Here is a 229,282-nt window from a genome sequence, read left to right as displayed (position 1 = left end):
ACCGGTCGGTCTACGTCTACTACGGAGCGGTGGACAACTCGATCGTCAACGTGGTCAGCCCGGCCTACTTCAGAAAGTACCTGATCCTGGAAGCGGCTCGCAGCTCCTGGCTGCACGAGGTCGGACTCCTGCAGGACTATCTGGACACCCGGTTCGAGCACTTCTTCGTCACCTGGTACCTGCGGAAGTTCTCCCGCGTGCCCTCCGCGGAGAAGGCTGAGGCAGCAGAGGTGCTCGCGGAGATCGCCGCCTTCTATGTGGAAGACCCGTATCACCACGCCTGGAAGACGCCTGAGGCGTTGCGGTTCTTCGGCGTGCACCAACTGCCCTCGACAGAGAAGCTGCGCCCGCTGGCGGGACGGATCAAGCGCCGAGCACTCGATACCGCAGGGCTGCAGCTGGCCCAGCTCAAGCGCACCCGCCTGGGCCGCCGGGTCGGCGCGACCTACCGCCGAAGGCTCAAACCCCAGTCCAAGACCATCGATCGGGTGACCGCGCTGCGCGAGGTCACCGCCGAGATTGAGCGGGTCCAGCGGCGCGAGGCCGGGCAGTGGGGCATCACTGCCGCGGAGGCGGCCTACGCGTTGGCAGTGAAGGATCGCAGCAAGGCCGAGAACCCCGGTTGAGTCAGCGGCCGTATTCCTCGTAGCGGCGGCCGGCGGCGGCCTGGAGCATGCCCAGGCCCTCACGGTGATAGACGCTGTCCACATACCGCACCGGCGCGCGCTTGAGCCGGCGGGCTGTGGTCCGAGCCGCCCCGTAGCCGATGCGGACCAACCCTTCGGCGCCGATCCGCAGCCGCAGCGTCGGGGTTGCCTGGTTCTGCTCGGCACGCCGGATGAGTTTGGTGGCGCGCACATGTCCGGCGCGAATCCCGCGCTGGCGCATCCAAGCCGGACTCAGCCGTTCGGCGGGCAGGTCCTCCTCGACCCGCGCCTCGGCGCACCACCAGGCCTGGGCGCCGGCGGCCTGCATCCGGCCGAAGAGGTCGGAGTCCTCACCACCGATGAAGCTGAACGCCTCATCGAAGCGATACCCGGCGCTGGTGAACCAGTGCGCGCGGACCAGCACGTTGTTCGTCGCGGCGCGGTGGTTCCAGGGTCCGGTGGGAAAGTCGATGCGCCGGATGAATCCGCTGGCCTGCAGCCAGGCCGGCGGGTTCTCCCCGAAATGGGTGATCACCGGACCCGAGACGGTGTCGGCCCCGGAAGAGTTGGCACAGTCGATCAGGGTGCGCAGCCAGTCCGGCGCCGCGCGCTCGTCGTCGTCGAGAAAGAGCACCGCTTCGGCATCCGCCGGCACAGCCTCCACCGCGGCGTTGCGCGCGGCGGCGATCCCGGGGCGCGGCTCGTGGAGGTACTGCGCACCCGGATACTGAGCGCGGACCTGGGCCTCGGCGTCGCCCTCGGGGCTGTTGTCCACCACGATCAGCTGCGGCAGCTCGCGCTCCCCCAGCGCGCGCTCCTCCAGTGCGCCCGATTCCCCCAGCGCGCCCGACTCCCCCACCGGACCCAGTTCCTGGGCGCGCAGCGAGCTCAGCAGCTGTGCCAGCGGGCCGGGCCGACGGTAGGTGCAGACGCAGATATAGGAGTTGGCGGCGGTGATCACCGGCCGACTCACCGGGCCCGCTCCTGCAGCAGCGTGCGCAGCAGGGCGGCGTAGCGGCGGCCCAGGCCCGGCAGGTCTGCGTATTCGGCGACCCAGTCGCGGCCGGTGGAATCCACCGGGGTGGAGTCCGGATCGGCGGCGAGCTCGGTGAGCCTGGCCGCGATCTCTTCCGAGTCTCCGGAGAGGAAGCTGGCGTTGCGTGCGTGGCCGAGCACCCAGGCCGCCTCTCCGGTGACCGCGGCGGTGATGTGCTTGCCCAGGCCCAGCAGCTCGAAGGTCTTCGAGGGCACGGTCCAGGCGAAGGAGGCCCAGTCGGTGCGCAGGCTGACCAAGGCGGTGTCGGCCCAGCGGTAGTGCTCCCAGATCTCCTCGCCGTGCACCGGATCGAAGAACTCCACCGCACCGCTGTCCAGGGCACCGGACTCCTCCGCGACCTGGCGCAGCTGGTCCTTCTGGGTGCCGGAGCCGACCAGCCGGAGCTGTACGTCGAGTCCCTCGGAACGGGTGTGGTCCCCGTCGACTGAATTCTCCCGGGTGCGCGGGATCAGCGCCACGGCCGTGATGATGCGTCCCAGGGCCTGGCTCTCACCGTGGTTGCCCAGGTAGGCGATGCGCAGCTCCCCGGGTTCGCGTGTCCGGTGCTCGAGCTGCGGCACCTGGTCCAGGGCGACGCCGTTGCTGATGGTCTCCACCCGGGAGACCCCGCGTTCGCGCAGCCGCTGACCAAAGCCCTCGGTGACGGTGACCACGAGCTCAGCCCGGCGCTGGACGCTGACCACGGCAGCTTCCATCAGCATCCCCAGCGGGCCGGCCTTCACCCCGGCCTCGCGGGCGAGCTCGGGCCAGGCGTCACGCATATCGACCACCAGCGGCACCCGGCGGCAGCGGCTGACCAGCCAGCCGGCGCAGATGGTGGGCAGGGCCGGCACCGTGGCGATGACCAGATCAGGCTTGCTCGCGCTGAGCGCCCGGGGCACCATCAGCACCGCGGAGGCCAGGTCTGAGGCGAAGCGCCCGGCGCGGGAATTCTTCAGCAGGATGTACGGGGTCCGGTGCAGCCGCTCCCCGGTGGGCCCCGGCGTGGGGCGCAGCCGGAATCTGCCCTGGCCTCGCACCTCCTCCGGGGTGTGGTGGGAGTTCACCGCGGGGGTGACGACGTCGACCGCCCAGCCGTCCTCGCGCAGCGAGCCCACGAGGCGTTCCCAGCGGCGCTGCGGGGCCGTGCGTTCCGGCCAATAACTGTGTGTCAGGAGCTGAACCCGAGGGGTCACTGCTGCCCGTCCTGGGATTCTTGCAGCTCGATGTAGTCGATGAAGCCCTCCATGTTGTCGTTCTTCAGGGACCGTTGCAGCAGCTCGAGCATCTCCTCGTCCTTGAGGATCACCTGGGCACCGCTGGCGGTGGTGGCCATCTCCCCGGTGGGGATGGTGAACATCTCGATGTCCCCGGAACGGAGGTCGCGCATCTCCAGCGCGTAGGCGGCGATGGTGTTGGCGTCGAGACCGTCATCCACGCTCAGGTAGGGGACGATGCCGTTGACCACGTCCATCACTCGCTGCGGATTGGTGAGGGTGTCGGAGGAGAGCAGCTGATCGACGATCCCGTTGATCACCAGCTGCTGGTTCTGCACCCGGCTGAAGTCTCCGTCGGGGAAGGACTTGCGCTCGCGGACGAACCGCAGTGCGTTGTCGCCTTCCAGGCGAATGGTGCCCTCGGGGTAGAACGCCGGGTTCTGCTGGCCGGCGGAGAAGGGCCGCGGGTTGTCCACGTAGACCCCGCCCAGGGCGCGGGTCAGGTCGGAGAATCCCTCGAAGTCAATGATCGCCACGTGGTCGATATGGGTGTTCAGCAGCTCCTCGACGGTGTCGACGACCAGCGGGTACCCGCCCACACCGAGCGCGGAGTTGACCCGGCCCTGGCCTTCACCGGGCACGTCCACCCAGAGGTCCCGCACGATGGACATCACGTAGACCCCGGACCGGTCGGCCGGGATGTGCACGAACATCATGGTGTCGGAGCGTTCGGAGGCGTTGTCGCCGATCTCGCCGCGGTACTCCATGTCATCCTCGCCGCGGCTGTCGGAGCCAAGCAGGAGCATGTTCACCGTGCCGTCCTCGGTGCGACCGGCGGTGTCGTCGCCTCCGAGGCCCAGATCCAGGACATTGCGCTGCTCGTCGAAGGTGGTGCGCAGCTGGTTGACGTAGAGCAGTCCGGCGCCCACCGCGACGACGAGCAGCACCGCCACGGCGATGAGACCGTTGCGGATCAGGCGGCGGCGTCGTGACGGGTCTTTGGGCGTGTCCTCCGCGGCGGCATCCTCGGCGCCGGAGACGGTGACGGTGGGTTCTTCGGTGTCATCGGGGTTGGTCGACTTCGAGGCTGCCGCCGGCCCGCCCGGGAGCCTTGCGGCCCTGCGGGCTCGGTGCGGCTGTGGCTCGGGCGAATTCTTGTCGGCCACACACCCTCCTCTACGCGTTCGACGATCCGATTCATGCTAGCCCACCGATCTGGGCACTCCCGCATCGACGCTGTTCAGGGAGCTCCCGGCTAGGTGGCGTCCCAGAGGCGTCGGTAGTAGTCGATCCGGTGCGCCTCGGGCTCGATCCCGTAGGCGTCCCAGAACACCGCCTCGTCGTAGCCGGAGAAGTTCCAGGCCAGGGACATCGACATCACGGCGAGATCGGCCCACCGATCCGCCACCCCGAGGCGAGCCAGATCCACGTGGGCGAGGAACGAACCGTCGGCAGCCAGCAGCGTATTCGGGGCGCAGGGATCGCCCTGGCACAGCACGAGGCGATCCAGGCTCGGCGCGTCCTCGGGCAGCTGCGCGGCAGGGCTCGACGTGCGACCCGACGTGCGCTCCGCCGCGCGCAGCCGATGCTCCACGCCCCAGTCGAAGGGGCAGTCCTGAGGTTCCAGATCGTGCAGCCGGCGCAGACCGTTGCCGAGGGCCCGCAGCGCGAGATCGGGATCAGCCTTCCACCGTGGGGAGACCGCCGACTCGCCGGGCAGCGCTCGGGTGAGCAGCACCTCCTCGGGGCCCTCCACGATCAGGTCCACCACGGCCGGTGCGGGGTGGCGTCCGTGGATCCAGCGCAGCCGCTCGGCCTCCTGCGTGAGCGATTCCCCGGCGCCGTCGGGGTTCCATTTGGCATAGAGCTCGATCGGAGCCGCGGCACCGCCGCTGGCGACGGAGAACGTCAGACCGCCGGCTCCGTTGCGCCAGACCGGGCGGAGCTGGGCTGCACCCAGCCCGAGCGCCTGCAACGATCGCTGTAGGAAGGCCGGAACCGGGGTCTCGGCCGAGGGCGTCCCGGCCAGAGCCGAGGGCAGGCTCATGGACGGCCCGAGGCGGGCGGCCGGGCGGCCCGCGGCCCGGGCTGGCACTTCGGGCAGAAGTGCGATCCGCGGTTCATGAACGTCTCGCGCCTGACCTCGGTGTCACACCGCGGGCACGGCCTGCCCTGCTGGCCGTAGACGTTGAGAGACCTCGAGAAGTACCCGGAGGCGCCGTTGACGTTGACGTAGAGCGCGTCGAAGCTGGTGCCGCCGGCTTCGAGTGCGGCCAGCAGCACGGTCTTGACCCCGCTGAGCAGCCGGGCGGACTCGGCGCGGGTGATGGTCTGGGTGGAGCGCAGGTAATGCAGCCGGGCGAGCCAGAGCGCCTCATCGGCGTAGATGTTACCGATCCCGGAGATCATTCCTTGATCCAGCAGCGCGCGTTTCAGACCGGTCTTGCGGCGGCGCAGGGTGCGGAAGAACGTCTCCTCGTCGAATCCGGGCTCCAGCGGGTCCGGTGCGATGTGCACCGCGGCGGCCGGCACGCTGCCGCTGGGGTGGGTGGAGGGAACCAGCTCGGAGATCTGCATGCCGCCGAAGATGCGCTGGTCGATGAAGCGCAGCTGCTTCGGAGCGGAGCCTTCCCCTCCCAGCTCCAGCGTGATCTTCAGGTGCTTCTGCGCCGGGGCGGAGGGCTCATCGATGAGCACCTGCCCGCTCATGCCCAGATGGATCAGCAGCGACTCCCCGACCGGTTCTGTCCCCGAGCCGGGCTGAGCAGCAGTTGCAGGCGCTGCTGCTCCCGCAGGCATCAAGCCCTGGCGCAACGGGATCCAGAGGAACTTGCCGCGGCGCTGCGGTGCCAGCAGCCTCTGGTGGGTCAGCGCGTCGGTGAAGGAGCCCAACCGGGCCGGTTCATCGAGTGCGGCGCCCAGCGCGTGACGGCGCAGGCTGCGCGGATCGTGGACGGTGACGGATTCTACGGTGCGTCCCGTGGCCCAGCGGCTGATGCCGCGGCGGACCACTTCGACCTCGGGCAGCTCGGGCATCAGCTGCTGGCGGGTGCGGTGTCCTCGAACCGGTCCAGGACCAGGGTGAGGATGTCGCCCTGTTCACCGCGGCCGGCGGTGAGGGTCTCCACGGTGACCCGAGCGGCTTCGCGCTCGGCCTCCTTCTTGGAGGGCCCGGAGCCGGAGCCGTGGGCGGTGCCGCCGATGACCAGGGTGGCGTTGAAGGACTTGTGGTGGTCCGGGCCGAAGTCGGTGATCTGGTAGCGGATCTCGCCCATGTCTTTGGCGGCCGCGATCTCCTGGATCGTGGTCTTCCAATCCTTGCCGGCGGTCATCGCGTCCTTGTCGCTGAGCAGCGGGACCACGAGGCGCAGCACCAGACGGCGGGCCGTCTCGGTGTCGGTGGAGAGGTAGGCGGCACCGATCAGCGCCTCCATCGTGTCGGCAAGGATCGAGTCCTTGTCCTGGCCGTTGGTGAGCCGCTCGCCGGCTCCCAGGCTGATGTAGGGCCCGACGCCGAGGCCGCGGGCCACCCGGGCCAGGGCGCGGGTGCTCACCAGTGCGGCGCGGAGCTTGGCGAGGTCACCCTCGGCCAGATCCGGGAAGGTCCGGAACAGGTAGTCGGTGACCGCCAGGCCGAGGATCGAATCCCCGAGGAACTCCAGCCGCTCATTGGTGGGCAGGTTGGAGTTCTCATAGGCATAGGAGCGATGGGTCAGGGCAAGACGAAGAGTCCCGGGGGCAATATGCACCCCGAGACTCTTCACAAGCTCTTCGTGATCGCTCACGTGCGATGTCGTCATGTTCGACGACTCAGGCGTCAGCGACCTTGCGACCCTTGTACTCATAGAACAGCGGCGAACCGGCGGAGTCGGTGACCAGCTTGGCCTGGTGAGGCTGGCTGTAGACGACGCGACCGTTCTCCACGGTCTTCACCAGCTTCGGCACAGAAGCCTTCCACTGCGAGCGGCGGTTGCGGGTGTTGGATCGGGACATCTTCCGCTTTGGAACAGCCACGGTGTCTCTTTTCTCTCTAGATGATGGACAGAGTCTTGGTCAATCAAGTTCTGCGATGGTCAAGTTCTGCGATGTTCAAGTTCTAGGTGCTGGAGTCGGACTTGGAGTCCGGCTCCGGCAGTCCCGCGGCCATGTCTTTCAACGCGGCCCAACGGGGGTCGAGCTGCTCGTGGTAGTGCTCGAGATCGTCCTCCATGCGGAATCCGCAGACGGAGCACAGACCCGGGCATTCCTCGCGGCAGACCGGCTGGAACGGCAGCGCGGAGACCATCAGGTCTCGCAGCACCGGCTCCAGGTCGATGGTGAGGTCATGGCCCATCGGGCGGGTGTCCTCATCCTCTTCCTCGGCCGAATCTTTCCGCGTCTTCTGGGGCCAGCTGAACAGCTGCATGATGTCTACGGTGAGCGGGTACTTCAGCTCATCGAGACACCGGCCGCACTGTCCAGTGACCTCGCCGACGGCGGTGCCGGTCATCAGCACACCTTCATGCACCGATTCCAGACGCAGATCCACCTGCAGCTCGCTGCCCTGCGGTATCCCGATCAGGACCGTTGCGAAGTCCTCCGGGGCAGGGACAGTTCTATGCATCTCGTGCTGGGTTCCGGGCTTGCCCCGGAGCTCCTGCACATCTACGCGTAGAGCAGTCATTGCTGAACCACTCCTCAATGATCTAGACCGACGTGCCACTCTACCAGTCACGACGGCTCGGGTGCGAACCCCCGATCAGATCTGGCCGACGAACTCTTTCAGCCACTCGCGCAGGTCTGGTCCGAGGTCCTCGCGGTCCACGGCCAGGGTGACCACGGCCTTGATGTAGCTGAGCTTGTCTCCGGTGTCGTAGCGACGTCCGCGGAAGATCACGGCGTGGACTCCGCCGCCCTCCTCGGCGGATTTGCCCGCCATGGCCTGCAGCGCGTCGGTCAGCTGGATCTCGTTGCCGCGCCCGGGCTTGGTCTGCTCCAGCTCAGCGAAGATCGCCGGGTGCAGCACGTAGCGACCGATGATCGCCAGGTTCGACGGCGCCTCATCCACGGGGGGCTTCTCCACCAGGGCGTGGACCGGCACGACGTCGGCGGGCTGGCCGTTCTCGGCGGCGACCTTGTCCTGGCCGTTGGCATCGATGACGCCGTAGGCGCTGATGTTCTCTTCGGGCACCTCCATCACGGCGATGACGGATCCGCCGAGCCGCTGCTGGGTCTCCAGCATGGTCGAGAGCAGCTCGTCGCGCTCATCGATCAGGTCGTCGCCGAGCAGGACCGCGAAGGCCTCGTTGCCCACGTGGCGCTTGGCGCAGAGCACGGCGTGACCGAGGCCCTTGGCCTCGCCCTGCCGGATGTAGTGCAGGTCGCCCAGCTCGGTGGCCTGCCGGACGGCCTCGAGCTTCTTGGTGTCGCCTTTGGCCTCAAGCGTGGCCTCGAGGTCGGGGACCCGGTCGAAGTGGTTCTCCAGGGACCGCTTATTGCGGCCGGTGATCATCAGAATGTCATCGAGCCCGGCCTTCGCGGCCTCGGCGACGACGTACTGGATCGCGGGCTCATCCACCACCGGGAGCATCTCTTTGGGCATGGCCTTGGTGGCCGGAAGGAATCGGGTTCCCAGACCCGCAGCCGGGATGACAGCTTTGCGAATAGACGTTGTTGAACTCATGTGCCCACCTTATCGTTTCCTGGATGCCTGTTCAGACGATTCTATGAAGTTTTCTGCGGTCGCGCTCAGCGGCGACGGTCCTGGAGCCGGCGCTGCACCGCACGCGGGATGAACTCCGCCACGTCTCCGCCGAGCTTGTGGACTTCCTTGACCAGCGTGGAGGACAGGTGAGTGTAGCGGCCGTCCGCGGCGAGGAACACGGTCTCCAGCCCGGAGAGGTGCCGGTTCATCGTGGCCATCGGGGACTCGTAGCCGAGATCCTTAGGATCGCGCAGGCCCTTGACCAGAGCGTTGGCTCCGACCTCGCGGCAGAAGTCGGTCAACAGCCCGCTGCCCAGCGGCTTCACGCTCACCCCGCGCACATAGGAGAAGGTCTCCTGCGCCATCGCGATGCGCTCCTCGACGGAGAACATCGGGTTCTTGTGCATATTGGGCGACACGGCGACGATCACCTCGTCGAAGAGGTTCGAGGCACGGGCGATGATCTCCACATGACCGTTGTGCAGAGGGTCAAATGATCCGGGGCACACTGCTAACTGCATGGTCTGACATTACTTCAGGTGGTCAAGAACCCGACGTCAGGCGCGCAGGACACGCTGCCGATCGGCTGGCTGTCTACGATGGAGTCCATGTCCTCTCATCGCTCCCCCAGCCCGGATCCGCTCGCCCTCGATCAGCCCTGGGCCCGGACCGCGGCCGGGGCCAACACCTTGGGCTTCGAAACCTCATCGAGCACCCCGCCGAGCACCCCTGCGGTGATGCCCACCATCTACGAGCGCACGACGGCGGCGGCCATCGCCCACGACGCGGTCAACCTGGGCCAGGGATTCCCCGACACCGAGGGCCCGGACTGGCTGCTGCAGCTGGCCGCGCGGGCGATCACCGAGCCCGAGACCGGCCCGCGCAACCAGTACGCCCCGGGGATGGGACTGCCCACCCTGCGCGAGGCGATCAGCGACGCCCAGGCCCGGCGTCAGGGCGTGGAGCTGGATCCCGCCACCCAGGTCATGGTGACCACCGGCGCCACCGAAGGGATCTCCGCGACGATCCTGGCCTTCGCCCGGCCCGGCAGCGAGGTGCTCACCTTCGAGCCGCACTATGACTCCTACGGGGCCTGCGCCGCGCTGGCCGGCGCCCGGCTGGTGGGCGTGGCACTGCGCGGTCCGGAGTTCCGCCCGGATCTGGACGCCTTCGAGGCCGCCATCACCGAGCGCACCTCGATGATCCTGCTCAACACCCCGCACAACCCCACCGGCACGGTCTTCAGCACCGAGGAGCTGACCCGGATCGTTGCGCTCGCGGTCAAGCATGACCTGCGGATCATGTGCGACGAGGTCTACGAACATCTGGTGCTCTCGGATGCGCGGCTGCCCCACCGCAGCATCCTGACCATCCCCGGCGCCGAGGAGGTGGCCGTGGCGGTGGGCTCCGCCGGGAAGTCCTTCTCGGTCACCGGGTGGAAGGTCGGCTGGGTCACCGGAAGCGCCGAACTGGTCAGCCAGGTCCGCGGGGTCAAGCAGTTCCTGAGCTTCTCCTCCGGCCCGGCCTTCCAGTGGGCGGTGGGCCACGGGCTCCAGGACGACCAGGGGTTCTTCGCGCAGAACACCGCCGAGCTGGAGGCCGGCAGGGATCTGCTGCGCGCCGGCCTCGAGGAACTCGGGTTGGCACCGAATCGCGCCGAGGCCGGGTACTTCGTGCTCGGCAACGTCTCTGGCATCACCTCGCTCTCGGCCGCGCAGTTCTGCCGGGTCCTCGCCGAGGAGGTGGGGGTGGCCGCGATCCCGGTCTCTGCCTTGACCATCCAGCACCGGGCCAACCCGAGCGACGAGCTGGAGCATCTGGTGCGCTTCGCCTTCTGCAAGGACCACGCCACCATCGAAGAGGGGCTGCGTCGGATGCGTGAGCATCTCCCCGCCGCGCTGGCCAGCCACCCGCCGGCCGACGCGCGGCCTGCCAACGCACGGCCTGCCACCGCGCGGCCGGCCAGCGCGGCGCCGGTCACCGCACCCGAGACGCTAGCGCCGGCCAGCACCGGAACCCCCTGATGCGCCAGCGCGACGCCTTGGGCCTGCCCCGAAGCCAGCGACTCTCCTTCTCCGGGCAGCTGGCCGAGCTCGTGAAGGACGACCTCACCGAGGACGGCGTGGTGCTGAGCATCGGCGGGGCCGAGCAGTCCCATGTGGAGCTCGGGGATCCCGACTATCTGCTCCACGACTACCTGTTCCGGATGGGTACCGTGCTGCAGACCTGCGCCCGCGAGCGCCTGGGAGGAGCCCCCGCCGCCGGCGCTTCGACTGCAGCAACCGGTGCGCCGCGCGTACTGCACCTGGGTGCCGGAGCGCTGACCCTGCCGCGCTTCATCGAGCACCATTGGCCCGCGGTGGAGCAGACCGTGGTGGACATCGAACCTGAGTTGGTGGAGTTTGTGCTGGAGCATCTGCCGATGCGCAGAAGCCCTCGCAATCTGGTCGCCGACGCCGCCGCGGTGCTGGGCCCCGGTGGAGCCCTGCAAGGGGTGAGCTTCGACGTCGTCGTGGTGGACCTTTTCAACAGTGCGGCCGCGCCAGAGCACCTGCGCAGCCCGGAGTTTCACCGGGCAGTCCTTGAGCAGGTGGTCCCGGGCGGGCTGCTGCTGGTGAATCTCGGGGATGAGCCGCCGATGGACTTCGTCCGGGCGCAGGTGGTCTCGCTGCTCGACGCGGCGGCCACGCTGATCCCCAACGCCTCAGCCGTCCCGGACGCCTCAGGCAACCCGGGCGCCTCCATCGCTCCGGGCACCGAGCAGGCGGCGCGCTGCGCGATGCTGAGCGCGCCCAGCGATGTGCTCGAGGCCCGGGCCGAGGGGAACCTGAGCTTCGCCGCGCGCCGCGGTGCGGCGCTGGAGCAGACCGAGCTCAACGCGCTCTGGGCCGCGGGCCCTCACCCCGGCGACGTGCTCAGTGCGGAAGAGCTGCTTCAGTGGGCTCGACCATGAAGATCTGCGTGCTGCCGTAGGACTTCTCGCTGAAGATCTCGAGTCCCTCCGGCAGTGAGGGCGCGCCGCTGCCGGCGTCGCGCTCGATCACCACGGTGGCCGCCTGATGCAGCTGCTCCCTCGCGGCGCTCAGCACCTTGAACAGCTCGGCGTCTCCGAGGCTGTAGGGCGGGTCCAGGAAGAGCAGCTCGATGGGTGGACCGCTGCGTGAGCCAAGGTACCTCAGCGCGTCGGCCTTGTGCACCGTGATCTCCCGGCGCAGCGCCGGCGGGGCCTCGGCGCCGAAGAACTCGGCGTTGCGGCGCAGCGTGCGCACCGCGGCCTCAGCCTTGTCCACGGCCTCCAGGCTGCGCGCACCGCGGCTCAGCGATTCGAAGCCCAGCGCGCCCGAGCCGGCATAGAGATCCACCACGACGGCGTCGCGGAGGGCGTCATAGCCCTCGAGCCGGGAGAACAGCGACTCCTTGACCCGGTCGCTGGTGGGTCGGGTGGCGTCGGTGGGGACGGCCACGAGGCGGCGTCCCTTATGCGTGCCGGCGATGATCCGTGCCATCTCACACTCCTGTCTCAGGGCCCTACGGTCGGACTGCTCAGCCGCGCTGGATGAACTCGTCGGCGCCCTCGTGGAGGTCGCGGTACTCCCCCACGGCGGTGCGCAGTCCAGGGTAGTCCGCCCAGCTGGGATCCTGTGCGCTGATCTCGCGCAGCAGCTCGGAGGCGCGGACGATGATCTTCTCGTCTCGGATCGTGCGCAGCAGCTTCAGCGTGGAAGCCCGGCCGGCCTGGGCCGCGCCGAGCACGTCGCCCTCACGCCGGCGCTGCAGATCCAGTCGGGCCAGGGTCATCCCGTCGGAGTGTTCCGCCACCTGCTCCAGCCGCTCCAGGGACGGGTGCCCGTCGGGCAGCCGGGTCACCAGCAGCGCGAGCCCGTGGGCGCCGCCACGGCCGATCCGTCCGCGCAGCTGGTGCAGGGTGGAGACTCCGAAGGCGTCGGCGTCGAGCACCGCCATCACTGTGGCGTTGTGCACGTCCACGCCCACCTCGATCACCGTGGTGCAGATCAGCACATCGATCTCCCCGCGCTCGAAGCCGGTCATCACCGACTCCTTGGCGGCGGCGTCCATTCTCCCGTGGACCACGGCGCGCCGGGTCCTGCTCAGCAGCGGGTGCTCGGCCAGGCGCGCAGCGATCAGCTCCACCGAGGCATCCTGGTCGGTCTGCACCCCGGTCTCCGGGTCCTCGCGCGCATCGGCCTCGCTGATCTTGGGACACACCACGTAGACCTGGTGCCCCGCGGCGACCTCTTCGGCGATCCGTTCCCAGACCCGGCCGATGAACCGCGGGCCCTGAACCGTGCGCACCACATGGGTGACGATCGGCTGCCGGCCGCTCGGCAGGCCCTCCAGCGTGGTCAGCTCCAGATCCCCGAAGACGGTCATCGCGACCGACCGTGGGATCGGGGTGGCCGACATGACCAGCATGTGCGGGGTGAGCTCATAGCGGGTGCGCAGGGCGTCGCGCTGCTCCACCCCGAACCGGTGCTGCTCATCGACCACGGCCAGGCCCAGGTCCACGAAGTGCACCTGCTCGCCGAGCACAGCATGCGTGCCGACCACCAGCTCGGCGGTGCCGGAGGCGATGTCGAGCAGGGCCCGACGGCGATCGGCGGTGCCCATCGAGCCGGTGAGCAGGGTGAGCCCGACCTCCTCGGCGAGGCCGCCGAGCATCCGGCGCAGCGAGCGCTCATGCTGGGCGGCGAGCACCTCGGTGGGCGCGATCAGCACGGCCTGTCCCCCGGTCTCGAGCACCTGCAGCATTGCGCGCAGCGCGACCAGGGTCTTGCCGGAGCCCACCTCGCCCTGGAGCAGCCGGTTCATCGGGTGCTCGCGGTCGAGCTCGGCGCCGATGAGCTCCCCGCAGCGGACCTGACCCTCGGTGAGCGTGAACGGCAGTCCGGCGTCGAACCGGGTGAGCAGTCCGGCCTCCTGCGCCGGCCGCGGCAGGGCCCGTCGGTGCTGTTCCTGGGCGCGACGCAGGTGCAGCAGCCCTTGGAGCAGGAACGCCTCGTGGTAGCGCATCCGGCGCATCCCGCGTTCCGGGTCCTCCATGGTCTCGGGCCGGTGGATCAGCCGGTAGGCCTCACCCAGCTCCGGCAGCTCCTCGGAGGCGCGGACCTGCTCCGGCAGCGGCTCGGGCCAGGCGGCGAAGTCGATGAGGTCCAGCAGGATCTCGATGCAGTCCAGGATCCGGAAGCTGCTGATCCCTGAGGTGGCCGGATACAGCGGGACCGGGGTCTTGCCCCGGTTCAGTGCGCGCGGCAGCGCAGCGGCGCCCAGCGGGTCCGACTCCGGGTCCACCTGGTCGGTGATGGTCTCCGGGTCGGCGTCGACCAACACGGTGAAGTCGGGGTTGTTCAGGGTGGGGCGGTCGCGGTAGCTGCCCACCTTGCCGTGGAAGATCGCCCGGGCTCCCTGGGTCAGCTGGCGGCCCACGCTCCAACCGTTGAAGAACGCCATCTTCAGCGAGTTGCCCTCGTCATCGGTGACCCAGACCTCGGCCAGGGAGCCGCGCCGGTTCGCCATCTTGCGCACCGAGACCCCGGTGACCTCGGCGATCAGGCTGACGTGTTCCCCGGCCTCGGGGAGGTCGCGGAAGGAGGAGAGCTGGCCGAACTCGATCCAGCGGCGCGGATAGTGCTGCAGCAGCTGCGCGGCGGTAGTGATGCCCAGCCCCTGCTCGAGCGTCTTCGCCGATTCCGCGCCGATGATCCGGCTCAGCTCGGTGGAGGGAAGCACGTCCACGCGGGGATCACTCCTGGTCTCGGGCCGGCGGGGCGTGGGTGGTCTCCGCCTGGGCGGCGGGCCTGCGGTCGGGACTGTTGTCGGGACTGTGGTGCAGCGCGGTGGCGGCGTAGGACTCCACGGGGCCCGCGGCGTGCACTGTGGTGCAGGTGCGCGGCTCCTCGAGGGTGTGCACGTGGATCCGCCAGCGGTAGGTGCCTTCTTCGTCGGGGTTCGCGTCGATCGGGGTCACGATCACCGAATCGCCGAGATCATCGAGCTGGTGGCGCAGCGAGGCGGCCCCGAGCGGATCCAGCCGCACGGTGCACATCACCTCGGATCCGTCCGGCGCTGGAGTCTCGGTGACCGGTTCAGCCGCCGGCGAGCCGGTCTCCGGCGTGCGCTGCTGGCCTCCGGGCTGCTGATCTCCGGGCTGCAGATCTGCGGCGCGGTGATCCGTGGGGCCCTGATCTGCGGCGTGCTGATCTGCAGCGTGGTGACCCGCGGGGGGCTGCTGCCAGCCGGGCAGGCTCTGCAGCGGCGCGAAGTCCATGGCGATCCCGGTGATGGTCGAGTGCAGCGCGATCAGCACCACCAGCAGTCCGGCTCCTCCGGAGTCCACCACGTTCGCGCGCTGCAGCACCGGCAGCTGTTCCCGGGTGGCCTGCACCGCGAGGAAGGCCCGGGAGACCACGTAGGGCATGGCGGCCTCCAATGCCGCCCGGCTCTCGGGCTCCTCCGCCCGGAGCGCGCGGTGGTGCACCTCGGAGTGCACCGCATCGAGGACCGAGAGCATGGTCCCGGCGACCGGGTCGGTCAGCGCGGACCAGGACCGGACCTTGGCCCGCTCCAGCGCACGAGAGAACCCGGAGATGGTCAGACGCTGCTGACCATGCAGCGGTTCGGCCAGCCCAGAGATCAGCACCGCGAGCAGGGTGCCGGAGTTCCCGTAGGCCTCGGACATCGCCCGGGAACCGGCCGCGGCGAAGAGCTCGCCCAGGTCCTCGGTGGAGGAGGCCTCCACGCTGGCGCGGCAGGCTCGGATCGTGGCCAGCATGTTCTCCCCGGTGTCCGAGTCAGGGATCGGGAAGACGTTGAGTCGGTTGAGCGGCTCGACGTTGCGCTCCAGGGCGGCTTCCGCGAGGAGGAACCAGCGGTGCACTGCGGCAGCACCCTTGACCTTGCCCCGAGCGGAGGACTGCGCTCGAGCGTGGCCTGGCAGTGGCCTCAGCGGAGGTCGCGAGCTCGGCTCATCGCGATGCTGCATAGTCGTCCAGCGTGCTGTCCGCGATCGCGTCGGCGATGTCCTCCATGGCCTGCTGGTCCTGGTAGAAGATCCACTGGCCGTCGTCGGAGTAGCTGCTCTCCCCGGTCGGGACGGTGAAGAACTCCACATTGTTCACCGCGCCGCGCAGGTTCCAGCCCAGCGAGGCCACGGTGCCGGAGCTCAGGGTGTCATCGACGATCAGGTGCGGGGAGAAGGTCTCCACCAGGTCCCGGACCCGGCCGGGGTTGCTCAGGTTCTCCGGGGTGACCGTCTGGTCGATCACGGCCTGGATGAACGCCTGCTGGTTGCGCACTCGCTGGAGGTCCCCGTCGGGGAAGCTCTGCCGGTGCCGGACGAAGGAGAGCGCCTCCTCGGAGTTCATCTCCTGCTCACCGGGCTGGAAGGTGAACCCCTCACCGGTGGTGAACGGCTGGTCGTAGCCCGAATTCACGGTGACCCCGCCGAGCGCGTCGACCAGGCCGGTGAAGCCGAGCATGTCCACCGCGGCCACATGATCGATCCGCACGTCGAAGAGCGATTCGAAGGTGTCGATGGTCGAGGGAAGCCCGCCCAGGCTCAGCGCGGCGTTGATCTTGTGCTCGCCGTGACCCGGGACCTCCACCCAGAGGTCACGCGGGACCGACATGATCTGCACGCTCTCGCGGTCGCTGGGGACGTGCATCAGCATCATGGTGTCCGAGCGGCCGCCCTGCGGCACCCGGGACAGCTCCTCGGTCTCCCCGGAGCCGCCGTTCTCATCGGATCCCAGCAGCAGGATGTTGATGGATTCGTCGTCCTCGGCCTTGACCGGGCGACCCTCATCCTCGGGGAAGCTCTGCTCGAAGGTCTGCGCATTATCTTCATAGGCGCTGCTCAATGAGTTCAGGTAGACCATGCCCGCCACCAGGGCCCCGACGACGACGACGGCCACCACGCTCACAATGATCAGCGCGGCACGACGCCCGCGCCGCTTCCGGCGGGGCTTGTCGTAGTCGACCTCATACGTCATCTGGTGCTCCTGGAATGGGCAAGTACTTAGGACTTCATACAGAATATGTCATGTGTCTATCAACTCCGGCGACCGCCGTGCTCGCGTCCGCAATGTCCTCCTCACAGTGCTGGGACTGGGGCTGATCAGCGGCTGCGCCTCCACGGCGACGGTGGAGGCGGCTCCGGACGCGGCGAATCCGGACTGCGCCGACGTGATGCTCGCGGTGCCCGAGGTGATCGGGGACCACGAGCTGCGGCCCACCACCTCCCAGGGCACCGCGGTGTGGGGCGACCCCAGCGAGGTGGTGATGCGCTGCGGCGTGGTCCCGCCGGGACCGAGCCCAGAGCACTGTGTGGGCGCCGACGGCGTGGACTGGCTCGCCCTGGAGGAGGATGAGCAGACCTGGCGGCTGGTCACCTATGGCCGGGATCCCGCCGTGGAGGTGCTGCTGAACCTGGATCAGGTCGCCTCCTCCACCGCGATGCTCGGCCTGGCGCCCGCCGTGCAGCAGGTGGAGCAGACTCGCGCCTGCACCACCACCGATCAGGACATCGAGCAGACCGAGGACGCGCAGGACGTCCAGGAGGGCGAGGCGATCGAGCCGCAGGGCTGAGCCGCTCAGCCCGGTGGAAGGCTCATCGCTGTTCTGGAAGGCTCAGCGCCGAGAAGGAGAGCCAAGTGCCGCCCGCTAGAAGGCTCAGCGCAGACCGGCGGGGCGCTGCAGGGCCAGCGAGATCAGCTCGGTGATCAGCTCGGTGTAGCCGATCCCGGTGGCCTTCCACATCTGCGGGTACATGCTGATCGGGGTGAAGCCGGGCATGGTGTTGACCTCATTGATGACCACGTCCCCGCCGGTGGTGTAGAAGAAGTCCGCCCGGGAGATCCCCTCGGCACCGAGAGCTTCGAACGCGAGCACGGCCTGGCGGCGGATCTCCGCGCTGACCTCCTCGGGCAGCTCGGCCGGGCAGGAGAGGTCCGCGGCTGCGGCGTCGGTGTATTTGGCGGTGAAGTCGTAGAACTGGTGCGCCTGGGAGCCGTCGTGGACCACGATCTCGCCCAGCAGCGAGGCCCGGGCGGAGGCACCGTTCTGGGATCCGAGCACGCCGCACTCGATCTCCCGACCGTCGATCCCCTGCTCCACGATCACCTTGGGATCGTGCTTGCGCGCTTCGGCGATGGCGTCCTCGAGCTGGGCGTGGTCCTCGACCCGGGTGATCCCCATGGAGGAGCCGGCCCGGGAGGGCTTCACGAACACCGGCAGGCTCAGCTCGCGGATCCGTTCCAGCGCCTCGGCCGGGTCCTGGGTCCACTGCCGGTCGGTCACGGTGACCCAGGGCCCGACGTGGAGTCCGGCGGCGGCGAAGGCGATCTTCATATAGTGCTTGTCCATGGCCAGCGCAGAGCTGAGCACCCCGGCGCCGACGTAGCTCAGACCGGCGAGCTCGAGCAGCCCCTGGATGGTGCCGTCCTCCCCGAACGGGCCGTGCAGCAGCGGGAACACCACGTCCACGTGGCCCAGGGCGGTGGAGCTGCCGTCGGCGTGGACCTCGAGGAGCTCGGCGCGGCGCTCGGAGGATCCCGCGGGGCCCGAGTGCAGCTGGACGGTGGACTCGGTGGGCAGCACCCGGGGCAGCTCGTCTCCGCCGAAGCCGTGGCTGCGCGGATCGGTGACCGGGCGGGTCCACTGACCGGTGGCGGTGATGCCGACGGGCACGACGTCGAACGCCTCGGTGTCGATGGCGCCCAGCACCCCGGCGGCGGTCACACAGCTCACCGAATGTTCCGAGGACTGTCCGCCGTAGAGCACGAGGACGCGAGGTTTCAGGGCAGGATCAAGCTCGACCATGGGTCATCTTCCTTCGGCTTTGAGGTCACGGGCCAGCAGCAGCGAGGAGAGCCGGTCCACCGGCAGCACGCCGTCCAGGACGGCCACCACGGCTTCACAGATCGGCATCTCCACCTGGTGCTGGCGGGCCAGCTCGACCACCGCGGAGCCGGACTTCATGCCCTCGGCGGTCTGGGAGAGCCTGGCGGTGGCTTCTTCGGCGGTGAACCCCTCGCCCAGGAGCCGGCCGGCGCTGCGGTTGCGCGAGAGCGGGGAGGCGCAGGTCGCGACGAGGTCCCCGAGCCCGGCGAGGCCGGAGAAGGTCTCCAGGCGTCCGCCCAGCTCGGTGGCCAGCCGGGTGGTCTCGGCGAGGCCGCGGGTGATCACCGAGGCCTTGGAGTTGTCGCCGAGCTGCTGCCCGTCGCAGATGCCCACGGCCAGAGCGATGACGTTCTTCACGATTCCGGCGATCTCCACCCCGATCACATCGGTGTTGGTGTAGGGCCGGAAGTAGGCGTTGTTGCACAGCGCCGCGACGCGCTCGGCGGTCTCGGTGCTGGTGCAGGCGACCACCGAGGCGGTGGGCTGCTCGCGGGCGATCTCCATCGCCAGGTTGGGTCCCGAGACCACCACGATCCGGTCCGGCGCCACGGTGAGCTCGGCGCCGATGACCTCGGACATCCGCAGGTCGGTGCCGCGCTCGAGACCCTTGATCAGTGAGACCAGGATCGCCGAGTCGTGCAGGTTCTCCCGGACCACCTGCAGCTGGGAGCGCAGCGACTGGGCCGGCACGGCGAGCACGACCACCTCTGCGTCGCGCACCGCCTCGGCCAGGTCGGTGGTGGCGGTGATCATCGCCGGCAGGCGGGTCTCCCCGAGGTAGGTGGTGTTGGTGTGGGACTCGGTGATCTCGGCGGCCACCTCGGGGCGGCGCGCCCAGAGCACGACGGCGGGCTCGGCGCCGCCGACCACGGCGGAATCGGCCATCACCTTCGCGAAGGTGGTGCCCCAGCTGCCGGCGCCCAGCACGGCGATCTTGGTCACGGCTGATCCTCCTGCGCCTCGTCGGGCTGGTTGGTCTTGGGCTGGATTGTCTTGGGCTGGTCGGTCTTGGGCTGGTCGGTCACGGGCTGTGGCGTCGCGGCACTCCCAGCGCGGGGTGCGCGGCGGGGCTGTCTGCGCGGCACCCGCTGGCGCAGGCTGCGATCCCAGATCTGCTCGGGGGGCTCCTGCCCGCGCAGCGAGGCCACACCTTCGGTCAGGGCGGTCTCGATGCGTTCGGTGGCCTCGGTGAGCACCGAGCGGGTCATCGGGCCCCCGCGCAGATCGCTCAGGTCGATCGGCTCCCCCACGGTGAGCTGGTAGCGCTTGCGCGGGAAGAACTTCGGGACCTTGGCGTAGGTGCCGAAGAGCTCCTGGACACCCCAGTGAGTGATCGGGATCAGCGGGGCTCCGGTGGTCAGCGCGAGCCGGGCGGCGCCGGTCTTCGCGCGCATCGGCCAGCCCTCGGGGTCCCGGGTGAGGGTGCCCTCGGGGTAGATCATGACTGCGCCGTCGGCAGCGAGGACCTCCTTGGCCGCATCGAGCGAGCGGCCGGCGTCGGTGCGGCTGTCCCGCGAGACCGGGATCTGCTTGAGCCCGCTGAACACCTTGCCCAGCACCGGGATGCTGACCAGCGAGTCCTTGATCAGGAAGTGGAAGGTGTGGCCGCTGCGGTAGACGGCATGGGCGACGACGAGCGGATCGACCTCGCTGACATGGTTCGCCACCACGATGAACCCGCCCTTCGGCAGCGTCTCCAGCCCGTGCCAGCGCCGGCCCAGCGCCAGGTTCAGCACCGGGACGCAGACCGCGGCGGCGGCGGAGAAGCCCAGCCGGGTGCCGCGACCCACGGTGTAGTCGGTGGTGTCCGGCCCCGCCGTCGCGGGGCGCTCAGACCGGCGGCGGCTCGAGCCGGATCTGCGGCGGCTCGAGCGGCCTCGGCCCTCGACGGGTGCTGGGTCGCTGCTGTGATCGGTCACAGGGATAGACCCTACCGGCCCGACTCAGCGTTCGGACATCACGACATCCGCACCCAGGTCGCCCAGCTTGTCCATGAAGTGCTCATAGCCGCGGTTGATGACCTCGATGCCGGTGACGGTGGAGGTGCCCTTCGCCGCCAGCGCGGCGATCAGGTGGGAGAAGCCGCCGCGCAGGTCCGGGACGTCGATCTCGGCGCCGTGGAGCTCGGCCGGTCCGGAGATCACCGCGGAGTGCAGGAAGTTGCGCTGCCCGAAGCGGCAGGGGCTTGAGCCCAGGCACTCGCGGTGCAGCTGGATCGAGGCACCCATGCGCTGCAGCGCCTCGGTGAAGCCGAACCGGTTCTCATAGACGGTCTCGTGCACGATCGAGACGCCGTGCGCCTGGGTCAGCGCGACCACCAGCGGCTGCTGCCAGTCGGTCATGAAGCCCGGATGCACGTCGGTCTCGAGCACCAGCGGCTTCAGGGCATGCCCGGCGTGCCAGAAGCGGATGCCGTCGTCGTCGACCGAGAACTCGCCGCCGATCTTGCGGTAGGTGTTCAGGAACGCGGTGAGATCCCGCTGCGCGGCGCCCTTGACGTAGATGTCGCCCTGGGTGACCAGCGCGGCCGAGGCCCAGGAGGCGGTCTCGTTGCGGTCGGTGATCGCCCGGTGGCGGTAGCCGGAGAGCCGGTCCACTCCCTCGATGCGGATGGTGCGGTCGGTGTAGACCGTGATGATCGCGCCCATCTGCTGCAGAATCGCGATCAGGTCGTGGATCTCCGGCTCCACCGCGGCGTTCTCCAGCTCGGTGATGCCCTCGGCGAGCACGGCGGTGAGCAGCACCTGCTCGGTGGCACCCACGGAGGGGTAGGGCAGGGTCAGCTTCGCGCCCTTGAGTCCGCGCGGCGCCGAGATGTGGATCCCGGTGGGTGATTTGTCCACCACGGCGCCGAAGTTGCGCAGCACCTCGAGGTGGTAGTCGATCGGGCGGTCACCGATCCGGCAGCCGCCGAGGTCGGGGATGAACGCCTCGCCGTGCTGGTGCATGAGCGGGCCGCAGAACAGGATCGGGATCCGGGAGTCCCCGGCATAGGCGTCGATCTCGGAGTGCGCCGCGCTGTAGGAGTCGCGCGGGTCCAGGGTCAGGTCATTGGTGATCGGGTCGGCCTCGACCTTGACACCGTGGATCTGGAGCAGATTAGTGACGATCTCGACGTCTTTGATCGCCGGGACGTTGCGCAGCTGGGAGGGCTCACTGCCCAGCAGGGCGGCCACCATGGCCTTCGGCACGAGGTTCTTTGCGCCACGGACGTGGACGGATCCCTCGAGTGGCTTTCCACCTTGGACGGTGAGCAGCTTGGCCATTGGACTGGCGGTCCCTTCTTCGACAAACGTGGAATGTAGCTTTGCCACTGTAACCACATCTGCTGGGATCCCTTCCCAGTTCCGCCGGCGGCGCAGGCAACAATTCGGTCAAGACCCCGCCGCCACCAGGTGGCATCGGGCGTGGTCAGACCTTTGCTGGCAAGGTTTTCGGCTTGAATCCGGGACGCTTCGCCTCGAACGCGTCGACGTGTGATTCCTCGCGCAGTGTGAGCGAGATATCGTCGAGCCCCTCCAGCAGCCGCCAGCGGGTGTAGTTGTCGATCTCGAAGCTGGTGTCCACCGAGCCGCAGCGCACGGTGCGGTGGATCAGGTCCACGGTGACCTCGGTGCCGGGGTTGTTCTCCAGCTCCTTGAAGATCAGCTCGACGTCGGGCTGGGCGACCTTCGCGGCCAGCAGACCCTGCTTGGCCGAGTTGCCGTAGAAGATGTCGGCGAAGCGCGAGGAGATCACGGCACGGAAGCCGTAGTCCTTCAGCGCCCAGACGGCGTGCTCCCGGGAGGACCCGGTGCCGAAGTCCGATCCTGCGACCAGCACCGAGCCGTGCTTATAGGCCGGTTGGTTCAGCACGAAGTCCTGGTTCTTGCGCCAGGAGGAGAACAGCGCATCTTCGAAGCCGGTCTTGGTGATCCGCTTCAGGTAGACCGCGGGGATGATCTGGTCGGTGTCCACATTGGACTGCCTCAGCGGGACGCCGACGCCGGTGTGCGTGGTGATGGGTTCCATGGTGACTTTCTGTCGCGGGCGGTGCGCTTGCGGTGCGCGTGCTCAGGCAGTGCGCGTGCTCAGGCGGTGCGCGAGCTCAGGCGGTGCGCGAGCTCAGGCGGTGCGCGAGCTCAGGCGGAGACGAGGAGGTCGGCAGGGGCGGAGAGGGTGCCGCGGATCGCGGTGGCGGCGGCCACCACCGGGGAGACCAGGTGGGTGCGGCCGCCCTTGCCCTGCCGGCCCTCGAAGTTGCGGTTCGAGGTGGAGGCGCAGCGCTCTCCGGGGGCCAGCTGGTCCGGGTTCATGCCCAGACACATCGAGCAGCCGGCGAAGCGCCATTCGGCGCCGAACTCCTTGAACACCTTGTCCAGCCCCTCGGCCTCGGCCTGCAGCCGGACCCTCGCCGAACCCGGGACCACGATCATCCGGATCTCCGGATCCTTCTCGCGGCCGACCAGGATCTCCGCGGCGGCGCGCAGATCCTCCATCCGGGAGTTGGTGCAGGAGCCCAGGAAGACGGTGTCCACCCGGATGTCCTTCATCCGGGTTCCAGGTTCCAGGTCCATGTAGGTCAGCGCGCGCTCGGCGGATTCGCGGGCGACGTCGTCGGTGAAGTCGGTGGGCGCCGGGACCGCGCCGTTGAGGCTCACGCCCTGGCCCGGGTTGGTGCCCCAGGTGACGAAGGGGTCCAGGGTGTCGGCGTCGAGGATCACCTCGGCGTCGAAGACCGCCCCATCATCGGTACGCAGCGAATCCCAGTACTGCACCGCGGCGTCCCAGTCCTCGCCCTGTGGGGCGTGCGGGCGGCCCTTGATGAACTCATAGGTGGTCGCGTCCGGGGCGATCATCCCGGCTCGGGCGCCGGCCTCGATGGACATGTTGCAGATGGTCATCCGCGCGTCCATGGAGAGCTCCTCGATGGCGCTGCCGCGGTATTCCAACACGTAGCCCTGACCGCCGCCGGTGCCGATCTCGGCGATCACCGCGAGGATGATGTCCTTGGAGCTGACTCCGGGGCGCAGCGAGCCGTTGACCGTGATCGCCATGGTCTTGAAAGGCTTCAGCGGCAGGGTCTGGGTGGCCAGGACGTGTTCGACCTCGGAGGTGCCGATGCCCATGGCCAGGGCGCCGAAGGCCCCGTGGGTGGAGGTGTGGGAGTCCCCGCAGACCACGGTCATGCCGGGCTGGGTGAGTCCGAGCTGTGGTCCCACCACGTGGACGATCCCCTGATCGGCGTCGCCCAGGGAGTGGATCCGCACGCCGAACTCCTTGGCGTTGGCGCGCAGCGTATCCACCTGCTTGCGCGAGATCGGGTCCGCGATCGGCTTGTCGATCTCCAGCGTCGGGGTGTTGTGGTCCTCGGTGGCGATGGTCAGGTCCGGGCGGCGGACCGGTCGCCCGGCCAGGCGCAGACCCTCGAAGGCCTGCGGGCTGGTCACCTCGTGGACCAGGTGAAGGTCGATGTAGAGCAGGTCCGGAGACCGCTGACCGTCAGACTCCTTGCCGGGGACGACGACGTGATCGCGCCAGACCTTCTCAGGCAGCGTGAGTGGCTTGTTCGCCATGGGATCCTCCTGGTGGGCTCACTCTCTACAGAAGCACCATTGGGCGGAGGCTTCTATACCGCCAGGCGCAGGTCTCATTATCTGAGATCGTGGGGGCGATTACCAGTATCATGGGCCCATGCCAGCTTCGCCCTATTCTCCCCGGCCCGGTGAACAGTACTCGCCGCAGACCGCACGTTCCGCCGCCGGTGCAGCCGGTGCTCCGCGACGAATGGTGGCGCAGAAGCTGCCCCCCGCCGATTCCGGGAGCAGATCAGGCCCCACGCTGCCCCCGGACCCGCCGCGACCGCTGCATTCGCCCTCCGGGATCGGGGTGGTGGACAAGTCGGTGATGATCATGGACGCCCTGGAGGCGGGGCCGGCCTCCCTGGCCCAGCTGGTGGAGTGCACCGGTCTGGCCCGGCCCACCGTGCACCGGCTGGCCAGCGCCCTGGTGCACCACCGGTTCCTCAGCCGCGATGTGCGCGGACGCTACGTGATCGGGTCTCGGCTGGCCGAGCTGGCCTCTGCCGCCGGCGATGACCGGCTGGTCACCGCGGCCGGACCGATCCTGCTGCGGCTGCGCGACGCCACCGGGGAGAGCTCGCAGCTCTACCGCCGGCAGGGCGACGCCCGGGTCTGTGTGGCCTCCGCCGAACGACCGATCGGTCTGCGCGACTCGATCCCGGTGGGCACCCAGCTCTCGATGAAGGCCGGCTCCGCCGCCCAGGTGCTGCTGGCCTGGGAGGACCACGAACGCCTGGTGGAGGGTCTGCAGGGCGCCCGGTTCACCCCCACGGTGCTGGCCGGGGTGCGACGCCGCGGCTGGGGCGAGTCCCTGGGTGAGCGTGAGGCCGGGGTCGCCTCGGTCTCAGCCCCGGTGCGCGGACCCTCGGGACGGGTGCTCGCGGCGGTCTCGATCTCCGGGCCGATCGAGCGGCTGACCCGTCAGCCGGGGCGCCAATACGCCGGCGTCGTGGTGCAGGCTGCGCATCAGCTCACCGAGCTGGTGCGCAAGAACCCCGACGCCGCGGAGCACGGTCTGGGCGAGCACTAGTCGAGGCACACCGACCTGGGCGCATTTCCCAGGAATCTCGATCCGACGCCTAGTATGAAGGGCGTGATTGAGAATATTAGTGTCATCGGAACTGGCTACCTCGGCGCCACCCATGCGGCATGCATGGCAGAGCTGGGCTATAACGTCCTGGGTGTGGACATCGACCCGGAGAAGATCGATTCGCTCTCCCGCGGCGAACTCCCCTTCCACGAACCCGGCCTGCCGGAGCTCATCCGCAAGCATGTGGATTCGGGCCGGCTGCGCTTCACCACCGACCTCGACGAGGTCGGCGCCTGGGGCGACGTGCACTTCATCGCCGTAGGCACCCCGCAGCAGGCCGGCGGCACCGGCGCGGACATGACCTTCGTCAACGCCGCCACGCGATCCCTGGCTCGGTCGATCAGCAAGGACGCCCTGATCGTGGGCAAGTCCACCGTCCCGGTGGGCACCGCACGGCGCCTGGCCGCCCTGGTGGAGGAAGAGTCCGCCGAAGGTGTGCGCGTGACCCTGGCCTGGAACCCGGAGTTCCTGCGCGAGGGCTTCGCCGTGGAAGACACGCTGCGCCCCGATCGACTGGTCGTGGGCACCTCCGACGCCGCCGACGAGGCCGTGCTGCGCGAGGTCTACTCCGAGGCGCTCTCCCGGGAGACCCCCTGGATCAGCACCGACTTCGAGACCGCCGAACTGGTCAAGGTCGCCGCGAACGCGTTCCTGGCCACCAAGATCTCCTTCATCAATGCCTTCGCCGAGGTCACCGAGGCTGTGGGCGGCAACATCACCACCCTGGCCGACGCGATCGGCCACGACACCCGGATCGGACGCAAGTTCCTCAACGCCGGGGTCGGCTTCGGCGGCGGCTGCCTGCCCAAGGACATCCGCGCCCTGCAGACCCGGGTGGGCGAGCTCGGCCTGGACCACACCATGCGGTTCCTCGACGAGATGGACCAGATCAACCTGCGCCGCCGCGAGAAGGTGGTCACCCTGGCCGAGCAGATCCTGGACAACGAGCTTGCCGGCAAGCGGATCGCCGTGCTCGGCGTGGCGTTCAAGCCGCTCTCCGACGACGTCCGGGACTCCCCCGGCCTCGACGTGGCGGTCCGGCTGTTCAGCTCCGGCGCCGACGTCGCGGTCTATGACCCCGAGGGCAACCGCAACGCGGCCAAGCGCTTCCCGCGTCTGGGCTATGTGGACTCGCTCACCGAGGCAGTCACCGGCGCGGACCTGGTGGTGCTGACCACCGAGTGGAACGAGTTCAAGGCGCTGACTCCGGGCGACCTCGAGTCCCTGGTGGCGCAGAAGCAGTTCATCGACGCGCGCAACGTGCTGCCTGCCGAAGAGTGGGAAGGCGCCGGTTGGCGCTTCGCCCAGCTGGGCCGGTTCTTCCACCAAGCCTGAGCCGGAGACCGCCCGCAGGGTCAGCCCTGCAGCGAATCCCATCCCTGATCATCGATGGCGCCCGTGAGGAGAACCTCGCGGGCGCCATCGGCGTCTGATCCCGCGTGTTCGGCGCACTCGAGGATCTCCCCCACCTTGATGAACCCCTCCGGCAGCCTCGCCTCGGCGCCGAAGCTGGCCAGCAGCTCGTAGTCCTCTCCCCCGGCGGCGACCCAGCGCAGCGCCTCGGCCTGCGCCTGCGCCTCCGGAAGCCCCAGGGCCGCGGCCGCCGGGAGCAGCGCGGCGGCCTGTTCGGTGAGCGCGGCCTGATCCAGACGGACCCGCACGGCCGAGGCGCGGGCGAGCCGTCCGGCGTCGCGCAGCAGCCCGTCGGAGAGGTCCAGCCCGGCGGTGGCCCCGCAGCGCAGCGCCTGGGCGCCGGTGCGCAGCCTAGGAGCCGGAGCGATCTGGGCGTCACGCAGCCTGGAAAGCTCCGGCCCGGGGCACGGATGACCGACCTCGAGCAGCGCCAGTCCGGCCGCGGCCGCGCCCAGCGGGCCCGAGACGGCGAGCTGATCTCCGGGCCGGGCACCGTTGCGGCGCAGCGGCGCATGCCCGGCCGGCAGCCGGCCGACGGCGGTCAGGGTCACCGAGATGCCGGGTCCGGAGCCGAGGTCCCCGCCTGCGATGTGGCAGTGCTCGGCACCCTCGCGACGCACCGCCTCGGCGAGCCCGCGGTAGAACCCGCGCACCCAGTCCAGCGAGGTGGTCGCGGGGAGCGTGAGGCTGACCAACAGCGCGATCGGGGTCGCGGCCATGGCGTTGAGGTCAGAGAGGTTCTGTGCGGCGGCCTTGAGCCCGACGGCGCGGCCCATCGGGGCGCCCTGCTGCTGCGGGGTCCACCATCCGGGCCGGAAGTCCTGGTCCTGGCTCAGCGTGTCGGTGCTCAGCAGGATGCGCGCCGGGGCGCCGTCCTCGGGCAGCTCCAGCACCGCCGCGTCGTCGCCGGCGGGCACAGTGAGCGCGGCCAGGTCGGTGCCGGCGCGGTGGAGCTCGCCGAGCTCCTCGACGATGACGGCGAGGACCGCCTCCTCACCGGACTCCCCCACGCTGCGCGGGGCTGGGTCAGTCGACATGCGGCTCAGTCGACTTCGGGTAGCGCCGCGGCCGTGATCGCCTGGCCGGCGTCGTCGCGGATCTCCAGGCGTTGCACGTCTTCACGCATCACCGCCCCGTTCATCCGGCAGTCCACGGGGACCTCGGAGCCCAGGAAGGAACCGGACTCGATCTCGTCACCGTCGGCGCCGACCAGGACCACGGTGAAGGCCTCTCCGGGGGCGAGTCCGTCGATCTCCAGGACCGTCTCGGTGCCCCAGGTGTGCGCGACCAGGGCCCCATCGACCTCGACACCGGCCCCTGGATCACTGAAGCTCACCGGTTCCTGCGCGCCGAGCTCGCCGGGCGGACCGAGCGGCTCCTCGGCCACGAGCCCGTCGGCGGGCTCGCCGGGGGCAGCCTCGTCAAGGGCGGCCTCGTCGGGGTCCAGGATCGCCTGCACACCCATGGTGCCGACCACGCCGATCGCCACGCAGGCGGCCAGCGCGAGGCTCTGGCGCAGCCGGGCCCGGCCGCTTGGGTTCGATGCTGGGGTGGGGGCGGAGCCGGGGGTAGAAGCAGGGTCGGAGGCGAGGGTGTGCCGGGCGGGGGGCTGCCGAGCGGGGTCCTCGGGCACCGGTGAGGAGGCGTGTGAACCTGCGTCCGCGGGTGACTGTCGGGAGGCGGGTGACTTTCGGGACGCGGGTGACTTTCGGGACGTTGCTGCCGGCCTGGACGCGGCTGCCGAGGCTCCCTCTGTTGACGCCTGCGGGGCATGGACCTTGGCGATCACCTGCTCGCGCAGGCTCGGAGGTGGAGTCATAGTGGTCCAGGAACCGAGGTTGCCGCGCAGCGCGCTGCTGAGCTCACGCAGTTCGCTCAGCTCTCGGGCAAGCTCGAGATCCTGGGCGCACATCGCGTCCAGCTCCTGGCTCTCGGCCGGGCTGAGGTCATGGGCGGATGCGGCGCCGAGCAGCTCGGCGCGACGATCGACTGCGGAGGCGGAAGCGGGTCCGGAGCCAGGACGTGGGTCGGCGTCGTCGTGGTGTGTGCTCATGACTCAGCCTCCATCTCTTCCATCGCGCGGCGCAGAGCGCGCAGTCCGTAGTAGTTCCGCGTGCGCAGGGTGGTCACCGGCACCTGCAGCGACTCGGAGAGTTCAGCGTAGGTGAACCCGAGCACGTGCACCGCGATGACCGACTGGCTGTGTTCGGGGCTGATCATTCCCAGCGCCTCGACCAGAAGCATAGTCTCGGTGGGATCCGTGGTGTTCAGATCTGAGGCCTCAGGCGCTGTGATCTCTGGCTCCATCGGGATCGGGATGCGCCGTCGGGCGCGGGACTCATCCCGCACCACGTTCCGAGCGATGGCGAAGAGCCAGTTGCGCAGACTTGAACGGGCCGGATCGAAGCGGTCCAAGGCCTGCCAGGCCCGCACGAAGGTCTCCTGGACGCATTCCTCGGCGGCCCCGTGGTCCTGCAGCGCGTTGGCCGCGAATCCGAACAGCGCCGCGCTGTGCTGATCGTAGGCAGACTCGATGCTCGGCACTGCGACGGTGGTGTGCCGTTCGGTCCGCATCCGCTCAGCCACCTCCATCAGTCCTTGTCGGAGCCCTCGAACGGTACGTCGAGGGCTGCAGAATTCGGTTCTACGATACACATCCCGGACCTGGCGGCATGCGTGAGACGTGTGAGATGTGTGAGACGAAAATAATTCGAGAAACGGTGAACGCCAAAGGCCTCTGCTACGTATTACTTAGTGGTGGGCCGAAATTCGGTAAACCAACGCTCTCGAAGGAGTCACCACGGATGATGACACAACGACGCAGAACCATCGGCGCCGGCGCAACTCTGGGTGCAGCGGTGTTGCTGCTCTCGCCGACGATGGCACAGGCCAGCACCGAAGCTGGCACCGAGGTCGAGTGGCCCGAGGAGTTCACCAGCGCCTACACGGTCATGGCGACTCCGGATGAGGTCATCAACTCCGACGGCGAGGTCTCACCGGGTGAAGAGGGCGCGACGGGCGACTTCATGTTCTGGATCAATTCAGAGGAAGAGGTCATCTGTTACGAGATCACACTCGAAGGCGTCACCGGCGGCTACGAGAGCCCGGCTCTGACCGCCACCCACATCCACGAGGCCGCCGCGGGCGAGCCCGGGCCTCCGCGCCTGGCCTTCCCGGACCCAGCCCCGATCGGTGACGAGCCGCGCACCTCCACCGGCTGCATGGCCGGACCGTTCATGACCGGCGTCGAGGGCGACGACGATGCCGACACCGGCGAGGGCTTCAGCCTGGCCGAGATCGAGGCCGACCCCGCCGGCTTCACCGCAGACTCCCACACCGAGGAGTTCGCCGACGGTGTGGTCCGCGGCCAGCTGATGCAGGTTCCGCTGGACGGCGTGGAGACCGGCGGCGGCGGCATGCAGCAGTCCTCCAGCCAGATCGGCGTCTTCGCCGGGGCCGGCGTGCTCGCTCTGGCCGGCGCCAGCGCCTTCATGCTGATTCGGCGCAACCAGAACGCATGATCCGAAGCCCTCACCGGCGGGTCGAGGTCAGGGTCCGGCGGCTGCCCCTCGGGGTGGCCGCCGCCCTGGCGCTCGGGCTGAGCCTGGGCGCCTGCGGCGCCGCGGGTGAGGCGGCGACGTCGTCCTCGGATTCAACCGAGTCGGCGCAGGCATCGACCCCCAGCGCCCCCTCCAGCTCGCCGCGGCCCAGCTCGAGCTCTCCGCAGCCCAGCTCCGCGGCACCGAGCGCCGCACCCTCGAGCATCCCACCCTCGAGCCCGACCGCGGCGCCGAACGGGGTCCGGCCGGCGGCGGTGAGCATCCCGTCCATCGACGTGGAGGAGTCGCTCATCGATCTCGGCATCGCGCAGGACGGGACCATGGAAGTCCCCGAGGACTACAGCGAGGTCGGCTGGTTCGAAGGCGGCGGCATGCCCGGCGGGCGCGGCCCCACCGTGCTGGCCGGGCATCTGGACTCCACCACCGGCCCCGCGGTGTTCCACCGTCTGGTGGAGATGGAATCCGGGGACGAGGTAGCCGTCACCGACGCCGAGGGCCAGGTCCATCACTACCGGGTCGAGCGCACCGAGGTCTTCGCCAAGGACGACTTCCCCACCCGGGAGGTCTTCGGCGCGCAGCCGGAGGACGAGCTGCGACTGATCACCTGCACAGGGCTCTTCGACGTCGAGGCAGGAAGCCACGAGGACAACCACATCGTGTTCGCGGTGCCGGTGGATGATCCCGGTGGACACTGATCCCTCGAGGTGACAGGGTCGCCCGATGGACATGACTCAATTCTGGGACGGGTGGGATCCCATCATCCACACCGTCATCACGCTCACCGCAGGCTACATCGCGCTGCTGATCATCCTCCGGCTCTCCGGGCCGCGGACCATGGCCTCGATGACGCCGCTGGACTTCATCGTCGCTGTCACGATCGGCTCAGCCTTCGGACGCACCCTGACCGCGGTGGATGTGCCGCTGAGCCAGGCGATCCTGACCGTTCTGCTGCTGGTGCTGCTGCAGTGGATCATGGCCTGGCTGCGCGGCCGTTCGCCGAAGATGCGCCGGCTGCTGGATGCACCCCCGGTGCTGATCTATTACGAGGGCAAGTTCCAGCGCAAGGCACTGCGTAAGCACCAGCTGGTGGAGGACGATATCCACACCGCGGTGCGCTCCTCCTCGCGCGGCTCGCTCAAGGAGGTCTCCGCGGTGATCCTGGAGCAGAACGGCGGCCTGGTGGTCATCGGCAACGCCGAGCTCGACGACTCCTCCTCGGTCCTGAAGTTCACCGGCGACGCCGAAGTCGACTGACCCACCCTCCCCTTCACGTTGAGGGGCGGATTCTCCGAGCACTTTGAGCCGAAAAGCCCATGAGATGCACGGAGAATCCGCCCCTCAACGGGGGGAAAGAAGAAGCGCCCGGTCCTTGGAGGACCGGGCGCTTCTTCTTCGTCACCTGTGGTGACCCCAGCGGGATTCGAACCCGCGTTACCGCCGTGAGAGGGCAGCGTACTAGGCCGCTATACGATGGGGCCTTATCGAGTTATGCCTCCCGATGAACGGGAGGGTCCTGCAGTGTGGAATATAGGTCCCCCGGGCTCCGAGGAGCTCGAGGGTCCTACGACCGTGACCCCAGCGGGATTCGAACCCGCGTTACCGCCGTGAGAGGGCAGCGTACTAGGCCGCTATACGATGGGGCCGGATTTCATAGCTTTGGCCCCCGTCGCCGAGGGCCGGTCGTGCTGTGTTAAAGACCACATGCGGGTCTTCGCTGGGCTACTAGGACTCGAACCTAGAACGACGGTACCAGAAACCGCTGTGTTGCCAATTACACCATAGCCCAATATTCGCTTGTCAACGCGGTCGCACCGGTAAGATTTTCACGCCGAGCAACGGGAGATAACTATACACACTGGTGGCGCCCAAGCACAAAATGAACCGGGCGCCACCGGGTGTGGCGGGGATCAGCCGCGAGCGGCGAAGAGTTCGCGGAACCGGCGCAGCCGGCTCAGCGAGGACTCGCGTCCCAGCAGCTCCATGGACTCGAACAGGGGCGGGGAGACCCGGCGTCCGGAGATCGCCGAGCGCACCGAGCCGAAGGCCTTCCGGGGCTTGAGCGCGAGCCCCTCCAGCAGCGCCTCGCGCAGCGCAGACTCGATCACCTCGGTGTTCCACCGGGGCTCCTCGATCTCGCTCAGCGCCGCGATGGAGGCGTCGAGGGTCTCGAAGACCTGATCACCGAGTCCGCTGAAGGCCTTGTCCTCGATGGCCAGCTCGGCGTCCTCGGTGAACAGGAACGCCATCATGTCAGCGCCCTCGTCGAGCAGCGCGATGCGCTCCTGGACCAGCGGGGCCGCGCCGTCGAGCACAGCGGCCTGTGCCGGCGTCAGCTGCTCGCCCAGCAGGCCCCTGGCCTGCAGGTAGGGCACCAGCCGGTCGCGGAAGTCGGTGGCCTCCAGGCGGCGGATATGGGTGCCGTTGATCGCCTCGGCCTTCTTCACGTCGAAGCGCGCCGGGTTCGCCAGCACGTTGGTGACGTCGAAGTGCTCGATGAGCTGCTCCACGGTGAAGATGTCCTCCTCGGCCGAGAGCGACCAGCCCAGCAGAGCCAGGTAGTTCAGCAGTCCCTCGGGGATGAAGCCGCGGTCCCGGTGGTGGAACAGGTTCGACTCCGGGTCCCGCTTCGAGAGCTTCTTATTGCCCTCCCCCATCACATAGGGCAGGTGGCCGAAGACCGGCATGTGCTTGGCCACGCCGATCGCGTGCAGCGCCCGGTAGAGCGCCACCTGGCGCGGGGTGGAGGAGAGCAGGTCCTCGCCGCGCAGCACGTGGGTGATCTCCATGGCGGCGTCGTCCACCGGGTTGACCAGGGTGTAGAGCGGCTGGCCGTTGGCGCGGGCCACCACGAAGTCCGGGGTGGAGCCGGCGCCGAAGGTGATCTCCCCGCGCACGACGTCGGTGAAGCTGATGTCCGCATCGGGCATCCGGAAGCGCAGCACCGGTTCGCGACCCTCGGCCCGGTAGGCGGCGATCTGTTCCTGGCTCAACGTCCGGTCGAAGCCGTCGTAGCCCAGCTTCGGGTCCCGGCCGGCGGAGACATGGCGGGCCTCGACCTCCTCGGGGGTGGAGAAGGCCTCGTAGATGAATCCGGCGTCCAGCAGCTTCGCCAGCACCTCGGCGTAGAACTCGCCGCGCTGGGACTGTCGGTAGGGCGCGTGCGGGCCGCCGGTCTCGGCGCCTTCGTCCCAGTCGATCCCGAGCCAGCGCAACGCCTCCAGCAGCTGCTGGTAGGACTCCTCGGAGTCCCGGGCGGTGTCGGTGTCTTCGATCCGGAAGACCATCTTGCCGCCGGTGTGCCGGGCGTAGGCCCAGTTGAACAAGGCGGTGCGGATCAGCCCGACGTGCGGGGTGCCGGTGGGTGAGGGGCAGAACCGGACCCGGACCGGGGTGGAAGGGTCCACGGCGGGGATCTCGGTGGACGGTGCAGCTGTGGCAGTCATAGGGGGAATCAGTTCCTGAAGTGGTTGACGAGTGTGCCGATGCCTTCGATGTCCGCCTCGAAGCGGTCTCCGGCGCGCAGCAGTCCGACGCCGGCCGGGGTGCCGGTGAGGATCACGTCGCCCGGGAGCAGGGTGAAGGCCTGGGAGATGTAGGCGATGAGCTCGGCCACGCCGAAGATCATCTCGGAGGTCGAGCCGTCCTGAACGGTCTCGCCGTTGAGCCGCCCGGAGATCCGGAGCCCTTCGGGCTCGAGGTCGGTCTCGATCCAGGGGCCCAGCGGGGTGGAGCCGTCGAAGCCCTTGGCCCGGGCCCACTGGCCGTCGGTGCGCTGGGCGTCGCGGGCGGTGAGGTCGTTGGCCACGGTGTAGCCGAAGATGACCTCCTCGACCCGATCCACCGGCACGTCCTTACAGATGCGCCCGATGACGACGGCGAGCTCAGTCTCGTAGCTGATCTCCTCGGAGAAGGAGGGCAGCGTGACCGGCTCGTTGGGTCCCACCACGGCGGTGTTGGGGATCAGGAACAGCAGCGGGGAGACCGGGGTCTCGCTGCCCATCTCCTTGACGTGGTCGGCGTAGTTGCGGCCCACTCCGATCACCTTCGAGCGCGGGATGATCGGGGCGACCAGCCGGACGTCTTCCAGGCGATGGGTGGTCTCGGTCTGCTGGATCCCCTGATAGAAGGGGTCTCCGTTGAGCTGGATGATGGTTTCTTCGCCCTCTCCCCCGGTGACAAGACCGTAGGAGGGTTCGGCGTCGGTGACAAAACGTGCAATGCGCATGGGCCAACTCTATCGCCCACGCGCATTGCACGTTCTTCAGCTGTTCAGTTGTCCTGCGGTTCAGCGCTGCGGATGCTGCGTGGCCGCTCAGGCCAGGCGGTGCATCCAGCCGTGACGATCCTCGACCGCGCCGGTCTGGATGCCCAGCAGCTCCTCGCGCAGCGCCAGGGTGGTCTCCCCGGTCCCGGCGGAGGCGATGCTGCGCTCGCCGTCGAGCAGCTCCCCGATCGGGGTGATCACGGCGGCGGTGCCGCAGGCGAAGGCTTCGGTGATGCTGCCGTCGGTGATCCCGGCGTCCCACTCCTCCAGGGTGACCTGACGCTCTTCGACCTCCATGCCACGGTCCTTGGCCAGCTGGATCACCGAGGCGCGGGTGATGCCCTCCAGGATCGTGCCGGTCAGCGCCGGGGTGATGAGCCGGTTGTCGGCGGTCACCAGGAAGACGTTCATGCCGCCGAGCTCCTCGATGGCGTTCTCGCGCAGCGGGTCCAGGAAGAGCACCTGGTCGCAGCCCTTGGCGGTGGCCTGCTGCTGGGCGGCCAGGGAGCCGGCGTAGTTGCCGCCGGTCTTCGCCGCGCCGGTCCCGCCGGGTGCGGCGCGGATGTAGTCCCGGGAGACCCAGATGCGCACCGGCTTGAGCTCGCCGCCGAAGTAGTTCCCGGCCGGGGAGGCGATCACCCGGTAGGACACGGCCTTGGCCGGCCGGACCCCGAGGAAGGCCTCGGAGGCGAACATGAAGGGCCGCAGGTAGAGCGCCTCGCCGTCGCCGTTGGGGACCCAGTCCTGATCGGTCGCGACCAGCGCCTCGAGGGATTCGATGAAGAGCTCCTCGGGGAGCTCGGGCAGCGCCATGCGCACGGCCGAGCGATTGAGCCGCCTGGCGTTCTCCAGCGGGCGGAAGCTGTAGATCCCGCCGTCGGAGTGGCGGTAGGCCTTCATGCCTTCGAAGATCTCCTGGGCGTAGTGCAGCACCGCGGCGGCGGGGTCCAGGGAGATCGGCCCGTAGGGCTCCACCCGGGCGTTGTCCCAACCGTCCTCTGAGGTCCAGTCGATCACCGAGGTGTGATCGGTGAAGTGGGTCCCGAATCCCGGGTTCGCCAGGATCTCCTTCAGCCGATCGGCTGTGGTGGGCGTCGGATGGGGGGTGTGATGGAACGTCATGGTGACCTTTCGGGTGTGCACGGGCAGATGCGCCCGGCGGATACGAGTCTCGTGCCCTACTCTACGAGACCGGCCCCCGGGCGCCCGGCAGGCGTCAGCGGTTGAGCCGCGCCACGAAGGCGTCGCCGCGCTGGCTGGTGCTCAGCCCGGAGGCGCCGTCCTGCGCCCACTGGTTCAGCTGGGCATGGACTGCGGTCTCCACGCGGGCCGCGGCATCGCCGAGACCCAGGTGATCGAGCATCAACACCGCAGAGAGCACGGCCGCGGTGGGATCGGCGATCGCCTTGCCGGCGATGTCCGGAGCGGAGCCGTGAACGGGTTCGAACATCGACGGGGCGGTGCCGGCGGTGTTGATCGAGGCCGAGGCCGCGAGGCCGATGCCGCCGGTGATGGCCGGGGCCAGGTCGGTGAGGATATCGCCGAAGAGGTTGTCGGTGACGATCACGTCGAAGCGCTGCGGGTTGCTGACCATGTGGATGGTGGCGGCGTCGACGTGCAGGTAGTCCCAGCGGACCTCGGGGAAGGACTCGGCCACGGCCGCCGTGGTCCGGGTCCAGAGGTCACCGGAATAGGTGAGCACGTTGTTCTTGTGCACCAGGGTCAGGTGCTTATCCCGGGCCTGGGCGCGGTGGAAGGCGTCCTCGACCACGCGGCGCACGCCATAGGCGGTGTTGACCGAGACCTCGGTCGCGATCTCCGCGTCGGTGCCGCGGCGCAGCAGTCCGCCGTTGCCGGCGTAGGGACCCTCGGTGCCCTCCCGGACCACGAGGAAGTCGATCGGGTTCGCCTCGTCCACCCCGCGCAGCGGGGAGACCACCCCGGGGTAGGAGCGGGTGGGGCGCAGGTTCACGCAGTGGTCGAGGTTGAACCGCAGGCCCAGCAGCAGTTCGCGCTCGATGATCCCCGAGGGCACCCGGGTGTCCAGCGGATCCGCGCCGACGGCGCCGAAGAGGATCGCGTCGTGCCCGCGCAGCGCCTGCAGGGTCTCTTCGGTGAGGGTCTCCCCGGTGGTGAGCCAGTGCTCAGCACCCAGGGAATACTCCGTGTAGGTGAACTCGGCGCTCTCGGAGGCCAGGGCGGCGTCGAGCACCTTCCGGGCCTCGGCGACCACCTCTGGTCCGATGCCGTCGCCGCCGATTACTGCGATGTCAAATGTGTTCTCAGCCATAGCGTCACTCTATGTGCTGGGCATCGCAGGGATGGGAACTGCGCCACGGCCTCTCAGCATCTGAGACCGCCCCGGCATGGCAGTCCAGGCCAGCCAGGCCGGGGATCAGCCCCGGCTCAGTCGGTCTTCTCCTCATGGCGGGGGAAGATCGGGGTGGGCTTGGCCAGCACGGTGCCTGGGACGAGCTCGGCGTGGAAGGCCTCGAAGCTGCGCGGGCCGGTCCCGGAGTCGTTGGTCCTCCCGGCGTCGCCTCCTGCCTCGACGTTCAGCGCGTCCAGCAGCTGCGTGGCCGACTCCGGCATCACCGGCTGGGCGAGCAGCGCGACCTTGCGCAGGACCTCCGCGGTCACGAAGAGCACCGTGTTCATCCTCGAGAGGTCGGTCTTCTTGAGCTTCCAGGGCTCCTGCTCGGCGAAGTACGCGTTGGCCTCGCCCAGGACGAACCAGGTCCGCTCCAGTGCGCGGTGGAAGTCCTGCTGGTCATAGGCCTCCCGGCTGATCTCCAGCAGCTCATCGGCCTGGGCCAGGATCCGGCGGTCGGCGGCGGTGCGCTCGCCGGGCTGCGGGACCTTCTCCTCGCAGTTCTTCGCGATCATCGAGAGCGAGCGCTGCGCGAGGTTGCCCAGGTTGTTCGCCAGGTCGGAGTTCTTCCGGCCGACCACGGCCTCATGGGTGTAGGAGCCGTCGGCGCCGAAGGGGAACTCTCGCAGCAGGAAGAACCGGACGGCGTCGAGCCCGTATTCGGCGACCCAGTCGGCGGGGGCCACCACGTTGCCCACGGACTTGGACATCTTCTCCCCGGCGTTGTTCAGGAAGCCGTGGATCATCACCCGCTTGGGCAGCTCGAGCTGCGCGCTCATCAGGAACGCCGGCCAGAAGATGCAGTGGAACCGGGAGATGTCCTTGCCGATGACATGAACGTCGGCGGGCCAGAACTTTGTGAAGCTCTCGGACTCGGTGTCGGGGAACCCGACGCCGGTGAGGTAGTTGGTCAGCGCGTCCACCCAGACGTACATCACGTGGTCCAGGCTGGTCTGATCCGCGGTGAGATCCTTGGGCACCGGGACGCCCCAGTCGAAGGTGGTCCGGGAGATCGCGAGATCCTCCAGCCCGCCCTCGACGAATCGGATGACCTCGTTGAACCGGCTTCGCGGCGCACCGAAGCTCGGGTTGTCGCGGAAGAAGTCGAGCAGCGGCTGCTGGTACTTCGAGAGCCGGAAGAAGTAGGACTCTTCTTCGGTCCAGGTCACCGGGGTCTGGGTCTCGGCGGCGAGGCGCTCCCCTGCCGCGTCGAGCTCGGTCTCGTCCTCGGAGTAGAACCGCTCGTCACGCACCGAGTACCACCCGGCGTACTTGTCCAGGTAGATGTCCCCGGCCTCGACCATGCGCCGCCAGATGGCGGTGGAGGCCGCGTAGTGATCCTCGTCCGTGGTGCGGATGAACCGGTCATAGGAGATCCCGGCGACCTCGTCGTCCATGGCCTGGAACACGGCCGCATTGCGATCGGCGAGCTCCCGGGTGGAGAGCCCGAGGCTCTGCGCGGTCTGCTGCATCTTCTGCCCGTGCTCATCGGTGCCGGTGAGGAAGTAGGTCTCGTGTCCGTCGAGGCGCTTGAAGCGCGCCATCACATCGGAGGCGATGACCTCGTAGGCGTGGCCGATATGCGGTTCTCCATTGGGGTAATGGATCGCCGTGGTGATGTAGAACGGGGGCTTGGAAGAAGTCACCCTAGGAATTTACCCCACGTGGGTGCCCGGTGCAGGTCTGGGCGGGTGCCCGGTGCAGGTCTGGGTGGGTGCCCGGTGCAGGTCTGGGCGGGTGCCCGGTGCAGGTCTGGGCGGGTGCCCGGTGCAGGTCTGGGCCGCAGACCTGCACCGGGTGAGAACCGCGCAGCTCAGTCCTCGAGGTCCACCTCGGCGGCCAGGTTGGCCTGGACCTCGGAGTTGATCGCGTCGAGCACCCCGGCGGGCAGCGCGGCGTCGATGGCGAGCACGGCCAGCGCGCGGCCTTCCTTGGTGTTCTGCGAGACCTGCATGCCGGCGATGTTGACCTGGTGCTCCCCCAGGATCCGGCCGAGGGCGCCGACCACGCCGGGGCGGTCGGCGTATTCGAGCACCACCAGATGCTCGGTGAGCGCGATCTCCAGGTCGTAGCCGTTGATCCCGACGATCTTCTGGATCTGCTTGGGCCCGGTGAGCGTGCCGCGGACCTCCAGGTTGGTCCCGGAGCTGGTGGCGCCGCGCACGGTGAGCGCGTTGCGGTAGTCCTCCACCTCGGTGGTGGTGGTCAGCCGGGTGGAGATTCCGCGCTGCTCGGCGAGCACCGGGGCGTTGACGTAGGACACCTGCTCCGAGACCACGTCGGTGAACAGGCCTTTGAGCGCTGCGAGCTGCAGCGCGGAGACGTCGAGCTCGGCGATCTCACCGGCGGCCTCGGTCTCGATATCGGTGAAGGCGTCGGTGGCCAGGGCGTTGAGGATCCGGCCGAGCTTCTCGATCAGCGGGATGCCTGGGCGGACCAGCTCGTCGATGGCGCCGCCGGCGACATTGACCGCGTCCGGGACCAGCTCGCCGGCCAGGGCCAGGCGCACCGACTTCGCCACGGAGACTCCGGCCTTCTCCTGGGCCTCGGCGGTGGAGGCGCCCAGGTGCGGGGTGACCACCACGTTCTCGCGGGTGAAGAAGGGCAGGTCGGTGGAGGGCTCGGTGGCGAAGACGTCCACTGCGGCGCCGCCGATGGTGCCCTCGGCCAGGGCCTGCTCCAGGTCGGCCTCGTCGATCAACCCGCCGCGGGCGACGTTGACCACGAAGGCGGTGTCCTTCATCTTCGCGAAGGCCGCGGTGTTGAGCATGCCTAAGGTCTCGGGGGTCTTGGGCATGTGGATGGTGATCACGTCGGACTTCGCGTAGAGCTCCTCCAAGGTGACCAGCTGAGCGCCGAGCTGGTGGGCCCGGGCGGAGGTGACGTAGGGGTCGTAGGCGATGATCTCCATGTCGAAGGCCTTCATCCGCTCGGCCACGAGACCGCCGATCCGGCCCAGACCGATCACGCCGAGGGTCTTCTCGGCGAGTTCCACGCCGGAGTACTTCGAGCGCTTCCAGGCGCCGTCGCGCAGCGCCTGGTGGGCCGGGGAGATGTGCCGGGCTAGGCCCAGGATGTGGGCGCAGGTGAGCTCCGCGGCGGAGGTGATGTTCGAGGTCGGGGCGTTGACGACCATCACGCCGGCCGCGGTGGCGGCCTTGATGTCGACGTTGTCCAGTCCCACCCCGGCCCGGGCCACGACCTTGAGCTTCTTGGCGTGGGAGAGCACCTCGGCGTCGACCTGGGTGGCCGAGCGCACCATGATGGCCTCGGCGTCGGCGAGGTCGGCGAAGAGCCGCTCGCGATCGGTTCCGTCGGACTGGCGGATCTCAAAGTCCGGTCCCAGTGCCTCGACAGTGGCGGGTGAGAGTTCTTCGGCAAGTACGACGACGGGGCGGTGAGTGCTCACAATGTCCTTCTTCTGCTGGCGCTTCGTGGTTCGGGTGGTCACGCGAAGACGGTGAGCGGGGCGGGCCGTGTCACGGCCCGCCCCGCTCACCGTGATCACTCATCGAGCGGTGGTGCCCTCGGTGTAGTCATCGTCCTGCGGGATCCAGGAGAAGAGCTTGCGCAGCTCGCGACCGGTGGACTCGATCGGGTGCGACTCGTTCTTCTTGCGCAGCTCGTTGAACTCACTGCCGCCGTCGCGCTGGTCATCCATGAAGCGCTTGGCGAAGGCTCCGGACTGGATGTCGGCGAGCACGGCCTTCATGTTCTCCTTGACCTCCGGGGAGATCACCCGGGGGCCGGAGACGTAGTCGCCGAACTCGGCGGTGTCGGAGATCGACCAGCGCTGCTTGGTCAGGCCGCCCTCGACCATCAGGTCCACGATCAGCTTCAGCTCGTGGAGCACCTCGAAGTAGGCGATCTCGGGCTTGTAGCCGGCCTCGGTGAGGGTCTCGAAGCCGTACTGCACCAGCTGGGAGGCGCCGCCGCAGAGAACAGCCTGCTCACCGAAGAGGTCGGTCTCGGTCTCTTCGGTGAAGGTGGTCTCGATGACGCCGGCGCGGGTGCCGCCGATGCCCTTGGCGTAGGCCAGCGCGATCGACTTGGCCTCGCCCGAGGGGTCCTGCTCCACGGCGATCAGGGCGGGCACGCCGCGGCCGGCCTCGTACTCGCGGCGGACCACGTGGCCCGGTCCCTTCGGGGCGACCATCGCGACGCCGACCTCGGTGGGCGCTTCGATGTAGCCGAAGCGGATGTTGAAGCCGTGGGAGAACAGCAGCACGTTGCCCGGCACCAGGTGCGGGGCGATCTCGGCGGAGTAGACCGCGGCCTGGTGCTGGTCCGGGACCAGGATCATGATGACGTCGGCCTCGGCGGAGGCCTCGGCCACGGTCTTCACGGTCAGGCCCTGCTCCTCGGCCTTGGCCTTGGAGCTGGAGTCTGCCTTCAGACCGACGACGACGTCGACGCCTGAGTCGCGCAGGGACAGCGCGTGGGCATGGCCCTGGGATCCGTAGCCGATGACAGCGACCTTCTTGCCGCTGAGCACGGACAGGTCGGCGTCGTCGTCGTAATAGAGATCAGTCACAGTGAGGGCTCCTCATGGTGGGGATTGATTGACAGGTCAGGGGTTCTCAGGTGGTCAGCGCAGCGCTCGGTCGGTCATGGACTTCGAGCCGCGGGAGATCGCGAGTCCGCCGGAGCGCACGATCTCGCGCACTCCGAAGGGCTCCAGGACCTCGAGCAGAGCATTGAGCTTGTCAGGTGCGCCGGTGGCCTCAACGGTGAGTGAGTCCACGGAGACGTCCACGATCTTGGCGCGGAAGAGCTCGACGGCCTGGGTGACCTGCAGACGGGTGGGCGAGTCAGCCTTCACCTTGATCAGCAGGTGTTCGCGCTGGACCGAGTTCTCCGGTGCCAGCTCGATGATCTTGATGACATTGATCAGCTTGTTCAGCTGTTTGGTGATCTGCTCCAGCAGCTTCGAGTCGGCGTCGACCACCACGGTGATCCGGCTCAGGCCGGGCAGCTCGGAGGGACCCACCGCCAGTGAGTGGATGTTGAATGCGCGGCGGGCGAAGAGCCCGGAGACCTTGGTCAGCACGCCGGGGACGTCCTCGACCAGGACCGAGAGCGTGCGGCGCTGCTCCGGCGCGATGATGTCATGTGTGCCCATGCTCTTAGTCCTCCTCGTCCCACTGCGGGGTCAGGTTTTGCGCGAACTGGATGTCGCTGTTGGAGACCCCTGCAGGGACCATCGGCCAGACCATCGAATCACGGGAGACCACGAAGTCCACCACCACCGGGCGGTCGTTGATCGCCATCGCCTCGGCGATCACGGCGTCGATGTCCTCGGGACGCTCGCAGCGCAGCCCCGCGCAGCCGTAGGCCTCGGCGAGCTTGAGGAAGTCGGGGATCCGCACGATCTCCCCGCCGGAGTCCGAGACCGAGGTGTTGAGATGGGTGTTGGAGTACCGGGACTCGTAGAACAGGGTCTGCCATTGGCGCACCATGCCCAGGGAGGAGTTGTTGATCACCGCGACCTTGATCGGGATCTTGTTGATCGCGCAGGTGGCGAGCTCCTGGTTGGTCATCTGGAAGCAGCCGTCGCCGTCGATCGCCCAGACCACCCGGTCCGGGTTGCCCACCTGGGCGCCCATGGCGGCAGGCACCGCGTAGCCCATGGTGCCGAGTCCGCCGGAGTTCAGCCACTGCCGGGGCCGCTCGTACTTCACGAACTGCGAGGACCACATCTGGTGCTGGCCCACGCCGGCGACGTAGACCGCCTCGGGTCCGGCGGCCTGGTTGATCTTCTCGATCACCTGCTGCGGGGCGATCTTGCCGTCCTCCGGGGTGGTGTAGCCCAGCGGGTAGGTCTCGCGGAAGCGGTTGAGCTGCTTCCACCAGCCGCTGATGTCGGTGCGGCCGTGCTTGGCCACCAGCGTGTCGAAGGCGACGGTCAGCTCGGGCACGATCTCCTTGAGCGAGCCGACGATCGGCACATCGGCCGTCCGGTTCTTCGAGATCTCCGCCGGGTCGATGTCGGCGTGGATGACCTTGGCGTCCGGGGCGAAGCTCTCGAGCTGCCCGGTGACCCGGTCATCGAAGCGCGCGCCGAGGGTGATCAGCAGATCCGAGCGCTGCAGCGCGGCGACGGCGGAGACCGTGCCGTGCATCCCGGGCATGCCCAGATTCTGCTCGTGTGAGTCCGGGAACGCGCCGCGGGCCATCAGCGTGTTGACCACCGGAGCCCCGACGGTCTCGGCCAGCCTGTAGAACTCCTCGGAGGCCTCGGCCTTGATCATGCCGCCGCCGATGTAGAACACCGGACGCGAGGCGCCCTGGATCAGCTTCGCGGCCTCGCGGATCTGCTTGGAATGCCCGCGGGTCACCGGGCGGTAGCCGTTGAGCTCGATCTTCGGCGGCCAGGCGAAGGTGGTCTGCGCGACCTGGGCGGACTTGGTGATGTCCACCAGCACCGGGCCGGGCCGGCCGGTGGAGGCCAGGTGGAAGGCCTCGGCCATCACCCGGGGGATCTGGTCGGCGTCGGTGACCAGGTAGGAGTGCTTGGTGATCGGGGTGGCGATCCCGACGATGTCGGCCTCCTGGAACGCGTCGGTGCCGATCACCGCGGCGTTGACCTGACCGGTGATCGCGACCATCGGCACGGAGTCCATATGGGCGTCGGCCATCGGGGTGACCAGGTTCGTCGCCCCGGGCCCGGAGGTGGCGAAGCAGACGCCCACCTCGCCGGTGACCATCGCGTAGCCCTGGGCGGCGTGGCCGCCGCCCTGCTCATGGCGCACCAGGATGTGGTTGATCTGCTCGGAGTCCATCAGCGGGTCATAGGTCGGCAGGATGGTGCCGCCGGGGATGCCGAAGACGTCGGTGACACCCAGCGACTCAAGGCTGCGGATGATCGATTCCGCGCCGGTGACCGCTACCGGTTCCACGGTGCGGCCCGGGCCGTAGATGCGGGGGTCCGGGGAGATCCCAGCGGCGCTGCTGGATGCTTTCGACGCCAGCATCGCTGGGGTCGTGGCTGTCAGATTGCTCATCTTTTCCTCAGTCTCTGGTTCCCGAATTGCTGATCCAAGAAGTCTCTGATCCGTGGTGGATCCACTCCGGTCAAGAGAAAACCCCGGCTGAGAAGCCTGTGGGGCCTTCTGCCGGGGTGAGCGGATGCGTCAGCTCCAGTTCAACCATTCGGCCGCCTCGTGTGAGGCGGACGAGCGGCCGACCTGGGGCCTGTGAATCACTTCACATGTCCCCCGGCGGCGGATACGGGTACGACCGCTAGTAGTTGACGCATGGCATCCATGCTTCCCTGGCCTGTGATCCGTGTCAACATCCCGGATACCCGTCTCACATGGTGGAAATCCGGTATGCCGACGCTGCTGGTGGGCGGCGCCGCCGGTGACCGGCGCCGATGCTCACCGGCTCAGCCGCAGTAGGCACCCTCGGCGGCGGAGCGGACCAGCTTGGCGTATTTCCCGAGCACCCCGGTGGTGATGAACGGCGGCAGCGGGGTCCAGTCCTGCTGGCGGGTGGCGAGTTCGGCGGCGTCCACCACGAGCTCGATGCTCCGCCCGGCGATGTCGACCCGGATGAGGTCCCCGTCGGCGACGAAGGCGATCGGCCCGCCGTCCACGGCCTCGGGGGCGATATGCCCGATGCACAGCCCGGTGGTGCCTCCGGAGAAGCGACCGTCGGTGATCAGCAGCACGTCCTTGCCCAGCCCGGCGCCCTTGATGGCTCCGGTGATGGCGAGCATCTCGCGCATGCCCGGTCCGCCCTTGGGGCCTTCATAGCGGATGACGACGACGTCGCCCGCCTGGATCCGGCCCTCCTCCAGGGCCTTGAGCGCCTGCTGCTCGCGCTCGAAGACCCGGGCGGTGCCCTCGAAGACCTCGGCGTCGAAGCCCGCGGACTTCACCACCGCGCCCTCGGGGGCCAGCGAGCCATGCAGCACCGCGATGCCGCCGTTGGGGTGCATCGGGTTGTTCAGGGCGCGGATGATCTTGCCGTCGATGTCCGGCGGGTTGATCGTCGCCAGGTTCTCCGCGACGGTCTTGCCGGTCACGGTGAGCGCGTCGCCGTGGATCAGGCCGGCGTCGAGCAGGGCGCGCATGACCACCGGCACTCCCCCGACCCGGTCGACGTCGGCCATCACGTACTGGCCGAAGGGCTTGAGGTCCCCGAGGTGCGGGACCTTGTCGCCGATCCGGTTGAAGTCCTCAAGCTCGAGCTCCACCCCGGCCTCGCGGGCGATGGCGAGCAGGTGCAGCACCGCGTTGGTGGAGCCGCCGAAGGCCATGGTCACCGCGATCGCGTTCTCAAAGGCCTTCTTGGTGAGGATGTCCGCGGTGGTGATGCCCTGGCGCAGCAGCTCCACCACGGCCTCGCCGGACTTGTGCGCGTAGTGGTCGCGGCGGCGGTCGGCCGAGGGCGGCGCGGCGGAGCCGGGGAGCGACATGCCCAGCGCCTCACCGATGCAGGCCATGGTGTTGGCGGTGTACATGCCGCCGCAGGCGCCTTCGCCGGGGCAGATGGCGCGTTCGATGACGTCGAGGTCGGCCTCGCTGATGGTGCCGCGGGCACAGGCGCCGACACCTTCGAAGGCGTCGATCAGGGTGACCTCCTTCTCGGTGCCGTCGGCGAAGCGGGCCACGCCGGGCATGATCGAGCCGGCGTAGAGGAACACGCTGGAGAGGTTCAGCCGGGCCGCGGCCATGAGCATGCCGGGCAGGGACTTGTCGCAGCCGGCGAGCAGCACCGAGCCATCGAGCCGCTCGGCCTGGATGACGGTCTCCACCGAGTCGGCGATGACCTCGCGGGAGACCAGCGAGTAGTGCATGCCTTCATGGCCCATGGAGATGCCGTCGGAGACCGAGATGGTGCCGAACTCCAGCGGGTAGCCGCCGCCGGCGTGGACACCCTCCTTGGAGGCCTTGGCCAGGCGGTCCAGCGAGAGGTTGCAGGGGGTGATCTCGTTCCAGGAGCTGGCGATCCCGATCTGGGCCTTGCCGAAGTCGTCGTCGCCCATGCCTACCGCGCGCAGCATCCCGCGCGCCGGGGCGCGGGTGTAGCCGTCGGTGACCTCCCAGCTGCGGGGCTTCTCCGGGATCGAGGGTCCGGTGACCGCCTTGGGCGGGGTGAAGGGCGCCGCGCCCTCGACGATGTCAGGAGTGTTCTCGGGGGTCTCTGCGGTGTGCTCAGCCATGCTCTGGATTCTATGCCTGCCGACGTGTCCCGGCGCACGCGCACCGCCGCCTGTCTCACGATGCAGAATTCCGCCACCCAACGTTGAGGGGCTGACCACCCAGCGTTGAGGGGCTGATTCTCCGACCAGTTTGGGCCAAAATCCGCATGAAATGCTCGGAGAATCCGCCCCTCAACGGTTTGGGGTGGGTTAGCCTCGGGGACATGGATGAGCCTGCGATCCGCGGGGCCGCGGTGGATGATCAGACGCGCTGCCGGCACTACGCCGGGCCGCGCGACGTCGTCGCGATCCGGTTCTTCTGCTGCGACCGCTGGTATCCCTGCCTGCGCTGCCACCAGGAGGCCGAGACGCATGAGATCAGCCGCTGGCCGCGGGCGCGCCGGGAGGAGCTCGCGCTGCTCTGCGGGGTCTGCCGCACCCGGTTCAGCATCGCGGAGTACCTCATCGCGGAGGCCTGCGCGCACTGCGGGACGGGATTCAATCCCGGCTGCGCGGCGCACCACGAGTTCTACTTCGAGCTCTGACCCGCTCATCGACAGCCCAGCGACAGCCCCGCGGCTGCTCAATGACAAGCCCAGTGACAGCCCAGTGACAGCCCAGCGACAGCCCAGCGACAGCCCCGCGGCGGCTCAATTCAGGCCGATCACATCGAGACGATGAGCAAGGTTGCGCCGAAGACGATGCCGGAGGCGATGAGCACGATCGTGGTGTAGCTGAGGATGTCGCGCATCTTCAGCCCAGCGATGGCCAGCAGCGGGAGCGCCCAGAACGGCTGAATCATGTTCGTCCACTGGTCGCCATAGGCCACGGCCATGATGGCGATGGCGGGGTCCACGCTGAGTGTCTCTGCCGCCTCGAGCAGGATCGGGGCCTGCACCGCGATCTGTCCGCCGCCGGAGGGCACGAAGAAGTTCACCAGTCCGGCGGAGAGGAACGCGAACAGCGCGAACGTCTGCGCAGTGGAGATCGCTACGAAAGCCTCTGAGATGACGGTCATCAGCCCAGTGCCGGCCATGATGCCCAGGATGCCCGCATACAGCGGGAACTGCAGCAGGATCTCGCCCACATTCGAGGCGGCCTGCTTGGTCAGCGCGATCAGCTCGAAGGGGCTGCGGACCAACAGCATGATCAGCCCGAGGAAGCTCCAGTTGACCACGTCCAAGGTCAGGGAGCCGCCGCCGCTGAAGTGGATGATCAGATAGGCCACCAGCATCAGCCCGATCAGCAGGGTGGGAATGCGGGAGGCGTCCACACGATCCGCGGGGGTCTCGACGGCGTCGTCGATCTCGACGTCGACCTCGCGTGCGTCCACTTTCAGCGGGACCACCGTGGCGCTGTCCCGAGGCGCCACCAGGTAGAGGGCCAAGGCGACCACCGCGATGGTGACGATGCAGGCAATGATGTTCCAGGTGGAGAAGATGGTCTCCCCCACGGAAAGCGGAGCGCCCAGCTGTTCTGCCACGAAGGAGTCGGGGGTGGCTGCGGTCAGCGGCCCCGAGGCGGAGTAGCCCATATGCCAGACCACGAATCCGGAGAACCCTGAGGCCACCAGCATGGGGAAGTGCACCGGGATCTGGCGTTCGCGGAAGACGTGAGCAACTTCGCGCGCCAGCAGGCCACCGACCACCAGTCCCAGGCCCCAGGTGATCAGGCTTGCCAGGGCGGCGATCAGGAACACGAACAGGTAGGCCTGGATCGCTGTTCTGGGGACTGTGGCCAGGCGGCGCAGCAGCTTTCGGGCTGGTCTCGTGTTGGCCAGGATGTAGCCCAGGAAGAGGATGAGGGCCATCTGGGTGATGAACTCCAGCAGCCCGGCAAGGCCGATGCCCCATTCCTCGACGACCTGGATCGGGCCGGCGTCGGTGAAGATCAGCGCCAGAGCACCCACGATGAAGGTCAGTGCGATCGCGAAGACCAGGGCCGAGGGGATCAGCTTCTCCACCAGGGAGTTCAGCGGTCGCATCACCCTGCCGAGAACGGCGCTGTTGCCTGCGGCGTCCTGCCGTGTAGCGGTCATGCGTCACGCCCCGCGGGAATGCGGGTGCGGCCGGACGCTCCGAGAACGAGGGTGATGCCCTCGAACAAGCGTTCATGCATCGCTTCAGTGGCAGAGGAATACCGGACAGCCATCAGCTGAGCTCCTTCAGGTCGATTACGCAGAACACGGGAGCCACACGGCCCCCGCCGCACCCCAATGTGACTCACATCACCACGCGATGCAAATCACCGGCAGACGATGCAGGCCAGGCCGGGTCGCGCTGGGCGCTGAGGCCAGAGGGACACGAGAGTGACGTGAAAGTGGCGCGAGAGTCACGCGGGGCAGCCGGTATGGTGAGCCACATGACAGCGGAGCAGCGTCCCGCCGAGGCCGCCTGGGACCAGCTGCTGGCCGCCCTCGAGGCGGACGGCGGCATCCTCGAGCAGACCATCCACACCATCCGCGCCACGGTGCCCGGCTACGAGGACGTCCCCACCGCCGCCCTGGAAGCCTCCGTGCGGCGCAACATCGCACTGAGCATCCGCACCATCCGGGCAGGCTTCGAACCCTGCCACGACGACGTCGCCGAAGCCGACGCCCTGGCCTCGGAGCGGCACGCCCAGGGCGTGCCCGTGGGCAGCGTGCTCGCCGGCTTCCGAGCCTGCATGTCGGTGATCCTGCACCGGATGCTGGACCACGCCCCGGACCACGGCATCCCGGCAGACCAGGTCCTAGCCTCCTCCACCCTGCTCTGGGAGCTGGGGGACGTGTTCTCCGCCCGGGCGGTGCTGCTCTACCAGGACCGGGACGTCTCGCGAGCTCTGGCGGACTCCACCCGGCGAGCGGCCTGGATCGGCGAGGCCGTGGCCACCCAGCTGGAGCCGACCGAGCTGGCCCGCGGCGCCGCCCTCTACGACGTCCCCACCGCCGCCCCGCTGTGCGCGCTGGCCGCAGAATCACGGCCCGAGGCAGACCTCGAACGCCAGCGGCGGCTCCAGGAATGGGCCGAACAGGCTGGACTGCGGGTGCTCACCGCGGTGCGCGCCGGCATGCTGGTGGGCATCCTCATCGGTGAGCCGCCGCTGAGTGCGGAGCCGGAGCGGCTGACCGTCGGGCTCGGCCCGGCGGTGAGCCTGGAGGAGCTGCCGCGATCCTTCGAGTCCGCCGCCACTGCGCTGCGCGCAGCTGCGGCCGTGGGGCAGACCGGGGTGGTGGACCTGGAGCGTCTCTCCTGGCGGGCGGGAGTCCATGCCAGCCCGGAGGTCACCGCGCTGCTGCAGGAACGCCACCTGCAGCCGCTGGTCGAGGCCGGCGTGTTCGGCGAGCATGTGCTCGAGGCCGTGGAGGCCTACCTGCATCACAGGATGAACATCCCGCGGGCAGCCCACAGCATCCCGGTGCACGTCAACACGCTGCGCTACCGGCTGCAGAGGTTCCAGGAGATCACCGGTGCGGACCTCGGAGACCTCGACACCCTCATCGAGCTGTCCTGGGTGCTCGCCGCCCGTCGGGGCGCCCTCCCCCGCGGAACTCATTCGTAGCCAGCTACTAAATAACCGCTGCACTGTTGAACGAAAGAATGTAGCGCAGGTCACATCGGGGCACGCATGCTGAACGTTGACGCCGAGACGGTCGTCACACGCTCACCACCCTCCTTGAGGAGACCTCCATGATCCTGGGCATCGTTGGCATCATCGTGTCCCTGCTGCTGCTCATCACCCTCGCCTATCGCGGCGTGCCGGTGATCCTCGCGGCTCCCATCTCCGCAGTCGTCTGTGTGCTGTTCTCCGGGGCCCCGATCATGGCCTCCTACACCGAGGTGTTCATGCCGGCGATGGCCGGCTTCGTGGGCAGCTGGTTCCCGATCTTCCTGACCGGTGCGATCTTCGGGGTGCTGATGACCGTGACCGGATACGCCGAGTCGATCGCGCGCACCGTGACCGGCTGGATCGGCAGCCGCAGGGCGATCGCCGCCACGGTGATCACCTCCGCACTGATGACCTACGGCGGGATCAGCCTCTTCGTGGTCGCGTTCGTGATGTATCCGCTGGCCCGCGAGCTGTTCCGCGTCGCTGACATCCCGCGCCGGCTGATTCCCGGCACCATCGCCCTGGGCATCTTCACCTTCACCATGACCGCCCTGCCCGGTTCCCCGCAGGTCCAGAACATCATTCCCGGGCAGTTCTTCGGCACCGGCGCATGGGCCGGACCGGGGGTGGGCGTCCTCGGCGGGACCCTGATCTTCGGCCTGGGCCTGCTGTGGCTGGAGCACCGCCGGCGCAGCTTGATCTCCAAGGGTGAGTCCTTCGAGTCCGCGGAGTCCAAGAAGGTCATCGGAGGATCCTCCGACGACGGCTCCTCGGTCACCACCACGATCGCCCCGCCCAACCGCCTGGTCCCCTTCCTGCCGCTGCTGACCGTCTTCGCGGTGAACTTCGCCTGCACCCTGCTGATCTTCCCGGCCCTGGACTGGTCCTATCTGCAGGAGGACACCTTCGGAGCCATCAGCTACGACACCCGCGCCGGCCTGTGGGCCGTGCTGGTGGGCATCGTGAGCGCCATCGCGCTGATCATCGCGATGAACTTCGGCCAGTGGAGCACCCTGAAGGTCGGATTCAACGACGGCGTCAAGCGTTCCATGCTGCCGATCTTCTCCACCGCCTCCGAGGTCGGCTACGGCGCCGTCGTCGCCTCGGTGGCCGCCTTCGCCGTGGTCCGCGACTCGGTCTTCGGCATGGGCGCCAACGCACTGGTGACCTCCGTGGTCACCACCTCGATCACCGCCGGGCTCACCGGCTCCTCCTCCGGCGGCATGACCATCGCGCTCAACGCCCTGGGCGCGGACCTGCGTGCCATGGCCGAGGCCGAGGGCATCAGCCTGGAGATGATGCACCGGCTGACCGCCATGGCTGCCGGCGGCCTGGACACGCTGCCCCACTCGGGCGCCGTGGTCACGCTGCTGATCGTCTGTGGCCTCACCCACCGTCAGTCCTATAAGGACATCGCCATGGTCACGCTGGTCATCCCGGTGCTGGTCGTCGTGGCACTGATCGCTCTGGTCTCGGCCGTGGGCGGGTTCTGATCCACGGGGTGAGCTGGCCCCCTCCGACGTCTCCCTGCAGCCTCTCTGCAGTCTTCCGGCTCACTCAGCTCACCCAGCCCACCCGGGACACCCCGTTTGAATCCTCACCCCTTGAAGAAGGAGCATCATGGACCCGCACTCCCCTCGCAGCTCGCCCATCCCGGCCGGCGCACTGACCGGCCGCCGCGCCGTCGTCACCGGCGGTGCCTCCGGCATCGGGGCGGCCTGCGTGCGGGCCTTCGCCGCCGCCGGTGCGCAGGTGACGGTGTGTGACCGCGACGGCGCAGCCGCCGAAGCCCTGGCAGCAGAGATCGGCGGCAGCTCATGGACGGTGGATCTCTCCGAGACCACGGCGCTTCAGGAGCTCAGCGCCGAGACCGGGATCCACGAGGCCGACATCCTGGTCAACAACGCCGGCATCCAGCGGGTCGCTCCGCTGCACGAGTTCGACCCCGAGGCATGGCGGCTCATGCACCGGCTGATGGTGGAGTCCCCGTTCCTGCTGATCCGCGCGGCACTTCCTGGCATGTACGCCCGCGGCTTCGGCCGGATCCTCAACATCTCCTCGGTCCATGGACTGCGGGCCAGCCCGTTCAAGTCCGCCTACGTGAGCGCCAAGCATGCCCTGGAAGGCCTCTCCAAGGTCACCGCCCTGGAGGGCGCCGAGCACGGGGTGACCTCCAACTGCCTCAACCCCGCCTATGTGCGCACCCCTCTGGTGGAGAAGCAGATCGCAGACCAGGCCCGCATCCACGGCATCGCCGAGGACCAGGTGGTCGAGCAGATCATGCTCACCGAATCCGCTGTGAAGCGGCTGGTGGAGCCCGAGGAGGTCGCCTCCCTCGCCCTCTGGCTGGCCTCCGACCCGGCCGGTATGGTGACCGGCACGTCCTACGCCATGGACGGCGGCTGGAGCGCGAGCTGATCAGCTGATCGCGCCGAGAGTTCCCAGCAGTTCCTGAGCCCGAGTCCACAGCAGTCCCTGAGTCCGTGAAACCCTGAGGAGGGCCCATGACCATCGACAAGACCGTGACCACCGCCGCCGAGGCCGTGGCCGACATCCCCGACGGCGCCTCGCTCGCCGTGGGAGGCTTCGGCCTCTCCGGCAATCCGATCCAGCTCATCGAGGCGCTGCTTGAGCAGGGCGCCTCCGGACTCTCCGTGGCGTCCAACAACTGCGGCGTGGACGGCTGGGGCCTGGGCGTGCTGCTGGCGGCACGCCGGATCGCGAAGATGACCTCGTCCTATGTCGGAGAGAACAAAGAGTTCGCCCGGCAGTACCTGGAGGGCGAGCTCGAGCTGGAGCTCGTCCCGCAGGGCACTCTGGCAGAGAAGATGCGTGCCGGCGGCGCCGGTATCCCGGCGTTCTACACCCGCTCCGGAGTGGGCACGCAGGTCGCCGAGGGCGGCATCCCGATGACCTACGACGGCTCCGGCGGCGTGGCGAAGCAGTCCGCGCCCAAGGAGGTCCGGCCCTTCACCGTCCATGACGGTCGAGCCCTCGAGTTCGTCCTGGAAGAGTCGATCGTCACCGACTACTCCCTCATCCACGCCCAGCGCGGTGACCGGCACGGCAACCTGGTGTTCAACAAGGCCGCCCGGCAGTTCAGCCCCGACGCCGCGATGGCGGGTCGGGTCTGCATCGCCCAGGTGGAGGAGCTCGTGGAGCCCGGCGAGATCGATCCCGACGCCGTGCACCTGCCCGGGGTCTTCGTGCACCGGATCGTGGAGGTCGGGCCTGAGATCGACAAGCCCATCGAGAAGCGCACCGTGCGCAGCGACGAGAAGGAGTGATCGCGTCATGACCACCGAGACCCACGCGGGCTGGACCCGCGAGCAGATGGCCGCCCGCGCCGCCGAGGAGCTCCCCGACGGCGCCTATGTGAACCTGGGCATCGGCATGCCCACCCTGATCCCGAACCACATCCCGGCCGAGCGCACCGTGGTGCTCCAGTCCGAGAACGGCATCCTCGGAGTGGGCCCCTACCCCACCGAAGACGCCGTGGACCCGGACCTGATCAACGCCGGCAAGGAGACCGTCACCCTGCTTCCCGGGGCGTCGTTCTTCGACTCCTCCACCAGCTTCGGGATGATCCGCGGCGGCAAGATCGACGTCGCCGTCCTGGGCGGCATGCAGGTCGCCGAGAACGGCGACCTCGCCAACTGGATGGTGCCCGGCAAGATGGTCAAGGGCATGGGCGGCGCCATGGACCTGGTCCACGGCGCGGAGCGGGTCATCTGCCTGATGGACCATGTGGCCAAGGACGGCTCGCCGAAGATCCTGCCGGCCTGCACCCTGCCGCTGACCGGGAAGTCCGTGGTGAACCGGATCATCACCGACCTGGCCGTCATCGACGTCGTGGGCACCGAGGCCGAACCGCGCATGCGGCTGGTGGAGACCGCACCGGGGGTGAGCGCGGAGCAGGTGCGCGAAGCCACCGGCGTCGAACTGCACTGAGGCACCGCACATCCACTGAGGCGCCGCACATGATATGTGTGGTCCAGAACACCCTTGACTCGTCTTGAACATGAAGGAGCACCTATGACACCCGGTTCCGTGATCCTCGGAGGCAGCCGCACCCCCATCGGCAAGCTGATGGGCGGGCTCTCCTCACTCACCGCAGCCCAGCTCGGCTCGGCCGCGATCAGCAGCGCGCTTGAAAAGACCGGGGTCCGCCCGGATCAGGTCGACTACGTGATCATGGGTCAGGTGATTCAGGCCGGAGCCGGACAGAACCCGGCCCGCACCGCCGCCTTGGGCGCCGAGATCCCGGGCCATGTGCCAGCGATCACCGTCAACAAGGTCTGCCTCTCCGGACTCAGCGCCATCGCCTATGCCGATCAGCTGATCCGCGCGGGCGAGTGTGAGCTGGTGGTGGCCGGCGGCATGGAATCGATGTCCAATGCGCCCCACCTGTTGCCGGGATCCCGTAAGGGCTTCAGCTTCGGGGATACCTCCCTGGTGGACTCGATGGCCTATGACGCGCTCTTCGACCAGGCCACCGCGCAGAACATGGGCGCCCTGACCGAGTCCTGCAACACCGCAGAGGTCGAGGTCTCCCGGCAGGAGCAGGATCAGCTTGCCGCGTTCTCCCATGAACGCGCCGCTCAGGCCTGGGAGAACGGAGTCTTCGACGACGAGGTCACCCCCGTTCAGGTGCCCCAGCGCAAGGGGGAGCCCACCACGGTCAGCCGCGACGAGGGCATCCGGGCCGGCACCACGGCCGAATCGCTGAGCACGCTGCGCCCCGCCTTCCACAAGCAGGGCACGATCACGGCTGCCTCAGCCTCGCAGATCTCAGATGGTGCCTGTGCGGTCATCGTGACCACCCCGGAGAAGGCCCGGGAACTCGGGCTCACTCCCCTGGCGGAGATCGGCGCCTACGGCATGGTGGCGGGCCCGGACTCCTCGCTGCAGCTGCAGCCGGCGAACGCCATCGCCGAGGCCTGCCGCAAGCAGGGCATCAGCCCGGAGTCGCTGGATCTGGTGGAGATCAATGAGGCCTTCGCGGCTGTGGGCGTCGCCTCGGCCAAACAGCTGGGCCTCGCCCAGGAGAAGCTCAACGTCAACGGCGGCGCCATCGCGCTGGGGCACCCGGTCGGGATGTCCGGGGCGCGCCTGGTGCTCCACCTCGCTCTGGAGCTGTCCCGCCGTGGCGGCGGCACCGGAGCCGCAGGCCTGTGTGGTGGCGGAGGCCAGGGCGACGCCCTGATCCTCACCGTGTGACCCACGCGTTTCCTCACCGTGTGACCCACGCGTTGAGGGGCTGATTCTCCGATCAGTTGGGGCCGAAAACAGCCTCAGATACTCGGAGAATCAGCCCCTCAACGGGAGGTGGGGAAGGGGTTACTTGAGGTAGGGCGGGGAGTCCGTCATCTGGTCGACCACGGTCTCGGCGACCTCGCGCATCGAGAGCCGACGGTCCATCGAGGTCTTCTGGATCCAGCGGAAGGCCTCCGGCTCGGTGAGTCCCATCTTGGTGGTGAGCAGGGACTTGGCCCGCTCCACCAGCTTGCGCGTCTCGAACTTGTCCGCCAGCGAGGTGACCTCGTCCTCCAGAGCGCGGATCTCGTCGAAGCGCGCCATGGCGACCTCGATCGCCGGGATCAGATCATTCTCGGTGAAGGGCTTGACCACATAGGCCATGGCCCCGGCCTCGCGGGCCGATTCGACCAGGTCGCGCTGGGAGAAGGCGGTCAGCATGACCACCGGGGCGATCCGCTCCTCCGCGATGAGCTGCGCCGCGGTGATCCCGTCCATGATGGGCATCTTCACGTCCATCACCACCAGGTCAGGCTCGGTCTCACGGGCCAGCTCCACGGCGCGTTCGCCGTTGTCGGCCTCGCCGACGACGTCGTAGCCGGCGCCGGTGAGGATCTCGACGATGTCGAGCCGGATGAGCGTCTCGTCCTCGGCGACCAGCACCCGGCGCGGCGCGGCGCCGCGTTCCGCCTCGTGGGCCGCCGCCTCAGGGACGGCGCGGGATTCTGCTGCCGCGGATGCGCTCTCGCCGGCGCCCGGAGTCTGTTCGCTCACCGTTCTCCTTCTGGTCCCTGACCGCCGTGCCGGGAGTCTCTCCCGGAGGGGACGCTCCCCATGCTGGGCTGGTCATCGTCTAGGTGCCCGAAGTGGGACTCGAACCCACACACCAGTGGTACCGCATTTTGAGTGCGGCGCGTCTACCGATTCCGCCATTCGGGCTGAACCGAGGAGGTCAGGGCCTCCCCGGCGCTCATGCCGTCCTCGGCGAGGGGTCTTCTCAGACTCCATGACGAGGACGGCACCAGCTTACCCGGGCTTGGGCCCGAGCATTGAATCTCTGCCGTGCCGCGCTGACCGGACGCTCCGACTAGGACGCGCTGGAGGCGCTGGCCGCGGGCCAGGGGCCGACCGGCTCTTTGTTCGCCGGGGCGATGTCGCCGCGGCGCAGGGTCTCGATGTCGCTGGCGTCGTGCAGGTCACCGATCCGGTGGACCTTGACCATGTTGGTGGTCCCGGCCTGTCCTGGAGGAGACCCGGCGGCGATGACCACGAGCTGGCCGAGCTCCGCGGCGTCCTCCTCCAGCAGCAGCTTGTCCACCTGGGCGGTCATGGTGTCGGTGTGCGTGGCGAACTCCACCCAGCGCGGCTGCACGCCCCAGGACAGGGTCAGGATGTTGTGCGTGTGCTCGACGTGGGTGAACGCGAAGATGTTCTGCTTGGGCCGCAGCCGGGAGAGCCGGCGGGCGGAGTCTCCGGAACGGGTGAAGGTGGTCAGGTGCTCGATGTCGAGCTGATCCGCGATCTCCTTGGCCGCGCGGGTGATCGCGCCGCCTCGGGTCTTGGGCTTGGTGCCGAGCTCGGGGATCCGGCTCAGACCCTTGGTCTCGGTGGTCTCGATGATCCGGGACATGGTCTCCACGGTCTCCACCGGGAACTGGCCCACGGAAGTCTCACCGGAGAGCATGACCGCATCCGCGCCGTCGAGCACCGCATTGGCGCAGTCGGAGGCCTCCGCGCGAGTGGGCCGGGGGCTGTCGATCATGGATTCCAACACCTGGGTGGCGACGATGACCGGCTTGGCCCACCGGCGGGCGAGCTCCACGGCGCGCTTCTGCACCAGCGGGACCTCTTCCAGGGGCAGCTCCACACCGAGGTCGCCGCGGGCGACCATGACGGCGTCGAAGGCGTCGACGATGTCCTGCAGCGCCTCCACCGCCTGGGGCTTCTCGACCTTGGCGATGACCGGGACGCGGCGTCCCTCCTCATCCATGATCCGGTGCACGGCTTCGATGTCTGCGGCGTCGCGGACGAAGGAGAGCGCGACCATGTCGAAGCCGGTGCGCAGGGCCCAGCGCAGGTCCTCCTCGTCCTTCTCCGACATCGCCGGCACGGAGACGGCCACGCCGGGCAGGTTGATGCCCTTGTTGTTGGAGACCTTGCCGGGCACGGTGACCTCGGTGACCACGTCGGTGGCGGTGACCTCCACGGCGCGCAGCGCGATCTTGCCGTCATCGATCAGCAGCGTGTCCCCGACGTTGACGTCTCCGGGCAGGCCCTTGAACGTGGTGGAGCAGCGGTCCTTGGTGCCTTCGATGTCATCGATGGTGATGGTGAAGCGGTCCCCGACGGCGAGCGGGTGCTCCCCCTCGATGAAACGACCGAGCCGGATCTTGGGTCCCTGCAGGTCGGCGAAGATGCCCACGGCCTGGCGCAGGTCCTTGGAGACCTCGCGGACGGTGTTGTAGGTCTCTTCGTGGACGCTGTAGTCGCCGTGGCTCATGTTGACCCGGGCGACGTCGACGCCGGCCTCCACGAGCTTGCGGGTCATCTCATAGCCGGCGGTGGCGGGGCCGAATGTGGCAACGATCTTGGCGTGTCTCATGTCTCACCTTGTCCTATCTCTAGTGCCGTTAAGCGAGTTGATGGACTGGCACGACACTGGACCAGGATTGTTCGTATCGAGCCTATAACAGTCAGCCTGTGAGTGAAATCGCACGATCCGAGGGTTTGACCGGGGCCGGGAGCCTGGTCGCGCCTTCGAGATATTCGTCCACCTTCGCGGCCGCCGCGCGGCCCTCGGCGATGGCCCAGACCACCAGGGAGGCCCCGCGGCCGGCATCGCCGACGGCGAAGACGCCCTCCACCGAGGTCTGGTAGTCCTCGGCCCGGTTGATGTTTCCGCGCCGGTCGAAGTCCATCGAGAGCTGCTCGGTGAGCGTGTCGGACTCCGCCCCGGTGAAGCCCAGCGCCAGCAGCACCAGGTCCGCCGGGATCTCGCGCTCGGAGCCGGGCTTCGGGGAGCGGGACCCGTCGGGGTTGTACTGGGTCTCGGCGACCTTCAGGGCGCGCACCCGGCCGGCGTCGTCGCTGAGGAACTCCACGGTGGAGGCCAGGTAGCTGCGCTCCCCGCCCTCCTCGTCGGCGCTGGTCAGCTCGAAGACCCGCGGGTCCATCGGCCAGGGCTCGTGGTCGGAGCGCTCCGAGGGCAGCTCCTTGCCGATGGCCAGGGTGGTCACCGAGGCGGCGCCGTGGCGGTGGGCGGTGCCGATGCAGTCGGCACCGGTGTCCCCGCCGCCCAGGACGACGACGTGCTTGCCGTCCGCGCGGATCTGGCCCTCGACCTGATCCCCTGAGGTGGCCTTATTGGACTGCACCAGGTACTCCATGGCGAAGTGGACCCCGTCGAGCTCGCGCCCATTGATGCCCAGATCGCGCGGGACCATGGCGCCGGTGGCGAGGATGACCGCGTCGTAGCTGGCCTCCAGGGCGTCCCAGGTGATGTCGGCGCCGATCTCGGTGGAGGTGTAGAACCGGGTGCCCTCGGCGCGCATCTGATCGATGCGGAACTCCACGTGGTGCTTCTCCATCTTGAAGTCCGGGATGCCGTAGCGCAGCAGCCCGCCGAGCCGGTCGTCACGCTCGTAGACGGCCACGGTGTGCCCGGCGCGGGTGAGCTGCTGGGCGGCGGCCATGCCGGCCGGTCCGGAGCCCACCACGGCCACGGTCTTGCCGGTGAGCCGCTGGGGCAGCACCGGTTCCACGTAGCCGCGGGCGATGGCCTCATCGGCGATCGAGACCTCGGACTGCTTGATCGTGACCGCGGGCTGGTTGATGCCCAGCACGCAGGAGGTCTCGCAGGGGGCCGGGCAGATCCGCCCGGTGAACTCGGGGAAGTTGTTCGTCATGTGCAGCCGGGAGGAGGCCTCCTCCCACTGGTCGCGCCAGATCAGGTCGTTCCACTCCGGGATCAGGTTCCCCAGCGGGCAGCCGGTGTGGCAGAACGCGATCCCGCAGTCCATGCAGCGGCTGGCCTGGGTCGCCACGATGCCGCGCTCATTGCGCTCATAGACCTCGTTGAAGTCCATGATCCGGACCGGGATGGGGCGAGAGGGCCGGTCCTGGCGCTCTCGGTGCTTCATGAATCCACGCGGATCAGCCACGGGTCGCCTCCAGAATCTTCTGCCATGCTGCGTCGCCATCGGGATCCAGACCCTCGTCGAGGGCGCTGGAGCGGGCGCGGAGCACGGCGTCGTAGTTGCGCGGGAGCACCTTGGTGATGCGCGAATAGGTCGTCTCGAGATCTTCAAGCAGGGCTTCGGCCACTGCGCTGCCGGTCTCCTCGTGATGCCGGCGCAGCAGGTCCCCGATGATCGCGCGGTCCTCCTCGTCGGGTTCCAGCAGCAGCAGGTCACCGTTGAGCCGGGCCTGCGAGTTGATCTTCTCCTCGTCGAAGTCCACCAGGAACGCGGTGCCTCCGGACATGCCTGCCCCGAAGTTGCGCCCGGTGGGTCCCAGGATCAACGCCTGGCCTCCGGTCATGTACTCGCAGCCGTGGTCACCGATGCCTTCGACCACGGCGGTGGCCCCGGAGTTGCGCACCAGGAAGCGTTCTCCGACCTGGCCGCGCAGGAACATCTCTCCGGCGGTCGCGCCGTAGCCGATCACGTTGCCGGCGATGACGTTGCGCTCTGCGACCAGCGGCGCGGCAGGGTCCGGGTGGGCGATGATCCGCCCGCCGGAGAGTCCCTTGCCCACATAGTCGTTGGCGTCCCCGGAGAGGTGCAGCGTGATCCCGTGCGGCAGGAAGGCCCCGAGGGACTGCCCGGCCTCACCGGTGAGCTGCACCACGATGGTGTTGTTCTCCAGCATTTTCAGGCCTTGCGCCTTGGTCACCTCGTGGCCGAGCATGGTGCCCACCGAGCGGTCGGTGTTGATCACCTTCTTCTCGATCATCACCTTCTCGCCGTGGGCGATGGCCTGGCCGGCGAGCTCGATCAGGCCCATGTCGAAGTGCTTCTCCAGCTCGTGGTCCTGTCCGCGGGTGCGGCGCAGCATCGAGGCGGTGACCGGGTCGTTGGGGTCGTAGCTGTCCAGCACGGCGCCCAGATCCAGCCCGGTGGTCTTCCAGTGCCGCTTGGCGTCGTCCATGTCGATCGCGTCGACATGCCCGATCGCCTCGTCCAGGGTGCGGAAGCCCAGCTCGGCCAGGTATTCACGCACCTCCTGGGCGACGAACTCGAAGAAGTTGACCACGTGGTCGGCCTGGCCGGTGTAGCGCTCGCGCAGCACCGGGTTCTGGGTGGCGACGCCGACCGGGCAGGTGTCCAGGTGGCAGACCCGCATCATGATGCAGCCCGAGACCACCAGCGGGGCGGTGGCGAAGCCGTATTCCTCGGCGCCGAGCAGCGCGGCGATGATCACGTCGCGCCCGGTCTTGAGCTGCCCGTCGACCTGCACGGTGACGCGTTCGCGCAGCCCGTTGAGCATCAGCGTCTGCTGCGCCTCGGCCAGCCCGAGCTCCCAGGGGGTGCCCGCGTGCTTGAGCGAGTTCAGCGGCGAGGCGCCGGTGCCGCCGTCGTGTCCGGAGATCAGCACGACGTCGGCCTTGGCCTTGGTCACGCCGGCCGCCACGGTGCCGACCCCATGCAGCGAGACCAGCTTCACGTGGACCCGGGCGCCGGTGTTGGCGCGCTTGAGGTCGAAGATCAGCTGGGCCAGGTCCTCGATGGAGTAGATGTCGTGGTGCGGCGGCGGGGAGACCAGGGAGACTCCGGGGGTGGCGTGCCGGGTCTCGGCCACCCAGGGGTAGACCTTCTTGCCCATGAGCTGGCCGCCCTCGCCGGGCTTGGCGCCCTGGGCCATCTTGATCTGCAGGTCATCGGCGTGGGTCAGGTACTGGCTGGTCACCCCGAAGCGTCCGGAGGCGATCTGCTTGACCGCCGAGCGCCGCTCGGGGTCTTCGAGCCGGGCCGGGTGCTCCCCGCCCTCACCGGTGTTGGAGCGTCCGCCGAGCCGGTTCATCGCGATCGCGAGGGTCTCGTGGGCCTCCTGGGAGATCGAGCCGTAGCTCATCGCCCCGGTGTTGAACCGCTTGACGATCCCGGCGACGGATTCGACCTCCTCGATCGGCACCGCGGTCCGCTCGGAGCTGAGCTTGAAGAGCCCGCGCAGGGTCAGCAGCGCCTCGGACTGGTCATCGACCGCCTTGGAGTACTGCTTGAAGATGTCATACCGGCGGGTCTTGGTGGAGTGCTGGAGCTTGAAGACGGTCTGCGGGTTGAACAGGTGCGGCGGGCCTTCGCGGCGCCACTGGTATTCCCCGCCGATCTCGAGCTCGTTGCCGCGCCCGAGGTCGTTGCCGTCGGCCGGGTAGGCCCGGGAGTGGCGTTCCAGGGTCTCGGTGGAGAGCGCATCGAGCCCGACCCCGCCCATGGGCGAGTGGGTGCCGGAGAAGTACTGGTCCACCACGTTCTGGGCCAGGCCCACGGCCTCGAAGGTCTGCGCACCGCAGTAGGAGGCAACGGTGGAGATGCCCATCTTGGACATGATCTTCAGCACGCCCTTGCCCAGCGCGGTGAGCAGGTTGTGCACCGCCTGTTCCTCGTCGACAGCGGTCAGGTCGCCGCGGCGGACCATGTCCTCGGCGGTCTCCATGGCCAGGTAGGGGTTCACTGCGGCCGCGCCGTAGCCGATCAGGCAGGCCACATGGTGGACCTCGCGGACGTCTCCGGCTTCGACCACCAGGGAGACCTTGGTGCGGTTGGCGGACTTCAGCAGGTGGTGGTGGATCGCGGAGAGCACCAGCAGCGAGGGGATCGGCGCCCACTGGGCGTTGGAGTCACGGTCGGAGATCACGATGTAGCTGACCCCGCGGTTGACCGCGGCGGAGACCTTCTCGCAGATCTCGCGGATCCGCTGGCGCAGCTCTTCCTCCCGGGATCCGGCGCGGTAGAGCGCGCGGACCTTCAGGGTGATCTTCGCGCCGTCGTCGTTGCGGATGTTCGCGATCTTGGCGAGCTCGTCGTTGTTGATCACCGGGAAGTCCAGGGCGACCTGGCGGGAGCGGACCTGTTCGTTGCTGAGCAGGTTGCCGCTGGGGCCGATGTGCAGTCCCAGGGAGGTGACCAGCTCCTCGCGGATCGCGTCCAGCGGCGGGTTGGTCACCTGGGCGAAGGTCTGCACGAAGTAGTCGAAGAGCAGCCGGGGGCGGTCGGCGAGCACCGCGATCGGGGTGTCGGTGCCCATGGCGCCCAGCGGCTCGGCACCGGCGGTGGCCATCGGGCCGATCAGCACGCGCAGCTCTTCGTGGGTGTAGCCGAAGGTCTGCTGGCGCAGCCGCACCGACTCCGAGGGGTGGCGCACGTGGAGGCGCTCCGGGAGATCGGCGAGCTTGACCAGGTTCTCCCGGACCCAGTCGGCCCAGGGCGCCGAGGAGGCCAGATCGGCCTTGATCTCGGCGTCTTCGATGATTCGGCCCTCGACGGTGTCCAGCAGCAGCATCATGCCCGGGGCGACGCGGCCCTTGCGCACGATCGAGGAGGGCTCCAGGTCCAGGACGCCGACCTCGGAGGACATCACGACCAGGCCGTCGTCGGTGACCCAGTAGCGGGCCGGGCGCAGTCCGTTGCGGTCCAGCATCGCCCCGACCTGCTGGCCGTCGGTGAACGCGATCGCGGCGGGGCCGTCCCAGGCCTCCATGAGCTGGGCGTGGTACTGGTAGAACGCCCGCAGATCGGGGTCCATGGTCTCGTGGTTCTCCCAGGCCTCAGGGATCATCATGCGCATGGACTGGGCCAGCGGACGTCCGGAGAGCATCAGCAGCTCGGCGGCCTCGTCGAAGCTGGTGGAGTCCGAGGCGCCGGGGGTGCAGATCGGGAACAGCGACTCCGGGTCCTCGCCGAGCAGCTCCGAGGCCATGACCGACTGCCGGGCGCGCATCCAGTTGCGGTTGCCCTTGACCGTGTTGATCTCTCCGTTGTGCGCGATGTTGCGCAGCGGCTGGGCCAGCGGCCAGGAGGGGAAGGTGTTGGTGGAGAAGCGCGAGTGCACGATGCCCAGGGTGGTCTTGTACCGCTCGTCCGAGAGGTCCGGGAAGAACGGCTCGAGCTGCGCGGTGGTGAGCATCCCCTTATAGGTGATGGTCTTCGAGGACAGCGAGGGGAAGTAGACCCCGAGCCGGTTCTGTCCGCGCTTGCGCAGGCGCCATCCGCGCTGGTCCAGCGTGCCCGAGGCGGACTCCTGGTAGGCGATGGAGTCCTCGGCGGCGAAGCCGAGGAAGACCTGCCGGAAGTACGGCATGGACTCCTTGGCGAGGCTGCCGATCATCGAGGCGTCCACCGGGACATCGCGCCAGCCCAGCACGATCAGGCCCTGTTCCTCGGCGAGCTCGCCGAAGCTGGCGCACATCGACTCGCGCTCGGCCGGTGACTGCGGCAGGAACGCGGTGCCGGCGAGGTACTCCCCCATCGGCGGGAGCTCGAACTCGGTGACCGCGCGGAAGAACTCGTCCGGGATCTGGGTGAGCAGTCCGGCGCCGTCGCCGGTGCCCACGTCGCCGCCCACGGCGCCGCGGTGCTCGAGGTTGCGCAGCGCCACCAGGGCGTGGTCCACGATGTCGTGGCCCGGCTCTCCGCGCAGCGTGGCCACGGCGGCCATGCCGCAGTTCTCGTGCTCATTGGCGGGGTCGTAGAGTCCAGCCTTCTCAGGGAAAGCGGCAAAGCGCTGATAGGGACTCATGGCCTGGGGCGAGTCTGCCGTGGCAGCTGCGCCGGTTCCCGGTGATCCGAGAGTAGACATGAAGCTCTTCCTTCCTCCGCATGCGGACGTTTCATGGGGAGGGGACATCATCGGCCCCTTCTATGGTGCACGGATCCTTTATGCGCGGATCTCTGATGCATGGAGTCTGAGCTTATTCTCCCAGCTCTTCGAGACTGTGTGCGTCCCGGTCTGCGAGGAAGTCCTCAGATCCGTCGGTCTTCAGTCCTGCATGACGCTGCCACCGGTGCGCTCTGCGGGGGTGTGTCCCTGCGCTTGACTGCCACGGCGCGATTTGGTCGGCGCGCCGCCGTCGTGGTCCTGGCTGACGCCAGGGGATGAGATCAATCTTGCAACCCTGACCTGCCGGTGGCAAGTCTGATCTCAGGATTTGGGACTGTTCGTCTCGTCCGGACCGGCGGACTCCTCGCCCGATTCGATGTTCTGACCGGCGGATCCAGCGCTGCCGCCGGTCTCCGATGCTGCGCTGTCACCGGCGGTGCCGGGGGCATCTCCGGCGTGGTCTCCGGCCTCGTCTCCGGCGTGGTCTCCGGCGTGGTTTCCGGCGGTGGGCGAGGCCGGCTCACCGGTCTGCGCGACGCCCTGGGAGGGGGTCTGCTGCGCCCCGGCCGGGACCAGCGCGGTGTCTCCGGACTCGGACCGGGCCGCCATTGCGGCGTGGTCCTCGGATCCGCGCGGGCCCTGCCCGGGGCGGTAGATCTCCAGCTCCTCGGCCAGCGCCGCGTCGGTGCGCGGGCGTCGGGTCCAGAGCCAGATCAGCATGCCAAGCGCGAGGACGAACAGGAACACCGACATCCACATGTTCAGGCGCCATTCGAGGCCGAAGATATTGATCCACTGGGTGGACTTGTTGATCTCATCGATGCGCAGCGATTCGATCCAGAACCGGCCCAGCGAGTAGTACGCCACGTAGGTCCAGGCGATCAGGCCCTGCTTCACGGCGAAGCGGCGGTAGAGCGCGATCAGCAGGAAGAACCCGATGAGGTTCCAGATGCTCTCGTAGAGGAAGGTCGGGTGGTACAGCGTGGACTCGCTGGCACCCAGCGGCGGCGCCTGGTGGCGCTGGGTGGTGTCGATCGCCAGGCCCCAGGGAAGGTTGGTGGGAGCGCCGTAGAGCTCCTGGTTGAAGTAGTTGCCCCAGCGTCCGATGGCCTGGGCCAGGATCACGCCGGGCACGATCACGTCGGCGAAGGCGCCGAACTTCATGCCGTAGCGCCGGCAGGCGAACCAGACGCCGACGGCGCCCAGCGCGACGGCGCCGACGATGCCCAGGCCGCCCAGCCAGACCTGCGGGATCAGCGAGAGGTCGCCGTCCTCCCCGAAGTAGGCGTCCGGGGAGGTGATCACGTGATAGAGCCGACCGCCCACGATGCCGAGCAGCACGGCCCAGATCAGCGCGTCGAAGACGTTCTCGGGGCTGCCGCCGCGGGACTTCCAGAGCCGGCTGGAGACGAAGTACGCCACCAGGATGCCCAGACCGATCGCCAGACCGTAGAACCCGATCCGCAGCGGGCCGACGAGATCGATCCCGTCCGTGGGCGGAGAGGGGAAGGCTGCGCTGATCTGCGCCGTGGCCGAGGCGGTGGCCTCAGCGGCGGCCTGCAGGGCGCCGACCGGAGTTGAAGTGTTGAACACGGGGTCCTCTCGCGGTGTGAGTCACCCTCCCCTGCTGAGCTGGGGGCGGGCTGAATTCGGGATCCGGTGCAGTCTATGGCCTGAGCCTGCCTCCGTGCGACCAGCGGTCGGGCCGTCCTCGGCAACGAGGTCAGGAGCCGTCCGGGTGTCGCCTCAGGTGGGCGACGGCGGCCGCGAGGCCGCCCCAGACCGTGGCCAGGGCCACGATCATCATGATCAGGGCATCGGTGTCCATCAGTCTCGGGCTCCCGTCCCGTGCTCGGATTTCTCTGGCTCGGTCTCTTCCTCGAGCGCCTCAGCGTGCAGGGCAGATGCGTCTCGCCAGGGCAGCGCGGTCATCACCACGGCGGCCACCGCCACGAAGGCGAGAGCTCCCCAGCCGAAGGTCATCACGACCCAGGTGTCGAACCCGCCGTAGCCATCAGTGACCTTCGCGCGGATGTCGATCACCAACAGCACCCCCAGGACGACCGGGATGACCACCCCGATCAGCGACTTCCAGATCCGTCCCAGCTGGATCGAACCGTAGGCGTTCATCCCGGCCGCGAGCACGTCGAGGCGCCGGAAGCCCCAGGTGACGGAGAGGACCGCGATGAACGCGGCGGCGACGATGCCGACATTGTTGGAGAACGCATCGATCACATCGAGCACCGTGAGCCCGGAGACCCCGCCGAGCAGGACCACGGAGATCAGTGCGCTGGACCCACCGACGACACCGACGGTGACCGGTCGGGACCATCCCGTCTTGTCCTTCACCGAGGAGATCGCCACCTCGAGCACCGAGATCTGCGAGGTGATGCCCGCCAGCGTCAGCGAGCCGAAGAAGAGCACGCCGAGCAGCGCGGAGGCCGGCGCCTCGCTGATGATGGTGGGGAAGGCCACGAAGGCCAGGCCGAGCCCTGAGGAGGCCACCTCGTCCACGGCGGTGTTCGCCGCGACGGCGATGAAGCCCAGCGCGGAGAACACGCCGATGGCGGCGAGAAGCTCGAAGGATGAGTTCGCGAACCCGACCACCAGCCCTGAGCCGGTGGCGTTGGACCTGCGCTTCAGATACGAGGCGTAGGTGACCATGATCCCGAAGCCCACCGAGAGGCTGAAGAAGATCTGCCCGTAGGCCTGGATCCAGACGCCTGCGTCGGTCAGGGCGTTCCAGTCGGGGGTGAACAGGGCGTTGAGCCCGGTCAGCGCTCCGTCGAGGCTGAGCGAGTAGCCCACCAGGATCAGGAACATCACGAACAGCACCGGGATCCCGTAGATCGAGACCCGCGCGATCCCCCGCCGGACGCCGAGTCCCAGAGCGAGGAGCAGCACCACCCAGACAGCGATCAGCGGCCATCCGACCTGCGCCACGAAGTCCATCGAGAGCCCCGCGCCCTCGGTGCCTGCCCCGTCGTACTGCAGATATTCGGTGAAGAAGAAGCTCTCGGCGTCCTCACCCCAGGCCTGGGTGAAGGAATACCAGGTGTACATCGCGGCCCAGGCGATGATGGCGGCGTAGTAGATGGAGATCAGGAAGCAGATTCCCACCTGGATCCAGCCGATCGGCTCGGCGTGCCGGTGCAGCCGTCTGAAGGCCAGGGGCGGGGACCCGCGGAACCGGTGCCCCAGGGCATAGTCGAAGAGCAGGATCGGCAGCCCGGCGGTGAGCAGCGCGATCAGATAGGGGATCAGGAACGCCCCGCCACCGTTCTCGTAGGTGACGTAGGGGAACCGCCAGATGTTCCCCAGGCCCACTGCGGACCCGACGGCCGCCAGGATGAACACGGTCCGGGAGTTGAAGCTCTCCCGGACCCGGGTCCGCACCGGCGGCCGCGAAGTCATCGACCGGTCTCGGCTCCGGTGAGCTCGGCGGTCAGCGCCGCCACGGCGGAGGGCCCGCCGTCGCGCAGCGCGGCGACCAGTGCGGTGCCCACGATGACGCCGTCGGCGTAGCGGCCGATCTCCTCCACATGGGCCCGGGTGGAGACCCCGAGTCCCACACAGACTCGTTCGGCGCCCGCGCTGCGGGCGGCGTTGACCACCCTTTCTGCGGCGTCGGAGACCTGGTCGCGGGCACCGGTCACGCCCATCACCGAGACGCCGTAGACGAAGCCGCGGGAGGCCGAGACGATCTGCGCCACCCGTTCCGGTGAGGAGGTCGGGGCGGTGAGGAACACCCGGTCCAGGCCGTGCTTCTCGGTGGCGGCGATCCATTCGCCGGCCTCATCGGGGATCAGGTCCGGGGTGATCGCGCCGGCCCCGCCGGCCTCGGCGAGACGCCGGGCGAACTCCTCGGCGCCCATACGGTCGATCAGGTTGTAATAGGTCATCACCAGCACCGCGGCGTCGGTGGCCTCGACCACGGCTGCCACGATCTCGAAGACCTCGGGGAGCCGGAACCCGCGGGCCAGCACCTCGGTGGTGGCCTGTTGGATGACCGGGCCGTCCATCACCGGATCGGAGTAGGGCACCCCGATCTCGATCACGTCGGCCCCGTTGCGTGCCAGCTCGATGGCGGCCGCGATGGAGGTCTCCTTGTCCGGGTAGCCGGCCGGGAGGTAGCCGATGAAGGCGGCGCGGCCCTGGGCGCGGGCGGCCTCGATGGCCTCGGCGGTCCTGGATGCGGTCTCCGGCGCCTGCGTGCTGGGCTCTGCCGGGGTGGCTTCGGTGCTCATGACTGGACTCCCGTCTCGGGTGCCGGGGACGGGCTCTCGTCCCCGGTCTTCTCGGCGGTCTCGGTCTCGGCCACCGGGTCGTTCTCCTGGCCCGGAAGCATCCGGAACCATTCTGCGGCGGTCTCCACGTCCTTGTCGCCGCGGCCCGAGAGGTTGATGATGATGATCTTGCCCTCGCCCTCGGCGCCCCACTTGCGGGAGAGCCGGGCGACGCCGGCCAGGGCGTGGGCCGATTCGATGGCGGGGATGATGCCCTCGGTGCGGCAGAGCATCTCGAAGGAGGCCATGCACTCGGCGTCGGTCACCGGTTCGTAGATGGCCCGTCCGGTCTCGGCGAGGTAGGCGTGCTCCGGGCCGACCGAGGGATAGTCCAGTCCGGCGGAGATCGAGTGGGAGTCCACGGTCTGGCCGTCCTCGTCCTGCATCAGGAAGGAGCGCGCGCCGTGCAGCACCCCGGAGCGGCCCAGCGTGATCGCCGAGGCGTGCCGGCCGGTCTCGACGCCGTCGCCACCTGCCTCGAAGCCGTAGAGCGCCACCTCGGGGTCATCCAGGAAGCCGTGGAAGAGGCCCATGGCGTTGGATCCCCCGCCCACGCATGCGGCCACGGCATCGGGCAGGCGTCCCTCCATGGTGAGGATCTGCTCGCGGGTTTCGTCGCCGATGACCTGGTGGAACCAGCGCACCATCTCCGGGAACGGGTGCGGTCCGGCCACGGTGCCCAGCAGGTAATGGGTGTGCTCCACCGAGGCCACCCAGTCGCGCAGCGCCTCGTTGATCGCGTCCTTCAGCGTCTTCGCGCCGTGGTCCACCGGGACCACCTCGGCCCCGAGCAGCCGCATCCGGGCGACGTTGAGCGCCTGCCGGCGGGTGTCCTCGGAGCCCATGTAGACCACGCAGTCCATGCCCATCAGGGCGGCGGCGGTGGCGGTGGCGACACCGTGCTGGCCGGCGCCGGTCTCGGCGATCAGTCGGGTCTTGCCCATGCGCTTGGCGAGCAGCGCCTGGCCGAGCACGTTGTTGATCTTGTGCGAGCCGGTGTGGTTGAGGTCCTCGCGCTTGAGGAAGATCCGGGCGGGCCCGGCCTCGGCGGCGAAACGCTTGACCTCGGTCAGCAGCGAGGGACGCCCGGTGTAGTCCCGGCCGAGACGGTAGACCTCGGCCAGGAACTCCGGGTCCTCCTTCGCCTCACGGAAGGTCTGCTCGACCTCATCGAGGGCGGCGACGAGCGATTCCGGCATCCAGCGTCCGCCGAAGCTCCCGAAATAGGGCCCTTCGTGGTCGCGGTACTTCTGTGTCTCCTCAGCAGGAGCGCTCATGATCTCTCCTCGATGTTCTGCGCCGCTCTGGTCATCCAGCGCGGCGCTTGTGGAATTCTGCGACGCCCGAGGTGGGCGAAGGCTTCGGTTCAACGACGCTCGGATCGCAGGACCGAGCTGCGACGGGCTCAGACCAGGCTGGCGGAGCGGAAGCTGCGCAGCGCGGTCTCCGGCTCTCCGTCCTTGACCAGCGCCTCTCCGACCAGCACGGCGTCGGCTCCCTGGGCGGCGTAGTCGGCGACCACCTGTGCTGAGGTGACGCCGGATTCCGCGATCCGCACCACATCGGCGGGCAGGTGCTGGGCCATCGTGGCATAGTGCGCGACGTCGACCTCCAGGGTCTTGAGGTTGCGCACGTTGACCCCGACGATCTTGGCGCCCAGTGCGACGGCGCGGGCGATCTCTTCCTCGGTGTGCGCCTCGACCAGGGCTTCCATGCCCAGTTCGTGGGTCAGGGCCAGGAAGTGGCGCAGCTTCTCGTCCTCGAGTGCCGCCACGATCAGCAGCACCAGGTCAGCGCCGTGGGCGCGGGCCTCGTAGAACTGGTACTCCTCGACCATGAAGTCCTTGCGCAGCACCGGGATCTCCACGGCGGCGCGCACCGCGTCGAGGTCGGCCAGGCTCCCGTTGAACCGGCGGCCCTCGGTGAGCACGCTGATCACCGCGGCTCCGCCGTCCTGGTAGGACCTCGCGAGTCTGGCCGGATCGGGGATCTCGGCCAGGGCACCCTTCGAGGGTGAGGAACGCTTGACCTCGGCGATGATCCGCACGCCGTGCGGATCCGCGCGCCCGGCCAGCAGCGCGGCGTGGGCGTCGAGCGCCGGGGCGGCAGCGGCCGCGGCGGCCACTATCTGCTCATGCGGGATCAGGGCCCGACGGGCCTGGAGGTCTTCGCGGACCCCGGTGATGATCGAGTCGAGGACGCTCACCATTCAGTGGGCGGCGGTCTTGGGCCGCCGCTTGTCCTTGCCGCTGCGGGAGTTGTCCGTGCTGGCCGGACCCTGGTGGTCGCGGGCGCTCTCACCGTTCTTGAGCACCGCGTTGGAGTCCATCTCCACACCGTAGCCCTTGGCCTTGAGCACCATGCCGAGGACGAGGGCCAGCGGGAGGAACAGGATCGAGATCCAGACCATCACCCAGACCTCGAGCACCATGCCGAGTCCGGCGATGATCGAGCCGAGGATGATCGTGAGGCTCAGCGCCCAGGCTGCCGGCGTGGAGCCGTGGCCGATGTGATCGTGATGGATGTACTCGTCATCGATCTTCTCGCCGGGGGCTGGCTCGGTGTCGCGCAGAGCAGTGGTGTTGGCCATTCTGGTCCTCTCTAGAACGTGCGGCAGTGCTCATTCGATTCTGCGCCCCATTCTGCCACGTATGGCTGCGCCGCGTCGTCGGTGACGTCGCCGCGCGAAACCTGCCCCGGCAGCACCGTCGCAGGTTTCAGCGCTGCGGGTCTGTGGGGTCCTGGCCCTCGGAGAGCCCGTCCCAGAGGTCGAACTCATCGGGACCGCTCTCTGGTCCGCTGGGCCGGTTCGCAGAACCAGGGCGGTTCCCCGCGCCGGGCTGGTTTCCTGCGCCGGTGCCGTGGGCACCGGGATTGCCCCCGGGCACCTGGGAGCCGTCTGCCGCGGCGTCCTCGGCGGAGGCGACCTGATATTTGCGCGACCTCCGGTCGGGCCAGCGGTGGGAGACCACCAGCAGCGCGATCGAGGCGATGAGCAGCAGCAGCGCCCCGGTAAAGCCGAGCCACACGGCCATGCTGAGCTCGTAGCGCTGGGCATCGGCGGTGGTGCCGGTGATCTCGCCCAGCGCGGCGGAGGCGGCGTTGGCCGGGTCCGCGAGCACCGAGCGGATGGCGAGCAGCGCGATGCCGGCCGCGCCGAAGAGCACCGCACCGATCACGATCCGGCCCAGCCGCTTCGCGATCGTGACCGCGATCCCGGCGGCGAGGCCGACCAGGCCCATGGCCGTGACGGTCTCGGCCAGGTCAGCGCCGGTGATGGCCACTTCCTGGACCGTGGAGGTCGAGCCCAGGCCGTAGGCCTGCACCCAGGTCATGGTGGAGGAGATCAGCAGCAGCGCGCCGCCCACCAGGGACATCAGCACCACCCCGCGGCGGGTCAGGATCCCGCGCAGACGCGAGGAGGCTGATCCGCGGCGCTGCTCGGGACCGGGGTTCTCCGGGGCCGGGGTGGTCTCGCTCATGTGTGCTCCAGACGGTCGGCTGCCAGGACCGCGCGCAGCGGGGCGGCGGCCTTGTTCACGGTTTCCTCACGTTCGGCGTCGTCGTCGGAGTCCGCCACGATGCCTCCGCCGGCCTGGACGTAGGCGCGGCCGTCCTTCAGCAGCGCGGAGCGGATCGCGATGGCGGCGTCCATGCGCCCGGAGAGGTCGAAGTAGCCGACCACTCCCCCATAGATCCCGCGCCGGGTGGGCTCCCAGGCGTCGAGCAGCTGCAGCGCACGCGGCTTCGGCGCCCCGGAGAGCGTGCCGGCGGGGAAGGTCGCCGAGAGCACGTCGTAGGCGCTGTGCTCCGGGGCCAGTTCACCCTGGACGTGGCTGGTCAAGTGCATCACATGGCTGAAGCGCTCCACCGCCATGAATCGGGTGACCTGGACCGAGCCGGGGACGCAGACCTTGGCCAGGTCGTTGCGCGCCAGATCCACCAGCATGATGTGTTCGGCGCGCTCCTTCTGATCCGCCAGCAGGTCCTCCGCGAGCTCCGCGTCCTGCTTCGGGGTCTCCCCGCGGGGCCGGGTGCCGGCGATCGGGTGGGTCACCACCGTGGTGTCCTCCACGGTGACCAGGGCCTCCGGGGAGGCTCCGACGAGCTGGTAGGGCTCTCCGGCGGGCGTCTCGAAGTGCATCAGGTACATATACGGGCTCGGGTTCAGCAGCCGAAGCATTCGGTAGACGGCGAGGGCATCGACCTCGGTCTCCACCTCGAACCGGCGGGAGACCACGATCTGGAAGACCTCGCCGTCGATGATGGCCTGCTTGGCCTTGCCCAGGGTGGCCAGGTACTCGTTCTGATCCCAGGCGTGGATCACCCGGTCGGTGAGGTCCTGCTTGACCGCGGCGCCCCAGTTCGGCTGGGCGGTGGAGATCACCGGCGCCACGGGCTCGGCGAGCTTGGCGCTCATCTGGTGCAGCCGGGCGACGGCGTCGGCGTAGGCGCGTTCGGCGCCGGTGTCCTGGCCGTCGAAGTTGATCGCGTTGGCCACCAGGGTGACGGTGCCGTCGCGGTTGTCGTGCACCGCCAGGTCCGAGACCAGGTTCATCGCCATCTCGGGGATGTGCAGATCGTCGGTCGGCGGGTGGGGCAGCTTCTCCCAGTGCCGGATGACGTCCCAGCCGGCGTAGCCGACCAGGCCAGAGGTCAGGTGCGGCAGCTCCTCGATGAAGGGCCGGCCCGGGACGCTGCGGTCCGGGCGCCCGGATGGTCCTGCGGCGTCTGCGTCGGCGGGGCTGGCGGCAGCGCCGCCGGCGGTGGCGGGGCTGGCCAGGAACTCCAGGGTGTCTCGCAGCACCGCGGCGGTGGTGCCCTCGCGCGGGGTCCCGACCGGCGGCTCGCCGATCCAGTGCGCGGCGCCGTCGCGTTCGCTGAGCGTGGCGGAGGTGCGCACGCCGATGAAGGAGTGTCGGGACCAGGCCGCGCCGGGGGCGGCGGACTCCATCAGGTAGGTGCCGGGGCGGGCGGCCCCTGCGGCGTCGGTGGCCAGCGCCCGGTAGATGCTCAGCGGGGTGTGGGAGTCGGCGAGCAGGGTCATGGTCACCGGGATCACCCGGTGGTCATGGGCCAGCTCGAGGAACTCCTCAGGTCCGGGAACCACGGTGCCGAGGTCATGCATCGGTGATCTCCCGTCCGGTGAAGCAGCTGGTGGTTCCGGTGTGGCAGGCGGGTCCGGACTGCTCCACGCGCATCAGCACGGTGTCGCCGTCGCAGTCCAGCGCCAGCGAGACCACCTGCTGCACGTTGCCGGAGGTGGCGCCCTTGCGCCAGAGCTCCTGGCGGGACCGGGAGAAGTACACCCCCTGGGCCGTGGCCAGGGTGATGCCCAGCGCCTCGGCGTTCATCCAGGCCAGCATCAGCACCTCGGAGGTCTCGGCGTCCTGGGTGATCACCGGCACCAGTCCATCGGCGTTGAAGCGCACGGCCTCGCGCACCGACTCTGGCAGGAGTGGCGTCTCGGTGTCTTCGCTGCTGCTCATGCGAACCTCATCTCACCGGGTGTCCGGCGGATCGTATGGCGTCTTTGACCTGGGCGATCATGTCATCGGGACCGAAGTGGAACATCGAGGCGGCCAGGACCGCGTCGGCGCCGGCGGCGATGGCGGGTGGGAAGTGAACCGGGACCCCGGCGCCGCCGGAGGCGATCAGCGGGACCCGGGTCACCGCGCGCACCGCGGCGATCATCTCGGTGTCGAACCCGTCCCGGGTGCCGTCGGCGTCGATGGAGTTCAGCAGGATCTCCCCCACTCCGCGTTCGGCGGCCTCGCGGCACCAGCTCAGCGCGTCGATCCCGGTGCCGGTGCGACCGCCGTGGGTGGTGACCTCGAAGCCGGAAGAGGTGGCGTCGCTGCGCCGAGCATCGAGGGAGAGCACCAGGACCTGGTTGCCGAAGCGGCCGACGATCTCGTTGATCACCTCGGGGCGGGAGACGGCGGCGGTGTTGATCGAGACCTTGTCGGCCCCGGTGCGCAGCAACCGGTCCACGTCCTGCGGCGAACGGATCCCGCCGCCCACGGTGAGCGGGATGAAGACCTCTTCAGCGGTGCGTGTGACCACGTCGTAGGTGGTCTCCCGGTCGGCTGAGGAGGCGGTGACGTCGAGGAAGGTCAGCTCGTCGGCGCCGGCCCGGTTGTAGCGGTGGGCCAGCTCCACCGGGTCTCCGGCATCGCGGAGGTTCTCGAAGTTGACCCCCTTGACCACGCGACCGGCGTCGACGTCGAGACAGGGGATGACTCGGACTGCAAGTGTCATCGGCGGCCCCGCGATCAGATCCGGCAGGCGTGGATGGAGGAGACCAGGATCGCGCGGGCGCCGATCTCGTAGAGCTCGTCCATCAGCTGGTTGGTCTTCTTGGCCGGCACCATCGAGCGCACCGCCACCCAGTTCTCATCCGCAAGCGGCGAGATGGTCGGTGATTCCAGCCCCGGGGTGATCGCGGAGGCCGCCGGGAGCAGGTCCCGGTGCACGTCGTAGTCCATCATCACGTACTGGGCCGCGACCAGGACGCCCTGCAGGCGCCGGATCAGCCGGTCCAGTCCCTCGGGGTGCTGCCCGCGCCCGGAGATCAGAATCGCCTCGGATTCCATGATCGGGTCCCCGAAGGTCTCCATCCCGGCGGCCTTAAGCGTGTTGCCGGTCTCGACCACATCGGCGATGGCGTCAGCCACGCCGAGCCGCACGGAGGTCTCCACCGCGCCGTCGAGGTGGACCACCTCGACATCGGGCACGCCCTGGTCCTGGAACCACTGGGCGAGCAGGCCGTCGTAGCTGGTGGCGACCCGGGTGCCGGCGAGGTCCGCAGCGCTGCTGAAGCGCCCGGCGGGCCCTGCCAGGCGGAAGGTGGACTTGCCGAATCCGAGGCCGAGCACCTCCTCGGCTCCGTGGTCGACGCGGGCGTCCTGGAAGAGGTCGCGTCCGGTGAGGCCGACGTCGAGCGTGCCGGCGCCGACGTAGACGGCGATGTCGCGGGGCCGCAGGTAGAAGAACTCCACCCCGTTCTCCTCATCGAGCATGACCAGTTCGCGCCGGTCGCGGCGCTGGACGTAGCCGGCCTCGGAGAGCATCTCCATGGCGGCCTCGGAGAGGGCGCCCTTGTTCGGAACAGCAATGCGCAGCATAGGGATCTCGTCTTTTCGTGTGCAGGTGATGGCGGTGTGGGTGAACTCGACCGGGAGGTTCTAGAGGTACTTGTAGACGTCCTCGGGGGCGATGCCCTTGGCGATCATCATGACCTGCAGATGGTAGAGCAGCTGGGAGATCTCCTCGGCGGTCTCCGCATCAGACTGGTACTCGGCGGCCATCCAGACCTCGGCGGCCTCTTCAACGATCTTCTTGCCGATCTGATGGACGCCTGCATCGAGTGCGGCGACGGTGCCGGAGCCCTGGGGACGGGTCTCGGCCTTCTGGGCAAGTTCGGCGTAGAGCTGGTCGAAGGTTTTCACCGTTTCAGGGTATCTCACCGGTTCAGCGCGGCGATCTCCACGGCGGCGGCCACGGCGGCATGGGCGGCCTCGAAGCCCTTGTCCTCCTTGGAGCCCTGAAGGCCGGCGCGATCCAGCGCCTGCGCCTCGTCGTCGCAGGTCAGCAGTCCGAAGCCGACCGGGGTGCCGGTGCTCAGCGCCACCTTGCCGAGTCCCTCGGTGGCGGCGGTGCAGACATAGTCGAAATGCGGGGTCCCGCCGCGGATCACCACGCCCAGGGCGACGACGACGTCGAAGTGCTTCGCGGCATGTGAAGCGATCACCGGCAGCTCGAAGGAGCCCGGCGCCCGGACCACGGTGAGGTCCTGGAGCCCGATCTCCGCGCAGAACCGGCGCGAGCCGGCGATCAGCCCGTCCATGACCACCTGGTGCCAGCGGGAGGCGACGACGGCGACGCTCAGGTTCTGCTCGGCCGCGGCGGCGCGCAGCGCCTCGAGCTCGGCGGCCTCGATCTTGGGTGTTCCGGTGCCGCTCATGCGGTCTCCTCTGCTGTGCTGGTGGGGGTGCCGGTGGGCGTTCTGGTCAGGGGGTCACTGTGGGGCAGATCTCACTGCTCGTGGAGCTGCAGGTGGTCCAGGGTGTGATTCATCCGGTCGCGCTTGGTCTGAAGGTACCGGCGGTTGGTCTCGTGGACCACTCCGGTGGAGGGCACGAGCTCGACGTCGAGCCCGGCGCTGCGCAGGCTCTGCACCTTCAGCGGGTTGTTCGTCATCAGGCTCAGCTGGCGGATCCCGGCGGCGTAGAGGATCGCTGCGGCGCCGGAGAAGTCGCGCAGCTCCGCTGCCAGGCCGAGCATCTCGTTGGCCTCCACCGTGTCTGCGCCCTGCTCCTGGAGCTTATAGGCGCGCATCTTGTTGGCCAGCCCGATGCCGCGGCCTTCGTGGCCGCGCAGGTACAGCAGGTGTCCGCCGTCGCGCTGGATGGACTCCAGAGCCGAGGCCAGCTGCGTGCCGCAGTCGCAGCGCCGTGAGCTCAGCACGTCTCCGGTGACACATTCTGAGTGCATCCGGATCAGCGGCCGTCCTGTGGAGATCTTGCCCTCACCGGGGGCCTCCGAGCGTGCGGAGATGAGCATGTGTTCGTGTCCGGTGCGGTGCTCGGTCCAGACCTGGGCGGCAAAGACGCCGTGATCGGTGGGCAGGGTGACCACCGGGCCCGGTGTCACCAGTTTGGACACCTCGTCCCCGGGGGCCTCCCAGCTGGCGGCGACCGAATCCATCGCGGTGCCCGGCTTCGGGGTCCCACCGCGGTAGACGATCAGATCGGCGATGGAGATCAGCGCGTACTGGTGCTCGTCGGCGAACTCGCGCAGCGCGGGCAGGCGCATCATCCGGCCGTCGTCGTGGGTCAGCTCGGCGATGACGCCGACCTCGGAGAGCCCGGCGAGCCGACACAAGTCCACCGCGGCCTCGGTGTGGCCGTCGCGCCCGAGGACGCCCTGCGGGTCGGCGACCAGCGGGAAGATGTGCCCGGGTCGGCTGAGGTCTGCCGCGGTGCTCGCCGAGTCCGCCAGGACCTTCGCGGTCAGCGCCCGGTCCGCGGCGCTGATTCCGGTGCTGACCCCGGTGGTCGCGTCACAGCTGATCGTGTAGGCGGTGCCCTTGGGGTCCTGGTTCTGCACCACCATCGGGGGCAGTCCCAGGTGCTCGGCGCGTTCGACTGTCATCGGGGTGCAGATCACCCCGGAGGTGTGGCGGATGGTCAGCGCCATCAGCTCGGGGGTGGCCATCGCCGCGGGGAAGATGATGTCACCCTCGTTCTCCCGATCGGCATCGTCGACGACGATCACCGGACGTCCTGCGGCGAGCTCGTTGAGCGCGACATCGATCCGGTCCAGCACCGGGGCCGGAGTCTCCGGCTGCGCGATGGCGGGCACCGACTCAGGCTGCTGCTCGGTCAAGGCCGGCTCGGCGGGAGGCTCGGCGGCGAGGTGCCGGTCGAACTGGAGCATCCGACGGGCGTATTTCGCCAGCACGTCGACTTCGATGTTGACCTGCGCCCCGATTCCGGTGCTGCCCAGGGTGGTCTCAGCCAGCGTGGTGGGGATCAGCCCGACCTCGAACCAAGGCTCGGCGAAGCCCGGGGCTGAGACTGCGGTGACGGTCAGCGAGACGCCGTTGATCGCGATCGAACCCTTCTCCGCGATGTAGGGCGCCAGCTCCGGGCTGATCAGGAAGCGGTGCCGACCGTCGGAGGGGTCAGCGTGGATCAGCTGCGCGAGCCCGTCGACGTGGCCCTGCACCACGTGCCCGTCCAACCGGGCCCCGGAGGGCAGGCAACGTTCAAGGTTCAGCGGATCCCCCAGCTTCAGCGCTCCCAGCGTGGTGCGCGAGAGGGTCTCCTGGATCAGCTCCACGCTGACCTGTTCACCTTCGATGGCGACGGCAGAGACACAGACCCCGTTGACCGCGATGGAGCCACCCAGAGCGAGCCCCTCGGTGTGTCCCGGCGCGGCGAAGCTCAGCCGCTCCACGCCCTTGGCCGGATCGAACCGTCGCTGCAGGACCTCTCCCAAACCCGTCACGATTCCGGTGAACATGTGTCTCCTTTCGGCTGCAGGTGCACACAGACATCGGAGTCCATGATCTGCACCGGCCCGCTCTCCGCGGGGTCAAGAGCGAAGCGGGGCGCCTCGCTCAGCGTTCTCACACCTATGTCACCGATGCTGTCGCGTCCCGTGCCCAGCAGCAGCGGCGCATGGTAGGCGAAGACCTCATCGACGAGGTCGGCGGCGAAGAAGGCCGAGAGCACGCTCTGGCCGCCCTCGACCAGGACATGCTTGATCGGATAGCCGCCGTGGGTGGTCTGGGCGAGCTCCTGCAGGGCCTCGAGCGGATCCCGGGTGGGCAGCTGGAGCCAGCCGTCGCCCTCGGGGCGGCCCTGGGTCAGCTTCGTGCCCGGGCGCACCGGAGTCATCCCCATCACCACACGCAGCGGCTGACGCAGGGTGAGCTCACCGGTGGGGGTGCGTGCGGTGAGCCGGGGATCATCGACCTCGACGGTGTTGGTGCCGACCAGGATCGCGTCGGCGCGGCTGCGCACCATATGGGTGTGGTCTCGTGCGGCCTTGGAGGTGATCCACTGGCTGGTGCCGTCTGCTGCGGCGATCCGGCCGTCCAGGCTCTGCGCGAGGTGTGCGGTGACGAAGGGCCGGGCCTGTCTGGCCGCCGCGACCCAGCGATGGTTCAGCGTCTCGCACTGCTGTGCCAGCACCCCTGAGACCACGTCGATGCCGGCACGGCGCATGATCTTTGCTCCCCCGCCGTTGCTCGAGGGGTCGGAGGCGCCATGGACCACACGGCCCACTCCGGCGTCGAGGATCAGCTGCGTGCAGGCGGGCTGGCGGCCCTGATGCCGGCAGGGTTCCAGTGTGGAGTACAGGGTGGCGCCGCTGAGGTCAGCCGCTGCGGGATGTCCCCGGGCGAAGGAGTCCAGGGCGTCGCGCTCGGCGTGGAAGGTGCCGGCGCCGCGGTGGTGGCCGGTGCTGAGCACCTCGCCCTCGGCGGAGACCAGAATGGCGCCGACCAGCGGGTTGGCTCCGCGAACGCCGAGCAGTGCGGCCCTGAGGGCCTGCTGCATCACAGCTTCGTCTGGCACCGCATCGTCCTTCCCAGCGTGTCGACGCACTCCGGGGAGGCCGACGCCGCGGTGGCGTCGGTCGAGAACGAATGGCAGGCTCGCGGGGTCGCGGGGACAGCCACACGGACTCTCGTGCTTCTCCCATCCAGACTGTGACTGTCGGTGCCGGAATTCCACCGGTTCAACCAAGTCATGCACAGCGGGCTGCGCATGATTCGGGTCGCGGACTATGACCGCCGGTTCGGACTTTCACCGATCCCGGAGCACGAAATGTGTAGCACTAAGTGTGCCACATGCGTGCTGCGCACGGGATGGATGCCGCTGAGGGTGAAATGTCGGTTCATCTGAGGCGCCACCGCAGACCGGGGCCCTCGGCGGTTTGAGGATCGCTGTTGGAAGATCGCGGCTGGGAGATCGCTGCGGCGGGTGCGGCGGGAAACGCCGCCGGTGCCGCGACATCTGCGGCCGGCCCGAGGACAACCTCAGCGGGCACAACGAGAAAGCGGGCCCGAGACCTGGTGGTCTCGAGCCCGCTTCATCTGCCGCCTGCCGGGCGACCGTTCTGAGCGGATGACGAGATTCGAACTCGCGACCCCCACCATGGCAAGGTGGTGCTCTAGCCAGCTGAGCTACATCCGCATGAGTCCAGAAGCCTTGGCCCTCCGGGAAGGACGACCGTTTCTGCTGGACTCAGTGCGCGATACTGGGATCGAACCAGTGACCTCTTCCGTGTCAGGGAAGCGCGCTACCGCTGCGCTAATCGCGCCGATGAGGTGGTGTCTCCACCACCGTGGCGTGTCGTGCTATTTGCTTGTTCTGCTGTACTCGTCGTTCTGCTGTCTCAGGGCCACTCTGTCACAGGTGACACTGAATCTCTGCTTCCGGCGAACCGGATGCACCTGCGAGGTGGGGACGGGAATCGAACCCGCGTTAACGGCTTTGCAGGCCGCTGCCTCGCCACTCGGCCACCCCACCGCAGTCGATCTCCGGCCTGTAATGACCTTCGCTCGACATTCAGTGGTAAGGCCTGATCAGGCCCTCACATCATGAGAGGAGTTCGTCATGAATCCTCTCATACACACGTACTTGGTCCTACGAGCGGATGACGAGATTCGAACTCGCGACCCTCACCATGGCAAGGTGATGCTCTAGCCAGCTGAGCTACATCCGCAGTGCCGTCCCGACCGCGGTTTTCTGCGGCGTTTCAACGACTTGAAACGATAGCGCAGGTCTCGCCCGCTCGTCCAATCGGGCTGTCGAACCCCGTCCTCAGCCACCCGGCCGGGCCCGTTCCCGGGGGTCCGCCGTCGGCCCACCAGCGGTCCGCCATCGCTCCGCCGCCGGGCCCCGCCTCGAGCCGTGTCCGTGCGCAGTGGCAGACTGGAGCCGATGACACAGCCCAGCCTCGCGCACGCCACAGATCATGGCCGCATGTATTCACGTTCCATCGGCGGCACCCCCGAGGTGCCCTCCATCACCACGGTGATCGGCCAGGAGCACAAGGACCTGACCGGCTGGGCCGGGCATATGGCCAGCGCGGAGCTCGCCGGGGACGCCCGGCTGGCCAGCGCCGTGGGCTCCCCCGCCGAGCTCTTGCGGCTGGCGCGGCAGGCCTCCTCGGCCGCCGAGCGCTTCCGGGATGCCGCTGCCGCCCGAGGGGATCGAGTCCACCACTACGCCGAGCAGGTCGCGCTGGAGTCCCTGGGGCTGCGCCACGGCGTCGGTGAGGCCCGCGCGGCGCTGGCCGAGCACCGTGAGTCCGGCTTCGCTGATCGCTTCGACGAATGGTGGCAGCTCTACGGCGTCACCCCGCTCGCGGCGGAGGTGACCGTCTGGAACCACACCCTGGGTTACGCCGGCACGCTGGATCTCGTCGCAGACATCGGCGGGCGCACCTGCATCATCGACTTCAAGACCAAGGGACTGACCCGTGACGGGCGGTCCAAGCCGCTGAGCGACTCGGTGGTGATGCAGCTGGTGGCCGGAATGCAGGCCGAGGAGATGCTCCTCGACGCCCGGTCCGGGGAGTGGAAGCCCTGGCCCTACGGCACCGACCCGGTCCTGCTGGCGGTGGCGGTCTCCGAGGCGGAGGTGGTGCCGAATCAGGCCAGTCCGGCGGTGTTGAAAGCTCACTGGCACAAGTTCTGGGCGCTGCGCCAGGTCTGGGAGCACAGCCGGGCCACCGAGTCCGCGGGGACCGCGCTGCGTCCGATCGCCCCGCCGCCGCTGCCCGCACCCGCCGGGGCGGACGCTGAACAATGACAGAATGTCTCCCATGACTGTCCTGAGCATCCGCATGATCGGCGATCCCGTGCTGCGCACCCCGGCGGCACCCGTGCCGGACCTGGACCGCCGCACCCAGGAGCTGATCGCCGACATGTTCGAGACCATGGACGCGGTCTCCGGCATCGGGCTGGCGGCTCCGCAGATCGGGGTGAGCCGCAGAATCTTCACCTTTGATGTGGCGGGAGATCGGGGTGCCGTGATCAACCCCGAGCTGACCCTGCGCGGCGAGCGCGCCCTCACCGCGCGCGAGCCTGAAAGCGGTGCGGCAGAGGGTGAGAACCTGCTCCGCGAGGGATGCCTCTCGGTGGCGGAGATCTACGCCCCGGTGCTGCGCTCCCAAGAGGTGCTGCTTACGGGCATCGGAGCCGATGGTGCGCCGCTCCAGCTTCAGGCCACCGGTCTGTTGGCGGCGTGCTTCCAGCATGAGGTGGACCATCTCGACGGCCGGCTCTTCGTGGACCGCCTCACCGGCGAGGACAAGGTCGCGGCGGCACGCGCGCTGCGCTCCCGAGACTACGGCCAGGCCATCGATCAGACCCTTGGCTCCCGCAAGACCAGCCACAGCAGCTTCTTCGCCTCCTGAAAGGCCGACCCAGACCATGCAGCAGTTCACCGAAGACACACTGGCCGCGGCGCGCGCCGAGACCCGCGGCACCAGTCCGGGCCCGGGACGGATCATCTTCGCCGGCACCCCGGAGATCGCCGCCACCGCACTGCGGACGCTGCTGCGCTCCGGAGCCGAAGTGGCCGCAGTGCTCACCCGGCCCGACGCACCGGTGGGACGACGGCGCAAGCTGACCCCCTCCCCGGTGGCGCAGGTCGCCGAGGAGGCCGGCATCCCGGTGATCAAGGCCGACCGGGTCGACGCCGAGGTCACCGCCGAGCTCACCGCTCTGGAAGCCACACTCGGCGTCGTCGTCGCCTACGGCGCACTTCTGCCGACGCCCGCACTTGAAGCCCCCGCCCGCGGCTGGGTGAACCTGCACTACTCGCGGCTGCCGCTGCACCGCGGCGCCGCACCGGTGCCGCACACGATGCTCGCCGGACAGACCGAGACCGCCGCCACGGTGTTCCAGCTCGAGCGCGGGATGGACACCGGACCGATCCACGGCACCTGCAGCCACCAGATCGCCGAGGCCAGCTCAGCCGGCACGGTCCTGGAGGAGCTCACAGCGCTGGGTGCATCCCTGCTCATGGTGCTGCTGCCGGACCTGCTCGCCGGTCGCTCCACCCCGCAGGAGCAGGTCGGGGACCCCAGCTACGCGCCCAAGCTCACCTCCGAGGACGCCTTCATCGATCCCCGCCGTCCGGCCGCGGAACTGGTCCACCGGATCAACGCGACCATCCCGGAGCCCGGCGCCTGGACGCTGAGCGGGGACCAGCGGATCAAGCTCGGCGTCGCGCGGCTCTACCGTCCCGAGCCGTCGGCCGGTGCGGCCCCGGACCAGCTTCAGGCCACCGATCCAGCCGTCCCCGAGACGCGCGTCGAGGTCGGGCAGGTGTGCCAGCTCGACCCCGAGCATCCCGGTGCCGGGACGCTGATCGGGTTCCGCGCCGGCGACGGTGCCGATGTGGTGCTCACCAGCGTGCAGCCGTCCGGCAAACAGATGCTCAACGCCGCCGACTGGTACCGCGGCCTGCAGGAGACGGTGCTCCTGGGCGGCCCGGAACAGGAACGACCTGAGCAGGTTCTTCCCGACGGGACCCATCCCGACGAGGCCCATCCCGAACCGACCGAGGCCACCGCGCCCGCCACCGCGCCCGCCACCGCGCCCGCCGCCGCGACCGGGCAGGCCCCCAGCACCCCGAGCACTCCCCCGACCCCCATGGAAGAGCGCACCCGATGAGCCCCAGCGCCCGAGACGCCAGCCAGCCGCCCAGTCGCCGCAACGAGAAGGGCCGGGAACGCAACCGGGGCGGAAAGGGCGCCGCGGGCCCGGGCCAGACGGGTCAGGGGAAGTCGGGCAGAACTGCGCCGACGCGCGGCTTCAGCGCCGCAGCTCCGGCGCAGCGCAAACGTCGCGCCGACCCGGCACGGCTCACCGCGTTCACCGTGCTGCGCGCAGTCAGCCGCGACGACGCCTACGCCAACCTGACCCTGCCTGCCGAGATCAGCCGGAAACGGCTGGACAAGCGCGACGCCGGCTTCGCCACCGAGCTCACATATGGCACCCTGCGCGGCACCGGCACCTATGACGCCATCCTCTCCGCCTGCGTGGACCGTCCGCTGAGCGAGCTCGACGCACCGGTCCTCGACGCGCTGCGCCTGGGAGCACACCAGCTGCTGAACATGCGGGTGGAGACCCACGCCGCGGTGGACGAGACCGTGGCCCTGGTGCGCGCCGAGATCGGGGCCGGGCCCAGCGGACTGGTCAATGCCGTGCTGCGCAAGGTCAGCGCCAAGACCCTGGCGGAGTGGACCGAGCAGCTCGCCCACGATCGGAAGCTCAGCGCGGACGACGCGCTCGCGCTGACCCATGCCCACCCGGCCTGGGTGGTGCGCGCGCTGCGCCAGTCGCTGCGCCTGCATGGCCGCGGCGACGAGCTGGAGGCGCTGCTGCGCGCCGACAATGCCGCCCCCGAGGTCCATCTGGTGGAGCTTCCCGGGACCAGCCCGGTCGAGGGTGCCCGACTGCGCAGCGCCCAGGAGGCCGGCGCCGTGGCCTCCAGCGCGCTGGCCGGGGCGGCGATCTTCCGCGGCGGCGACATCGCCCGACTGCCCGGCATCCGCGAGGGTCAGCTGCGGGTCCAGGACATCGGCTCCCAGTGGGTCACCCGGGCCCTGGCCGCCGCGGAGCTCCCCGATCAGGGTGAGGCCGCAGAGCGCTGGCTCGACCTGTGTGCGGGCCCGGGCGGCAAAGCCGCGCTGCTGGCCGCGCTGGCCGCCCAGCGCGGTGCCACGGTGCTCGCCAACGAGCCTGCCGCGCACCGTGCCAAGCTGGTGACCCAGGCGTTGGACGCGGTGGAGCACCAGGCCTGGACCGTGCGCACCGGCGATGGCCGCACCATCGCCGAGGAGCCGGCCGGCACCGGCTTCCAGCGGATCCTGGTCGACGCCCCATGCACCGGTCTCGGCGCGCTGCGGCGCCGGCCCGAGGCCCGTTGGCGGCGCACCCCCGGAGACCTCTCCGGTCTCACCGCACTCCAGCAGGAGCTTCTCGACGCCGCCGTCGGGGCGCTGGCCCCAGGAGGGCTGCTGGCCTATGTCACCTGCTCCCCACACATGGCCGAGACCGTGATCCAGGTCGATGACCTGCTGCGCCGCCACCCAGAGCTGGAACTGCGTGACGCCCACGAACCGATGCGCGCCGCCGCCCGGGACGCGGGCGTGGAGCTGCTGCGCGAGGCGTCGGGAAGTGCCGGCAGCGAGACCGCCGCGCGCTGCGTACAGCTCTGGCCGCATGTCCACGGCACCGATGCGATGTTCTTCGCCCTGCTCCAGCGCCCGGTGGGCGCGAAGCATGAGTCAGCCTCGGCCGAGTCCGACGCCGTCGCGGAACACCCCGCGGGTAGGATCGGCCTGTGATCAGCCCGCGCATCCACCCCAGCATCCTCAACGCCGACTTCGCGAACCTTGCCAGCGAACTGTCCCGGATCGACTCCGCCGATGCGGTCCACGTGGATGTCATGGACAACCATTTCGTGCCGAACCTGACCATCGGTCTGCCGGTGGTGAAATCGCTGCGCGCCGCTACCGGGCTGCCCATGGACATCCACCTGATGATCGAGGACCCCGACACCTGGGCGCCGCAGTACGCCGAGCTCGGCTGCGAGTCGGTGACCTTCCACGCCGAGGCGGCGCAGGCACCGATCCGGCTCGCTCGCGAGCTGCGCTCCCAAGGCACCCGTTCGGCGATGGCACTGAAGCCGGCCACCGGGATCGAACCGTATCTGGACATGCTCGGGGAGCTCGACATGCTGCTGCTGATGACTGTGGAGCCCGGTTTCGGCGGCCAGAGCTTCCTGGACCTGATCCTGCCGAAGATCCGGCGCGCCCGCCAGGCCGTGGATGACCTGGGTGGGACCGTGGCGCTGCAGGTCGACGGCGGCATCAGCACCGAGACGATCCAGCGGGCCGCGGAGGCGGGTGCGGACACCTTCGTCGCCGGTTCAGCGGTCTACTCCGCCGAGGATGCCGCCGCCGCGATCGCGCAGCTGCGCCGACTCGCCAGCTGACCCGGCCGGTCACGGCCCACGAGCTCAGCGGCCGATGATTCCTCGGAGATCGCGCCGTGAGTGGATCTCCAGCTTCGTCATCGCATTGGCGACGTGGTATTCGACCGTGCGCACCGAGAGCACCAGCTGCCCCGCGATCTCACGGTTCGTCATGCCTTCAGAGACCAACAGCGAGACCTGCCGCTCGCGTCGGGAGAGACCGCGCAGCGCCTGTTCGGCGCGCAGGCTCAGCGCCGGCTCCGAGGGCGCCACCGGATCTGTGGGGGCCCGGGCGACTCGCCGAGCCTCGGCGCGCCGTGGCCTGACCGGGGGTGTTGCGCCGGTCGCTCCCCCGCCCGAGGCGGCCGTGGCAGGCCACGTCGCGGGCGCCGCTGACCCTGCGATGTCGGACCTGGCGCCGGCAGGATCTTTCGCCGGTGGCTCCTCAGACCCGGCGGGCCCGAAGGCGACCGCGGCTGTTCCTGGGCCACCGGCTGCGGGAGCGCCGAAGCTGCGCGGCGGCTTGTCGAGGAGCCGCGGGCGCAGCGCCTCCATCAGCTGATTGACCCGTTCCAGCTGCGCGTCCGCGCCGCAGGACTGCAGCACCGAGGCCGCCCACACGGCCAGTTCAAGGGCCGTGGCCCGATGCCGGGTCAGCTCCTGCGGGTAGGCCGTGACCAGGGTCGCGATGTCGATGCTGAGCATGGCCCGGAAGATCCTGAAACCGCCGCCCTCCCCCGGAGGCTGCGTGGGTCGGATGGCCTCCGCAGCGTCATAGCCGCGCAGAACCTCCAAGAAGCTGTTCATCGCCTCCACCGGGGCGCCGGCGCCCCAGCGTACAAAGGCCCGCAGGAACGGGGTGGTCAGATGGTGCTGAAAGTCCGCGACGCCGGACTCACCCTCGGCGCTGCGCAGCAGGGCGGGCAGCATCGCGGACCACCCGCTCGCGTGCAGTGCCCGGGCGAGCATGCTCACCGCCTGGGGCTCCATCGCCCACCATGCGGTGCCGTCGTTGCGCATGCTCAACAGGTTCCGTGCCACTCCGCGGAAGTCGCCCTGCGAGGCCGCCAGGGAGGCCTCCACCCAGTCGATGGTGCCGGTGGCCAGCGGCCCCTTCGCGAAGTGGCTCTCGTGCAGCACGTTCAGCCGCTGACGGACCTTCTGAATCTCCCCGCGCGCGGCGGGGACCACGGCCGAGACGGCGCAGGCCACATGGGAGACGGCATTCTCGCCGCGCGCCAGGCCCTCCCCGGCGGCGCGGTCGGCCATCTGCTGCGCCTCCTCCCAGTACGCCGAGCTGAATAGCAGCAGCGCCAGCTGGGATCGGGCATACATCACGTAGCTGCTGGTGCCGTCCTGCGCGGCGGCGACGCTGAGGTCCCGATACGCGCGGTCCATCTGTCCGACCTGCCGGTGCAGACCGCCGCGCACCGCGTGCATCGCCCCTTCGAACCGCTCGACGCCGGCTCGGCCGCGCAGCTGCCCCAACGCCGCCGAGACGTGGTCGATCATGGCGACGGCATCTCCGGGGTCCTCCGCCGAGAGCTCCACCCAGAGCTGGTTCAGCGCCTCCAGGCCCTGCAGCTGACCGAGGTCCCAGACGTCCCCGACCAGTTCCAGGCCATCCGCTCGGCTCAGGATCTCGCCGAGCGTCGCGGAGACCCGTGTCGCCAGCGCAGCGACCCGGCGGCGGCGCGAGACCGCATAGAGCCGGGCATTGACCTCGATGACGGCCTCGGCGTAGACGGGCAGTCCCCGGTCCGGAGACGCGGTGACCGATTCCAGCTCCTGAAGCGCGGCGTCGACATCCGAATGTTCCAACATGATCAGCGCCAGGATCCCGGAGCGGCCGGTCGACTCGGGCATTGCGCGCATCGCGGGTTCCAGCGCCAGCAGGGCGGAGACCCGGTTGGTCCGCACGGCCAGTCCGGCGAGCAGGCCCAGAGACTCCACGTCCTCGAGGGCCATCGAGACGGCGGCCATGACGTGGTCGAAGGCCTCATGGAAGTCCTGACGCCTGGCGGCCTGACGTGCGTAGCCGTGCAGCGCCGCGATCACCTCCTCCCGGCCCCCCAGCGACGGGTCCCGTCGCAGAGCCTCGGCCAGATGGCGCACCGACTCCTCCCCCTCCAGCACTCCCGCCAGCGTCAGCAGCAGCTGGGCCTGCTCGACCTCCGTGGTGCCGCTGAGTACGGCTCGGCTCAGCGAACGGCGCGGCACCGCGTAGCGGCCCGTGAGCTCCTCCCAGCTGAGCAGCGCAGTGCCCAGCAGTGCGGCAGGGTCCACGGCGGCCCCAAGCGCTGATTCGAGCTGGGGACGGCTCAGCGCGGTATCGGCTGCGGCCAGCAGCGCGACGGCGCGGCGGTCGTGCTCGTTGAGCCCGCTCATCTGGGTCATCACGTCTCGGTGCATCCCGCTGTAGTCCGAGGACCGCACGGTGGCGGCCAGCGCCTGATCGATGCTGCGGGTGCCGGCGGGGACCCGCCGGAGCCAGCGCCCCACCTGTTCCACCAGGCCTGGGTAGCCGTCGGTCTCACGCAGCACCTGGGCCGCCACGGAGGTGGCGATCGGCAGCTCGGCGTAGGCCTCGAGCAGCTCACCGACCTCTCGCAGCGGCAGCGGCTGCAGGCCGATGTAGGTCCCGCGCGGGCTGGCCTGCGCGAGCCGGATCAGCCTCTGCACCTCGGGTCGCACCGAACCCTGGGTGCTCAGCACCACCAGCACCGGGCCGTTCTGTAAGATGCTCAGCCCGTGCCAGAGCGCCTCGGCGGAGACCTCGTCGACCAGGTGAAGATTCTTCACGCTCATCAGGTAGGGCCGCTGCAAGTTCTGCGCGGCGTCGAAGCCGCTGGACAGGAGGTCCTCCAGCTCGGTGGGCCCGGTGAACCCCGTGCCCAGGAGGTGCCGGATCCCGGACCTCGCGCGGCGGCTGAACGATTCATCCAACAGGATCGTGCGTTCGTTCCACTCCGAGTAGGGCTCCATCGCCTGGTGCACCAGGCGGGTCTTCCCGGAACCGGTGAAGCCCTCGATGACCACGAACTGCGCCTTGCCCATCTGCGCGCGATCAGCCGCCCGGCGGATCAGCTCGATCTCCTCGCGTCTTCCCACGAAAGGATCACTGGGGTGCACCGTGAGCTCCTTAGCTGATGGACCAGATTCTCGGAACTCTCCCGGCCCGTATGTTCTACTGGGTTTCTCAGGTCAGACTACGTGGTTTTGGGACATCTGCGCGGTGCGGTCTCGCAGGGAGCGTGTAATGGGAGTGCCTCCTCGGAGGCGCAGGTGGTCCGGAGAGAAAGTTCAGGGGGTTCTCTCCGGACCATCAGTGCGTCCGGGGGTCGTTGCCTGAGCTCCCCCCTGAGGGGAGCCCGTCCGTCTCGGCCGTGCGTCTTGCACCGCACGGCCGGGGCTGAGCCGACGCGGGCAGAACCAGCGCGGAACGGCCCCGGCACGACGCAGGACCGGCGCGGGCAGAACCAGCCCTACAGACGAAAAGACCGGTGGCGCTCTCAACCTTCCCCAGAAGAGAGCACCACCGGTACAGCCATGAGTCTAGCGGAATCCGAATCTGGGCTGCACCACGGTTGCACCTGAACTTGAAGGTCCGTGGAGCTCCTCCCGGCGCAGCTCCGCGATCGCGTTCTCGAAGTCCTGCAGCGAGTCGAACCCGCGATACACCGAGGCGAAGCGCATATAGGCGACCACATCCAGGCGACGCAGCGGCCCGAGGATGGCAAGCCCGACGTCGTTGGCGTCGACCTCGGCATTGCCGGCTGCGCGGATGTTCTCCTCCACCTCCTGGGCCAGAACGGCGAGGTCGTCGTTGGAGACCGGCCTTCCCTGACAGGCCTTGCGGACCCCGTTGATCACCTTGGACCGGTCGAAGGGCTCAGCGGCGCCGGAGCGTTTGATCACGTTCAGACTCGTGGTCTCCATCGTGGTGAACCGCTTGGAGCACTGTGGACACTGCCGACGTCGGCGAATCCCGGAGCCGTCGTCGAGCATGCGGGAGTCGACGACCCGCGAGGAGTCATGGCGGCAATAGGGGCAGTACATACTCCAAGTCTACCCACCACATATAGTGTGCTTCAAATCTCGAACCACAAGATGTTGTGACTCCCGGGCCTTCGGTGTGGGGTGTGGAGCAGGTGCAACTCGCGGCTCAGAGCTCCAGGCAGCCGGGACCGAGCAACACCTTGAGATCCCCGAAGAGCGCCGGCGAGGGGCTGACCTGGTACTCGTGGCCCAGCCGCAGGAGCTCGATCTTGTCCCCGGAGAGCAGCCGCACATGCACGTCGGAGTTCCCCCGATGCGCCCGCAGGGCCCGTCCCAGCTCCAGCACCAGGTGTTCCGAGGCCCGCTGGGCGGAGACCGAGACCACCACGGGTCCGGCGTTGCCGTCCTCGTTGATCTCCGGGACGGTCACGTCCATGGCCTTGAGCGTGACGCTGCCGTCCTCGCGCCGATCGATCTGGCCCTTCACCGAGACCACCAGGTCCTCGGCCAGGATCATCGAGACCGCCTGATAGGTCTTGCCGAAGAACATCACCTCGATGGTGCCGGCCATATCTTCGATCTCGGCCCGCGCGTAGGGGTTCCCGGAGGACTTCGCGACTCGGCGCTGCAGCGAGGTGATCATCCCGGCGATGGTGATCCCGGCGCCGTCGGCCGGGCCGTCCTCGCCCATCACCGAGGAGATCGAGCGATCCGCGTGGTGGGCCAGGACCCGCTCCAGACCTTGGAGCGGGTGGTCGGAGACGTAGAGGCCGAGCATCTCGCGCTCGAAGGAGAGCTTGTCCATCTTCTCCCACTCCGGCAGGTCCGGGACGCTGACCGAGAGCGAGTCCCCGAGCTCCATGTCGGCGCTGCCGAAGAGGTCGGTCTCGTAGGCCTGAGAGCCCTTCTTCTCCGAGATCGCCTGGTCGATGGCCTGCTCATGGATCGTCACCAGCGCCCGCCGGGTGTGCCCGAGCTCGTCGAACCCGCCGGCCTTGATCAGCGATTCGATGGTGCGCTTATTGCAGACCTGCATCGGGACCTTCTTGAGGAAGTCCGCGAAGGTCTCATAGCGGCCCTTCTCCTCTCGAGCCGAGACCATGCCGGCGACCACGTTGGAGCCCACGTTGCGCACCGCGCCCATGCCGAAGCGGATCGTCTCGTCTCCGACCGGGGTGAAGGTCAGCGCGGACTCGTTGATGCTCGGGGAGGTCACCGTGACCCCCATGCGGCGGCACTCGGAGAGGTAGAGCGCGAGCTTGTCCCGGTTCTCCCCCACCGAGGTGAGCAGGGCGGCCAGGTATTCGGCCTGATAGTTCGCCTTGAGGTAGGCGGTCCAATACGCGATCAGCCCGTAGGCGGCGGTATGCGCCTTGTTGAAGGCGTAGTCGGAGAACGGCAGCAGGACATCCCACAGCGCCTTGATCGCCGCGGCGGAGTAGCCGTGAGCCTCCATGCCACCGGAGAAGTTCACGTACTGCTTGTCCAGTTCCGACTTCTTCTTCTTGCCCATGGCGCGGCGCAGGATGTCGGCCTGGCCCAGGGAGTAGCCGGCGACCTTCTGCGCGATGGCCATGACCTGCTCCTGGTAGACGATCAGCCCGTGGGTGGTGCCCAGGATCTCGAGCAGCGGCTCCTCGAGCTCCGGGTGGATCGGGCTGACCTCCTGATGCCCGTTCTTGCGCAGCGCATAGTTGGTGTGCGAGTTCGCCCCCATCGGACCGGGCCGGTAGAGCGCCAGGGCGGCGGAGATGTCTTCGAAGTTGTCCGGACGCATCAGCCGCAGCAGCGAGCGCATGCCGCCGCCGTCGAGCTGGAAGACGCCCAGGGTGTCTCCACGGGCCAGAAGGTCATAGGCCGCCCGGTCGGTGAGCTCGAGGTTCTCCAGGTCGATCTCGATGCCCTTGTTCAGCGCGATGTTCTCCAGGCAGTCGGAGATGATCGTGAGGTTGCGCAGACCCAGGAAGTCCATCTTGATCAGGCCGAGGTTCTCGCAGATCGGGTAGTCGAACTGCGTGATGATCGCGCCATCCTGCTCGCGCTTCATGATCGGGATGATGTCGATCAGCGGGTCGCTGGACATGATCACGCCCGCCGCGTGCACGCCCCACTGCCGCTTGAGCCCCTCCAGGCCGGAAGCCAGGTTGAAGATCTCGGTCATCCGCGGGTCCGCGTCGACATATTCGCGCATCTCGGCGGCCTCGGAGTACCGGGCCGATTTGGGGTCATAGATGTCACCCAGCGGCATCGGCTTGCCCATGGCGTCGGGGGGCATCTTCTTGCTCAGCTGGTCACCGGTGGCGAACGGCTCGCCCATGACGCGGGCGGAGTCCTTCAGCGCCTGCTTGGACTTGATCGTGCCGTAGGTGACGATCATGGCCACCCGCTCGTCGCCGTACTTGTTGACCACGTACTGGATGACCTCGGAGCGTCGCCGATCATCGAAGTCGACGTCGAAGTCGGGCATGGAGACGCGGTCGGGGTTCAGGAAGCGCTCGAAGATCAGCCCGTGCTGGAGCGGGTTGAGGTCGGTGATGCGCATCGCGAACGCGACCATCGAGCCGGGGCCGGAGCCGCGGCCCGGGCCCACTCGGATCCCCTGTTCCTTGGCCCAGGTGATGAAGTCCGCCACGACCAGGAAGTACCCCGGGAAGCCCATCTGGGTGATGACGCCGATCTCGTACTCAGCCTGCTTGCGGACCTCGTCCGGGATGCCGTTGGGGAACCGGTAGTGCAGCCCCTTCTCGACCTCCTGGATGAACCAGGACTCCTCGGACTCGCCCTCGGGCACCGGGAACCGGGGCATATAGGAGGCGGACTCGTTGAACTCGACCTGGCAGCGCTCGGCGATGGCCAGGGTGTTGTCGCAGGCGTCGGGGAAGTCGCGGAACAGGTCGCGCATCTCCGCGGCGGACTTGAGGTAGAACTCCTCGGAGCCGAACTTGAACCGGTTGGGGTCATCGAGGGTGGAGTTGGACTGCACGCACAGCAGCGCCCCGTGGGCCTTGTGGTCGTGCTGGTGGGTGTAGTGCAGGTCATTGGTGGCGACCATCGGCATGTTCAGCTCGCGGGCGAGCTTGATCAGGTCCTGCTTCACCTTGCGCTCGATGTCGAGGCCGTGGTCCATCAGCTCGCAGTAGAAGTTCTCCTTCCCGAAGAGGTCCTGGTACTCCCCTGCCGCCTTCTTCGCCTCCTCGTACTGTCCCAGGTGCAGCCGGGTCTGGATCTCGCCGGAGGGGCAGCCGGTGGTGGCGATGATGCCCTTGCCGTAGGTCTGCAGCAGCTCCCGGTCCATGCGCGGCTTGTAGAAGTAGCCCTCCAGGGAGGCCAGCGAGCCCATCCGGAACAGGTTGTGCATCCCGGTGGTGTTCTCCGCCCACATGGTCATATGCGTGTAGGCACCGCCGCCGGAGACGTCCTTCTCGCCGATGACCCCGTCGCCCCACTTCACCCGGGTGCGGTCGGAGCGGTGCGTGCCGGGCGAGAGGTAGGCCTCGAGCCCGATGATCGGCTTCACGTCGTAGTTCTGGGCGGTCTTCCAGAACTCGTAGGCGCCGAAGAGGAACCCGTGGTCGGTGGTGGCCACGGCGGGCATGCCCAGCTTCTGGGTCTGCTCGAAGAGCTCACCGATCTTCGCGGCGCCGTCGAGCATCGAGTACTCGGTGTGGTTGTGCAGGTGGACGAAATCACCGGTGGTTGCCATGCTCAGCCGTTCTCCAGGATCTCGAGGGCCTGGGCCAGGTCCGCGGGGTAGTCGGTGCGGTAGCTCACCCAGTCACCGCTGCCGGGATGGTGGAAGCCCAGCTCCACCGCGTGCAGCCATTGCCGGGTGAGGCCGAGGTCGGCGGCCAGCTGTGGATCGGCGCCATAGGTGAGATCTCCGGCGCAGGGGTGACCCAGTGCGGAGAAGTGGACTCGGATCTGGTGGGTCCGTCCGGTCTCCAGCGTGACGTCCATCAGACTGGCCCGCCCATAGGCCTGCTTCAGCCGGTAGTGGGTGCGTGAGTCGCGGCCGCCGTCGAGCACCGCGAAGCGCCAGTCATGTCCGGGGTGCCGGCCGATCGGGGCGTCGATGGTGCCGTCCACCGGATCGGGCAGCCCCTGGATCAGGGCGTGATAGCTCTTATGCGTGGTGCGCTCCCGGAACGCGTCCTTGAGCACCGAGTAGGCATGTTCTGTCTTGGCCACCACCATCACTCCGGAGGTGCCCACGTCGAGGCGGTGCACGATCCCGCGGCGCTCCTGGGCCCCGGAGGTGGAGATCTCCACCCCGGCCGCAAGCAGTCCCCCGATCACGGTGGGTCCGGTCCAGCCGGGAGAGGGATGCGCGGCGACGCCCACCGGCTTGTCCACCACCACGATCTCGGTGTCCTGGTGCAGCAGGGTCAGGTCTTCCACGGCTTCGATCCTCACCTCAAGGGGGTCCAGCTTCTCGGGCACGACGACGGCGAGCTCGGTCCCGGCGGCAAGCCGGTCAGACTTCTTCACCTTCCGCCCGGCGGAGCGGCCCTGGGTGCGGTCCTGCGCCCAGGTGACCAGCCCGTCCTTGAGCCACTGGACGCTCTCCACGCGGGAGACCTCGAAGAGGGTGGCCAGCACGGCGTCGGCCCGTCCGCCGTCGAGCTCGGTGGGCACCGCGATCTGATGAGGGCTCATACTTCGGTCTCCGCAGCGTCGGTGGTGGAGGTGGCAGATCGCTTCGGGGCGGGCTGCTCGGCGTCGGGCTTCTCGTTGCCGGGCTGCTCGGCGTCAGGCTGCTCGGCGTCGTGCTCCCGGGTGCCGTCGAGGTTGAGTCCGAAGATCATCATGGTGCAGATGGCGATGATCGAGCACACGATGAAGGAGTCCGCGATGTTGAAGATCGCGAAGTTCGGCACGGCGATGAAGTCCACCACGTGGCCCTGTCCGAAGCTGTTGAAGCCCTCCTCGGTCAGCGACGGGGCACGGAAGATCCTGTCGGTGAGGTTCCCGGCGACACCGCCGGCGAGGCCGCCCAGTCCCAGGGTCCAGAGCCAGGAGCCCCCGAGCTCACGGCTCTTGAACGCCACATAGCCGAGCACCCCGATCATGATCAGGGTGAAGACCCAGGTGTAGTCCGTGCCCATCGAGAACGCGGCGCCGGGGTTCAGGTGGTATCGCCAGTAGAGCACCGGCGGAAGCACCTCGGTCTGCTCCCCCAGGGTCATGGTGGATTCGACCCAGATCTTCGTCAACTGATCAGCGGCCCAGGCGAACACCGCCAGGGCCGCTGCCACGATGAGCGCAGTTCGGCGGGACGGGGTTCGCATGGACCGCTGAGGGTCTGCTGGAAGCTGTTTCGACACCGTTGGATTCTACAGGCCAGGTGTCATCCCGACGCCTCGGCGTCGGCCAGCGGGATCAGCTGACGGTGGCTTCCTTCTCGATCGAGCCGCGGCTGTTGAGCTCGCCGAGCTGACCTTCGATGTAGTCCCGGAGCCGGGCCCGGTAGTCCCGCTCGAAGCTGGTCAGCTCGCCGACCTTGGACTCCAGGTCGGCCTTCTTGTGCTCCAGCGCGTTCAGCGTGCGGGTGGAGGTCAGCTCCGCCTCTTCGATCATGTTCTCGGACCGGGTCTCGGCCTCGGTGACGATCTCGTTGCGGCGACGCTCGGCCTCGGCCAAGAGCTGGGCGTGGGTGGCCTCTGCGGTGCTGACCAGCTCGTCGCGGCGGGTCTCCCCCTCCAGGACGTAGGCGTTGCGGGTGCCTTCACCCTCAGAGATGTAGGCGTCCCGGGTCTGCTCGCCCTCGGCGATGTACTCGGTGCGCTTGGCCTCGCCCTCGGCGATGTAGGCCGCGCGAGTCTGCTCACCCTCGGAGACGTACTGGTCATGCAGCTTCTGCGCCATCGCGAGCACACCGGTGGCCGAGGTGGCCTGGTCGCTTGCAGCAGCGCCTTCGGCGGCGGGACGCTCCTGGGCAGGACGGGTGCCCAACGCGTACTCGGGATGGGCGGTGACCGAGGCGTCGGAGCCGAGCTCGTGGTCCTCCGAGGTCGGGGCCAGCGAGCCGGTCATCGTCGAGGTGGTCCCGGCGTACCCGGAGAGGCCCGCATCCTTGAGCTCATCGGGCTCCAGGTTCGCGGGGTTCTCCTCAAGCTGCTCCTCGAGGGCCGCGACCTTGGCGGTCAGGTCCTCGTTCTCCTGGGCCAGGCGCCGCCATTCGACGACCACCTCGTCAAGGAAGTCATCGACCTCGTCCTTGTCGTAACCGGGACGGAACTTGGTCTCGGGGAATTCCTTGTTCAGGAGATCATCGGGGGTCAGGGCCATGCGGTGTCACCTCATCGAGTGGCTGGGAAAGCTCAGAAGCTAATCTTCGGATCAACGTCCAGGATACCCGTGGCGATTCGCTGCCCTCGACTTCAACCTTCAAGTGCTGGTTTTACGCAGCCAGAGGGCAGACGAGGGTCCCCCCAGCGGCGCAGTGCTGGGCCCTCGGGCACCATGGGTCAGGCGAATCCGCGCAGGACCATCTTGGCGATCACCACGACCAGGAACACCAGCAGGAAGCCCATGTCCAGGGACACGCCGCCCAGGTTCAGCGGCGGGACCTTGCGTTGGATCCACCGGATCGGCGGGTCGGTGATGGTGTAGACCCCGACGGCGATCATGAGCGGCAGGCCCTTGGGACGCCAGCTCCGGGCGTACTGCTGGGTCAGGTCGAAGACGATGCGGACCACCAGGGCGAACTGGTAGACGGTCAGCAGCAGGTACAGGGGTGCGGTTAAGAGATCCACAGCTGCAAAGCGTACTTGGTTCAGCTCTGGTTGAAGAACTGGGCCGAGGACGGGGTCTCCGCCGCGGCGCGCTCTTCAGCCAGCACCTCGATGTTCTTCGGGGTCAGCAGGAACACCTTGTTGGTGACCCGCTCGATGGAACCGCCCATGCCGAAGACCAGCCCGGCGGAGAAGTCCACCAGTCGCTTGGCCTCAGCCTCGCCCATGTCGGTGACGTTCATGATCACCGGGATGTTGTCTCGGAAGGACTCGCCGATGACCTTTGCGTCGTTGTAGGAGCGCGGGTGCACGGTGGTGATTTTTCGCATCGGTGAACTTTCATCCCGGGATGAGGGAGCTCGCTTGATCGGGGTGACCGGAGCACGATAGTCCGGGGCCACTGCCAAGTTGGAGCTGTTGTACTGGCCTGTGTGTGAGGAGTCCTCGGCGTGATCGATCCCGAGGGAGACGACCTCGCTGCTGCGAGCGGAGGAGGTGGCGCTGGTCGGCGCCGGAGTCTCGCGGACCGAACCGGTCATCGAGGAGCTGCGGCTCACCGAGCTGGGCTCGGAGATCGAGCCCTGGGTGTTGCGGGTCGTGGCGGAGGGCTCCTTGGAGAAGCTGTCCTCGCTGTAGTCGTCTCCGTCGGCGAGGCCGAGGTAGATCATGGTCTTCTTGAAGGCACCGGCCATGAGGGTTCTCCTGGGGAAGTTTGAATTGTCACTGCGCTGTCTCGAGACTATCGCTGAAGCGGACGCTCACCCAGGACATCTCGACCGACTCGCAGGTGTGTCGCACCGTGGGCCACGGCTTCCTCCAGGTCACCGCTCATTCCGGCGGAGATCATCCGGGCCTGGGGGTGGGCGAGACGCAGCTGCGCGGAGAGTTCCGCGAGTCGGCGGAAGGCCGGGGCGGGGGGCTCCTGGAGCGGAGCCACAGCCATGAGGCCGCCGAGCTGGAGCCCGGGGGCCTCCGCGATGCGCTGCGCCAGCTCGGGGATCTGCGCAGGGTCGGCCCCTCCCCTGCCGTCGGTGGGCACCGGGTCACGCAGATCCACCTGGATCAGACAGGTCAGCGGCAGCCCGTCCCTGGCCGGCGCGGACTTGGCCAGCGCCTTGAGCAGGGACGCCCGGTCCACGGAGTGCAGGTGATCGGCGTAGTCGATGACGGAGCGGGCCTTATTGGACTGCAGCTGGCCGATGAAGTGCCAGTGCAGCCCGTCCTGGGCAGGAGCCGAGGCCTGGCCTGTGGCCGCCACAGAGTCCCCTGCGACAGAGTTCCCGGCGGTGGAGCCCCCGGCGGTGGATGCGCCGGCCTCGCCACGAAGCAGCTGCTCGACCTCCGCAGCCTTGGCGGCAGCCTCCTGGTCCCGGTTCTCCCCCACGTCACGCACGCCGAGCCGATACAGCCTGAGCACGTCGGCGGCGGGAAAGAATTTGGTGACCACGATCAGCTCAGGTCGGTCCTGGCGTCCGACGGCGGCCATGGCCCGGTCGATCCGGGCGTGGACCGCGGCGAGGTTCGCGGCGAGCTCCTGGCTGCGCGAGTCCCGGGCGGCTGGCTCTGGGCCGGCTGATTCTGGGCCGGCTGGTTCTGAGCCGGCTGGTTCTGGACTGGCTGATTCTGGGCTGGTCTGCACAGGGACAGCCTATCGAGCCGCAGGCGCGGTCGGGAGCTCGGCCGGGGGCGCCGCTGCGGAGGCACTCTGAGGCATCCAGATCACCCCGGCGAAGCGTCCTCGATCAGGGTCTCGGCGGTGGGAGAACAATGAGTCGTCCTCGATGGTGCAGCCAGCGAGCTCCTCGACGGTGACTCCCCGCTGGGCGAGCACGGCCTGGGCCTCGGCGCGCAGGTTCAGCGCGCTGGTGCCCCAGCTCGTGGTCGAGGCGATGGCGGGCCGGCCCGGCGAGATCTCGGCGACCATCTGGTCCGGAATCTCGTAGCAGGACCCGCAGGCGCCGGGACCGATCCAGGCGGTGATCCGTGCGGCTCCGCGGTCCTGCATCGCGGCCACGGTGTTCTCCAGGATCCCCGCCAGCAGCCCTGGGCGCCCGGCGTGGGCGGCCGCAGTCACCGGGACCCGATGCTGGGGGTCCTCGGCGGCGCGCTGCCCGTAGAAGAGCACCGGCAGGCAGTCGGCGACCATGATGGCCAGCGACACCGACCCATCGGCGCAGACCCAGGCGTCCCCGGTGGGCACCGCCCTCGAGTCGAGTCCGGCCTGCCCGGCGGACTGCCCAGGGTCGTGCTGAGCGGCATTCTCGGCGTCGAGCACCTCGGCCGAGTGAACCTGGTTCAGGAAGCGCAGGGATCCCTCCGGCACGCCCATGGCGGCCTCGAGACGTCCACGATCCTGGAGCACCTGAGACTGGGGGCCCGCATGGCCCGCCAGATTGCCGGCGTCCACGGAGGTGAAGCCCAGCTCTATGCAGTCCCCGGCCCGGCCCCGCCACCAGAACGGTGACGGGGACCCGGCCGTGCCGGCCCCCATGCTGGTGGGGGCCGAGGTCACTTCAGGAAGTCAGGCACATCGAGGTCGTCGTTGCGGCCTCCGGTGTAGTCCGACTCGACGATGTCCGGGATGTCCTGCTGCTCGTCATTCTCGTGACGGCGCCGCGACGGAGCGAACCGCTGCTGCGGCGCCGTGTCCTGGGATCCGGCGTTGCGTGCCGCGCCTGCGCCCATCGGAATCGTGCCGGGCACGGTTCCTGGCACCGGCGGAGCGGTGCGTGCGGCCGGGGATGCGGATCCGACGCTGCGCGCGGGCGCCTGGTTCTGCAGCGGCTGCGCGGGCCGGGAGGTGGCGTCGACCTGGTCGAAGCCGGCGGCGATCACGGTGACCCGTGCCTCATCACCGAGGGCATCGTCGATGACGGCGCCGAAGATGATGTTGGCCTCCGGGTGGGCGACCTCCTGGACCAGCCGAGCGGCCTCGTTGATCTCGAAGAGTCCGAGATCCGAGCCACCCTGGATGGACAGGAGCACGCCGTGCGCGCCGTCGATGGAGGCTTCCAGCAGCGGCGAGGCGATGGCCAGCTCGGCGGCCTTGACCGCCCGGTCCTCGCCGTTGGCCGAACCGATGCCCATCAGGGCCGAACCGGCACCCTGCATGACCGACTTCACGTCGGCGAAGTCGAGGTTGATCAGGCCCGGTGTGGTGATCAGGTCGGTGATGCCCTGCACGCCGGAGAGCAGCACCTGGTCCGCGGAGCGGAAGGCGTCCAGGACCGAGACGTTCTTGTCCGAGATCGAGAGCAGCCGGTCGTTGGGGATCACGATGAGCGTGTCGACCTCGTCGCGGAGCTGTTCGATGCCCTCTTCGGCCGAGCCGGCGCGCCGGCGGCCTTCGAAGGTGAACGGGCGGGTGACCACGCCGATGGTCAGCGCGCCGAGCGATCGGGCGATCCGGGCGACCACGGGGGCGCCGCCGGTTCCGGTGCCGCCGCCTTCGCCTGCGGTCACGAACACCATGTCCGCGCCGCGGATGACCTCTTCGATCTCCTCGGAGTGGTCCTCGGCGGCCTGGCGGCCGACCTCGGGGTTGGCGCCGGCGCCCAGTCCACGGGTCAGCTCACGGCCGACGTCGAGCTTGACGTCGGCGTCGCTCATCAGCAGCGCCTGGGCGTCGGTGTTGATGGCGATGAATTCCACGCCACGGAGACCGACGTCGATCATGCGGTTGACGGCGTTGACGCCGCCGCCACCGATGCCGACGACCTTGATCACGGCCAGGTAGTTGTTCGGTGATGCCACGTTGTGTGTCCCTTGCTCGTCTCTGGTCTCAAATGCACGGAGACCCCCGTCGCTTCCGAAGCCGCAGCGCGACTCCTCACTGTCTTCACCCGTCTCGGGCCACCTGATCGTGCCGATGTCATTCGCGGGTACATCGGTTCGATCATGGGCGGCAGCCCGTGACGTCGCAGCGGCTCTTCAGCGGACGGGAGCCTCCATACCTGAGACATTCTTCTGTTGCCTGCGAACCAACAGCAAGGTTCAAGCTTTACTTGAACCTGAGAGGATCCTCAAGAGGCGTCCCCTATCTGATGTTCTTTTCGGTCATAAGCCTACGCGCCACAGAGGCTTACCGCGTCACCGGCGCGCTCGGAGTCGAGATGTCGAGCACCTCGACGCCATCGAACTCCTCCGCCGGGGAGCCCAGGATCGCCTCCAGGACCGCGGCCTTCTCGTCTCCGCGCTCATCATTGCCCCAGACCACGGTGCGCCCGTCCTGCAGCTCGAGCTGCACCGAGTCTCTGGACTCCGCCGTGGCGGAGTCCAAGGACTCGCGGGCGCCCTCGGGCAGCTGGCCCAGGACCGAGACGATGGTCTTGAAGACCGATTCATTCTCCAGTGCGGCCTCCGCAGAGATCACCGGAGTGGCGTAGCCCTGCGCATCCTCGCGCTGGTCCTCGTCGAAGGTCCTGATCAGCTCGCCCTCCTGGCTGTAGAAGAGGATCTCCTCCTCCACGTGGACCTCGGCCACCGGGGGATGCTCGATCACCAGGATATCCAGGCCCTCGGGCAGCCGGGCGGCGACGATCACCTCATCCACCGCGCGTTCCTCCTCGAGCAGCCCCTCCACGTCACGCTGGCTGATCTGGGCCAGGGGTGTGCCGTGCAGCGGAGCGAGCAGCTCCTGGGCGCGCTGATCGGTGAGCAGATCGTTGTCCTGCAGCGCGATGGCGCGCACCACCAGCAGCGGGGAGAAATAGAGCGTGGCCACCACGCCGAGCAGCACCGCCAGTGCGATCAGCGCGGTGAGGATCCGACGACGACGGCGACGTCTGCCCGTGACCGCGGCCGGCTCCGGAAAGTCCAGCAGCGACTCCTCCGCAGACCGGTCGGACTCCGCTTCCGAAAGCGTGCCGCCGTCTGTTGCGCGGTCTGTGTCTCCGTTTGTTGCGCGGTCGCTGGCGCGGCGGGGATGCCGCAGCCTCATCGGCGGGCCGTGAGCGCGTCGAGGATGTCTGCACCCAGGGCGGTGACGTCACCGGCCCCGAGGGTCATGATCAGGTCCCCAGGACGGGCGGCAGAGGCCACCTCTGCCACGGCCTCGGCGGTGCCCCGCACCGGGTGTCCCAGCAGGGCGGCGGTGACGCCCTCGATGGGCTCCTCTCGGGCCGGGTAGATCTCCAGGACCGCCACCGTGTCGGCGGCGGTCAGTGCGGTGCCGAAGTCCGCGGCGAAGGCCGCGGTGCGGCTGAACAGATGCGGCTGGAAGATCACGTGGACCTGACCCTGATCGCCGCCCAGCGAGGCACGGGCAGCCTGGAGCACCGCCGCAACCTCAGTGGGGTGGTGGGCGTAGTCGTCATAGACGCGCACCCCGGAGACCTCGCCGCGCAGCTCGAAGCGGCGGGAGGTGCCCTGGAAGTGCGAGATCGCCTCGACGCTGGTGGCCAGCGAGAGACCGGCCTGACGGCCCACAGCGATGGCGGCCAGCGCGTTGAGCTGGTTGTGCACCCCGGGCACGGCGAGCCGCAGCCGGGCCTCCTCAGCGCCTTCACGCACCGTACCGCCCTCGCGGGTGATGCTGCTCAGCTGCAGGTCCGCGTCCTCCCCGGTGCCGTAGCTGGTGATGCTGACCCCGCGGGAGGCCAGCGGCTCGGCGACCTTCGCCAGCAGCGCACGGGCTCCGGCGTCGTCGGTGCAGATGATCAGCGCCCCGCCGTCGGTGATGCGTTCGGTGAAGTCCACGAAGACCTGTTCCACCGCCTCGGCGGTGCCGTAATGATCCAGATGGTCGGCTTCGACGTTGGTGACCACCCCGACCTCGGGGGCGTAGTTCAGCAGCGAACCGTCGGACTCATCGGCTTCGGCGATGAACCACTCCCCGGTGCCGGTGGCGGCGTTGACGCCGAGCCCGGCGACATTGGCGCCCACGGCGAAGGTCGGCGAGAGCCCGGCCTGTTCCAGCAGCACCGTCGCCATGGACGAGGTGGTGGTCTTGCCGTGGGTGCCCGCCACCGCGACCGCCCGGCGGGTGCGCATCAGCGCGGCCAGGCCCTGTGAGCGGTGCAGCACCGGCAGTCCGCGGCGCACGGCCTCGTCATACTCGGGGTTTCCCTCGGCGGCGATGGAGGAGGCGATCACCGCGGTGATCGGGTGACCCAGCTGCGCCTCGGCGGCGGCCAGGTTCTGTGCCCGGTAGCCCACGTGCACGGCGGCTCCGCCGCGGCGGAACTCTTCGAGCACCGGAAGCTCCTTGGCGTCGGTCCCGGAGATCGGCACGCCGTCGGCGGCCATCAGGCGCGCCACGGCGGAGACGCCGACGCCGGCCAGTCCGAGGAAGTGGACATGCCCGAGCCCGGCGTCGGAAGCCGGCGCAGCGCTGGCAGGAGCATCGGTGACATCAGGGGTCCCGGTGGTGGCGTGGTTCATGGCGGGAACGCTCACTTCTCGGTCTCGGAGGTGCTGATCGGGTGACCGGCGGCGGCGAGGGTGGCGCGGGCCATCCGGTCGTCGGCGTCGGTGATCCCGCGGGCGGCGGACTGCTGCTCCATGGTGGCCAGCAGCCCCGGGTCCTCGAGCAGCGGCACGATGTTGCGCCGGATCCAGGACCGGTTGAAGTGCTCATCCTTGACCAGCAGCGCGCCACCGGCGGCGACCAGCTCCCGGGCGTTGAGCTCCTGCTCGCCGTTGCCCACCGGCAGCGGGACGAAGATGGCGGGCAGTCCCACGGCGGCGATCTCGCTGACCGTGGCCGCGCCGGCGCGGGCGATGATCAGGTCCGCTGCGGCATAGGCGAGCTCCATGCCGTCGAGGTATTCCCGCTGGTGGTAGCCGGGGTGTTCCAGCAGTCCGCCGTGCTCACCGGTGAGCGCCTTGTCCCGGCCGGTCAGGTGCAGCACCTGGGCTCCGGTGCCGAGCAGCTCGGTCAGCGCCGCCTTGATCGAGAGGTTCAGCGAGAGCGCCCCGGAGGACCCGCCGGTGACGACCAGGGTGACCTTCTCCGGGTCCAGGCCCAAGGCCTCGAGGGCCGGTCCTCGCTGCTTCGCGCGGTCGAGCTGAGAGATCTCGCGGGACATCGGCATGCCCACCCATTCCGAGCCCTTCAAAGGGGTGTTCTCGAAGGCGACGCCGGTGAAGGCGGCGAATCGGTGTCCCAGCTTGTTCGCCAGGCCGGGCCGCGCGTTGGCCTCATGGATGACCACGGGGATGCCCAGCCGCCGGGCCGCGACGAACACCGGGGTGCACACGTATCCGCCGACCCCCATCACGACGTCGGCCTGCTCGGCGCGCAGGATCCCGGCGGCATCGCGCACGGCCTGCCCGAACCGGGAGGGAAAGCGCAGCATGTTGCGGGAGGGTCGGCGCGGCATGGGGACCTTCTCGATGGTCTCCAACCGGTAGCCGGCCTCGGGCACCAGTCGGGTCTCGAGTCCTGCGGCGGTGCCGATCACGGTCTGGCGGACCTCGGGGGCGAGCCGGTCGAGGGCGCGGGCGACGGCCAGCATCGGGCTGACGTGGCCGGCGGTGCCGCCGCCTGCGAGAACAATGGAGAGCTCATTCATGGGTTTTCCTTCGGCAGCCATCAGACGGATATCGGTTTGCGGTGGGCGGTCGCGGCGGCCTTCGAGGGCGCGGTTCGCCCGCGGCGGGACGGACCCTGCTGGCGCTGGCGCCGGGCGAAGTTCAGCACCACCCCGACGGCGATCAGGGTCACGGTCAGCGCCGAGCCGCCGTAGGAGATGAACGGCAGCGGCACGCCCACCACCGGGAGCAGCCCGGTGACCATCCCGATGTTGATGAAGGCCTGACCGTTGATCCAGGCGATGACTCCGAGGCAGACCAGCCGGGTGAACTGATCCTCGGTGTTGTAGGCCACGCGGAACATGCCCACGGCGAGCACCGCGAAGAGGCCCAGCACGGTGAAGGTGCCCAGCAGGCCCAGCTCCTCGCCGATGATGGTGAAGATGAAGTCGTTGTGGACCTCGGGGATGTAGTCCCATTTCTGCCGCGACTGACCCAGGCCGACGCCCCAGAAGCCGCCCGAGGCCAGGGCGTAGTAGCCCTGCTGCATCTGGTGGCAGGGGTCGGTGGGGTGGTCGCAGTTGACCCCGAGCCAGGCCCAGACGCGCATCATGCGGTAGGGGGTCACCAGCATCAGCAGTGCGACCATCACCGCGGCGAGGCTGGCCGCGATCACGAAGTAGCGCATGGCGACCCCGGCGGCGAAGAGCAGCGTGCCGACGATCAGGATGATGATCAGGCTGGTGCCCAGATCACCGCCGGCCAGCACCAGGACGAGCACGGAGAGCGCGCCGGGGGCCACGAACGGGGTGACCCAGTGCACGAACTGAGAGAGCAGCCTGCCCTTCTTGGCCAGCACAGCCGCGCCCCACATCACCAGGCCCAGCTTGGCGACCTCAGAGGGCTGTCCCTGGACCGGTCCGATCCGGAGCCAGTTCGTGGAACCGCCGCCGGTATAGCCCAGCGGGGTGAACGCCACCAGGGCGAGCAGGACCGCTGAAAGCAGCATCAGGAACCAGCCGACGGCGCGCAGCCATCGGGTGGGCAGGATCATCATGACGAACATGCCGGCGAGCCCGATGGCCGCCCAGGTGGCCTGCCGGGAGACTGTGGTGAAGGCTCCCCCGGTGGGGTCCACCGAGGTCGAGGACAGCACGAAGGTCAGCCCGATGACCGAGAGCGCGAGCGTGGAGCCGAGCACCAGCCAGAAGGTGGTGTAGGGGTTCCCGATCTCCAGGAAGCTCCAGAAGCGCTGGACCCGGTTCTGCCGGGAGCTGGTCCGCTCCGCCTTCCAGCGCCGACCTGCGGCGCCGTCGGAGTCCTCGGCCTCCCGGGGCTGTGCCTCGCGGGCCTCCGGCTCCCGGGCCGGACGATCCTGGGAGGCACGGTCCTGAGAGGCGCGCCGCTGGGCGGGCCGCTCCTGTGCGGAGTCGGTCGGATCCTCCACGGCACGCAGCTGAGACCTGCGCTGTTCGGGGGAGGCTGGGACTCGAGGTCTCCGCTTGTCCATCAAGTCCTCCTCCTGGTGGGGTCCCTGCCGGGCTCCACCTCTGCGATCAATCGGTCATCAGCTCGGTGACTGCTTCGATGAATGCTTCCCCGCGGGCTGCGTAGGAGGCGAACTGATCCATCGAGGCGGCGGCGGGAGCCATCAGCACCGTGTGGTGCGGGGCGAGCGCCTTGGCGGCTTCGGCCACGGCGGCCCGCATGGCGCGCGCCCCGTCCTCGTCCGCCAGCGACGCGTCCACCGCGCTGCGGCTCTCATCCTCCCGCAGGCGTCCACCGATCACCGGGACTCCCGGCGCGTGTCGCTCGAGGCTGGACCTCAGCTGGGAGGAGTCTGTGCCGATGAGGATCACCCGACGCAGCCGGGGCGCCACCTCGGCGATGAGCTCGTCGTAGAGCACCCCCTTGGGCAGTCCCCCGGCGATCCAGATGACATCGGTGAAGCTGCGCAGCGAGGCGGCCGCGGCATGCGGGTTGGTGGCCTTGGAGTCGTTGATCCAGAGCACGTCGTCGGCCTTGGCCACCGGCTGGATCCGGTGGTCCCCGGCCTCATAGCCCTGCACCGCGGCACGGATCGCCTCCGGCGCGGCCCCGGCGGCGCGGGCCAGGGCGGCGGCGGCCAGCGTATTGGCGATCAGGTGCTGCGGGGCGAGCGGCCCGAAGTCCTCGAGCCCCGCGAGCTCCAGCGCCTGGTGCGCCCGGTCTTCGAGGAACGCGCGGTCCACCAGCAGGTCCTCGACCACCCCGAGCATCGAGAGCCCGGGCGAGCCGGTGGTGAAGCCGATCGCGCGGCAGCCCTCCTGGACGTCGGCCTCGGCGACCATGTCCTCGGTGATCTGCTGGTCGGCGTTGTAGACGCAGGCCAGTTCGGTGTTCTCATAGATCTTCGCCTTGGCCGCACGGTAGGCCTCGAAGCTGCCGTGCCAGTCCACGTGGTCCTCGGCGATGTTGAGCACTGCCGAAGCCACCGGAGAGAGCAGCTCGGTGTATTCGAGCTGGAAGCTGGAGAGCTCCACGGCCAGGGAGTCATAGCCCTGCGGGTCACGGATCGCATCGAGCACCGGCACGCCGATGTTGCCGCAGGCGATGGCACGCTGCCCATCGGCGATCAGCATGGATTCCAGCAGGGTCACAGTGGTGGTCTTGCCGTTGGTGCCGGTGACCACGAGCCACTTGGGCGCCCGGGCGCCCGGGCGGGCGCCCAGCCGCCAGGCCAGCTCCACCTCGGAGAGGACCGGGATCTGCGCGGCGCGGGCAGCACGGATCAGCGCGGAGTCGGGCCGCCACCCCGGGGAGGTGACCAGGATCTCGGGCAGCTCACCGTCGACCAGCGGCAGCCCGGAGAGGTGCTCGGGACCGAGCAGGACCTGCTGCACACCGACCAGCCGCAGCGTCTCGGCGTCGCGCCGGGTCTTGGCTGTGTCGGTGCCGTCGACGACGACGACGCGCGCGCCCAGCTCCGCCAGGGTGTCGGCGGCGGCGAATCCGGAGACGCCCAGCCCGGTGACCAGCGCACGCAGTCCGGTCCAGGGACCGTCCCAGCCGCGAAGCTCGGGACGGGTCTGCGGCTGCCGAGAGGCCTGGGGCCGGGCAGGGTCTTGGGGCTGGGCAGCATCCTGGGCGGTCACTGGGTGATCACCCATTCCCCGTAGAAGAGCGCCAGACCGATGCCCACGGCGAGGGCGCCGATGATCCAGAATCTCACCACCACGGTGACCTCGGCCCAGCCCTTGAGCTCGAAGTGGTGCTGCAGCGGGGCCATCAGGAACACCCGCTTGCCGCCGGAGAGCTTGAAGTAGCCGACCTGGATGATCACGGAGAGGGTGATCAGCACGAAGAGGCCGCCGAGGATCACGAAGAGCAGCTGGGTATGGGTCAGGATCGCGAAACCGGCCAGAGCGCCGCCCAGCGCGAGGGATCCGGTGTCGCCCATGAAGATCTTCGCCGGTGAGGTGTTCCACCAGAGGAAGCCGATCAGCGCGCCGGTGATGATCGCGGCGATCATGGCCATGTCCATCGGGTCACGCACCTGGTAGCAGACGCTCTCCACGGCGCCGTCGCTGCCGCAGGCCTGGTTGACCTGCCAGATGGAGATGATCGTGTAGGCGGCGGTGACCATCGCGGTGGCCGCGGTGGCGAGCCCGTCCAGGCCGTCGGTGAGGTTCACTCCGTTGGTGGTCGCCGTGACGATCAGGTTCGCCCAGATGACGAAGAGGATCATGCCGATGACCGGTCCGGCGAAGGCCAGATCCAGCACGGTCTCGCGGACGAAGGAGATGTTCGTGGAGGCAGGCGTCAGTCCGTCGGCATCGGGGAAGTTCAGCGCCAGCACGGCGAAGAGCACTCCGACGGTGACCAGCCCGGCGATCTTGCGCCAGGGAGTCAGGCCCAGCGACTGCTTCTTGCTGATCTTCGCGAAGTCGTCGGCGAAGCCGACCAGTCCCATACCGATCATCAGCAGCAGCAGGAGCAGTCCGGAGGCCGTGGGGCCGCCGCCGTCGCCGGTGATCAGCATCAGCCCATGGGCCAGCAGATAGGCGGCGACCACGGCGATCATGATCACCGCGCCGCCCATCGTGGGGGTGCCGCGCTTCACATGGTGGGTGGTGGGGCCGTCGTCTCGGATGAACTGGCCGTATCCGCGCTTCACCAGGAAGCGGATGAACAACGGCGTCCCGACGAGGGTGAGTCCCAGGCCGAAGACGGCACCGATGACTACAGCAATCACTGGGCCCCTTCCTTTGCGGCGATCTTGTCACCCAGGAGTCTAAGCCCTGCGCTGTTGGAGGATTTGAACAGCACGATGTCCCCGGGAGCGAGCTCCTGATCCAGGTAGGCCTCGGCCTCCTCGACCGTGGCGACCCAGTGCACCTCAGACCCCCAGCTGCCCTCGGCGATGGCCCCGCGGTAGAGCGGGTAGGCCAGATCGCCGACGACCAGCGTCTTGTCGATGTTCAGCCGCACCACGGTCTCGCCCAGCTGGGTGTGCTTGGGGATGGAGACGTCGCCGAGCTCGAGCATCGCGCCGAGCACAGCCACCGAGCGGCGTGACGGGCTGCCCTGGCCGGGCCGGGTGAGCATCGCCAGGGTGCGCAGCGCCTCGCGCATGGACTCGGGATTGGCGTTATAGGCGTCGTTGATCACGGTGACGCCGTCGGCGCGCTCGGTGCGCTCCATTCGCCAGCGGCTCGCCGGGCCGAGCCCATCCAGCCGCCGCGCGATGGCCGCCGGAGCGACGCCGGCGCGCAGCGCGCAGGCCGCCGCGGCAAGCAGGTTGGAGACATGGTGGGCCCCGGTGAGTCCAGAGACCACCGGGAACTCCTCGCCAGACTCGGTGAATCGCAGCTGGAACCGCGGGTGCCCGGCCTCGTCGAGGCTCAGGTTCACCGCGCGCACCTGATCCGGGACGGCCTGGTCGAGGCCGACTCCCGGGGCGGTCTCGTTCTCCGGGGACTGACCGGTGGCTTCGCTGAACCAGGTGATCGGAGCCGTGGCGGACTGTGCCATGGAGGCGACCTGGGAGTCGTCGCGGTTGAGCACCACGGCGCCGTCGGCGCCGATCTCCTCGACCAGCTCAGCCTTGACGGCGGCGATCTTGTCCGCGCCGCCGAACTTGCCGGCATGGGCGGAACCGACCATCAGCACCGCCCCGATGTCAGGGCGGACCATCTGCGCGAGATCCCGGATGTTGCCGGGCGCGTCGGCGCCCATCTCCACGACGAGGTACCGGGTCTGAAGCTCGGCGGTGAAGATGGTCAGCGGCACGCCGACCTCACCGTTATAGGAGCCCTGCGGCGCGACGGTGGGGCCCTCGGGCTCGAGGATCGACTTCAGCAGGTCCTTGGTGGTGGTCTTGCCGGCGGATCCGGTGATGCCGATGACGGTGGTCTCCGAGTGGGCGCGCACCCGGTCCAGGATCGCCGCGGCGATCTGGCCCATGGCGCTGACCACGTCGGGCACGACCACGCTGGGGTGCGCCGCACCATCCGGGGCCTGGGTCGCGCGCTGGGCCAGCACGAGCGTGGCCCCGGCGGCGAGGGCCGCATCGATGAAGTGGTGACCGTCGGTGGTCTCCCCCGGCTTGGCGATGAACATCGAGTCCGCGGCCATGCTGCGGGAGTCGGTGTCTGCGTGTCGCACGCGCCGGGTCGAGGGGTCCGGGACCCCGTACAGGGTCCCTGCGGTGATCTCGGCGATCTCTGCGGCTGAAAGCTCGATCATGCCTGGTCGCCTCCTTCTGCGGTGGAAGTTCTGTGGGTCTGCCTGGCGTCCGGATCGGGGTCCGTCTGCGGAGCGTCCTCTGCGGTGGGGAATCCCCGTCGGCGCAGCGCCCGGGCCAGTTCCACCCGGTCATCGATCGGGTGTTTCGTCCCGGCGAAGTCCTGGTGGACCTCGTGTCCGCGGCCCGCCAGGATGATCGTGTCCTCGGGCTCTGCGACCTCGACGGCGCGGACGATCGCGTCGAGGCGTGGCGAGATCTCCTCCAGCGTGGTGTCCAGGTCCTCTGTGGCCAGGGCCTCGCGGGCGCCCTCCAGGAGCCCGGCGCGGATCTGGGCGGGGTCCTCGCCGTGGGGGTCGTCGTCGCTGATGATCACGTGATCCGCCATGCGCACGGCGATCGCGCCCATCAAGGGGCGTTTGGCGCTGTCGCGCTCCCCCGCGGCGCCGATCACCAGGATGGTCTTGCCCTCTGAGGTGCTCGCGGCGGCCTGAAGGGTGCGGATCATGGCGTCGGGGTTGTGCGCGAAGTCCACGATGGCGGCGGGTGCGGTGCCGATCACCTGCATCCGGCCAGGGACGCTGATCGTGAAGGGATCGGCCTGTTCCAGCGCTGCGATGATCTCCTCCCGGCTGACGCCCAGCGCGGTGCTCTCGTCAGCGGTGAGCACCATCACGGCGGCCAGGGCCGCGTTGGCCACGTTGAACCGGCCCGGCAGACCGGTGCGGGAGCGGATGCTCTCCCCGGTGTGCCGGTTGTGCAGCGTGAAGGCGCTGCCGAGCAGGTGCGGGGTGACCTCGGTGACGCTCCAGTCCGCGGCCGGGTCGGGGGTCTCATCGGTGGCCAGCGTCACGACGTGGCCGGTTGCGGTCTGGGCCATCCGCCAGCCCCAGGGGTCATCCACGATGACCACGCTGCTGCGCGTGCGGCGGCGGGCGAACAGCGCCGCCTTCGCGGCGAAGTACTCCTCCATCGAGCCGTGCAGATCCAGGTGGTCCTGGGTCAGGTTGGTGAAACCGGCCACGGCGTAGAAGAGTCCCGAGACGCGCTCGTAGGAGATCGCGTGGGAGGACACCTCCATCGCCGCGGCGGCCACGTCGGCTTCGCGGAAGAGCGCCATCAGGCTGTGCAGCTGCACGGCCTCCGGGGTGGTCATCTTCGAGGGGATCCTCGCCTCGCCGGAGGCGATCTCGATGGTCCCGATCAGGCCGGTGGCGCGCTGGTGCGGCGCCAGCAGAGTATCCAGCAACGAGCGCAGGAAGTAGGTGGTGGTGGTCTTGCCGTTGGTGCCGGTGACCCCGAACAGCGCCGGTCCCGAGGTAGCGGTGTTGCCGTAGATCAGCGCCGCCGAGGGGCCCGCGGCTTCGCGCACGCGGCGCACCTCGATGACCGGGATGCGATATCCCACGCGCTCACGGACCTTCTCGGCCCCGGCGACGTCGGTGAGGATCGCTGCCGCGCCGCACTCGAGCGCGGTCATCACGTAGTCCGCCCCGTGGGCGCGCGAGCCGGAGACGGCGACGAAGAGGTCACCGGGCCCCACGGCCTTGGGGTCCATGGCGGCACCGGTGAGCCGGACCTCGCTCGCGGCCCGACCCACGGGAGTCACGAGCGGGTCATAGCCGGTGCTGGCGAGCTCGGCGACAAGCTGCTCCACACTGGTTCCGAGCACCGTGTGCGGCCGGAACACTCGGTCCTGGGCCGCAACGCTGAGTCCTGTTGCTGCCGCGCTCACCAGGGCTGATCCTGGTTCTCGCCTTCGAAGCCGTCATAGGCATCGCTCTTCGCCCCGCTGGGCGCCTGGTCATAACTGCTAAGCACGTAGGACATGATCTCACGGAACGTGTCGGTGACCTCCCAGTCTCGCCAGTAGCCCTCCGGGCGGTGCACGGTCACGGAGACCAGGTACTGCGGGTCGTCCAAGGGAGCCATGCCGATGAAGGACTGGGTGTGACCGTCGAATCCTCCGCCTGCGCCGGCAGCCTCCGCGATGCCGGACTTGCCGCCCACGCGGTACCCCGAGACGGCGGCCTCGGTGCCGGTGCCGTAGTCCACCACGCCTTCGAACATCCGGAGCATCTCCTCGGAGGTCTCCTCGGAGAACACCCGCTCGCCCGGTTCGGTCTGGACCGGGTGCTCGGTGCCGTCGGCATCGACATAGGCGTCGATCAGGCGCAGCGGGACGTCGACTCCGCCGTTGGTCATGGTCTGGAAGGCCTGCAGATTATGCAGCACCGAGGTGGTGTAGCCCTGGCCGAACTGGGTGGTCAGGTGCTGGCGGGCATCCCACTCCTCGGGCGGACGCAGGACCGAGTTCGCCTCGGTGCCGAGCCCGATGTCGAGGGGTTCGCCGAGGCCGACCCGGCGCATGTAGTCATAGCGGGTCTCCTCCGGGATCTCGCCGCCGATCATCACCGTGCCGGTGTTGTAGGAGCGGGCGAAGATGCCCGCGGCCGTCATGTCCAAGGTGGGGTGGCGAGTGGCGTCGCTGATGGTCTGACCGTCGACCTCGTAGCGGTTGTCCACGGTGAAGCCGTCGGTGGGGTTCAGCGTGCCCTCCTCCAGCGCCATCGCGAAGGTGATGGCCTTGCCGGTGGAGCCGGGCTCGAAGTCCTGGGTCAGCGCGAGCGGCCGGCGGAAGAGCTCGTCGGTCTCCCCCGGCTCGGCCGGGTCGACCGTCTCGGAATCGGCCATGGCCAGGATCTCCCCGGTGGTGAGGTCCAGGACAGTGGCGTTGCCCCAGGCGGCGTTGTACTGGTTGGCCTTCTTCGCGATCGATTCTTGGGCGAACCACTGCAGGTCCTGATCGACGGTCAGGCGCACGTCCTGTCCGTCCTCGGCCGGCAGCTCCTCATAGGTGGCCACCGGGATCCGCACGCCGTCGCCGCCGACCTCGTAGATCCGTTCCCCGTCGATCCCGCTGAGCGCCTCATCCTGGGCGGCTTCGATCCCTTCCAGCGGCCCGTCGGCGCCCATGAAGCCGATGATCGAGCCCGCCACCGCTCCCGAGGGGTAGCTGCGCTCGGACACCGGCTCGGCGTAGAGGCCGGGGAGCCCGATCTCCAGGGCCTGCTCGCTCTGCTCGGGCGTCAGGGACCGAGCCACCACCGAGTAGCGGCTCTCGCCCACGATGCGCTCGGTGAGCTCTTCGGTGCTGCGATCCAGCACCTCGCCGAGCTCGGCGATGCCGGTGCGCACCGTGACCTCCTCGCGCAGCCCGGTGGCCTCGTCGCTGCGCTCGAAGTCCTCCACCACCGCCTGGTCCACGACCAGGTCATAGCGGTTCACCGAGGTGGCGAGCACCCGGCCTTCGGAGTCGAGGATGTCCCCACGGTGAGCGGGCAGCGGAACGCTGCGCAGCCGTTCGGAGACGGCCGCCTCGGCGTTTCCTGCCGGATCGAGGCCCTGCACGTGGAACAGACGTCCTCCGAGCAGGAGCAGCATCACCAGGATCAGGGTGAGTCCGATGCGCATCCGGAACGAGAGGACCCGTTCTGCGCGTTTCTTCTGAGCGGCTGCCATGGCGTCAGCGTTCTCCCAACAGGTCGATCAGTCGAATGAGGGCGCCGGTATGGTCCCGCCGTTGAGCTCAGTGGGGCTGAACTGGTCTTGCGTCCCTGCGGATGTCTCCTGCCCATTCTGCCCGCTGGGGGTCTCGATGAGCGTGTTCAACGCGCCTGCGCCGAGAATGCCTGAGGGCGCGCCGGTCACCGACTCGGAGACGTTCAGGGGCGCGGCGGCGTCGGCTCCGGGCACTGCGGGGGCGGCCACGAAGCTGGAGGGGCGGTCGCCGCTGTCGGCCGCCTCGGCCGTGCCGATGACCTCCCCGTCGCTGAGCTCGAGCGCGGCCGCCTCGGCGGGCATGACCATGCCCAGTCCGACCGCGGTGTTGGAGAGCGCCTGCGGGGACTGCAGGTGCTGGACCTCTTCGGTCAGCGCCTGGTTCGACTGGACCAGGGCGAGATGCTGGTTCTGCAGCTCCACGACGGTGTACTGCGAGTTGGCCATATGGATGTTCACCGCGAGCACGATCGTCAGGGCCAGCGCCAGCAGGGCGATGATCCCGCCGATGAGACCCTTCTGCCGCTGCCGGAGCTTGGGTAGGGCGCGCAGCATCGGAGAAGTACGTGCCGAGGCGGCGTCCTCGGCGCCTCCGGGGATGGAGCGACTGCGGGCCAGGGGTCCCCGAGGTGCGGGGGCGAGGGGCTGGGCTTCTGCGCTCATACGGCGGTTCTCCTGGAGTCGGTCAGCTTCTCGACTGCACGCAGCTTCGCTGACGCGGCACGGGGGTTCTCGGCGATCTCTGACTCATCGGGCAGCTCGGCCCCCCGGGTGAGGGATCTGAAGGTCGGCTTATGCTCTTCGAGCTCCACCGGCAGGCCCGCAGGCGCCGAGGACTTGGTGCGTCGGGCGAAGGCCTGCTTGACGATGCGGTCCTCCAACGAGTGGTAGCTCATCGCCACGATCCGGCCGCCCGGCGCCACGGCGTCCAGGGCATTGGGGATCGTGCGCTGCAGGACCTCGAGCTCGGCGTTGACCGCGATGCGCAGGGCCTGGAAGGTCCGTTTGGCGGGGTGTCCCCCGGTGCGCTTCGATGCTGCCGGGACCGCTTTGTCCACCACGGAGGCGAGGTCCGCCGTCGTGGTGAAGGGCCGGTCCTCGCGGCGGGCGACGATGGAGCTGGCGATGCGCCCGGCGAAGCGCTCTTCGCCGTATTCGCGCAGGATCCGCTTCAGCTCGCCGACCTCGATCCGGGCGAGCAGCTCCGCCACCGATTCATCGGGGGAATCCTCCGAGGCGTCCATGCGCATGTCCAGCGGGGCATCGTAGGAGTAGGCGAAGCCGCGGGAGGCCTCGTCCAGCTGCAGCGAGGACACACCGAGGTCCAGCAGGACGCCGGCCACTCGCTGATCCTCGGCCAGCTCCTCGGCGGCGACCTCGTCCACCCGGTCATAGACCGTGTGGATGCCGCGAAAGCGGTCGCCGTAGGAGCGCAGACGCTGAGCCGCCAGGGCGTGCGCCTCGGGGTCCCGGTCAAGGCCCAGCACGAGGACCTCGGCGTCGGCCGCGAGCATGGCTTCGGCGTGGCCGCCCATGCCCAAGGTGGCGTCGATGACCACGGGCCGGTGGCCCGCGGCTCGGATGTTGTCCACTCCGAGGGACAGCAGCCTGATGCAGCGATCTCGCATCACCGGCACGTGCCGGTCTGCTGTCTCTCGTTGCGCCATACTGCCTCCGTCATGGGAAAGGATCCTTGGACCAGCTCCTCCTCCGCTCCGACCTGCTGCCTGACATCGGGGAAGATAAGTCAGGAATGCGGCGGGGCGGCGGAAGAACTCACCCAAGGATCCCCTTGAAGTGTTCGAACCGTCTTCACTTGTCGTACTTTTTCGTTCGGCGTGTCGTGTCGAACGGCTTCGGTGCTCAGAAGAGGCCGGGAATGGCTTCCCCATCGGTGGATGAGAACTCCGACTCCTTCGCCTCCAGGTATTCGTTCCAGGCCGTGGTGTCCCAGATCTCGGCGCGGTCTCCCGCTCCGATGACCGTGACATCGCGGTCCAACCCGGCGTACTCCCGAAGCGCGGCGGGGACCGTGATCCTGCCCTGCTTGTCCGGAATCTCGTCAGAGGCTCCGGAGAGGAATACGCGGATGTAGTCGCGTGCCTGGCGTGAGGTCAGAGGAGCCTGCCGCATCTGGTGGTGCACGTTCTTGAACTCTTCCGTGCTGAACACATAGATGCAGCGTTCCTGCCCGCGAGTGAGGACCAGGCCGTTGGCCAGTTCCTCGCGGTACTTCGCGGGAAGGATCAGGCGAGCCTTCTCATCCATGCGAGGCGTGTATGTGCCCAGGAACAAAGGACACTCACCACCTCACTTGTTGAGGAGAATCATTCCTTCTCCCTCTACCGAGCTCCACTTTACCCCACTTCCCCCCACTTGCAACCAGAATTTGCCGCGCCGCGACCGAAAACTGTTGCGTGGCGCCGTTACTGACCTTCTGACCTGGAGAAATGATGCTGAGCTGCAGGTGGAGGGCGGTGGAGGGGCTCGACGAGACCGGCCGCTGCCGGGTGGATCCAGCGGGAGCTCGAGACCTGGGCAGGATGCTCCGATCGGGACCGAGAAGCCCGGAATTCCGGGGCTGCAGCGGCGGTGGTCTTCGGGCGTCATGACCGACTGCGCTCCCCGTGGAGGAGTGTGGGGCGCCCAGGTGGTGGGAAGTGGGGCCTGGGCTGGAGGGTGGTGGCGACCCTGCGCTGGTAGGAGCCGGGGCGGTGGCCGGGCATGAAAAAGGCCCCTCCGAAGAGGGGCCTTTCGAAGCTCTAGTGGTGCCTGGCGGGTCAGTCCTGCCGGCGTCGTTCTTCCCAGCGCTGCTCGAGTCCGGTCATGAAGTTCCCGGACGGGCTCGGAGTGGAGCTGCGGGGTCCGCCGCCGCCTCCCCCTCCACCGTTGCCGCCATTGCCGCCGGAACCGTTGCCGCGGGAGTTCCCGGAGGTGCCTCCGGTGGTGGCGTAGTAGACGCCTGCGCCCATGATCAGGAAGCCGATCACACCCACAGGTATCCACTGGTTGTAGATGCTCAGCAGAAGCACGACGATGCCGAGGACCGCGACCAGAGCGCCAAGCACGATGTTGCGCACGTTGAGCGTTCCGCTCGGCGAGTCCTGCATGGAGCTGGCGAAGCTCGGATCCTCCGACTGCAGCTGTTCTTCGAGCTGCTTGAGCATGCGCTGTTCACGCTCCGACAGTGGCATCGTGAAGCTCCTCGCGGTCGTCGTGTGGCGTGATGGAAGATGCGGATACGCCTGGGTGTATAGTCTACCGGTTTCGGCACCCCAGACCTAGCCCGATGTCAGGACTGCGGTGATCTCAGGGCTGACACTCAGGAACTCTCCAGTCCTGGATCCTCGCGGCGGGGTCGCAGCAGCGCGGCCGGAGCCGTCTGGACCTGTGGAAACTTCTTCGCGATGGCGTCGAGCGCGGTCTCGGCGTCGAGCCAGTTCGTCTCGGTGCGGTCGAAGCTCAGCTGCAGCGAGCCGCCCTCATCCACCAGTCTCTCGGCCCGGATCCCCACCAGCCGCACCGACTGGGCCCGCTGCCCCAGCCGCTCCAGCAGCCCGAGCACCCGGGAGTAGATGGCCAGCGCCGAATGCGTCGGGTGGGAGAGCGTGGAGGACCGGGTCAGCGTCTCGAAGTCGCTGTAGCGAAGCTTCAGGCTGATGCCCTCCGCGGAGACTCCCGACTCGCGCAGGCGTGCGGCGACCCGATGGCTGAGCCGCAGCAGCTCGGCTCGCAGCGTCGCCTCATCCTCCACGTCCACCGCGAAGGTCTCCTCGGCGCCGATGGACTTCTCGATCCGGTGCGGTTGGACCTCGCGGGCGTCCTCTCCCCAGGCCAGTCGGTGCAGCGCCGTGCCGGTGACCCCGAATCGCCGGCGCAGTGCGGGCTCCGGGGTCTGCGCGAGCTGCAGCACCGTGGTGATCCCGAAGGCCTTCAGGGACTCGGCGGTCTTTGCCCCGACACCCCACATCGCGGTGACCGGCAGACCGTGCAGGAACTCCAGCCGGCGATGTGGCGGGACCAGCAGCAGTCCGTCCGGCTTCGCGCGGGTGGAGGCGATCTTGGCGATGAACTTGCGGTCAGCGATCCCCACCGTGGCCGGCAGGGCGAACTCCTCGCGGATCTCGCGGCGGATCTTCGCTCCGATCTGCTCGGGTCCGCCGAGCCGGCGGCGAGACCCGGTGAGATCCAGGAAGGCTTCGTCCACGCTGAGCTGCTCCACCGAGTCGGTGATCGTGTCGAAGTAGGCCATGATGCGCCGGGAGAACTCGCGGTAGAGCTCCATGCTGGGCGGGATCACGACGGCGTCGGGGCTGGCCTGCCGCGCCCGGGCCAGCGGCATCGCGGAACGCACCCCGTCTGCCCGCGCCTCATAGGAGGCCGAGAGCACCACGGAGCGTCCCGAGTCCTGCGCCACGATGATCTTGCGTCCGCGCAGCTCGGGCCTGGTGAGCAGCTCGACCTCCACGTAATAGGCATCCATGTCCACATGCGCAAGGACGCGTGAATCAGCCGGTCGAGACGGTGCCATACCGATAGGCTATCCGCCATGAAGCGCGAAGAATTCATCAGCGAGGTCAACACCAGGTGCGCCGGCTTCCTCCAGGCCCGTCACGCAGAGGTCCACGCAGTCTCCGAGCACGCGGTGCCCCTGGTGACCGCGCTGATGACACTGACCCGGGGCGGCAAGAAGATGCGCCCCGCGCTGGCCAGGCTGGGCTGGCAGGCAGCCGGCGGGCGCGGCGAGGCCGTCGTCGAGCTGGGTGTGGCGCTGGAGCTCTTCCAGGCGGCCGCGCTGGTCCACGACGACGTCATCGACCGATCTGCCACGCGGCGCGGACGGCCCAGCGCGCACATCGGGTTCGAACAGCTGCATCGGGAGTCCGGCTTCGCCGGAGACTGCGGCCACTTCGGCACCACCGGCGCGATCCTCTCCGGGGACCTCTCGCTGGCCTGGGCCTCGGAGGCGTTCTTCCTCGCCCAGAGCACCGCAGCCCAGGACGGGCTGGTGAGCAATACGTTGGCCGCGCGGAGCTTCCACCGGATGCACACCGAGGTCATCACCGGGCAGTACCTCGATGTGCTCGAAGAGGTGCGCACTCCGGCTGAGACCGAGGCCGAGGCGGTCGCCCGCGCCCGCGGGGTGCTGCGCTATAAGGCGGCCAAGTACTCCACCGAGTACCCGGTGGTCCTCGGCGCGGCGCTGGCCGGCGGCTCGGACCAGCTGTGCCGCGCCTTCGCCGCGGCGGCGCTGCCGGTCGGCGAGGCCTTCCAGCTGCGCGATGATCTGCTCGGGGTCTTCGGGGATCCGGAGACCACCGGCAAGCCGGTCGGCGATGACCTGCGCGAGGGCAAGCGCACCGAGCTCATCGCCTACGGGCTGTTCCGCTCCGGCGGGGCCGGGGCCCAGGAGCTGAACCAGATGCTGGGAGACCCGGCGCTCAGTGAGGCACAGGTGGACCGGGCGCGCGCCATCCTGCTGGAGTCCGGAGCAGTGGAGGAGGTGGAGCGCAGCATCGAGGAGCTCACCGGTGACAGCGTCGCCCGTACCCAGGACCTGGTCGAGCTCGGCGTCTCTGCGGAGGTCCTCGAGGAGTTCGACCAGCTTCGCGGGAACCTGGTGCTGCGAACGGTCTAGGTCCCACCCCCGCTCGACCCGGACCGACACGCGCCGCAGCGACCCGGAGTTGGGCGGGTTCGATACCCTGGGGCTGTGAGCTCTGAACAGACTGACCCGTGGATTGGTTCCAGGATCGATGACCGCTATGTGATCGATGAGCGCATCGCGCGTGGCGGCATGTCCACGGTCTACCGCGCGCAGGATCAGCGGCTCGGCCGCGAGGTCGCGCTGAAGGTGCTGTTCCCGCATATGGCCGAGGATCGCAAGGTCGTGGACCGCTTCGAGCAGGAGGCCCGGAACTCTGCGCTGATCGCGCATCCCAATGTGGTCCAGGTCCTGGATCAGGGCCAGGCCCGGGAGACCGCCTATCTGGTGATGGAGTACGTCCCCGGCGCGACGCTGCGCACGCTGCTCAAGCACGGCGCGATGACCCCTCGGCTGGCGCTGACCTACATGGATTCGATTCTGCAGGGCCTGGCTGCGGCGCACCGCGCCGGCCTGGTCCACCGCGACATCAAGCCGGAAAACGTGCTGGTCTCCCATGACGGGCGGATCAAGCTCGCTGACCTGGGACTGGCCCGCGCGGCGACCCATCACTCCGGAACCTCCACCCTGATGGGCACCGTGGCCTATATCTCTCCGGAGCTGCTCTCCGGGGAGGGCGCCGACGAGCGCGCTGACATCTACGCCATCGGCATCCTGCTCTACGAGATGCTCACCGGCGTGCAGCCCTTCACCGGGGACTCCCCCGTGCGAGTGGCCTACCAGCACGTGAACTCCACCGTGCCGGTGCCTTCCGCGCAGGTCAGCGGCCTCGCGCGCGAGCTCGACGACCTGGTCAGCATCGCTACCCGTCCCGAGGTGGCGCTGCGGCCCAAGAACGCTGACGAGCTGCTGAAGATGCTGCGTGAGACCCGCGGCCTGCTCGGCGACGCCGAGCTCGACTTCGACGGCGCGCTCACCGCGACCCGGGCGATCCCTGCCATGGGCGCCTCCGGGCGGGAATCGCCCCGCGAGTCCGCGACGCCGGGCCAGCGGTCCACCACCATGCTTCCCGGTGACTCCAGCGAGACCTTCCTGGAGACCGAGGCTGCGCCGGCATCGGCCCACGGTTCCGGAGCGGAGCAGCACGAGGGCCAGGACGTGGACCACGAACCCTGGGACGAGGACATCGACGCGGCGCTGGGCAATGCGCGGACCACACATCTTCAGGCCGAGCATCGCCATGCCGCGCACGGGCGTCCCTCGAGCCTGGCCGAGGAGGATCGCCAGCTGGTCACCGAGGTGCCCACCAGCGGTCTGCAGCTGCGACCGCCCCGGCTCAGCGTCGCGGAGCCGGTGACCGGGATCCAGCCCGCCGTCGGTTCCCGCCGACCGGTGGAGCGGGTTCGCACGGAGAAGCGCGAGCGTCAGCGACCCACGGTGGAACTCGCCGGCGCCAGCGCCACCCGGATCTGGCTGATGATCGCCGCGATCATGATCGGTGGCGCGCTGCTGGTGCTGCTGGCCGGGTGGATCGGGGTCAGCAGTGCGCTGATCCCCAGCCTCGGGGGCTGAGGACCAGCACCGCCGCCGGTCAGGAAGCTGTGCGGCTGAGCGGTTCCAGCCTCAGGCCACCAGACCGGGCGCGCAGCGTCATCTCACCTGGGTGAGGGATTCTGCGACCAGGAACGCCAGCTCCAGGGACTGCTTATGGTTCAGCCGCGGGTCCACCAGGGACTCGTAGCGCTGATCGAAGGCCGATTCGTCGACCACGTCGGAGCCGCCGAGACATTCAGCGACGTCGTCACCGGTCATCTCCACGTGCAGCCCACCGGGGTAGGTGCCCAAGGAACGGTGGACCTCGAAGAAGCCGCGGACCTCGTCGAGGATATCGTCGAAGCGCCGAGTCTTGTAGCCGTTGTCGGCGGTGATCGTGTTGCCGTGCATTGGGTCGGTCACCCAGACCACCTTGGCGCCGGAATCGCGCACCGCCGTGACCAGCGCCGGGAGCTTCTCCCGGACGTTGGAGGCGCCCATCCGCACGATGAAGGTCAGCCGTCCTGGCTCCCGCTCGGGATCCAGCTTCTCGATGATCTGCAGCACGGTCTCCGGGGTGGTGCTGGGGCCCAGCTTGACCCCCACCGGGTTCTGCACCCGTGAGAGGTAGTCCATGTGTGCGCCCTCGAGCTCACGGGTCCGCTCACCGATCCACACGAAGTGGCCACTGGTCACGTAGGGCTTGCCGGTGCGGGAGTCGATGCGGGTCAGCGCGCGCTCGTAGTCCAGCAGCAGCGCCTCGTGGGCGGCGTAGAACTCGGTGCGCTTGAGCCCTTCGAAGTCAGCGCCGCAGGCCTCCATGAAACGGACCGCGCGGTCGATCTCTCCGGCGAGCTGCTCGTAGCGAGCGTGCGCGGGGTTCTGCATGAACCCCTTGTTCCACTGCTGGACCGCGCGCAGGTCGGCGAAGCCGCCCTCGGTGAAGGCCCGGACCAGGTTCAGGGTGGCGGCGGACTTGTGGTAGGCCGCGACCATCCGCTTCGGGTCAGGAACCCGGGATTCCTCGGTGAACTCGAAACCGTTGACGATCTCGCCGCGGAAGGTCGGAAGCGTGACGCCGTCGCGGGTCTCCACGTCGGAGGACCGCGGCTTGGCGTACTGCCCGGCCATGCGTCCCATCTTCACCACCGGCAGCGAGGCGCCGTAGGTGAGCACCACCGCCATCTGCAGGATGGTCTTGATCTTGGCGCTGATCCGATCGGCGGTGACGCCGTCGAAGGTCTCGGCGCAGTCCCCACCCTGGAGGAGGAAGGCCTCACCGTTGGCAACCTTGGCCAGGCGTCGCTTGAGCTTGTCGACCTCTCCGGCGAAGACCAGCGGCGGGTGCGCGGAGAGCTCCGCGTAGGCGGAGTCGAAGTCTTCGTGGCCCCGCCAGTCCGGCTGCTGGCTCAGCGGCAGCGAACGCCACTCGTCCAGGCCCGGATAGTCTGCGGCCCCTACATGAAGGATCTCTCCGGGGGCGGTCAGCGGGGCGTCGGATCTGGGCTCTGGCGTCGTGGTCACCCTCTCAGGGTAGTCCGCCGCGCCCGGGCGCGCCTAATGCCGAAGCGGCAGTCCATTATGCGGACGGACGGAGCCCGGGGGCGCTGTGCGCCCCCGGGCTCCCCGGTCGTTCTTCCTCGCGCGAGGTGTGCGGATCTGCGCCGTGGCGAGATCCACCCCCGAGCTGCGGCTCAGCCCTTCTTGGCGGCCGCCTCGGTGTAGAGCGCCTCGACCTCCTGGGCGAAGTCCTTCATCACCACCGGACGCTTGATCTTCATGGACGGGGTGAGGTGGCCGGACTCGATGGTGAAATCGGTGTTCAGCAGCCGGAACTCCCGGATCGATTCGGCACGAGAGACCGACTCGTTGGCCCGGTCCACCACTGCCTGCACGTGGGTGATGATCGTCTCGTGCTGAGCGAGCTCGGCGATCGGGGTCTTGGGGTCAAGTCCCTTGCGCTCGAGCCACTGCGGCAGGGTCTCCTCATCGAGGGTGATCAGCGCCGCGACGAAGGGCCGGTTGTCGCCGACCACCACGGCCTGGGAGACGATCGCGTCTGAGCGCATCAGGTCCTCCAGCTGGGCCGGCGAGACGTTCTTCCCGGCCGCGGTGACCAGGATCTCCTTCTTGCGACCGGTGATGGTGAGGCAGCCGTCGGAGTCCAGGGTGCCGACGTCGCCGGTGCGGAACCAGCCGGTCTCGGTGAAGATCTCCTGGTTCAGCTCGGGCCGGTTGTGGTAGCCGCGGAAGACGCAGATGCCGCGGCCGAGGATCTCGCCGTCCTCGGCGATCTTCACCGCACACCCGGGAAGCGGCGCGCCGACGGTGCCGATCTTGCTCAGCTCCGGGGTGTTCACGGTCAGCGGCGCCGTGGTCTCGGTGAGGCCGTAGCCCTCCAGGATCTGCACGCCCACGCCGTAGAAGAAGTGGCCCAGCCGCTCTCCCAGCGGGGAGCCGCCGGAGACCGCGTGGGCGACCTGTCCCCCCATCCTGGCGCGCAGCTTGGAGTAGACCAGCTTGTCGAAGACGGTGTGCTTGAGCCCCAAGGTGAAGGGGACCTTGCCCTCCTGCTTGGCGCGGGACCATGCGATGGCGGTGTTGGCCGCCTTCTCGAAGATGGCTCCCTTGCCGTCGCCCTCGGCCTTGAGCATGGCAGCGTTGTAGATCTTCTCGAATACCCGCGGCACGGCCAGCAGGAAGGTCGGGCGGAAGGTGCCGAGGTCGTCCACCAGCTCCTTGATGTCGGAGGTATGCCCCACCCGGGAGCCGGCGGCGACGGCGAGCACCGAGATGAAGCGGGCGAAGACGTGGGCCAGCGGGATGAACATCACCGTGGAGGCGTCCTTGTGGACCACGGAGCCCAGCGAGCCGCCCAGCGCCTGGAGCGAGAGCTCGGTGAAGTTCGAGTGGGTCAGCTCGCACCCCTTGGGCCGCCCGGTGGTCCCGGAGGTGTAGATGATCGTGGCCAGGTCGGCGCCCACGGCGGCGTTGCGCCGTGACTCGACCTGCTCCTGGGTCACCTCGGCGCCCTTGGCGCGGAGCTCATCCAGCCCGGAGCCTTCGATGGTGTGGACGCCGACCAGCCCGGTCAGGCTCTCTTGGGCGACGGCGCGCTCGACGATCTTCTGGTGCGCCGGAGTCTCGGCGACGAGCAGCTTCACGCCGGCGTCCTCGATGATCCAGGCGACCTGGGAGGGCGAGGAGGTCTCGTAGACCGGCACGGTCACGGCTCCGGCGTAGAAGATCGCGAAGTCGAGCAGGGTCCACTCGTACCGCGTGGGGGCCATGATCGCGACCCGGTCACCCACCTCGACGCCGGAGGCGATGATGCCCTTGGCCAGCGCGATCACCTGGTCCCGGAACTCGGCGGTGCTGACGTCGATCCACTGGCCGGGGCTGAGCTGTCGGCCGAAGAGTATGTTCTGCGGGTCCGCGGTGAACTGACGTTCCAGCAGGTCAGTGATGTTCAGCTCGGCGGGGACCTCGACTGCGGACGGTGTTGCGATTTCCTTCACGGGGGCTCCTCCATCGTGTGTGCTATCTCACATCATGATGTCACAGCCCGTTACTGAACGGTAGCTGAATGATTCGTGTCCCTGCGGAGAACCTGCTCAGACCTGTGCGCCGTCGCCGGATCCGGAACGGTTGCGCGGCATCTGCAGGAAGAGGATCACCAGCCCGGCCAGCACCACGCCGATCAGGGCGGGCACGGTCCAGCTCGGAGCATTCAGCGGCAGGAACGGCACGACGATCAGCGCCAGGATCGCACCGATGCTCAGCACCGCCCCGAGCACCACGGCGGGCTTGGCCCCGGCGAGCGGGTTCTTCGGGTTCGGCGGCTCGAAGTCGTCGATCTCATCCCAGGCGGCGTCATCCGCCCGGTAGTCGCGAGGACCCCCGCCTGGCACTCCCTGTCCTGGAGCCCCGTGGCCCTGAGCCGGGCCACCCTGGCCGGGACCGCCCTGGCCTGGCATCGGCCGGGAGCGGCCGCCTCGACCGAAGACTCTGCTGGGTTCGTCGTCGCGATAGGAGCTCATGGCGCCATCCTCTCTGGGGGCCCGGCGACCTGGTGCCGCCGGTGAAGAAAATCAATCAGCTGCTCGTGGATGGTCTCCGCCTCGTGATCGAGCGTGGCCACATGCTGGCTGCGGGTGAGCTCCACGACCTCGAGCTGCTCCGCCGAGAGCGTCCTGCCCAGCGTAGCGGCCGAGGACGGGGGCAGGACGTTGTCCACGCCCGAGCGGAAGAGCAGCACCGGGGTCTGTCGCCGAGCGAGCTCCGGGAGTTCGCGGCGGACCTGGGCGAAGAGCCGGTCCAGCTGGACGACGGCGCGCAGCGGGGTCTGCGCGTAGGCCTCCTCCACCACATCGGGCTTGGCGATGTCTCCGGCGATGCTGGCCACCGAGGGTCGGATCCTGCCCAGCACCCAGGCCTTGGGCCCAGTCAGCGGGGCCAGCCGGAGCCCGGGATTGATCACCGAGACCGCCTCGACCTGACGGTGCGCGGCCACATGCAGCGCGAGCGAGCCCCCCATGGAGAGGCCCACGGTGGCGACCCGGGAGCAGCGGACGGCGAGCCGGTCATAGCTGGCCAGCGCGGCGCGCATGATCTGCGAGCGCGGGGTGCTGGCCAGGTCCTCCCAGCTCGTGCCGTGACCGGGCAGCAGCGGAAGGTCCACGGTGAAGCCGGCCTGCTGCAGGGCGTCGGCGAGCGGGCGCATCGAGGCGGGGGTGGAGGTGAATCCGTGGAAGACGGAAACTCCGAAGCCGGACATGTCCATTCCGTCACTCTATTGCCTTTACAGTGGTCTCGAAGCTCAGCCGCCTGAAAGGACCCCCCATCACCGTGTCGTTCTATAGCGTCGCCAAGAACTTTGTCGTGGCCCCGGTGGTCAACACGGTATTCCGTCCCTGGGTCCGCGGCCTGCACAACATACCCAGCGAAGGTCCGGCGATCCTAGCGTCGAACCACCTGTCTTTCTCCGATTCGGTGTTCATGCCGGTGAAGGTGCCCCGGCAGGTGCACTTCATGGCGAAGGACGACTATTGGGGCAAGCAGGGCGCCTATGGGTGGGGCATGCGGAAGTTCTTCGATCTCTCGGGTCAGATCCCGATGGACCGCTCCGGCGGCAAGGCCAGCCAGGATTCGCTCAACGCCGGGGAGCAGGCGCTGCGCGACGGCGAGGTGGTGGGACTCTACCCCGAGGGCACCCGCAGCCCGGACGGGCGGCTCTACCGCGGCAAGCTCGGGATCGCCCGGCTGGCGCTGAACACCCAGGCTCCGGTGATCCCGATCGCCCTGATCGGCACCGATAAGGTCCAGCCGATCGGGAAGAACATCCCCCGGCTGGGCCGGGTGGGGATGATCGTGGGCGAACCGATGACCTTCGAGTCCTATTACGGCAACGCCGAGGATCGCTTCGCCCAGCGCGCGGTGGCCGACGCGATCATGTACCAGATCATGCGCCTCTCGGGTCAGGAATACGTCGACGTCTACGCCTCGGACGTGAAGCGTCAGCTGGAGGCGGAGAAGGCCGAGGCCAAGGCCGCGCGCAAGACGCTGCGCCACCACAGCGGGCGCCGCATCGAGGACTCCTCGGCCGACTGAGGGCGGGCTCCCCCACCGGGACGCCCCCACCACCCGGTGGACCCGCCACTCCACCGGAGACCGCGCGGAGGTTCAGAACACTCCTGGGGCGGCCCTGCGGTGCAGACCGAAGCGAAACCCCAGGCCGGCCGAGACCACGATGGCCGCACCGAAGACCCAGCCGGAGAGCGCGAGCGCCTGCGTCCCGGAGAGCAGGACCCCGATGGTGCAGCCGAGTCCGATCATGGCGCCCCAGCCCAGCAGCACCCCGCCGCCCAGGGCGGTGAGCGAGTTGAACGCGGTGGTCTTCTCGAGCCGCACGCGGCGCCCCGGCAGTGCCACGGCCAGCGAGGCCAGTACGATCCCGAGGATCAGCCAGCCGTTGGTGGTGATGGTGTGCACCACCACCGCCACGCATCCGGCCAGGCGCTCATCGAGCCCGGGCATGAAGCTGCCGATCCAGCCGGCCTCGGTCATCGAAGTCCGGGTCATCGAAGAGATCTGCTGGGTGACCCCCAGCGGCTGGTCCTTTTAATAGGCCAGAATCGCCAAGAGCCCCACGCCGACCCCGGTGATCAGCGCCGGCCAGCGCTTGAAGAACACGGAGCGTCGGACCTCGGTGGCGTCCACCGTGCGGTCGCCGCGCCCTTGGACCGGCGGGTTGAAGCGCAGCAGCCAGACTCCCAGGCCGATGAGGACCCCGAGCTGGAACAGCACCGCGAGCGCGTATCCGTTGCCTGCCGCCAGCCAGGTGGCCGGGGCGCCGAGGATGAACCGGGAGTACATCGTGTCCCAGCTCAGGAAGCCCAGGCCGAAGCCCAGCAGGACTCCGAGCAGCGCCGGAATGGACCGCAGATGTCCCTCCGGGAGGCGGTACAGGTGCCCGGCGATACATCCCCCGGAGATCACCATGCCCAGCCCGAAGGCCAGCCCGGCGATCACCAGTGCGAGCGAGACCGGGGCGATATGCGCGTCGCTCGGCACGTTCTCGGTGGTGGGTGTGGGGATCCGGGTGGAGAAGATCATCGCATAGCCGATCATCCCGACCGCGATGGAGACCAGGATCGCGTACATCCCCCGACTGTCCCGCTTCTCGAAGAGGTCCCGGAACACGCAGAAGAAGCAGTACCGGCCGCGTTCGAACAGGATGCCCAGTCCGGCTCCGATGAGCAGCATCAGGGCGGCGTTGGAACCGCCCAACCCCTCCCCGTCGGTGGCGGCGAGGTACCAGGCCAGGCCCAGCAGCACCGCCGCGACGGCCACGGAGATCGTGGTTCGGACGGTGTCCGCCGTGGTCCAGCCCAGCTCGCGGTCTGTTCTGAGGTCGATCGTCATGAGGTTGCCTTCCTGCATGCTCAGTCTCCGGACTGGCCCCAGAGCCCGGCGCGCTCTCCGGAGTTGTTCGCCACCGGAACTCCGACGCTGTTGCCCCATGCCGACCAGGAGCCGTCATAGACCTTGACCTCTTCGCCGAGGATCTGGCTCAGCGCGAACCAGGTGTGGGAGGCGCGCTCCCCGATCCGGCAGTAGGCGATGATCGGGTTCTCGAAGTCCACCCCGGCTGCTTCATAGATGCTGCGGATCTCCTCGGCGGGGAGGAACTCGCCGGTCTGCTCGTCCACGATCTGGGTCCAGGTGACATTCACGGAGCCGGGGATGTGTCCCCACACCGCAGCACCCTCGCCCTGGAAGATGTCGGGATCGACGCCGACCTCGCCGTCGTGCTCCTGGGCAGATCGGATGTCCACCAGGTTCACCGCGGCCACGGCGTCACCGCCGGCCTCGGCGTTGCGCTCGGCGATCTCCAGCACCTCGGGCTGGAAGGCCCGGATGTCGTGGTTCTGCGGCTTGGCCGCGAAGTTCCCGGGAGGAACCGCGGGAACCTCTTCGACGAGCTCACGCTCGTCGTGGAGCTCCCATTTATGCAGCCCACCGTCGAGCAGCACCACGTCCTCGACGCCGTAGAGGTTGAACACCCAGGAGGCGTAGGCGGCGAACCAGTTGTTGTTGTCCCCGTAGAGGACCACCGTGGAGTCCTCGTTGATGCCCAGCGACTGGCCCAGCTCGGTGAACTCTTCCGCGGAGATGAACTCACGGGTGTTGGGTGCGGTGAACTCCTCGGACCACTCCAGGTACTGGGCCTGCGGGATGTGCGCCTCGGCGTAGGGGGTGAGCTCCGAGCTCGGCAGGTTTTCCGAGACGTCGAGCAGGACGATGCCCTGCTCGTGGAGGCCTCCCTCCTCGAGGCGCTCGGCCAGCCACTCGGTGGTGGCCAGCGGCTGCTCGGTGTGGACGTCGTCGAATCCGCGGGTCTCTCCCGGGATGTCTGCGGCGGCGACCGTGGTGGCAGCCTCCCCCTCGCCGGACTCGTCGGTCTCGGTCGCGGTGCTGCCGGAGTCGGTGACGGAGCCCTGGTCCGCATCGCCGCCCGTGGAGTTCGCCACCACGAAGCCGGCCGTGCCCGCCAGGGACGCCGCGGCGACCACCGCGATCACGGTCTTGCCGGTGGAGCTCTTCGACGCCGGGGCCCCGGCCCGGGCGTGAACAGATCGTGGACGCGGACCGCACCCCCCTGCACCACCGTCCAGAGACACAGAAAGGCCCCGCTTCAGATGATCGTGATCATCCGAAGCGGGGCCTGCTGTGCTTCTCAAATTACTGTGCGCGAGGGGGGACTTGAACCCCCACGCCCGTGAAGGCACTGGCACCTGAAGCCAGCGCGTCTACCTATTCCGCCACTCGCGCATACCTGCTGTTCAGGCCCTTTCGGGCCTGTCTCGCAACCGGCGATCGCTCCCCGGCAGCGAGAATAATAGTACCCATATCCCGGACGGTATGCCTAATCGTCGAAGCCGTTCAGTCGCCCTGAGCGTCTCACCGGGAGGTGCCCTTCCAGCGGTGCGCCCAGCGCGGCGCATCAACCCTAGTATTGGAGGGTTATGTCTGAGCCCAGAACAGCCCGCCGTGAGACCTGGTCCGCCGAAGACCTCGCCTATCCCCCCGCACTGCCGGTCAGCGGTGAGCGCGAACAGATCCTGAGGGCGCTCACGGACCATCAGGTGATCGTCGTGGCGGGAGAGACCGGTTCCGGCAAGACCACCCAGCTGCCCAAGATGGTGCTGGAGCTCGGGCTGCACCACCAGGGCATGATCGGGCATACGCAGCCGCGGCGTCTGGCGGCTCGCACCGTGGCCGAGCGCCTGGCCGAGGAGCTGGGCACCTCGGTGGGTCGCGACATCGGCTATCAGGTCCGGTTCAACGCCGAGGTCTCCGGGTCCACCGCGGTCAAGCTGATGACCGACGGCATCCTGCTCGCCGAGATCCAGCGCGACCCGAACCTGGAGCGCTACTCGGCCATCATCATTGATGAGGCTCACGAGCGAAGCCTCAACATCGACGTGATCCTGGGCTACCTGCGTCGGCTCCTGCCCTCCCGGCCTGACCTGAAGGTCATCGTCACCTCCGCCACGATCGACCCGGAGCGCTTCGCCCGGCACTTCAGCCCGGACCCGGAGAACTGGACCCGGGAGACCTCCGAGGTGCCGATCATCGAGGTCTCCGGACGCACCTATCCAGTGGAGATCCGTTACCGCCCGGTGAACCCCGAGGCCGAGCTCGAGGACTTCGATGAGTCCGAGCATTTCGGGGAGACCGAGGATGGCGGCTCGCGCAGCCCTCAGGGCGGCGCTCAGCGGAGCCCGAGCTCCGGTGCCCCGACCGGCACCAGGGTCGGTTCCAAGGCTCCGGCGGCCGCCGAGGAGGAGCGGGACCTGCTCGACGCGGTCAGTGACGCCGTGCTGGAGCTCGCCGCGGAACCCGACGGCGACGTGCTGATCTTCTTCCCCGGGGAGCGCGAGATCCGCGATGCCGCCGAGGCGCTCACCGAGACCGTCGCAGCGGACCGACGGCTGCGCGGCTCAGAGATCCTGCCGCTCTTCGGTCGGCTCTCCATGGCCGAGCAGAAGCGGGTCTTCTCCCCCGGCGGCCGGCGTCGGATCGTGCTGGCCACCAATGTGGCCGAGACCTCGCTGACCGTGCCCGGCATCAAGTACGTGATCGACACCGGCACCGCCCGGATCTCGCGCTACTCCACACGCACGAAGGTGCAGCGGCTGCCCATCGAGGCGATCTCCCAGGCCAGCGCGAATCAGCGCTCCGGCCGCTCCGGACGCACCAGCGACGGGATCGCGATCCGGCTGTACTCCCAGGAAGACTTCGACTCCCGACCGGCGTTCACCGACCCCGAGATCCTGCGCACCTCGCTGGCCTCGGTGCTGCTGCAGATGTCCTCCATGGGCATCACCCGCTCCCCCGAGGATCTGCTGGACTTCCCCTTCGTGCAGAAGCCCGACTCCAAGGCGGTCAACGACGCCGTCCGGCTGCTCACCGAGCTCGGTGCGCTGAGCCTGAACCCAGAATCCGGGCCCCGAGCCGGTGGCCGGAAACCTCAGCAGACCGGAAAGCGATCGGGCACCAGCGCGGTGACCCCGGTGGGCCGGATGCTCGCCCAGCTGCCGGTGGACCCACGGATGGCCCGGATGATGGTCGAGGCGGCCCGGCGCGACTGCCTGCCCGAGGTCACGGTGCTCACCGCCGCCCTCTCCATCCAGGATCCCCGAGAACGTCCGGCGGAGAAGCGGGCTCAGGCTGATGAGCTGCACTCCCGGTTCAAGGATGAGAACTCGGACTTCTCGGCGCTGCTGAACCTCTGGCGCTACCTGCAGGAGAAGCAGACCGAGCTCTCCGGCAACCAGTTCCGCAAGCTCTGCCACCGTGAGCACCTGAACTACCTGCGCGTGCGGGAGTGGCAGGAGCTGGTCGGCCAGCTCACCGAGATCGCCGACCAGATCCAGTTCAGCGGCAAGGGCTCCGGGGGGCGCCGCGGCTCCTCCGGACGCCGCGGCAAGAAGCTGCCCACGGTGGACCCCGCGGCCAAGCACGATGCGATCCACCAGTCGCTGCTCTCCGGCCTGCTCAGCCATGTGGGCCTCTACAACCCCCGCACCCGGGACTATCAGGGCGCCCGCGGGACCCGCTTCGCCGTGTTCCCCGGCTCGCACCTGTTCAAGAAGAACCACGACTGGGTGATGGCCAGCGAACTCGTGGAGACCTCCCGGCTCTGGGCCCGCTCGGTGGCGAAGATCGATCCGGCGTGGGTGGAGGAGCTCGCCCCGCACCTGGTGAAGACCAGCCATTCGGAGCCGCGCTGGTCCTCCCGCCAGGGCGCGGTGGTGGCCACCGAGAAGGTCACCCTCTTCGGGGTGCCGGTGATCGCGGACCGGCAGGTGCTCTATTCCAAGGTCGATCCGGAATACAGCCGCGAGCTGTTCATCCAGCGCGCGCTGGTCGACGGCGACTGGTCCACCCGACACCACTTCGACCGGCGCAACCGGGCGCGCTTCGCGGAGCTCGACGAGCTCGAGACCCGCACCCGCCGCAAGGACCTGCGCGCCTCCGACGAGGAGCTCTTCAGCTTCTTCGCGGCCCGGATCCCGGAGAACATCGTCTCGCAGCGGCACTTCGACTCCTGGTGGAAGAACCAGCGCCTGGCCACCCCGGAGCTGCTGGACCTCACCGACGTCGAGCTGATGGCCCAGGCCGCAGAAGAGCTCGACATCGATGCCTACCCGGAGCACTTCGACCATGACGGGCTGGCCCTTGAGCTGCAGTATGAGTTCAACCCCACCCGTTACACCGCCGAGTCCGGCACGTCTCCCACCGCGGCGGCCGACGGCGTCACGGTCCGGGTACCGGTGGTGTTTTTGAACCAGCTGCAGCCCGAGCGCTTCGACTGGCTGATCCCCGGGCTGCGCACCGAGCTGATCACCGCCCTGATCCGCAATATGCCCAAACCGGTCCGGAAGAACTTCGTCCCGGCCCCCGACGTCGCGGCGAAGGCCCGCACCGCGCTGGAGCAGGACTTCACCCCGGGCGTGGACTCGCTGACCGGCTCGCTGGCCGCGGTGCTGCGGCAGCTGAAGGGACATGTCCTGGACCCGGAGGTCTTCGACACCAGCGCGCTGCCGGAGCACCTGCGGTTCACCTTCGCGGTGATCAGTGAGCGCGGTCGGGTCCTGGACAGCGGCTTCGATCTGCGCGAGCTGCAGGTCCGGTTCTCCGGGGAGAACCGTGAGGCGATCGGGCGCAGCCTCGCCGCCGAGGGCGACACCGATGCGCCACGGCAGACGCCGCAGCCGGGACGCCCCGGGAGTGCCGCGCGCGCCCAGCCCCCAGCGGCCCAGTCCGCCGCCGGGGCCGATGCGAGGTCCCAGACGAGCCGCGGCAAGCAGCAGCAGGCCTCCGCCTCCTCGGCCGCCGCAGGCAAGCAGCAGCAGACCTCCTGGACCTTCGGGGATCTTCCTCGGGAGATCACCACCGTGGTCTCCGGGCGCCAGATCACCGGTTATCCGGCGCTGGCACCGGCCAGCAGCGGCGTCTCCTACACGATCCAGGACTCGGCCGCCGAGCAGTCCCGGGTGCACCGCGCCGGCGTCGTCGCACTGCTGCGCGAGGTGCTGCCCTCCCCGCAGCGCTATGTGCTGGATCACCTGAGTAACCGGGAGCGGCTGGCATTCAGCCAGTCCCCGCACGGCACCGTGGAGTCGTTGGTCAGCGATGCGACCACGGCGGCTCTGGCTCATCTGGTGCCCGCGCAGCTGCCCTTCGGCGAGGCGGAGTTCGAGGTGATCGCCCGGAGCTGCCGGGCCGAGCTGATCGAGACCGTGCTGCGGCTCACCGACGTGCTGGCCCAGGTGCTGAGCCTCTCCACGGAGCTCGGCTCACGCCTGGAGCGGGTCAGCTCCGCGGCGCTGAAGGCCGCGCGCAGCGATCTGACCGCCCAGCTGCAGCAGCTGGTCTACCCCGGCTTCGTCACAGCCACCGGGCAGGCGCAGCTGCAGCACATGCCGCGCTACCTGCAGGCGGTCAGGACCCGACTCGATCGACTGGAATCCGGACAGAACCTGACCCGGGACGCCCAGGACATGGCCACGGTCCAGGAGCTCGAGGATGAGTACGACGCCGCACTGGAGGCGGTGCCCGCGCAGCTGCCGGTGCCCGCCGAGCTTGCTGCGGTGAAATGGATGATCGAGGAGTTCCGGGTGAACCTCTTCGCCCAGCAGCTGGGCACCGCGCAGACCGTCTCGGTCAAGCGGATCCGCCGGGCGATCAAGACCTCGAGTCGCTGAGCTCGCAGATTCCGAGGGCTCAGTCCTGCTCGGCGGGCACGTGCTCGGCATCGCCCATCAGGCGCAGCGCCACGCGCAGCTTCTCGGCAGACTCCTCCATCCGGGACTGGTCCGGGTCGTCCTCGGCCTGGGCGAAGCTGTGGTCGGCCATGGAGTTCGAGGGCCAGACATGCAGGTGCAGGTGGGGGACCTCGAAGCCGGCGATGCTCAGTCCGGCCCGCTCGGAGCCGAAGGCCTGGACCTGGGCCTTGCCGATGCGGTGGGCGACCTGGAACAGATGCGCCATGAGCTGACCCTCCGCCTCGGTCCACTTGTCCACCTCCTGCCGCGGCACCACCAGGGTGTGGCCGTAGGCCAGCGGCGCGATGGAGAGGAACCCGACGCAGGTCTCGTCCTGCCACACGAAGCGACCTGGGATCTCACCGGCGATGATCTTGCTGAAGACTGTGCTCATGCATCCACTCTAAGCCTGACTGCTAGTCTGGAGCGAGCATGAACGAGAACACATCCACCCCTCCGGCACGCGGCCGATCCACGCGTCAGAAGCGCGCCGTCTGGGCCGCGCTGCACTCCCTGGATGACTTCGTCAGCGCCCAGGATCTGCATAGGATCCTCGACGGGCGCGGCGAGAAGGTCTCCCTGGCCACGGTGTACCGGGTGCTGCAGACGCATCAGGAGGAAGGACTCGTCGATGTGCTGCGCCCCGATGACGGTGAGGCGATCTTCCGGCTCTGTGAGCGCGAGGAGCACCACCACCACCTGGTGTGCCGCTCCTGCGGCCTGACGGTGGAGTTCGAGGCCCCCGCCATCGAGGACTGGGCGACCGCACTCGCGCAGGAGCATGCCTTCACCGAGGTCCGGCACACCCTGGAGATCTTCGGACTCTGCGCCAGCTGTGCCGCCATCGCGCGCAGCTGATTCTCTCGGGTGCAGCTGAGCCCTTGAGCGCAGCTGAACTTCTCGCGTGCCGGTCAACCTCGAGGCGTCGCGGATTCTGCGAGCCCGGTGGAGACCCGCCTCAGGCGGTCAGCGCGGCAGCGGCTTCGCGGCGGCGGGTGCGTCCGCCGCGGCCGATGAGCACACAGACCACGTAGATCAGAAACGAGATCGTGGTGATGTAGGGGCTGATCGGCACGGTGCCGGTGATCGCGAGCATGATCCCGCCCACCGAGGAGATCAGCGCGAAGAGCATCGAGAGCAGCACGGCGAGATAGGGCCGCACCGTGACCTTCAGCGCCGCCGCCGCCGGCACCACCAGCAGCGCGAGCACCAGCAGCGCGCCGACCACCTGGACCGACATCGCGACCGCGACGCCCAGCAGCACCATGAAGACCATGGAGAGCAGGTTGACCCGGACCCCGCGGGCCCGGGCCAGCTGCGGGTCCACCGAGGCGAACATCAGCGGGCGCCAGATCAGCAGCAGCGCGATGCTGATCACGACGGCGCCGGTCACCAGGGTCTGGGTCTGGATATCGTCCACCCCGACGATCTGTCCGGTGAGCAGCCCGAACTTGTTCGCGCTGCGCCCCTGGTAGAGCGAGAGGAAGAGGATGCCAAGGCCGAGCCCGAAGGGCATCAGCACTCCGGTCACCGCGGAGGTGTCGCGGTCCTTGAGGCTGAGCACCCCGATCAGCAGCGAGGCCGCCACGGCGCCCATGGCGGAGCCGGCGACCACGTCTACCCCGATCAGCAGTGCCAGCGCCGCTCCGGCGAAGGAGATCTCGGCGATGCCGTGGACCACCAGGGCGGTTCGGCGCAGCATGATGAACACCCCGATCAGGCCACCCATCAGGCCCAGCACACCGGCGGTGATCACCGAGTTCCGGACCAGCGAGAACAGCTCCCAGTAGCCCTCGGTGGTGAACGAGCTGGTCAGCGTCTCCATCATGGCAGCGCCAGCTCCTCGGGGTGATAGTGGCAGCTCTCGTCGAGGGTGGACATGACCAGCAGCCGGCCCTTGTGTTCGATGACGTCCACGGAGGAGCCGTAGAGCTCGGAGAGCACCTCGGAGCGCATCACCTCGGCGGTGGTCCCGATCCGGTACTGGCCGCGGGCGAAGTAGAGCACCCGGTCCACGTGCTCGATCACCGGGTTGATCTCGTGGGTCACGAAGACCACCGCGGAACCGCGCTCCACGGCCTGGCGGCGGATGAGCTCGGTGACCGCCTGCTGATGGTTCAGGTCCAGCGAGTGCAGCGGCTCGTCGCAGAGCAGCACGGCGGGGTTCGAGGCCAGCGCCTGAGCGGCCCGCAGGCGCTGCTGCTCGCCACCGGAGAGCAGACCCACCGGCATGTCCGCATAGGCGGTGGCGCCCACTGCCTCGAGAAGCTCATCGACCCTGCGGCGCAGCCGGCGGGGATGCAGCCGGATGCCGAATCGGTGCCCGTCCAGACCCAGTGCGACCATGTCTCGGGCGCGCAGCGGGGTCTCCTCGGGCATGGTCTGCTGCTGCGGGATGTAGCCGACCCGGCTGCTGCCGCGGCGCACCGGGGCACCGGCGATCTCGGCCGTTCCCGAGGTGAGTCGGTTCAGTCCCAGCAGCACCTTCAGGAACGTGGATTTGCCGGCGCCGTTGGGCCCCAGCACGGCCAGGAACTCCCCCGGCGCGAGGTCGAGGTCGAGTCCTTCCCAGAGGGTGCGACCGCTGAATCCCACACTCGCGTCGCGAAGCCGCACCAGCGGCCCGGTTGCGAAGGGCTCGGTCCTGGAAGGCCCGGTCTTGGGGCTCTCGGGGTTGGAAAGCTCAGCCATGGGCGCCTCAGCCACGCGACTCCTCGACCACGGTCTCAACCGCGTCGATGTTGGCCTCCATCCACTCCAGGTAGGAGCCGTGCTCGTCCGGGATGGTCTCGTTGAAGTCCAGGACGGCGACGTCGGCGCCTTCGGCGGCCTCTCGGATCTGCGCGGACTGGTTGGTCTCGGTCTGCGGGTTGTAGGAGAGCAGGTCGATCTCCTGGTCCGCCGCGGCGTTGAGCGCCTGCTGGTAGAGCCGGGCCGAGACGTCGTCGCCGTGTTCCACAGCGGCGAGGAACTGCTGATCGGTGGCGTCCTCGAAGCCGGCGTCGGTGAGCAGGAACTGCGAGACGGCCTCGGTGGCGAGGAAGCTCATCCCCTCGGCCTCGATGGCGCGGTTGCGTTCGTCCAGGGCGTCGATCTCTTCAGCCAGGGCTGCGGCGTTGTCCGCATAGAGCTCGGCATTCTCCGGGGAGACCTCTGCCATGTGCGCGCTGAAGTCCTGGGCGAAGTCGCTCATCGCGGCGAGGTCGTACCAGATGTGCTCGTTGACGAATCCGCCGGACTCTTCCTCACCAGCGTGGTCATGGCCCTCGTGGACGTCTTCCTCAGCGTGCTCATCCTTGGCGTGTTCGTCCTCGGCGTGCTCATCCTCGGCGTGTTCGTCCTCGGCGTCTTCCGCCGGGGCTTCCTCGGAGGAATCCTCCTGGGGATCCTCAGCCTCCACGTGGGCGTTATCGCCCTCGATAAGCTGGTACACCGCATCTTCCTTCCCGGAGGTGGCGGCGAGTCGGGTGAGGAAGGGATCGTATCCGCCACCGTTGGCGACGATGACATCGGCGCCGTCCACGGTGAGTCGATCCTGCGGGGTGGCCTCGTAGGAGTGCGGGTCGGCTGCCGGGTTGTCCACCAGTGCGGTGACCTCGGCGGTCTCGCCGAGGATCTCCTGGACAAGGTCGGCGTAGACGTCGGTGGAGGTGATCACGCTCAGCGTCCCACTCGGATCTGCCGAGGCGTCCTCGTCCTCGGTCGATCCCGCAGAGCCGGCGCAGGCGCTGAGCAGCAGGGTCGCGACGCCCAGGACGGCGGCGGAGGGAAGCAGACGGGAGGCAGGCATGGGTCGTACCTTCTTCATGGGGAGACGCTGCAGAACCAGCAGATGAGAACAGCGTACGTCCAGACTTTGTTGAGAACAAATCTCAACTAGGCCGGTGGTGCGCCGTCCGTCCGGAAGGCTCAGCTCTCCTCGGCGGTCACGGTATGCCGCCTGCGGGAGTCCCAGGACTGGGTGGCGTCATGGATCTCTCCCACCAGCACCTCCAGCACGTCTTCGAGGAACAGGATGCCCCGGGTGGTGCCCTCGGCGTCGATCACGCGCGCCAGGTGCGACCCGGTGCGCTGCATCTGGGCCAGGCAGTCCTCGATCTCGTCGGTCAGTCCCATATTGCCCAGGGAACGCACCACGGTCACCGGGATCGGCTCCGCAGAGGCGGCCGCGGGCAGGCTCATCACGTCCTTGAGGTGCACGTAGCCGGTGTAGACGTCCTGGTCGTCGGCGGTGACGAAGCGAGAGAACCCGGTGCGCCCCACCGCCTTCTCCACCTTTCGTGGCGTGACGTCCGCTGGCACGGTGATCACCTCATCCACCGGGATCATCACCTCGGCCGCGGTGTAGTCGCTGAACTGCATGGCGCCGGCGATGATCCCGGCGTCGTCGCGCACCGTGCCGCCGCGCTTGGACTCGGCCACGATCGATTCCATCTCCTCCAAGGTGAAGGTGGAGACCACCTCGTCGCGCGGGGTGATCCCGAAGGCGCGCAGGACCAGGTTCGCGGTGAGGTTCAACACCCAGATCAGCGGCATCAGGATCCGATAGAGGAAGACCAGCGGCGGGGCCAGCAGCAGCACCGCCCGGTCCGCGACAGAGACCGCGGCGTTCTTGGGCACCATCTCGCCAATGGTCACGTGCAGGAAGGAGACCAGCGCCAGGGCGATGACGAAGGCGATCACGCTCGCGGCGGTGTAGCTCAGCCCCAAAGAGGTCAGCGGGTCGGTGAGCAGGTGGTGGATCGCCGGCTCGGAGACCATGAGGATCAGCAGCGAGCACACCGTGATGCCCAGCTGCGCTATGGCGAGCATCTGTGAGACGTGTTCCATCGCGTAGAGCGCGGTCTTGGCCCGGGCGGACCCAGCCTCGGCCTTGGGCTCGATCTGGCTGCGCCGGGCGCTCATCACCGCGAACTCGCCGCCGACGAAGAAGGCATTGGCGCCGAGCAGGACCACCAGCCAGAGGATGCCCATCAGGTCGGGGTTCATCGTCGTTCACCCCTTTCGCGGGCGTGGCGGACATGGTCCGCGCGGTCCTCGGCCAGCTTCTCGGCCCGGGCGGCCGCCTGCTGCAGCGCGGCGTCGCGGGCCTGCGGGTCCGGGCTGAAGCAGAGCCGGTCGATCCGGCGGCCGTCGACCCCGACCACGACCAGCCTGCCGCCGTCGACCTCCACGGCGTCTCCCGGCCCGGCCACCCGACCCAGGGTCAGTAGCATGAACCCGGCGACGGTCTCATAGGCCGGATGTTCGGGGATCGAGAGCTCCAGGATCTGGGCGTTGATCTCATCGGGGCGCAGCAGCCCGGGGAAGAACCAGTCGCCGGAGGCGCTCTGCAGCACCCCGGGGGCGATCCGGTCATGTTCGTCGGCGACCTCGCCGACGATCTCCTCGATCAGGTCCTCCAGGGTCACCACCCCGGAGGTGCCGCCGTATTCGTCTTCCACGATGGCCACCTGCAGCGAGGCCTCGCGCAGCACCGGGAGCAGCGCATCGAGGTGAATGGTCTCCGGGACCCGGGTGATCTCGGACATCACGGTGGCCGCGACCAGACCCTGGCGCTTCTCCCGGGGCACGGCCACGGCCTTCTTCACGTGGGTCACCCCGCGGACGTCGTCGACGCTCTCACCCAGGACCGGGAAGCGGGAGAACCCGGTCTGCCGGGCCAGATCGATCAGCGTCTCCAGGGAGGCGTCGGCGTCGACGCTGGCCATGCGGGGGCGCGGGGTCATCACGTCGGCGGCGGTCTGGTCGGAGAAGCGCAGGGTGCGGTCCAGGAAGGTGGCGGTGCCCTCCTCGAGGGTGCCCAGCATGGCCGAGCGGCGCACCATCGAGGACAGCTCCTCGGGCGTGCGAGCCCCGGAGAGCTCCTCCTTGACCTCCAGTCCGAAGCGATGCAGGACCTTGTTGGAGAAGCCGTTGAGCACGGTGATCAGCGGCCGGAAGACCGCGGTGAACGCCAGCTGCGGGCGGGCCAGCACCCGGGCCACGCGGTAGGCCTCGGCGATCGCGAGGTTCTTCGGGACCAGCTCGCCGATGATCATGGTCACCATGGTCGCGATGATCAGGGCCAGGGTCAGCGAGACCGCGGAGAGCGCCTGCTCGGGCACACCGAGCGCGTCGAGCGGGCCTGCCAGCAGCGCACCCAGCGCCGGTTCGGCCACGTAGCCGGTGAGCAGCGTGGTCAGGGTGATCCCCAGCTGACAGGAGGACAGCTGCGTGGAAAGCGACTTCAGGCAGCGCATCACCGCCGGGGCGGACTTGTCACCGCGATCCATCGCATGCGCCACGGTGGGCTGGTCCAGGGCGACCAGCGAGAATTCGACGGCGACGAAGAACCCGGTGCCCAGGATCAGCAGGAATCCGAGGCCCAGAAGCAACAGGTCCACTTAGCGCAGCCACCTCCGGCCGAGGGGCGGCAGCGAGGGCAGGGGCCGCAGGCGGATCAGGTGACGGGCGTGGGTCGGGCGCGGGCCGCGGCCAGGTTGTCGATGCTCCATGAGATGTCAGAGCTTACAGTCTGGGTCACCAGGAACCGGAAAGCGGCTTGCCCTCCTCGTATCCGGCCGCCGACTGCACCCCGGCGACGGCGCGCTGGCGGAACTCATGCAGCGAGTCGGCTCCCGCGTAGGTCATCGCGGAGCGCACCCCGGCGGTGATCGAGTCCAACAGGTCCTCGACGCCGGGCTTCGCCGGGTCCAGGTACATCTGGGAGGTGGAGATGCCCTCCTCGAAGATCGACTTCCGGGCGCGCGCGAAGGCGCTCTCGGCGGCGGAGCGGTTCTGCACGGCCCGCGAGGAGGCCATCCCGAAGCTCTCCTTGTAGCGGCGTCCGTCGACTCCGGTGAGCATGTCCCCGGGGGACTCGTAGGTCCCGGCGAACCAGGATCCGACCATCACCTGGGAAGCCCCGGCAGCCAGTGCCAGGGCGATGTCGCGCGGGTAGCGCACTCCCCCGTCGGCCCAGACATGCTTGCCCAGCTCGCGGGCGGCCGCGGCGCATTCGAGCACCGCGGAGAACTGCGGGCGTCCCACCGCGGTCATCATCCGGGTGGTGCACATCGCTCCAGGCCCGACGCCGACCTTCGCGATGTCGGCGCCGCCTTCGATGAGCTCACGCACCCCGTCTGCGGTGACCACGTTGCCTGCCACTATCGGGACGCGCAGGCCGGAGGCATCCACAGCAGCGCGCACCGTGCCCAGCGCCTCGAACATCTTCTGCTGGTGCCCGTGGGCGGTGTCGACCACCAACACGTCGACCCCGGCGCCGAGCAGCGCCTCGGCCTTGCCGGCGACGTCGCCGTTGATGCCCACCGCTGCGGCGACCTTCAGCCGGGAGTCCGCGTCGAGGTTGGGCCGGTAGAGCGTGGAGCGCAGCGCTCCCCGCGGGGTCAGCACCCCGACCAGCGTGCCGTCGGAGGTGGTCACCGGGGCGTAGCCGGCCCCGGCCGCGTCCATCGCGGTGAAGGCCTGCTCCAGACCGGCGTCGGTGAGCACCTCCTCGGCGGCCACGCGCAGCGGGGGCATCCGCATCACCGAGGCCACGGAGGCGAACCGGTCCACCCCGAGTCCGTCCTGGGCGGTGACCACCCCAGCCAGGCGCAGATCGTCGTCGACCACGCAGACCGCGTCGTGGTTGCGCTTGTCCAAGAGGTGCAGCACGTCGAGCATCGTGTCGTTGGGCTGGACCTTCAGGGCGGTCTCCAGCACCGGGTGACAGGACTTGACCCAGTCGGTGACCTGTCGGATGACCTCGAGCGGGACGTCCTGGGGCAGCACGCCGAGTCCGCCGCGGCGCGCCATGGTCTCGACCATGCGGCGCCCGGTGACGGCGGTCATGTTCGCGGCCACCACCGGGATGGTGGAGCCGGTGGGATCCTCGGCGGAGAGGTCCACGCTCATCCGGGACTGGGTGTGGGAGCGCGAAGGGACCAGGAAGACGTCCGAGTAGGTCAGATCGGTGATCGGTTCGTTCAGGAATCTCACGGGGATCCGCGCCCTTCGTAGTGCTGGTGAGGATGCTCACGGTCGGTCCGGCGGAGCTGCCGCGCCGCGGCGGGGCGCTGAGCCAGCGGCCCCTGACACGATACCGTGGCCGGTGGCGACACGGTGCACAAAGTCACTATGCTTGGACGAGGTGAAGATCCACGTGCACGGAGCTGTGCCGGATAACTACACAACACAATGGAAGAGGCGTATCCACAGTGCCAGAGCTAACGTCCAGCCGTCTTGCCGAGGAATTCCCGGGAAACGAATGGCTGGTCGCCGACATATACGACAAGTTCAAGGACGATCCGGATTCGGTGGATCGGAAGTGGGCTGAGATCTTCCGCGAGCTCGAGGGCGACGGTGATTCCCGTGCGTCCGGCACCTCTTCCGCCCCCGCGCCGACGGCGGCCACCCCCGCCGAGCCGAAGGCCGGTTCAGACTCCGGCGCGGCCGACGGGTCCGCCAGCAACGGTGCGGCGAAGTCCACCGGCGCCTCCTCCGAGAAGTCCGCCGAGCAGTCCACCGGCAAGTCGGCCGCGAAGCCGGCGGCTGATTCGAAGCCTGACGCTGCGAATCAGCGTGATTCCACCGCGCAGACCACCCCGGCCACCGCGAAGCCCGCCGAGCCGGAGGCCTCACAGAAGCCTGCCAGCGAGAAGGGCGCCTCCGGCAGCAAGCCAGTGGCGCCGCGGACTCCGACGACGAAGAAGTCCCAGGGATCCTCCAGCACTCCGATTCCCTCCGAGCCCTCCGCGGCGAAGGCCGAGTCGGCCAGGGAGGAGAAGCAGGACCAGGTGATGCCGCTGAAGGGCATCTCCAAGGCGATCGCGGCGAACATGGATGCCTCGCTGACCGTGCCCACCGCCACCACGGTGCGCGCAATCCCGGCCAAGCTGCTCATCGACAACCGCACCGTGATCAACAATCACCTCAAGCGGACCCGCGGCGGCAAGGTCTCCTTCACCCACGTGATCGGCTACGCGCTGCTGAAGGCACTGCGCCAGCACCCGTCGATGAATGTCACCTACGACGTGCAGGACAACAAGCCGGTGGCCGTGCACCCGGCCCATGTGAACTTCGGCCTGGCCATCGACATGCCCCGTCCCGACGGCACCCGCGCGCTGGTGGTGCCGAACATGAAGGCCGCGGAGGAGATGAGCTTCACCGAGTTCTGGGCCGCCTACGACGACGTGGTCAAGCGCGCTCGGGACAATAAGCTCACCCCCGGGGACTACGCCGGGACCACCGTCTCACTGACCAACCCCGGCGGGATCGGTACCGTGCACTCGGTGCCTCGGCTCTCCAAAGGCCAGGCCGTGATCGTGGGCGTGGGTGCGCTGGAGTACCCCGCCGAGTTCCAGGGCGCCTCGGAGAAGACGCTGAACAACCTCGCGGTCTCCAAGGTCATCACGCTGACCTCCACCTATGACCACCGCGTCATCCAGGGCGCCGGGTCCGGGGAGTTCCTCAAGACCATCCACGAGTACCTGCTGGGCAAGCACGGGTTCTACGAGGAGATCTTCGAAGCGCTCCGGATCCCCTATGAGCCGATCCACTGGTCCGCCGACATCCAGGTCAACCCTGAGGACCAGATCAACAAGGTCGCCAGGATCCAGCAGCTGATCCACTCCTACCGGGTGCGCGGTCACCTGATGGCCTCGGTGGACCCGCTGGAGTACCAGATGCGCAGCCACCCGGACCTCGACATCGAGACCCACGGCCTGACCCTCTGGGACCTGGACCGGGAATGGCCCACCGGCGGCTTCGGCGGCAATTCGATGCTTCCGCTGCGCAACATCCTGGGCGTGCTGCGCGACACCTACTGCCGCAGCACCGGTGTGGAGTACATGCACATCCAGTCCCCGGAGGAACGCCAGTGGTTCCAGGACGAGATCGAGCACCCCTACGAGAAGCCCACCCGGGACGAGCAGTTCCGAATCCTGGGCCGGCTCAACGCCGCCGAGGCGTTCGAGACCTTCCTGCAGACCAAGTTCGTCGGCCAGAAGCGCTTCTCGCTCGAAGGCGGCGAATCGCTGATCCCGCTGCTGGACACGATCCTCTCCGAGGCAGCCGATGAGGGCCTCGACGAGGTCGCAATCGGCATGGCCCACCGCGGACGCATCAATGTGCTCACCAACATCGCCGGCAAGACCCACGCCCAGGTCTTCCGCGAGTTCGAGGGCCGCGAGGCCGGCACCGGCTCCGGCGATGTGAAATACCACCTGGGCACCCGCGGCTCCTTCACCTCGGACCGCGGCAACTCCACCAGCGTCTACCTGGCCGCGAACCCCTCACACCTGGAGGCCGTCAACCCGGTCCTCGAAGGTGTGGTGCGCGCCAAGCAGGACCGGATCAACCAGGGCGCAGATGCGCTGGACTCCTTCTCCGTGATGCCGCTGCTGGTCCACGGCGACGCGGCGTTCGCAGGTCAGGGCGTGGTCGCGGAGACGCTGAACATGTCCCAGCTGCGCGGCTACCGCACCGGAGGCACCGTGCACGTGGTGGTGAACAACCAGGTCGGCTTCACCACCGCACCCTCGGCCGCCCGATCCATGACCTACTCCACGGACATGGCCAAGGCCATCCAGGCGCCGATCTTCCACGTCAACGCCGATGACCCGGAGTCCGTGGCCCGCGTGGCCCAGCTGTCCTTCCGGTACCGCCAGCGGTTCAACAAGGACGTCGTGATCGACCTGGTCTGCTACCGCCGACGCGGGCACAACGAGGGTGACGATCCCTCGATGACCCAGCCCAAGATGTACAACCTGGTGGAGGCCAAGCGCACCACGCGCCGGCTCTACACCGAGGCGCTGGTCGGACGTGGCGACATCACCCAGGAAGAGGCCGACCAGGCGCTGCGCGACTTCCGGCAGCGGCTGGAGCGGGTCTTCACCGAGACCCACGCCGCCCAGACCCAGCCGATCTCCACGGCCGACCCCGATGCCTCCGGCACCCGGGGCATGGCACCGACCGCCTCGGAGGACGAGACCAGCACCCCCGACCGTGCAGGTGACGACACCAAGATCAGCGAGGACGCCCTCGCCCACATCGGTGAGGTCCACACCAACATCCCGGAGAGCTTCACCCCGCACCCGAAGCTGAAGTCGCTGCTGGAGAAGCGGGCCAAGATGGCCCGCGAAGGCGGCATCGACTGGGGCTTCGCAGAGGTCGCGGCCTTCGGCTCGCTGCTCATGGAGGGCACCGAGGTGCGCCTGGCCGGTCAGGACTCGCGCCGCGGCACCTTCGTGCAGCGCCACGCGGTCTTCCACGACCGGGTCAACGGCGACGAGTGGTACCCGCTGAAGAACCTCACCGAGGATCAGGCCCGGTTCTTCATCTATGACTCGCTGCTCTCCGAATACGGCGCGCTGGGCTTCGAATACGGCTACTCCGTGGAGAACCCGAATGCGCTGGTGCTCTGGGAGGCTCAGTTCGGCGACTTCGTCAACGGCGCCCAGATCATCATCGATGAGTTCATCGCCACGGCCCAGCAGAAGTGGGGCCAGAACTCCTCGGTGGTCATGCTGTTGCCGCACGGCTATGAGGGCCAGGGACCGGACCATTCATCAGGTCGGCCCGAGCGCTTCCTGCAGCTCTGCGCGGAGGACAACATGACGGTGGTGCTGCCCTCATCGGGGGCGAACTACTTCCACCTGCTCCGGCGGCAGGCTGTGGCGCGTCCACGTCGCCCCCTGATCGTCTTCTCCCCTAAGCAGCTGCTCCGGCTCAAGGCCGCGGCGAACTCGGTGGAGGACTTCACCACGGGCACCTTCCAGGAGGTGATCCCGGACCGGGACGTGGACGCCTCGAAGGTCAAGCGCGTCCTGATCGTCTCGGGCCGGCTCTACTACGATCTGGTCGCCACCCGGAACAAGCACAAGGACGAGGCCACCGCGATCGTCCGGCTCGAACAGCTCTACCCCATGCCCGTGGAAGAGCTGCAGGCCGAGTTGGACCGCTACTCCTCGGCCGAGGAGGTCGTCTACGCCCAGGACGAGCCGGTCAACCAGGGTCCATGGCCGTTCCTCGGCATGAACCTGCGTCCGCTGTTGAAGCAGGACCTCAAGCTGGTCTCGCGCGCTGAGTCTGCCGCCACCTCGGTGGGGCAGGCGAAGCGTCACGCCAAGGAGCTGGAGGGCCTGCTCAGCAAGGCCTTCCCGCACCTGGACCTGTGAACCGGATGGAACATTCCACTCAGGATCTCAGAGCCGCAGCCTCCGGTCACCGGCGCCATGTGCGCATCGTCGCCCTGGGCGACGAGCTGCTCAGCGGCGTCGGCGACCCCCGCGCGCTGGGGTGGTTCGGTCGGGTCATCTCGAAGACCCCGATCGACGGACTCACCCTGGAGCACTACGCCCTGGCCATGCCCGGTGAGGGCACCGAAGCGCTCTCCGAACGGTGGCAGGACGAGACCGTCGCCCGGTTCTCCGGTGCCACGCTCGACGGCGGCACCCCGGAGCGCCATCTGGTGATTGCGCTCAACGACACGGATCTCTACAGCGCGACCTCCTCGGCTCGGTCCCGGCTGAATCTGGCCAACATCTTGGACCGGGCCTCCCAGGAAGGCATCCGATGCCTGGTGCTTGGGCCGGTCCCGACCCTGGATGCCGAGCGCAACCAGAGGATCTCCGAGCTCAACGCCGCCTACCGGGATGTGGCCTCACGTCGGTCACATGTCTACGTGGACGCCTACACTCCCCTGGTCGGCCACGAACAGTGGCGCAGCGACCTCGCCGGCAACGGCGGTCTGCCCGGCCAGGCCGGATACGGCCTGATCGCCTGGCTGGTGCTGCACCGCGGGTGGTATCCGTGGTTAGGGCTCCAGGAGCCCGTGGCCTAGAATTACCTCCAGCCGACGAAAGGAGTTCATCATGAGCAAGCGTGGACGCAAGCGCAGCGCTCGTCGCAAGAAGAACGCCAACCACGGCAAGCGCCCCAACTCCTGATCTCAGTGGTCCGAGGCTCTTGCTGCGGCTGACGCGATAACAGCGGCGGCGCAGAACACACAGAACCCCTGCAGAGCTTCTCTGCAGGGGTTCTGTCGTGCTCAGGGCCGGATGCCGGGCCCAGGTCTGCCGCTGGTTCTGAGTCAGGGCCGTTTCAGAGTCAGGGCCGTTCAGAGTCAGGGCCGTTTCAGAGTCAGGGCCGTTCGTCGTCCTGCTGGTGCCCGGCCTGGAGGCGGATCTGGCTGATCCGCTCCAGGATCGTGACCTTCAGGGTCTCTGGTGCGCGCTCGGCGCAGGAACGGCGGACCACGGTGCGGATGATGCACTCCAGGTCGTAGTCGTTGGCGCATTCCGGGCAGGCATGCAGGTGGGCCTCGACCTCACCGATGTCCTCTCGGCTCAGCGCACCGTCGGCGTACTCATAGATGCGCTCCATGCGGATCTGCTTCTCGCTGCAGTCACCGTCTTTGCAGTTCTCATCCAGCCATCTGCCGGGGCTGACCTCGGTGGCCTGGTTACGATCTTCGTCGTTCATCATTTGGCCTCCTGCTTCTTGAAGCCACGTTCGCGGGCATAGTCACTGAGTAGTTCGCGCAGCAGCTTCCGGCCGCGATGCAGCCGCGACATCACCGTACCGATCGGGATGTTCATGATCTCGGCGACCTCTTTATAGGCGAAGCCCTCGACGTCGGAGAAGTAGACCGCCAGGCGGAACTCCTCGGGGATCTGCTGCAGCGCGTCCTTGACGTCGGAATCCGGCAGATGGTCCAGCGCCTCCGCCTCGGCCGAGCGCAGACCCGAGGAGGTGTGCTCCGCGGCCTGGGCCATCTGCCAGTCCTCCACGGTGTCCGTGTTGGCCTGAAGCGGCTGACGCTGCTTCTTGCGGTAGATGTTGATATAGGTGTTGGTCAGGATCCGGTAGAGCCAGGCCTTGAGATTGGTGCCGGGCTTGTACTGGTGGAATGCGGAGTAGGCCTTGGTATAGGCCTCCTGCACAAGGTCCTCAGCATCCTGCGGATTGCGCGTCATCCGCATGGCGGCGGAGTAGAGCTGGTCCACGTACTGGAGAGCCTCGCTCTCAAAACGCACGCGACGCTGCTGTTCGGTCTCTTCGGCGACGTCGACGCTGCTTGAATCAGCGTCGGGGCCGGTGGCTGCGGGCTTTTCCATCACTGACGAGTCTACTCGCACAGCGCCCACCGGCCGTCGGACCTCACGCGTGGGAGCGCGGGGGCGCATCGGGCTGAGTGTCGGCGTGGTCATACCGGGCACAACGACGACGCCACGCTGTGCATTCCTGCCCGGCGTCGGCTTCCTCCTGTCTCCGCTGCGCACACCGCTCATCAGGCCTGCTGATTCCCGAGACAGCCCTGATTGGGTAGATTGGACCTTGAACGATGCTTCAGCGCCACACTCCTACAGGAGGACACTATGTCTCTGCTTCGTAAATTCGCCCGCCCACTGCTGGGCGCGAGCTTCATCGCCAGCGGTGTTGACCGCCTGCGCAACACCGATGATGCCTCGGCGCGAATCGGGTCCACCCTCGAGGAGATCGGCTCATTCTTCCCCCAGGCCGAGCCGCTGGTCTCCAACCCCAAGCTCACCACCCAGGTTCTGGGCGGTGTCGAGGTCGTCGCCGGCACCGCACTGGCACTGGGCCGGTTTCCGCGCGCCTCGGCCCTGATGCTGACCGGCGTGCACAAGTTCAACAGCTACGCCGAGTACCGCAACGCTGAGATCGAGAATCACTCTGATGTCACCGCCCAGCGCAAGACGCTGCTGAAGAACGCCTCCGTCCTGGGCGGCCTGACCCTGGCCATGGTCGACCTCGACGGCAAGCCCTCGCTGGGCTGGCGCGCCGAGCACCTGGCCAAGACCACCCGCAAGAAGGGCGCCAAGTTCGGCGACAAGACCTTCAAGTGGGCCGACGACCTCGGCAGCGACGCCACCAAGAAGGTGCGCGACTTCGAGAAGAACGCCAAGAAGAACTTCCAGCGAGCCGAGAAGGACGCTCTGAAGGCGATCAACAACGCCGCCAAGGGCGCCAACAAGGGTGCCAAGTCTGCCAAGAAGAAGGTCGGAGCTTAGAACCTAGCGACGTGAGCACTACATCTACACCCGCTGCATCGGTGCCCCCGCAGCCGTGGCCTGCGCCACGGGCGGGGGCACCTCTGCGCGCAGAGGTCACCGTTCCCGGGTCCAAGTCCCTGACCAATCGCTATCTGCTCCTGGCCGCCCTGGCCGACGGCCCGAGTCTGGTGATCAATCCGCTGCACTCCCGGGATTCCCGACTCATGCTCGACGCGCTGGCCGCGCTGGGCTGCACGGTGGAGCACTTCCCGGACTGGGAGAACTCCGGGGTCCCCGCCGTGCGGATCTCCCCGCTTCCGGCAGGCTCCGGCCGCCTGGACTCGCCCCACTCTCGCCGCGCGGACTCCCCCGGCTTCGCTGTGGGAGACGGTGTGGAGGGCACTGAGGAGGGCACCGGGGAGGGCACCGGGGAGCTGCGCATCGACTGCGGACTGGCCGGGACCGTGATGCGGTTCATGCCGGCAGTTGCGGCACTGAGCGGGGCGCGCGTCCACTTCGACGGAGATCCCGAGGCCCGCGTGCGCCCGATGGGCGCGGTCCAGCACGGTCTGCGCGATCTCGGCGTCGAGATCACCGGTCCGGGCGCGCCGGCACCGGGCCAGGAGGGTCACCTCCCGTTCACTGTGCAGGCCCCGCAGGGCATCACCGGCGACCAGATCACCATCGACGCCTCGGCCTCCTCGCAGTTCGTCTCCGGACTGCTGTTGGCCGCGGCACGGATGCCGCACGGGCTCACGCTGCGCCACGTCGGTGAATCGGTCCCCTCGCTGGAGCATGTCGAGATGACGCTTCAGGTCCTCACCGAGGTCGGCGTGCAGGTCAGCTCGCCCGCGAAGCACACCTGGCGGGTGGAGCCCGGCGAGATCCCTGCCTTCAGCGTGCGCGTGGAGCCGGACCTCTCCAATGCCGGTCCGTTCCTCTGTGCCGCCGCCGTCACCGGCGGAGAGGTCTCCATGCGAGGCTGGCCGATCACCTCCACCCAGATCGGACGCCGCTGGACCGAGCTGCTGCCCGCCTTCGGCGCCGAGGTCATCACCGAGCCTGAGACGGCGACCACCGTGACGCTGCGGGTCCGCGGCGCGCAGCTGCGCACCCCGGGCACCGTGGACGGCACCGCCGAGCTGACCCCCACCGTGGCGGCGCTCGCTGCGCTGTGTCACGAACCCACCCGGTTCACCTCGGTGGGTCACCTGCGCGGCCATGAGACGGATCGGATCGCCGCCCTGGTCGCCGAGATCCGTCGGCTCGGCGGCTCCGCGGAGGAGACCGAGGACGGGTTCAAGGTCACCGCTCCGGTCACCCACGGGGGCCTGGTGCGCAGCTATGCCGATCATCGGATGGCGACCTTCGGCGCGGTCCTGGGACTGGTGCTCGAGGGCGTCGAGGTCGAAGACATCTCCTGCACCGCGAAGACCATGCCTGATTTCCCGCAGCTCTGGGCGGGGCTGCTGGCCCCGGTACCGGAGGCGCGCCCATGAGCCGCTGGGCCGACTGGGATGAGTCCCGCGTCCGGGTGCGCCCGAACAAGAAGGGCACCCGTCCCCGGACCAAGGAGTCCCCGGACTACTCCGACGCCGAGCTGGGCCGGGTGGTCACCGTGGACCGTGGCCGCTACACGGTGCGCCTGGAGGACTCCGATGGCGGGGAGCGGATCATCTCCGCAGTGCGCGCTCGCGCCATGCGCCGGACCCCGGTGGTCCCCGGTGACATCGTGGGCCTGGTCGGTGACACCACCGGCGATGCCGGCTCCCTGGCCCGGCTGATCAGGATCCAGGAGCGCACCACGCTGCTGCGCCGCAGCGCCGAGGACACCGACGACGCCGAACGGGTGATCGTCGCCAACGCCGATCAACTGTTGATCGTGGTGGCCGCGGCCGATCCCGCCCCGCGCACCGGGTTCATCGACCGAGCCCTGGTCGCCGCCTACGACGCCGGGATCACCCCGATCCTGCTGGTCACCAAGGCCGACCTGGTCGAAGACCCTGAGGATCCGGCCGGTCTGATCAGCCACTACGCCGAGCTGGAGCTGCAGATCGTGGTCTCCCGGCAGGCCAGCGGCACCGCCTCGGGAGACCCGGCCCTGGATCCCGCAGCCGTGGTCGCGCTGCGCGGCTCACTGACCCAGCGGGTCACCGCGATGATCGGGCACTCCGGGGTGGGCAAGTCCACCATGGTCAACGCGCTGACCGGTGCGGATCGGGCCACCAGCGGGGTCAACGCGGTCACGGGTCGCGGCCGGCACACCTCCTCCTCCGCCGTCGCGCTGAACCTGGAGCCCGCCGAGTCCCTCGATCTCGCCGCGGCGCGAAACTCCTGGATCATCGACACCCCCGGAGTGCGCACCTTCGGCCTGGCCCACGTGGCGCCCGACGATGTGCTCGGCGCCTTCTCCGACCTGGTCGAGGGCTCCGCGGCCTGTGAGCCCGGCTGCGCCCACGTCTCCCCCGAGGGCGGCTGCGCCCTGGACGCCTGGGTGGCCGATGGTCATGGCGGCGATCACGGTGCCGCCCGGCTGGCCTCGCTGCGCGGACTGATCCGATCCATGGCCGGGACCGAGGACGGACCGGAGGAGAAGCGGCTCGGCGCGTAACCGCCTGAATGCGGGTCCCGCCGCTCGCTGATTGCTAGCGTGGCGCTATGAGCCACAGCACCAGCGCCTACACCGATGATCTGCGCCTGGCGCATATGATCGCCGATTCCGTGGACGCCAAGACGATGTCCTACTTCTCCTCCATGGACTTCGAGGTGGAGACCAAACCCGATCTCACCCCGGTCACCGAGGCCGACCGTGCGGCCGAGGAGCTGATCCGCGGCCAGCTCAGCCGGGCGCGGGGCCGAGACGCCATCCTCGGCGAGGAGTTCGGCTCGACCGGGTCCGGTCCGCGCCAGTGGGTCATCGACCCGATCGACGGGACCAAGAACTTCATCCGCGGCGTGCCCGCCTGGGCCACACTGATCGCCCTGGTCGACGAGGGCGAACCGGTGGTCGGGCTGGTCAGCGCCCCGGCACTGGGCCGGCGCTGGTGGGCGGCCAAGAACGGCGGCGCCTATACCGGCAAGTCCCTGGCCTCCGCCAAACGGCTGCAGGTCTCGAAGGTGCCCAAGCTCGAGGACGCATTCTTCTCCTACTCCTCGCTTGCCGGGTGGCGGAAGATCGGTCGCAGCCAGAACTTCTTGGAGCTCACCGAGACCGTCTGGCGCACCCGCGCCTTCGGAGACTTCTGGTCCTACTGCATGGTCGCCGAGGGTCAGGTGGACATGGCCGCCGAGCCGGAGCTGAGCCTGCACGACATGGCGGCGCTGGTGCCGATCATCCGCGAAGCCGGCGGCATGTTCACCTCCCTGGACGGCGAGCCCGGATGCACCGGCAGCAACGGCCTGGCCACCAACGGCCTGCTCCACGACGCCGCGCTGGGCGCGCTCGCCGCAGACCGCCCCGCACCCTTCTGAGCTCAACCCCGCGGCCGGGCTCAGGGCGCGGACTCTGCGGCTGGGCTCAGCGCCCGGGCACCGGATCTGGGCTCAGCGCCCGGCCCCTGCCCGACCCACTTGCAGTTTTAGGTGTGCCTAAATCATACTGTGGGCATGCGCAACACCCGAGTCCTCACCGCAACCACCGGAGCGCTGTGCGTCCTCGGCTTGAGCAGCTGTTCTGCGGCGGGCTCCGAGACGCAGGACTCCTCCGCTGAGAGCGAGCGTCCCGTGGTGCTGACCAGCTTCTCGGTGCTGGCGGACATGACCGAGGCCGTGGGTGGAGACCTCGTGGACACCCGCTCCATCACCCCGCCCGGCGCGGAGGTCCACGAATACTCCCCCACCCCCGGGGACCTGCGCGATGCCGCCGCGGCGGATCTGATCTTCTTCAACGGGCTGGGACTCGAAGCCTGGTACGAACAGTTCCTGAGCCACTCCTCGGCGGAGGTGCTGATCCTGACGGAGTCCGTCGAGACGCTGCCGGTCACCCGGCTGCCCGGAGCCTCCGCCGCCGAGACTGCCGAGCTGCCGGTCAACCCGCACGCCTGGATGTCTCCGGCCCAGGCCATGGTCTATGTGGAGAACATCGAGGCGGCACTGATCGAGCTCGCTCCGGCTGACGCCGCCGAACTCGCCGAGAACGCGAAGACCTACCGCGAGGAGATCCAGGCAGTCTGGGACCGGGCGGAGGAGCGGCTGGCCGGGCTGCAGGACGAGGGTGAGGTCCACCTGGTGACCTGCGAAGGTGCGTTCAGCTATCTGGCGGAGGACCTGAATCTGGGTGAACACTATCTGTGGCCGCTCAACGCCGAGGATGAGGGAAGCCCGCAGCAGGTCGAGGCGCAGATCCGCTACGTCCAGGAGCACCAGGTGCCCACCATCTTCTGCGAGTCCACCGTCAACGACTCCGCCCAGCAGCAGGTCGCCGAGACCACCGGCGCCACCCTGAGCGAGCCGCTGCACGTGGACTCGATCACCGAGCCCGACGGTCCGGCCCCGAGCTACCTGGAACTGCTGGAACACGATCTGGACCTGATCCTCGAAGGAGCCCAGCGATGAGCACGGACGCACGCCCTGACCCGGCCCGGGCACACACCGAACCTGCCGCCGTCGTCGTCGACCGGCTCAGCGCCGGCTATCCCGGCGTCCGCGCGTTGGACGAGGTGAGCATCACCGTCGGCTCCGGCAGCATCTGCGCTCTGCTGGGCGCCAACGGGTCCGGGAAGTCGACCCTGTTCAAGGCGCTGCTGGGACTGCACCGGCCCACGGCGGGGACGGTGCGGCTCTTCGGCCACGAACCGAGCACGGCCCGACGGCGCAACCAGGTCAGCTACGTGCCGCAGCACGATCAGGTCGACACCAGCTTCCCGGTCAGCGTGGAGCAGGTGGTCATGATGGGCCGCTACGGGCATATGGGCTTCACCCGACGCGCCCGCCCCGCCGATCAGCAGGCCTGTGACCAGGCCCTGGAGGAGGTGGGCCTGAGCGAGCTGCGCCGACGCGGGATCGGTGAGCTCTCCGGGGGACAGCGCAAGCGCGCCTTCCTGGCGCGCGCGATCGCTCAGCAGGCACCCCTGATGCTGCTCGATGAGCCGTTCGCCGGAGTGGACCGCGGCTCCGAGGAGCTCATCAGCACGGTGCTCAAGACGCTGCGTGACTCCACCGGCACCACCGTGCTGATCTCCACCCATCACCTGGCCGGCGTGGAGGACCTCGCCGATGAGGTCGTGCTGCTGCACCAGCGGGTGCTCGCCGCCGGGCTTCCGGCGGAGGTGCTCACCGAGGAGCAGATCGGACGCAGCTTCGGCGCCGTGCTGCGTGAGACCGGCTGAGATGCCAGACCAACTGATCTGCGGGGCCGAGCGATGACGGAGACACACTGATGTGGGAGCTGCTGGTTCAACCGATGGAGTTTCCCTTCATGCAGCACGCCCTGGCGGCGGCGATCATCTCCTCGGTGGTCTGCGCGCTGCTCTCCTGCTGGCTGGTGCTGATGGGCTGGTCGCTGATGGGCGAGGCGGTGGCGCACTCGATCCTGCCCGGGATCGTGCTGGCGCATATCTTCGGGCTGCCGATGGCGCTGGGCGCGTTCGTCTTCGGGATGCTCGCGGTGCTGCTGATCGGCGGAATCAGCGGAGGATCGACGTTGAAGCATGACACCTCCATCGGGGTGGTGTTCACCTCGCTCTTCGCATTGGGCCTGGTGCTGATCTCCAGGACCCCCAGCGAGACGCACCTGACCCATATCCTCTTCGGCAACGTGCTGGGCATCTCCCAGCAGGACCTGCTGCAGACCGCCGGTCTGGGCCTGGCCACCGTGGCGGTGCTGCTGGCGCTGCGGCGCAGCTTCGTGCTGCTGGCCTTCGACAAGGTCCACGCACATACTATCGGGATCTCGTCCGGGGCGCTGTCGATCCTGCTGCTGGCGCTGCTCGCGCTGACCACAGTGACCTCGCTGCAGACCCTGGGGATCCTGCTGGTGGTCGCTATGCTGGTGGTGCCAGGTGCCACCGCGCTGCTGCTGTGCCGCCGGTTCGGGCAGATGCTCGCCGTCGCCGCGACCAGCGCGGCGGTCTCCGCGCTGATCGGGGTCTACGCCAGCTACTGGCTGGACATCTCCACCGGCGGCTCGATCGTGCTGGCGCAGTCGGGCCAGTTCGCGCTGGCCTACCTCTTCGCCCCCGTGAAGGGGATGATCCCGCGGCTGCGACAGCGGCGGCAGCGGCCGGCTTCGGACCGGGTGAGCCCGACCCGCCCGATCGATACGTTCCTCGATGTGAAGGATCCCGCCTAGATGACTCCCCGCACCTCAGCACAGGGCCGTTCCACCGCGATCGATACCGCCACCACCTCCGTGGAGGACTATGCCAAGACCATCTACGGCCTCGCCGAATGGGACGGCGCCTCAGTGACCGCCTCCGCGCTGGCCAAGACCCTGGGCGTCTCGAACCCCTCGGTCTCGCTCATGATGCGCAAAATGTCCGAACTGGGTCTGGTGGAGCACAGGCCCTATGCACCGCTCGCGCTGACCGACGCCGGACGTCAGCTGGCCCTGGCCATGGTGCGCCGACACCGCCTGATCGAGACCTGGTTGGTGCGCGAGCTGGGCTATGGCTGGGAGGAGGTCCATGAGGAGGCCGAACGGCTCGAGCACGCCGTCTCGGAGACCTTCGTGAACCGCCTCGATGTGCGCCTGGGCCACCCGCGCGTGGACCCGCATGGGGATCCGATCCCCGGACCGGATCTTCAGCTGGACTATCCGGAGACCCAGCTGCTCTGCCGGGTGCCGGCCTCGGTCCAGGTGCGCCTGGAGCAGGTCGACGACGCCGTCCCGGACGCGCTCTCGACCCTGGACGCCCACGGGGTGCCCATCGGCGCCCAGGTCACGGTGGCGGCGACGGCGGACGGCGCCGTCGTGCTGACCACGGGCGGCACGGTGGAGAAGACCAGCTCGGAGGCCTCCGCTGCGGAGGCCGGCCACAGCCCGGCGTCGGCGAGCATCCGGCTGCCCCATGAGGTGGCCCACGCCATGCGCGTGAGCGTGGTCCACTGAGGCCGCCCGGCGCGCACGTATCCTGTACTGGTGTCTTCCTCCGAATCGAGTGCCGCCGGTCAAGGGTCACGTCCGGGACGCCCGGCGACCCCGCTGCCGGTGCTGATCCTGCTGGTAGGCGTGGCCGGCGCCTGCGGAGCACTGATTCGACTGCTGATCGGAGAGCTGATCCCCGAGCAGGGCATGAAGTTCCCCTGGACCACCCTGGCGATCAACCTCAGCGGCTCCGGAATGCTGGGGCTGCTCATCGGTGCCGCGATGTCGCGGCCGCGCACCCCGGACTGGGTGGTGCCCACCTTCGGCACCGGGATGCTGGCCTCCTATACGACCTTCTCCGCGGTGATCCTCGCCGTGATGCCCTCGATCCCCGGATCCGCCTACGACGGACTGGCGGCGGTGACCTACGTCAGCCCGGGCGCGATGGAGATGCTCACCTACCTCCTCATCAGCATCCTGGGCTGTACGGCGGCTGCGGCAGCGGGACTGACCATCAGCCGGGCGCTGTTCGGGCAGCTCGGCGCCGAATCTGCCGACCTCGGTGTGCGCAGCGAGGGTCGCCATGATTCCTGAGTTCAGCCTCGCCATTGCACTCGGCGTCGCCCTGGGTGGATCGGTAGGCGCCCTGGGGCGCTTCCTGCTCGACCGGTATCTGCGCGTGGGCCTGCTGCTGGCGAACACACTGGGCTGCTGCGTGCTGGGGTACCTGCTCGGCGAGCTCACCTGGCTCAGCGAGAACGGCGTGGACGAGCCCGGGGGCCTGTTCTCCGGCCAGGTCTCCACGGTGCTGATCTTCGGACTCCTCGGCGCGCTCAGCACCTTCGCCACCGTCTCGGTGCGGGTGGCCCAGGCCTGGATGGCGGGCCGGCACCTGCGAGCTGTGGGCATCTGGGGCGCCCACGTGGGCTTCGGCTTCGCGGCGGCCGCGCTGGGCATTGCGCTGTCTCGAATGTCGGGTCTATACTGAAAAGTCACCTCGCGAGCATCTGGCGAGGGGCAGGGGCCCAAGCGGCCTCGTTGACAACACAATATGGGGACGATCGGTTTCGACGATCTGAGTTGATCATGGTGAAGCGGGTCGAGGATGCAGAGTGACCTCGTAAATACTTCTCTGCAAAACAATAAGTGCCGAAACTAAGCGCACTGACTTCGCCCTCGCTGCCTAAGCAGCGACGCGAGTCTGTCAGCCTGGGTCTGCTATCGACCCAGATCCTGGCATCAGCTAGATAGCCACTGGTTCCAACTCCTCGTCGTGGGGAGTTGGGTCGACAATTCACACGACTGGGCCCGTCAGCCGCCTGTCTGCGTGACGGCTGGGGCCGAGAAAATCTATCAGCAGACTGCACCCGGAGAAGCCCATGTGAATCCAGATCGGACGCGGGTTCGATTCCCGCCGTCTCCACAGTCAAGGCCCAGGCACCTAGTGTCTGGGCCTTTTTTGTGCCCTTTTCCCGCGCCATCACTGGGATGTGGTCTACTAGCTACAGATTCAGGCTGTACACAGATGTAGACACGAGGTGACCGCCGTGGACTCTTCTTAGTGCACGTAGAGCGCACGAGAGGCACACATGGCGAGGCGTCGAGACTTCGGAACCGTCCGCAAACTGCCTAGCGGGAAATTTCAGGCAACGTACGTCGGCCCCGATGGTGAGCGCCACAAGGGACACACCACATTCGAAACCAAGGGTGCCGCTACCTCATACCTTGGACGAGTCAAGGCAGACATAGACCGTGAGACTTGGGTCAGCCCAGAAGAGAAGTCACGCCGGGAGACCGAGGCCCAAGAAGCCGCGACAGCGCAGGCACAGTTAGAGGGCGAGGCGCTAGAACGGGATATGACGCTGAGTGCGTTCACTCAGTTGTGGCTCACCGCGAAGGCAGACGGCAAGACCGTGTCCGGTAGAGGTGCACGCGAAGTGAAGGCTTCAACGATCAGCACCTACCGGAGCCGACTCGAACACGATGTGTTGCCAGTGCTCGGCCACTTACGCATGAGCGAACTCAGCGACAAGAACGTCGGCAAGCTCATAGATGACCTTGGAAAGCAGCCCTCCAAGGTGAACCCGAAAGGCCGGGGCAATGGCGTTGCCCTCCCCGTCGGCAGGACGCTCAAAGCGCTTCTAAGCGACGCGGAGCGAGAGGGTTACATATCGACACTCCCCCACATATACCTACCCGCTAACAAGCCCGTGAGGGCCAGGCGTGAGGACTCCGACGTAGCGACACAGGAACAGGTCAGGGCACTCTACGAAGCAATCATGAACACCGGCGTCGCTCTCGCGGCGTGACCATAACTGTCACCTATTCGTGCGGCAGACCCCTTCTATAAGCGCGTGAAGTCGCTAGGTGTGGAGCTAAGGGGTTAGAGGCTAACGGCGGTGGAGCTGATCCCTGCGCGCCTTGAGTGCATCACTTTTCTGGACCAAGAGTGTTTGGTACTTATCGACTCGCTGTAGAGCTTCCTCGAACTGGACATACACCTTGTTCCACTGGGACTTTTCTTCGGTGGTCATGTCCGGATGATGCCTCTCGCGAAGCTCCACTTCGTCGTTCTTCCAGTACTCGACGTTCTCGACGCACCTCAGCCAGTGAACATGCAGGGCTTCGTGCTGGTCCAACACGTCATAGATCGATTCCAGGCTGGACGGCGACAGGTCTTGAAGTTCGACTAGGGCGTTTTCTAGATCAAGCTCCCTCTTCCTGGACTGCTTTTTTGCGATACGCAGCTCCTCGTAACTTTTTGAATCGTCGAACCAGTCGGGCTGATCGTCGTTGTCCTGTGTCATTGCATCTGTATATCCCGCTTAGGGGATACGCACAAGGAAATCCGACCTGCCGTCTACGCGGAAGATAGCTGTAACACAAAGGTTATACCCGGCTTCTATAGGGCAAATGGTCAGGTTCGGGTAGCTTAGTAACATGACAAACAAAGCCCTTGCACCCATTGGTATTGCCCTCGTTGCACTGTTCGGACTCACCGCGTGTGAGGACACTACATCCGGTGAGGTCACTTCAAACGACGACGACTCGACCGAAGAAGTCGAGGAAACTGAGGAAACTCAGGAAGCTGAAGAAGTCGAAGAAGAGAACGAACAGCTTGCAGAAGAAGATGAGGAAGCAGAAGAAGAGGCTGAAGAGGTAGAAGAAGAGGTCGAGACTTCTTCTGAACGCCCGACATTCGGCGACACCTACACCTACAGTGACGGCCTGGCTGTGACCATCAGCGAACCCGAAGCATTCACCCCCGGCGAGTACGCCTTCGGCGGCGAAGAGTTCGAGCAGCACGTCATGTTCGATGTGACCATCGAGAACAACTCGGGCGAAGACTATGACCCAAGCATGGCGTACGTCACAGCTAGCTCCGGAGGGGCGGAGGGCGACAGTGTTTTCGACTCTGACTCAGGACTCGGAGGCACCAGCACGACCACCGTCACTGATGGCCAGTCCACAACTTGGCAAGAAGGGTTCGGAGTGAACGACCCGGCAGACATCAACGTCGAGTTCACCGACCTAGATTTCGAGCTGATGCGCGAGTCCGTGCTGTTCGTCAGTGAGTGAGTGAGGCTTAATGCACGTAGAGTGCATGAGCTAGCAAGAATCACTTGCATTCACGTATTACCGCATGTCAGACACGGTTAGGGCCACATTCCCGCCGTCTCCACAGATTGCCCGAGCAGGCTCAGCCTGCTCGGGCATTTTTGTGCCCTTGCGCGGATCCGGCTCGGGCGATGCTCACCACGTGCTCGTGGCTTGAACCGCACGCCTGCCCAGCAGTGCCGGCCAGGGTGGCCGACGCGCCGCGCCAGATCAGGATCGGCCATCGCGTCAGGATCGCCCCAGCTCCAGGGACTCCGCGAGAGTGCCTTGCTCGGCCTGCCCTCGGGAAGTCGGAGTAGTATCCGGCAGGTCCGTCTTTCTGCGAAGGAGCCCGATGAGCACCCCCTTCTACCGCCCCCTCTCCCCCACCTGCGGCCTCCGAGTCTCCCCGCTCGCGCTGGGCACCCTGCCCTTCGGTGGGGACAACGGCATGAGCCATATGGGAAACCTCGGCCCCGACGAGGCCGCTGTACTGCTGGATCGCTCCCTCGAGGCGGGGATCAACCTGCTGGACACCGCGAACCTCTACTCGGGCGGCGTCTCTGAGGAGGTGCTGGGTGAAACCCTGGCGCGCAGCGGCCGCTACGACGATTTCCTGATCACCACCAAGGCCCGGATGGTGATCGGAGACGGCCCCAACGACGGCGGCGCCTCGCGCTGGCACCTGCTCAACGAGCTGGAGAAGTCGCTGCAACGACTGGGCCGTGATCACGTCGACCTGTTCTATCTCCACCACTGGGACGGGGAGACTCCGCTGGAAGAGACGCTGCAGACCATGGACGGACTGGTCCGCGCTGGCAAGATCCGGTACTACGGGGTCTCGAACTACACCGCCTGGCAGCTGATGAAGGCCTTGAAGGTCTGTGAGGTCAACGGCTTCATCAAGCCGGTGGTCCAGCAGATCCACTACTCGCCGTACTCCCGAGAGGCCGAATACGAGATGATCCCCGCTGGGATCGATCAGGGCATCGGCACCCAGGTGTGGAGCCCGATGGGGATGGGCCTGCTCAGCGGCAAGTATCGCCGGGATCAGCGCCCCGAGTCGGGGGCCCGGATGGTCGACGGCGATGGCTCCGAGATGCGCGTCGCGGACTGGGAGAAGCTCTACCACGTGGTCGACGTCCTTGAAGGGGTGGCTCAGCGCAAGAACGCCACGATCCCCCAGGTCCTGCTCGCCTGGCTGCTGCAGCGCCCCGGAGTGACCAACCTGGCCGTGGGTGCGCGCAGCCTCGAGCAGTGGAACGACCTGCTCGGCACCTTTGAGGTCGCCCTGGACACGGAGGATGCCCAGGCCATCGACGACGCCGGCCGGCCAGCCCTGGCCTACCCGTTCTGGCACCAGGCAGATATGGCCAGCGAACGCATGAGCGCCGCCGACCGGTCGATCATGGCGACCACCAAGCGGGAGATCGCCGCGCGGATCGGCGAGTAGTCAGCTGACGTCCAGCTCACACGGACAGGACCTAATGGTCTTCTGACTATGGTGGAGACAGAACACTACGAAAGATTGAGGTTTCAGATGACGACCGAACAGAACCGGCCCGGCGAGGCAAAGCAGCCCAACGAAGGTGCCCACACCGAGGTCAACGGCGGCCAGCCGCTGGACACTCCGCCGCACCAGCGCGACGGCGGGAACCAGAGCACCCACGGTGAGCATCACCGCGATGAGGTTGCCCGCAACCCAGGGTTGGATCCCGAACCGAACGAGACGCCCGGCCTGGAGTCTGGCGGCGGCGTACAGCCTGGCGATACGCCCCCTGATTCGAACTCCGCCACGGCTTCGCCCAAGCAGGCGTCCCCGACGAAGCCGCCGAAGTCCAACCTGGTGATGACCGGGGCGATCATCGCGATCGTCGTGGTGGTGCTGCTGATCTTCGTGGGGTACATCGCCGGGCTGCTCGACTGAGCAGCAGAATAGCGCGGCAGCGACTCAGCACACCGAGGATTCGGTGGCGATGAGGATCAGGACGACCGCAGGTTCCGGTAGCGCATGGCGCGCTGGGCCTCGCGGTTGTCCTGCTTCTCTTTCAGGGTGTGCCGCTTGTCGAACTCCCGCTTGCCGCGGGCGACGCCGATCTCGACCTTGGCCTTGCCGTCCTTGAAGTAGAGCGAGAGCGGGACGATGGTCAGGCCCGGGTCCTCGATCTGGCGGGAGATCTTCACCAGTTCCTTCTGGTGCAGCAGCAGCTTGCGCTTGCGGCGCGCTGAGTGATTGGTCCAAGTGCCGTTGAGGTACTCGGGAATGGTGACCTGCTCGAGCCAGAGCTCCCCACCGCTGGAGAAGCCGCCGAAGCCGTCGGTCAGGTTCGCGGTGCCCTCGCGCAGCGACTTCACCTCGGTGCCGGTGAGCACCATTCCGGCCTCGTACTTGTCGAGGATCTGGTAGTCGTGCCGGGCACGGCGGTTCGTGGCCACGACGCTGTTGTTGGGATCGCGCTGTTTCTTCGCGCCCTTCTTCTTCGCCACCGTGTCACCTCCGCGCTGGGTCGCTGATCTCGGCGGTCTTCTGCAGTGGCCAGAAGAGCCGACCTTCGATCATACACGCAGGTATCGGCGCACCGTGACCCAGGAGGCGATGATCGCCAGGACCACAGCGATCGCCAAGAGCCCCGGCATGATGATCCAGGCCTCGGCAGAGTCGATGAAATGGATGCTTGGGACCTGACGGGCCATCCACTGTCCCATGACGAACTCCGCGACCACCCAGGTGGCCGCGCAAGCGAGCACACCACCGATCAGGGCAGCGATCACGCCTTCGAAGACGAACGGCATCCGGATCATCGATTTGGAGGCGCCGACCAGCCGCATGATTCCAGTCTCACGACGCCGGCTGAAGGCGGAGAGCCGGATCGTGGTGGCCACCAGCAGCAGCGCGCAGACGATCATCACCCCGGCGATGATCAGCGCGACCATGGTGAGTCCGTTGAGGATGCCGAAGATCTGATCGAGCACCTCTTGCTGATCTGCCACGGTCTCCACCCCGGGGGCGGAGCCGAACAGCTCGGTGACCACCGGGAACTCCTCGGGCTCGTGGAGCAGCACCCGGTAGGACTCCGGCATGTCGGTAGCGGTCAGCGACGCGGTGCGTGAGTTCTCCCCGCGGGTGTCCAGGAAGTCATCCAGGGCCTCTTGCTGGGTCTCGTGGCGGTAACTGGCCACATACTGGCTGGCCGCGCCGTCGGAGAGGGTGTGCTCCAGAGAATCGCGCTGATCTGCGCTCACCGCTCCGGTGGGACAGGAGGACTGCGGGGAGTTCTCGGTGCACAGGAACACCGAGAGCTCCAGGCGATCGTAGAAGTCGTCGGTCATCTGGTTGACCTGGGTCTGCATCAGCGCGGCGGATCCCACGAAGGTCAACGAGATGAAGGTGACCAGGATGACGGAGGCGACCATGGCGACGTTGCGACGCAGCGAGCTGAAGGTCTCGCCGAGCATGTAGAGGAGGCGGTTCATCGGTCTCTCCTCAGGCGGCGCATGATCGATCGGCGTGAGCGAGCCAGACCCAGATGTTCGGCGGTCCGGCGCGCATCGGTGTAGGTGGACTGTGATGCCGAGGACTTCGGCTGGGGCACCGGGCGGGGTTCCTCAGGCTCGGACGGGAGCTGCGGTTCAGTTTCGACCTCGGGCCCAGGCTCGATCTCTGACTCGGGAGCTGACTCAGGAGCTGGCTCGGGCTGTGGCTCTGCAATTTCCTCGAGCTCGGGCCCTGGTGTGAGGGCCTCCTCGGGCAATGTCACGTGCTCCGGGCGAGACGTCTGCTGCGTGAAGGGCTCCGGCGTCGGGGGGTCGAGCGTGAAGGCCGGCCGGGCGGGCTGCTGTGCGGCAGCTTGCGGCCCGGCGTCCTCGTCGGCATGCGCAAGCCAGGACAGCCGTGGGCGGGCCGGCTGAGCGGGCCCGGGGGCCACCGGGGCCGGTGCATCGCCGTCGAACCTCGGAGTCGCCGGCGTCTGCGGTGCCGACTGCGACTCATCCGGTGCGGTGAACGGAGTGGCGCTCGGCTCGGTCGCGGCGGGGAACTCCCCGGTCGGCAGTTCCTCGGTCAGCGGCTCCATCGGCCCGTGGTCGGCGTCCTCGGGCTCGGGCTCGGGCTCGGGCTCGGGCTCGGGCTCGGGCTCGGGCTCGGGCTCGGGCTCGGGCTCGATGTGATGATAGCTCGGGGTCTCGTCCGCCATTTCATGCTCGGTCTCATACGCGGGTTCAGCCGCGAGTTCGTACTCGGGCACGCCCCCTGGTCCGTCCTCGATCTCGGCATAGCCGTCCTGTTCAAGGTCGGGCATCTCGGTGCCGTTGAAGTCTCCGTGGAGCTCGGGGACGTCGTGGACGTGAGCGTCGTCGCGCAGGTGCTGCGGCCAGGTGACCTGAAGACCGGCCTCTTCGGCAGGTGCGGGGTCCTCGTCGGCGAAGTCGTGCTCGTGCTCGTGCTCGTGCTCGGAGGGATGCTCCCCGACCGGCTCCTCGTGGTGAACCTCCTCGTCGAGATCCAGCGCGGCGAGCTCCTCGGTGGGATCCACCGGGGCGGTCTCCCGGAGCACCGGGTCCTCGTCGTAGGCCAGGACCGATGGGTCTTCACCGGGGGCCATCACCTGGTCCTGAGGGTGATCACCGACGTGATCGATCGCGTCATCACGGGACTCCACGAACTCGTGGTCCTCGGTGTCGGGCTCCCAGGTGTGGTGCTCCGGAGCCTGGTGCTCCTGAGTCTGGTCCTCCGACGTCTGGTGTGCGTCGTTGCTGCCCGTGACGGGGAGCATCCCGGTCTTGGCCGGGGCCGGATCATGGGCGCGCAGTCCCGATTCGCCCTCTTCCCGGGCCAGCACGTCCCAGGCCTCGGAGCCCTCGGGGGCGTCATAGGAGCCGTGGGGCTCGTCGCGGACCACGCGGCCATGGTGCAGCTGCACCACCCGGCTCTCGGCCTGATCCACGATCGCTCGGTCGTGTGTGGCCATGATGACGGTGGTGCCGGAGGCGTTGATCCAGCGCAGCACCTTCATGACCTCGGCGGAGGCGCGCGGATCGAGGTTGCCCGTGGGCTCGTCGGCCAGCAGGATCGCCGGGTCGTTGACGATGGCGCGGGCGATGGCGGCGCGCTGCTGCTCACCGCCGGAGATCTCGTGCGGATACCGCTTGGCCAGATGGGCAAGGTCGACCTTCTCGAGGACCTTGGTGACCCGTTTGCGGATCACGCTGCGCTTGGCGCCCAGGACTCGCATCGCGAAGGCGACATTGTCGAACACGGTCTTGTCCGGCAGCAGCCGGAAGTCCTGGAAGACCATGCCGATGCTGCGCCGGAAATCCGGGACCCGGCGGTCCAGCATCAGCCCGAGGTTCTGTCCGGCCACGGTGACCTTGCCGCGCTGGGGCAGGCCTTCGCGCAGGATCATCCGCAGCAGGGTGGATTTGCCGGAGCCGGAGGCGCCGATCAGGAAGGCGAAGTCTTCGCGGTAGAACTCCACGGTGACGTCATCGAGCGCGGGCCGCCCGCCTGCCTCGTAGCGACGGGTGACCTGTTCGAATCGGATCATGTATCAGTCGTCCTCGGCCGCGGTCTCGTTGCGCCAGCGGATGCCGGTGTCGATGAAGCCGTCGATGTCGCCGTCGAGCACCGCCTGGGTGTTTCCGACCTCGTGCTCGGTGCGCAGGTCCTTGACCATCTGGTACGGGTGCAACACGTAGGAGCGGATCTGGTCGCCCCAGGAGGCCTTGATGTCTCCGGCGAGCGCCTTCTTCTCAGCGGATTCCTCGGCCTTCTTCAGCACCAGCAGACGGGACTGCAGCACCCGCATCGCGGCGGCGCGGTTCTGGATCTGGGACTTCTCGTTCTGCATCGAGACCACGGTGCCGGTGGGCAGGTGGGTGATGCGCACGGCCGAGTCGGTGGTGTTCACCGACTGACCACCCGGCCCTGAGGAGCGGAAGACGTCGATCTTCAGGTCGTTCTCGTCGATGTCGATGCTCTCGGTGCCTTCAAGCAGCGGGATGATCTCGACCGCGGCGAAGGAGGTCTGCCGGCGGCCCTGGTTGTCGAAGGGGCTGATCCGCACCAGTCGGTGCGTGCCAGCCTCGACGGAAAGCGTGCCGAAGGCGTAGGGAGCGTTGATCTCGATGGTCGCGGACTTCAGCCCGGCCTCTTCGGCGTAGGAGGTGTCGAGCACCTTGACGTTCCAGCCGCGGCGTTCGGCCCAGCGGGTGTACATCCGCAGCAGCATCTCGGCGAAGTCCGCGGCGTCCACGCCGCCGGCGCCGGAGCGGATGGTCATCACGGCGTCGTACTCGTCGTACTCCCCGGAGAGCAGGGTGGTGATCTCCAGGGACTCCAGCGCCTTGTGGATCGAGGCGACCTCGCGGACGGCTTCGTCGAGGACCTCGTCGTCGCCCTCCTCCTTGGCCATCTCGACCATCATCTCGACGTCGTCGATCCGGGTCTCGAGCCGCTCCAGGCGCTCCAGCTCGGTCTGCCGGTGACTGAGCTGGGAGGTGACCTTCTGCGCGTTGGCCTGGTCGTCCCAGAGGTCAGGCGCGACGGCCATATCACTGAGCTCGACGACCTGCGCCTTGAGCTTTTCAACGTCGGTGACCTCCGTGATGCGGCGCAGTGTATTGCGCAGGTCACGAAGTGCGGTGGGGAAATCAGTCTCAGCCATAACAGCACTACAGTACCGCCGTCTTGGGCTTCACCGGTCGAGACTCACCCGGGCAGGGGGCACGACGCGGATCGCTGGCTCCCGGCCGGTGCGCACGCGGGCTGGATGTTCACCCGGGGTCGCGCCGAGACTTAAGCCATCCCTCCAGAATCGACCACCCCCAGAGTCCGACCACCGCGAACCCGAGCAGGATCCCCAGGATGCGCAGCGTCTCGGCCTCGAGCACCCCGGACTCGAGGAACTCCGCACTCACCAGAGCGTCGCGGGCCAGCAGCGTCAGGATCAGACTCACGAACACCAGCGCGAGCACCGTGTTGATGACCGCCAGTCGGGTGTCCCACCGGCCCCGCCGGTACAGGGCCAGGGAAAATACCGCGTGCAGACCGAGCAGTGCCAGCAGCCACGGCCAGAGGCCGGTGTTCAGGATCGGCACTGGCTCGCCGTCGACCTGGGCGAAGCCGCGGAGCCGGTCCCACAGCACAGCGCCGCCGGCCAGCCCGAGGACCACCAGGCTTCCGATCAGCTCGGATCTCGAGCCCTCTGCTCCCACGGCGGGAAGCTCCTCGGGGTTCCAGCCGGCGTCGATCTCGACTCCGGCGCGTTCCAGGATGAAGAACACCAGGGTCACCCAGAAACAGAGGTGCAGGACCACGGAGAATCCCACGGAGATCGAGGAACCGAGGATCTCCCCGACCGCGGCGCCCTCGATGGTCTGTCCCAGCGCGACGCCGCCGGCCGCGAGGATCGGCACGAAGCTGAGCAGCGTGCTGAGCAGGCGCCGCCAGGTGAGGTAGTAGCGCGGCCCGATCAGGTGCAGGGTCGTGCGCGCGTAGCCGGCGGCCAGCACGGCCGGGTCACCGAGATCGATCAGCGCGGCACGCTCTGCCGCGGCGGGGTCCTCGCCTCGTGAGATTCGGGTCGCGACCGAGCCGGCGATTGAGGTCTCCAGCTTCTCGCGGGCATCCGCCCGCTCCTTAGTTGGGACGTGCCGGGTGGCGGCGCTGACATACCGCTCGGTCAAGGTGGCGCTCATGGCAACGGTCCTTGCTCGGAGTGAACTCCTCAGGGAAGTTCATCCTCGCCCGTCGGCGACCGTGCGGGAAGGCCACGTCGCTCAGCGGTCGAGACTCACCGGTTCAGGCTCACCCGGGCATGGGACTCCACGCTGATCGGCACTCGAGCGGGCAGGATCGCCGAGACCACCGGCAGGTCGACGACGGCGACCAGCTCCACGTGCGCGGTCTCCCCCGCATCCGTGACCCAGGCCTGCGAGACGGCGAGGTCACTGAAGCGACCGTGGGCCCCGGAGACGGTGAGGTAGTTCTGCGCCTGGGCGCGCACCTGATCGCTGCTGACCTGCGGCGATGGGCTCGAGGCGCCTTGTTCCGCCGACTGCGCAGCCGCCGAGGCGGCACCGTCGGCGGCGGAGAGCAGCTTGCGCGCCTCCAGGTTCACCGCGGTGGCACCGGCCATCACCGCAACGAGCAGCAGCACCACCAGCAGCATCCCCAGGATCAGGATGCTGGACTGTCCCGAGTCTTCGGTCCGCATCTGGCGCATCTGCGCGGCGACCACCCGTCTCTTCGACGACGCAGCTCCACCGTCCCGGGGTCTTCGGCGCATCTCAGCCCGCCTGCACCTGGGCCGAGGTGGAGGTGACCGTGACCAGGGTGGACCGCCAGCTGCCCAGCTCCGGGATCAGCGGCACCGGGACGCGCACCTCAACGGTGAACGCGACGACGTCGCCGTCATCATCGCATCCGCCGTTGGGGCAGGACATGGTGATCTCCGCCTGATCCGCGCTGAGCCCGAAATCCGCGAGCGCCGCGGAGGCCGCGGCCTGGCTGCGCGCGCTGCGCTCACCCGCTGCCACGTCCTCGCCGCCGAGGACGTACATCCGGGCGGCCTGGTCCGAAGCTCCCAGACTGGCGTAGGCGGCGGCCTGGACCGCTGCGACCCCCAGGATGAAGTAGACCACCGGGATGAGCACCAGCACTGCGAGCATGATGAATTCCACCAGCGCAGAACCTGACTCCTCCTGGCCCTGCCTCCAGCGCCGGGTCAGCCGCTCACGAGAAGTCATAGGCGCTGCCCGTCACCTCGAGGCTGCCGACCCCGGGGAGGAGACCGAGCACCGGGACCTGGGCCCGGACGGTGATCCTCAGGGTCTGCCCCTCCGCCTGGGCCAGATACTCATAGTCCACCGCCTCGGCGTAGCGCGCGGAGATCGAGGACTCGATCAGGGCACGAGTGCGCTGCGCCCCGTCGCTGGCGGTGCGGTCCTCGAGCACACCAAAACGAGCTCCGGTGGACGCGGCGTCGATCAGGGTGTTGCGCACATGGACCATAAGCGTCAGCTGGAGGATCGCGAAGCTCAGCAGCACGAGGAGGGCAGAGACCATCGCGAACTCTGCGGTGGCGGCACCCCGGTCCTCCCCCGCCCGTCGGATTCGCGCAGATCCGCAGACCCCGCAGCGTTTAGCGCGAGACCTGGTTGATCGCATCGTTGAACAGTCCCTGCAGGGCTGGCTGCGCGATTGCGAGCAGTCCGGCCACCAGGACCGCGCTCATCAGCGTGATCATCACCCAGCCGGGCACGTCGCCACGATCCTCCTCGTGGAGACTGACCGCGGCGCAGGCCGCCTGGTGAATCGGCTTCTCCGTGTGCAACATGTTCTTCCCCTTCTCCGTTGGTGCAGTGGTGTGGTGCAGGTCTGAGGTTCAGCGGTGGGCGATGGATCAGATGCCGATCTCCAGCAGCGACAGGCCCGGGTAGATAGCGAAGAGCACCGTCAGCGGCAGCACGCCGAAGACCAGCGGCACCAGCATGCCGATCTCCTTCTTGCCGGCAGTCTCCATGAGCTCGCGCCGAGCCAGTTCTCGGACGTCCTGGGCCTGGGCGTGCATGACCTCGGCCAAAGGGGTACCGCGTTCCATCGCCACGATGATCCCCTCGAGGAACCGGGAGATCGGCGCCGAGCCCACCCGCGTGGACATCTGCTTCAATGCTGTCGAGAAGCTGGTGCCGGACTGGGTCTGATGCAGGACTCTGGTCAGCTCGAGGGCGAGCTCTCCGTGGGCAAGGCGGCCCACTCGGGAGAACGCTCCGGGAGCACCCTCCCCGGCGCTGACCGCCAGCGCGATCATCTCTGCGATGGTCGGAAACTCCGTCAGCATGCGCGCCTGCCGGCGCCGGATCTGACCGGTGAGCAGGTTGTCGCGCAGCGCCACGCCCAGTGCTGCGAGGCCGAGCACGATGACCACCGCGATGAGACCATTGACGCGTCCGGCCCAGACGCCCACAAGACTCAGCACGCTTCCCAGCAGGGCACCGAGCACCCCGAGGCCGAGCTGCTGAAGACGATAGTCGTTGGCTGCGAGCCTCGAGTTCGCCTGCCCGAGCCGGTGACTCAGCTCCTGGGTGTCGAGGCTGAACCGATCAAGCTGTCGCACCGCCTGGCGAACCACCGGGGCGAGGATCCTCGCCATCACACCCAGGGTCGGGATGGGCTCCGAACCAGGGTCCGAGAGTGCGAACCGTGAGTCGGTGGACCGCAGGTATGGCGCCACCCGGGCCTCGAAGCCGGGCCGGTTGTACACGGGCAGGGCTCGCAGGACCGCGACCAGGCCAACCCCCAGGAAGAGGCCGCAGATGAGCGTCCAGCCCATGATCGCCTCATTCACGCGAGCACCCGGACTTCCCGTGGCAGAGCGCCGATCCGCAGCATGAGCCGATAACAGACCAGGGAGACGATGAGACCGGCCCCGAGGACGAACATCCCGGTGGCACCGCGATAGGCCTCGGCGGCCTCCCGCTGCAGGGAAAGCAGCAGCACCACGATCCAGGGGGCGGCGACAGCAAGCTTGGCGGCGTTGACCGTCCACGACTGCCGAGCCTCCAGCTCGCCGCGCGTCCTGGCGTTCTCTCTGAGAAACTCCGCCAAGGTGCTGAGCAGTCGCCCCAGATCGGAGCCGCCCACTTCGCGAGTGATCAGCAGGGCCGCCACGATTCGGTCACCCACCGGATCGGCGAGGCGCAGCTTCAGCCGCTCGAGCGCGGCGTCCAAGGTCTGCCCCGCTCGGTAGTCCTTGGCGAACTCCACGAACGGCTCCCGAAGCGGCTCCGGTCCGGAGATGCCGAGTTGGATCAGCCCCTCCGGCAGCGACATCCCCGACCTGACAGCCGAGCGCAGGTGATCCACGGCATCCGGCCAGTTGTTGCGCAGCAGCGCTCGACGCTTCTCTGCCTGCCAGCGCAGCGCCAGCACCGGCACCATGCCAGCGAAGAGGGCGAAGCACAGCCCCACCGGAATCGCCGCCGTGAGCACCAGGACCACCAGGAACGCGGCGACGGCGCAGACCAGCACGGCGGTGAGCAGCCCCGTGACAGGAATCTTGGGATGACCGGCCTCATCGAGGAGTTTGCGCAACCTCCGCGGGCGTGGGCGTCGGCCGCCAGACCCCCGTGCCGGTCGAGACCAGAACGAGGCATAGATCAGCAACAGCCCGAATCCCAGTCCCAGACCGAGCAGCAGGCTCATGCCCGCATCACCGTCCTGGCGAATCGAGCCTGGTGCTGGGGCGAGAGCTTGGGCAGGTCGAAGACCGCGGAGTCTGTGACGGCGAGCTCGCCGTCCACGGCGTCGAAGAGCATGGTCGTCTCGATGGTGTCCGCCTCGACCCGGCTCCCCACGGCAAGGATCTGCCCGACATGGCGGCCGCCATCCCGGTCCCGGACGCAGTGGACCACGAGGTCGAGACAGGAGGCGACGGTGGGGAGTATGAAGCTGCGTGAGATGTTTTCGCCTGCCAGCAGCGGCAGGGTGCAGATCTTGGTGACCGCGTCTTGAGCGCTGTTGGCATGCACCGTGGCCATTCCGGGCAAGCCAGAGTTCAGAGCGATCAGCATGTCGAGGCTTTCGGCCTCGCGGACCTCGCCGACGATGAGCCGGTCCGGGCGCATGCGCAGCGCCTCTTTGACCAGCCGGCGCAGAGGGATGGCCCCCTCGCCTTCGAGGTTGGACTGTCGACACTGCAGGCCCACCACATCACGCAGCGGCAGCTGAAGCTCGAAGATCTCCTCGACCGTGATGACACGCTCTCTCGGGCCGATTCCCGACGAGAGACAGTTCAGCAGAGTCGTCTTGCCGGACTGGGTCGCGCCCGACACGAGGATGTTCAATCCGCTGTCTACGCACCCGCCCAGAAACTCCCCAGCCTACACACTCAGAGACCCCCTGCGGACCAGGTCCTCGAGCGTGTGCGCTCGTGCGATGAACTTGCGGATATTGACCGCCCAATGGCGCCGGGTGATGTCAGGGATCACGACGTGCAGGCGGGACCCGTCCGGCAGGGTCGCGTCGACAAACGGTGAGGACAGATCGAGCCGTCGACCCGAACTCTTGAGCATCCGTTCCACGAGGTCGCGAATGCGCGACTCACTCAAAGTCAACGAGGTGAGTTCGGACCGGCCCGCTCGAGCCACGAACACTGAGCTTGGGCCGTTGATCCAGATCTCCTCCACCGAGGGGTCCTCGAGAAGCGGCTGGAGCTCACCGAAGCCGGCGAGGGCATCCACGAGGTGTTTGACCGCGTGTTGAACCGGGCCGATGAGTGGCAGCGCGGTCACCATCGACCGACGGTCATACTCGACGACGGCGGCCTCGACCAGCTCCCGAACGCCCGTGGGATTTTCCGCAGGATCGAGCCCGCGGTGCCGGATCTGTTCCCGCACCTCGTCTTCAACGATCGTCAAAGCATCCACAGGCTCGGCCTCATCCCTGATTCCAGTGTGGTGAGCTCACGATAGCCAGCTCCTCAGCGAGTGACCAGTGATTGTCCACATCCTGTGGAAAATAGGTCGTGATCACAGGTCTTCCACAGCTGGCAGGCGCTCACCGGACGCTGATTCGTCCTGGCATAGCCTCGATGCACCACACCCCAGGGCGGGGGCGTCTCGCGCGCACCCTGCAGACGCTGCTCAGACCCCTGCGCACCCTAAGGACCAGGAGGAGACCGCATGAGCCTGGCACCAACGATGACTCTGGCCTGCACGGTCGTGCACGCTCCGGGCTCAGTTCCTGAGTCCCTGTGGAACCTGTTGCGCCTTGCCGCGGCCGGCGCGCACGCCCATGAACTGCGGATCCTCCTCGAAGGAGCCACCGCTCCCTGCGGGGCGCAGATCGATGACGCGCTGCATTCCTGGGTCCGCAGCATCAGGACTGCTGGTTTCCCCGGGACAACGGACTCCGACGTTGCAGTCGACCGCTCCTGGGTCGCAGTCCTGGACCACCGACCGTTGGAGGACCATGCCGCAGACTCCGCTTCGATACATCAGGGCATGGTCGTGGTGCTGCACGCTCAATTCCGGCCGACGCGGCGAACCGGCCCCGCATCACCGCCGCTGCGGCTGTGTATCAGCAACGGGCCGGACTCCGGGCGGATGGTGAGCATCCCGCGGGGAGTCCACATGCTTGGCCGAGGGACGCAGCACCGCGGCACGGCAGACATCCGGATCAACGACCCGCGTCTGGAGCCCTGCCATGCTTCAATCAAGGTCAGCGCAGATCAGGTGATGCTGGCCCGCCCAGGGACAGTCCCGCAGCTACTCCGGACCGATGTGCCGGTCAGCGTCGGCGGGTCGCGCGTGGAACTCGTCCAGGACGTGCCGCCCGCGGCGCCTCCGGGGATCTGGCCCCTGCCTCCCGTGCATGTCTGCCAAGAGGCCCCCTCCGCACGTCACCGCACGATGCTGCTGATGTCCCTGGCGCCGCTGATCGTGGGAATCGTGCTGGTACTGGTCACCGGCATGTGGATCTTCCTGCTGTTCAGCGCCGCCTCCGCCCTCATCGCCGTGGTCACACTCCTGGTGGCGCACCGGCACCGCCGCCGGTTCCGCCGTGCCGTCCGGGCGGGCTCCTCCGAATGGGGCCGCCAGCGCCGAGATCTTCTGGCCCCTCCTGGAGCCGCCATCAGGGCACTGCGAGCGCGGTCCCACCCACGGAATTCGCTCACCTGCGCTGAGGACGGCGGCGTCGTGGTGACCGTGGGCGAAGCGAGGATCGATGCTGAACTGCAGGGCCCGGGTGATGCCGACGCGTTGGTCGATCTGCCCGAGCTCTCGGTCTCCACAGCAACGGCCCTGACGCTTCGCGGGTCGGAATGCACTGCGCTCTTGGGCCCCTCCCGAGAGCAGCTCAGCGTCCTGCGATGGATTCTGGCCCAGCTGACCCACCACTTCGGCACCGCGCCCCAGGTGGTGCTCGCAACAGGTCCCGACGAGATCGACGGAGCCCAGTCGGCGGACCTCCTCTGTGTCGCTGAGCTGCGCGACTACACCCACGTGAGCGTGGTGCCGCGGAACAGCCTTCACACCACGCTGACCAGGCGACAGCTCAGGCCCGCTGCGGAGTCCGCACCGGTGCTGATCAGTCCGACGCAGCTTGACCCGGTACATACCCGGGCCGCACTCGACGCCGGGTGGCACGTGATCTCCCCGGCCCTGCCCGCGCGGGCCCATGAACCCACGAGTCGACCCTCGGAACAGCAGGCGCCCGCACCAACGACTGCCGACGGCTGGCAGGTGGACCTAGAGTCGGGGCAGATCCACCGGGTCGAGGCAGGCGCTGCACGGAGGGTCGCGACCGGGCTGGTGCCTGATGGGTTGTCCCGACGGACGCTCCATGACCACCTCAGACTGGGGCTGCCCAGGATCGCGGGGGCAGCTGCGGAGACCGAAGTCCCCACACAGTGCACCGCCGCGTTGCCTGAACCGTTGATGGCCGGCAGCGCGCACCTGCGGCTGGAGACGCTGTTGGGCCGCGGGGCCGCGGGCGAGGAGTTGTTGGACCTGGTGGAAGACGGCCCGCATATCCTGCTCGCCGGAACGACGGGGGCCGGCAAGTCCGAACTGCTGAAGTCGATGTTGCTCGGCTGGGCGTCAAGGTACGACCCCAGCGAGCTGAACTTCCTGCTCTTCGACTTCAAGGGCGGGTCCAGCTTCCAGCACCTGGCGCGACTGGAACACACCTTGAGTCTGGTCACAGACCTCACCCAGGCTCAGGCCGATCGCGCACTGGAAGGCGTCCGTTCGGAACTCACCCGGCGGGAACGGATGTTCCTCGAGTCCGGCGCCACAGACTACGCAGATTTTCGCCGCTTCCGGCCTGACCGACCCTTGGCTCGCATTCTGGTGGTCTTCGACGAGTTCCGCATCTTCACGCAGGAACTTCCAGCGGCGATGGACGAGCTCCTGCGCCTGGCTACCCTTGGTCGCTCCCTGGGCCTGCATCTGATCCTCACCACCCAACGCCCACAGGGAGTGGTCACGGCAGACATCCGTGCCAACATCGGGACCATCATCTGTCTGCGGCTGCGCAGCGACGACGAGGCGCGCGAACTGGTGGGAACCACTGAGCCGGCACGCATCCCCCGGCGGCTGCCAGGGCGCGGCGTCATCCAACGCCCCGGAGAGTCACCGGTGCCGTTTCACGCCGTGCAGCTGCGCGAGCGCTCCGCGAAGCTCACCGCGCGACCTGAGCGGGCGCCCCGGCCGGCAGGGGCAGGTTGGCGGGAGACCACCCGGCAGCTGGTGGAGGCGCTGGACGCGCATATCCGTCGGAGGCAGGTCCGGCGACCGCACACTCCGCTGCTCCCACCCCTGCCCGAGCTCCTGCGAGCGCCGCTTCCGGCCCAGGAGATCCTCTTGGGTCTCCTCGACGACCCGGCTCAGCAGACACAACGCCTGCTCCACCTCGATCTGAATGCCGGTGAGGGCACAGCGCTGCTCGGCGAGGCAGGTTCTGGCGGCACCGCATGCGTGGAGTCACTGGTCCGCCAGCTCCTGGCGCGCCCAGAGCCGGTCCACATCTACCTCCTGGATGGCGACCATTCGCTTCAAGGGTTCCGGTCACACTCACGAGTAGGTTCCTGGGTCACTACGGATCACCCGCAGGAGGCGGGCCATCTCGTGAGCGAACTGCACCGGCTCGTGGTGGGACGGCGAGTCGACCCCTCGCGGGAACGCTTCCCGCTGGTCCTCGTCCTGACTGGGCACTCGCGGTGGCACGGGTCGGCCCAGACAGCGGGTGGCGGGGATCTTGACTACGATCTGGGCGCGCTCATCAGCGAGGGCATGGGCTACGGCCTCAGCGTCGTGATTGCGGGCGGTCGCGAACTCGCACTGGGCAGGCTGGGTTCGCGACTCCCCCGCAGGATCTACCTGCCCTACGGCGCTTCTGAGGATGTCCGGCATCTCTGGCCGAAGCTGCGGGTGACCGATCGACTGTCCGGCCGCGGAGTTCTGATCACCGCTGACGTGCCAGCCCCGGGGCTGACCCTCCAGCTGGTGACCGGCACGCTGGAACAGCCACCTGGGAGCTCAGCGACCGAGGTGATCCCACCGGTGAGCAGATCCTTGCTCAGGGTGCATCCTTTGCCGGAATCGGTGGATCTCCCGGCGCTGGAACCGGACTCGGGGGCGCTGGTGCTGGGTCTGAGCCAGTTCACCCACTTGCACGCCCGGTTGGAGGACCACTCCTGGCAGGTCGGACTGTTGCTCGGCACGTCGCGGAGCGGAGAGACCAACGCGTTGCACGTGGTGGCGGCCCAGCGCCGGTGTCTAACGATCGCAGAGCTCTCTCCGTCCGGCGATCAGGATGACGTCGACGCCGAGGCCGCTGATCTGCTCCTGGTCGACGACGCCGATCAGTGCACTCCCGAGCAGCATCGGAACATCGAGGCGTGGCTCGAATCGGGAGGGAGGGTTCTGGCCACGGCGCAGCCCAGCATGAATGTCTTCCGCCAGCTTCCGTGGGGCTACCGGGCCCGAACCGGCTCCGCGAACTTCGTGCTCAGCCCGCTGAGCCGCTCACAGGGCGACGCGTTCGGGATCTCGATCCCGATCCTGACCCGACTCACGCCAGGTCGGGCAGTCTGGATCGGTTCCGAGAAGCCCCGGATCATTCAGTGGTGGCGGCACCGGGGGCTGCCTTGAAGTCCGCCCCAACCGGGCGAATCTGCCTGGCGCGTAGGCGAGCCGGATTCGCAGACTCACCGCGGATGACCGGCGCGGGGCAGATGTGCCACGCCCTTCCGCAGCGCCACGACCGCTCCGGCATGGGCCAACTCCTTGGGGCAAAGCGGGACAGCCGGTAGGGACGGATCGTAGAATCCGCCGAAGGATCCGACGCCGGGCCCGCCCACGGCTCGACTCCGGCGTCGAGCAGGCTCCGAGGTAGGCGCCATTTTCAGCGTTTGCGCAGGTAGTGCGGCTATCACTGGGTGGTCAAGACTTTCCAGGCCCCAAACGAAGGACACCGCGATGATCTCCCGTTGGAACAACTCCTCCGCACTGCTCTCCGTGGCCGCCGTCTCGGCCCTGGCCCTGACCTCCTGCGCCAGCGACGAGCTGAATCCCGAGGACGACGACGCGCAGCCCACCGCGACGGTCACCGAAACGGTCGAGGCCGAGGCCGAGGCCACCGAGGAAACCACCGACGAAGCCTCCGAGGACGCGACCCCAGACGGCGAACCTACCGAGGACGCCACCGGATCCCCGGAAGCCGAGGCCACCGAGACCGATGATCCCCAGGCTGATGATTCCGACGCCGAGGGTGATGACCCGTTGTACCAGGCAGTGGATGCCGTGGAGCAGGAGTACCCCGAGGCCGTCGTGCTGGATTTCGACACCGAGTCCAGCTACTACGAGTTCACGATCCTCGACGGGGGCTCCGAGTGGGAGCTTGATGTTGACCGGGAGAGCTTCGAGATCAGCAACACCCAGGAGGACGACGTCGACTCCGATGATCAGCGCAATGCAGACGCGGTCGAGATCGAGTTCGCCGATGCCCTGCGCACCGCCGCGGAAGAAGGTGGCGGGACCCCGGAACAGGCCGATCTCGATGACGAGAACGGCGCGGTGACCTGGGAGGTCGAGCTCGACAACGGCACCGAGGTCTACGTGGACGTGGCTACCGGCGAGGTCGCGAACGGTGACGACTGACATAGGATGAGCTGATTGCAGTAACAGCTGACGAGGGCAGGGAAGAGGTGGCGTCGTGACGGCAGGCCACAGTGACACCACCGGTGACGCCGGGGACGCGTCCGGGCTGCGCGCACCCGAGGAGGCGACCGCCGAGGCCGTCGAGAGCACCGCAGGTACCGAGGATCCGCGGAGCCGGCAAGACCTCACCGGGTTCTCTCCCAAGGCCCGCGCCTGGCGGTCCTTCTTCGAGACCTCCGCGATCATCAGCGACCGCATGGAGAAGCGGCTGCACACCAGCACCGGGCTGCGGCTCAGCGACTACAACCTGATGCTGCTCCTGGCCGAGGCGGAGGACCACCAGCTCCGTATGGGGGAACTCGCCGAAGGCATGGTCTTCTCGCCCTCTCGGCTCTCCTACCAGGTCAAGTCGCTGCAGAAGCGCGGCTTGATCGACCGGTTCGCCGACGCCGAGGATCGGCGCGGCATGACCGCCCAGCTCACAGCAGAGGGCCACCGCGTCTTCGAACAGGCCTCCCGGCTGCATGCGACGCATATCAAGCAGCTCTTCCACCCGGCCCTGGACGACGCCGAGGCGGATACGCTGCGGCAGATCTGCGAGCAGATCAAGGACACCGTCGCGGCGGCAGACCGGGCCTGAGCTCAGGGGGCATGACGGGGGCTGCGCCGAACCCCGGAGTCCAACGGACTCGGGTCAGCGGACCAGCTTAAGCTGGACCGAGTCGGCACGTTCGCGCAGCATCTGGACATCCTCCAGGGCGGCCTGCACGCTGGCCAGGGCCAGCCGGGCATCGACCTCATCGGCCCCGGGCGCCAGCACGACGCCGATGCTCAGCTCCGGTCCGCTGCCGCCTCCTGTCACCGGATCCCCGGTCGCGGTGCGGGTCCCCACTCCATCCCCGGGCTGCAGCTGAAGCTGGGTGACTCCGGGGCACAGGTCCAAGACTCCCGTCAGGGCTTCGGCCAGCTCGGGGTCCTGATACGAGGGCAGCCAACGGGCTCCCTGCGCCAGGGCTTCCACCGCGGGGCGGCGGAGCACGAAGGTGAGCTCCGCACCGGGGTCCAGGACCGCAAGCTCAGCACCCTCGGCAAGGGTTGCGAGCATGATCCGCTCGGTCTCAGCCGCCACGGGCCGAGCCTTGTCGTGCCACGCCGTGAGCGCCTGCACCGAGGTGAACACCGGCATGGTGGCGCGGCCATCGCGGCTGGTGAGGCTGATCAAGGTGATGTCCGCCTGCTTGTCCCCCACCGGAACGTTCTCATCGCCGGTCCGGCTGGCGGGGACCGGTTCGGCCTCCTCGGCCAGCTCGGCGAGGACCGGGACGAAGAGCCGCTGCCCGACCAGGGCGTTGACGAATCCCGCCTCGTCGAGCTCCCCGGCGAGCAGCCGCTCTCGGGCGGAGCGGACCGCGGGCGTGGCCAGGCCGTCGTCGCCGTCGAAGGTGTGCAGCGGGTTGCCCTCTGCTGAGAGATCGCGATCCGCCCAGGGAATCCCGGCGGAGTCCGCGGGGCGACCTTGGGCGTCCCGAGATGCACGCTGCAGCAGGGCGGCGATATGTCCGGGCAGATCCTTGCTGGCGGCATCCTGGCTCATGCGGAGGCTGCGGCCACCTTCAGCGCCTCGGGGAACTCGAACTTCCCGGCGTAGAGCGCCTTGCCCATGATGGCACCCTCGACGCCGAGGGAGACCATCTTGGCCAGCGCCGCGACGTCCTCGAGCGAGGAGATGCCGCCGGAGGCGACCACAGGCTTGCGCGTCTTGGCGCAGACCTGGGCGAGCAGTTCGGTGTTGGGGCCGCGCAGGGTGCCGTCCTTGGTGACGTCGGTGACCACGTAGCGGGGGCAGCCGGCGTCCTCGAGGCGCTGCAGCACCTCCCAGATGTTGCCGCCCTCGCGGGTCCAGCCGCGGGCGGCGAGGGTCTCGCCGCGCACATCCAGGCCCACGGCGATCGCGTCGCCGTGGCGTTCGATGGCGCGGGCAGTCCACTCCGGGTCCTCCAGCGCGGCGGTGCCGAGGTTGACCCGGGTGGCGCCGAGTTCCAGGGCGCGGTCCAGGGATTCGTCGTCGCGGATGCCGCCGGAGAGTTCGATCTTCACGCCCAGCTCTTTGACCACCCGGGCCATGATGTCCCGGTTGTCGCCGCGGCCGAAAGCAGCGTCGAGGTCCACCAGGTGGATCCATTCGGCGCCCTGCTGCTGCCAGTTCAGTGCCGCTTCCAGCGGGTCGCCGTAGCCGGTCTCGGAGCCGGCCTCTCCCTGGACCAGTCGCACGGCCTGACCGTCAGCCACATCGACGGCGGGCAGCAGCTCCAGGGCGGGAACGGGGGCGGTGGTCGCGGAGGGCTCAGTCATGGATCAACTTTCGGCTGGTGGTGGGACTGGTCGGAAGGTGTGTCTGGGTGGATCAGATGCGCCGGCGACGGGCCCGCAGGCCACGTCCCCAGGGCTCCGGTCAGAGGCTCAGGATCCAGTTGCGCAGCAGCTGCATCCCGGCGTCGCCGGACTTCTCGGGGTGAAACTGGGTGGCGGAGAGCGGCCCGTTCTCCACCGCAGCGATGAAGTCGGCGCCGTGGTGGCTCCAGGTGACCTTCGGCGGGTGCATGGACTCCACGGACTGATCGAAGTCCCAGGACTGCACGGCGTAGGAGTGCACGAAGTAGAACCGCTCGTCCCTGAGCCCCTCGAAGAGCACGCTGTTCTCCGGAGGGCGCACGGTGTTCCATCCCATGTGTGGGACGACCGCGTCCTCAGGCAGTGCGGTGACCTCACCAGGCCACTCCCCCAGGCCCTCTGCGGGAATTCCGTGCTCGACTCCGCGGTCGAACATCACCTGGTGGCCCACACAGATGCCGAGCACCGGACGGGACCCGGCGATCCGGCGTCCGATCCAGCGGGGTCCGTCGATCTCTCGCAGCGCAGACATCACCGCGGCGAAGGCGCCCACACCGGGCACCACGAGTCCGGAGGCGTTGAGCACCGCGTCGGTGTCCTTGGTCAGGGTGACCTCCGCGCCGGCGCGCTCCAGGGCCCGGACCGCGGAGTGGATGTTGCCTGAACCGTAGTCCAGGACGACGACGTCGGGCCTGCCGCTCACAGGGCGCCCTTGGTGGAGGGGATCTCGTCGGTGCGGGGGTCAGACTCCACGGCTTCACGCAGGGCCCGGGCGAAGGCCTTGAACTGGGCCTCCACGATGTGGTGCGGGTCGCGTCCGCCGAGCAGTGTCATGTGCAGGCAGATCCCGGAGTGGTAGGTGATCGCCTCGAAGACATGGCGGGTCATGGAACCGGTGAAGTGCCCGCCGATGAGGTGATACTGCTGACCTTCAGGCTCCCCGGAGTGCACCAGGTAGGGCCGGCCGGAGACATCGACCACGGCCTGCGCGATCGCCTCGTCCAGCGGGATGGTGGCATTGCCGAACCGGCGGATGCCCCGCTTGTCCCCGAGCGCCACACGCAGCACCTCACCGAGCACGATGGCGGTGTCCTCCACGGTGTGGTGCACATCGATGTGGATGTCGCCCGACGCTTCGACGTCTAGGTCGATGAGCGAATGCCGGGACAGTGCCGTGAGCATGTGGTCGTAGAACGGCACGCCGGTGCTGATGTTCGAGGTCCCGGTGCCATCGAGGTCCATCCGGACCTTGACGCTGGACTCGCTGGTGACACGTTCCATCCGGGCGATGCGCCCAGAGATCAATTCTGCTCCCATAACTCCTGCTTGGTGGTGGGGTACGCCAACATCTAAGTCTACGCGGTGGCGCTGGTGATGAAGCGCTGCAGTGAGGCCAGGAAGTCGGAGGTCTCCGCCTCGGTTCCGGCGGTCACTCGCAGATGCCCGGGGATCCCGACATCGCGGACCAGGATCCCGTCCTCGAGGAGGTGCTGCCAGGCAGCCTTCTCATCGGTGAGTCCGCCGAAGAAGACGAAGTTCGCGTCCGAGGGTGCCGGACGCAGCCCCATCTGTTCCAAGGTGCGGACGATCCGGTCGCGCTGGTCCTTGATGCGTTCCACGTTGGCCATCAAGGTCGCCGAGTGGTCCAGGGCGGCGATCGCTGTCGCCTGGGTCACCGCGGAGAGGTGATAGGGCAGCCGGACCAGCCGCATGGCGTCGGTGACCTCGGGGGCTGCGGCCAGGTAGCCGAGCCTGCCACCGGCCAGCGCGAACGCCTTGCTCATGGTCCGGGAGACGATCAACCGCTCTCGTCCGGGCAGCAGGGCCAGCGCCGATCCGGTGCCGGACTGGCGAAACTCCCCGTAGGCCTCATCCACCACCACCATGGTGTCCGATTCCTCGGCCGCGGCGTAGGCGGCCTCCACGGTCTCCAGGGACAGCGCGGTGCCGGTGGGGTTGTTCGGCGAGCACAGGATCACGACGTTCGGGCGGTGCTCACGGATCTGCGCGGCGACATCTGCGGGGCTCTGAGTGAAGTCCGCGGCGCGGGTGCCGGCGATGTACTCGCTGTAGGTGCCGCGGGCGTAGAGCGGATACATCGAGTAGGTCGGCGGGAAGGAGAGCACGGAGCGGCCCGGACCCGCGAAGGCCTGCAGGATGTGCTGCATGATCTCGTTGGAGCCGTTGGCGGCCCAGATGTTTTCGGCCGTGAGTGTGGCCGGCTCGCTCTCCGAGACGAGGTCTCGGTTCAGATATTCGGCGAGCTTCTCCCGCAGCACCGAGAATTCACGGTCTGGGTAGCGGTTGAGCTGGACGGCTGCCAGGCGGACCTCTTTGCCGATGGCGTCGACCACATCGGCGGGGACGTCGTAGGTGGTCTCATTGACGTTGAGCATCGCCTTCACGCTCAGCTGGGGGGCTCCGTAAGGCTCTTGGCCCTGGAGCTCCTCGCGCAGCGGCAGTCTGGACAGATTCCTGGAGCGGGATGAAGTCACCGGGTCATTCTAGCCGGGTGACGTGCACCGACCCGAGCGCCTTGCGGGCCGACTCAGTCCTGCGGGACGAACAGCTCCTGGCCCGGAGTGAGTTCCGAGTCGTCGAGGCCGTTGAGCTCAGCGATCTGGCCGATCAAGACCTGAGTGTGCTCCTTGGATTCCACGGAGGCTGCCACGCTCCAGAGCGTGTCCCCCGCGCCGACGGTGACGACCTGGGCGTCCACACCGGGGACCCCGCCGGAGGACGCCTGTGCCTGGTTGAGCAGTGAGGTGGCGAGCAGGAGCGCCCCCAAGAGTGCGACTGCCAGGACTGCCAGCGCGGGCAGACCCAGCAGGAGGAAACGACCGCGGCGAGTGAGGTGCACCGCCGAGGCGGGTGCGGAGTGGACAGGTGCAAGTGCAAGCTGCGCTGTACTCATGGGAAAGAACCTCTCATTCGAACGTGTGTACTATTTCTAGCACATAGTTTCGAAACTTGACCAGACTCGCCGCAGAATCAATGGAATCTCTCTACGATTTCGAGTAACCTGAGCGCCAAGTTCGAAGTGATCTTCGAAGCGAATCTCACAGGAAACAGTCCATCAGCAGGCTCTGACATGGATGCCGACATGGGTCATATGCGGCCCAGCTCCAGCCCGGTTCAGCCAGACCCGACCGGGCCCGGCGCGGCTCCAGTTCCACCGGGGCCGCAGGACATCAGCGTGGGACGCAGAACGCTCGGCACAATAATGGAGGCAGCAATGGCGCAGAACACCAGGGACTCATCGGCAGCGCCGCGACTCACCGATCGGCAGCGTCAGATCGTCGACGTCATCCAGGAATCGTTGGCTCAGCGCAGCTATCCGCCCTCCATGCGTGAGATCGGTGACTCCTGCGGGCTGGCCTCGCTCTCCTCGGTGACCCACCAGCTGGCGCGACTCCAGGAGCTGGGGTACCTCCGACGGGTGCCCGGACGGCCGCGCGCCATGGAGGTGCTGCGAGACTCAGCCGGGACTCCGGTGCTCAGCGACCAGGCCCAGGAGGCCGCAGCCCGCGACTCGGTGGTAGATCTGCAGGGCTACCGCACCCAGTCCGACAGCCGGATCTCTGAGATCCCTGTGGTGGGCCAGATCGCGGCCGGCGGACCGATTCTTGCCGATCAGCAGGTCGAAGACATCATGCCGCTGCCGCGCCAGCTCACCGGCGAGGGCGAACTGTTCATGCTTCAGGTCCGTGGCGACTCGATGATCGAGGCCGGGATCTTCGAGGGCGACTGGGTGGTGGTGCGTCGGCAGAGCACGGCGGAGAACGGGGACATCGTTGCCGCCCTGCTCGAGGACGAGGCCACGGTGAAGACCCTCAAGCGCCGCGACGGCCACGTCTGGCTGCTTCCACAGAACCGACAGTACGAGCCGATCCTCGGTGACGAGTCCACCATCATGGGCAAGGTCGTCACGGTGCTGCGCAGCCTCTGAGTCGGCCGCGCTCCCGGCGCCTCGGCTCTGCGCTTACCCGGGGTCCTGTCTCTGCACTGCCCCTAGTGACTTCGTGGCACCACCGTGGGTTCGTCCCCCGAGGGCGCCGGTGGATCCTCACGAAGCTGCTGCTCGGTCATGACGTCAAGCATCCGTGACCAACGGTCCTCGACCCTCGCCGGGCTCAGTTCGACGCCCGATGGAGTCTTCCCCTGCGTGAGGTCGAGCAGCGGCCAGATTCCCCGGTGCGGCTCCTCATCGGTGGGGCCTCGGTCCACCGTGACGGGCAGCCAATCAAGGGCGCTGACCCGCGCAGCTTCCTCGCTGACCTCTACCGTGGCGTAGACCACGGTCCCGCTGGCGGTCTCCGGAATGCAGCAGGCCTCGTCCTGATTGGACAGGAAGTTCCCCATCGACCACACCACCCACATGCCCTCATCCGTAGGGCCGCCCTCGAGACGCTCGACTGGTTGAGGCGTATGTGAATGGCTGCCGAACACCACGTCGACCTCACCACCGGCTGCCAGCTGCTCCCCGTAGGCCCGCTGTTCCTGGGCCGGATGATGGGCATACTCCTCGCCCCAGTGCACGGAGGCGACCACGACGTCGGCGCCGTCCGCCCGCGCCTGGGCTGCCTGGTCGGTGAGCTCCTCGGCCGAGACATCCGCGACCCGCCACCTCTCGTCCTCCGGCGGCGGGGCGGACTGATTGTGCAACATGGTGGTGGCCAGGTGCGCCACGGTCACCTCGCGTCCGCCGCGCTCCAGGGTGTAGAGCTGAGGCTGGTCCGCCTCGGCCTCGGTGCGTGCCGTTCCCGCATGGCCCAGGCCCGCGTCATCAAAGACGTCAAGCGTGCGCTCCTGCCCGGCGCGGCCCTGGTCGAAGGAGTGGTTGTTCGCCGTGGAGCAGCCGTGGAAGCCGACCTCGCCGAGGTCCGCGGCGATCTCCGGCGGTGCGGCGAACACCGGGTATCCGGCCGGCTCCACGCCTTCGGGAGCGATCGGGCTCTCCAGTCCACACAACGCGAGGTCCGCGCCCCCGATGAGGCCTTCAACACCTCGCATCAGCGGCGCGAAGGAATACTCCGCGTCATCGGCGAGGACAGCCGCCTGATCGAGCACCGGGCCGTGGAGGAGCACGTCCCCGGTACCGGCGATGGTGAACTCCTCCGTGGACGGCTCGGCAGTCTCCGCGGGAGTTCCGTCAGCCTCCCTCGGGTCGGTTTCCTCGTTCTCGGTGCCAGGTCGCTGGGGGTTCGAAATCTTAGCCGAGGCTGAGCCGGCGTCGTCGTCATCAACGCCCACACCGCAGCCGGCCAGGATGAACGCTGCCGCAAACAGCCCGAAGGCGACCGCGGTGCGGGGGCACCTCGGGCCTCTCGGGCCCGCTGGGCACCTTAGGCCTGCTGGGCCTCTTGTGCCTGTGGAATCTGTCATCGTCTACCAGCCTCCCGTGGCCAACCATCGTGCTGGATCGATCCGAATTCCGCGGTCCCATCAAGCAGGCGCTGTGCCATCGGCGGCACCCGCCTCGGCGCCCCGGTCCGGCTAGCTGTCCAGCTCGGCGAGCCGGGCCAACGCCCCGCGGGCCAGGTCCCCGTTGACGGTGGGCCAGAAATCTGGCATCGACTGTTTCAGGAAGCCGCCGTAGCGCGCGTTGGCCAGGCGTGAGTCAAGGATCGCCAGCACCCCCTTGTCCTGGGAGGTGCGGATCAGTCGTCCGGCGCCCTGGGCCAGTCGGGTGGCGGCATGGGTGGCGGCGACCTGCATGAACCCGTTGCCGCCATGCCGAGTGACCTCCTGGCTGCGCGCGCTGACCAGCGGGTCGTCCGGGCGCGGGAACGGGATCCGGTCGATGGCCACCAGCCGGCAGGAGCGTCCGGGCACATCCACGCCCTGCCACAGGCTCATGGTGCCGAATAAGCAGGTCTCCTCATCCTCGGCGAAGGCGCGCACCAGTGAGGACATGGTGGAATCCCCCTGGCAGAGGATCGGGAGGTCCAGACGCTGGCGCAGGTCCTCGGCCGCCTCCTCCGCTGCACGTCGGGAGGAGAACAGCGCCAGGGTCGCACCCTTCGAGGCTTCGATGAGGCCGGCCAGCTCGTCCCGCTGGGCCTGTGCGGTCTTCATCGACGGCGGCGGGAGGTGCTTGGCGACGTAGAGCACGCCTTGCTTGGGATAGTCGAAGGGGCTTCCTACGTCCACGGCGTCCCAGGCCGGAGCCTTCTCCCCCGCCAGCCCCAGTGACCCGGCCACGGGATCGAAGCTGTCGCCGATGGTCAGCGTGGCGGAGGTCAGCACCACGGTGCGATCCCCGAAGAGGCCTTCGCGCAGCCGTCCAGCCACCGAGGTGGGTGCGACGTAGATGAGCGGGGATTCCTCGAGATCAGCCTCCTGGTAGCCCCGTCCCGGCACGAAGGCGCCGGGCCGGTTGAGCCAGACCACATCGGGGGTGTCCGGGGAGTCGAGGATCCGGTTGGCGGTCTCGAGCACGGCCTGCATCCGGGACCTGGCGGTGCTGCGACCCGGATCGGCCTCGGCGTCGCCGGTGGGCTTGGAGTCGGAGAGCGCGGTGCGCGCGGCGTTGCGGGCCAGCTCGACGGCCTCGCGCTGCTGTGGATTCAGCCCCCGCGCGAGCAGACCTGAGTCGACTCGGTGGAAGGCCGCCTCCACGGCGACCGCGGAGCTCTGCAGCGCCTCGACGTTGATCGCGGTGTGCCGACGCGCGGAGGAGGCTGCGGCCTTGATCATCTGCGCCGAGAGCTGGGCGGTGACTGCTGAGGTCACCCGGTCGGCCAGTTCGTGGGCCTCGTCGACGATGACGGCGTCATGGTCTGGCAGCACGTCGAGGCCTTCGAAGGCGTCGATGGCGAGCATGGCGTGGTTGGTGATAACCAGGTCGGCGTCCTTGGCCTTCTCCCGAGCGCGCTCAGAGAAGCACTCGGCGGCCATCGGGCATTTCCGCGGTCCGATGCAGTCCACGGCGTTGACCGAGATCTGGCGCCAGGCCCGGTCGGTCACCCCATGGGGCAGGTCATCCCGATCGCCGGTCTCGGTGACCTCGGCCCACTCGCGCAGCGCCACGATCTCCTTACCCAGCTGGGAGCCGGGCTCGAAGGCGGTGACCCCGCCGGTGGGTTCATCGGCGAACGCGAAGAGCGCCTGCTCGTCGTCGTCCTCGGGAAAGCCGCCGTCCATCTTGTGCTTGCATGCGTAGTTCGCCCGGCCCTTCACCAGGGCGACCTCCACCGGACGTTCCACGTGTTCCGCGATGTTCTCCAGCAGCCGCGGCAGGTCTCGGCCCATGATCTGGGCCTGCAGCGCGAGGGTGGCGGTGGAGATCAGCACCGGCTTCTCCGCGTCCAGGGCGTGAACCACCGCCGGCACCAGGTAGGCAAGGGACTTGCCTGTACCGGTGCCGGCCTGGACCAGCAGGTGACGGCGCTTGCGCAGCGCCATGGCCACGTGTTCGGCCATGGTCACCTGTCCTTCGCGCTTGACTCCGCCCATGGCGGTGACGGCGCGCTCGAGCAGGTCCGTGGTCTCCCGGTATCCCGTGGACCGGCTGGTGCTCACGCTCAAGGCGTCGGCTCTGCCTTGACCTGGAATTCGGCGAGATCTCCCACCAGTTCTCGGCGGACCAGCACCTTCAGCAGGGTGCCCTCCTCCTGGTACTCGGTGGAGAGGATCTCGGCGTCCTCGGCGTGGAGCCGGGAGACGATGTCGCCCTGGGCGTAGGGCACCATCAGCTCCAGTGGGACGCTGGGCCGCGGGATGGAGCTGCTGATCAGTTCACGCAGCTCCTCGATCCCCTCCCCGGAGTGGGCCGAGACCACGATGGTGTGCGGTTCACGACGACGAATTCGTTCCACCACGTCCCAGTCGGCGACGTCGGCCTTGTTCAGCACGATGACCTCATCGACCTCATGGGCGTCCACTTCGGCGAGCACGGTGCGGACCGCGCTGATCTGGCTCTCGGGCTCGGGATGGGACGCATCGACCACGTGCAGGATGAGGTCGGCATCAGCGACCTCCTCCAAGGTCGAGCGGAAGGCTTCGATCAGCTGCGTGGGCAGCTGCCGGACGAAGCCGACGGTGTCTGAGAGCGTGTAGCCGATCCCATCGGGGGTGACCGCTTTGCGGGTGGTGGGGTCCAGGGTGGCGAACAGGGCGTTCTCCACCAGGACCCCGGCGTCGGTGAGCCGGTTCAACAGCGAGGACTTGCCCGCGTTGGTGTACCCGGCGATCGCGACGGAGGGCACGGCGTTGCGCTTGCGGTTGGCCCGCTTGGCATCGCGGGCCGGCTTCATGGCCGCGATGTCCTTGCGCAGCTTCGCCATGCGCGCGTTGATCCGGCGCCGATCGAGCTCGATCTTGGTCTCACCTGGACCGCGGGACCCGATGCCGGCGCTCGCGCCGCCGACCTGGCCGCCGGCCTGCCGGGAGAGCGATTCGCCCCAGCCGCGCAGCCGAGGAAGCATGTACTCCATCTGAGCCAGCTCCACCTGGGCCTTGCCCTCACGAGACTTCGCGTGCTGGGCGAAGATGTCCAGGATCAGCCCGGTGCGGTCAATGACCTTGACCTTGACGATGTCCTCCAGGCCACGGCGCTGGGAGGGGGCGAGCTCGGAGTCCACCACGACGGTGTCGGCACCGAGATCAGCCACGGCCACGCGGATCTCTTCGGCCTTGCCGGAGCCGAAGAAGGTGCCTGGATCGGGCTTGGCTCGGCGCTGCAGGAAGCCGTCGAGCACCGTGGAGCCCGCGGTCTCAGCAAGGGCGGAGAGCTCGCGCAGCGAATACTCTGCCTCGGCGACGGTGCCCTCGCCCCAGAGCCCGGCGAGCACCACGCGCTCCAGGCGCAGCTGCCGGTATTCGACTTCGGAGACGTCCTCGAGCTCGGTGGAGAGCCCATCGACTCGGCGCAGCGAGCGACGTTCCATGAGCTCGAACTGCTCGCCGTCGGACTCGGAGTGCGCGGTCTCACCGGCGATTTCGCGGGCCTGTTCACCCAGGATGCCGCGACGTTTGAAGCTCGAGTCAGCCTCGAATCGGGTGGTCCGTTTCGGCGCGTCTTCGCGTGCGCGATCAGCCGCGAGGATCCGTTCGATGGTCGCATCGACGGAGGACTGTTCGGCGGTCGGCGTCGTGGCGTCCTCGGGGGTCTCCCCTGAGGGTGCGGGCGTGTGCTTCTGCTTGGTCATGATCTCCTTAGGACCAGTTTTCGGGCTGGCCCTGCCCGTCGTGGATCTCCATCCTACGTTCGACCCTGGACACGGTTAAGTGTGTGGGGCGGCTGTGGAGATCGGGCGGGGCTTGTTCAGGGGTGTGGATGGTGTCCGTTCGGCCAGTACCCGGATCCGCAGGAGGGATCCGAGATGGCGCAGTCCGGCGGACGCGCGGCGTCGGCGTGGAACGGCACTGCCGACTCAGCGAGCCGGCCAGATGGCGAAGGGGTGACTCAACCGCGCGGGCGGGAGTACGTCAGGTGAATCCACATGACGAGGAGTCTACTACGATTCACCCTGTGAACTCCCAGCATTATTTCTCCGCCTCCCCCGAGGGTCCCTTCACCCGCCGGTCCATGAGCGTCACCCTGGGCGGCAGCGAGGTCTCCGTGTCCACCGCCGGGGGGATCTTCTCCCCCGATGGTGTGGACAAGGGCACGGCCGTGCTGCTCAAGCACGCTCCAGATCCGGCCACCCAGGGCCACCTGCTCGACATCGGGTGTGGCTGGGGTCCGTTGGCGCTGACTCTTGCGATGCGCTCACCAGAAGCCACGGTCTGGGCGGTGGACGTCAATGAACGTTCCCGCATCCTGTGTGCGGAGAACGCGGCGGCGCTGGGCCTGAGCAACCTGCGCGTGCTGGCACCCGAGGAGGTGCCTCAGGACATCGAATTCGACACCATCTGGTCCAATCCTCCGATCCGTGTGGGCAAGGAGGTGCTTCACGGGATCTTGGAGCACTGGCTGCCGCGGCTGAGCCCCGGGGGCGAGGCCTGGCTGGTGGTCCAGAAGAACCTCGGCGCTGACTCTCTGCTGTCCTGGATCACCACGATGCTCGCCGGCGTCGCCGGAGAGTTCCGGAGCGGGCGTGCCGAGACTGCAAAGGGCTTCCGGCTGCTGCGGATCACCCGCAGCTGAGCGCAGGGCCTGCCGGCTCATCGTCCTTGCGGGGGCGGCAGTTCACAGATCTGGTGAGCGGGAGGCGCGGCTGTTCAGGCGAGGGTCCCGGTGAGCACCAGCTGAGCTGGTCCTGACAGCTCCACATCCTCGGCCCCGTCCTCACGGGCGGTGAATCGGACCGTCACCTGTCCGCCGGGGACGTCGACCCTCCAGAGGTTGACCGTGTCATCTGCGGCCCAGACCCGTACCGCAGCGGCCGCGGCGCAGGCGCCGGTCCCACAGGACATGGTCTCCCCGACCCCGCGTTCGTGCACGCGCATACGCACCCGACCCACGGCCTGACCGTCCGCATCCTGCGTGACCAGCGGTTCGGCGGGGACCACGAACTCCACGTTGGTCCCCGCGGGTGGAAGCGGATCCACCTTGGGCGCCTCGTGGAGGTTCAGGTCCTTCAGCGTCGTCTCGTCACCAAGGGCGACGACGGTGTGCGGATTGCCCATCGAGATGCTCAGGGCCGGCCGGGGCTCCTCGAGCCCGGCGGCGATCACCAGGGCGTCAGAGGCATTGGTGGCGGCCTGCTCGGGGTCAAGGAAGGACCACACGCCCATGCCGATCGCGTAGCCTTCGGGCACCTTGCGCACGCTGCGCAGCCCGGCCCGGGTCAGGACCGGCAGCTGCTGACCCTCGAGGAGCTGCACCAGGTCTTGATGGATCAGGAAGTGTGCGAAGGCGCGCACGCCGTTGCCGCACATCTCGGACACCGAGCCGTCGGAGTTCCGGTAGTCCATGAACCACAACGGCGCCTCGTCGGTGCTGCTCAGCTCGGGGGCCTCGGCGAGCAGCCGGGAGACCACGGCGTCGCCGGCGACCCGATGCGCGGGCACTGCCCGGATGAGCCCGTCGCCGCCGATGCCGAGGTGCCGGTCGCAGAGCGCGGCGACCTGGTGTGCTTCCAGCGTCTGCTCCCCCGCGGGGTCCGCGATCATGACGAAGTCATTGCCGGTGGCGTGGGCCTTGGTGACTGCGGTGCCGCGCAGGGCCTCCAGGCCGGTGAGGTGATGGGCCACGCGGTTCTCCTTCGTTGCTGCGTCGGTGCGCTGCTGCTGGGATTCTGTGCTGCTTGGACGGGTGCTTGCTGCTGAGGTGTTCAACGCTGGGCGCGCCGTATCGCTTCCAGGGCCTGCCCGCAGAGGTCTTCGGAGGGCGCGGGCAGCCAGGTCACGCGGGGGTCGGCGCGGAACCAGGTCTCTTGCCGGCGGGCGAACTTGCGCGTGGCGGTCGTGGTGGATTCGATGGCCTCGGCCAGGCTGAGCTCGTCGTCGAGGACCTGAAGGAACTGCTGGTATCCGATGGCCCGAGGTGCGGTGCGTCCGCGGCGCAGCCCGGCGTCGTCGAGCCGGCGCACCTCCTCGAGCAGGCCTTGTTCTTCCATGCGTTGCACCCGGTGGGCGATGCGCTGGTGCAGCAGGGACCGGTCCACGTCGAGTCCGAGCTGCACCACCGGTTCCAGGCTGGGCTCGTGGATTCGCTGCGGCATGAAGGAGGAGAAGGTGCGCCCGGTGAGCAGCACGACCTCCAGGGCGCGGATCAGGCGACGGTCATCCTTGATGACAGCGGCGGATTCAGGGTCCAGCTCGCGCAGCTCCAGGCGCAGAGGCGCAGCACCCTGCTCCTCGAGTCGCCGGGTCAGGCGGCTGCGCAGCTCTGGGTCGGTGGGCGGGAATTCGATGACGTCGATCACGGCGCGCACGTAGAGCCCCGAGCCTCCGACCATGATCGGGGTCTTGCCGCGGGCCCTGATCTCACCGATGACCCGGCGCGCCTGCTCTTGGAAGTCCGCGACCGAAGCCTCCCGAGTCACGTCGAGGACATCGAACAGGTGGTGCGGCACGGCCCCAGCCTCGTCCGGCGTGACCTTGGCGGTGCCGATGTCCATCCCCTGGTAGAGCTGCATGGAATCCGCGTTGATGATCTCTCCGTCGAGGCGCTCTGCCAGCTCGATGCCTAGGGCGGATTTTCCGGAGGCGGTGGGGCCGACCAGGACGATCAGCGGGGCCGTGGGCGCTGCGGCTACAGGGGCCTCCGTGGTGGTGCTCAGCGGCGAGAGCTCATCAGCACGCATCAGGAGGCGGGACGCAAGGTCGGCATGCCGAGGGAGACTGCCGGGGTGGGTCCGCCCACCTGCGTGGTGCCCACTCCGCAGGAGTCCGCCTGCCAGCGGTCCCAGGCCTCGCCGGCGGGTGAGCGGCGAAGTCGGTAGTCTCCCGGCCCTGCCGGATCCGCGAGCAGGTGGAACCCGGCGGCCTCGGTGATGGTGACCGTGACGAAGTCCCCGGGACGCGGGGAGCTGGCCCCGGCGGGCACGGTGAAATGCACCAGCCGGTTGTCCCGCGACCGCCCGCTGAGCCGTCCGGTCTCGCGGGATCTCGTCCCGGCGTCGGCAGTGACCAGCAGCTCCTGGGAGCTGCCGACGAGCTTGGCGTTCTCTTCGGCCCCGATGCGGTCCTGCAGGGCGCACAGGCGTTCGAAGCGTTCCTGCACGACCGCCTTGGGGATCTGATCCTCCATGGTGGCTGCCGGAGTGCCGGGGCGGGGTGAGTACTGGAAGGTGTAGGCCGAGGCGAAACGGGACGCCTCCACCACCCGCATGGTGTCAGCGAAGTCAGCCTCGGTCTCCCCCGGGAACCCGACGATGATGTCGGTGGTCACCGCGGCCTCCGGCATGGACTCGCGCACCTTCTCCAGGATCCCGAGGAACTTCTTGGATCGGTAGGAGCGGCGCATGTCCTTGAGGACCTTGTCCGAACCGGACTGCAGCGGCATGTGCAGCTGGGGCATGACGTTGGGGGTTTCGGCCATGGCGTGGATGACGTCATCGGTGAACGACGCCGGGTGGGGGCTGGTGAACCGGACACGTTCGAGTCCTTCGATCTCTCCGCAGGCGCGCAGCAGCTTCGCGAAGGCACCGCGGTCGCCGAATTCTACGCCGTAGGTGTTCACGTTCTGGCCCAGCAGCGTGACCTCCACGGCACCGTCGGCGACGAGCGCGCGGACCTCTGCCAGGATCTCTCCGGGGCGACGGTCGCGTTCCTTCCCGCGCAGCGCCGGCACGATGCAGAACGTGCAGGTGTTGTTGCAACCCACGGAGATGGACACCCAGCCGGAGTGCACGGACTCGCGTTTGGTCGGCAGGGTCGAGGGGAAGGTCTCAAGGGCTTCAAGGATCTCGATCTCGGCCTCGGCGTTGTGACGGGAGCGTTCCAGCAGCGTGGGCAGCGAACCGATGTTGTGGGTGCCGAAGACGACATCGACCCAGGGAGCCTTCTTCTGGACGGTCTCCTGGTCCTTCTGTGCCAGACAGCCGCCGACGGCGATCTGCATGCCCTCGTGCTCGGCCTTGGTCTGGCGGAGCATCCCGAGATGTCCGTAGAGCTTGTTGTCCGCGTTCTCGCGCACTGCGCAGGTGTTGAAAACCACCAGGTCCGCAGTGGCGCCCGGTTGCGCGGGGCCGTAGCCGGCATCCTCGAGAAGCCCGGACATCCGCTCGGAGTCATGCACGTTCATCTGACACCCGAAGGTGCGCACCTCGTAGGTGCGTCGGCGCGTCGTCGCCGGATGCGCGTCTGCGGCAGAGGCCTCGACTCGGTCGGGATCTGCTGCGGTGGTCTCGGCGCGGTCCATCAGTGCATCACTCATTGCAGTGGATTCTACTCGCCCGAATGCTCCTGGATCATCTCTCGGACGATCTGGAACGCCGCCCCTGGGGAGTGACCTCGGCGGGCCAGCATCGAGACCAATCTCCGGGTGACCTTGTCCCGTTCAGCGCGCTCCTCCGGGCTGGGGCCGGTGGGCACGGGTTTGCCCTGGAGCTTGCGTCGGACGAGTTCCCGTGCCGCAGCACCCTCATCCTCGGCGCTGATCTGCTCCAGCGCATCCTGGGCCACCAGCTCGCTGATGCCCTTCTCGCGCAGTTCCCGCCGCAGCGCAGACTTGCCGAGATTCTTCAGCTCATGACGACCCCTGACCCAGGTCCGGGCGAAATCGGTGTCATTGACCAGATGGACCTCTTCCATCCGATCCAGCACCCGACTGATCACATCTGGGCTGAACTCCTTCTCCTTCAGCGCCACGGCGAGCTGGTGCCGTGACTTAGGGGAGCCCGTGAGTCGGCGCAGCACGACCGCGCGGGCCTTCTCGTACTGCTCCTCGGGTCGAAGTGCGGCCATCCCGTCCGCGGGCGACTCAGGCTCCGCCTCTGCGGGGGGCTCCGTCTCCGCGTCAGCCTCGACGGGGGGCTCCGCCTCCGCCTCCGCGTCAGCCTCGGGCCCAGTCTCAGCCTCAGGCCCAACCCCGGTCCCCGTCCGAGGCTCGGCCTGGAGCTCGGTTGTGACGGACTCTCCCGCCGAGAACGAGACGGGGTCCTCCGAGAGCTTCTCCGGCTCTATGAGAGGACGTGCCTCGGCGGAGGCCACGAACTCGAGGTCACCTGATTCAAGATCGAGGAACTCCTCGTCGGTGGATTCATCCTCATCAGATTCAGTCTCACCAGATTCACCGACGACCCCAGAGGCGGCAGGATCGGAGTCAGCGCCTGCAGCGGCTCCCGAGCCCGACTGATCCGAGCTGGCTCCGGTGGGCTGGGCCTGAGCAGGTTTGACCTCGACCGGCGCGACGGACACCGAGGTGTCCACCACCAGGAAGTCGGGAACCGGGGCGTCCGGGTCCCGCTCCTGGATGCTCGTCATGGCAGCCCGCAGCGCTTCGATCCTCTGCTGCTGATCACCCATAGTCGCCTCCTATCAGGCGTCGACGGCCTTTAGCGCGGGTCCACCCTCTTCTTCCAGTGGGGCGAGCAGACCGAGCTTCTCTCGAATGCGACGCTCGATCTCATCAGCAAGATCGGGGTTGTCCTTGAGGAAGGTGCGCGCCTTCTCCTTGCCCTGGCCCAGCTGGTCCCCGTCATAGGTGAACCATGCGCCGGACTTCTTCACCAGGCCGTTCTCCACGCCCACGTCGATCAGGCCACCCTCGCGGGAGATGCCTTCGCCGTAGATGATGTCGAACTCGGCCTGCTTGAACGGCGGGGCCATCTTGTTCTTCACGATCTTGGCGCGGGTCCGGTTGCCCACCGCGTTGGTCCCCTCCTTGAGGGTCTCGATGCGGCGCACGTCCACGCGGACCGAGGCATAGAACTTCAGCGCCTTGCCGCCGGAGGTGGTCTCCGGGGAACCGAAGAAGACTCCGATCTTCTCGCGCAGCTGGTTGATGAAGATCGCGGTGGTCTTGGTCTGCGAGAGCCGGCCGGCGATCTTGCGCAGCGCCTGCGACATCAGGCGAGCCTGGAGACCCACGTGGGAGTCGCCCATCTCACCCTCGATCTCGGCGCGCGGCACCAGCGCGGCGACGGAGTCGATCACGACGATGTCGATCGAGCCGGAGGAGACCAGCATGTCCATGATCTCCAGCGCCTGCTCGCCGGTGTCCGGCTGGGAGACCAGAAGCGCGTCGGTGTCCACGCCCAGCTTCTGGGCGTACACCGGGTCCAGGGCGTGCTCGGCGTCGATGAAGGCCGCGATTCCGCCCATCTTCTGGGCGTTGGCCACTGCGTGCAGGGCCACGGTCGTCTTGCCGGAGGACTCGGGGCCATAGATCTCTACGACACGGCCGCGGGGGAAGCCGCCGATGCCGAGGGCGGCGTCCATGGCGATCGAGGAGGTCGGGATGGTCTCGATGGGCGCTCGAGTCTCATCACCCAGACGCATGACCGAACCCTTGCCGTACTGCTTGTCGATCTGTGCCAGCGCTGCTTCAAGCGCCTTCTCACGATCTTTGCTGACTGCCATGATTCACCTCGATGACTCGTTGTATGTATGTGGTGCCAGATTAGGCGGACCCTCTGACATGCCCTCGTGCACGGGCAGACGATGTGCATCCAACCGGATCGACTCCGCAGCATGGGCCCTCTGGGGAAAACTCTAGCGCATCGAATCGAACATATCTTCGACTACCGCCCGGCGTGTCCGACCGGGTCCTCGCTGCGCCCGCCCCGCCTCCGGGGTCCGGCTCAGCTCTTGGGCACGATGTCTCGTCCGAGCCGCCGATCAGCGGGGACATCCTGTTGGTCACACACGGCGTCCCAGACGTCGCGAGGGCTCACTCCGGCCTGCAGAGCGGACTTCACCGTCAGCTGATACTGGCTCAGCACCAGCGAGTCGGCGAGCACGTGGGCGTAGTTCGGTCCGAACTCGCCCTCCATGAGGAACCAGAATCGACTTTCTCTCACGAAACCCTCTTGTCTGTGCTGTCCTGGGCCCCATGGGGCGCGGCTGAACCGTCCGAGGACCGGTCGAGCCCGGCCAGGCTCACGGCTGCCGGGATCTCCGAGCCCTGGGCGAGCGCGGGGTCCTGCTCGGCGTCGAATTCGGTGTAGGCCTGGTTCAGCTTGGCCAGCAGCTTTGAGAGCGTCTGGATCTCCAGCTCCTGCCAGGGGGTGAGCATCTGCAGGTACCGCTCGGCTCGGTCTGCCTGCGCAGACTCCAGGCGGGCGCGGCCCTCCTCGGTGAGCGAGACCATCTGGGCCCGCCCGTCTGCGGGGTCGGTGGCCTTCTCGACGAAGCCGCGGTTCTCCAACGTGCTGAGCTGCCGCGAGAGCGTGGGCTTGCCGATCCCCAGGTGCCGGGCGATCGCGGTCATCCGCTGCGGCCCCATCTGCTGGAGCGTGGCGAGCACGGAATAGGATGCCGGCTCGATCTCCGAGTCGATCTGCCGCGCCAGCTGCAGGGCGTTGAATCGTCGCCGGACGAAGAGTCGGTTGAACTCCTGCTCCAGCTCGTGGACCTTCGCGCGTCGATCAAAACTTTCCATGAGCAACAGTCTAAGACAGCAGAGGAGGGCCGCCCTATAGGGCAGCCCCCCGATGCTGAATCCCGGCCTGCTCGCTCACCGCTTCGCGTCAGACGCTTCGCTGCTCGCTCATGCCGGGCGGATCCGCGCGGCTCCGTCGGTGGAGTCTTCAGGACCCGCTGCGGGCGAGTTCTTCTCGGGTCAGTGCGTCCGGCACACGGTCCGGGACGACGCCGCCGCCGAACTCGCGCTGGAACTCGGTAGGTACGGTGTCGGGGACGTGGAGACCCTCGGCGGTGGCGATGCGCTCTGCGACCTGGGAGAGCATCGTGGACAGGGGCACCTCGAGCGCCGAGCAGATCGAGGCCAGCAGCTCCGAAGAGGCTTCCTTCTGCCCGCGCTCCACCTCGGAGAGGTATCCCAGGGACACCCGCGCATCGTGGGAGACATCGCGCAGGGTGCGGCCCTCGGCCTGACGAATGCTGCGCAGGACGTCACCGATCTCTTGACGCAGGACCACGCCCTTGGATTCTCGCGGCTGGGTCGTGGCGACGCCGTCGACGTCCATATCTTTCCAACGGGTCACGCCGTTGACGGTGACTGGTTGTCTCACCATGGACTCACTCCTCTTTCGGTATGTTCCACCTGTCATCAACGGTCTTCGCAGGTGTTTTCTTCCCGGGACGGCTGAAGGTGCCTGCTTTCCTACTCTAGTCCCGATCCCCGATGCCGTGCGGTTCGGTCAGCAAGAAGTCTTCGACGAGCTTCAATGCCCCCTCTACCGAGGCGGCTCGGATCTCCCCGCGGTCACCGTGGAGATCCAGCAGCAGGGAGCCGGAGAGCCAGGTCTGGGCCGCTTCGGGGCTCAGCCCTGCCGCGGCGGGTTCAGCGCCGGCGGGCAGACTCAGTCCAAGCCGCTGGGCAGAGGTCTTTCTGCAGGCCAGACCCAGGTACACGGTTCCGACGTCCTTGCCCTCATGCGCCTCGGGGCCGGCCACACCGGTCGTGGCGATGCCGATATCGGCGCCGGTCACGGACGCGACGCCGCGCGCCATGGCGGCCGCGACGTCCGGGTCCACGGCTCCGCGGTCCTGGAGAAGCTGCGCGTCGACGTCGAGAACATTACGCTTTACGGCGCTGGAATAGGCGACCACGCCGCCCAGCAGCGCCACCGAGGTGCCGGGCACCTCGGCGATCCGGGAAGACAGGCCACCGGCGGTCAGCGACTCGGCGGTGGCCAGCGTGAGGTCGCGGTGACCCAGGCTCTGGATGACGGTGCGCGGCTCGGTCCGGCGCTCGGCGGCGCGCGCCACCTCCCCGGCGTGGCCGGACACCTTGCCAGACGCCGCCTCAGACACCGAGTCAGACGCCGAGCCAGACACCGCGCCAGACACCGCGCCGGGCTCTTGGGAGAAATCAGTCATGATCGCGGTCCAGGAGTGGATCGGCCGATGGCGGGGCGGCACGCTCAGCCCGCACTCGGCGGCGCATCCTGATCGCGGAGATCAGATAGTCCACTCCGGTGACCACGGTGACGACCAGGGCAAGGATCATGATCCAGAAGGCGACGTCGGCGAGCCAAGTGGCGATGATCACCAGCGGCAGCAGCATCAGCAGCAGGCCTGCGGACTGCAGCACGGTCTTGAGCTTGCCGCCGCGGGAGGCCGGCATCACGCCATAGCGGATCACGACCATGCGCAGCACGGTGACACCGAGCTCGCGAGCCAGGATCACCAGGGTCACCCACCAGGGCAGCTCCCCGAGCAGCGAAAGCATGACCAGGCCCGCACCGATCAGCAGCTTGTCGGCGATCGGATCGGCGATCTTGCCGAAGTCGGTGACCAGATTCCGAGACCGCGCGAGATCGCCGTCGATCTTGTCAGTGAGCACCGCAAGGGCGAAGACCCCGGCAGCGGCCCAGCGCCAGCCGCCGTTGGTGGCCTCCCCGGAGCCGCCGAACACCTCTCCCTGAGCGTCGAGCACCAGGAGCCAGATGAAGACCGGGACCAGCGCGATGCGGACCATGGTCAGGATGTTGGCGATGTTGAGCAGCGGCGGTTCAGCCGGTGGCCCGGTCTGTGCGGCTGGTTCACGCGGTGTGTCAGTCATGAGTCTCTCAGCGTCCGGTCAGTTCCCACATGTCCTCGCCGGACGTGGAGTCGTGCCCGTCATGATAGTCCCTCGCCTCGGGCAGGGCTGCGGTGCGTTCGGCGAGATCGCGGGCGATCAGATCGGCGCTGGAGAGCGAGGCCCGGCTGACCTGGCGCTGACCGACGGCCTGGGTGGGTGCGGTCTGCGTGGGCTCCGCGCCGCGCCGCGAGGTGTAGTCCTCGACCTCGCGCGGCTGGACCTGCTGAACCTGGGTGGGCTGGGTGGCGGGGTGGTCCACCGGGTCCGGTGCTGAGTCCGCCGACAGCGCCGAGACCGGCGAGACCGGCGAATAGCCAGAAGGGGCAGAGGGACCCGAGACCGCAGAGCCCGATGAGACCGCCGTGTAGCCGGGAGCCGCAGAGCCGGGCCCTGCGGCCGGCGCGGGACTCGGGGCGGTGGGAGCACCTTGAGCTGCGCCGCCGATGATGCCGCTCGGCGCGGTCTGCACCGACTGGCCCGGCTCGTATTCGATGCCGGTGTTGTCATAGGCCTCTGGGGCGTCCTCGCTGGGTGCCGCCGCACGCGGCTCCTCGCCGCGCATCATGGCCAGCAGGCCGGGAAGCTCCTCCGGGGCGACCAGCACGTCACGGGCCTTGGAGCCCTCGGACGCGCTGACCACGCCGCGGGATTCCATGAGGTCCATCAGGCGACCGGCCTTGGCGAAGCCGACGCGCAGCTTGCGCTGGAGCATCGAGGTGGAGCCAAACTGCGTGGTGACCACGAGTTCGGTGGCCTGCAGGAGCACATCGAGATCGTCGCCGATGTCCTCGTCGATCTTCTTGGCGACCTTCTCGGGCACCACGTCTTCGCGGTACTGAGCCTTGAGCTGAGACTTCACGTGCTCGACCACGGCGTGAACCTCGGAGTCGTTGACCCAGGCCCCCTGCACGCGCATCGGGTTGGGCCGGCCGGCGGGCAGGAACAGGGCGTCGCCCTGTCCGAGCAGCTTCTCGGCACCCACCGAGTCCAGCACCACGCGAGAGTCGGTGGAGGAGGAGGTAGCGAACGCCATCCGGGAAGGGATGTTCGCCTTGATCAGGCCGGTGACCACATTGACCGAGGGACGCTGGGTGGCCAGCACCAGGTGGATGCCGGCGGCTCGGGCGAGCTGGGTGATGCGCACGATCGAGTCTTCGACGTCGCGCGGGGCCACCATCATCAGGTCGGCGAGCTCGTCGACGATCACCAGCAGGTAGGGATAGGGGCGCAGGTCGCGCTTGGAGTCCGGGGGCAGCTGGATCGCGCCGTTGCGCACGGCCTTGTTGAAGTCATCGACATGCTTATAGCCGAAGTGGGCGAGGTCGTCGTAGCGGTTGTCCATCTCCTTGACCACCCACTGCAGCGCCTCGGCGGCCTTCTTGGCGTCGGTGATGATCGGGGTGACCAGGTGCGGGACACCTTCGTAGGCGGTGAGCTCCACCCGCTTGGGGTCCACCATGACCAGGCGCACCTCATCGGGGGTGGCACGCATCAGGATCGAGGTGACCATGGAGTTCACGAACGCGGACTTGCCCGCACCGGTGGCGCCTGCGACGAGCAGGTGCGGCATCTTCGCCAGGTTGGCGACGACGAACCCGCCCTCCACATCCTTGCCGACACCCATGACCATCGGGTGCTCGGTCTTGCGGGCCGCGTTGGAGCGCAGCACGTCGCCCAGGGCGACGACTTCCTTGTCCTTGTTCGGGATCTCGATGCCGATGGCTGATTTGCCGGGGATCGGGGAAAGGATCCGGACCTCATTGGAGGCCACGGCCAGGGAGATGTTCTTCTCCAGACCGGTGACCTTCTCCACCTTGGTGCCCGGGACCAGCTCCACCTCGTAGCGGGTGACGGTGGGACCGCGGGAGAACCCGGTGACCTGCGCCTCGACCTTGAACTGCTGGAAGGTCTGGTTCAGCGCATGGACGATCTCATCATTGGCGGCGGTGTGTTCCTTCGCCGGCGGGCCCGAGGGCAGCAGTCCCTGTTCGGGCAGGGTGTAGGTGACGTCGCCACCGAGGGTGAGCTGCTCGGAGCGCACCGGCATGGCGGCGGCCGGGGCTGGTGCCTCGGGGTCGGGGTTGCGCTTGAGAGCGGCGGAGGACGGAACGCTCGACGGCGGCACGGCAGGAGCCGCGGCAGCTGCAGCGGCGGGGGCGGCCTTCTCGCGGGCACGCTGGATGGCGCGCTCCTGGGCGGTGGGGCGACGCACCCCGGCCGGCACGGCCGGGGAGCTGGAGGTCTCGGACTCCTCGAGCACCGGGTCCTCGTAGGCTCCCTCGGTGGCGCGCCTCGCCTCGGGGTCCTCGTGGCCGAAGGACTCGGTGTCGGAGTCCTCGGTGTCCTGCTTGGAACCCATGATCTTCGAGAGCAGAGACTTCTTGGTGTGGCCCTCGGCGGAGCCGTCCTCGGCGTGGCGCGCGGCGCGGCGCGGGCGTGCCGCGGCGTCGTCCTCGGAGTTGGACGGTGCGGCGGGCGATGAGACGGCCGCAGACCTCGACCCGGCCTTCGAGCCGGTCTTCTGCGCCGGTGCGGGCTGCTGGGCAGCACCGCCGCTGGGCAGGTTCGGATCTTCCAGCGGCTCGCGGCGCTCACCGACGAGGAAGCTCTTGGCGACGGCGACCCGGTCGGGCACCCGGCGCAGCGGGGTGTCGGTGAGGACCAGCAGGCCGGAGAGCAGTGCGAGGATCAGCAGCGCCCAGACCGGGTAGACGGTCACCAGAGAGGCCAGCGGGACGCTGACCAGGTAGCCGATGACTCCCCCGGAGTTCAGAAGCGCGGTGAAGCTGCCGTCCTCGCCGACGGTGAAGGCCTCATTGATGCTGGGCAGGCCGTTGGCCAGGTGCACCACGCCGGCGGAGGCGACCAGGATGATGGCGCTCCCAGCGGCGATTCGGGCGTTGCTGGAATGGTCCTGGGGTGCGCGGAAGTAGCGCACCGCGGCGATGAACAGGATCAGCGGAAGGATCACCGAGGCCCAGCCGAAGGTCCCTGCCGTGGAGGTGTGCACCAGGTTCAGTGCCCAGTGATCCAGGGCTCGAGCCCCCCACCAGTCGACCACCGCGGTGAGCAGCGCGAGCAGGAAGAACACCAGCCCGGCGCCGTCGCGGCGATCATCGGGATGAACCTTCACCTGCCGCCCGATCCCGCGCACGGCGGAGGCCACAGGCGTGGCCAGGGCCAGCCAGAAGCCGCGCGCGGCGGAGGCCAGCAGGTTCCCGCGAGGGGCCTCTGCTGGTGGGTTGGAGGAATTCTTCGACGTCGTCGCGCGGCCGGATGCACTCTTGGAGGTCTTGCTTCCTTTGGTGCTGGCGGCTCGAGCGGGGGAAGTACGTGTCGCCATGGAAGCTAACCTACCCTCGATGCCGGGTCCGGTCACCGATCGGCACACCTTTCACCCGGGTCAGGCCCTGGCCTAGGAGAGGCTGCGGGGCCCGGATACGCCGCTGGGCCCCGCGCAATGCGAGGCCCAGCGGCGTGATGAGGCGGGTGGACCGGATCCGCGTGGGATCAGGTCTCGACGACCACCGGGACGATCATCGGCTTGCGGCGCAGCTTGCGCGCCACCCAGGAGCCCATGGTGCGACGCACGATCTGCTGCAGCTGATGCGTGGTGTGCTCCTTGTTGTCCTGGATCGCCTCGGTGAGCGCGCGGGAGATCTTGGGCTTGATGTCCTTGAAGACCTGATCCTCCTCGGCCACGCCGCGGGCGTGGATGTCGGGCCCGGAGATGATCTTGCCGGTCTGCCGGTTGACCACCACGACCACGGAGATGAAGCCCTCTTCGCCCAGGACTCGACGGTCCTTGAGGTCGTTGTCGGTGATCTCACCGATGGAGGAGCCGTCCACGTAGACGTAGCCGCACTCGACCTGACCCACGATCTGCGCCACACCCTGGTGCAGGTCCACCACGGTGCCGTCGTCGGCGAGGATCACCCGGTCGCTGGGGACCCCGGTGTCCTCGGCGAGCTTGCCGTTGGCGATCAGGTGGCGGGTCTCGCCGTGGACCGGCATCACGTTCTTGGGCTTGACGATGTTGTAGCAGTAGAGCAGCTCGCCGGCGGAGGCGTGCCCGGAGACGTGGACCTTCGCGGTGCCCTTGTGGATCACGTCGGTGCCGAGCTTGAGCAGCCCGTTGATCACGCGGAACACCGCGTTCTCGTTGCCGGGGATCAGCGAGGAGGCCAGGATCACGGTGTCGCCCTGACCCACCTGGATCGGGTGGTCGCCGTTGGCCATCCGCGAGAGCGCCGCCATCGGCTCGCCCTGCGAACCGGTGGACATCAGCACCACCTCGGAGTCGGGGTAGTTGTCCACCTTCTTCATGTCCACCAGGATGCCCTCGGGCACGTCCAGGAAGCCCAGCTTCGAGGCGATGCCCATATTGCGCACCATCGAGCGGCCCACGAAGGCCACCTTGCGGTTGTGCGCATGGGCGGCGTTGAGCACCTGTTGCACGCGGTGCACGTGGGAGGAGAAGGAGGCGACGATGATCCGCCGGTTGGAGGTGCCGAAGAGCTGGTCCAGGGTCGGACCGATCTCCTTCTCCGGAGTGGTGAAGCCGGGAACGTCGGCGTTGGTGGAGTCGGTGAGGAACAGGTCCACGCCCTCTTCGCCGAGCTTCGCGAAGTGGCGCAGGTCGGTGATCCGCCCGTCCAGGGGAAGCTGGTCCATCTTGAAGTCACCGGTGTGCAGCACCGAACCGGCCTCGGTGCGGATGAACACCGCCAGCGCGTCCGGGATGGAGTGGTTGACCGCGACGAACTCACACTGGAAGGGACCGAAGTCCTCGACGTCGCCCTCCTTCACCTCGAGGGTGTAGGGCTTGATCCGGTGCTCGGTGAGCTTGGCCTCGATGAAGGCCAGGGTCAATGTGGAACCGATCAGCGGGATGTCGGGCTTCTTGCGCAACAGGTACGGGACGGCGCCGATGTGGTCCTCGTGGCCGTGGGTGAGCACCAGGCCGACGACGTCGTCGAGACGGTTCTCGATATAGCTGAAGTCAGGAAGGATCAGGTCCACGCCGGGCTGTTCCTCTTCGGGGAACAGCACGCCGCAGTCGACGATCAGCAGCTTGCCGCCGATCTCGAAGACCGTCATGTTGCGCCCGACCTCCCCCAGGCCGCCCAGGGCGACCGTGCGCAGGGTGCCGCGGCGTAGTTTCGGTGGAGTGATGAGGCGCTGTGCTGCCAAGGTGAGATTCCTCCTCGAGAGATCCCGGTGGGGACCTCAATTGTGTAGTGGTGGTGTGCTGTGCTCCTGCTGCCCGCCCATGCTTCGGACGGGTCGCTCAGAGCTGCCAGCCTGCCTCGCGCAGGTCGGCGATGATCAGTTGCTTCTCGAGTTCATTGGCCTGCACCAGGGGCAGGCGGACGCCGGGGTGCATGCCGGTGCCGAGCCAGTTGAGCACCTGCTTGCAGGAGACCGCGCCCTGGACGCGGGTCATCATCGCGCGGATGACCGGGCCGAGCTCGCCGTGCGCGATGCGGGCCTCGCGCAGCTCATAGTTCAGCACCGCGTCGATCATCCGGCGGAAGGTCGGGGAGGCCACGTGGGCGGTGACCGAGACGACGCCGGCGGCGCCCATGGCCATCCAGGCGAGCACGTTCTGGTCATCGCCGGAGTAGACCTCGAGGTCGGTCTTGGTCAGCACCTCGGTGGTGGCGGTGATGTCGTTCTTGGCGTCCTTGAGCGACATGATGTGCGGGTGCTCGGAGAGCTTGAGGATCGTCTCGGTGGCGATCGGGATGCCCGTGCGTCCGGGGATGTCGTAGATCATCAGCGGCAGGTCCGCTGCGTTGGCCACCGCGGTGAAGTGCGCGAAGACGCCGTCCTGGCTGGGCTTGTTGTAATACGGGGTGACCACCAGCTGGCCGTCGGCGCCGGCGCGCTCGGCACGCTTGGCCATCAGCAGGTCGTGATCGGTGTGGTTGGTGGCGGTGCCGGCGATGACCTTGGCGCGGTCCCCGACGGCGGACTTCGCGGCGCGGACCAGGGACTCCTTCTCGTGGTCCTCCAGCGTGGAGGTCTCCCCCGTGGTGCCGGAGACCACCAGGGAGTCGTTGCCCTCATCCACGAGTCGCACGGCGAGCGCCTCGAAGGCGTCGAAATCGATCTTGTCATCCGGGGTGAACGGCGTGACCATCGCCGTGATCAGGTGCCCGAAGAACGGGTCGGTCTGATCCGGGTGCTGGACCTGCCCCTCGGTGAGGTGCGGATCGAATTCGTGTGTGGGCTCGTTGTCGCTTGCCATGGGCAACAGCCTACCGCCTGGGTCCCGCCCGGGGGCCAGCGACGGGCGGGAACCTGGACGCGGGGTCAGCTGTCTGGATCCTCCATGGGCCCGGCGCCCAGGGTGGTGCCGCTGTGGGTGGGGTCGCCGTCGAAGTGTTCGTGCGAGACGTCGACCACGGGATACTGACTCAGGTCGATGCCAGCCGGGACGGTGAAGGTGGTGGCCCCGGCGGTGGCGGAGCCCAGCGAGATCAGCTGGGTCCCCTCCGCGTCGCGCAGCCAGACCTCGAAGTATCCGGCCTCGGGGTCCGGGGCGGCTGAGATCTCCACGGTGAGCTCCAGGTCCCCGGCCTCGGTCTCGACCATTTCGGCGCGGCCGGTGAAGTCCTCTGCGGCCACCGGTTCCAGGGTGGCGTCGCCGACCACGGTGGTCACGGCCACGGGGGCCTGGACCTCCGCGGCGTCGTTCTGGGCCAGCAGCGCTGCCACGGCCGCACCGCCGAGCACGGCGCCCGCGGCGGCTGCCGCCAGCGGAATCCAGAGCCGGCGAGGAGGGCGCTCCTCGGTGCCGGCCCGCCGGCGCTGCCGGGGACCCAGCTCGGTGACCGAGGCCATCGGGCGGTCTCGCGCCGGGTGGTCGTCCATCGGCCGGTCTCGGTCCGAGGCGCTCTGGCCAGGGACGCGGGTCTCTTCCGAGATCGCGGCGATCCCGGCGGCGATCCGGTCCCAGAGCTCGGCGGGGGGATCGTGCAGCGCGGCGGGATCACGCAGCGCCTCCAGGGCACGTTCGGTGGCCTCGAACGCCGCGCGGCAGGGTCCACAGAGTGTGAGGTGCTCACGCTGCGCGAAGGGCGGTGGCTGGTGCGCCTGCTCGGCGGTCGTCTCGGTGCGGCCGAGTCGGGGGTCGGCCAGGATCGCCAGGTGCTCGTCTGTGAGGTGCCCATCGGAGCTGGAAACGTTCCGCGGTGGGATCTGCTCAGTCACTATGCACCTCCAGACTCTCTCTCATACGCGCCAGGCCCCGGTGGACGTGGGATTTCACGGTGCCGAGCGGCATCTCCAGGCGTTCCGCGATGGTTCTGAGCGGAAGGTCCTCGGAATAGGCCAGGCGAATTATCTCATCCTGCGGCGGACCCAGCTGCCGCAGGCTCTGCTGGACCACGACTCGATCGACCACAGCGTCGGTCGGCTGTGTCGGGCCGTTGCGTGCCATCACATCGGCCCCGGCCTCGGCGGTCTGCAGATCTCGCTCCCGCCGCGCGAACACGTCAGCGATCACCCGGCGGGTGATCCCGGTGAGCCAGGCACCGGTCGGCTGGGTGGGGTCATAGCTCTCCCGCGAGCGCCAGGCGCGGGTGAACACCTGCTGGGTCGCATCCTCTGCGTCCTGACGATGCCGCAGCGCCGCCATGCACAGCGAGAACACGAAGCTCGCGTGCTGCCGATAGAGGTCATGCATGGCTGCGGGTTCCCCGGCCGCGAAGCGCATCGCAAGAGGCTGCTGATCCAGGGCTTCTCCTTCGTCGGAGGGCAGGGGCGAGGTCCGTGCAGCCGGGGCGCTCGCCTGCTCAGTCGAGGGGTTCAGCGACCACAATGATGTTGTCTGCATAGCTGCCGCGCTCGTCGATCCACTGACCCCCACAGGTGATCAGCACTAGACGGTGCTTCCCGGTCCGCTCGAAGTACGGAGCGAAGTCCAGTCCGTCCTTGCCGAGCTGCTCCACCTGTGTGACTTCATAGTGATGCGCCACGCCGGCTTCGTCAAGGACCGTGACCTCCTCGCCTGGCCGGGAGTCCTTCAGTGCGTAGAGCGGCCCGACGGGGGTCTCCTGGGAACCGGCGTGGGCGGAGATGACGGTGGTCCCGACCTGATCGGCCGGGGCCTTGCCGTATTCATACCAGGCAGCCTGGGCGGCGTCGTCGGGGATGTCCATCTGACCATCCTCGGCGACGCCGCGCGGCTCCACCGGGATATCCGCATCGATGCCCGGGTAGAGCAGCTGCGCGGGCTCAGGGGTGGGCTCCTGTTGCCCCTGATCGGCAGGCTGGACCGGGATGGATCCGGGACTCGGAACCGATGGGGTGGCCTCCGGAGACCCAGGGGCCTCCGGCGAAGGGGAAGACGCCGAAGGCTCCTGGGATTCTCCGGAGGCCGAGACCGTCGCCGCCTGACTCTCGGGGCGCTCCGCAGCTGAGGTGGCGCACCCTGTTGCGACCAGAGCAGCGCTGAGCACGAGGGCCAGGCCGGCGGAGTGACCCGCCCGCAGGCGACGACGGTGGTTGTTCATCTCAGACGCGGCTCTTGGCGCGAGCGCCCATCGCCACGGTGCCGACGCCGATCAGAGCCAGCACGCCGATGCCGGCGACCCAGCCGGCGGTGGACTGGCCGGCGACGACCTCGAAGTTGCCGGTGGGCACGCCGTCTGGTGAGGAGTGCGTGGCGTCCACGGTCTGGGTGGCGAGCGCCAGGTTGCCGTCCGCGGCAGAGCCCCAGGCGTAGACGATCGTGTTCACGCCTTCGGCGACGTCGACGTCGGCCGGGCCGATGACCGGGTCAGACTCGCCGGCCAGGGTCACGGCGGCCTCGAGCGTGCCGGCAGGCAGGTCGAGTGAGGCCTCATCCGGGTTCGACAGCGACTCGACGGCCACCTCGCCGTTGGCCAAGACGTCGACGGCCGGGGCGGCGGCCACGTGGCGCACCGTGAGTCGGCCCTCACCGGCTGCGAGCTCGGAGGTGTCGTTGCCGAAGGCGGTCACGGTCGGGTTGCCGTCGGCATCGAGGTGGGCGGCAGCGGTGTAGTTTCCGCCGCTCTCCAGAGAGACGTCCACGGGGCCGAGGACCGGATCCGAGGCATCGGCGGCGTCGGCGGCGGTGATCGCGATCTCATAGTCGCCGCCCGGCAGTTCCAGCGGCCCGGCGAGATCACCGGGGTTGAAGTCATCTAGGGTCAGTTCGCCGTTGACGTAGACGTCCACGGGGAGATCTGGCACGGCATGCAGCACCGAGAGCTGGGCTGAGGCTGCGCCCTCCTCGGCGGCGTAGGCGGGGACTGCGGTGGCCGCGATGGCCATTCCGACGAGCGCGGTGGTGGCGAGTGGAAGTGACTTGCGCATGGCGATGTCCTTTCAGGGTGCCTGAAGGCAGTGATGGTGATCACTTTTTGTGCTCACATCAGTACTACCGCCGGGGCCGGGAAAAGGTTGCGCCGGATGCGAAGATTTTTTCAAGTGCTCCCGGGAGGTGCCCGCTGAGCTGCCCGAGAAATGCCCGGTGAGCTGCTCCCGACGAGTCTCGACTTCGGTTGGGTGGGCGAGGCAGTAACGTACATACGGTGATCAAAGCCGGCCCCACCTCCTCACGTCTGCGGCGCATCTCGGGAGTCGATGCCGCCCGCGGCCTCGCGCTGCTGGGCATGATGACCGTCCACGTGCTGCCCACCATCTCCGAGCCCGGACACGACGCCAGCTGGGCCGGCCTGCTCTTCACCGGGCGTCCCTCGGCGCTGTTCGCGATGCTGGCCGGCGTGGGACTCTCGCTGCTCAGCGGCGGCGCCGGCCGGGCTCACTCCGGGGCACAGCTCGCCGGTGACCGCAAGGCCATCGCAGTGCGTGCGCTGATCGTGGTGGTGATCGGACTGATGGTGGCCGCGCTGAACTCCGGGGTGGCCATCATCCTGGTGCACTACGGCCTGCTCTTCCTGCTCGCGCTGCCGTTCCTGCGCCTGGGCGCGGTGCCGCTGTTCGCCCTGGCCGGCGCCTGGGTGGCGGCGGCACCGGTGGCGTTCTGGTGGCTGCACAATGATCTGCGCAGCTCCTGGGAGGGATTCCCCGACATGTGGCGGCTGTGGCACTCCCCCGGGTTCGCCGACCTGGCGAATCCCGCCGTGCTGGGCATGGACCTGGCGCTGACCGGGTACTACCCGTTGCTGCTCTGGCCGGCCTACCTCTTCACCGGCATGGCGATCGGTCGGCTGCAGCTGCAGCGGGCCCCCGTCGCGCTGAAGCTGGCCGGAATCGGGCTGGGGCTGGCAGTGCTCAGCTATGCGGTGCACCTGTGGATGCTCTGGCAGTCCACGCTGATCCCCGAGCTCGCCGCGCGCTACGGCTGGTCCAGCGCCGAGATGCGCGCCGAGCTTCTGGTGGGCACCTATCAGATCCCCCTGGTCAATGAGGATCTGTGGTTCCTGCTCGCGATTCCGCATCAGGGCTCCACGATGGATCTGATCCACACCATCGGCACCTCGATGCTGGTGCTGGGCGTATGCCTGCTCGCCGCAGAGAAGCTGCGCTGGCTGCTGGCTCCGCTGATCGGGGCAGGCGCGATGCCGCTGACCCTCTACGTGGCCCACCTGGTGGTGCTCCACTTCTGGCGCGGCACTCAGGTGCCGGACTTCCTGACCTTCCTCACCGAGTATTCCCCGGCTCAGATGCTGATGCTGCTGGTCATCGGCGCCCTGGGTGCGGGTCTGCTGCGCTTCGTCCTGCGCCGCCGCGGCCCGCTCGAGGCCCTGGCCCACGCGGCGGGCAACGCCGCCGCCGGCCGCTAGGGCCTCGGCGCTGCCCTGCCGGGGTGCGGGGCTGGGGCGCTGCCCTGACGTGGTGCTGGGCTGGGAGGACGCTCAGGCGAGGCGTCGGGCTCCGGGGCAGGCGCGGGCGAGGAAGCCGGTGGGCTCGGTGAAGCCGCGACGGCGGGCGTTCTCCTGCACCGCGGCGAGCAGCCCGTCGAAGGAGTCCGCGTGGATCAGCGCGATCACGCAGCCGCCGAAGCCGCCGCCCACCTGCCGGGCGCCCAGCGCGGGCGCCACGTCGCCCGAGGCCGGCAGCCTGAGCAGCGTCTCCACCATCGTGTCGGTCTCCTCCACGGTGATCTCGAAATCGTCCCGCGCGGAGGCGTGGGCGGCGGAGAGGATCTCGCCGAGCTGGGCGTAGGCCCCGGTGCGCAGCGCCTCCCGGGCCGCGAGCACCCGCGCGTTCTCGGTGAGCACGTGCCGGACCCGACGCAGGGTGACCTCATCGGTGAGCCGTGCCGGCAGATCCTCGGGCGCGACGTCGTCGTCGGTGAGCTCGCGCAGACTCGTGACCCCCAGCATTCTTGAGCCGGCCTCGCACTGGGCTCGGCGGGCGGCGTACTCCCCGTCCACCAGTCGGTGCTCGGCGCGGGAGTCCAGGACCAGCAGCGCCAGATCGTCCTGGGCCAGGGTGAACGGGACCTGTTCCGTGCTCATGCTCCGGGTGTCCAGCAGCAGCGCATGCTCGGCCTCGGCCGCGACCGCCGTCATCTGGTCCATGATCCCGCAGGGCATGCCCACGAAGTCGTTCTCCGCGTGCTGAGCCAGCCGGGCCAGCTCTGCGGCGGGCAGCACGACGCCGGCGATCTCGGTGGCGGCCAGCGCCACCGAGCATTCCAGGGCGGCGGAGGAGGAGAGTCCGGCGCCCACGGGGACGTTGGAGTCGACGAGCAGATCCATGCCGGGAAGCCGGTGCCCGGCCTGCTCCAGGGACCAGAGCACCCCGGCGGCATAGCTGGCCCAGCCTTCGACGACGCCCGGAGCCAGTCCGTCCAGGCTGAACTCTGCGGTCTCACCGTTGAGCAGCGAGCGCACATGGACCATGCGGTCCTCACGGGCCGCGGCGGCCACCTCGCTGACCTGGGGCAGCGCGAAGGGCAGCACGTAGCCACCGTTGTAGTCGGTGTGCTCCCCGATCAGGTTGACTCGGCCGGGGGCAGCCCAGATCCCGGCGGCGGGCCTGCCATAGACGGCGTGGAAACGCTCGGCGAGCCCTTCGAGCGCATCGCGCCCCTCGCGCCCATCGCGCCCGGGGCTCATGCCGGGTCTCCTGAGGCCTGGGGACGGGTACTCGGGTTCGGGGTCCTGACCTCGTGTCCCAGTGCGGCCCAGGCGTCGGCGACCATATCGCGGACATCTCTGGTGGGGCTCCAGCCCAGACGTTTCAGCGCGCGGGCGCCGGAGGCGACCAGCACCGCCGGGTCTCCGGCGCGGCGGGGCTCCTCCACCGCAGGGACCTCCGCGCCGGTGACCTCGCGGACGGCGTCGATCACCTGGCGCACCGAGGTGCCGGTGCCGGTGCCGAGGTTGTAGATCTCATGGGCCCCCGGCTCTGCGGCCGCCAACGCCCGCAGGTGCGCCTCGGCGAGGTCGAGCACGTGGATGTAGTCACGCACCGCGGTGCCGTCCTCGGTGGGATAGTCGGTGCCGAAGATGCTGGCCGACTCCTTCTCCCCGGCGGCGACCTTGAGCAGGTTCGGGATCAGGTGGGTCTCCGGGTCGTGGCGCTCGCGCAGGTCTCCCGAGGCCCCGGCCACGTTGAAGTAGCGCAGGCTGATCGCGGCCAGGCCGTGGGCACGGGCCTCGGCGGTGAGCATGTGATCGATGGCCAGCTTCGAGGCGCCGTAGGGGTTGGTCGGCATCGTCGGATCGGATTCGGCGATGCTGGCCCCTGCCGGCTCGCCGTAGACCGCGGCGGTGGAGGAGAACACCAGTCGGCGGACCCCTGCGGAGCGCATCGCGTCGAGCAGCGCCAGGGTGGCCACGATGTTGCCGTGCCAGTAGCGCTCCGGGTGGCTCACCGACTCCCCCACCAGGGAACGCGCGGCCAGGTGGACCACGCCGTCGAAGCTGGCGTCCAGGATCTGACCGACCTCGAGCAGCTCGGCCTGGTGCCAGCGCGCCCCGTCCAGGACCGAGTCGGCGTGGCCCGTGCTGAGGTTGTCCAGGACCTCCACGGTGTGGCCCTCGGCGAGCAGCCGCTGGACCACCACGGATCCGATATACCCGGCACCGCCGGTGACCAGCAGCTTCATCGTGTCTCCTCTGTGTCTGTGGGTGTTGCCGACCCTGATTCTGCCGTCTGCGGCCCGATCGCCACCAGTCGGCGTGCCGTCTCTTCCGGGGCGATGTCATTGATGAACACGCCCATGCCGGATTCGGAGCCTGCCAGGTACTTCAACTTGTTCTGCGCCCGGCGGATCGAGAACAGCTGCAGGTGCAGCCGCATCAGTCCTGGTTCGGCCGAGGCCGGAGCCTGCTGCCAGCCGGAGATATAGGGCAGGGGCCCGTCGAAGAGTGCATCGCCGCGGCGCAGCAGGTCCAGGTAGAGCGCGGCGAAATCGTCGCGTTCGGCGTCGGTGAGCTCGGGCAGCCGCTGGACCGCGCGGTGCGGGTAGATGTGAAGCTCCACCGGCCAGCGCGCCCAGGCTGGGACGAACGCGGTCCAGTGTTCGGTGCGCGCCACGATCCGGCGACCGTCGGCGACCTCGCCGGCCAGGATCTCGGTGAAGAGATCGGCGCCCCGGCGAGCGCGGAAGTCCGCGGCGGAGTCCAGCAGGGTGCGGGTGCGCGGGGTGATGAAGGGGTAGCCGTAGATCTGCCCGTGCGGGTGGTTCAGCGTCACCCCGATCTCCTCGCCGCGGTTCTCGAAGCAGTAGACCTGTTCGACGCCGGGCTCGGCGAGCATCGCGGCGGTGCGGTCCGCCCAGGCGTCCAGCACCGTGCGCATCCGCCTGAGGCTGACCTGTGCCAGCGCGGAGCTGTGCTGATCGGTGAAGCAGACCACCTCGCACCGGCCGGAGCCGGGCTGGCGCAGCCCGGCGGTCTCCTGCGCCGCCGTCGTCGTGCTCAGCAGGTCCTCCGGGATCGGGATGTCGCCGCGGAAGGAGGGGAACCGGTTCTCGAAGACCACGACGTCGTACTGGTCCTGTGGGACCTCGGTGGCGCGCTCCGGGGTGGAGGGGCACAGCGGACATTCCTCGGTGGCGGGCAGGTGGGTGCGGTGCTGCCGGGCGGCGGCGATGGCCACCCATTCACGCAGCAGCGGGTCATAGCGCATCTCGTTTCCGCCCACCGGACGGGAGATCTCGCGACGGTCCTGGACGGTGCGTCGGCGGGGCGCATCGTCGAAGAAGAAGATCTCCCGGCCGTCGGCGAGCTGGGCGCGGGTGCGCTGCGCCGCCGGCATGCCGGGGGCGGCAGCCGGCACCTCGCAGGAGGGTCGCTGCGCTGCGCTGTCGGTGGTGGTCATCGGGGACTCCTGGTCTCGGTGGGCTCAGCGAGGATCAGCGACTCGAGCCGCTCGCGCAGCGCCTCGGCCGCGGCATCCTCGAGCCCGGTATCGGTGATCAGCGTGGGGATCTGCTCCAGCTCGGCGAAGGTGCCCAGCGCGGTGGTGTTCCATTTGCTGTGATCGGCCAGCGCGACGGCGCGCGGTGCGGTCCCCAGCCAGGTGCGGTTGGTCTCAGCCTCCTCCAGATTCGGCGTGGTGTATCCGGCATCCAGCGCGAAGCCGTGGGCGCCGAGGAAGACCAGGTCCAGGTGCAGGGATCGCAGCGCCTGGTTCGCGATCGGGCCGACCAGAGCATCCGAGGGCGTGCGCACGCCCCCGGTGAGGATGACCGTCTGGTCTGTGGCCGCCCCGTCGACCAGCGCCTGATCGGCGCGGCGGTGGAAGATCTCCGCGATGCGCGGGGAGTTGGTGACCACGGTGAGCTCGGCGATCCCGCGCAGCTGGTGGGCAAGCGCCCAGGTGGTCGTGCCGGCGGAGAGGCCGATGGACATCCCCGGCTGCACCAGAAGCGCGGCGGCCGCGGCGATGGCCTGCTTCTCGGCCCGGGACTGGGCGGACTTCGCTTGAAAACCCGGCTCTTCGGTGCGTCGCGCGGAGAAGCCGGTGGAGGACCCGTCCGGGGTCACGGCCCCGCCGTGGACCTTGGCGATCAGTCCGTGGGCGGCAAGGTGGTCCAGGTCCCGGCGGATGGTCATGTCCGAGACCTCGAAGCGTGCGGCGAGTTCACTGACGCTCACCGCCCCCGAGGCGTCGAGCAGTGAGACGATCCCGGTGCGGCGCTGGGCTGCCAGCATGGACTTCCCCCTGTCGCGTCGACCTGTCACTCATATTCAAACACAAGTACACACTTTCCAACACTCCCGGACCCGCCTCGGAGCAGGACACCGGGTCCGGCGGGGTGAGCGATAGGCTGGGCAGATGAGCACAGCAGAGATTCGAGTCGCCGTCCTCGGCGCAGGCGGACGCATGGGCACCGAGGCCGTTCAGGCCGTGCAGAACGCGCCGGACATGGAGCTGGTCGCCGCGCTGGGCCGTGAGGCCGAGCTGCCAGAGCTGCTCTCCGCAGGCGCCACCCATGTGGTGGACCTGACCGTTCCGGAGTCCACCGAGGCCAATGTGCGCTTCGCCGTGGAGCATGGCCTCCACGCCGTGGTCGGCACCACCGGGTGGGACGCCGCGAAGCTGCAGTCGCTGGAGCAGCTGCTGGCCCAGCACACCTCCGTCGGGGTGTTGATCGCCCCGAACTTCGCACTGGGCTCGGTGCTGGCCACCGCCTTCGCCGCCAAGGCCGCGCAGTACTTCGACTCCGCAGAGATCATCGAGCTGCACCACCCGAAGAAGGTCGACGCCCCCTCCGGCACCGCGGTGCGCACCGCGGAGCTGATGGGCCAGGCGCGGGAGGCCGCCGACGTCGGCCCCTCCCCCGATGCCACCGAGACCGCTCTGGACGGTGCCCGCGGCGCAGAGGTCGCCGGGATCCACGTGCATTCGGTGCGGCTGCGCGGGCTCGTCGCGCACCAGGAGGTGCTGCTGGGCTCCACCGGTGAGCAGCTGAGCATCCGCCACGACTCCTTCGACCGGGCCTCCTTCATGCCCGGCGTGCTGCTGGGACTGCGCACCGTGGGCTCACGCCCCGGGCTGACCCACGGGCTCGACGGCTACCTGGATCTGGGGCTGTAAACCGGATGAAGACGAAGTTCTGGACCGGACTGGTCATCGTCCTGCTCAGCATCATGTTGGTCGGCGCTGGGGCCTCCGCCTGGCGGTTCCTGCGGGTCGATGACCTCGCCGCGCAGCTCATCGGCGGCGGCGCGATGCTGATCGTGATCCTCGGGGTCTGGGTGCTGGCCCGCGAGCTGCTCTTCGGCATCGGCACCGAGCGGCTGGGCCGGAAGCTGGAGACCGAGGGTGGACTGCCCGAGGACACCGTGGAGCGCTCCGCCGGAGGCCGGGCGAACCGCGCCCAGGCCGATGAGCAGTTCAAGATCTACGCCGCCGAGGCCGAGGCCGCCCCGGAAGACTGGCGCTCCTGGTTCCGGCTCTCCATCGCCTATGACATCGCCGGGGATCGCACCCGGGCCCGGAAGAACATGCGCAAGGCCATCGCGATGGAGAAGTCCGACCGCGCAGGCCGGTAGGTGCCGACTCGGCTCCTCCACGGCGAGGGCGCGGCCGGTGACTCTGTGCCCCGGGCCGCGCCTCGGATCCGCTACACCGGCACCGGCTCCTTGGCCTCGGTGGAGATCTTCCTGCCCCGGTGCGCCTTATAGAGGCTGAACCCGATCGATCCCACCGCGAGGATCAGGAACGTAAGCGAGATCGGCCGGGTGACGAAGGTGCTCAGCGAGTCGCTGAGCTGCAGAGCGCGCAACAGCTCTTCTTCCAGGGTCGCCCCGAGGATCAGTCCCAGGATCATCGGACCCAGCGGCACGCTCAGCTTCACCAGCAGGAATCCGATGATCCCGAAGCCGACGACGACCCAGATGTCGAAGATCCGGTTGTTCATCGCGAAGGACCCGACCGCGGTGAGCACCAGGATGCAGGGCACCAGGATCGCCTTGGGCACCAGAGTGACCCGGGCGAGGAACGGCAGCAGCAGGGTCTGCACCACCAGCACGCACAGCGCTGCGATCACGATCGAGAGGTAGATCGAGTTCACCAGCACCGGTTGGCGCTCGAAGAGCCCCGGACCGGGCGCGATGCCGTGCAGGATCAGGGCTCCCATCATCACGGCCTGCGCCACGTCCCCGGGGATGCCCAGGGTGATGGTCGGGATGAACGCACCGCCGGCCACTGCGTTGTTCGAGGACTCCGAGGCGACGATCCCGCCCGGGTGTCCCTTGCCGTAGTTCTCCGGGTCGCGCTTCTCTGCCTTCTTGGCGCGGTCGTAGCTGATGAAGTTCGCCGACTCCGCTCCGGCGGCCGGGAGGGTGCCGATGAACGTGCCCACCATGGAGGACCGCACCACGTTGCGCTTCTCCCGCCACATATCTCCGATGACCTGGGCGTAGGGAACCCGGATCTTCGGCGCCCCGGTGCCCGCGGCGGGACGGGTGTCCAACCGGGACTCCTCGACGTTGACCAGCAGCTGGGAGACCGCGAAGAGACCGATCAGCACCGGGATCGCGCTGAGTCCCCCGGAGAGCTGGGGATTGTCGAAGTTGAACCGCATCTGTCCGGCAGGGGCAACGCCGATCGTGCTGATCAGCAGGCCCAGGCAGGCCGCTATCAGGCCCTTGACCAGGTGTTTGCCGCTGAGACCGGCCACCAGCGTCAGCGCGAAGAGCACCAGCGAGAAGACCTCCCAGGGCCCGAAGTTCAACGTGAAGCGCCCGATGATCGGTCCCACCAGGAACAGCACGGCGGCGCCGATCAGCGTGCCGATCACCGAGGAGGCGATGCCGATCCCCAGCGCCCGAGCTGGCTCCCCCGCCTTGGCCATGGGGTACCCGTCATAGATGGTCACCACCGAGGACGGGGTTCCGGGGATGCCGAGCAGGATGCCGGCGATCAGACCTCCGGAGAGCCCACCGATGTAGATGCCGATCATCAGGGCAAGGCCCTGGACCGGTCCCATGGCGAAGGTGAACGGGAACGCCAGCACCAGAGCCATGGTGAAGGTGAAGCCGGGGATCGCTCCGGCGATGATCCCGACGAAGACGCCGATCAGGATCGTGAGCAGGGTCAGCGGCGCGGCGACCTCGCCGGCGGCGGCGAGCAGACCTAGTTCCATCATGTGAGTGAGTCCTGTTCCCCTACGGCAGCACAGTGCGCAGGACGTTTTCGAACACCCAGTTGAGGGTGAAGGGCAACAGCGTGGCCAGCGCCAGGCTGGCGATGAGGACCGGTTTGGAGTACTCCCGGATCAGCAGGGCGAACCCGCCGAGCAGAAAGATCGTCGAGCTGAGCACGAAGCCGGTGAGCCCCAGCAGTCCCACGTAACCGGCGAGCATCGCCACCATGGCGGGGACCCGCCAGTGCACCTTGAGGAAGCGTCCGAAGCCCGCGAAGCTCACGGCCTGTTCCGCGGCCACGAAGCTGCGGACCAGCAGGATTGCGGTGAGTCCGAAGATCAGTCCGAGGATCACCCGCGGGAAGAAGGCCGGGCCGAGGGCTGCGCCGCCGGTGGGGCCGGGCAGCTCCGTGGTCTGGGACCAGAAGGCGCCGACGAGCACCACCAGGGCCAGGCAGAAGAGACGGTCAGCCATGCGAGCTCCTCTGCAGAGCGCGAGGCCTCATGCTCAGAATTCCTGCATCTGATCGGCCAGCTGTTCCATCGAGGAGTCCAGCTCGTCGATGTGGGACTGGTAGTCCTCAGAGTCCATGAAGTTCGGGTAGGACCCGAGCTCCTCGACACGCTCCTGGAACTCCTCCTCCGCGAAGGCCGCCTCGAAGGCGTCCTGCAGGACCTCGATGTGCTCGGCAGGCGTGCCCTCCGGGGCGAGGAAGCCGCGGTCCACGGTGAGGGTGAAGTCGATGCCCTGCTCCGAGACGGTGGGCACATCCGGCAGCTGCGGGTCTCGGTCCTCGTTGACCACGCCCAGCGGGATCAGCGATCCGTCTTCGATGTAGCCCTCGCCGGAGGCGTAGTCTCCGGTCATGCCATCGACCTCGCCGGCGATCAGCGCCGCGTACTGCGGGCCGGTGCCGTTGTAGTTCACGTAGTTCAGCGAGGTGGGGTCGATCCCCGCGGCGTCGAGGATAGCGGCGACCGTGTAGTGGTCTTCTGAGCCAGTGGTGAAGGCCCAGGTCACCTCGCCCGGGTTCGCTTCGACGTGGTCGAGGAAGCCCTGGAGGTCCTCGATGCCGTGCTCCTGCGCGAAGTCGGCGCTCACCGAGGGCAGGTGCGGGGTCGCGGTGCCCAGGGCGATCGGCTCGAAGGCGTCGAAGCCGTAGTCCACGATGTTGGTGTGGAACGCGGCGGCGGTCACCTGGTGGGTGCCCAGGATCGTGTAGCCGTCGGCGGTGGAGTCTTTGACCTGGCGTGAGCCCACGGTGGCCGAGGCGCCCTCGACGTTGATCGGGACGATGTTCTCTCCCAGGTGCTCCTCGGCGTATTCGGCCATGAGCCGGAAGAGCACGTCGGAGCCGCCGCCGGGCGGGTAGGGAATGACCATCTCGACCGGGGCGCTGGGGAACCCCTCTTCGGCGGCGCCCGCCTCGGCGGTGTCGCCGCAGGAGCTCAGCGCCAGGGTGCCGATGGCCAGAGTGCCGATGATCAGGTGCGGGTTCTTCTTCACGGGGTTCTCCTCAGGTGGGTGGTGGGGTGCGAGTCAGCAGGTCCGTGCAGGTGGTGCGGCGGAGCGGGGGATCTCAGCGGTGCAGGTCGGTGAGCGTGGTCAACGGTCAGGCCCAGTGGGCGACGGTGTCGGTGGGGGCGGTTCCAGCGAATCCGTGGGCGGGCTTCTTGTGCAGGGCACGGGCCAGAGCCGCGTGACGGGAGCTGGTGATGTGCTCAGTCATGGCGGTCTCTGCGTCGTGATATTTCTGCAGTTTGAGCAGATCGAGGATCTGTAGGTGCTGCTCCGCGGCGAGGGCCAGGCGGTCGGAGGCCATGTAGCCGTACATGCGCAGGGCGCGGATGCGGTCGTTGACGTGGACCAGGACCGAGACGAGCGCCGGTTCTCCGGCGGCCTCGAGCACGCTGCAGTGGAACGCCTCGTCCAGGGCGACCATCTGGGGTGCAGGCTCGGGCAGGTCGGCGCGCAGCTGCTGCCATTGGGTCGAGAGCGCGGCGAGCAGGTCGGTGTCGTATTCCGCCGGGCCGTGGGCGACTCGTCGGATGCCCTGCAGCTCCAGGGCGAGGCGAGCCTCGTAGAGGCCTCCGAGGGCATCGGGGGTCGGCAGCACGAGCCCGAAGCCGTTGCTGTGCCGCTGCAGCAGCCCCTCGGCCACGAGCCGGGCGATGCTCTCGCGCACGGGGGTTCGGGAGACGGCGAATTCCGAGGCCACGGATTTCTCGGTCAGTCGGTCCCAGGGTGAGACCTGACCGGCTCGGATCGCCGTGCGCAGCGCCGCGTAGACCCGGTCCGCCGCGGGCAGCGCGTTGGCCTCCGTATTCGGGTCTGTCGACACGTCTGTATACATGCTGACAACGCTAGGAGGGTCGTGTTTCCCTCGGGTTGCCCGGGGTTACGCGACGATTACTGCGGTGATGCGTTTGGATGACCGTCTCCGCACAGCGCTAGAGACCGACCCATTCCTTGCTGCCGTCGGCGAAGAACTGCTCTTTCCAGATCGGGACCTGCTGCTTGGTCGCTTCGACCAGCTCCGCGCAGGCCTGGAACGCCTCGGCGCGGTGGGCGGAGGCCACAGCGGCGACCAGTGCATGGTCCCCGATGCCCAGCTCACCGACCCGGTGCGCCACCCAGACCCGCACGGTGGGGAACCGGGCGGCGACATCCACCGCGACCTGGGCGATCGCCTCGGCGGCGGAGGGGTGCGCGGTGTAGCTGAGCCGGTGCACCGGCTGGCCCTGGTCGTGGTTGCGCACGATCCCGGAGAAGCCGACGACGGCGCCGGCCCGCTCCGCCCAGACCTCTGCCTCCGCCTCGGCGGGACTCAGCGGCTCATCGCTGAGCCGGGCCAGGATCACCCGCTCCTGGGGAAACTCGAAGGGCTCCTCGGCGGCGAAGCCTGCCTGGTTGAGCTCCTGGGGTGTCTCGGAACTCATTCCTCGCCGCCCCAGGCCTCGTGGTCGCGGATGTCGGCGACCTGGTCGCACAGGTGGGGCAGCAGCTCGATGAGCACCTCCATGCCTTCTCGCACGGCTTTTGGAGAGCCGGGCAGATTCACGATGACAGTCTTGCCGGTGACCCCGGCGACGCCGCGGCTGAGCGAGGCCCGCGGGTTCTTGGTCCGGCCGTGGGCGCGCACGGCCTCCATCACGCCGGGAATCTCTTTGTCCAGCAGCGGCTTGGTGAACTCGGGGGTCATGTCATCGGGGGTGAGCCCGGTGCCTCCAGAGGTGATGATCACTGCGGGCTCGATCTGCACCAGCAGCTCGGAGAGTGCCGCGAGGACCCCCTCCCCGTCGGGGATCAGCACCGGGGGGCGGGCGAAGAAGCCGATCTTGCGCGCGAACTCCGCGATCACTGGCGCGGAGCGGTCCTCGGTGACCCCGGTGGCCGCCCGGGTGGAGACGATCACCGGAGCAATCATGCGGGCGGTCTCGGCGTCGGAGTAGTCGGTCTCGCCGAGGTCTGGCAGCTCAGCGCCGGAGGCGTCCTCGGTGTGGCTCTGCTCGGGCGGGGTGGCGTGCGGGGTGTCGGTCATCGAGTCTCCGTCTCAGTCCTGGACCATGCTCCGCTGGCGCCGCCGGTCTTGAACAGCACCATCTGATCTGTGATCACGGCGCCTTTGTCCACGGCTTTGATCATGTCGTACAGAGTCAACGCCGCCACGGTGGCCGCCGTCAATGCTTCGATCTCCACGCCGGTGCGTGAGGTGGTCTTGACCTCAGTGGTGATCCGCACCGAACCAGGGGCCGGGGAATCGACATCGAGGTCCACGGTGACCTTCGCGACCGGCAGCGGGTGGCACAGCGGGATCAGCTCAGGCGTCTTCTTCGCGGCCATGATTCCGGCGATCCGTGCGGTGGCCAGCGCGTCACCCTTGGGCAGCCCGTCCCTGGCCAGCAGCGCGGTGACTTCGGCGGTGGTGTTGACCACGGCTTGCGCCCGGGCCACCCGCTGGGTGACCTCCTTGCCGGAGACGTCGACCATATGCGCGCTGCCGTCGCCGCGGACGTGGGTCAGTCGGCGCCCCGCGCTCTGGCCGGGCTGCTCCGTGTCCCGCGTGGGCTGATCGCTCATCGGGTCCCGACCCCGCGACCGGTGATCAGCACAGCCTGCCGCTCGGAGCCGGCCGGGATCTCGACATCGTCCTCCGGCAGCTCCAGCAGTGCATCGGCCCGTGCCAGGTGGCCCAGCAGGTGTGAACCGGGACCGCCCTCGAGCGCCACGGTGGGCACCGCGCCGGCCTCGGCGGCGGCGTCCTCGAGGATCCGCACCCGGCGGAACTGCCGGACGCCCGGCGGAGAGCTGATGTCTTCGGTGGTGCGCACGGTGATCCGACGCGGCGGAGCACAGTTGGGGTCCACCGCGGCCAGCGCCGGGCGGACCAGGGTCTCCATGCTCACGGCGGAGGAGACCGGGTTGCCCGGCAGCGCGATGACCGCGATCGGTGCCCGGGCGTCGTCGCTCTGGGCGCGCCAGTGCAGCAGCCCACGGCCTTCGAGGTCCCCTTCCAGCCGGCCCCAGCCCTGCGGACCACCTGGCTGCTGCGCGACGACGCCGAAGGAGATCCCGCGTCGCCCGAGACCTTGGCGGACCACCTCGTAGGCGCCCTTGCTGATGCCCCCGGCGGTGATGATCAGGTGCGGGTGATGCACGGCGACCAGCGCATCCAGCGCCTCGAGGAACCAGGCCGGATCATCGGTGCCGATCCGGGAGGTCTCCACCCGATGCCCGAAGGTCTCCAGCACCGCGCCGAGCAGCGGAGTGTCGGCGTCGTAGAGCTGGCCGGGGCGCAGCTCGGAGCCGGGGCGGCGGATCTCATCACCGGTGGAGACCACCAGGGTGCGGATCGGCTCCAGCACGCTGATCTCGGAGAAGCCGCAGGCTGCGAGCACCGCGAGCTGGGCGGGGCTGATCACGTCACCGGGTTCGGCCAGGAGGGCGCCGGCTTCGATGTCGGAGCCCACCGCCCGGATGTAGCGGCCGCGGACCACGTCAGCCTCGGTGAGCCCGGTGAACCGAACCTCTTTGGCACCGAAGCCCTGGGTGAACTCGACAGGGATGATCAGATCGGCCCCTGCCGGGACCGGGGCTCCGGTCATCACCTCGAAGGCGGCGCCCAGGGGCAGCAGTCCGGGCTCCTGGCCGGCGGCGGTGGTGCCGGCCACCGGCAGGGTGGCTGCGCCGTCGCGCACGGTGAGGTCGGCGGCGCGCAGCGCGAAGCCGTCCATCTGGGAGTTGTCGAAACCGGGCAGGGGAACCTCGGAGACGAGTCGCTCCGCGACGATCCGGCCGGCGACTCCCCCGGAAGAGACCTCTACGGTCTCGGCGGCACGGGCGCCCAGCGCGGCGCCGAGCACCTCTTTGAGTCGGCTGATGTGCTCTTCGACGGGTACGCGGGGGGTGGTCTCTGACATGGCTCCCAGTCTACGCAGTGGCTCTGACATCTCCTTATGACAGGCCGCGGGGCTACGATGGCCAGATGCAGCAGTTTTCAGCTGACCACTCCCCCGCACGAGGTGACTCGAGCAGCGACCCGCTGCGCGCGGGTGCCTCCACCCCGGTCTCGCTGGGCATGCCCGGCCTGCCTTCGCAGCAGAAAACCTCCGGTCTGCGCGCTCCGGGTCCTGACGGCTCGCCCGGAGGGGCTTCCGCGGACACCAGCGGCGCCGATCCGGCCCGCGGGCTGATGGACTCCTTCGGCCGACGCGCCACGGACCTGCGAATCTCGTTGATCGACAAGTGCAATCTGCGCTGCACCTACTGCATGCCCGCCGAGGGGCTCCCCTGGCTGAGCAAGGATCAGCTCCTCTCGGCCGAGGAGATCCGCCGGCTGGTGCACATCGGGGTCAACACCCTCGGTGTCCGCGAACTCCGGCTCACCGGCGGCGAGCCACTGGTCCGGGCCGATCTGGTCGACATCATCGCGGCGCTGCGCGCGGACCATCCGGAGCTGCCCATCGCGATGACCACCAACGCCATCGGGCTCGAGCGCAAGGCCGCGGCCCTGGCAGAGGCCGGGCTGACCCGGGTGAACATCTCACTGGATTCGGTGCACCGGGAGACCTTCGCCCAGCTGACCCGCCGAGACTCCCTGGACAAGGTGCTGATCGGGGTCGAGGCCGCCGCCGCGGCCGGACTGACCCCGCTGAAGATCAATGCCGTGCTGATGCGCGGGATCAACGACGTCCACGCCGCAGACCTGCTGGCCTGGTCGATCGAGCGCGGCTTCGAGCTGCGCTTCATCGAACAGATGCCGTTGGACGGGGACCAGCAGTGGAACAAGGAAGGCACCATCTCCGCTGCAGAGACCCGGGAGCTGCTCTCGGCGCGGTTCGTGCTGACCCCCACACCGGAGAACCGCGACGGGGCACCGGCGGAACGCTTCGACGTCTACCCGCTGGGCACCAGCGCGGAGGCGATCCTGGGCGGGCTGGCCGGCGAGCCGCTGGGCCGGGTCGGCGTGATCGCCTCGGTGACCGAGCCGTTCTGCGCGGACTGCCGACGCACCCGACTCACCGCCGAGGGCCGGGTGATGAGCTGCCTGTTCTCCAACGAGGAGTTCGACCTGATGCACCTGCTGCGGAACCCGGCCACCACTGACTCCGAGATCGCCCAGGCCTGGGCCGAAGCGATGTGGCTCAAGCCCGCGGCCCACGGCACCGACCGGCCCGGCTTCGATCTGGCCAGCTTCCACCGCCCTGACCGCTCCATGTCCGCCATCGGAGGCTGAACCAGATGCCCGAGATCTCCGCCGCGCCGACCCCTGCGCCGATCCATGTCCGGTTCTTCGCCGCCGCCGCCGAAGCGGCCGGGGCGCAGGAGCTGAGGCTGCCGGTCCCGGCAGAAGGAATAGCCGTCATGGAGCTGCTGGCGGACCTGCCGCGGATGGTCCGGGAGCAGGGCTCAAGCCCCGGCCCTGCTGCCGACTCCGCCGCCGGTGACGCCGATCGCAACCCTGACGAGCGCCCCGAGCGCCACTCCGACCACAACTCCGACGACGGCGCGGCGACGCTCAGCCTGGAGCGGGTCTGCGCGCGCAGCTCGGTCCTGATCAATGGGGTCAGGGCCCGGACGGAGACCTCCCGAGTGCGTCCCGGAGATCAGCTCGACGTGCTTCCGCCCTTCGCCGGCGGCTGACCGAAGCATCTGGGGCCGCGAGCCGCTGACATGCCACAGGACCGTCGAGTAGATTCCGGGGCATGATCAGGACGCCGATGGAGACGGTTCTGGCGCAGTTCGCGGCCTACCGAGTCGGAGACCGACGGGCAGCCCGAATGCTGCTCAGCGATGACATGACCTTCACCTCGCCGCAGGATGACCACGTGGACAAGTCCACCTTCCTCGACACCTGCTTCCCCACCGCAGAGCGGTTCCTGCGTCAGGAGATCACGACGGTGCTGGAGATCGAACCCGGCACGGTGATGCTGCGCTACATCGCGCAGCTGCGGAACCAGCAGCCCTTCAGCAACGTGGAGATCATGAAGGTGGTCGACGGACAGATCACTGAGATCGAGGTCTACTTCGGCGGGCTCGAAGCAATTGGGGCTGCGCAGAGCCGGATCTGGTCCGGGCCGCACTGAACGCGCGGACCACAGGGGATCAGGCGCGGGCCAGCGGGTCAGCGGGTCAGCGGGTCAGCGCACGAGCAGGTCAGCGGGTCAGCTCGACCTCGGTCAGCGGCACGACCTCACGCTCGCCCAGCGGCTCGTCGAGCTCGATGACCAGTGCGACGTAGCGGGCCTCCTGGGTGCAGGCGGAGTCGATCGCATCGGGCAGCGTGCCTGAGATGGTGGCCACCCGAACCTGGGTATCGGTCTCTTCCACCACCGAGCGCACGCCATAGCAGGCGGGGTTGCCGCTGTAGAAGGCCACCTGCAGCTCAGCCTCTGAGGCGCTGCTATATTCCTGCCAGCTGGAGAGGTGCTCGGACACCAGCTCCGAGGTCTCATGCACCGGAGTGGGGTTCATCTCGGGGCCGTCACCGCCATCGCCGTCGAGACCTTCCTCCGGGGAGGTCGCCGCAGGACCGCTGGTGGACCGATCACCAGGACTCTCGGACCCGATAGGACCTGAGTCTCCGGCGCAGGCCGTCAGGAGCACCAGGCCGAGCATCACGACCACGGCGCCGGCGCGTCGGGCCTCACCGTGGCTATGCCTGCCGTGCATGAGGCCCCCTCGGTCTGGACTGCAGCATCACCCTCCGGTTCAGGCGGGCCCGACCACCGTGACAGCTCGCGGTGAGTCGGCCAGCCTGGCGGCGACCTTGCGCACGTCCTCGGCGGTGATCGCGTCGATCTGGTGCAGCGTGTCCGAGATGTCGACGAACTCCCCGCGCACCAGCTCCGCGCGGCCCAGCCGAGACATCCGCGAGGAGGTCTCCTCCATGCCCAGCACGGTGCCGCCGCGCAGCTGACCCTTGGCGCGGGTCAGCTCCTCGGCACTGACATGGTCGGTGGCGATCCGGTCGAGCTCAGCGGCCATGACCTCGGTGACCTTGGCGACCTTGTTCGGCAGGCAGCCGGCGTAGAGCCCGAAATAGCCGGCGTCGGTCATCGCCGAGGAGAAGGAGTATGTGGAATAGGCCAGCCCGCGGCGCTCCCGGACCTCTTGGAAGAGCCGGGAGGACATGCCGCCGCCGAGCACCGCGTGCATCACCGAGAGCGCGAAGCGGTCCTCGTCCGAGGCGGCCATGCCGCGTCCGCCGAGGATCACCTGGGACTGCTCCACCGGTTTGATGATGGTCTCGGTGCCGGCACGGACCGGGATCTCGGTCTCTTGTCCGACCCTGCGCTGCGCCGGCGAGCCGGGGACGCTCATGTCCCAGGAGGACTTCTCCAGCGCCTCGGCGATGAGGGAGACCACGTGGTCGTGGTCGAGGCCACCGGCGGCGGTAATGACCAGCTCATCGGGGCGGTACCAGCGCTGGTAGTGGTTGAAGACATCCTCGCGGCTGGCGGCGTTGATCTCTGCGGGGGTGCCGCCAATGGGGCGGCCCAGCGGGTGGCCGTCGAGGACCTGGGAGCCGAACCGCTCGTGGACCACATCCTCGGGATCATCCTCGGCCATGGCGAGCTCTTCGAGGATCACCCCGCGCTCGATCTCCATCTCGGCCGGGTCCAGCAACGCGGAGGTGACGATGTCGGTGAGCACATCAACGGCCATGGGCAGATCGGTGTCCAGCACCCGGGCGTAGTAGCAGGTGTGCTCCTTGCCGGTCAGCGCGTTGGACTCACCGCCCACGCTGTCGAAGGCCGAGGCGATCTCCAGCGAGGAACGGGTCTTGGTGCCCTTGAAAAGCAGGTGCTCCAGGAAGTGGGTGGAACCGTGCTGATGGGCGGCCTCGTCGCGGGAGCCCACCCCGATCCAGAACCCCAGGGTGACCGAGCGCTGGCCCGGCATCTCCTCGGTGAGCACCCGCACCCCGGCGGGGAGCACGGAGCGGCGGACGGTGGAGCCAGCGTCGTTGTTCAGGACGCCTTCGGTGTGAGGATCAATGGTGACGCGCATAGGCCCCCCAGGTTACCCGGCGAGTTGAAGAATCCGGCACCTACGTAGCCGCCGGATAACTCAACTGCCCGGGAGGGACGGCGGGAGCACAACGACGGCGGCGCCAGTTCGGCTCCGCGCGCGGCGACCGCACGATCCCCGCGCCGGCTCCGGCTCTCAGCGGACCACCGAGCTCAGAAGCAGGCTGGTCTCGCTGTTGACCACGCCTTTGATCCCGCGCACCCGGCGCAGCACCTCGTCGAAGTCGCGCAGATTCTCGCAGGAGATCTCCGCAACCAGGTCCCAGCCGCCGTTGGTGGTGTGCAGCGCCATGATCTCGGGGAAACCGCGCAGCTCGGCGATCACGTGATCGGTGGTGCGTCCGACCACTTCGATGAAGGAGATCGCGCGGACCTCGCCGGTCTCGTTGTGATCGTGGACCCGCACGCTGAAGCCCACGATGACCCCTTGCGCCTTGAGCTTCTCGATCCGACTGGTGACCGTGGCGCGGGCGACCCCGAGCTGTTCGGCGAGCGCCGCAACCGGGGCGCGGCCGTCCTTGCGCAGCGCGGAGATCAGGCGGCGGTCGAGATCGGTGAGTCGCGGCATGTACATCATGCTAACTGCACCCTGACAAACTGCCACCTGATCGCCCCGAATTTCAACACAAATGCTCTTACATGTGCACATCGAGATCTCTAGTCTGAGACTCATCAACCTGGCACGATTCACGCACCACCCCTGAAGGAGCTTCTGATGACGCAGTTCGTCGACGTCGGCAACATGGCCCGCTGGATCCAGCGCGAGGGTGTCGAGCACCTGATGACCGAGATGATCGCTTACCTCGAGGATGACTTCCGCCGCTGGGAGAGCTTCGACAAGATCCCGCGCATAGCCAGCCACACCCCGTTCGGCGTGATCGAGCTGATGCCGACCTCGGACCTGGAGACCTACGCCTTCAAGTACGTCAACGGACATCCCCTGAACCCGTCTCGCGGCTTCCAGACCGTGACCGCCTTCGGCATGCTCGCCGACGTGGACAACGGCTACCCCACGTTCCTCGCCGAGATGACGCTGCTGACCGCGCTGCGCACCGCCGCGACCTCGGCGATGACCGCGAAGGCCCTGGCCCGCCCGGACTCGCAGCGGATGGCGCTGATCGGCGCGGGCTCCCAGGCGGAGTTCCAGGCGCTGGCGATCCGTTCCGCGCTGGGCATCGAGGACCTGCAGGTCTTCGACGTGGATCCGGCCGCGATGGAGAAGCTGCGTCGAAACCTGGAGCCGCTCGGCTTCCGGGTCACCCTGGCATCATCCACCAGCGAGGCCGTCGCGGGCGCCGACATCATCACCACCTGCACCGCGGACAAGGCACAGAACACCATCCTGAGCTCGGCGCAGATCTCCCCCGGCGTGCACATCAACGCCGTGGGCGGAGACTGCCCGGGCAAGACCGAGCTCGATGCCGAGATCCTGCGCCGCGGCCGGGTGTTCGTGGAGTACCCGGAGCAGACCCGGATCGAGGGTGAGATCCAGCAGATGGAGCCTGATTTCCCAGTGGTCGAGTTCTGGCAGGTGCTCACCGGGGCCGAGACCGGGCGGCAGTCCGCCGAGCAGATCACGATCTTCGACTCGGTGGGTTTCGCGATTGCTGACCTCTCGGCGCTGCGCTTCGTCCGTGATGCCACTGCCGGCACCGATCTGCAGACCTCGCTGGACCTGGTCGCCGATCCCGAGGACCCGAAGGACCTGTTCTCCCTGGTCAGCTCGATGAAGCCGGTGGGGTGATCCTCTATGACTGAAGTGCTTGAGGCCCCCGCGGGGCGACTCAACATGCGACCGCGCAGGGAGGCGGGTGCTTCGGCCACCGGTTCAGTGACCGAGCAGGCCCCCTCTCGGGTGGTGTTGGTCCGACCGCACCACTTCACACCGAATCCTGAGACGGCGGCGGACAACAGCTTCCAGCAGCGCATCCTCCACGCGCTGTTGCCCTCAGCCGCCCGGGATGCCTCCCGTGCAGTAGCTGCCGCGGCCTATGCCGAGGTCACCGAGCTCGGGCGCACCCTGGGAAGTCTGGGCATCGGAGTGGACCTCTTCGATGACTCCTCCGCAGAGACGCCGGACAGCGTGTTCCCGAACAACTGGTTCAGCACCCATCCCGATGGCACGGTCACGCTGTACCCGATGTATGCGGAGAACCGCCGGGCCGAGCGGCGCGAGGACATTCTTGCGCACCTACAGGAGACCCACCGAGTCCGCCGGGTGGTGGACTACTCCTCGGCCGAACGCTTCGGGGAGTACCTCGAGGGCACCGGTTCGATGGTGCTGGATCACCGCGAGCGCCTGGCCTACGCCTGCCGCTCCCGGCGGCTCTCCGGTGGACTCTTCGCTGAGTTCTGCCGGGACTTCGGCTATACCCCGGTGCTCTTCGACGCCACCGACGGCGACGGGGTGCCGGTGTACCACACCAACGTCATGATGTCCGTGGGCACCGACCTCGCCCTGATCAGCAGCGCGATGATCCGCGACGTCTCCCAGCGCGAGCACGTGCTCGAGGTGCTGCGTGATTCCGGCCGCACCGTGGTGGGGCTCAGCGAATCCCAGGTCAACCGTTTCGCCGGAAACTGCCTGGAACTTGCCGGGCCCGGCGGACGCTACCTGGTGCTCTCCACCACGGCCGAGGCGAGCCTGACGGAGGAGCAGCGGGAGACGATCTCGGCACACTGCACATTGGTGCCGGTGGAGGTCTCCACCCTGGAGGCCGCAGGCGGGTCGGTGCGATGCATGATCGCCGGCAACCACCTCCCCCTCCGCTGACGCCGAGGACCTACGACGACGCGGCGGCGCCTTCTGCGTCGATGCCGCCGCGGCGCCTGGACTCAGTCCCCCAGCCAGTTGCCGTTGGCGTCGTACTGGTCGGCGAAGATCTTCGGTGGAGTGTCACCGGGTTCAAGGGTGACTGGGCCATTGCAGCCCCAGTCGACGGCATTGCGGCAGGAGCCGGAGACGTTGCGTGCGGCGACTCGCCAGATATCCGCCTGCCCCGGTGAGGCCTGGACATCTACCGAGCCCGGGATCACGATCCAGGGTCCGCCGCCAACTCGATACTCCCCGACGAACGTCGTGGCCAGGCCGACCGGGAAACGCCCGGTCTCGGTGTAGACGTGACTCGTGAGGGTTTCCTGGTTGGTCTTGACCACGGTCTCGCCCTGCCAGCTCTCGGGCATTGGTTCTCCGGGCTCGTAGGTGGCGCGACTGGCGCCATCGCCGTAGTTCCATTGGAAGCTCTGCGGATTCACGCGGATCTCCACGGGGATGCCGAGAAGCGTCTGGTTCAAGGTCTGCGTCTCGACGTCCGCGAACATATGCGTGTGCCGGTTCCGGTAACCGAAACCGAGGAGATCAGGTTCAAATTCGACGGAGCCCCCGGCGATGGGGAGGGTTGCGAAGGCTTCTTCTACGGCGCCGGGTAAGAGAGCCATGATGTCGACGGCCTCTTCTTCGACTTCAACTTCTTCGAGGTCAGCTACCTCAGCGGTGGGCGCACAGACGAAGCCAGAGAACTCCCCGGTATCGACTGGATTGATTAAATCCAGGCCGCGAGACGCACACTCGTCTAGCAATACGACTCGACACCCGGCTGGGGCTGCTCCGTCTTCGGCACTGCAGTAGGTCGGCTGGGCCTCCGGGGCAGGACTTGACCAGCCAGACTCCCTCTCACCAGTGACATATTCTTCGCCTTCACTCTGTGGCACCCGCCGTGATCGGTCCACCGATTCGAATTGGGGACGCTCACACTTCGCCGCGCCCCGGGCCGCTCTTCCTTCCCAAGTGACCACGTGGTCACAGGTCCCCGACATCTGTGGACTGATCGACTCAGCATCGAAGGGCACCGCGAGAAATTGCGCCGTGACGCTACCTAACAACATCAGAGCGCCCCCGATACGCCGCGGTCTCATTCGCCGACCGCGCTCGCTACCTCGAGCTCCGAAACCCACCACTGATTGCCATCGAAGTAGAGAAATGCCTCAGCGTTGTACGTTTGACTCTCGACAACCCCCACGGATTCAGCCTCTTCGTCATAGGCGGTGTGAGCCGCCCCCTCTGTTAGGTCCACACGTTGTGGGAGTCGTCGTTCTCCGTTTGGTAGGTGCATTGCCGAGCGTACTCGGCGGGCGTGAGGTAG

Annotated in this window: 204 protein-coding genes, 9 tRNA genes, 1 other RNA gene, 2 pseudogenes and 1 riboswitch (1 of these 217 cut by a window edge); of the genes and pseudogenes, 57 read left to right on the top strand and 159 right to left on the bottom strand. The window is 68.4% G+C overall.

Annotated features, from left to right (window positions below):
* Positions 1-626, top strand: partial view of a glycosyltransferase gene (locus EV640_RS08280; RefSeq protein ID WP_133726246.1) — the end only. 2,566 nt of this gene lie to the left of the window's left edge; the window shows 626 of its 3,192 coding nt (coding positions 2,567-3,192); its start codon lies off the left edge, out of view; its stop codon occupies positions 624-626.
* Position 627: 1 nt separating this feature from the next.
* On the opposite strand, the gene EV640_RS08275 is transcribed toward EV640_RS08280, so the two are convergent.
* From EV640_RS08275 to coaD, 10 genes are all read right to left on the bottom strand, one after another.
* Positions 628-1,620, bottom strand: coding sequence for a glycosyltransferase family 2 protein (locus EV640_RS08275; protein WP_166645891.1), 993 nt, complete (start codon positions 1,618-1,620; stop codon positions 628-630).
* Positions 1,617-2,879, bottom strand: a complete 1,263-nt coding sequence (locus EV640_RS08270; protein WP_133726244.1) for a glycosyltransferase family 4 protein — start codon at positions 2,877-2,879, stop codon at positions 1,617-1,619. The genes EV640_RS08275 and EV640_RS08270 overlap by 4 nt, the downstream gene beginning before the upstream one ends.
* Complete coding sequence (locus EV640_RS08265) at positions 2,876-4,066, bottom strand: LCP family protein (protein WP_133726243.1); 1,191 nt, start codon at positions 4,064-4,066, stop codon at positions 2,876-2,878. The genes EV640_RS08270 and EV640_RS08265 overlap by 4 nt, the downstream gene beginning before the upstream one ends.
* A gap of 89 nt (positions 4,067-4,155) precedes the next feature.
* Positions 4,156-4,947: an aminoglycoside 3'-phosphotransferase gene (locus tag EV640_RS08260; protein WP_133726242.1), complete on the bottom strand. Its 792-nt coding sequence runs from the start codon at positions 4,945-4,947 to the stop codon at positions 4,156-4,158.
* A complete protein-coding gene (gene mutM, locus EV640_RS08255; protein ID WP_133726241.1) occupies positions 4,944-5,936 on the bottom strand; it encodes a bifunctional DNA-formamidopyrimidine glycosylase/DNA-(apurinic or apyrimidinic site) lyase in 993 nt (330 codons plus the stop codon). The genes EV640_RS08260 and mutM overlap by 4 nt, the downstream gene beginning before the upstream one ends.
* The gene (rnc, locus tag EV640_RS08250) at positions 5,936-6,685 is read right to left on the bottom strand and encodes a ribonuclease III (RefSeq protein WP_084479497.1); all 750 of its coding nucleotides are present in this window, start codon (positions 6,683-6,685) and stop codon (positions 5,936-5,938) included. The genes mutM and rnc overlap by 1 nt, the downstream gene beginning before the upstream one ends.
* 25 nt (positions 6,686-6,710) lie before the next feature.
* Positions 6,711-6,914 carry a 50S ribosomal protein L32 gene (gene rpmF / locus EV640_RS08245; protein WP_036474831.1) on the bottom strand — a complete coding sequence of 68 codons (204 nt, stop codon included), beginning with the start codon at positions 6,912-6,914 and terminating at the stop codon, positions 6,711-6,713.
* Positions 6,915-6,996: 82 nt separating this feature from the next.
* The gene (locus EV640_RS08240; protein ID WP_133726240.1) at positions 6,997-7,563 is read right to left on the bottom strand and encodes a YceD family protein; all 567 of its coding nucleotides are present in this window, start codon (positions 7,561-7,563) and stop codon (positions 6,997-6,999) included.
* Positions 7,564-7,638: 75 nt separating this feature from the next.
* Positions 7,639-8,562 (bottom strand): UTP--glucose-1-phosphate uridylyltransferase GalU, encoded by a 924-nt coding sequence (gene galU / locus EV640_RS08235; protein WP_036474833.1) that lies wholly within the window; start codon positions 8,560-8,562, stop codon positions 7,639-7,641.
* Positions 8,563-8,627: 65 nt separating this feature from the next.
* On the bottom strand, positions 8,628-9,104 hold the full coding sequence (coaD, locus tag EV640_RS08230) for a pantetheine-phosphate adenylyltransferase (protein ID WP_036474835.1): 477 nt from the start codon (positions 9,102-9,104) through the stop codon (positions 8,628-8,630).
* Between the two features lie 87 nt (positions 9,105-9,191).
* On the opposite strand from coaD, the gene EV640_RS08225 reads away from it, so the two are divergent.
* The gene (locus EV640_RS08225; protein ID WP_243832270.1) at positions 9,192-10,607 is read left to right on the top strand and encodes an aminotransferase class I/II-fold pyridoxal phosphate-dependent enzyme; all 1,416 of its coding nucleotides are present in this window, start codon (positions 9,192-9,194) and stop codon (positions 10,605-10,607) included.
* On the top strand, positions 10,607-11,536 hold the full coding sequence (locus EV640_RS08220) for a spermidine synthase (RefSeq protein WP_133726239.1): 930 nt from the start codon (positions 10,607-10,609) through the stop codon (positions 11,534-11,536). The genes EV640_RS08225 and EV640_RS08220 overlap by 1 nt, the downstream gene beginning before the upstream one ends.
* On the opposite strand, the gene rsmD is transcribed toward EV640_RS08220, so the two are convergent.
* The 4 genes from rsmD to EV640_RS08200 are packed head-to-tail and all read right to left on the bottom strand — an operon-like array spanning position 11,499 to position 16,592.
* Positions 11,499-12,107, bottom strand: coding sequence for a 16S rRNA (guanine(966)-N(2))-methyltransferase RsmD (gene rsmD, locus EV640_RS08215; protein WP_279586516.1), 609 nt, complete (start codon positions 12,105-12,107; stop codon positions 11,499-11,501). The genes EV640_RS08220 and rsmD overlap by 38 nt on opposite strands.
* A gap of 19 nt (positions 12,108-12,126) precedes the next feature.
* Positions 12,127-14,337, bottom strand: coding sequence for an ATP-dependent DNA helicase RecG (locus EV640_RS08210; protein ID WP_133726237.1), 2,211 nt, complete (start codon positions 14,335-14,337; stop codon positions 12,127-12,129).
* A gap of 7 nt (positions 14,338-14,344) precedes the next feature.
* On the bottom strand, positions 14,345-15,583 hold the full coding sequence (locus tag EV640_RS08205; RefSeq protein ID WP_166645890.1) for a DAK2 domain-containing protein: 1,239 nt from the start codon (positions 15,581-15,583) through the stop codon (positions 14,345-14,347).
* A complete protein-coding gene (locus tag EV640_RS08200) occupies positions 15,567-16,592 on the bottom strand; it encodes an LCP family protein (protein ID WP_133726235.1) in 1,026 nt (341 codons plus the stop codon). The genes EV640_RS08205 and EV640_RS08200 overlap by 17 nt, the downstream gene beginning before the upstream one ends.
* 52 nt (positions 16,593-16,644) lie before the next feature.
* On the opposite strand from EV640_RS08200, the gene EV640_RS08195 reads away from it, so the two are divergent.
* Positions 16,645-17,187, top strand: a complete 543-nt coding sequence (locus EV640_RS08195; RefSeq protein WP_235180994.1) for a DUF3515 domain-containing protein — start codon at positions 16,645-16,647, stop codon at positions 17,185-17,187.
* Positions 17,188-17,271: 84 nt separating this feature from the next.
* On the opposite strand, the gene EV640_RS08190 is transcribed toward EV640_RS08195, so the two are convergent.
* From EV640_RS08190 to leuC, 6 genes are all read right to left on the bottom strand, one after another.
* Positions 17,272-18,420 (bottom strand): D-alanine--D-alanine ligase family protein, encoded by a 1,149-nt coding sequence (locus EV640_RS08190; protein ID WP_133726234.1) that lies wholly within the window; start codon positions 18,418-18,420, stop codon positions 17,272-17,274.
* A gap of 3 nt (positions 18,421-18,423) precedes the next feature.
* The gene (locus EV640_RS08185) at positions 18,424-19,443 is read right to left on the bottom strand and encodes an NAD(P)H-dependent glycerol-3-phosphate dehydrogenase (RefSeq protein WP_133726233.1); all 1,020 of its coding nucleotides are present in this window, start codon (positions 19,441-19,443) and stop codon (positions 18,424-18,426) included.
* Complete coding sequence (locus EV640_RS08180) at positions 19,440-20,420, bottom strand: lysophospholipid acyltransferase family protein (protein ID WP_243832269.1); 981 nt, start codon at positions 20,418-20,420, stop codon at positions 19,440-19,442. Before EV640_RS08180 ends, EV640_RS08185 begins: the two co-directional genes overlap by 4 nt.
* Positions 20,421-20,444: 24 nt before the next feature.
* Positions 20,445-21,767, bottom strand: coding sequence for a UDP-N-acetylglucosamine 1-carboxyvinyltransferase (murA, locus tag EV640_RS08175; RefSeq protein ID WP_036474842.1), 1,323 nt, complete (start codon positions 21,765-21,767; stop codon positions 20,445-20,447).
* 145 nt (positions 21,768-21,912) lie between these two features.
* Positions 21,913-22,512 (bottom strand): 3-isopropylmalate dehydratase small subunit, encoded by a 600-nt coding sequence (gene leuD, locus EV640_RS08170; protein WP_036474843.1) that lies wholly within the window; start codon positions 22,510-22,512, stop codon positions 21,913-21,915.
* Between the two features lie 110 nt (positions 22,513-22,622).
* Positions 22,623-24,056, bottom strand: coding sequence for a 3-isopropylmalate dehydratase large subunit (gene leuC / locus EV640_RS08165; protein WP_133726232.1), 1,434 nt, complete (start codon positions 24,054-24,056; stop codon positions 22,623-22,625).
* Positions 24,057-24,174: 118 nt separating this feature from the next.
* Between leuC and EV640_RS08160 the strand changes: the two genes are divergently transcribed.
* Both EV640_RS08160 and EV640_RS08155 read left to right on the top strand, forming a co-directional pair.
* Positions 24,175-25,092 carry an IclR family transcriptional regulator gene (locus EV640_RS08160; RefSeq protein WP_369797199.1) on the top strand — a complete coding sequence of 306 codons (918 nt, stop codon included), beginning with the start codon at positions 24,175-24,177 and terminating at the stop codon, positions 25,090-25,092.
* 54 nt (positions 25,093-25,146) lie between these two features.
* On the top strand, positions 25,147-26,487 hold the full coding sequence (locus tag EV640_RS08155; protein WP_133726231.1) for a UDP-glucose dehydrogenase family protein: 1,341 nt from the start codon (positions 25,147-25,149) through the stop codon (positions 26,485-26,487).
* 20 nt (positions 26,488-26,507) lie between these two features.
* On the opposite strand, the gene thiL is transcribed toward EV640_RS08155, so the two are convergent.
* The 3 genes from thiL to EV640_RS08140 are packed head-to-tail and all read right to left on the bottom strand — an operon-like array spanning position 26,508 to position 29,157.
* Positions 26,508-27,602, bottom strand: coding sequence for a thiamine-phosphate kinase (gene thiL / locus EV640_RS08150; RefSeq protein WP_133726230.1), 1,095 nt, complete (start codon positions 27,600-27,602; stop codon positions 26,508-26,510).
* 5 nt (positions 27,603-27,607) lie between these two features.
* Positions 27,608-28,618 (bottom strand): hypothetical protein, encoded by a 1,011-nt coding sequence (locus tag EV640_RS08145; RefSeq protein ID WP_133726229.1) that lies wholly within the window; start codon positions 28,616-28,618, stop codon positions 27,608-27,610.
* Positions 28,615-29,157: a sigma-70 family RNA polymerase sigma factor gene (locus EV640_RS08140; RefSeq protein ID WP_133726228.1), complete on the bottom strand. Its 543-nt coding sequence runs from the start codon at positions 29,155-29,157 to the stop codon at positions 28,615-28,617. Before EV640_RS08140 ends, EV640_RS08145 begins: the two co-directional genes overlap by 4 nt.
* A gap of 212 nt (positions 29,158-29,369) precedes the next feature.
* Here EV640_RS08140 and EV640_RS08135 point away from each other — a divergent pair, with 212 nt between their 5' ends.
* Positions 29,370-30,086: a CHRD domain-containing protein gene (locus EV640_RS08135; RefSeq protein WP_243832268.1), complete on the top strand. Its 717-nt coding sequence runs from the start codon at positions 29,370-29,372 to the stop codon at positions 30,084-30,086.
* A gap of 10 nt (positions 30,087-30,096) precedes the next feature.
* Here the strand turns inward: EV640_RS08135 and EV640_RS13880 are convergent, their stop codons facing one another.
* Entirely contained in the window at positions 30,097-30,417 is a 321-nt protein-coding gene (locus tag EV640_RS13880; RefSeq protein WP_243832267.1) for a hypothetical protein, read from the bottom strand.
* Between EV640_RS13880 and EV640_RS13875 the strand changes: the two genes are divergently transcribed.
* Positions 30,401-30,820: a class F sortase gene (locus tag EV640_RS13875; RefSeq protein WP_036477990.1), complete on the top strand. Its 420-nt coding sequence runs from the start codon at positions 30,401-30,403 to the stop codon at positions 30,818-30,820. The genes EV640_RS13880 and EV640_RS13875 overlap by 17 nt on opposite strands.
* Positions 30,821-30,845: 25 nt before the next feature.
* Positions 30,846-31,379 (top strand): DUF421 domain-containing protein, encoded by a 534-nt coding sequence (locus tag EV640_RS08125; protein ID WP_036477993.1) that lies wholly within the window; start codon positions 30,846-30,848, stop codon positions 31,377-31,379.
* A 148-nt stretch (positions 31,380-31,527) separates the two neighbouring features.
* Here the strand turns inward: EV640_RS08125 and EV640_RS08120 are convergent.
* From EV640_RS08120 to ilvD, 13 genes are all read right to left on the bottom strand, one after another.
* Positions 31,528-31,603: transfer RNA gene (locus EV640_RS08120), tRNA-Glu, on the bottom strand.
* Positions 31,604-31,695: 92 nt separating this feature from the next.
* Positions 31,696-31,768, bottom strand: a tRNA-Glu gene (locus EV640_RS08115).
* Positions 31,769-31,839: 71 nt separating this feature from the next.
* Positions 31,840-31,911, bottom strand: a tRNA-Gln gene (locus EV640_RS08110).
* A gap of 121 nt (positions 31,912-32,032) precedes the next feature.
* Positions 32,033-33,568 carry a glutamate--tRNA ligase gene (gene gltX / locus EV640_RS08105; RefSeq protein ID WP_036474874.1) on the bottom strand — a complete coding sequence of 512 codons (1,536 nt, stop codon included), beginning with the start codon at positions 33,566-33,568 and terminating at the stop codon, positions 32,033-32,035.
* Positions 33,569-33,576: 8 nt separating this feature from the next.
* Positions 33,577-34,350 carry a fumarylacetoacetate hydrolase family protein gene (locus EV640_RS08100; protein ID WP_133726226.1) on the bottom strand — a complete coding sequence of 258 codons (774 nt, stop codon included), beginning with the start codon at positions 34,348-34,350 and terminating at the stop codon, positions 33,577-33,579.
* Between the two features lie 87 nt (positions 34,351-34,437).
* Entirely contained in the window at positions 34,438-35,511 is a 1,074-nt protein-coding gene (locus EV640_RS08095) for a branched-chain amino acid aminotransferase (protein ID WP_133726225.1), read from the bottom strand.
* Between the two features lie 94 nt (positions 35,512-35,605).
* Entirely contained in the window at positions 35,606-36,679 is a 1,074-nt protein-coding gene (locus EV640_RS08090) for a 3-isopropylmalate dehydrogenase (RefSeq protein ID WP_036474876.1), read from the bottom strand.
* A 116-nt stretch (positions 36,680-36,795) separates the two neighbouring features.
* The gene (metG, locus tag EV640_RS08085; protein ID WP_133726224.1) at positions 36,796-38,406 is read right to left on the bottom strand and encodes a methionine--tRNA ligase; all 1,611 of its coding nucleotides are present in this window, start codon (positions 38,404-38,406) and stop codon (positions 36,796-36,798) included.
* A gap of 167 nt (positions 38,407-38,573) precedes the next feature.
* Positions 38,574-40,169 carry a phosphoglycerate dehydrogenase gene (serA, locus tag EV640_RS08080; RefSeq protein ID WP_133726223.1) on the bottom strand — a complete coding sequence of 532 codons (1,596 nt, stop codon included), beginning with the start codon at positions 40,167-40,169 and terminating at the stop codon, positions 38,574-38,576.
* A gap of 99 nt (positions 40,170-40,268) precedes the next feature.
* Positions 40,269-41,294, bottom strand: a complete 1,026-nt coding sequence (gene ilvC, locus EV640_RS08075) for a ketol-acid reductoisomerase (RefSeq protein ID WP_036474881.1) — start codon at positions 41,292-41,294, stop codon at positions 40,269-40,271.
* Between the two features lie 54 nt (positions 41,295-41,348).
* Positions 41,349-41,882 carry an acetolactate synthase small subunit gene (gene ilvN / locus EV640_RS08070; RefSeq protein WP_036474882.1) on the bottom strand — a complete coding sequence of 178 codons (534 nt, stop codon included), beginning with the start codon at positions 41,880-41,882 and terminating at the stop codon, positions 41,349-41,351.
* Positions 41,883-41,886: 4 nt separating this feature from the next.
* Positions 41,887-43,764 (bottom strand): acetolactate synthase large subunit, encoded by a 1,878-nt coding sequence (locus EV640_RS08065; RefSeq protein WP_036474884.1) that lies wholly within the window; start codon positions 43,762-43,764, stop codon positions 41,887-41,889.
* 383 nt (positions 43,765-44,147) lie between these two features.
* Complete coding sequence (gene ilvD, locus EV640_RS08060) at positions 44,148-45,929, bottom strand: dihydroxy-acid dehydratase (RefSeq protein WP_084479503.1); 1,782 nt, start codon at positions 45,927-45,929, stop codon at positions 44,148-44,150.
* A gap of 203 nt (positions 45,930-46,132) precedes the next feature.
* On the opposite strand from ilvD, the gene EV640_RS08055 reads away from it, so the two are divergent.
* Complete coding sequence (locus EV640_RS08055; protein WP_133726222.1) at positions 46,133-46,453, top strand: CHY zinc finger protein; 321 nt, start codon at positions 46,133-46,135, stop codon at positions 46,451-46,453.
* A gap of 119 nt (positions 46,454-46,572) precedes the next feature.
* On the opposite strand, the gene EV640_RS08050 is transcribed toward EV640_RS08055, so the two are convergent.
* Complete coding sequence (locus EV640_RS08050) at positions 46,573-47,946, bottom strand: short-chain fatty acid transporter (protein ID WP_243832266.1); 1,374 nt, start codon at positions 47,944-47,946, stop codon at positions 46,573-46,575.
* A gap of 323 nt (positions 47,947-48,269) precedes the next feature.
* Here EV640_RS08050 and EV640_RS08045 point away from each other — a divergent pair, with 323 nt between their 5' ends.
* The 6 genes from EV640_RS08045 to EV640_RS08020 all read left to right on the top strand — a co-directional run bounded on the left by EV640_RS08045 (position 48,270) and on the right by EV640_RS08020 (position 54,716).
* A complete protein-coding gene (locus EV640_RS08045) occupies positions 48,270-49,448 on the top strand; it encodes a PucR family transcriptional regulator (RefSeq protein WP_133726221.1) in 1,179 nt (392 codons plus the stop codon).
* A 128-nt stretch (positions 49,449-49,576) separates the two neighbouring features.
* Entirely contained in the window at positions 49,577-50,989 is a 1,413-nt protein-coding gene (locus EV640_RS08040; protein WP_133726220.1) for a GntP family permease, read from the top strand.
* Between the two features lie 127 nt (positions 50,990-51,116).
* On the top strand, positions 51,117-51,914 hold the full coding sequence (locus tag EV640_RS08035) for a 3-hydroxybutyrate dehydrogenase (RefSeq protein WP_051501072.1): 798 nt from the start codon (positions 51,117-51,119) through the stop codon (positions 51,912-51,914).
* Positions 51,915-52,000: 86 nt separating this feature from the next.
* Complete coding sequence (locus EV640_RS08030) at positions 52,001-52,783, top strand: CoA transferase subunit A (protein WP_036474892.1); 783 nt, start codon at positions 52,001-52,003, stop codon at positions 52,781-52,783.
* Positions 52,784-52,790: 7 nt separating this feature from the next.
* The gene (locus tag EV640_RS08025) at positions 52,791-53,447 is read left to right on the top strand and encodes a CoA transferase subunit B (protein WP_036474894.1); all 657 of its coding nucleotides are present in this window, start codon (positions 52,791-52,793) and stop codon (positions 53,445-53,447) included.
* Between the two features lie 84 nt (positions 53,448-53,531).
* A complete protein-coding gene (locus EV640_RS08020) occupies positions 53,532-54,716 on the top strand; it encodes an acetyl-CoA C-acetyltransferase (RefSeq protein ID WP_133726219.1) in 1,185 nt (394 codons plus the stop codon).
* Positions 54,717-54,836: 120 nt separating this feature from the next.
* Here EV640_RS08020 and EV640_RS08015 read toward each other — a convergent pair whose 3' ends face one another.
* From EV640_RS08015 to EV640_RS07895, 25 genes are all read right to left on the bottom strand, one after another.
* Positions 54,837-55,415 (bottom strand): ANTAR domain-containing response regulator, encoded by a 579-nt coding sequence (locus EV640_RS08015; RefSeq protein WP_051501100.1) that lies wholly within the window; start codon positions 55,413-55,415, stop codon positions 54,837-54,839.
* A 195-nt stretch (positions 55,416-55,610) separates the two neighbouring features.
* Positions 55,611-55,691, bottom strand: a tRNA-Leu gene (locus EV640_RS08010).
* 148 nt (positions 55,692-55,839) lie between these two features.
* Complete coding sequence (gene pyk, locus EV640_RS08005) at positions 55,840-57,354, bottom strand: pyruvate kinase (protein WP_036474898.1); 1,515 nt, start codon at positions 57,352-57,354, stop codon at positions 55,840-55,842.
* A 91-nt stretch (positions 57,355-57,445) separates the two neighbouring features.
* Positions 57,446-58,912 carry a glutamate synthase subunit beta gene (locus tag EV640_RS08000; RefSeq protein WP_133726218.1) on the bottom strand — a complete coding sequence of 489 codons (1,467 nt, stop codon included), beginning with the start codon at positions 58,910-58,912 and terminating at the stop codon, positions 57,446-57,448.
* Positions 58,905-63,548: a glutamate synthase large subunit gene (gltB, locus tag EV640_RS07995; RefSeq protein ID WP_133726217.1), complete on the bottom strand. Its 4,644-nt coding sequence runs from the start codon at positions 63,546-63,548 to the stop codon at positions 58,905-58,907. The genes EV640_RS08000 and gltB overlap by 8 nt, the downstream gene beginning before the upstream one ends.
* A 342-nt stretch (positions 63,549-63,890) precedes the next feature.
* Positions 63,891-65,162: a prolipoprotein diacylglyceryl transferase gene (lgt, locus tag EV640_RS07990; RefSeq protein ID WP_133726216.1), complete on the bottom strand. Its 1,272-nt coding sequence runs from the start codon at positions 65,160-65,162 to the stop codon at positions 63,891-63,893.
* 130 nt (positions 65,163-65,292) lie between these two features.
* On the bottom strand, positions 65,293-65,397 hold the full coding sequence (locus EV640_RS07985) for a methionine/alanine import family NSS transporter small subunit (RefSeq protein WP_084479505.1): 105 nt from the start codon (positions 65,395-65,397) through the stop codon (positions 65,293-65,295).
* Positions 65,397-66,983 (bottom strand): sodium-dependent transporter, encoded by a 1,587-nt coding sequence (locus EV640_RS07980; RefSeq protein ID WP_133726215.1) that lies wholly within the window; start codon positions 66,981-66,983, stop codon positions 65,397-65,399. The genes EV640_RS07985 and EV640_RS07980 overlap by 1 nt, the downstream gene beginning before the upstream one ends.
* Positions 66,980-67,816, bottom strand: coding sequence for a tryptophan synthase subunit alpha (gene trpA, locus EV640_RS07975; protein WP_036474903.1), 837 nt, complete (start codon positions 67,814-67,816; stop codon positions 66,980-66,982). Before trpA ends, EV640_RS07980 begins: the two co-directional genes overlap by 4 nt.
* Entirely contained in the window at positions 67,813-69,132 is a 1,320-nt protein-coding gene (gene trpB, locus EV640_RS07970) for a tryptophan synthase subunit beta (protein ID WP_036474904.1), read from the bottom strand. The genes trpA and trpB overlap by 4 nt, the downstream gene beginning before the upstream one ends.
* 128 nt (positions 69,133-69,260) lie before the next feature.
* Positions 69,261-70,064, bottom strand: coding sequence for an indole-3-glycerol phosphate synthase TrpC (trpC, locus tag EV640_RS07965; protein WP_133726214.1), 804 nt, complete (start codon positions 70,062-70,064; stop codon positions 69,261-69,263).
* Complete coding sequence (locus EV640_RS07960; RefSeq protein ID WP_051501074.1) at positions 70,065-70,445, bottom strand: HGxxPAAW family protein; 381 nt, start codon at positions 70,443-70,445, stop codon at positions 70,065-70,067.
* 127 nt (positions 70,446-70,572) lie between these two features.
* Positions 70,573-71,337: a Trp biosynthesis-associated membrane protein gene (locus EV640_RS07955; RefSeq protein WP_133726213.1), complete on the bottom strand. Its 765-nt coding sequence runs from the start codon at positions 71,335-71,337 to the stop codon at positions 70,573-70,575.
* Positions 71,334-72,983 carry a chorismate-binding protein gene (locus EV640_RS07950; protein ID WP_133726212.1) on the bottom strand — a complete coding sequence of 550 codons (1,650 nt, stop codon included), beginning with the start codon at positions 72,981-72,983 and terminating at the stop codon, positions 71,334-71,336. Before EV640_RS07950 ends, EV640_RS07955 begins: the two co-directional genes overlap by 4 nt.
* Entirely contained in the window at positions 72,976-73,344 is a 369-nt protein-coding gene (gene hisI / locus EV640_RS07945) for a phosphoribosyl-AMP cyclohydrolase (protein WP_051501076.1), read from the bottom strand. Before hisI ends, EV640_RS07950 begins: the two co-directional genes overlap by 8 nt.
* Before the next feature lie 7 nt (positions 73,345-73,351).
* Positions 73,352-74,116 carry an imidazole glycerol phosphate synthase subunit HisF gene (gene hisF, locus EV640_RS07940; RefSeq protein WP_133726211.1) on the bottom strand — a complete coding sequence of 255 codons (765 nt, stop codon included), beginning with the start codon at positions 74,114-74,116 and terminating at the stop codon, positions 73,352-73,354.
* Positions 74,117-74,130: 14 nt separating this feature from the next.
* Positions 74,131-74,982: an ATP phosphoribosyltransferase gene (hisG, locus tag EV640_RS07935; protein WP_036474911.1), complete on the bottom strand. Its 852-nt coding sequence runs from the start codon at positions 74,980-74,982 to the stop codon at positions 74,131-74,133.
* Positions 74,983-75,042: 60 nt separating this feature from the next.
* On the bottom strand, positions 75,043-75,306 hold the full coding sequence (locus EV640_RS07930; RefSeq protein ID WP_133726210.1) for a phosphoribosyl-ATP diphosphatase: 264 nt from the start codon (positions 75,304-75,306) through the stop codon (positions 75,043-75,045).
* A 14-nt stretch (positions 75,307-75,320) separates the two neighbouring features.
* A complete protein-coding gene (gene ribH / locus EV640_RS07925) occupies positions 75,321-75,821 on the bottom strand; it encodes a 6,7-dimethyl-8-ribityllumazine synthase (RefSeq protein WP_133726209.1) in 501 nt (166 codons plus the stop codon).
* A gap of 71 nt (positions 75,822-75,892) precedes the next feature.
* Positions 75,893-77,884: a 3,4-dihydroxy-2-butanone-4-phosphate synthase gene (gene ribB, locus EV640_RS14005; protein ID WP_133726208.1), complete on the bottom strand. Its 1,992-nt coding sequence runs from the start codon at positions 77,882-77,884 to the stop codon at positions 75,893-75,895.
* Positions 77,866-78,942, bottom strand: a complete 1,077-nt coding sequence (gene ribD, locus EV640_RS07915) for a bifunctional diaminohydroxyphosphoribosylaminopyrimidine deaminase/5-amino-6-(5-phosphoribosylamino)uracil reductase RibD (protein WP_243832265.1) — start codon at positions 78,940-78,942, stop codon at positions 77,866-77,868. The genes ribB and ribD overlap by 19 nt, the downstream gene beginning before the upstream one ends.
* 110 nt (positions 78,943-79,052) lie before the next feature.
* A riboswitch (FMN riboswitch) is annotated at positions 79,053-79,195 on the bottom strand.
* A gap of 294 nt (positions 79,196-79,489) precedes the next feature.
* A tRNA-Gly gene (locus EV640_RS07910) sits at positions 79,490-79,563 on the bottom strand.
* 55 nt (positions 79,564-79,618) lie between these two features.
* Positions 79,619-79,690 (bottom strand) — tRNA-Val (locus EV640_RS07905).
* Between the two features lie 138 nt (positions 79,691-79,828).
* A tRNA-Cys gene (locus EV640_RS07900) sits at positions 79,829-79,899 on the bottom strand.
* A 122-nt stretch (positions 79,900-80,021) separates the two neighbouring features.
* A tRNA-Gly gene (locus EV640_RS07895) sits at positions 80,022-80,095 on the bottom strand.
* 218 nt (positions 80,096-80,313) lie between these two features.
* Between EV640_RS07895 and EV640_RS07890 the strand changes: the two genes are divergently transcribed.
* From EV640_RS07890 to rpe, 5 genes are read left to right on the top strand one after another with little or no spacing between them, the layout of a single operon-like run.
* Complete coding sequence (locus EV640_RS07890; protein WP_133726207.1) at positions 80,314-81,186, top strand: PD-(D/E)XK nuclease family protein; 873 nt, start codon at positions 80,314-80,316, stop codon at positions 81,184-81,186.
* A 13-nt stretch (positions 81,187-81,199) separates the two neighbouring features.
* A complete protein-coding gene (gene def, locus EV640_RS07885) occupies positions 81,200-81,793 on the top strand; it encodes a peptide deformylase (RefSeq protein WP_166645889.1) in 594 nt (197 codons plus the stop codon).
* A 16-nt stretch (positions 81,794-81,809) separates the two neighbouring features.
* Positions 81,810-83,057, top strand: coding sequence for a methionyl-tRNA formyltransferase (locus EV640_RS07880; protein WP_208292195.1), 1,248 nt, complete (start codon positions 81,810-81,812; stop codon positions 83,055-83,057).
* Positions 83,054-84,736, top strand: a complete 1,683-nt coding sequence (locus tag EV640_RS07875; protein WP_133726205.1) for an RsmB/NOP family class I SAM-dependent RNA methyltransferase — start codon at positions 83,054-83,056, stop codon at positions 84,734-84,736. The genes EV640_RS07880 and EV640_RS07875 overlap by 4 nt, the downstream gene beginning before the upstream one ends.
* On the top strand, positions 84,733-85,386 hold the full coding sequence (gene rpe, locus EV640_RS07870; protein WP_133726204.1) for a ribulose-phosphate 3-epimerase: 654 nt from the start codon (positions 84,733-84,735) through the stop codon (positions 85,384-85,386). Before EV640_RS07875 ends, rpe begins: the two co-directional genes overlap by 4 nt.
* Before the next feature lie 24 nt (positions 85,387-85,410).
* On the opposite strand, the gene EV640_RS07865 is transcribed toward rpe, so the two are convergent.
* The 25 genes from EV640_RS07865 to dinB form a co-directional block, all read right to left on the bottom strand.
* On the bottom strand, positions 85,411-88,497 hold the full coding sequence (locus EV640_RS07865) for a helix-turn-helix domain-containing protein (RefSeq protein WP_133726203.1): 3,087 nt from the start codon (positions 88,495-88,497) through the stop codon (positions 85,411-85,413).
* A 423-nt stretch (positions 88,498-88,920) separates the two neighbouring features.
* Entirely contained in the window at positions 88,921-89,424 is a 504-nt protein-coding gene (gene nrdR / locus EV640_RS07860) for a transcriptional regulator NrdR (RefSeq protein WP_036474922.1), read from the bottom strand.
* A gap of 106 nt (positions 89,425-89,530) precedes the next feature.
* Positions 89,531-93,067 (bottom strand): DNA polymerase III subunit alpha, encoded by a 3,537-nt coding sequence (dnaE, locus tag EV640_RS07855; RefSeq protein WP_036474924.1) that lies wholly within the window; start codon positions 93,065-93,067, stop codon positions 89,531-89,533.
* Between the two features lie 2 nt (positions 93,068-93,069).
* Positions 93,070-94,020, bottom strand: coding sequence for an RluA family pseudouridine synthase (locus tag EV640_RS07850; RefSeq protein WP_133726202.1), 951 nt, complete (start codon positions 94,018-94,020; stop codon positions 93,070-93,072).
* The gene (locus EV640_RS07845) at positions 94,017-94,688 is read right to left on the bottom strand and encodes a signal peptidase II (protein ID WP_235180999.1); all 672 of its coding nucleotides are present in this window, start codon (positions 94,686-94,688) and stop codon (positions 94,017-94,019) included. The genes EV640_RS07850 and EV640_RS07845 overlap by 4 nt, the downstream gene beginning before the upstream one ends.
* A gap of 55 nt (positions 94,689-94,743) precedes the next feature.
* Positions 94,744-95,652 carry a DivIVA domain-containing protein gene (locus tag EV640_RS07840; protein WP_133726201.1) on the bottom strand — a complete coding sequence of 303 codons (909 nt, stop codon included), beginning with the start codon at positions 95,650-95,652 and terminating at the stop codon, positions 94,744-94,746.
* 179 nt (positions 95,653-95,831) lie between these two features.
* A complete protein-coding gene (locus EV640_RS07835) occupies positions 95,832-96,119 on the bottom strand; it encodes a YggT family protein (RefSeq protein ID WP_036474928.1) in 288 nt (95 codons plus the stop codon).
* A 20-nt stretch (positions 96,120-96,139) separates the two neighbouring features.
* Complete coding sequence (locus tag EV640_RS07830; RefSeq protein WP_036474930.1) at positions 96,140-96,790, bottom strand: cell division protein SepF; 651 nt, start codon at positions 96,788-96,790, stop codon at positions 96,140-96,142.
* Between the two features lie 47 nt (positions 96,791-96,837).
* Positions 96,838-97,737 (bottom strand): YggS family pyridoxal phosphate enzyme, encoded by a 900-nt coding sequence (locus tag EV640_RS07825; protein WP_133726200.1) that lies wholly within the window; start codon positions 97,735-97,737, stop codon positions 96,838-96,840.
* A gap of 9 nt (positions 97,738-97,746) precedes the next feature.
* The gene (locus tag EV640_RS07820; protein WP_243832264.1) at positions 97,747-98,610 is read right to left on the bottom strand and encodes a purine nucleoside phosphorylase YfiH/LACC1 family protein; all 864 of its coding nucleotides are present in this window, start codon (positions 98,608-98,610) and stop codon (positions 97,747-97,749) included.
* A complete protein-coding gene (gene ftsZ / locus EV640_RS07815; protein ID WP_133726199.1) occupies positions 98,607-99,851 on the bottom strand; it encodes a cell division protein FtsZ in 1,245 nt (414 codons plus the stop codon). The genes EV640_RS07820 and ftsZ overlap by 4 nt, the downstream gene beginning before the upstream one ends.
* Before the next feature lie 328 nt (positions 99,852-100,179).
* Entirely contained in the window at positions 100,180-101,037 is an 858-nt protein-coding gene (locus EV640_RS07810) for a cell division protein FtsQ/DivIB (protein WP_133726198.1), read from the bottom strand.
* Positions 101,034-102,479, bottom strand: a complete 1,446-nt coding sequence (gene murC, locus EV640_RS07805; protein WP_133726197.1) for a UDP-N-acetylmuramate--L-alanine ligase — start codon at positions 102,477-102,479, stop codon at positions 101,034-101,036. Before murC ends, EV640_RS07810 begins: the two co-directional genes overlap by 4 nt.
* A gap of 11 nt (positions 102,480-102,490) precedes the next feature.
* Positions 102,491-103,612, bottom strand: coding sequence for an undecaprenyldiphospho-muramoylpentapeptide beta-N-acetylglucosaminyltransferase (gene murG / locus EV640_RS07800; protein ID WP_243832263.1), 1,122 nt, complete (start codon positions 103,610-103,612; stop codon positions 102,491-102,493).
* Positions 103,613-103,632: 20 nt separating this feature from the next.
* Complete coding sequence (gene ftsW, locus EV640_RS07795; protein WP_133726195.1) at positions 103,633-105,081, bottom strand: putative lipid II flippase FtsW; 1,449 nt, start codon at positions 105,079-105,081, stop codon at positions 103,633-103,635.
* Positions 105,082-105,127: 46 nt separating this feature from the next.
* Complete coding sequence (murD, locus tag EV640_RS07790; protein ID WP_133726194.1) at positions 105,128-106,720, bottom strand: UDP-N-acetylmuramoyl-L-alanine--D-glutamate ligase; 1,593 nt, start codon at positions 106,718-106,720, stop codon at positions 105,128-105,130.
* On the bottom strand, positions 106,702-107,805 hold the full coding sequence (gene mraY, locus EV640_RS07785) for a phospho-N-acetylmuramoyl-pentapeptide-transferase (protein WP_133726193.1): 1,104 nt from the start codon (positions 107,803-107,805) through the stop codon (positions 106,702-106,704). The genes murD and mraY overlap by 19 nt, the downstream gene beginning before the upstream one ends.
* Positions 107,802-109,298 carry a UDP-N-acetylmuramoyl-tripeptide--D-alanyl-D-alanine ligase gene (locus EV640_RS07780; RefSeq protein WP_133726192.1) on the bottom strand — a complete coding sequence of 499 codons (1,497 nt, stop codon included), beginning with the start codon at positions 109,296-109,298 and terminating at the stop codon, positions 107,802-107,804. Before EV640_RS07780 ends, mraY begins: the two co-directional genes overlap by 4 nt.
* Positions 109,295-111,031, bottom strand: coding sequence for a Mur ligase family protein (locus tag EV640_RS07775; protein ID WP_084479511.1), 1,737 nt, complete (start codon positions 111,029-111,031; stop codon positions 109,295-109,297). The genes EV640_RS07780 and EV640_RS07775 overlap by 4 nt, the downstream gene beginning before the upstream one ends.
* Positions 111,028-112,818 carry a peptidoglycan D,D-transpeptidase FtsI family protein gene (locus EV640_RS07770; protein WP_036474942.1) on the bottom strand — a complete coding sequence of 597 codons (1,791 nt, stop codon included), beginning with the start codon at positions 112,816-112,818 and terminating at the stop codon, positions 111,028-111,030. Before EV640_RS07770 ends, EV640_RS07775 begins: the two co-directional genes overlap by 4 nt.
* Before the next feature lie 27 nt (positions 112,819-112,845).
* On the bottom strand, positions 112,846-113,520 hold the full coding sequence (ftsL, locus tag EV640_RS07765; RefSeq protein ID WP_036474944.1) for a cell division protein FtsL: 675 nt from the start codon (positions 113,518-113,520) through the stop codon (positions 112,846-112,848).
* Complete coding sequence (rsmH, locus tag EV640_RS07760) at positions 113,517-114,524, bottom strand: 16S rRNA (cytosine(1402)-N(4))-methyltransferase RsmH (RefSeq protein WP_036474946.1); 1,008 nt, start codon at positions 114,522-114,524, stop codon at positions 113,517-113,519. The genes ftsL and rsmH overlap by 4 nt, the downstream gene beginning before the upstream one ends.
* Positions 114,525-114,720: 196 nt before the next feature.
* Positions 114,721-115,152 (bottom strand): division/cell wall cluster transcriptional repressor MraZ, encoded by a 432-nt coding sequence (mraZ, locus tag EV640_RS07755; RefSeq protein WP_036474948.1) that lies wholly within the window; start codon positions 115,150-115,152, stop codon positions 114,721-114,723.
* Positions 115,153-115,637: 485 nt separating this feature from the next.
* Complete coding sequence (locus EV640_RS07750) at positions 115,638-116,051, bottom strand: DUF3040 domain-containing protein (protein ID WP_036474951.1); 414 nt, start codon at positions 116,049-116,051, stop codon at positions 115,638-115,640.
* A gap of 128 nt (positions 116,052-116,179) precedes the next feature.
* Positions 116,180-117,388 carry a DNA polymerase IV gene (gene dinB, locus EV640_RS07745; protein ID WP_133726191.1) on the bottom strand — a complete coding sequence of 403 codons (1,209 nt, stop codon included), beginning with the start codon at positions 117,386-117,388 and terminating at the stop codon, positions 116,180-116,182.
* A gap of 18 nt (positions 117,389-117,406) precedes the next feature.
* On the opposite strand from dinB, the gene EV640_RS07740 reads away from it, so the two are divergent.
* Positions 117,407-118,495 carry a polyprenyl synthetase family protein gene (locus tag EV640_RS07740; protein ID WP_051501080.1) on the top strand — a complete coding sequence of 363 codons (1,089 nt, stop codon included), beginning with the start codon at positions 117,407-117,409 and terminating at the stop codon, positions 118,493-118,495.
* Between the two features lie 75 nt (positions 118,496-118,570).
* Positions 118,571-120,034, top strand: coding sequence for a protein kinase domain-containing protein (locus tag EV640_RS07735; protein WP_243832261.1), 1,464 nt, complete (start codon positions 118,571-118,573; stop codon positions 120,032-120,034).
* Between the two features lie 78 nt (positions 120,035-120,112).
* Here EV640_RS07735 and EV640_RS07730 read toward each other — a convergent pair whose 3' ends face one another.
* The 4 genes from EV640_RS07730 to EV640_RS07715 form a co-directional block, all read right to left on the bottom strand.
* Entirely contained in the window at positions 120,113-121,483 is a 1,371-nt protein-coding gene (locus EV640_RS07730) for a class II 3-deoxy-7-phosphoheptulonate synthase (RefSeq protein WP_036475110.1), read from the bottom strand.
* A gap of 206 nt (positions 121,484-121,689) precedes the next feature.
* Positions 121,690-123,513, bottom strand: a complete 1,824-nt coding sequence (locus tag EV640_RS07725; protein WP_133726190.1) for an AMP-dependent synthetase/ligase — start codon at positions 123,511-123,513, stop codon at positions 121,690-121,692.
* A gap of 96 nt (positions 123,514-123,609) precedes the next feature.
* On the bottom strand, positions 123,610-124,035 hold the full coding sequence (locus EV640_RS07720; RefSeq protein WP_133726189.1) for a hypothetical protein: 426 nt from the start codon (positions 124,033-124,035) through the stop codon (positions 123,610-123,612).
* Positions 124,032-124,778, bottom strand: coding sequence for an alpha/beta hydrolase (locus EV640_RS07715; protein WP_133726188.1), 747 nt, complete (start codon positions 124,776-124,778; stop codon positions 124,032-124,034). Before EV640_RS07715 ends, EV640_RS07720 begins: the two co-directional genes overlap by 4 nt.
* Before the next feature lie 65 nt (positions 124,779-124,843).
* On the opposite strand from EV640_RS07715, the gene EV640_RS07710 reads away from it, so the two are divergent.
* The gene (locus EV640_RS07710) at positions 124,844-125,605 is read left to right on the top strand and encodes a lysophospholipid acyltransferase family protein (protein WP_133726187.1); all 762 of its coding nucleotides are present in this window, start codon (positions 124,844-124,846) and stop codon (positions 125,603-125,605) included.
* A gap of 72 nt (positions 125,606-125,677) precedes the next feature.
* Here the strand turns inward: EV640_RS07710 and EV640_RS13860 are convergent.
* From EV640_RS13860 to EV640_RS07690, 3 genes and pseudogenes are all read right to left on the bottom strand, one after another.
* Positions 125,678-126,760 (bottom strand): annotated as a pseudogene (locus tag EV640_RS13860) (YeeE/YedE family protein).
* A 179-nt stretch (positions 126,761-126,939) separates the two neighbouring features.
* A complete protein-coding gene (locus tag EV640_RS07695; RefSeq protein ID WP_208292194.1) occupies positions 126,940-128,028 on the bottom strand; it encodes a sulfurtransferase in 1,089 nt (362 codons plus the stop codon).
* A 217-nt stretch (positions 128,029-128,245) separates the two neighbouring features.
* Positions 128,246-128,329: transfer RNA gene (locus EV640_RS07690), tRNA-Leu, on the bottom strand.
* Positions 128,330-128,523: 194 nt separating this feature from the next.
* Between EV640_RS07690 and hrpA the strand changes: the two genes are divergently transcribed.
* Positions 128,524-132,771: an ATP-dependent RNA helicase HrpA gene (gene hrpA, locus EV640_RS07685; protein ID WP_133726184.1), complete on the top strand. Its 4,248-nt coding sequence runs from the start codon at positions 128,524-128,526 to the stop codon at positions 132,769-132,771.
* 19 nt (positions 132,772-132,790) lie between these two features.
* Here hrpA and EV640_RS07680 read toward each other — a convergent pair whose 3' ends face one another.
* Positions 132,791-133,225 (bottom strand): HIT family protein, encoded by a 435-nt coding sequence (locus EV640_RS07680; protein ID WP_036474960.1) that lies wholly within the window; start codon positions 133,223-133,225, stop codon positions 132,791-132,793.
* A gap of 38 nt (positions 133,226-133,263) precedes the next feature.
* Here EV640_RS07680 and EV640_RS07675 point away from each other — a divergent pair, with 38 nt between their 5' ends.
* Positions 133,264-133,689: a Fur family transcriptional regulator gene (locus tag EV640_RS07675; RefSeq protein ID WP_036474962.1), complete on the top strand. Its 426-nt coding sequence runs from the start codon at positions 133,264-133,266 to the stop codon at positions 133,687-133,689.
* Positions 133,690-133,789: 100 nt separating this feature from the next.
* Here EV640_RS07675 and EV640_RS07670 read toward each other — a convergent pair whose 3' ends face one another.
* From EV640_RS07670 to guaB1, 6 genes are all read right to left on the bottom strand, one after another.
* On the bottom strand, positions 133,790-134,656 hold the full coding sequence (locus EV640_RS07670) for a metal ABC transporter permease (protein ID WP_133726257.1): 867 nt from the start codon (positions 134,654-134,656) through the stop codon (positions 133,790-133,792).
* On the bottom strand, positions 134,656-135,522 hold the full coding sequence (locus EV640_RS07665) for a metal ABC transporter ATP-binding protein (RefSeq protein ID WP_084479524.1): 867 nt from the start codon (positions 135,520-135,522) through the stop codon (positions 134,656-134,658). The genes EV640_RS07670 and EV640_RS07665 overlap by 1 nt, the downstream gene beginning before the upstream one ends.
* Before the next feature lie 7 nt (positions 135,523-135,529).
* Positions 135,530-136,621: a metal ABC transporter substrate-binding protein gene (locus EV640_RS07660; RefSeq protein WP_166645887.1), complete on the bottom strand. Its 1,092-nt coding sequence runs from the start codon at positions 136,619-136,621 to the stop codon at positions 135,530-135,532.
* 119 nt (positions 136,622-136,740) lie between these two features.
* A complete protein-coding gene (locus EV640_RS07655; protein ID WP_036474967.1) occupies positions 136,741-137,820 on the bottom strand; it encodes a hemolysin family protein in 1,080 nt (359 codons plus the stop codon).
* Positions 137,817-139,217 (bottom strand): hemolysin family protein, encoded by a 1,401-nt coding sequence (locus tag EV640_RS07650; protein ID WP_133726182.1) that lies wholly within the window; start codon positions 139,215-139,217, stop codon positions 137,817-137,819. Before EV640_RS07650 ends, EV640_RS07655 begins: the two co-directional genes overlap by 4 nt.
* Positions 139,218-139,353: 136 nt before the next feature.
* A complete protein-coding gene (gene guaB1, locus EV640_RS07645) occupies positions 139,354-140,814 on the bottom strand; it encodes a GMP reductase (RefSeq protein WP_133726181.1) in 1,461 nt (486 codons plus the stop codon).
* A gap of 218 nt (positions 140,815-141,032) precedes the next feature.
* On the opposite strand from guaB1, the gene EV640_RS07640 reads away from it, so the two are divergent.
* The 3 genes from EV640_RS07640 to EV640_RS14035 are packed head-to-tail and all read left to right on the top strand — an operon-like array spanning position 141,033 to position 145,763.
* Positions 141,033-144,992, top strand: a complete 3,960-nt coding sequence (locus EV640_RS07640) for a multifunctional oxoglutarate decarboxylase/oxoglutarate dehydrogenase thiamine pyrophosphate-binding subunit/dihydrolipoyllysine-residue succinyltransferase subunit (RefSeq protein ID WP_133726180.1) — start codon at positions 141,033-141,035, stop codon at positions 144,990-144,992.
* A gap of 5 nt (positions 144,993-144,997) precedes the next feature.
* Positions 144,998-145,657 (top strand): GDSL-type esterase/lipase family protein, encoded by a 660-nt coding sequence (locus EV640_RS07635; protein ID WP_051501103.1) that lies wholly within the window; start codon positions 144,998-145,000, stop codon positions 145,655-145,657.
* A gap of 31 nt (positions 145,658-145,688) precedes the next feature.
* Positions 145,689-145,763, top strand: a complete 75-nt coding sequence (locus tag EV640_RS14035; protein WP_369699669.1) for a 50S ribosomal protein bL37 — start codon at positions 145,689-145,691, stop codon at positions 145,761-145,763.
* A gap of 193 nt (positions 145,764-145,956) precedes the next feature.
* Here EV640_RS14035 and rsrA read toward each other — a convergent pair whose 3' ends face one another.
* Positions 145,957-146,301, bottom strand: coding sequence for a mycothiol system anti-sigma-R factor (rsrA, locus tag EV640_RS07630; protein WP_369797203.1), 345 nt, complete (start codon positions 146,299-146,301; stop codon positions 145,957-145,959).
* Positions 146,298-146,933: a sigma-70 family RNA polymerase sigma factor gene (locus EV640_RS07625; RefSeq protein WP_133726179.1), complete on the bottom strand. Its 636-nt coding sequence runs from the start codon at positions 146,931-146,933 to the stop codon at positions 146,298-146,300. The genes rsrA and EV640_RS07625 overlap by 4 nt, the downstream gene beginning before the upstream one ends.
* Before the next feature lie 261 nt (positions 146,934-147,194).
* On the opposite strand from EV640_RS07625, the gene EV640_RS07620 reads away from it, so the two are divergent.
* The 12 genes from EV640_RS07620 to EV640_RS07565 all read left to right on the top strand — a co-directional run bounded on the left by EV640_RS07620 (position 147,195) and on the right by EV640_RS07565 (position 157,166).
* Positions 147,195-147,851 carry a DoxX family protein gene (locus EV640_RS07620; RefSeq protein WP_051501087.1) on the top strand — a complete coding sequence of 219 codons (657 nt, stop codon included), beginning with the start codon at positions 147,195-147,197 and terminating at the stop codon, positions 147,849-147,851.
* Positions 147,852-147,862: 11 nt separating this feature from the next.
* The gene (locus EV640_RS07615) at positions 147,863-149,332 is read left to right on the top strand and encodes a 3-phosphoshikimate 1-carboxyvinyltransferase (RefSeq protein ID WP_133726178.1); all 1,470 of its coding nucleotides are present in this window, start codon (positions 147,863-147,865) and stop codon (positions 149,330-149,332) included.
* The gene (gene rsgA, locus EV640_RS07610) at positions 149,329-150,444 is read left to right on the top strand and encodes a ribosome small subunit-dependent GTPase A (RefSeq protein WP_036474976.1); all 1,116 of its coding nucleotides are present in this window, start codon (positions 149,329-149,331) and stop codon (positions 150,442-150,444) included. The genes EV640_RS07615 and rsgA overlap by 4 nt, the downstream gene beginning before the upstream one ends.
* Before the next feature lie 47 nt (positions 150,445-150,491).
* Positions 150,492-151,304, top strand: a complete 813-nt coding sequence (gene hisN / locus EV640_RS07605; RefSeq protein ID WP_036474979.1) for a histidinol-phosphatase — start codon at positions 150,492-150,494, stop codon at positions 151,302-151,304.
* Positions 151,305-151,439: 135 nt separating this feature from the next.
* Positions 151,440-152,387, top strand: coding sequence for a metal ABC transporter solute-binding protein, Zn/Mn family (locus EV640_RS07600; protein ID WP_133726177.1), 948 nt, complete (start codon positions 151,440-151,442; stop codon positions 152,385-152,387).
* Positions 152,384-153,160 carry a metal ABC transporter ATP-binding protein gene (locus EV640_RS07595; protein ID WP_036474981.1) on the top strand — a complete coding sequence of 259 codons (777 nt, stop codon included), beginning with the start codon at positions 152,384-152,386 and terminating at the stop codon, positions 153,158-153,160. The genes EV640_RS07600 and EV640_RS07595 overlap by 4 nt, the downstream gene beginning before the upstream one ends.
* A gap of 74 nt (positions 153,161-153,234) precedes the next feature.
* The gene (locus tag EV640_RS07590; protein ID WP_243832260.1) at positions 153,235-154,122 is read left to right on the top strand and encodes a metal ABC transporter permease; all 888 of its coding nucleotides are present in this window, start codon (positions 153,235-153,237) and stop codon (positions 154,120-154,122) included.
* Positions 154,123-154,881, top strand: coding sequence for a metal-dependent transcriptional regulator (locus EV640_RS07585; protein WP_051501090.1), 759 nt, complete (start codon positions 154,123-154,125; stop codon positions 154,879-154,881).
* A gap of 30 nt (positions 154,882-154,911) precedes the next feature.
* Entirely contained in the window at positions 154,912-155,451 is a 540-nt protein-coding gene (locus EV640_RS07580) for a fluoride efflux transporter FluC (protein WP_051501091.1), read from the top strand.
* Positions 155,441-155,845, top strand: a complete 405-nt coding sequence (locus tag EV640_RS07575) for a fluoride efflux transporter FluC (protein ID WP_051501092.1) — start codon at positions 155,441-155,443, stop codon at positions 155,843-155,845. Before EV640_RS07580 ends, EV640_RS07575 begins: the two co-directional genes overlap by 11 nt.
* A gap of 65 nt (positions 155,846-155,910) precedes the next feature.
* Positions 155,911-156,283: a transfer-messenger RNA gene (gene ssrA / locus EV640_RS07570) on the top strand.
* A gap of 163 nt (positions 156,284-156,446) precedes the next feature.
* A complete protein-coding gene (locus EV640_RS07565) occupies positions 156,447-157,166 on the top strand; it encodes a hypothetical protein (RefSeq protein ID WP_036474983.1) in 720 nt (239 codons plus the stop codon).
* Between the two features lie 81 nt (positions 157,167-157,247).
* Here the strand turns inward: EV640_RS07565 and EV640_RS07560 are convergent, their stop codons facing one another.
* Positions 157,248-157,664, bottom strand: a complete 417-nt coding sequence (locus EV640_RS07560) for a hypothetical protein (protein ID WP_036474991.1) — start codon at positions 157,662-157,664, stop codon at positions 157,248-157,250.
* A gap of 133 nt (positions 157,665-157,797) precedes the next feature.
* Between EV640_RS07560 and EV640_RS13585 the strand changes: the two genes are divergently transcribed.
* From EV640_RS13585 to EV640_RS13855, 3 genes are all read left to right on the top strand, one after another.
* Positions 157,798-158,436 (top strand): hypothetical protein, encoded by a 639-nt coding sequence (locus EV640_RS13585; RefSeq protein ID WP_166645884.1) that lies wholly within the window; start codon positions 157,798-157,800, stop codon positions 158,434-158,436.
* A gap of 373 nt (positions 158,437-158,809) precedes the next feature.
* A complete protein-coding gene (locus EV640_RS07550; RefSeq protein ID WP_133726175.1) occupies positions 158,810-159,907 on the top strand; it encodes an aldo/keto reductase in 1,098 nt (365 codons plus the stop codon).
* Between the two features lie 87 nt (positions 159,908-159,994).
* The gene (locus tag EV640_RS13855) at positions 159,995-160,381 is read left to right on the top strand and encodes a DUF6480 family protein (RefSeq protein WP_051501093.1); all 387 of its coding nucleotides are present in this window, start codon (positions 159,995-159,997) and stop codon (positions 160,379-160,381) included.
* 56 nt (positions 160,382-160,437) lie between these two features.
* Here EV640_RS13855 and smpB read toward each other — a convergent pair whose 3' ends face one another.
* The 12 genes and pseudogenes from smpB to EV640_RS07485 form a co-directional block, all read right to left on the bottom strand.
* A complete protein-coding gene (gene smpB, locus EV640_RS07540) occupies positions 160,438-160,941 on the bottom strand; it encodes an SsrA-binding protein SmpB (protein WP_036474997.1) in 504 nt (167 codons plus the stop codon).
* A gap of 69 nt (positions 160,942-161,010) precedes the next feature.
* Complete coding sequence (gene ftsX / locus EV640_RS07535; RefSeq protein WP_036474999.1) at positions 161,011-161,928, bottom strand: permease-like cell division protein FtsX; 918 nt, start codon at positions 161,926-161,928, stop codon at positions 161,011-161,013.
* Positions 161,925-163,997: a cell division ATP-binding protein FtsE gene (ftsE, locus tag EV640_RS13725; protein ID WP_208292193.1), complete on the bottom strand. Its 2,073-nt coding sequence runs from the start codon at positions 163,995-163,997 to the stop codon at positions 161,925-161,927. Before ftsE ends, ftsX begins: the two co-directional genes overlap by 4 nt.
* A 3-nt stretch (positions 163,998-164,000) precedes the next feature.
* Complete coding sequence (gene prfB, locus EV640_RS07525) at positions 164,001-165,116, bottom strand: peptide chain release factor 2 (RefSeq protein WP_036475000.1); 1,116 nt, start codon at positions 165,114-165,116, stop codon at positions 164,001-164,003.
* A gap of 109 nt (positions 165,117-165,225) precedes the next feature.
* Complete coding sequence (locus EV640_RS07520) at positions 165,226-166,149, bottom strand: hypothetical protein (RefSeq protein WP_036475003.1); 924 nt, start codon at positions 166,147-166,149, stop codon at positions 165,226-165,228.
* 95 nt (positions 166,150-166,244) lie between these two features.
* Positions 166,245-166,739, bottom strand: a complete 495-nt coding sequence (locus EV640_RS07515) for a pilus assembly protein TadG-related protein (protein ID WP_133726174.1) — start codon at positions 166,737-166,739, stop codon at positions 166,245-166,247.
* Position 166,740: 1 nt separating this feature from the next.
* The gene (locus EV640_RS07510) at positions 166,741-167,199 is read right to left on the bottom strand and encodes a hypothetical protein (RefSeq protein ID WP_133726173.1); all 459 of its coding nucleotides are present in this window, start codon (positions 167,197-167,199) and stop codon (positions 166,741-166,743) included.
* Positions 167,186-167,566 (bottom strand): TadE/TadG family type IV pilus assembly protein, encoded by a 381-nt coding sequence (locus tag EV640_RS07505; RefSeq protein ID WP_036475146.1) that lies wholly within the window; start codon positions 167,564-167,566, stop codon positions 167,186-167,188. The genes EV640_RS07510 and EV640_RS07505 overlap by 14 nt, the downstream gene beginning before the upstream one ends.
* A 28-nt stretch (positions 167,567-167,594) precedes the next feature.
* Positions 167,595-167,789, bottom strand: coding sequence for a hypothetical protein (locus EV640_RS07500; RefSeq protein WP_036475006.1), 195 nt, complete (start codon positions 167,787-167,789; stop codon positions 167,595-167,597).
* A gap of 66 nt (positions 167,790-167,855) precedes the next feature.
* Positions 167,856-168,800, bottom strand: coding sequence for a type II secretion system F family protein (locus EV640_RS07495; RefSeq protein WP_133726172.1), 945 nt, complete (start codon positions 168,798-168,800; stop codon positions 167,856-167,858).
* Positions 168,797-169,657, bottom strand: coding sequence for a type II secretion system F family protein (locus tag EV640_RS07490; RefSeq protein WP_036475010.1), 861 nt, complete (start codon positions 169,655-169,657; stop codon positions 168,797-168,799). The genes EV640_RS07495 and EV640_RS07490 overlap by 4 nt, the downstream gene beginning before the upstream one ends.
* A pseudogene (locus tag EV640_RS07485) lies at positions 169,654-170,880 on the bottom strand (TadA family conjugal transfer-associated ATPase). Before EV640_RS07485 ends, EV640_RS07490 begins: the two are co-directional and overlap by 4 nt.
* 255 nt (positions 170,881-171,135) lie before the next feature.
* On the opposite strand from EV640_RS07485, the gene EV640_RS07480 reads away from it, so the two are divergent.
* The 3 genes from EV640_RS07480 (at position 171,136) to EV640_RS07470 (ending at position 176,758) form a co-directional block, all read left to right on the top strand.
* Positions 171,136-175,110: an FtsK/SpoIIIE domain-containing protein gene (locus EV640_RS07480; protein ID WP_133726171.1), complete on the top strand. Its 3,975-nt coding sequence runs from the start codon at positions 171,136-171,138 to the stop codon at positions 175,108-175,110.
* Positions 175,111-175,437: 327 nt separating this feature from the next.
* Positions 175,438-176,118: a PepSY domain-containing protein gene (locus tag EV640_RS07475; RefSeq protein ID WP_036475018.1), complete on the top strand. Its 681-nt coding sequence runs from the start codon at positions 175,438-175,440 to the stop codon at positions 176,116-176,118.
* Positions 176,119-176,173: 55 nt separating this feature from the next.
* Positions 176,174-176,758, top strand: a complete 585-nt coding sequence (locus tag EV640_RS07470; protein WP_235181005.1) for a MarR family winged helix-turn-helix transcriptional regulator — start codon at positions 176,174-176,176, stop codon at positions 176,756-176,758.
* 54 nt (positions 176,759-176,812) lie between these two features.
* On the opposite strand, the gene EV640_RS07465 is transcribed toward EV640_RS07470, so the two are convergent.
* The 6 genes from EV640_RS07465 to EV640_RS07440 all read right to left on the bottom strand — a co-directional run bounded on the left by EV640_RS07465 (position 176,813) and on the right by EV640_RS07440 (position 181,423).
* Positions 176,813-177,712: an SseB family protein gene (locus tag EV640_RS07465; RefSeq protein WP_036475021.1), complete on the bottom strand. Its 900-nt coding sequence runs from the start codon at positions 177,710-177,712 to the stop codon at positions 176,813-176,815.
* On the bottom strand, positions 177,709-178,470 hold the full coding sequence (gene priA / locus EV640_RS07460) for a bifunctional 1-(5-phosphoribosyl)-5-((5-phosphoribosylamino)methylideneamino)imidazole-4-carboxamide isomerase/phosphoribosylanthranilate isomerase PriA (protein WP_036475023.1): 762 nt from the start codon (positions 178,468-178,470) through the stop codon (positions 177,709-177,711). Before priA ends, EV640_RS07465 begins: the two co-directional genes overlap by 4 nt.
* A 100-nt stretch (positions 178,471-178,570) precedes the next feature.
* Positions 178,571-179,212, bottom strand: a complete 642-nt coding sequence (hisH, locus tag EV640_RS07455) for an imidazole glycerol phosphate synthase subunit HisH (protein WP_036475026.1) — start codon at positions 179,210-179,212, stop codon at positions 178,571-178,573.
* Positions 179,209-179,826 (bottom strand): imidazoleglycerol-phosphate dehydratase HisB, encoded by a 618-nt coding sequence (gene hisB / locus EV640_RS07450; protein ID WP_133726170.1) that lies wholly within the window; start codon positions 179,824-179,826, stop codon positions 179,209-179,211. The genes hisH and hisB overlap by 4 nt, the downstream gene beginning before the upstream one ends.
* 38 nt (positions 179,827-179,864) lie before the next feature.
* Positions 179,865-181,004 (bottom strand): histidinol-phosphate transaminase, encoded by a 1,140-nt coding sequence (locus tag EV640_RS07445; RefSeq protein ID WP_036475031.1) that lies wholly within the window; start codon positions 181,002-181,004, stop codon positions 179,865-179,867.
* A 53-nt stretch (positions 181,005-181,057) separates the two neighbouring features.
* Positions 181,058-181,423, bottom strand: coding sequence for a LysM peptidoglycan-binding domain-containing protein (locus tag EV640_RS07440; RefSeq protein ID WP_036475034.1), 366 nt, complete (start codon positions 181,421-181,423; stop codon positions 181,058-181,060).
* Positions 181,424-181,744: 321 nt separating this feature from the next.
* Here EV640_RS07440 and lexA point away from each other — a divergent pair, with 321 nt between their 5' ends.
* Positions 181,745-182,458 carry a transcriptional repressor LexA gene (gene lexA, locus EV640_RS07435; protein WP_036475037.1) on the top strand — a complete coding sequence of 238 codons (714 nt, stop codon included), beginning with the start codon at positions 181,745-181,747 and terminating at the stop codon, positions 182,456-182,458.
* A 62-nt stretch (positions 182,459-182,520) separates the two neighbouring features.
* Here the strand turns inward: lexA and EV640_RS07430 are convergent, their stop codons facing one another.
* The 3 genes from EV640_RS07430 to hflX all read right to left on the bottom strand — a co-directional run bounded on the left by EV640_RS07430 (position 182,521) and on the right by hflX (position 187,661).
* Positions 182,521-183,762: a CapA family protein gene (locus EV640_RS07430; RefSeq protein WP_166645886.1), complete on the bottom strand. Its 1,242-nt coding sequence runs from the start codon at positions 183,760-183,762 to the stop codon at positions 182,521-182,523.
* 243 nt (positions 183,763-184,005) lie between these two features.
* A complete protein-coding gene (locus tag EV640_RS07425; protein WP_279586514.1) occupies positions 184,006-186,033 on the bottom strand; it encodes an ATP-dependent DNA helicase in 2,028 nt (675 codons plus the stop codon).
* 2 nt (positions 186,034-186,035) lie between these two features.
* Entirely contained in the window at positions 186,036-187,661 is a 1,626-nt protein-coding gene (hflX, locus tag EV640_RS07420) for a GTPase HflX (protein WP_036475041.1), read from the bottom strand.
* A 323-nt stretch (positions 187,662-187,984) separates the two neighbouring features.
* Here hflX and EV640_RS07415 point away from each other — a divergent pair, with 323 nt between their 5' ends.
* Positions 187,985-188,602: a class I SAM-dependent methyltransferase gene (locus tag EV640_RS07415; protein WP_036475044.1), complete on the top strand. Its 618-nt coding sequence runs from the start codon at positions 187,985-187,987 to the stop codon at positions 188,600-188,602.
* 74 nt (positions 188,603-188,676) lie between these two features.
* Here the strand turns inward: EV640_RS07415 and dapF are convergent, their stop codons facing one another.
* The 17 genes from dapF to EV640_RS07330 form a co-directional block, all read right to left on the bottom strand.
* Entirely contained in the window at positions 188,677-189,651 is a 975-nt protein-coding gene (gene dapF / locus EV640_RS07410) for a diaminopimelate epimerase (protein WP_036475046.1), read from the bottom strand.
* Positions 189,652-189,731: 80 nt separating this feature from the next.
* Positions 189,732-190,706 (bottom strand): tRNA (adenosine(37)-N6)-dimethylallyltransferase MiaA, encoded by a 975-nt coding sequence (gene miaA / locus EV640_RS07405; RefSeq protein ID WP_084479522.1) that lies wholly within the window; start codon positions 190,704-190,706, stop codon positions 189,732-189,734.
* Positions 190,706-192,280: a tRNA (N6-isopentenyl adenosine(37)-C2)-methylthiotransferase MiaB gene (gene miaB, locus EV640_RS07400; RefSeq protein ID WP_279586513.1), complete on the bottom strand. Its 1,575-nt coding sequence runs from the start codon at positions 192,278-192,280 to the stop codon at positions 190,706-190,708. The genes miaA and miaB overlap by 1 nt, the downstream gene beginning before the upstream one ends.
* 11 nt (positions 192,281-192,291) lie before the next feature.
* Positions 192,292-193,371, bottom strand: a complete 1,080-nt coding sequence (locus EV640_RS13850; protein ID WP_235181006.1) for a regulatory protein RecX — start codon at positions 193,369-193,371, stop codon at positions 192,292-192,294.
* Positions 193,372-193,383: 12 nt separating this feature from the next.
* Positions 193,384-194,427 (bottom strand): recombinase RecA, encoded by a 1,044-nt coding sequence (gene recA / locus EV640_RS07390; protein WP_036475049.1) that lies wholly within the window; start codon positions 194,425-194,427, stop codon positions 193,384-193,386.
* A gap of 221 nt (positions 194,428-194,648) precedes the next feature.
* Positions 194,649-194,867, bottom strand: coding sequence for a DUF3046 domain-containing protein (locus EV640_RS07385; protein ID WP_036475052.1), 219 nt, complete (start codon positions 194,865-194,867; stop codon positions 194,649-194,651).
* A complete protein-coding gene (locus EV640_RS07380) occupies positions 194,864-195,448 on the bottom strand; it encodes a MarR family winged helix-turn-helix transcriptional regulator (protein ID WP_133726167.1) in 585 nt (194 codons plus the stop codon). The genes EV640_RS07385 and EV640_RS07380 overlap by 4 nt, the downstream gene beginning before the upstream one ends.
* A gap of 148 nt (positions 195,449-195,596) precedes the next feature.
* Positions 195,597-196,043, bottom strand: a complete 447-nt coding sequence (locus tag EV640_RS07375; RefSeq protein ID WP_036475055.1) for a helix-turn-helix domain-containing protein — start codon at positions 196,041-196,043, stop codon at positions 195,597-195,599.
* A 94-nt stretch (positions 196,044-196,137) separates the two neighbouring features.
* Positions 196,138-196,851: a CinA family protein gene (locus tag EV640_RS07370; protein WP_200869310.1), complete on the bottom strand. Its 714-nt coding sequence runs from the start codon at positions 196,849-196,851 to the stop codon at positions 196,138-196,140.
* Positions 196,844-197,536 carry a CDP-diacylglycerol--glycerol-3-phosphate 3-phosphatidyltransferase gene (gene pgsA / locus EV640_RS07365; RefSeq protein ID WP_051501099.1) on the bottom strand — a complete coding sequence of 231 codons (693 nt, stop codon included), beginning with the start codon at positions 197,534-197,536 and terminating at the stop codon, positions 196,844-196,846. The genes EV640_RS07370 and pgsA overlap by 8 nt, the downstream gene beginning before the upstream one ends.
* 7 nt (positions 197,537-197,543) lie before the next feature.
* Positions 197,544-200,900, bottom strand: coding sequence for an FtsK/SpoIIIE family DNA translocase (locus tag EV640_RS07360; RefSeq protein WP_133726166.1), 3,357 nt, complete (start codon positions 200,898-200,900; stop codon positions 197,544-197,546).
* Positions 200,901-201,067: 167 nt separating this feature from the next.
* Positions 201,068-202,750: a ribonuclease J gene (locus tag EV640_RS07355; protein WP_036475175.1), complete on the bottom strand. Its 1,683-nt coding sequence runs from the start codon at positions 202,748-202,750 to the stop codon at positions 201,068-201,070.
* Between the two features lie 97 nt (positions 202,751-202,847).
* A complete protein-coding gene (gene dapA / locus EV640_RS07350; RefSeq protein ID WP_036475177.1) occupies positions 202,848-203,810 on the bottom strand; it encodes a 4-hydroxy-tetrahydrodipicolinate synthase in 963 nt (320 codons plus the stop codon).
* Between the two features lie 65 nt (positions 203,811-203,875).
* The gene (locus tag EV640_RS07345) at positions 203,876-204,775 is read right to left on the bottom strand and encodes an anti-sigma factor (protein ID WP_051501108.1); all 900 of its coding nucleotides are present in this window, start codon (positions 204,773-204,775) and stop codon (positions 203,876-203,878) included.
* Positions 204,768-205,280, bottom strand: coding sequence for an RNA polymerase sigma factor (locus EV640_RS07340; RefSeq protein WP_243832259.1), 513 nt, complete (start codon positions 205,278-205,280; stop codon positions 204,768-204,770). Before EV640_RS07340 ends, EV640_RS07345 begins: the two co-directional genes overlap by 8 nt.
* A 79-nt stretch (positions 205,281-205,359) precedes the next feature.
* Positions 205,360-206,079, bottom strand: a complete 720-nt coding sequence (locus EV640_RS07335) for a sortase domain-containing protein (protein ID WP_133726165.1) — start codon at positions 206,077-206,079, stop codon at positions 205,360-205,362.
* A gap of 1 nt (position 206,080) precedes the next feature.
* Positions 206,081-206,905, bottom strand: a complete 825-nt coding sequence (locus tag EV640_RS07330) for a DUF4397 domain-containing protein (RefSeq protein ID WP_036475179.1) — start codon at positions 206,903-206,905, stop codon at positions 206,081-206,083.
* A 218-nt stretch (positions 206,906-207,123) separates the two neighbouring features.
* Here EV640_RS07330 and EV640_RS07325 point away from each other — a divergent pair, with 218 nt between their 5' ends.
* A complete protein-coding gene (locus tag EV640_RS07325) occupies positions 207,124-208,338 on the top strand; it encodes a heparan-alpha-glucosaminide N-acetyltransferase domain-containing protein (RefSeq protein WP_133726164.1) in 1,215 nt (404 codons plus the stop codon).
* Between the two features lie 72 nt (positions 208,339-208,410).
* On the opposite strand, the gene galK is transcribed toward EV640_RS07325, so the two are convergent.
* Genes galK through EV640_RS07305 form a run of 4 tightly spaced genes read right to left on the bottom strand, consistent with a single transcriptional unit; the run spans position 208,411 to position 212,667 of the window.
* Positions 208,411-209,619 carry a galactokinase gene (galK, locus tag EV640_RS07320; protein WP_133726163.1) on the bottom strand — a complete coding sequence of 403 codons (1,209 nt, stop codon included), beginning with the start codon at positions 209,617-209,619 and terminating at the stop codon, positions 208,411-208,413.
* Positions 209,616-210,614 carry a UDP-glucose 4-epimerase GalE gene (gene galE / locus EV640_RS07315; protein ID WP_051500855.1) on the bottom strand — a complete coding sequence of 333 codons (999 nt, stop codon included), beginning with the start codon at positions 210,612-210,614 and terminating at the stop codon, positions 209,616-209,618. Before galE ends, galK begins: the two co-directional genes overlap by 4 nt.
* The gene (gene galT / locus EV640_RS07310) at positions 210,611-211,831 is read right to left on the bottom strand and encodes a galactose-1-phosphate uridylyltransferase (protein ID WP_235180936.1); all 1,221 of its coding nucleotides are present in this window, start codon (positions 211,829-211,831) and stop codon (positions 210,611-210,613) included. The genes galE and galT overlap by 4 nt, the downstream gene beginning before the upstream one ends.
* Positions 211,828-212,667: a DeoR/GlpR family DNA-binding transcription regulator gene (locus EV640_RS07305; protein WP_036473863.1), complete on the bottom strand. Its 840-nt coding sequence runs from the start codon at positions 212,665-212,667 to the stop codon at positions 211,828-211,830. The genes galT and EV640_RS07305 overlap by 4 nt, the downstream gene beginning before the upstream one ends.
* A 124-nt stretch (positions 212,668-212,791) precedes the next feature.
* On the opposite strand from EV640_RS07305, the gene dapB reads away from it, so the two are divergent.
* Both dapB and EV640_RS07295 read left to right on the top strand, forming a co-directional pair.
* Complete coding sequence (dapB, locus tag EV640_RS07300) at positions 212,792-213,553, top strand: 4-hydroxy-tetrahydrodipicolinate reductase (protein ID WP_036473865.1); 762 nt, start codon at positions 212,792-212,794, stop codon at positions 213,551-213,553.
* Positions 213,554-213,558: 5 nt separating this feature from the next.
* A complete protein-coding gene (locus tag EV640_RS07295; RefSeq protein WP_036473867.1) occupies positions 213,559-214,011 on the top strand; it encodes a hypothetical protein in 453 nt (150 codons plus the stop codon).
* Between the two features lie 71 nt (positions 214,012-214,082).
* Here EV640_RS07295 and EV640_RS07290 read toward each other — a convergent pair whose 3' ends face one another.
* The 8 genes from EV640_RS07290 to EV640_RS07255 form a co-directional block, all read right to left on the bottom strand.
* On the bottom strand, positions 214,083-215,609 hold the full coding sequence (locus EV640_RS07290) for a tripartite tricarboxylate transporter permease (protein WP_208292192.1): 1,527 nt from the start codon (positions 215,607-215,609) through the stop codon (positions 214,083-214,085).
* A gap of 19 nt (positions 215,610-215,628) precedes the next feature.
* A complete protein-coding gene (locus EV640_RS07285; RefSeq protein WP_036473870.1) occupies positions 215,629-216,081 on the bottom strand; it encodes a tripartite tricarboxylate transporter TctB family protein in 453 nt (150 codons plus the stop codon).
* Between the two features lie 33 nt (positions 216,082-216,114).
* Positions 216,115-217,113: a Bug family tripartite tricarboxylate transporter substrate binding protein gene (locus tag EV640_RS07280; RefSeq protein ID WP_133726162.1), complete on the bottom strand. Its 999-nt coding sequence runs from the start codon at positions 217,111-217,113 to the stop codon at positions 216,115-216,117.
* 106 nt (positions 217,114-217,219) lie between these two features.
* Entirely contained in the window at positions 217,220-217,960 is a 741-nt protein-coding gene (locus EV640_RS07275; protein WP_084479344.1) for a GntR family transcriptional regulator, read from the bottom strand.
* Positions 217,961-218,057: 97 nt separating this feature from the next.
* Complete coding sequence (locus EV640_RS07270; RefSeq protein WP_084479345.1) at positions 218,058-218,546, bottom strand: molybdenum cofactor biosynthesis protein MoaE; 489 nt, start codon at positions 218,544-218,546, stop codon at positions 218,058-218,060.
* Complete coding sequence (locus EV640_RS07265) at positions 218,543-219,148, bottom strand: MogA/MoaB family molybdenum cofactor biosynthesis protein (RefSeq protein WP_084479346.1); 606 nt, start codon at positions 219,146-219,148, stop codon at positions 218,543-218,545. The genes EV640_RS07270 and EV640_RS07265 overlap by 4 nt, the downstream gene beginning before the upstream one ends.
* Entirely contained in the window at positions 219,145-219,687 is a 543-nt protein-coding gene (gene moaC / locus EV640_RS07260) for a cyclic pyranopterin monophosphate synthase MoaC (protein ID WP_133726161.1), read from the bottom strand. Before moaC ends, EV640_RS07265 begins: the two co-directional genes overlap by 4 nt.
* The gene (locus EV640_RS07255) at positions 219,684-221,027 is read right to left on the bottom strand and encodes a molybdopterin molybdotransferase MoeA (protein ID WP_166645885.1); all 1,344 of its coding nucleotides are present in this window, start codon (positions 221,025-221,027) and stop codon (positions 219,684-219,686) included. The genes moaC and EV640_RS07255 overlap by 4 nt, the downstream gene beginning before the upstream one ends.
* Before the next feature lie 158 nt (positions 221,028-221,185).
* On the opposite strand from EV640_RS07255, the gene moaA reads away from it, so the two are divergent.
* From moaA to EV640_RS07240, 3 genes are all read left to right on the top strand, one after another.
* Positions 221,186-222,343 (top strand): GTP 3',8-cyclase MoaA, encoded by a 1,158-nt coding sequence (gene moaA / locus EV640_RS07250; protein WP_133726253.1) that lies wholly within the window; start codon positions 221,186-221,188, stop codon positions 222,341-222,343.
* Positions 222,344-222,348: 5 nt separating this feature from the next.
* Positions 222,349-222,750: a ubiquitin family protein gene (locus tag EV640_RS07245; RefSeq protein WP_036473875.1), complete on the top strand. Its 402-nt coding sequence runs from the start codon at positions 222,349-222,351 to the stop codon at positions 222,748-222,750.
* 62 nt (positions 222,751-222,812) lie between these two features.
* Positions 222,813-223,193: a nuclear transport factor 2 family protein gene (locus EV640_RS07240; RefSeq protein ID WP_133726159.1), complete on the top strand. Its 381-nt coding sequence runs from the start codon at positions 222,813-222,815 to the stop codon at positions 223,191-223,193.
* Positions 223,194-223,263: 70 nt separating this feature from the next.
* On the opposite strand, the gene EV640_RS07235 is transcribed toward EV640_RS07240, so the two are convergent.
* The 3 genes from EV640_RS07235 to EV640_RS07225 form a co-directional block, all read right to left on the bottom strand.
* Positions 223,264-223,779 (bottom strand): hypothetical protein, encoded by a 516-nt coding sequence (locus EV640_RS07235; protein WP_051500860.1) that lies wholly within the window; start codon positions 223,777-223,779, stop codon positions 223,264-223,266.
* Positions 223,780-223,818: 39 nt separating this feature from the next.
* On the bottom strand, positions 223,819-225,120 hold the full coding sequence (locus EV640_RS07230) for a M16 family metallopeptidase (RefSeq protein WP_036473877.1): 1,302 nt from the start codon (positions 225,118-225,120) through the stop codon (positions 223,819-223,821).
* Positions 225,121-225,276: 156 nt separating this feature from the next.
* Positions 225,277-225,708: an Lrp/AsnC family transcriptional regulator gene (locus EV640_RS07225; RefSeq protein ID WP_106122999.1), complete on the bottom strand. Its 432-nt coding sequence runs from the start codon at positions 225,706-225,708 to the stop codon at positions 225,277-225,279.
* A gap of 147 nt (positions 225,709-225,855) precedes the next feature.
* Here EV640_RS07225 and EV640_RS07220 point away from each other — a divergent pair, with 147 nt between their 5' ends.
* Both EV640_RS07220 and ctlX read left to right on the top strand, forming a co-directional pair.
* Entirely contained in the window at positions 225,856-226,884 is a 1,029-nt protein-coding gene (locus EV640_RS07220; protein WP_133726158.1) for an ornithine cyclodeaminase, read from the top strand.
* A 6-nt stretch (positions 226,885-226,890) separates the two neighbouring features.
* Positions 226,891-227,913: a citrulline utilization hydrolase CtlX gene (gene ctlX, locus EV640_RS07215; RefSeq protein ID WP_208292191.1), complete on the top strand. Its 1,023-nt coding sequence runs from the start codon at positions 226,891-226,893 to the stop codon at positions 227,911-227,913.
* Between the two features lie 62 nt (positions 227,914-227,975).
* Here ctlX and EV640_RS07210 read toward each other — a convergent pair whose 3' ends face one another.
* Positions 227,976-228,578, bottom strand: a complete 603-nt coding sequence (locus tag EV640_RS07210) for a hypothetical protein (RefSeq protein WP_243832258.1) — start codon at positions 228,576-228,578, stop codon at positions 227,976-227,978.
* Positions 228,579-229,282 lie beyond the last annotated feature (704 nt).

This window comes from Nesterenkonia aurantiaca (assembly GCF_004364585.1).
Classification (GTDB): Bacteria; Actinomycetota; Actinomycetes; order Actinomycetales; family Micrococcaceae; genus Nesterenkonia; species Nesterenkonia aurantiaca.
Note: the sequence above shows the minus strand (reverse complement) of the source record. Positions and strands in the feature narration are given on the sequence as shown.

Excerpts from the sequence above, each read along its gene's own strand:
- EV640_RS08135 (WP_243832268.1), top strand. The coding sequence starts at position 29,370 with ATGATGACACAACGACGCAGAACCATCGGCGCCGGCGCAACTCTGGGT.
- EV640_RS07230 (WP_036473877.1), bottom strand. The coding sequence starts at position 225,120 with ATGCGCGTCACCATTGATCCTCACACCGAAGGCGTCCTGAACAACGAC.
- EV640_RS07985 (WP_084479505.1), bottom strand. The coding sequence starts at position 65,397 with ATGGACACCGATGCCCTGATCATGATGATCGTGGCCCTGGCCACGGTC.
- EV640_RS08240 (WP_133726240.1), bottom strand. The coding sequence starts at position 7,563 with ATGACTGCTCTACGCGTAGATGTGCAGGAGCTCCGGGGCAAGCCCGGA.
- EV640_RS07245 (WP_036473875.1), top strand. The coding sequence starts at position 222,349 with ATGCCCGAGATCTCCGCCGCGCCGACCCCTGCGCCGATCCATGTCCGG.
- EV640_RS13855 (WP_051501093.1), top strand. The coding sequence starts at position 159,995 with ATGACGACCGAACAGAACCGGCCCGGCGAGGCAAAGCAGCCCAACGAA.
- EV640_RS08050 (WP_243832266.1), bottom strand. The coding sequence starts at position 47,946 with ATGACCGCTACACGGCAGGACGCCGCAGGCAACAGCGCCGTTCTCGGC.
- dinB (WP_133726191.1), bottom strand. The coding sequence starts at position 117,388 with ATGGCACCGTCTCGACCGGCTGATTCACGCGTCCTTGCGCATGTGGAC.
- EV640_RS08040 (WP_133726220.1), top strand. The coding sequence starts at position 49,577 with ATGATCCTGGGCATCGTTGGCATCATCGTGTCCCTGCTGCTGCTCATC.
- EV640_RS08100 (WP_133726226.1), bottom strand. The coding sequence starts at position 34,350 with ATGCGCATTGCACGTTTTGTCACCGACGCCGAACCCTCCTACGGTCTT.
- murD (WP_133726194.1), bottom strand. The coding sequence starts at position 106,720 with ATGGGTGATCACCCAGTGACCGCCCAGGATGCTGCCCAGCCCCAAGAC.
- EV640_RS07850 (WP_133726202.1), bottom strand. The coding sequence starts at position 94,020 with ATGAGCCCTCATCAGATCGCGGTGCCCACCGAGCTCGACGGCGGACGG.
- EV640_RS07475 (WP_036475018.1), top strand. The coding sequence starts at position 175,438 with ATGATCTCCCGTTGGAACAACTCCTCCGCACTGCTCTCCGTGGCCGCC.
- EV640_RS07780 (WP_133726192.1), bottom strand. The coding sequence starts at position 109,298 with ATGATCGAGCTTTCAGCCGCAGAGATCGCCGAGATCACCGCAGGGACC.
- EV640_RS07715 (WP_133726188.1), bottom strand. The coding sequence starts at position 124,778 with ATGGACATGTCCGGCTTCGGAGTTTCCGTCTTCCACGGATTCACCTCC.
- EV640_RS08125 (WP_036477993.1), top strand. The coding sequence starts at position 30,846 with ATGGACATGACTCAATTCTGGGACGGGTGGGATCCCATCATCCACACC.
- EV640_RS07890 (WP_133726207.1), top strand. The coding sequence starts at position 80,314 with ATGACACAGCCCAGCCTCGCGCACGCCACAGATCATGGCCGCATGTAT.
- EV640_RS07670 (WP_133726257.1), bottom strand. The coding sequence starts at position 134,656 with ATGGAGACGCTGACCAGCTCGTTCACCACCGAGGGCTACTGGGAGCTG.
- EV640_RS07335 (WP_133726165.1), bottom strand. The coding sequence starts at position 206,079 with ATGAACAACCACCGTCGTCGCCTGCGGGCGGGTCACTCCGCCGGCCTG.
- rsmH (WP_036474946.1), bottom strand. The coding sequence starts at position 114,524 with ATGGCGCAACGAGAGACAGCAGACCGGCACGTGCCGGTGATGCGAGAT.
- mutM (WP_133726241.1), bottom strand. The coding sequence starts at position 5,936 with ATGCCCGAGCTGCCCGAGGTCGAAGTGGTCCGCCGCGGCATCAGCCGC.
- hisI (WP_051501076.1), bottom strand. The coding sequence starts at position 73,344 with ATGAGCAGCAGCGAAGACACCGAGACGCCACTCCTGCCAGAGTCGGTG.
- EV640_RS07740 (WP_051501080.1), top strand. The coding sequence starts at position 117,407 with ATGAAGCGCGAAGAATTCATCAGCGAGGTCAACACCAGGTGCGCCGGC.
- EV640_RS08090 (WP_036474876.1), bottom strand. The coding sequence starts at position 36,679 with ATGGCTGAGAACACATTTGACATCGCAGTAATCGGCGGCGACGGCATC.
- EV640_RS13880 (WP_243832267.1), bottom strand. The coding sequence starts at position 30,417 with ATGAGCGACTCCTCCACGTCGATGGACGGGATGCTCACCGCCGCCGGC.
- EV640_RS08260 (WP_133726242.1), bottom strand. The coding sequence starts at position 4,947 with ATGAGCCTGCCCTCGGCTCTGGCCGGGACGCCCTCGGCCGAGACCCCG.
- EV640_RS07750 (WP_036474951.1), bottom strand. The coding sequence starts at position 116,051 with ATGCCACTGTCGGAGCGTGAACAGCGCATGCTCAAGCAGCTCGAAGAA.
- EV640_RS07840 (WP_133726201.1), bottom strand. The coding sequence starts at position 95,652 with ATGGCCCTGACCCCCGATGATCTCCTGAACAAGGAATTCCCCGAGACC.
- EV640_RS07370 (WP_200869310.1), bottom strand. The coding sequence starts at position 196,851 with ATGACTGATTTCTCCCAAGAGCCCGGCGCGGTGTCTGGCGCGGTGTCT.
- ftsE (WP_208292193.1), bottom strand. The coding sequence starts at position 163,997 with ATGATCCGATTCGAACAGGTCACCCGTCGCTACGAGGCAGGCGGGCGG.
- dapA (WP_036475177.1), bottom strand. The coding sequence starts at position 203,810 with ATGGCAAGCGACAACGAGCCCACACACGAATTCGATCCGCACCTCACC.
- EV640_RS08190 (WP_133726234.1), bottom strand. The coding sequence starts at position 18,420 with ATGGTCGAGCTTGATCCTGCCCTGAAACCTCGCGTCCTCGTGCTCTAC.
- dapB (WP_036473865.1), top strand. The coding sequence starts at position 212,792 with ATGAGCACAGCAGAGATTCGAGTCGCCGTCCTCGGCGCAGGCGGACGC.
- ribH (WP_133726209.1), bottom strand. The coding sequence starts at position 75,821 with ATGAGCGGCACCGGAACACCCAAGATCGAGGCCGCCGAGCTCGAGGCG.
- EV640_RS07560 (WP_036474991.1), bottom strand. The coding sequence starts at position 157,664 with ATGACACAGGACAACGACGATCAGCCCGACTGGTTCGACGATTCAAAA.
- EV640_RS07290 (WP_208292192.1), bottom strand. The coding sequence starts at position 215,609 with ATGATGGAACTAGGTCTGCTCGCCGCCGCCGGCGAGGTCGCCGCGCCG.
- EV640_RS08145 (WP_133726229.1), bottom strand. The coding sequence starts at position 28,618 with ATGAGCACACACCACGACGACGCCGACCCACGTCCTGGCTCCGGACCC.
- EV640_RS07665 (WP_084479524.1), bottom strand. The coding sequence starts at position 135,522 with ATGGCTGAGCTTTCCAACCCCGAGAGCCCCAAGACCGGGCCTTCCAGG.
- galK (WP_133726163.1), bottom strand. The coding sequence starts at position 209,619 with ATGAGCCCCGGGCGCGATGGGCGCGAGGGGCGCGATGCGCTCGAAGGG.
- murG (WP_243832263.1), bottom strand. The coding sequence starts at position 103,612 with ATGAATGAGCTCTCCATTGTTCTCGCAGGCGGCGGCACCGCCGGCCAC.
- EV640_RS07440 (WP_036475034.1), bottom strand. The coding sequence starts at position 181,423 with ATGAGTACAGCGCAGCTTGCACTTGCACCTGTCCACTCCGCACCCGCC.
- hisN (WP_036474979.1), top strand. The coding sequence starts at position 150,492 with ATGAGCCACAGCACCAGCGCCTACACCGATGATCTGCGCCTGGCGCAT.
- EV640_RS07675 (WP_036474962.1), top strand. The coding sequence starts at position 133,264 with ATGAACGAGAACACATCCACCCCTCCGGCACGCGGCCGATCCACGCGT.
- EV640_RS07295 (WP_036473867.1), top strand. The coding sequence starts at position 213,559 with ATGAAGACGAAGTTCTGGACCGGACTGGTCATCGTCCTGCTCAGCATC.
- trpB (WP_036474904.1), bottom strand. The coding sequence starts at position 69,132 with ATGAGCGCTCCTGCTGAGGAGACACAGAAGTACCGCGACCACGAAGGG.
- gltX (WP_036474874.1), bottom strand. The coding sequence starts at position 33,568 with ATGACTGCCACAGCTGCACCGTCCACCGAGATCCCCGCCGTGGACCCT.
- EV640_RS08140 (WP_133726228.1), bottom strand. The coding sequence starts at position 29,157 with ATGGAGGTGGCTGAGCGGATGCGGACCGAACGGCACACCACCGTCGCA.
- trpA (WP_036474903.1), bottom strand. The coding sequence starts at position 67,816 with ATGAGCACCGAAGCCACCCCGGCAGAGCCCAGCACGCAGGCGCCGGAG.
- coaD (WP_036474835.1), bottom strand. The coding sequence starts at position 9,104 with ATGCAGTTAGCAGTGTGCCCCGGATCATTTGACCCTCTGCACAACGGT.
- murC (WP_133726197.1), bottom strand. The coding sequence starts at position 102,479 with ATGAACCACGCCACCACCGGGACCCCTGATGTCACCGATGCTCCTGCC.
- EV640_RS07465 (WP_036475021.1), bottom strand. The coding sequence starts at position 177,712 with ATGAGCCAGGATGCCGCCAGCAAGGATCTGCCCGGACATATCGCCGCC.
- EV640_RS13585 (WP_166645884.1), top strand. The coding sequence starts at position 157,798 with ATGACAAACAAAGCCCTTGCACCCATTGGTATTGCCCTCGTTGCACTG.
- EV640_RS07635 (WP_051501103.1), top strand. The coding sequence starts at position 144,998 with ATGGAACATTCCACTCAGGATCTCAGAGCCGCAGCCTCCGGTCACCGG.
- EV640_RS07600 (WP_133726177.1), top strand. The coding sequence starts at position 151,440 with ATGCGCAACACCCGAGTCCTCACCGCAACCACCGGAGCGCTGTGCGTC.
- EV640_RS07510 (WP_133726173.1), bottom strand. The coding sequence starts at position 167,199 with ATGACTTCTCGTGAGCGGCTGACCCGGCGCTGGAGGCAGGGCCAGGAG.
- ilvD (WP_084479503.1), bottom strand. The coding sequence starts at position 45,929 with ATGGCTGAGCACACCGCAGAGACCCCCGAGAACACTCCTGACATCGTC.
- EV640_RS07275 (WP_084479344.1), bottom strand. The coding sequence starts at position 217,960 with ATGTATACAGACGTGTCGACAGACCCGAATACGGAGGCCAACGCGCTG.
- EV640_RS08035 (WP_051501072.1), top strand. The coding sequence starts at position 51,117 with ATGGACCCGCACTCCCCTCGCAGCTCGCCCATCCCGGCCGGCGCACTG.
- EV640_RS07810 (WP_133726198.1), bottom strand. The coding sequence starts at position 101,037 with ATGAGGCTGCGGCATCCCCGCCGCGCCAGCGACCGCGCAACAAACGGA.
- EV640_RS07380 (WP_133726167.1), bottom strand. The coding sequence starts at position 195,448 with ATGGAAAGTTTTGATCGACGCGCGAAGGTCCACGAGCTGGAGCAGGAG.
- EV640_RS07330 (WP_036475179.1), bottom strand. The coding sequence starts at position 206,905 with ATGCGCAAGTCACTTCCACTCGCCACCACCGCGCTCGTCGGAATGGCC.
- hflX (WP_036475041.1), bottom strand. The coding sequence starts at position 187,661 with ATGACCAAGCAGAAGCACACGCCCGCACCCTCAGGGGAGACCCCCGAG.
- ftsX (WP_036474999.1), bottom strand. The coding sequence starts at position 161,928 with ATGAACCGCCTCCTCTACATGCTCGGCGAGACCTTCAGCTCGCTGCGT.
- EV640_RS08200 (WP_133726235.1), bottom strand. The coding sequence starts at position 16,592 with ATGACGTATGAGGTCGACTACGACAAGCCCCGCCGGAAGCGGCGCGGG.
- priA (WP_036475023.1), bottom strand. The coding sequence starts at position 178,470 with ATGACTGAGCCCTCCGCGACCACCGCCCCCGTTCCCGCCCTGGAGCTG.
- lexA (WP_036475037.1), top strand. The coding sequence starts at position 181,745 with ATGGCGCAGAACACCAGGGACTCATCGGCAGCGCCGCGACTCACCGAT.
- EV640_RS07340 (WP_243832259.1), bottom strand. The coding sequence starts at position 205,280 with ATGCGCTTCGCGGCCGGGGAACCCGCAGCCATGCATGACCTCTATCGG.
- EV640_RS08055 (WP_133726222.1), top strand. The coding sequence starts at position 46,133 with ATGGATGAGCCTGCGATCCGCGGGGCCGCGGTGGATGATCAGACGCGC.
- EV640_RS07270 (WP_084479345.1), bottom strand. The coding sequence starts at position 218,546 with ATGAGTTCCGAGACACCCCAGGAGCTCAACCAGGCAGGCTTCGCCGCC.
- EV640_RS07880 (WP_208292195.1), top strand. The coding sequence starts at position 81,810 with ATGCAGCAGTTCACCGAAGACACACTGGCCGCGGCGCGCGCCGAGACC.
- ilvN (WP_036474882.1), bottom strand. The coding sequence starts at position 41,882 with ATGGGCACACATGACATCATCGCGCCGGAGCAGCGCCGCACGCTCTCG.
- EV640_RS07595 (WP_036474981.1), top strand. The coding sequence starts at position 152,384 with ATGAGCACGGACGCACGCCCTGACCCGGCCCGGGCACACACCGAACCT.
- EV640_RS08020 (WP_133726219.1), top strand. The coding sequence starts at position 53,532 with ATGACACCCGGTTCCGTGATCCTCGGAGGCAGCCGCACCCCCATCGGC.
- EV640_RS07375 (WP_036475055.1), bottom strand. The coding sequence starts at position 196,043 with ATGGTGAGACAACCAGTCACCGTCAACGGCGTGACCCGTTGGAAAGAT.
- gltB (WP_133726217.1), bottom strand. The coding sequence starts at position 63,548 with ATGTCTACTCTCGGATCACCGGGAACCGGCGCAGCTGCCACGGCAGAC.
- rsrA (WP_369797203.1), bottom strand. The coding sequence starts at position 146,301 with ATGATGAACGACGAAGATCGTAACCAGGCCACCGAGGTCAGCCCCGGC.
- hisG (WP_036474911.1), bottom strand. The coding sequence starts at position 74,982 with ATGCTGCGCATTGCTGTTCCGAACAAGGGCGCCCTCTCCGAGGCCGCC.
- EV640_RS07950 (WP_133726212.1), bottom strand. The coding sequence starts at position 72,983 with ATGCATGACCTCGGCACCGTGGTTCCCGGACCTGAGGAGTTCCTCGAG.
- EV640_RS07515 (WP_133726174.1), bottom strand. The coding sequence starts at position 166,739 with ATGCGCCGAAGACCCCGGGACGGTGGAGCTGCGTCGTCGAAGAGACGG.
- murA (WP_036474842.1), bottom strand. The coding sequence starts at position 21,767 with ATGGCCAAGCTGCTCACCGTCCAAGGTGGAAAGCCACTCGAGGGATCC.
- EV640_RS07960 (WP_051501074.1), bottom strand. The coding sequence starts at position 70,445 with ATGGCCAACACCACTGCTCTGCGCGACACCGAGCCAGCCCCCGGCGAG.
- EV640_RS07625 (WP_133726179.1), bottom strand. The coding sequence starts at position 146,933 with ATGGAAAAGCCCGCAGCCACCGGCCCCGACGCTGATTCAAGCAGCGTC.
- EV640_RS07285 (WP_036473870.1), bottom strand. The coding sequence starts at position 216,081 with ATGGCTGACCGTCTCTTCTGCCTGGCCCTGGTGGTGCTCGTCGGCGCC.
- EV640_RS07360 (WP_133726166.1), bottom strand. The coding sequence starts at position 200,900 with ATGGCGACACGTACTTCCCCCGCTCGAGCCGCCAGCACCAAAGGAAGC.
- EV640_RS07575 (WP_051501092.1), top strand. The coding sequence starts at position 155,441 with ATGATTCCTGAGTTCAGCCTCGCCATTGCACTCGGCGTCGCCCTGGGT.
- EV640_RS07980 (WP_133726215.1), bottom strand. The coding sequence starts at position 66,983 with ATGACTTCGCGGCCGCCGGTGCGGACCCGGGTCCGGGAGAGCTTCAAC.
- EV640_RS07490 (WP_036475010.1), bottom strand. The coding sequence starts at position 169,657 with ATGAGCCTGCTGCTCGGTCTGGGACTGGGATTCGGGCTGTTGCTGATC.
- EV640_RS07660 (WP_166645887.1), bottom strand. The coding sequence starts at position 136,621 with ATGCCTGCCTCCCGTCTGCTTCCCTCCGCCGCCGTCCTGGGCGTCGCG.
- galT (WP_235180936.1), bottom strand. The coding sequence starts at position 211,831 with ATGACCACCACCGACAGCGCAGCGCAGCGACCCTCCTGCGAGGTGCCG.
- EV640_RS07830 (WP_036474930.1), bottom strand. The coding sequence starts at position 96,790 with ATGGCCGGTGCCTTCAAGAAGACCATGATCTACCTCGGCCTCGCCGAC.
- EV640_RS07210 (WP_243832258.1), bottom strand. The coding sequence starts at position 228,578 with ATGGCTCTCTTACCCGGCGCCGTAGAAGAAGCCTTCGCAACCCTCCCC.
- def (WP_166645889.1), top strand. The coding sequence starts at position 81,200 with ATGACTGTCCTGAGCATCCGCATGATCGGCGATCCCGTGCTGCGCACC.
- EV640_RS07235 (WP_051500860.1), bottom strand. The coding sequence starts at position 223,779 with ATGCACGGCAGGCATAGCCACGGTGAGGCCCGACGCGCCGGCGCCGTG.
- EV640_RS08225 (WP_243832270.1), top strand. The coding sequence starts at position 9,192 with ATGTCCTCTCATCGCTCCCCCAGCCCGGATCCGCTCGCCCTCGATCAG.
- EV640_RS07680 (WP_036474960.1), bottom strand. The coding sequence starts at position 133,225 with ATGAGCACAGTCTTCAGCAAGATCATCGCCGGTGAGATCCCAGGTCGC.
- ribB (WP_133726208.1), bottom strand. The coding sequence starts at position 77,884 with ATGTTCACCGGAATCGTGACGGGTTTGGGAGAGGTCCTGCAGCGACGG.
- recA (WP_036475049.1), bottom strand. The coding sequence starts at position 194,427 with ATGGCAGTCAGCAAAGATCGTGAGAAGGCGCTTGAAGCAGCGCTGGCA.
- EV640_RS07240 (WP_133726159.1), top strand. The coding sequence starts at position 222,813 with ATGATCAGGACGCCGATGGAGACGGTTCTGGCGCAGTTCGCGGCCTAC.
- hrpA (WP_133726184.1), top strand. The coding sequence starts at position 128,524 with ATGTCTGAGCCCAGAACAGCCCGCCGTGAGACCTGGTCCGCCGAAGAC.
- miaA (WP_084479522.1), bottom strand. The coding sequence starts at position 190,706 with ATGCGTGCTGATGAGCTCTCGCCGCTGAGCACCACCACGGAGGCCCCT.
- dnaE (WP_036474924.1), bottom strand. The coding sequence starts at position 93,067 with ATGGCAACCACCGGTGATTTCGTCCACCTGCACAACCACACCGAGTAC.
- EV640_RS07955 (WP_133726213.1), bottom strand. The coding sequence starts at position 71,337 with ATGAGCGAGACCACCCCGGCCCCGGAGAACCCCGGTCCCGAGCAGCGC.
- EV640_RS07770 (WP_036474942.1), bottom strand. The coding sequence starts at position 112,818 with ATGGCAGCCGCTCAGAAGAAACGCGCAGAACGGGTCCTCTCGTTCCGG.
- EV640_RS07305 (WP_036473863.1), bottom strand. The coding sequence starts at position 212,667 with ATGCTGGCAGCCCAGCGCCGCACCGGGATCGTCTCACTGCTCGACGCC.
- EV640_RS07220 (WP_133726158.1), top strand. The coding sequence starts at position 225,856 with ATGACGCAGTTCGTCGACGTCGGCAACATGGCCCGCTGGATCCAGCGC.
- pyk (WP_036474898.1), bottom strand. The coding sequence starts at position 57,354 with ATGAGACACGCCAAGATCGTTGCCACATTCGGCCCCGCCACCGCCGGC.
- EV640_RS07875 (WP_133726205.1), top strand. The coding sequence starts at position 83,054 with ATGAGCCCCAGCGCCCGAGACGCCAGCCAGCCGCCCAGTCGCCGCAAC.
- EV640_RS07500 (WP_036475006.1), bottom strand. The coding sequence starts at position 167,789 with ATGTTGCACACGGAGAAGCCGATTCACCAGGCGGCCTGCGCCGCGGTC.
- leuD (WP_036474843.1), bottom strand. The coding sequence starts at position 22,512 with ATGGAACCCATCACCACGCACACCGGCGTCGGCGTCCCGCTGAGGCAG.
- EV640_RS07590 (WP_243832260.1), top strand. The coding sequence starts at position 153,235 with ATGGAGTTTCCCTTCATGCAGCACGCCCTGGCGGCGGCGATCATCTCC.
- EV640_RS07585 (WP_051501090.1), top strand. The coding sequence starts at position 154,123 with ATGACTCCCCGCACCTCAGCACAGGGCCGTTCCACCGCGATCGATACC.
- thiL (WP_133726230.1), bottom strand. The coding sequence starts at position 27,602 with ATGTCGACTGACCCAGCCCCGCGCAGCGTGGGGGAGTCCGGTGAGGAG.
- moaC (WP_133726161.1), bottom strand. The coding sequence starts at position 219,687 with ATGAGCGATCAGCCCACGCGGGACACGGAGCAGCCCGGCCAGAGCGCG.
- EV640_RS07225 (WP_106122999.1), bottom strand. The coding sequence starts at position 225,708 with ATGCCGCGACTCACCGATCTCGACCGCCGCCTGATCTCCGCGCTGCGC.
- leuC (WP_133726232.1), bottom strand. The coding sequence starts at position 24,056 with ATGGCGAACAAGCCACTCACGCTGCCTGAGAAGGTCTGGCGCGATCAC.
- pgsA (WP_051501099.1), bottom strand. The coding sequence starts at position 197,536 with ATGACTGACACACCGCGTGAACCAGCCGCACAGACCGGGCCACCGGCT.
- EV640_RS08065 (WP_036474884.1), bottom strand. The coding sequence starts at position 43,764 with ATGAGCAATCTGACAGCCACGACCCCAGCGATGCTGGCGTCGAAAGCA.
- EV640_RS07255 (WP_166645885.1), bottom strand. The coding sequence starts at position 221,027 with ATGTCAGAGACCACCCCCCGCGTACCCGTCGAAGAGCACATCAGCCGA.
- ftsL (WP_036474944.1), bottom strand. The coding sequence starts at position 113,520 with ATGAGCGCAGAAGCCCAGCCCCTCGCCCCCGCACCTCGGGGACCCCTG.
- rsgA (WP_036474976.1), top strand. The coding sequence starts at position 149,329 with ATGAGCCGCTGGGCCGACTGGGATGAGTCCCGCGTCCGGGTGCGCCCG.
- EV640_RS07620 (WP_051501087.1), top strand. The coding sequence starts at position 147,195 with ATGTCTCTGCTTCGTAAATTCGCCCGCCCACTGCTGGGCGCGAGCTTC.
- EV640_RS07520 (WP_036475003.1), bottom strand. The coding sequence starts at position 166,149 with ATGAGCGCCACCTTGACCGAGCGGTATGTCAGCGCCGCCACCCGGCAC.
- ctlX (WP_208292191.1), top strand. The coding sequence starts at position 226,891 with ATGACTGAAGTGCTTGAGGCCCCCGCGGGGCGACTCAACATGCGACCG.
- EV640_RS08045 (WP_133726221.1), top strand. The coding sequence starts at position 48,270 with ATGACAGCGGAGCAGCGTCCCGCCGAGGCCGCCTGGGACCAGCTGCTG.
- EV640_RS08220 (WP_133726239.1), top strand. The coding sequence starts at position 10,607 with ATGCGCCAGCGCGACGCCTTGGGCCTGCCCCGAAGCCAGCGACTCTCC.
- ftsW (WP_133726195.1), bottom strand. The coding sequence starts at position 105,081 with ATGGACAAGCGGAGACCTCGAGTCCCAGCCTCCCCCGAACAGCGCAGG.
- nrdR (WP_036474922.1), bottom strand. The coding sequence starts at position 89,424 with ATGTACTGCCCCTATTGCCGCCATGACTCCTCGCGGGTCGTCGACTCC.
- EV640_RS13850 (WP_235181006.1), bottom strand. The coding sequence starts at position 193,371 with ATGGGTGATCAGCAGCAGAGGATCGAAGCGCTGCGGGCTGCCATGACG.
- galE (WP_051500855.1), bottom strand. The coding sequence starts at position 210,614 with ATGAAGCTGCTGGTCACCGGCGGTGCCGGGTATATCGGATCCGTGGTG.
- EV640_RS07565 (WP_036474983.1), top strand. The coding sequence starts at position 156,447 with ATGGCGAGGCGTCGAGACTTCGGAACCGTCCGCAAACTGCCTAGCGGG.
- EV640_RS08095 (WP_133726225.1), bottom strand. The coding sequence starts at position 35,511 with ATGACGTTCCATCACACCCCCCATCCGACGCCCACCACAGCCGATCGG.
- EV640_RS08205 (WP_166645890.1), bottom strand. The coding sequence starts at position 15,583 with ATGCAGCATCGCGATGAGCCGAGCTCGCGACCTCCGCTGAGGCCACTG.
- EV640_RS07655 (WP_036474967.1), bottom strand. The coding sequence starts at position 137,820 with ATGAACCCCGACCTGATGGGCATCCTCTGGCTGGTGGTCCTGCTCGGC.
- galU (WP_036474833.1), bottom strand. The coding sequence starts at position 8,562 with ATGAGTTCAACAACGTCTATTCGCAAAGCTGTCATCCCGGCTGCGGGT.
- EV640_RS08025 (WP_036474894.1), top strand. The coding sequence starts at position 52,791 with ATGACCACCGAGACCCACGCGGGCTGGACCCGCGAGCAGATGGCCGCC.
- EV640_RS07480 (WP_133726171.1), top strand. The coding sequence starts at position 171,136 with ATGAGCCTGGCACCAACGATGACTCTGGCCTGCACGGTCGTGCACGCT.
- EV640_RS07550 (WP_133726175.1), top strand. The coding sequence starts at position 158,810 with ATGAGCACCCCCTTCTACCGCCCCCTCTCCCCCACCTGCGGCCTCCGA.
- trpC (WP_133726214.1), bottom strand. The coding sequence starts at position 70,064 with ATGGTGAGCGTCCTCGACTCGATCATCACCGGGGTCCGCGAAGACCTC.
- hisB (WP_133726170.1), bottom strand. The coding sequence starts at position 179,826 with ATGGGAGCAGAATTGATCTCTGGGCGCATCGCCCGGATGGAACGTGTC.
- hisF (WP_133726211.1), bottom strand. The coding sequence starts at position 74,116 with ATGACACTTGCAGTCCGAGTCATCCCCTGTCTCGACGTCGACGCCGGT.
- EV640_RS07720 (WP_133726189.1), bottom strand. The coding sequence starts at position 124,035 with ATGAGCTCCTATCGCGACGACGAACCCAGCAGAGTCTTCGGTCGAGGC.
- EV640_RS07265 (WP_084479346.1), bottom strand. The coding sequence starts at position 219,148 with ATGACCGACACCCCGCACGCCACCCCGCCCGAGCAGAGCCACACCGAG.
- EV640_RS08030 (WP_036474892.1), top strand. The coding sequence starts at position 52,001 with ATGACCATCGACAAGACCGTGACCACCGCCGCCGAGGCCGTGGCCGAC.
- EV640_RS08160 (WP_369797199.1), top strand. The coding sequence starts at position 24,175 with ATGCCAGCTTCGCCCTATTCTCCCCGGCCCGGTGAACAGTACTCGCCG.
- prfB (WP_036475000.1), bottom strand. The coding sequence starts at position 165,116 with ATGGCTGAGACTGATTTCCCCACCGCACTTCGTGACCTGCGCAATACA.
- EV640_RS08155 (WP_133726231.1), top strand. The coding sequence starts at position 25,147 with ATGAAGGGCGTGATTGAGAATATTAGTGTCATCGGAACTGGCTACCTC.
- miaB (WP_279586513.1), bottom strand. The coding sequence starts at position 192,280 with ATGAGTGATGCACTGATGGACCGCGCCGAGACCACCGCAGCAGATCCC.
- moaA (WP_133726253.1), top strand. The coding sequence starts at position 221,186 with ATGCCCGGCCTGCCTTCGCAGCAGAAAACCTCCGGTCTGCGCGCTCCG.